This is a genomic window from Klebsiella sp. CN_Kp073, assembly GCF_040065495.2.
Taxonomy (GTDB): domain Bacteria; phylum Pseudomonadota; class Gammaproteobacteria; order Enterobacterales; family Enterobacteriaceae; genus Klebsiella; species Klebsiella aerogenes.
The window spans coordinates 2,353,795-2,581,232 of the sequence record NZ_CM198051.1 but is presented as its reverse complement, the minus strand read 5'-3'; the positions used below and the strand labels follow the sequence as shown (position 1 = coordinate 2,581,232).

The window sequence follows — 227,438 nt, the reverse complement described above, 5'->3', positions numbered from 1 at the left end:
TGCGGACTCGGCGACTGTTCAATTTCATTGTCGATCCACGGGCCGATGGTCTCTTCCGGTATGAGATCCTTTTCGCGAAAGGAGAAGAGCGCGCCCTTCTCTTTATCCATTCGCTGGGCCAGTACCTTGCGATAGTGATTAAGCGAACGGGCGGCACCCTCTTTTTCCAGCGCCGGGATCAGCTGCAGGACGTCGGCGGCATCGTCTTCATTGATACGAATGTGCCCCTGCCAGATAAGCATCATCTGTTCCCGATGGGGAAAGAACCATACCGTGGTGGCGCGTAAGGCAATTTCTTCGAATAGCGTTTCATCCGCGCGCTGGCGATGAATAAAACAGCGAGCCTGCCACGGCGGCAACTGGCCCTCCTGCATTGGTTTCTCTGGATGCATATTCCAGATCCGCCATTTCGCCCCTGGCGGCAAGGTATCCCGATCCTCCCACCATTGATCCGAACTGGCGGCGTTAAAGACTTTCCAGTCAATATCGCGGGCAAAACCGGGAAACTCCTGTTGTAGCCAACTGGCATCATATTTTTTGCCCATTCGGCTAAAGCGCCGCGGCCACTGAATATCCAACGGGCCAAAACTTGCCGGCTGCGGTTTCTGCTGCGGCGAGCTTACTCTTCCCTCCAGTGGTTCAATATTCGGCAGAGGATGATGCTCGCGCCCCTGCTGTTTTACCGGCGCGACACCAAGACCGTGCGGGTTGTCGGCATAATCACCGCCGCCAAAGGCGCGGCTCCAGTCGAGGCGCATTTCGCTGAACGGCTGCGGTCGGGTCATACGTTGCCCCGTCCACTCGCGATCGCCGAACACCACCAACGACTTACTCAGTTTGTCGATATCGATGCGCGCCACGCAGGCGCTTTTTTCCTGCTGATGATGGGTATAGGCAAAACCGGTGGCAAGAAATTCGGCGCGGACTTTAGGGATGGCCATATCCACCACGCCGCCGCTAGTTTGCAGTTCGTCGGCGGCAAGCTGCCACAGTTCCATCTCGGGGCGCAGCTGCGGGTTTGGCCCCATATCCGCCAACGCCAGCACCGAAACGCCAAGATAATTTTTGCCCTGCCAGCGGAATGGCCGGTTCAGTACGCTCAGGCGTAAGGGTTTAATGATTTTCATATAGCCCTAATGCGATAGGTTCTTAAGGGGAATTGATGCTTAGCATCAGACATTACGATAATCGAGGTAGTAGAAATGTTGTGGGTCGTCCTGGTGAACGCGAATATTGATTAATTGATTCACCTGAACCTCAGATTGGTCTTGCGCGGGGAATATAACGCCGCGGATGCCCTGCAGTTCTTGCTCATGCCAATGATAACGAAGGGTCAAAATGGCTGAGTAGTGATTATTAATTCGCTGGTCGCGATCGTATTTGATCTGCAGGATGGTGGCCTTAACATTGACACCATTCATTTTCGTTTTTTTATCTTGTCGCGCAGAGCGTATATTCTGCATCGCAACCCAGGCCACAAAGAGCAATACTACCAGCGGAATGGCCCATGCCATGGTTAGCATTATGGTAGAGACGATTTCCATGTTATCTCCTGATTAGCTGTCACAAAAAAAGCGGCCTGTCATATAGCGCAATTCTCTGCGGGTTCGCCGGATCGTATTTAATCGTTGTGCCATTACCCGGCTTAAAACGTTCAATGTCGCTGAAATTCAGGGTGTGATTCAGGCTAGCTTGAACTTCAACCTGCTCGCGGGTCTTAAACTTAAAGGTGATACGATAGATCGGTTTACTTCCGCTCCAGGCGCTGGTCTGGTGTGCGGCAATGATATCCGCGTTGACCGCAATCCCTGATTGCAGGACCTCACTGTGGGTAAAACTATCCTTTAAGTACGGGTAAACATCCTGATAAAGAAAACGGGCCATGGGATAGATACCAAACACCAGGACAATCAGCCCCATGACGATAAAAAAGAGTATATCCATAGTGAATTAACCCACATCACCGATTTGCATAATAGCAATCTTATTGCCGCGTCCTTTCTTAACGACAATGGACAGCCCTTTACGTAATAGATGTATTTGTGCTGGTGCAATCAGCGCCTTGGCGCAAAATAATTGAGGCATTTCATCGATGCGAAAATATATATCGAAAAATAGATTATTACCGAGCATTACATTAGTTTGTTGCCAGAATTCAATCCGCGACCTCAGTAAGTCTCCTCGCCAGCGCTCGCGTTTTAAAAAGATTTTCACTGACTTTAGTTGTAACGATGACTTTCTGAATGTGAAATAGGTGGCTATCATGAATAATATACTTACTGACAAACCAATAATCACGGGTATCATTTCCCCTGGAGACATATTGGTGATCCATTTTTCAAATGACATAATTATCCCTGGTGGGTTTCAGTTCAGGCTTCACAATTCATGATTTTAGGTAAAAAGACATCTTGGTTTTCTCACAATATAGAGAGACTCCATCACTCCATCTCCCAAGGTGTTGGTAATAACTCTTTGGGATTATCAGGCATGTAGTAGATGTAAATAGTATTGTTTCTCATGATTTTTACCATATTTTGCGGGGAAATATACTGTTTAGCCGTTGCCGTCACCAGACCTGAGTCAGTATTGAAAGATAATTCCATTTTAAGTTTAGTGCTCCCTCCGCCACTCGCGCCAATTTTTTCCATGCTTAATATTTTAGCCTCGGTACGAATGCCATTTGCCTTAAACTTATCATAATTGGAGCCTGAACGATAACAATATAAGAACAAACCAAACAAAATTAAAATGGCTAATATTAATGTTTCCCACATAGAGTCAAACATAATGATCCATTAATGATGAAGTTCATCACATATTAGAAATTCTGTGAGTGTTTTTAAGTGGCCACCTAAATGGCCACGAGCATAGAAGTCTAGTGGATACCCTGTTTATTCATAATCCACATCCATAACAGCCATTCGTTTTGGCGGAACGCCCTCATGCTTTATAGTTAATTGAAGTCCCGGTTTTAATTTGGGGATTTCTGAAGCACGTACCACGGCGGCAGCATTATACTGTTTTGTCGTACCCTCAATGTTCGCCTCAAAGGTAAATACAAAATAATAATCAAAATTATTGGTCGCGTTAGTTTGACGCCAACTTACCAGAGATGCGTTTTTGATCTCACCGGTCCAGCGCTCACGGCTTAGCCAGTTTTTTATTTCAGTAAGGTCCCCGCCCTGTCCTTTGAGACTTCGCAACGAACCGAACAACAGAAAAAAGCTAAATGCAACCGATGCAATAACAATTAACAAAGAGTGTTGATAAATAAAGTTCATTGTTAGCTCTTTTAGGTTTTAAATATAAATAATTGTCACATTATAAAAATAATGGTCTGTCATAAATTGCGATTCGTTTAGGATTTTTAGCGTCGTATTTTATTGTTGTCCCATTGCCGGGTTTAAATCTCTCAATTTCTTCAAAGCTTAGCCCCATATCAACACTCGCTTCGGTTTCAACACCTTCAAGAGTTTTAAATTTTAAGGTCAAATGGTATATTGGCTTATTTCCACCCCACATACTAGTTTGATGAGATGCAATAATATCGGCATTTACTGCGATTCCTGTTTTAAGAACAGCGCTTTCAATAAACCCAGCCTTGATCATAGGGATAACGGAACTACGAAAATTCCGCCCAATAATATAGAGTGCTATAAGGCATGCCACAAGCAGAATATAAAACCATTTTGTATTTAGAAAATCCATTTAATCAATTCCAGGTTGTGATTTTATAGGTAGAATGAAATATCAAATACTACAGCACCATTACACATTTAATAATTAACGGAAGTAACGGCTATCTTTACAAGCGTGTCATTACTGTACTTTACTGATAATAACATTCCTTTCTTTAATTTATGAATGTCACCGGGTCTTACAATGCCTTTCGCAATGTATTTTTTTACATAACCGTTTATATTTGCACTAAAATAGAAATCATAAATATAATCATTGCCGTACTTTGTTTCTGTCTGACGCCATGATTCTAGCGGAACCAGGATTGTTTGACCGGACCACTTATCTCTCGATAACCAGTTTTTAATTGCTGAGACTTCAGATTTATTCGGTTTGAATGCAGCGAATGATATACCTAATGCTATGATTGTCACCACAATGCCAAAGATAAAAGATGATTCCGTGATGACATTCATAGGGTTGCATCCGTGTTATTAACAAAAACCATCATCGATTGCTTACTCCATATCCCCAGGAACAAGGTAGACTTTTTCAGGGGTACCTGGGAGGTAATATAAACAAACTGTATTTTTCCTACCAATTTTAACCATTTCTTCCGGAGTTATAAAACGACGAGCATGTGTGACGACAAATCCATCGGGAGTCATAAATTCCAATTCAAAATCAAATTTCATATTCCCGGTGCCAGAGGTACTTATATGTTGCTTACTAATAATTTTAGCTTCAACTTTAAGGCCTTCCTTACGAAACTTCTCATCATTATTTCCTGACTTCATTATACTGTATAAGAACCACCCCAAAACTAAAATGGTTATAAAGATAGACCACATTGTTGAATTTGACATCGTAAAATCTTACATTAAGTGAACCATTGATGGCTGTCTTATTTTAAATGCAAAAAATTGAGAAATCGTTAGGTTCTGGATTGATTATTTATTACCAGCTAAAACCAATGGAAAGGAAACGCAGCATTTGGAGGCCGTTTCTATGCCATGTTCCCTATCAAAGGGTAAAGCAGCAATTATATGTCGTGCATCGACTAGTATTAGCCTACGCTCATGACTGCTGTTTTTTTTGGGGGTACTCCCTGGTATTTGAACATTACAGGCATATCCTTTTTTAATTTAATGACTTCAGAGGTCTTTAACACAGTTGCTGCTTTATATGTTTGAGCTTCACCACTCAAATTAGACTCGATAGTAAAAATATAGAAATGGTCAAAATTATTGGTAGTTGATGTTTGTTTCCATTCTTTTAATTTCCCTGTTGCTAATTCGCCGTTCCAGTTGTCTCTTGCAACCCAATTTCTTATTTCACTAAAATCTTCCTTCTGTCCCTTTAATCCTCTGAGACAGATGAAGATGAATATCAACATTACACCTAACGCAATAGGGCCTGAGTGTTCAGAAAGAAAATTCATACCTGCACCTGGCATGTTAAAACGCGTCGTTTCTAACGAGGCACATTAGAAATTGCCAAAGGTTTCCCATTGGAAGGGTCTGTAACAAAAACAATGGATTTAGTTTTACTATCTAGTTTAGCTCTATAAATAGAACCAACCTGGTAAGCATCAAGAGCTATTAATTGTATGGTTTCATCATGTTTTTCGAGTAGCCATGTTTTGTTATCAGCAGCATTTGCCACCCTCAAGTCCATTGTTACTACAGGATTGTTGTTTATGAAAACTCCGCTTTGCTTCATTGATAAAATTGTAACATAAACATCATCTCCCTGTTCCATTATACTGTGCTCTCTCTGTTGTGAATTTTTCACTATTCTATTTGCGAAATAAAAACACACAAAAATAATTAAAAACGTCAATACTGCATTTATAACCCAAGAGATAGACATATAATCCTCTGACTACATTAACATATGAAGTGCAAATAATGCGGTTCTTAGACTGCCGCTGTCAACCCGAGCCCCTTCGACTCGTTGAGCATTGATAACGGTACGACCAAATGTCATTCCTTGATGTGAAATATTTATTCCTGTTGCTGCATAGCTAACACCCTTAAAGGCGACACTTCCTGTTGAAATTGTAACATATTGGCCGATGAAATCCATTGCATTTTGGGCAAAGCTTTTCTTTTCTACATCGTTATGTTCAAAAACGGGAGAGTCAATAAAAACTTTTGTTTTGCTTTTTATTACTATTTCTTCTGGTGATTCAATCTTCACTTTTCCTGTAACGGTTTGCATCCAGGCGCCATCTATATCTACATTAACTTTCCCCTGAATATTTTGTTTTTGCCCTCCAGATTTTATAGTGAATACATCTCCGTTACCAATTGTCGTTTCTTTTTTCCCATTGATATGAATGGTTTCATTGGCGAGAACTTCCTCATTGTTATTCCCATCCAGAGTTAGCTCGCGATCACCTTTAATTTTTCGGATGTCACCTCCATTTTGTATATCTGTTTTTCGACCGTTTTTAATTATAGTTTCTTCACCATTATTATATTCTTGCAGCTCTAGATCTTCTACCTTAGTTGTTCTTTTCTTCTGATAATGAAAGGATGAATCACCAACGACAGTATCACTTTGCTCTTTTCCTATTGTGGTAGTACGGCAACCATCAATAGTTACATGTTTATCATTCTCTACCGAGATCTTCATATCTTTCTCTGAATGCATCTCGACGGATTCATTGCCCGGATTATCTTCGAAGAACAAGAAACTGCTGTTATCAATATTCCCATCCTTACTCCGCGTCATAAAGCCCATCCGGGTGGCGTCGCCGGGGAGATCCCATGGCGGCATGCTGGCTTCATTATACACACGTCCGGTGACGATCGGGCGGTCAGGATCGCCGTTGATAAAATCAATGACCACTTCATCGCCGACGCGGGGAATTTGCACGCCGCCAAAGCCCTGGCCTGCCCAGGCGCTCGACACGCGAACCCAGCAGGAGCTGGTGTCATCGCCTTTGGCGTGGCGGTCCCAGTGAAACTTCACTTTGATGCGGCCATACCTGTCGGTCCAGATGCTTTCCCCTTCAGGCCCGACAACTTTCGCCGTCTGCGGGCCATAGGTGCGCGGCCAGTCGGTTACCTGCGCCGGGCGATAGACTACCGAAGAGGGGATCACTCTAAAATGGATTTGGTGCGAGATGTCGCTATTGCCGCCGCTGGCGTAGCTGTTCTCTTCAAACAAGTAATCTGCGGCGGTCGTCAAATATTCGCCGTTATCGCTAAAGAATGGCGCATTGATTAGGGTAAACGTTGCGCCGGGAGCGATGCCTACCGCGGTGGCGGACGCCTGGATCTGCTGATGTTCTACCTGCCAGCGCTCCTGGCGGATACGGGCGTAGAATTCACCGTGTCCGTGATCGACAAACCGCCCCGGCCAGTCGTACACGTCGATACTGCCCGGCGAGGGCGATGCCGGGTTCTGCCGCGCCTGAAACAGCCAGGCGTTAGGTTTACGGAAATCATAGTCATCGAGACTGTAAATCCCCGGCGTCACGCTATCTTCCAGCGCCCACTGGCCGATCCCCTCTTCAGTGGTAATACCGCCCGATGCCGTCTGGTGGTAGGGAATGGTTTCATAGCCGCTTACCGGTTGATGCTGGGTAGCTGAATCGGTCAGAACCATCGTATGTTTACCTGCCTCGTGGCGGAAATGGTAGGCAATCCCCTCCAGCTCCATCAGGCGGCTGATAAAGGCGAAACTACTTTCCTGATACTGGACGCAGTAATCCCAGACGCGGTAACTGCCGTTCAGCTTATCCTCAACGTTGACCTGATATTCGCTCAGCAACGTATTGATGATCTGCGGTACCGTCTGCCCCTGAAATATACGCAGGTTGCGGTCGCGTTTCATCGGCCATAAGTCGGGTTCAACCATCAGTTGGTAAGCGGCGTAGCGGATACCGCTCAGTTCAACGGCGCTCACCGCCACGCGGGTAATTTTACCGTTGAAATAACGCGAACTCAGCGCGTTTTGCGTCGGAATGGTCACGGTGACCGGCTGGCCAAGCAGCTTGCTGCGATCCAGACGCGCATCGCTGCCAAGCAGCGTTAAGCTGAGCTCGAACATTTCCGACATGGCTTCATGTCCGCTGAGTTTCCAGAAAAGCAGCCCCTCAACGGGGAGCTGAACGGTGATCCTGTTAGACATAATATTATTCCATTCAGGGGGATACAGTTTGTGCAGCGCTAGCTGCGCGTTAACAATGGGTTCGGCAGATCGACCAGCACCTGTTGCGGGTCAAGGCGCAAGTAGCGTAACGGAATCGGCTTTCCCGGTTGAAAGTTTTGGATACGCGTAATATCAATAACGATATCCCGCTGACCGGTCAGCAATTCACCTTTTTCGTTAACGTAATTAAAATCGACGCTAATATTAATAAACCCGGAATTACCGCCAGAGCGGCTTTTCACATTTGTGATGGTGCCAGACACCGCAACGCCATCATTGTGGATAGCCGCTTTGATTTTTTTATTTTTCGCATCGCGAATCAGCAATGACGCAAAAATATAAATAAACAGTAGGACCACGGCCAGAACGATTACGTTAGTAAAAATACTCATCTTCCACTCGTCAGTTTTGGCTTATCAGCTCGATGGATTAATAAGCCAGGTTCCCGGTTTGGCGATCTCCAGCGTCTGCTCGCGGGTTTGTCCATTACCCTGCAGGGTAATTTCATAATGCCCCGGCGCCAGCTTCAGCGAGGCGAAGCCGTTCGTGGCCGGTTGCGTATTATGAGGTTCGCCATTGAGTTTGAGCTTTTCCCCTTCCCGCATGCGCACGTAAACCTGAGCAACAGGCGCCGCGGCGGCGGCAGGTTTACTCTCTTTAACGGCAACGGGCGGAGCGGGCTGCGCGTTAGCGGTCTGCGTTGTTACCGGCGGCGTAACCGCCGCTGGCGGCTGGGTGCTGGCGCTCTGTGATGGTTGCGCCTCGCTGCCGCCGCCGCTGAACAGCATACTGCCGGCAAAAATGCCGACCAGTACGCCTGCGGCGACCATCCCCGGAACCTTATAGCGCCGCCAGTCTGTCGCGGCCGGCGCCTGTTCTTCCTCTTCGACCAGCGCCAGCATGGTGCCGGTTTTTTTGACCGACAAGACGTCATCGATACTGGACACCGGCATTTCAATCAGCTCGGCAAACGCGTTAATTGACTGGGGACGATCCTCCACCCGCAGCGCCAGAGCTTTATCCACCGCCTGTAGCAGCGGCAGCGAGTAACCTGCCGGCTTCAGTTCCGCCAGCGGCTGATAGTTGTCCTGAATACTCCGCACCACGCTCACCGGCGGCGGTGAACCCACGATCAGCGTATGCAGCACCGCGCCGACGGCATAAATATCGGTCCAGGCGCCCTGTTCGCTGTCATTATCGTCGGTATACTGCTCGATAGGCGCATACCCCGGGCGCAGCATGGTTTCGGTTTCGTCGGACAGATTACCGATGGTCCGGCGCGCCGAACCGAAATCAAGTAGCACCGGCAGGCCGTTATCCTGGATCTGGATATTTTCCGGTGAGATATCACGATGCAAATAGCCGGCGTCGTGAATGGTTTTAATGGCGCCGAATAGCATCGGCAGCATCCGGCGGATCCATGCCTCATCGATGAGGTTTGGCTGCTGTTCGCGCAGGCGGCTCAAGGTGGTGCCGCTATAAAACAGCGTGCCCATATAGGCGGTGTCGTTCTGAACCCAAAAGCGCAGCACGTGCAGCAAGTTGGGATGATTAAAGCGCGCCAGCAGCCGCGCCTCCTGGATAAAGCTGTTTAATCCAGCGGAGAACGCTTTGCTAAAGCGCTCGCTACGCAGTACCAGGGTCATATCTTCGTTACGTACCGCCAGCGACGAAGGCATAAACTCTTTAATCGCGATGGTACGTTCCAACTGATGGTCCCAGGCGCGATACACAATGCCGAAACCGCCGCCGCCAATCACTTCCTTTATTTCAAATTCGTTAAAACGATACCCGACCGGCAGCGCGTTCAGGACAGTCCGATTGTTTTCGTGATCCGTCATCTTAAGACTCACTTTCTGATGGTGTTACGCGGCAAACTGACAATGAAACTCGCCTTGCGCATAGCTGATGCGCAGTTGCGTAAACTGCTCATCGTTACGGTTGGCGGTTAACAGAATTTGGCTCATCTGCGGCAGCAGCGTGTTGGTCAGAATCGCATCGACCATACGCCCGCCGGATTCCACTTCGGTACAACGCTGAACCACCTGCTCGACGACGCTGTCGTCAATCTCGCAGACAATGTTGTGATTGTCATGCAGACGGCGCTGAATACGCGCCAGCTGCAGGCGCACGATTTGCCCCAGCATCGCATCGCTCAGCGGATAGTACGGCACCACCAGCAGGCGGCCGAGCAGCGCTGGCGGGAAGACCTGTAACAGCGGCTGACGCAGCGCGCCGCTCAGCGCTTCCGGCTCGGGCATCAGATCCGGGTCGGCACACATGGCGCTAATCAGCTCGGTACCGACGTTGGACGTTAAGATAATGATTGTGTTGCGGAAATCGATATGGCGGCCTTCACCGTCTTCCATCCAGCCTTTATCAAACACCTGGAAGAAGATTTCGTGCACGTCCGGATGCGCCTTCTCGATTTCATCCAGCAGCACCACGCTATACGGGCGGCGTCGTACCGCTTCAGTCAGCATCCCGCCTTCGCCGTAACCCACATAACCCGGCGGCGCGCCCTTCAGGGTCGAGACGGTATGCGCCTCCTGGAACTCACTCATGTTGATGGTGATAACGTTCTGTTCGCCGCCGTACAGCGCTTCCGCCAGCGCCAGCGCGGTTTCGGTTTTACCTACGCCGGATGGACCGCATAGCATAAAAACGCCGACCGGCTTATTGGGGTCGTCGAGCCGCGCGCGTGACGTGCGCACACGTTTGGCGATCAGATCCAGCCCGTGGCGTTGGCCAATCACTCGCTGGTTGAGCGTGTCGGCCAGGCTCAGTACGGCGTCAATCTCATTTTTGACCATCCGCCCCAGCGGAATGCCGGTCCAGTCAGCGACCACCGCCGCCACCACGTTCTCATCTACCGCCGCGAACAGCAGCGGCATCTCACCCTGCAGGGTTTTTAGCGCCAGCTGTTTTTCATTAAGCGTCTGGCGCAGCGCTGGCTGGGCGTCGTCATCGGCCTCCTGCAATTGCGCGCGCAACGCGATGACTTCATCAACCAACGCGCGTTCCTGCTCCCAGCGACGACTCAAGGTATCGCGTTCAGTTTCCTGCTGCTGACGCGCCTGCTTGAGTTGCTCAATGCGCTGGCCATCGCCAATCGCCACCCGGTTCTCGCGTTGGGCAATCTCCAGTTCCACATCCAGGGCGGCAATGCGCTGCAGGCAATCTTCCAACTGCGGCGGCGGCGCGCTTTGGCTGACGGCGACGCGGGCGCAGGCGGTATCCAGCAGCGCTACCGCTTTATCCGGCAACTGCCGCGCGGGAATATAACGATGCGACAGCTTCACCGCCGCGTTGACCGCTTCATCAAGCAGCAGCACCCGATGGTGTTTCTCCAGCGGCGATACGGTACTGCGCAGCATCAGCAACGCTTTCTCTTCATCCGGCTCGTGGATTTGCACCGTCTGGAAACGGCGGGTCAGCGCCGGATCTTTTTCAATATATTTTTTGTACTCCGCCCAGGTGGTCGCGCCGATGGTGCGTAATTGTCCGCGCGCCAGCGCCGGTTTCAGCAGGTTCGCCGCATCGCCGGTGCCCTGCTGGCCGCCTGCGCCAATCAGGGTGTGGATCTCGTCGATAAACAGCACGATCGGCGTCGGGCTGGATTGCACTTCGTTAATTAACGCCTGAAGACGGGCTTCAAATTCGCCTTTCATGCCCGCACCGGCCTGCAGCATGCCGATGTCCAGCAGCCACAGCTCAATATTACGCAACGGCTGCGGAACATCGCCTGCGGCGATCCGCCGCGCCAGCCCCTCCACCACCGCGGTTTTACCGACGCCAGCTTCCCCGGTCAGCAGCGGGTTGTTCTGCCTGCGGCGCATCAGGATATCCACCATCTGGCGGATCTCTTCATCACGGCCGACCACCGGATCGATTTTGCCCTCCTGCACCCGCTGCGTCAGATTCTGTCCGTACTGGGCCAACGCACCCTGTGCCGTCGCCGTCGCGCCCGTGTTGGCCGCCTCCACCGCCGCCTGCTGGCTCTCTTTACTGGCGGCCAGCAGCGTCTCAAAGCTCTCGCTCAACGCATCGACATTGATTTTGCTAAACTGCGGCGAAATACCTTTCAGAACATTAGCCAGATTCCAGGTTTTCAGCAGCCCTATTAACAAATGGCCGCCGCGGATGCGGTTGACGCCATATTTCAGCGAGCCATAAACCCACGCGCGTTCGACGGCGCTATCGATATGCTCAGAAAGGTCGGAGACAGAGCTGGCGCCGCGCGGCAGCGCATCCAGGGCCGCGATGATATCGCGGGTCAGCGCCTGCTCATCAAGGGCGAAATGGCGGATAATGTGTTGCAGGTCGCCGTCCTGCTGCTGCATCAGCTGATGCAGCCAGTGCACCAGCTCAACGTAAGGGTTGCCGCGCAGTTTACAAAAGGCGGTTGCGCTTTCCAGCGAGGTAAACAACAGCGTATCCAGTTTGCCGAAGAGTACGGCACGGCTGATTTCTGACATGTTCGGTTCCATTGATAACATTAATAAAGGTGTCAGAGAGCAGACGACATCAGGCGTCGCTCTGCTCCACGCTAAACACTAAATCGCCACGCGGCGCGGGGACTGGCTGGCGGCCAAGCCAGGTGCTGTAGCCCAGTTTGCCGTCGCCGCTGAGGACCGTACCGGGTACTTCATCGCCGCGGATAAGTACCCTGACGTCCCATGCATATTCGATCCCGAGATACTGGCGGACCCAATCGCGTAATTCGTTCACCGCGTTTTCACCCGGCAGAAAACGGGCGTATTCGGCGGCGCTAAGCGGGCCGATTTCAAGGCGGAATTTATGCTGAACATCGCGTACCGCGACGCCGAGAAACGCCGAGACGCCCAGGCGAGGCAGACGCCTTCCCGCCCCCAGCTGCGCTTGTTCTCGCGGGGTCAGCGGCATCCATTGCGGCACGTTGCTGATAATGTTGACCGGGACTTTGAAGAAATTTCGCAGGATCTTCTCCAGCCCTTCCGGATCCCGACCGTGGCGGCTGAGATGGCCTGCGTGGGTGAAACGCGCATGCGGGCTCAGGTCGCCCTTTTCCAGTTGCCCCGGCTGGCCCATGCCGATGAGTGAGGCGAGGTAGCGCTCAAAGCGGCGGTTATCCGCACGGTCTAACGATACCGTTGGCTGCGCGTCGGCCCAGGCGCGGTAGAACAGCAGCGTCAGGCGGTGGTGAAAGAGATCGGCAAAAGCGCTCAGGCTGTCGTCCTGATGATGATGAATACGCTCGCGGGCATATTCGGTCATATGAACCGGCAGCGGGCCATTGGGGCCGAACAGACCGAAGCTGAGAATCGATATCTCATGCACCGCGCTATTTTCCCGTTTTTTCGCGCTGGCCAGCGTCGCGGGCGCAAACCCCATTGAGGGCGTTTGCCCGATGCGCAGCGATTCAAATTTCGGCAGCGGCGCGCGTCCAAGCGGGTAACGTTCGCCTCCTTGCGCGTCAATGCGGCGCAGCAGATGAAAAAGATCGTAGCGCCAGGGCGCGGCGGTAACCTCGCGCCAGAAAACGTCCGCCAGCGGCGTCAGGCGATGAATGGTAGCCATCGTCTCACTCATATCAACGCCCTTTTACCCATTCGCGGCGCCCAGTAGCCGATTTCGCCGCGCTGCTGGCTGCATAACGTGAATTCGGTAAAGCTGTTGAGCGACACCAGCCGGGCAAAGACCCTTTCCAGTACGCTGCCAAACAGCCACGGGCTGGCGCCGGAAAAAGCGCGCTCATCTACGGTTAAGGTAATGCCGATACCGCGGGCGAAGACGATGGGTCCCGGCTCCGGCACCCGGCGATGAACCGGCTCCAGCACGCAGTGGCGTACCCCTTCGATTTGGCGGGCCACGGCGGTCTCCGCCAGCCCGGCATACAGCCCAAGCAACTGGCGTAGCGCCGCGGCGCCTTCGCCATTTTCACCGTCCATCAGGCTGAGATAGTTCATTTGCAGCTGGCTTATCAGCCGCCAGGTGCTGAGCCCTTCCGCCAGCGCCGGGCGCGGCGGCGTCGGGCCGCTACGCATTTTCAATGTTTTTACCGGTAGCGAATCCGCCAGCACAAATTGCCCCAGCTCCTGTTGTAGCATCAACGGCAGGTCGCGGCTGGTGCACAGCACCTCGGCGGTGATGTAACGCAGATCTTCCTGCCACGGCGCATGCTGCTCATCGACCAGTGAGACAAAGGTCTCAGAACCGGTATAGCCGGTACGCGTGCCATAACGCAGCGCGTGTTCGGAAAGCACCCGCTGTTCGCGGCGCAGTGAAAAATAAGCGCCGTAATCTCCGGCATCCTTGCTCCATGAACTCCAGAATGGACGGAACTCGCGATCGTCGCGGTGGCCATCGGCGCTGCCGTGAATTTTACTCACCGAATAGATTTCGTAGTCCAGCGGGCGGATGTTATCGACCACCAGATGGTATTCATGCTGGCTGTCGCTTAGCGACTGGCGGGCGGCGATTTTCGGAAACAGGTTAATCACCGGCGTGCAGTGCAACGCGAAGTGGTTAGCTTCCACCACTTGTTCCAGGCGATCGTCGGTTTTATCCAGCAGAATAATGATATCGAAGGATTTTTCTTCCTTGCACTGCCCAATTAGCTTGCTCAGGCCGTTAATACTGATAAAGCGGAAGCGCGCCGGGAAGGCAAAGTATTCGTGCAGCAACCGGTAGCCGTCAAAATTGCGAAGATCTTCCGGTAGCAGCGCCTGATTGGCGGCGAATCCCTCTTGTTGGATAGCCTCTTCGCTCAGCGAAAAACGCAGCGGATCGCGCCCGGTGGTCTGGCACACCACGCCGACCTGGTGGGCAAGAATCAGTTCCAGCAGGCGCAGCGCCTCAATATCCGGGCCGCTTAAGAAAAACGCCAGCCGGTCAAAGGTCAGATGGCCAAGATGTTGAGCCCCTTCACAGCTGATACGCAGGCGCAAAGCGCTGACGGCGCCGCGCTGGCTGAGCCCAAGCGCGGCCAGCGGCACATCGGCGGGGATCCCGCCAAGTTCGGCTTTCTCAATACGCAGCGGCAACAGCGTGACATCGTGCGCGGTGGTGTAGCTACAGGTGACGCCGTTTTTCTTCAATACCTGGCTGTCCATCATCGTACCGCGCGGTACCACGAAACCTTTACTCAGATCGCCTTTATTGATGTCCGGCTGCAGTTCGGCTATCGCCATCGACGGCGTAGGCGCCAGATAATTGGGCGCGATCATCTCCAGCAGGCGCTGTGAAAAGCGCGGGAATTCGGCGTCCATTTTTAGCTGGACGCGGGAAGTCAGAAAGGCGAAACCCTCCATCATCCGCTCAACGTAAGGATCGGCGACCTCAATACCGCGCATGCCCAACCTGCCGGCAACCTTCGGATAGCGTTCGGCGAATTCAGCGCCCATCTCACGCAGATAGGCCAGCTCGCGGTTGTAATATTCAAGCAGTTTGCCTTCCATCGTTACCCCGCGTCTTTCAATTCAAAGTGGCCATTTTCGAGATCTACATCGGTACGGAACAAAAACTCTAATGGATACGGTACGCACCACAGACGCCCTTTAATTTCAATCGACAGGACGTTATGTAAATCCAGTGACTGGGTATCAGAAATACAGCGGACCTGAAGCCCCTGCGGCAGAATGCGCGGTTCGAAGCTGATAATCGCCTCGGTAAGTTTGCGCTGAATATCCTGCCATTCAATGTCCGACATCCGTTTCCCGGCCAGCGGCGCGACGCCAAAATTAACCACCGAACGGCGCACGTGCGCCAGCGCGGCCAACGCCTGCGGATCGTCATGATTGATGGTATTGAACAGCCACTGCAGATCGCGCAGCACGTGACGGCGCAGCGTACTGTGGGTGATCAGGTTGCTGTTAAGCGGCTCCGATTTTTTCTGCGGCTGATTATCGGTCAGGCGGTCGAGCAGCGACGGCTGCATCTTATCGCGGGCGCCAATGGTCTCTTGCTTGCTACGCGCCTGCCAGCCGCTGCGCAGCGCGTCACCGTCGCGTACCGTTTTGTTCATGCAAAACTCACCACGTCGAGAGAGAGAATCGGGAATTCATCGTTATCGTTAAGCCACACTTTCTGCCCGTGGCCCTGATACAGCGCGCCTTCGTCGTCCAGCGGCTGCCACTCGGTGGCGCGGCCCAGCTGGAAGCGCGCCTCCGTCTGCGGCGTGACAGGGTAACGCGCGGGGATCTGACACACCTGCTCGCTTCCATCGGTCAGGCGCACCAGCGCATGGCGCCACACCAGATCGGTGACGCTCGCCGGGGCCTGAAAACGAATTTCGGCGATAGCGGCGAACGGCAGCCAGCAATACCGGCCATTGACGATAAGTTCACAAACCGGCCCCAGACGCGCGTCGCCGTCCATCAACCAGTGAAAAGCGACCGCGGGGGTATCCGCCTGATTGAGATTGCCAGGATTAAGGGGCGCCTGTTCAAAGGCGGCCAGCCGCTGTCGCTGGGCGGTTTCTGAATCAGCACAAAGCGCGGAGGCCAGCGCAGACAACCACGGCCACTGGCTGTCCGGCATCTGCGGGCGTGCGCTACCGGCAAATACCGCATCGCGCTGCTGCTCGCCCTGAATGCTCTGTTCCAGCAGGGTGACCGTTGGCCGGGCCTGCGGCTTCAGCGCCAGCCAGCTTTTTAGCTGCGCCAGCGCGCGCGTCCAGTTACCGCTCAGGCATAGAAACTGGACGAACGCCGCACGTAAATCGGCATCGGCGGGACGGCTTTTGATGTCGCTTTCCAGGCGCTGCAGCGCCGCGTCGACGCTTTCGCCAGCCAGCTGTTGATATAGCGTGTTCATCGTCGCTCCTTAGTTTGCCGCGCGCCATGCGCTGGCCGCCGGATTACGCAGCAGCGGGTGCAGGCCGTCGATCAGCACAACGTTGAGTTTGATATCCGGCGCCAGCCACGGCGACCAGACGCTCCGCGCCGCCTCTATCCGCGCCTGTAGACGCGACGGATCGTTGGCCAGTTCGCGGGACATTTCGATAGCCAGCGTGCCGGTCATCTGCCAACCGTTTTGTCCGGCGACATAGGGCAGGATCATCCAGCTTTGTTGGGCGTTTTCATTGCTGACTACCATGCGTTGGTTATTGACCGCGGTGATCAGAAGTTTGTTGGGGTCAGCGGCGGCATTGAGACCCAGGACCGGGAAACCATGTACGAAGGTCACGGTGCTCTGCTTTTCTTCGCCGTTCACTGATTGAGTGATGACGGTGCGTCCGCTCAGCCAGCCGCCCTTTTCGCAACTACCGGATTCAACGGCGGGAATGAATAAGGCGGCGGCGCTTTCCTGCCAGAAGGTGCGCAGTCGGCAGCCGCCCTGCAGCGTAAACTCCTGCCACGGCGTGCGGTCGGCGGCGGGAGACAGTTTTTCCGCCTTCTCTTCCGGCGGCAGCCAGGCTGGCGCGACGGGCTTTTCCGCCGCCGCGACGGTCTCGGCGGGCGCGACTTTTACCGCCCATTTTTTGTTTTTCGCCGCGCTACCCTGGGCGATATGCCCATTATTCGCGTCAACCAGCGTCCAGTTCAGCTGCTGTAAACGCGAACACTGATGCTGCATTAAGGCACCGACGCGCGGCAGGAAGTTATCCAGTATTTTGACGTTCTTATTGCCGTTGGCGACGATGCGTAGCGCCACTTCATCAGCGCACCAGTTCTGCGCGGTGTTGCCCTTGATGTTATCGATCCAGACATCCAGTTTTTGCGAAGGCGATTGCACGATACGGTAGTTTTCCGCCTGCGCGACGCCGGTGGCGGCAAATATTGCCGCACCCAATATCCAATGTTTCATAAAAATCCTTCTTAGCCTGTCTCAATCCCGCAGTGGGAAAAATTGCGCGGCGTCGGCCAGCGAGTGCAGCAGCGTCGCCTCTTCCGGACTGCCCATCCATACCGCGACGGCGCTGTAGTTGTCCTGCGAGGCCTGGTCGCCGTCATTGTTTCTCTGAAGATACTGATTCATCAGGGTTAACCACTCCTGCGGGGTATTGACCATCTGCAGGGAGGATTTCATCTGCTCTTCGCCAACGCCGTGCCAGAAACCATCGGTACAGAGCAAAAAGGCATCGCCGTCTTCCACCGGCACCACATCGCTATAGCTGGCTTCCGCGCCGTCGCTGGCCATGCCTAACGCCCGGTACAGCAGATTACTGTTAATATCGTCGGTCTGATGTCCGGCATCTTTCATCTGTTGGACCAGACTGTGGTCAGTGGTGACGTGGTACAGCCAGCCGCGGCGAAACAGGTATAACCGGCTATCGCCGGCGTGGGCCCAGTAGGCCAGCTTATAATCGCGATCGATAAACAGGCTCACCAGCGTGGTGCCCATTCGCCGATAATCCGGCGTCGCCTGCTGTTGTTGGAGAATGGCGCCGTTGGCCTGCTGCACGTACTGACGAATGGTCTGGGCGTTCAGATGATTATCGCCGTCAAACCGATCCAGAATCGCGTTGCGCGCCAGTTCCGCCGCCACCTCGCCGCCGGGCAACCCGGCAATGCCGTCGCAGACCACAAAGCAGGCGGAGCGCTCACCGACGCATTCGCCGGTCTGATCCTGATTGCTGGCGCGCGTTCCCTGGCGGGAAAGAGAAGCCGTGGTAATGTCCATTATTCTTCCGATCCGCTCTGTGAGTCTTTGTACTGATTCACTTCCATGTCATAGGCATAGAGGAACGCTTCGCCAAACAGGGTGTGGAAATCGTCTTCAATTTCCCCGGCGGTTTCGCCGTAGGTACGGACAAAATAGTCCCATAACGCCGCTTTCCGGCTGGCCGGAAGCGCCAGGCGCGAAGTGTGGCCATCGCGTTTAGCCTCTTCTTCCAGTTGCTCGGGGTTAAAGGACTGCAGCATCGCGGCGATAATGGCGCGGATCCCCGAGATCATCCCTAACTGATGGGCCTGCAGGTCGATCAATGCGTCGCGTACCGATTTTTTCGGCGGCATAAAGCCCGGCATCCGCGCGCCGAACATCTGCATCAGCACGGTTTTCCCGGAAGGCAACAGCTTGAACGGGTTGTTGGCGTCGTCCAGTACCATGGTCATATCGGCTTTGACGCCGCGTTTGAGGATCGAACGCGAAGAGAGCAGCGCGACGGTGCCCTGCGAGAACATGCTCAGCATTTGACCAAGCTGACGCATATTCTCTTTGTCGAACTGCGGCACCGGCTGCATATCGCCGAGCCCCATGCCTTCCAGTAAGGCTTCCAGTAGCTCTCCCTGCAGCACTTCGCCGTTACCCGGCTGCGGCGTGCTGGTCGCCTGATGTTCATGACGTACGGGATCGATACGCAAGCGCCCTTTTGGCGTCTGGGCGGCTTGCCGCGCCACGGCCTGCGGCGTCGGTAAGGTTATTTCCGGCGCTTCTTCGCGCGCTGCCGCGGGCGGCTCCTGCGGCGGCTGGGTCATTAATAATGGCGAATCAAAAGCGGCATCAGGCTCGTCGGCAACCGTTTTAGCAGGCTCTTCGGTGCTGAAGGCATCTACCGATGTCAGCGGCGCGCCGCCCATTAGCCCCAGCGGATCGTCATGACGCGCGGTTTTGGCGCTAGCGTCGCCGCCGAAGAGCGCCAGCGGATCCAATTCTGCCTGCGGCTCATCGGCGACAGGCTGAGCCGGTTTTTCAACTGGCGGCACCAGCGTCGTTGGCGTAACGTCGGCAAAGATACTGTCGCGGTCAAATGGGGTGTCATCGGCAAACAGGTCGTCCGTCGCCACCGGCGGGCGCTCAAACAGCGGTTCGCTATCAGCGAACATCGCCAGCGGATCTTCCGGATTACGTTCGGCAGGCTTCGGCTCGGCAAAGGGATTCGGCGCGTTATCGGCCTGCGGCTTGGCCCGGCTGCTGGAGATGCTGTCGGCAATCGAGAATTCCTGCATCAGGCTATCCCAGATTTCTGACGGCACCGCGGTTGGCGCGGCTTCCGCCACGGCGGGCGTTGCGGCTGAGGTTGGCGTTGTCGATTTCGCAGTGACAGGCGGCTGACCGCTCGCCGCCATTCGGCTTATCGGTTGGCTATCCTGCAGCAGATCGCTGACTTCGATGCGATAGTCGTCAATGGCGAGGATATCGCCATCCTGGAGTTCAACCTGACGCCCCCGCTCCAGCGGGATCTCGTTGAGTACCACCCGCGTCACGTTGCCGCGATTGGTAATTTTGCACTCGCCGTCTGCCGCCACGTGGACGATGGCCTGCAGGCGAGAAATGGCGCGGTCGTCATCCGGCAGCACCAGGTTATTGTCCGTGCCGCGCCCAATGGTACCGCCCGGCGCGTAAAAGTCACAGCTCCCCTGCGGGGGCTGATGACCGGCTTTGGTCGAAATAATCGTGAATCGCATAGCCTATTCCTGCTGATATGATTGGCGCACAAACGCTGCCGCTCTCGAAATAAGAACGGCGGCGTTTGCGGGGGCACATTTTATTCAGTCTGTGTAAGCTTAAATTGCCCTGAAGCGCTTTCTACTAAGGAGAATCGAGCACCATAACGAACGGAATCGTTTTTACCAGACACCTTTAGTGCAACATCATATTCTCCAGCTTGCCATGTAATACCACTCCATTGGTGACACTGCTGGCTATTTAACATCGCGGTAGGGCTGAACGTCGCTGGCGGTGATATTGGTTTCCATTCATTGGCCGTTTTTTTCATAATGGTGGGCGAAGAACTAGTGATAGGCGCTTCCAGCCCTGAGTTAGCGGGGAGAGCAAAACAAGGTTCATTGTTTTTTAGTGTTACTGAAAACGTCTGATATTGTGCCGGGTGAGGTACACAGGCGTTTATCATGATTGTGAACGCCAATATAATAAAAAATTTACTCATAACCATGTCCGCCGATCTTTAGGGTTTTTAATAAACAAAGATAACGCCTGTAAATATTTATCTCTTAGATTTGGCCCAATAATACCCTCAAAACCTGTGATGTTTACAAAATCGCCCAAGCCGTAATTAATTAGATAATAATAATCTGAAATTATAGAGGCCTGCTGTTCCATACCAAAGTTCGACAATTTCTTGTTTGGAGGTAAAGAGTAATTATAACTCACTGCCCAACTGAATACCCCTCTGGTTCGAACATTCATTCCAATCTGATGCTGCAAAACATGAACCATCTCGTGTATGAACCAGTGCTTATATCGAGGAGGCTCTGTTGAAAAATCATCACGATAATGCGGCTCTCGGAAATACATTTCACCATTAGGTGTCATTGCAACATTATTTGATTGCATGTTAAATGGTAAGTAACTTTTATTATGTACTTTAACTTCAGAATATTTTATTGCGCCGCCAAAAACCAAACGTGCCAATGCTATCTCGCCGATAGTAAGAGAACGAAAACCCCCTTCCTGCAAATTTGCCATGTATCCTTCCTCCTTGATTGAGAATGGCCGGGGAAAATCCCCGGCACGTAGGCAATTATGCTTCTTTATTTTCTTTGATATTCCAGCCGGCGCTGCTTTCTGCCCCTTTACCGCCAGCGGAAGTCTGCTCCCAGTACTGCTGTTTCACTTTCGCCGCCTGGAAGGCATAGGTTACGCCAACGGTGTCGCCGTTATCGGCGCCGGTGTACTGCACGGAAGTCACCAGTACATCTTCGAGGGTGATTCGCGCATATTCAACCTGCTGACCACCGGCTTTGCAGACCGAAAGTTCAACTTTGGTCAGGTGCTTGCCGCTGGAGCAGTGCTTCAGAATCGCGGTGGTGGATTTGTCGATCAGCGCATTTACGTGCAGGTCGTTGAAATTCACTTTACCCGCACCGCCACCGCCGCCCACGCTCATATTACCCGGCTGGGATGCGCCCCAGGAAAAAGAGGTAATATCAGTCCAACCGGTGTGATTAGAATCTTTTGATTCACCGGTTACACCCTCGACCTTCAGAAACATATCAATAGCCATAATATCTACTCTTCGTTAATGAAAATTATTGCTTTCGAAAAAGCACTTATATGGCAAACAGGAAAGCATGGGGCTGAATAAAACCATCCATATTTTACTATTGCCTCAAGCCTGACGAGTTAAACCGTACAGACCACTTCAGAATAGCCGCATTATGACAGCAACTACTCTAAGTTCCCTTCTGTCGCTCAGTATTTCGGACAGGTGCTAGACAACTAATACCTGGTTAATCTAGAATAAATCCAACCAACTACAGCAAAAAAGGATTGATGAATGAAAAAAGCGCTATCGGTAGCATTGATAATTATACTTTCAATTATTGGCATGTTTTCTCTTGTCAATATTTTTCAATCATTATGGTATATTATTTCGCTTGAATCATTCAATACAATAAATATTGGACTGCTTGTCGGAAAAATAATTTTCACCGCCCTTGTTTTTATGGGGGTTCGTATTTTAATCAAATTGTGTCGCGCATCACAACTTTGATTTTACCCTCTCTGCGAAATAGTATATGGCGAGAGATGCGATAATAAGCAACATCAAAAGAAACACATTTTTCGCCAGCGCTACAATATCACCACCCCAGTCACATACAAAAATATAACAACCTAGAGTTGTAAAAAATAGAATGAATGAAAAAATCAAAAGAATATAAACACATAAGTATTTAATGATTTTATTTAACACGACCAACCCCTGATAGGAAATGGTTGAATATTTCTTTATCTATAGCGCCATGAGCTTGTTGGTAGTTGATTGCAATGATAAATGGCTTAATATTATCCTCAACCAGAAAATATAATAAATCTAAATCACCAATTCCTCGCAATTGATTATAAATCTCTTTGTTTAAATTGCGTAGCTCATATGATGTATAAATGGACCTCGAAATAGACGCCCCCACACTTAATACTCCAGTCACACCTACGGACACTAAAAAACGAGGAATTATTTTAGAAATAAACAACGAAACCAACTCGTTCACAAATGCCATTTTGAAAGCAATGCCACCAACTTGCGAACCCCCAACTTTTATCAGAAGTTCTCTCGATTGTTCTTCGGAAAGACCACATAAATAACGTTTTATCACCACATTCACTAATCTGCGTACTTCTTCTGAAGTTACACCTTTTTTAATGAGGCTGATAAGCCTGATTTTATCGGTTTCATTGCGCCAGCGATGATCAGAGTCTAGAAAATCTTTAGACAACATCCAAAGATCTTCTGGAATAGACATGAAGCCACTAATCGTGCTGTTAGCAAAAATCTCAATACTGCTTTTTTTGCCAGAGTCAAAAATTTTCAACATACCATCGGCGATTTGTTTCGGCGTACTCATTCCCAAATTCGAATCTCCCTGTCGTTAATTATATATCTCAACATAATTGTCCATTGAATAGCAGGAATGCAAAGTTGAAATTAATGCTAGTTATCCTGACTCCAGGTTTTATTAGGATCACCGATGATTATCTGCGAAGTTAATTTATCCAGTTCCGTACTATGATAAAGGCGCAAACAATTTAAGGTAACGCCCTGAGTTGCGGGTTGTCTCTCGGAATGAAAGCCATTGGTGGCACTTTTGTATTTAGTAATAATGGCGTTAATTTTGTCATTACCGTTTTCAATATCGAAAGGCACCCACTCCAGCAACGCATTGCTACTGCGCGCAGCATCCACAGAAAACTGACTTTTATCATCGGCTACCTGCGCCAGACAGCGGGATAAAACCACGTCTTTAACAACCTGCTTATAGGGTAGCTGTTTAACAAACAATACCGGGTCGTCCCAGGCATAAGCCGACGCACTGCTAGCAAGCAGCAGACTGATAATGATTCTGTTCATGGCAACTCCCAAAAATTGGCTTTGGTTGCTACCTCAATTCCCAAAATTCATCATGTTGTCGCCAGGGAAGCCTCATGACGTCGCTCCCTTTTTGCAAGGCAACTCCTTCGCCAACGCTTCGGTAATCAGCATCGCCGCAGGCTGTTTAATTCGCTCGTCGGGCAGCTTTTTGAAATAGCTGTAGACGCTTTCTCGAAGCGATCCCGGCAGTGCCTGCTGATAACCGCACCAGGCTTTACCTTCTGTTGCATCCATCACGCCAAGCAGATACATATTGGCCTTTAACTGCTGCTGGGTATTGTCTTGTGCCAGCCAGGCCTTGAGAAACTTTTCGCCGCTCAACCGCACATCATTACGTGATAGTTGATTGGGATCGCGCAGTAAATTGGCGGAATCTTCAGCCGCCTGGACGACAGCAAATGGCATCAGCACCGTGAGCAGTCCCAGCGTGCAGAGTGGTAATAATTTCATTTCTTTACCTTCTTCCATGGCGTGGTACCTGCCGGGAGTCGCCTCCCGGCGGCATCATATTACGCTTCCTTGGTTTTCAGCGACGGCAGCTTGGAAACCAGACGCAGCGACACGGTAAGCCCTTCCAGCTGGTAGTGCGGACGCAGGAAGAACTTCGCGGTGTAGTAACCCGGGTTGTCTTCGATCTCCGCTACCTGCACTTCAGCGGCCGCCAGCGGTTTGCGCGCTTTGGTCTCCTGCGACGAGTTAGCCGGATCGCCATCGACATAGTTCATCACCCAGTCGTTCAGCCAGCGTTCCATGTCATCGCGCTCGCGGAAGGAGCCGATTTTGTCGCGCACAATGCACTTCAGGTAGTGAGCAAAACGGCAGCAGGCGAACAAGTACGGCAGACGCGCAGCCAGACGGGCGTTGGCCGTGGCGTCGGCATCATGATATTCCGCCGGTTTCTGCAACGACTGCGCGCCGATAAAGGCGGCAAAGTCGGAGTTTTTGCGATGGATCAACGGCATAAAGCCGTTTTTCGCCAGCTCCGCCTCGCGGCGATCGCTGATGGCGATCTCGGTCGGGCATTTCATGTCCACGCCGCCATCGTCGCTCGGGAAGGTGTGGCAAGGCAGATTTTCCACCGCGCCGCCGGATTCCACGCCGCGAATGGAGGTGCACCAGCCAAACTCTTTGAACGAGCGGTTAATGTTCGCCGCCATCGCATACGCCGAGTTGGCCCACGCGTAATTGTTGTGATCCGCGCCGTCGGTCTGCTCTTCAAAATCAAAACTGTCCACCGGGTTGGTTCGAATCCCGTAAGGCAGGCGCGACAGGAAGCGCGGCATCACCAGCCCCAGATAACGCGCGTCTTCCGACTCGCGCAGCGAACGCCAGGCGGCGTATTCGGTATTCTGGAAGATTTTGGTGAGGTCGCGCGGGTTCGCCAGCTCCTGCCAGGACTCCATCTGCATCACTTCCGGTGCGGTACCGGTAATAAACGGACAGTGCGCAGCCGATCCGATACGCGCCATTTCGCCCAGTAATTCCACATCCTGCGGACTATGGTCGAAATAGTAATCGCCGACGATGCAGCCGAATGGCTCGCCGCCAAACTGGCCGTACTCCTGTTCATAAATTTTCTTAAAGATCGGGCTCTGGTCCCAGCCCACCCCTTTGTAACGCTTCAGAGTGCGCCCCAGCTCCTGCTTGGAGATGCTCATAAAGCGGATTTTCAGCATTTCGTCGGTTTCGCTGTTGTTGACCAGGTAGCTCAGGCCGCGCCATGCGCTTTCCAGTTTCTGGAACTCGTCATGATGCAGGATCTGGTTCACCTGCCGCGACAGCTGCTCATCGATACCGGCAATCAGGTTCTGGATGGTGCGATAGGTGTCGTTGGAAAACGTGACGGTGTTTTCCAGCGCCTGCTGCGCGAGGGTTTTTACCGCGTTTTCAACGGCGGAACGCGCCTGGTCGGTTTTCGGGCGAAACTCTTTGTTCAGCAGCGCGCTGAATTCATCCTGGCTAAAGGCCTGGCTGGACTGCTGCTCATGTTGTTGAGTCGGGTTGCTCATCGATTACTCCTCGCTACCTTTCGCACTGTCGTCTTGTTTCGGCATCTGGCTCAACGATTTGAGCAGCGTCGGATCCTGCAAAATTTTAGCAATTAGCTCTTCCGCGCCGTTTTTACCGTCCATATAGGTGAGCAGATTCGAAAGCTGGGTACGGGCTTCCAGCAGTTTGTTCAGCGGCTCCACTTTGCGGGCCACGGCATCCGGCAGGAAGTCGTCCATGCTGTCGAAGGTTAAATCGACGTTCAGTTTGCCTTCGTTGGTCAGCGTATTGTCGACCTGGAAAGCGACGCGCGGTTTCAGCGCTTTCATACGTTCGTCGAAGTTATCAATATCGATGTCGAGGAACTTACGTTCATCGACCGCCGGTTGATTGTCGACCGGTTTACCCACCAGATCCGCCATCACCCCCATTACAAACGGAAGCTGGATTTTGCGTTCCGCACCATAAATCTCTACGTCGTACTCGATCTGTACGCGGGGCGCACGGTTGCGTGCGATAAATTTCTGCCCACTTTTACTTATTGCCATGATGTTCTCCATCGAAGATGCGCGGTAAAGGTTGAGCGCCAGACCTTATGCCTGTCGCCATAATGTCCGGACGCGTCAGTCGCGACGTCCAAAAATGTTTTCCAGTTGATGAACGCCGTCCGGCGCTAAATCGCGGATGATGTCCATAAAATCCAGCTCAATCAGCCGCTGTACCCGTTCAATCATCAGCGGCGCGGGGTGACTCGGTTCGTGCTGGGCGAAGTACTGTTTTACTTTTTCCAGCATCTGCTGCGCCTCGGCGCGGCTGCTGATTTGCGCGCTGCGCCAGTCAACGGCAGACGGCGGCGGCGCGTTGGGAATCGCTTGATGTTCACTCACGGCACTCTCCTCGCGGGACGTGTGAAAGGACGAAATATCGGTTATCTGGCAGGCGCCGGCGACGATACCGACGGTCTTCTGCAGTTGTTCCATTTCCGGCACGCCGCTTTCACCCAGACAATCGCTTAATATTTCGCGGATGGTCTGCAAGCGCTGGTGAATGGCGAGGATGGCGTCAATCCCCGGCTGCCCGCCGCGGGCCAGTTCATCAATCAATCGCGAACGGCCGCCGGGATAATCCGCGCATTCGGTTTTACTGCCATCGAGCAGCGCCTGCGCATCGCGCAATAGCAGTTCATCGCCATTACTGCGTAACAACACGGCATTGCGTAACGCGCTGGTCAGCGCTGATTTGTCACTTAGCCCCGCGAGCGCATTGATACGGTAAAACGGATCAGTTTCGCCATACTCTTCCAGCAGCGGATAGATAGGCTGCCAGTAAAGCGACAGCGCCTGTTGCACCAGCAGCAGGCCATCCGCGTAACCACTCAGGCCGCGGCGTTTTGTCCACGCCTGAGTCAGCGCCAGCATGACGCGCAAATCTTTGGTGCGGCTAAGTAGCCCAGCCGCCAGCTTTTCTACCGTCGTCCAGTCAGCGGGTTCCGCCGGGATAATGGTGTCGCCGAACTGCTGCTCGGCTTTACCCTGCATCGCTTGTTCCATTGCCTGGAAATCGGCGTCATATTCGAGGTTTTCACCGCAGGGCTGCTCCGCGCTAACCGGAGCAAGGAATTCATCAATATTCATGGCCTACCTGCTTATTCAAACATCGGCGGATACAGACCGTGACGGCCCGGCCTCGCGCCCCCGGCGGGATCAAACAGCAGCGTGAACAGCTGGCCGGTCAAATTACCGCTATGGACGTGGGTATAGAGCGGATAACCATCGGCGCGGTTGGTCCACCAAAAACTGGTCTGACGCTGCGGATCAAAACAGTCCGCCGCCTGCTGCCAGCCCAGGGAGCTTTGCCCATCTTGCTGATAACCAATCACGTCGAGTATTTCCGAACGCTTTTCCGCCTCTACCAGCTTTGGCGCTGGAATAGCGAGTAGCGCCTGGTCAAGTTGTTCAGCGGAAAAACCATTACGTACCGCATGCAGCAGCGTTCTGCCCACCTGCTGATACCACTCTCCGGCCTGAGTGAGGATCGAAGGCGACCACTCCAGCGGGTTGAAGGCCATTTGCGCGCAGATAGGATACTGGCGACCTACCCGGTCGCGCCCTGGGATCAGACACCCCATCTGCACCATCTGCCCGCTCAACATCGGCGGAACGATAAAGTTCCATACCGGCGCGTTGCTGAACTGGCGTTCGCCGCTGCGCTGTTGCTCCTGTTGCCAGGCCATCAGCCCAACCTGAAACCATTGCGACCACTGGCGAACCAGCATGTCCGGAAATCGACGTTGCAAAAAATCGCCGGTACTGGGGAGTTTCCCGTACCAGCTCATCGCAGGGGCGTGAGTCATTCGGCTTTCCTTGCGGTTATGGACATGAGAAACGGGGAAGCTGGAACGGATTGCGGATACTGTTCGGCGCAAACTCCAGCGTGACCTGGTAACCATCGACATTAAACGTTGCCTGACGGCTCAAACTGCTGCTGCCGGGCGCGGTGCGCGCCTTATCAAAAAAGCGGTTCAGCGCCCATGAGCCGCTGGTCACCAGCGTCGAGGTGGTACCATCGGCCAGACCGAGTTGCATACGCACCTGGTTGGTGCCGCCCGGCCCCGGCCAGCTCATCATTTGCACCGCCTGCGGACCGTGGCTATAGCGCAACTGCTGGCCATCAACATCCAGCGTCAGGTTGAGGATCCGGTTGTCCATGCTGATGGTGCGCACCGTCACTTTAAATGACGGCGTGGTCGCGCCATTGGCAAAGAACGCGTCGCGGATCGATTGCGCCTGCTGGAAAGGCCTTAATAACCCTTCACTACCCGGCAATGTTTTGCCATCGATACCGGGCATAAAACGCCAGCTGGACTGCGTGGTATCGACTTTATTGGTCAGGTTGTCACGGAAGAAGGTATCCATCATGCCGGTGCCCGGCGCGAACATACGCGCCAGATCGTCCGGCGTGACTTCACTACTGGCGCTGCGAACCAGCGGATAGCGCCCGGCGATAGCCTGGCGGCAGAATCCGCCGACTTCAACGTTAATCCGTTTACGTACGTTATCGAGATCGCGGCGCTGGGTATCACTGCTGGCGCCGACCGCCATTTTGCTGAACATGGTTTGCAGTCCGCCAGGTAAGCGCCCGGCGCTGGCCTGTAGACGGCTAATCGCGTCGCCGCCCGGCGGTTGCATACCGCTGTTGGCGGCATCCTGTACCGCGGTCAAGTAGCGATAAAGTTCATCGATCTGTTTGAGGAAATCGTCGAACACAATCGTTTTGCCGCCCTTTTCCAACGGCTGCGCCAGTTCGATCAGCGGCGCGTAGTGTTCCGTTACCAGCTGTTCCGGCGTCTGGCTAAGCGCCGCGCCCTGGGTTGTGCCGCCCTCATCATGGCGGAAAAGCGCTTCCAGCGTTCGGGTAGCGCGGTTGCCCTGCTCGGCTGAGTTTTCGCTTTTAACCGTATCCGGCTCGGCGCGCGCCAGGTTCAGCACCTGACTCAGGTTGATAACCAGACGACGCAGCGGCGAGTTACTGGCGGAAAGCAGGCGCGCGGTGTTGATCCGCGATGACAGATCGGCGCTATTGTTGAGCTGAATATCGGCAAGGAAGCGATCCCAGTTGGCGATAAAATCACGCATATAGAGCTGGCGGACGGCGTTATCGGTTTGCTGTTTATCTTCCGACGCGCTGGCGGCGCCCAGCACCCAGATATCATCTTCATGCAGCGCGCTGGTCACGTTATCGATCTGTTTATTGAACACCTGCCAGTAGCCATCTGGCGTGTACAGGCCGGGAACGCCCTCAGCGATCGGCGTACCGCTTTTACGCGAGAACACCAGTTCGCTCTGCGGCCCGCCGAGCGTCGCCAGCGATACCGCTTTCAGATTGTCATCATGCTCAAGTAGACGTTTCAGACGACCGTACACTCTTGAGGAGAGCGGCTGCTGGTTAATCAACGCTCGCTCACGGGCGATCAGCGCATCATCCCTGGCATACGGCGAGGACTGGATTTGCGGTTCCAGTAGCTGGACAAGATGCCCTTCCAGCTGTCGTAGCTGCGTCTGCGTCACGTTTTGCGGCAGGTTACGCTGCAGGTTAAGCATCACCCAGGAGAGTAGAAACTTGCCGTCATACTGCTTGGGCTGATAGAGCATCTGATAGGCTTTCAACGCCTCATAGCTATATTCGGCGTCACTGCCATTGTCGTTGCGCAACCAGGTAGTGATACGCATGGCGACATCCGGTAACAGCATTTGCTGCAGCGCTTTTTGATACAGCGTCTGCGAGGCGTCGCTGACATCATTTCCGCGGTAGAGTCCCATCCGGCGGCTGACCGGCGGGTCGTTGACGTCAAAATCGGCACTCTTCGGCAATTCCAGCAGGCCGTTGAGTAGCGGCAGCATGGCGAACAGATCGCGCTGCTCGGGGTTTTGCAACGCTTTGCTCTGCTGCTCAACCTGCGGCACCTTCACCGAGACTTCTTCCAGGTAGGCCTTGTTTTTGCCGTAGCTGGTCAGCCACAGTACGCATGAAATGATTAACAGCGCCGCGAGCGCCGCATAGCCTGACCAGATCGCTGCGCGGTTACGCAGTTCCCACCAGCGGTTCTGCCCGGCGATGCCGGCTTCCTGGAAAATCACGTTTTGCAGCAGGTTTTTAATGAAATAACTCTGGCCCTTGGCGCCGGGGATCGGCGCTTCTTTACTCACCGAGTCCCAGTTGTCGTTTTCATTTCCCTGTGGCAAAGACAGCGCGCGATTGAGTTCGCCCATCACGCGGTCGAACGGTAGCCCTTCCTGGGTACCGCTGGCGAAATAAATGCCGCGCGGTGAAAACTCGGTTTCAAAGTTAGAACGGGCAAAGACGGTACTCAGGTAATCGGCTAACAGCGGCCGCAACGCCGCAAACTCTTGCGGGAACAGCCAGGCTTCGGCGCGGGTTTTGGCATCATGCTCTTGCAGCATTGTATCCGGCAGCCCGGCCTCAAGCCGCTGTTGCAGTAGCGCAAACTCCTGGGTAAAGCGGCCCATCAGGTCGAAGTCGGCAAGACTTGCCTGCTCCCACGGGAAAGTGAAGCCCCAGATTTGATCGCGCAGCGCCTTGTCGTAATCGGCAAACCAGGCGCGGAAGCCTTTAAGCAGGTCGGCCTTCGTCACCAGTACGTACACCGGGAAACGAATACCCAATTGTTCATGTAGTTCAGAGAGACGCTGGCGCAGATTAACCGCCTGCTGCCGCGAGGCCTCCGTCGATTGCGTTAACAGATCGGAGATACTTACCGTGACGATAACGCCGTTAATCGGCTGGCGGCGGCGGTATTTACGCAATAATCCCATGAACTTCAGCCACTCGCTGGCGTCCTGCGCCTGCTCGCTCTCCTGGGTGGTATAGCGCCCGGCGGTGTCCAGCAGCACGGCCTCGTTGGTAAACCACCAGTCACAGTTGCGCGTGCCGCCGATGCCGCGTAACGCCGTTTTTCCGAAGCGGTCGGCCAGCGGGAACTGCAGCCCGGAATTCGCTAAGGCGGTGGTTTTACCGGAACCGGATGCGCCAATAATCACATACCATGGCAGCTGATACAGATAGTGAGTGCTAAACCGCTGGGTCCACTGGCCATTGCCGGTTTTGCTGAAGTGCGCTTTTTTCAACATTTGCGCGGCTTCATCAAAGCGTTCGGCGAGGATCTGGTCTTCACTATTGAGGCGCTGCTGCGGATCGTTACCCTTCGGCGTGTCTTCCTTCAGGTTATCCATCAGCTTGCGGTTGAGCCAGGCGTTGTACAGACGCGGCAGAATGTGGCTTTGCGCCCAGATGAGGTACACCAGCGCAATAGATATAACGCGGTTTTGTTCCGATTCCAGCGGCCGGGTATCGACAATCGACAATAGCGGGCCAATCATCCAGATGACGGCCGCCACCGCCGTAGCGCCGAGAAAACCCCACAGCAGCCGGTTGGTCAGTATGGAAAGCAGAAGTGTCAGCATCCTTAATTTCCTTGGGGCAATCCGTTCAGCTCAGCCCGGGTATTATCGGGCGACACCAGCAGAGTAATTTCCACACGGCGGTTACGGGCACGGTTCTCAGGAGTAGTATTCGGCGCGATGGGGTTCATTTCCCCTCGCCCTTCGGCTTTTACGCGTTCAGGCTGCGTCAGATGATTTTGCAGTTGCTTTTGTACCGATCGCGCGCGTTCCAGCGACAGTTCGTAGTTCGAGGCAAAGCGCGCGCTGCGGATAGGCACATTATCGCTATAGCCGACCACCAGAATGCGGCCGCTGACGTTGTTCATCGCTTGCGCAATGCGATCAATCACCGGATCGTAACGGTCGCGCACCACCGTCGAGGCCGAAGCAAAGAGCCCGTCGCCTTTGAGGATCACCACGCTGCGGTCCGCTTCGTCACGTACCGCAACCAGCCCTTCGGCAATTTCCGGGCGCAGAAAACCTCGCAGGTTAAGTACCGCCGGCAATTTTTCCGCCGGCTGAGCAATCGACGCTTCCGGCAGCGGGGTCTGGTAAATTTTCGCCAACACCGGGTTGGTGGCATCGCCAAGCCGCCAGTTAAGAATGATATAGAACAGGCAGGCGGCGAACCCCGCCAGCGCGACGCAGGCCCATAGCGGCACCACCGGACGCCACAGTTTACGCAGCACCGGGCGATCCTCGCCGTGAACCGATAACGGCGGCGCGTAGCCGCCGCGTACGCCGCATATCATTTGCCACAGGCGCTGCTTGATGGTTTCCAATTGCGTACGGCCGTTATCCATTACCCGATAGCGTCCTTCAAAACCGAGCAATAAACAGTAGTTGATCAGTTCCAACAGATTGATGTGTTCGCGCGGATTCTGCGACAGGCGCGCAAGCAACTGGAAGAACTTCTCCCCGCCCCAGGTTTCATTGTGAAAGGTCACTAAAAGACCGCTGCCCGACCAGACGCCGCTACTCCCCCATGGCGTCAAGGCCGCCGCCTCGTCCAGCGCGGTACACAGACAGTAACGAGCGCCGACTATCACTTCGTAGGGTAACCCCGCCTGCTGAGCGCGCACTTCAAAACGGCGGATTTCATCAATCAAACGCTGGCGCAAACCGGCCTGGTCATCGTGAGATACCGAATGACGAATCTGTGGGATCGCATTTAGCAATGGGTTGGCGGCCGTCACCAGGGGATTATTGCCGCTTACGCCATGGCTGGCAGCGGCCTGTTGTTCCTGCATCATCAACGCTCGCTTTCTTATTCCGACGGGCTACGGATAGCCCAAAATTCCATATCCAGGCCGGGGAACTCGCCTGCCAGATGCAGTGCGAAGGCGCCGGATTTCTCCATGTCGTTCCACAGCTCGCCGCCCTTTTCGACTGCAAAGTAGTTGTAACCGGCATGCCACGGAATTTGCGGCGGCGCGGCGGGCATAGCGCGCAGGATCAAACCCGGTAGCTGTAGTTGCACTAGATCGCGAATTTTGCTCACCGGCGCGACTTTCATCTGCGCCGGGAAGTGCGTTTGCAGAACATCACCTGGTACGCTGGCTTTAACTGCCAATACGAATCCGAAATCACGCACCATGCTGCTCTCGGGTACGGTCGCGATGTTTAGCCCATGCGATCGTTCTATCAGCGGGAGTTGGATGGCGTTGTCTTCCATTACTTGTGATAACCCCTGACGCAGCAACAACATCAGTTTCCCGAAGCAGCTAGCGAGATCGTCATGGTCGTAAATTGGCAGCGCGGCATCCGGACCGCGCTGCGCCATCCAGGTCGTCAGCTCGGCGGCGAACGGCAGCCAGCTATTCCACAATGACTCGGGGTGAACTAATGGCAGCGTTTTGAGATGTGAGAGATGGCCGAGATGGCGATTAACCAGCGCAAGTAGAGTGAACTCAATTAATTCGGAAGTATTAAAACGCCCCGGTTGTCGCAGCCGGCTGCCGATCTGCTGGCTGCGTTGCGCCAGCAGACCATGCAAGTCGTTGATCATCGCGTATATCAAAGGATGATTGATGCCGTTGAGCATCGGCGGGATATAGCCATTATCGAGTTTTACGGCATTATCGTTGCGCTTTTCGGCAATGAACGCCACGCCGATGGCCGTCCACTCGGCAGACAAATCCTTTTCCAGCATCAGGGTGAGCCGCGGGCGGGCAAACTGCACGGTGGCATCGCCAACCGACAGCGCATTGTCATCCGCTACATCCTGCTCAAACGCGGTAAAGCGCGCCAGCGAGTCTTTTTCCTCGCTGAAGATAACTTCTTCCCGGCCGCCGCGGCGTACCGGCAAGGCCAGTACGACTTTTTCGCCGGCGACGTTATCCGGAAGCTGCAACGGCGTCGGGCCCTGACGAGCATCGCGAAACTGGAAGAACGTCCCATCCGGCAGCAGGCCGCTGGCATAGCTCAGAGCAATGCAGCCCTGACGCAGCATCGCCTCATCAAGTTCAATCTCAAGGAAACCCCACAGCCAGGAGCGTTGTAATCCGCCCCATTCGCGAATTTGCGTTTGCAGGTAGCTTTCTGCCCGCTGAAAGTGATGCGGACGCAAGAACATACCTTCGGTCCAGACCACCTTTTCTGCTTTATTCATACAAATTTCCTGTTAGGGCTCGCGCTATTGCTGCACGACGCGGATCCCGTTAACGTCAAGATATAAATTAGCTTGCAGTTGATCTGCCGACAGTTTCCAGAACTGCCAAAAAGGAGTTTCGCCAGACGTTGGCAGAGGAAGAGAAATGCGCCACTTTTTACCATCCAGAGATTGGTATTCCGCCATCACTCCGATATAACGCGCCTCCGGCGAGCTCTGCCCGCTGAGTTTTTTTGCCAGTTGACCCGGCATAAGGAAAAATTCATCGCTGTTCAGCAAGTTGCCGGCGAGAATTTTTTGCGCGTTATTTTGTAAGGAGTAGAAATCGGCGGACATGAATTCCGCATCGGATTTCAGCACTAACACTCTGACCTTTAATGGCGCAGAACTGTTAATTTGCGGGTGGGCCTGGAACTGAAGATTGTATCGGGCAGGGTCGCTGTGTGAAGACGAACCACATCCACTAACCAACGTAAAAAGAAGCAAATAAAACGCCAGCATGACCTGGCGTAAAAGAGAGTTATTATTCATACGGTGTCGCTCGTAAAGGCGGGATTAATCCAGAATCCAGGTACCGTTATTGCCGTTTTTGCAGGCTTTGGTATTTCCGTCGACGCTCACGCAGGTCGCTTTCTTACGCGCCTTCGGGCGCTTCGACTGTTCACGGACCGTTTTATCATACAGTTCACTTTTGACGACGGCATTGGCCGGAGCATAGCCAATTAAATTTTCCTGACCTTCATTGGCTAACGCTATCCAACCGTCCTGCGCCTGGCCCAGGGCGATATAATTAGCACCAGGAACCAATTGCACAATCACTTTGCCGCCATATCCGGCCTGGCTCATTACCGCGGCAGAATACAGCGCGCGATATTCTGCGTTAATTGGGGTAAATTCCGTTGGCGGAACAACAATATGGCGATGGGTCAAATTGACGCCGTTAACCTGCGTGGTTTCAATGGTGTCATCGGTAATTTGCGGCTTCGGCGGCGCTTCGCACCCTGCCAGTGAAACCGCAATCATAGCGGCTAAAAACACTCGCGTTTTCATATGCTTTTCCATTGCAATGCTATTATTTTCTTAAGGGTTATCTCTGCTTGAATAACAAGTCTGAATATCCTTAATCACTGTGCGTAAAAGGGTTCCCGATGTGATATGGGCATAGCTACCGCACGAATCTTCACCGCAGTGGATCCCTATATTACATTTCATTAACTATCACCACACAATTTTACAGATCGATCGAGTCAATTCAACACGCAATTTCGCCCCATTATCAGGAGCAGTTGGCGGAATTAATTTTTTCAGACTAATCTTATAATGATGATATCCCTGAAAAAACCTTCTGACGGCGGAAAAGTGTAATCGCAAAAACCATACAAAAGAAAGTGAAATTTAACTGATTGATTTAATGAATATAATATACGGTTTTATAAATCGGATTTTTCATTCACTGAAAAGATGGAATTATCCTAAATATTTTTACACGCATATTACCCCCACTAATGTTGGTAGGCCATTTGCAATATTATTAGTTCATTCTGAAAAGGGAGATTGATGGGGTAATTTGCTTCTGCGATGAAGACATTATCAGACAATATTGCAGACACAAGGCAGAAGGTAATAGCAGATTGGAGCCATAATGGCTCCAATCTTATTTAGTGATGATGGTGGTTGTGGTGCTTGTTGTACTCTTTTTCGCGCTTCTTATAATCCTTGCGACCATCACGATAACCTTTCTCATAGGCTTTACGCTGCTTTTTCTCCAGCTTTCGCCAGTGCTTATCACGATATTCATAGTGACGATGCCAGTAGTCTTTGTCACGCCAGCGCCCACCATCCCAGTAGTGACCATAGGAATCACGGTCGCCAATCTGCAGTTTTATGGCCGGTAAAAGCGTAATCTCCTCGGCCTGGGTGACGATCGGTGCGGATGATGCCAGCAAGACGGCGGCCAGCAATAATATTTTTCGCATCGGATTCTCCTTAGCTGTGCGTTTAGTAATATGTTGTAACACAACCGACCAGCTAATTATCCAGGTTAATTCTGCTTTTTTGTCAGGAAATCACTGGGAGGATACTGTTATGTATGGATGTTAGAGGCGATCCTAATTGGCAACATGGCAGTAATTTTTCTCCGTCCAATTACACACCTTGCCCTCACCTGCGAATCATAAGACAATGTGATTTTTCAAGCGTCTACATGCCTACGGGAGTAATGATTATCGCTTCTCGTCGCCTCCTCTCCGTCACCAGCATGACCCGGCTCGGCGCGGTTGCTGCCGCCGTATTACTGCTCGTGACTTGCACCAGTAAAGCGCCAAAATCGCTGGTGACCGCCAGCAAACCGCCCGTTGCGCAAAAATCGGCAAAAAATCAGCAGCCGGTGCGCGGCGTCTGGCTCACCACGGTTTCCCGTCTCGACTGGCCGCCGGTGGGTTCAATTATCGCCAGTAGCCCGGAAAGCCGTATCAGCCAGCAAAAGCTGGCCCTGATCGCCAAACTCGACAATCTACAACGCCTGGGCATCAATACCGTCTTCTTCCAGGTTAAACCGGATGGCACCGCGCTGTGGGAGTCCCACATCTTGCCGTGGTCAGACATGTTGACCGGCAAAATTGGCGAAAATCCCGGTTACGATCCGCTGCAGTTTATGCTCGATGAAGCGCATAAACGCGGGATGAAAGTTCACGCGTGGTTCAACCCGTATCGGGTTTCGGTCAATACTAAACCCGCCACCATCGCCGAACTTAACCACACCCTGACTCAGGTCCCCGCCAGCGTATTTGTCCTGCACCGCAACTGGATACGTACCGCCAGCGATCGCTTTGTTCTCGATCCGGGGATCCCGGAGGTCCGTGACTGGATCACCAGTATCGTGGCGGAAGTGGTGCAAAACTATCCTATCGATGGCGTGCAGTTTGATGACTATTTCTATACTGAAACGCCGGGATCGATGCTGAACGATAATCAAACCTATCAGCGATATGGTCAGGGTTATGCCTCGAAAGCCGACTGGCGGCGTCATAACACCCAACAGTTGATAGCGCAGGTCTCACAGACCATCAAGAAACTGAATCCGCAGGTTGAGTTTGGCGTCAGCCCGGCGGGGGTATGGCGCAACCGTTCCCACGATCCGGCCGGTTCTGACACCCGCGGCGCGGCGGCCTATGATGAGTCCTATGCCGATACCCGCAGTTGGGTTCAACAAGGGCTGTTAGATTATATCGCGCCGCAGCTGTACTGGCCGTTCGCCCGCGATGCCGCGCGCTATGATGTGCTGGCTAAGTGGTGGGCCGATGTCGTGAAACCCACTCACACCCGGCTCTATATCGGCGTGGCGCTGTATAAAGTCGGTGAACCGTCAAAAAATGAACCAGACTGGATGGTCGGCGGCGGCGTGCCGGAGCTGAAAAAGCAGATCGACCTCAATGAAACCACGCCAGGTATTCAGGGGACGATTCTGTTTCGCGAGAACAACCTTAACCAGCCGCAAACCCAGCAGGCGGTTCAGTATCTGCAGCAGCGCTGGGGTAGTTAATTTGTGCTAATCACCCTCCCCGTTGTGCGAACGGGGAGTTTCTGTTTTCCGCCTGAGAGCGCAGCGGTTGAGATTAAACCGTCAGTTCATCCACTACTTCCGCGACGCTCTTGACCTGCTGAATACTGCCGATGCCGGTTCCCAGTGAAATGTAACCTTCATCAGTGTTGCCCTCCAGCATGCCAATCCGTAGGCCGCGCAACCCGCCCATTTCCGCGGCTATGGTTTCATTACTGGCGCCGGATTTATCTAACGCCACCAGTCTGGCGGCTAATTGACCCGGCAGCGAACGATAGTAATCCGGCAATGTGCGAAATAGCTGCAAATCCAGGCCGTTAGCTTGCACGATCATCTCTTTCACCGATTGCGGCACGCGGCTCTCGGTGGTGCTGATAAACACGGAACCGGCAAATACCCCCTGCGCGCCCAGCGCGTGGGCGGCCCTGGCGGTGCGCCGGTCGGTAATCCCCCCAGCCGCCAGCACCGGCACGCGCTTCACCGCATCGACAATCAATGGCACGATAGAAAACGTTCCCAATGCCGTCCCCGGAAGCGTTCCACCTTCGTCGAAGCCGGTGGCGACAATAACATCAGCGCCCATCTCCTCGGCCTCGCGGCTGTTTTCCGGCGTCGGGTTAATATCACGATAGATAATGTTGATCCCGGCCTGCTTAAGAGAAGCAAACAGCGAGGGAATGATAGCCCCTTGACCATAGCCGGTATAAACCACCGCTTTAACCCCCTCTTCTTTTACTACTTCTACAATCGGCGGCGTCCAGATATCGTTTTCAACCGTCGGAATGAGATTGACGGCAAAAGGTTTCTCGGTGAGTAATTTCGTTTTACGGATCTCTTCACGCATCTTTTCTGCCGTTTCCTGCGGCGTCGAGACGGCGGTTTGCGCGGTTAAACCTGCGTTCGGCCCTAATACGCCAAGCCCTCCGGCATTACTGACTGCGGCGACCAATCGGGCGTCGGTCAGCCAGGATAGCGGCCCCTGAATGACAGGTTTTTCAATACCGAGAATATGGCTAACAGAACGGTTTTGCATGATGCGACTTCCTTAGTGTGTTTTCTGGCGCTTAGCGCTGGGATGAGGACACTGTAGGCCGCTTTATTGTTTGGAAAAATAGTAAAAGTTATCCTTCACTGTTATTAAATAAGTAATAATCAAAGTGAAATACCAAGCCGTCATCAGAGCACATTGATAAAAATGAACTTAAATCTATTTGAATCTATTAAGATTTTTATCGAAATCATCGAGTCTGGCAGCTTTACGCGCGCCGCCGAGAATCTGCAGATCCACCGCCCGGCGGTCACGAAAGCGCTACAGCAGCTGGAGCAGCACTGCGGCGTTCGGCTTCTGCAGCGTACCACCCGACAGATCCACCTCACCCCTGATGGCGAGGCGTTTTATCGTCGTAGTAAACCTCTGCTGGCGCAGGCCGACGAGCTTATGGAATCTTTCGCCCCGCAGCGTCCGCTGCAGGGTCAACTGCGCGTCGATATGCCTATCGCCCTGGCGAAGTTAGTGGTCGTACCGAATCTCCCCGCCTTTTATCATCAGCATCCGGAGCTTGAAATTGTGCTGAGCAGCTCCGACCGGCGGCGGGATATGCTTCGTGAGGGCCTCGATTGCGTTCTGCGCATCGGCGAACTTGAAGACGGTGATTATATCGCACGTCATCTCGGTACCGTCGGTATGAAAACCTGCGCCAGCCCGGCTTACCTGGCGAAACACGGCGTTCCCACAATCCTTGACGACCTGCAGCATCATCAGGCGATCAACTGGCTGAATAACAGTAATCATCAGACCATGCGCTGGGTGTTTCAGACTGACGCCGGACCGCAGACTCTTGCGCTGGCCGGCAAACTGGTGGTGGATAATTCAGAGACGTACATTGCCGCCGGTTTGGCTGGGCTCGGCATTATGCAGGGTCTGGATCTTTTCCTGCAACCCTGGTTGAAGAGCGGGGAGTTGGTTGAGGTCCTGCCGAATAATCCGGTTCCCTCCAGAAAATTATCGCTTATCTATCCCCATCGTCATGTTTCACGCAAGGTGCGCGTCTTCGCCGAGTGGCTGGCGACGCTGTTATAGAAATAAGGATACAATAAAGCCCGGCGCGATATGCCGCCGGGCATGAGTTAAGGCGAGGTAAGTTCATCGTAAAGCGTTCGCAATCGGCTGCGAAGAAAGAGTACCGCTTTGTGTTTACGCGACAGCCACGCCTGCTCGCTGGCGCCGCTCTCTGCCGCCAACTCCCTGTAGCTATAGCCCTGCAGTTCGGTTTTCTCGAAGGCTTCTCGCTGCAGCGGCGGCAACTCCGCCAGCGCTTCAGTTAATGCCTCCCACAGCAGTTCTTTAAGGTATGCTTCCTCCGGCGTCTGCGCGACGCCAAACAGCGTTTCCGCCAGCTCATCCTCGGCAGAGCCGCCATCGCCATCCTCATCGCTGTCGAATGTTAATGGCAACTCGCGCTTCTTGCGCGACCGATCGGTCATTTCATTACGCGCCGCCCGGAATAACCATGCCGCCACGTTCTCCACCGGTTGCTCGACTTTCATCAGTTGCAGGGTAACTTCCTGCAGGATGTCATCGGCATCGTCACGTACGGCGGTTCTACCGCGAATAAACGCCCTTAAACGCGCACGACAGGCGGCAAGCGCAGACAACAGCCGTGATTCCCCCGCCATCGTGTTGTTTACCTCGTTCACTCGGCATCCGGCGTCTTCGCCGAGGTGTTATCGTCAGTCGGTTGCCCGCCGCGACGTTCATGCCAGCCGCAGCGGCCGTGATGTCCGTGGCGACCAAAACGTTGAGCAAACTCCTCTCGCTGCTCCGGGGTCATGGTCATCCAGCGTTCATGCATGCGTCGACGCGCCTGCGCCATACCAAACATACCGCGATGAAAACCTAAACCGCCAAACAAGATACGGCACAGCGCCAGCAACCCCAAAGCCTGCCAGAAACCGATGCTTTTCACCCCGAAGATAGCCGGCAGCAAGGCGTTCCATAGCGACATCACGACCAGACTCAGTACCACAACAATCGCCACGCCGATGATCAGCGGTCGCGCCAGTCTATGGCGACCAAAACCCTGGTGATGATGCCCGTGTCGTTCAAAATCTCTCATCGTCAATTACCTCATTAAAATGTATGTATCGAGGTAGACGAATCAGCGAAGAAAATATTGCCAATAAAAATGAAAAAATAACGCAATCACGAAAACGGGCAATAGCACTCAGAAACTCATTGCTAAACCGAGACCATAACCTTCGGTGTTATTACCGAACATGTAGCGGGCCACCAGTCGGGTGCGGGTGATAAATACCGGATACTGGCTACTGTCAAGTTCCAGACCAATACCAAGCGAACTCAGGCTATCAAAGCCGAGTTCACCGCGCTGGTCGCCGAGATACATGGTATGGGCGCCTTCCAGCACATAGCGCACCGGGCTTTTCAGCAGCGTCCAGTCGGCAATCGGCGCGCGTCGGCGAAGGTAGATACCCAGATTTTCGGCACTGGCCTGCCCCTGTACCGCTTCAGATGTGCTACCGAAGGTTTGTAAATTCATCGCGGAATAGCGCGCCTCTATATCAATATCCTGCGTTTTGGAAAACAGTTCATAATCGAGCATTAGCGACCCGCCCAACCCATAGGCGTTCAGTCGTCCACCATCGAGGAAGCGAATATCGGCATCGGTTTTACGTTCGAGCGCCCAGCGACCAAGACGCGCATCACTGGCCATGGTGCCCAGCATCATATTGAAGATAGGCCGTAGTACCAGTTTTCCGCCCCAGCGGTCCTGATACAACGGAAAGTCCCAGCCGACGCCGCCGGTGGCGGTCAGACTGTTCCATTTGGTCGGGATGGTACGACTTTGGTCGCCATCGCTGATTACAAATTGTGGGTCGTAGCGGCTATAACCCATGGTGCCTTCCAGATAGAGAGGAAAACTGTTGCTCAGCGTTGCGCCGCCGCCGAATTGGGTGATGGTGAGTTCGTTTTTCTCATTGGCGCCGGAACCAATATTCAGGTCGCTGGCGGTTACATCAGGCACCACGGTATAACTCATTAAGGTGAGCACCGCGTCCGCACGCTGCTTTAGCCGACTGCCGTCGAGGGCATAGCCTGCCTGGCTGACGAATAGCACCGCCAGCAGTAGCCAGGACGCGCGCGGAACGACAAATACCATGGTCTGATGCTACCTCAACGGGGGGATTAGTTTGATTGAGTATAGCCAGCAGTGACCAATCGTTAGTTATTTTTCAATACGCTGCAGTTGAATGGCATCCGCCTGCTGCGCTTTATCAGCAAGCTGCTGGAACTGCTGCGGAGAATAAAAATTTTGCGGTGCTGGTAGCGACTGCATATCCTGCCCTGGATGGATTTGCAGTTGACCTAGTTCAGCGAGCGTAAACCCGGCAACTTCCTTTGGCATCGTCAGACGATACGGCGGCGTGCGTTCAAAAGGAACCGGCGTTGGCAGGCGATTTTCGCTGAGATCGTAATTCCGCTTCAGTACCAAAAATTTGTCCGGTACCCTGCGCTTACTGTTCCACCAGTCGCCGTCAATCTCGCGAAACATCCGTTCCGTCTCACTTTGCGGCGCGACCAGCAGTTTGACCAACGCCTGTTTTAACGCCGCTTCCATCGCCCGGTTGTAGGCATCGACCGAACCGGCTTGCCCTTGCAATATGACGTTGATCGCCAGACGTGCGCCCAGCAGATTGGAGTAGAGATCCTCCGGCGAAAAGGCGGAAATCTCTTCCGAAAAGCCCGGAACCGATTGGAAGCCATACCATTGGGCGATCTCATGCCATTGCGCAATTTCAAAGGCCAGATGGCCGGCAAGCCACGCGGCTATCGTATATCGCTGCGGCATTGAAGCCGGCGGCGTAAAGGCATTTAACTGGACGCGGCGGACGCCCAGCTCCTCGCTGTAAAAGATACGTCCTGGCTGGCCGAGCGTGGGATAAATTCGGCTGAATAAATAGAAGGTGTAATCAGCGGTATCGCGCACATGGGCAATATCAATAAAGCCGCCGCGGCGGGTATAGATAAGGCCATTGTGCTCATCGCTTAAGCCAATCAGATTTTTAACCGCGCCGAGCGCGCTATCGTTGTAATGATGCTCACCTAAGGTATCGAGCGTCAGCACATTGCCAATCTGATAAACCGGGATCGGCACGCCAATGGCGCGCACCCGCAGATCGAACCCGAAGGCGCAGCATGGGCGCAGCGATTCCGGCGGTGACAATTCACCCACTACCGGGCTGACATGATTAACGGGAATCGTCGGTAATACCGGGTCCTGGGCAAATACCGAAAAAGCGGCTGCCCATAACCACCACAAACTCTTACGCATCAAAAGCGTTCTCCACCACACAAAAACAGCGCGCATCATACTCGCCGATGACTACGCGCCGTTAAGTCAAAAACGGTATTCGCCAGCGACAAAGAAACTATTGCGCTCGTTAAAGCCAAATTCGGTTAACACATTGAAGTTACGCGTGATTTCGTACTGGGCGCCGATCAGCATATTCCACGGTGAAGTGAGTTTCTGTTTGACATCAAACTTGCCGTCGCCGTCTTTAGTGACCGCGGCAATCAATGGTTGCAGCTGTGGCGGCATATGCAAATCAGCAAGGTTGCCTTTGAACTCCTGTTGCACGTCCTGATACATACTGCCAACCCACACGCTGAGATGCGAAGGGCCAGAAATCCCCTGTAGATCAAATCGATAACCCACGCGAGGTGACACTGTCACGGCAGAGATGCTGCCGTCGAGAATATCAAAATCGGTGCGGGTGTAGTTAGTATCGACGAGGGCAAACCAGTTCTCATAGCCGCCAGCCAGCGTGAACCCGCCCCCCCAGGTAGTACCTTTGAAATCAAGGACAAAATCGATGTTTTGCAACTCGCCGCTTTGGTTGAGGTTATGCACCGCGCCGGCGATGATGCGATCCAGACCGCGGTATTGCGTCGGGTCAGCATCGACCGACACATTCGACACCGACGAACCGCGGGTGTGGCCCAAAACTCCGTAGACATTAAGGAATGGAAATACCCACATATCGAGACGCAGGTTCTCAGTTTTGCTCTTCTCCCGCGTGTGTCCGGCGTCAATGGCGAACATATCGCTGGGGATTGGATGGTTACCCAGCTTCAGTCCGGAAAAGGTGATGCTGTCGACCATAATATCCTGGCGCATATTCATATAGCTGAGATTGACGCCAAACGGCAGCGGAATGGAATAACCGCGGGCGCGTGCTTCGTCGCCCCATATGGGAAAGTAGCTATCACTGTCGTCACTTTCCGCCGCACAGGCATTCCACACGGCGCCAGAGGTTAATAGCAGCGTAATGACGGTTGTTTTCCATCTCATTTTTTATATGTACCTTTACAGTCCGGAACCCACATTAAAATAGACCGCCTGTTCGTGTTCGCTGAAGGCGACATCGACGCCGGTAAATAATCCATACTGACGGGCGACCAGATAACGAAAACCGGTGCCCCACGCCACTTCGCTTTGCTGCCACAACGCCCCGGCTTCGTCAGCGGCGCTACCGACGCCGACAAAACCCTGCAGGATCCAGCGCGGCGCAAATTGCCAGGCCAGTTGTGTCTGGGCGACAGCGACATAATCGCCCTGATAGCGAAAACGCGAGATGCCACGCAGTTCGATGTAAGGCCGGGCCATTGGCGTCAAGTGCTTGTCATGATGAGTTAGCGACTGATAATTCGCCGCCAGCGCCAGGGTTAAGGTCGGCGCCAGCGGGATAAAGTATTTACCATCCAGCGACAACTGATTGTAATGATAGTCGCCGCCAAGCAGAGCGCGGTAAAAACGGTACTCGCCCTGTAGCGATAACCCTTTCTTAGGGTAGAAAAAATTATCGGTGGTGTCATATTCCGCCACCACGCCCAACGCCGAAGAGGTGCTTTTCTCCCCCAGCACCCGCTGCCACACCTTGTTAATCACCTGATTGTCCGCGGTCACATCGGTATGTGCATAGAATTGCGAGGCGCCAAGAAAAACCGGCGAGTCCCCCACGCGGAATAACAGCTTTTGTAAACCGCCAAAACCTTTGGTATGGGTTTGCACCGCCACATTTTTGTTAAAACCGGCAATATCGCCCGAATAGATATCGAGATTGACATTGGCGTAGCCCGCGCCAACCAGGTAACGAATCCGGTCGTGATTCCACGTATGGCGATGCGCGGCCCCGATGAACCAGGTGCCATTTTGCGTCCCGCCGCCGCCGAACCCGGTTAGCGCTGGTGGAATAAAACGATCGCCCTCGCGGGAGCCTTTACCATGCAGAAATAAACCAAACAGACCGCCGCCGTAGCCGATAGCCGGCTCGGTGATCATTACCGGCACCGGCAAAAAACCGTACGGGTTATCCTGCAGATACTGGCTCATATCAAGCATGCCATCTTCAGGATCGAACAATTGGGCGGCTCGAGACACGTCAGGCGCGAGGGCAAGCATCAGTAAAAGAGTAAGGCCTGCCAGCTTCATGCGGTCTCCAGCACTGACGCATTCATAAGGGGATATTAAGGGAATGTGCTAAAAATATATCGTAAGCCCTTGTTCTTCGCCAACTTACCCTCGCCTTACTTTGCTTATTTTTGGATAAAAAAGCGTGGTTAATCACACAAATTGATAAATGTTATTTATCGATCTGGCACATAACTACTCAAATGTGACAGCGTCACTACTATCGACGCTTTTTACCTTGTCACCGTTGTAATCAAAAAGTGAATGACGTATAACATGTCGCAACCGAGGGGTGTCCCGTGAGGGCTGAGATGGCGTAAAAACCGAACCCTTTGAACCTGATCTGGGTCATGCCAGCGAAGGGACGGGTCGGCATGTTCGCCAGTTTTCAGTTTTTACCTGTTCACACTTCTGCACGCCCGGATCTCCCCTTATTTTCAGGAGGTCCCATGATGATTCCCGCTTTTACCCAAGGTCTTTACGGTCGACTGCGTGAGCAGGCCGGTGGCGAGTGGCAACGCTATGTATCGCACCCTTTCCTCCAGCAATTAGCCGCGGGTACGCTGCCGCAGGCAGCCTTTCGTCATTATCTAACCCAGGATTATCTGTTCCTGATCCACTTCGCTCGCAGCTACGCCCTGCTGGTCAGCAAACTTCGCACGTTGCCGGAGATGCGCGCCGCCGCTGCCTCGATGAATGCCATCCTTGCTGAGCTACCGCTACATGTGGGCTATTGCGAGCAATGGGGGCTGAATGAAGACGCTATGGCCCTGCAAAGCGAAGCGATGGAAACCGTCAACTACACGCGCTACGTACTGGATATCGGCCACGCCGGCGACGCGTTGGATCTGCTGGCGGCGCTGCTGCCCTGCGTTGCGGGTTACGCGGAAATCGGGCTCGGTCTGCTGCACAACCCACAAACCAACTTGCACGATAATCCCTATGCTTCATGGATCCGCAACTACGGCGACGAGAGCTATCTTCAGGGCGTCAACGCGGCGATCGGCCTGCTGGAAACCCTCTGGCAACAGCGCGGCGCGGAATCACGGTTCGCCGGACTGAGCGACATATTTACTACCGCTACCCGGCTGGAAGGCAATTTCTGGCAGATGGGTCTGAATGCCGCCGGGCAGGTCCAGGCGTGATGGCGCCAGGCATTCACGTTCGCGATTTATGCCTGCGCTTTGGCACACGGACTATCTTTCGCGATCTCGCCTTTGATATTGCCGCCGGGCAATGGGTGTCGCTCCTTGGCGCCAGCGGCGCGGGCAAAACCAGCCTGTTGCGTATTATCGCCGGGCTGGCGACGCCAACCCGCGGAACCGTTGTCGCCAGCGATGGCCTTCCCGTCACTACGCGACTGGCGTGGATGGGTCAAAAAGATCTGCTCTATCCGTGGCTTAACGTGCGGGAAAATGTCGCCCTCGGCGCCAGGCTGCGCGGTGAGAAGGTCGACAACACCCGCGTCAACGAGCTTCTTGAGCAGGTAGGACTGGCCTCCTGCGCTGATGATCGCCCTGCCGCGCTGTCCGGCGGGATGCGCCAGCGCGCGGCGTTGGCGCGCACCCTCTATGAAGATCGCCCCATTGTGCTGATGGATGAACCGTTTTCCGCCCTCGATACTCTCACCCGCACACGCATTCAGAGCCTGGCCGCGCGCTTACTGACCGGACGAACCGTAGTGCTCATTACCCACGACCCGATGGAAGCCTGCCGCCTCAGCCATCGGCTGCTGGTGCTCTCGCCTGATGGTGAAATTGATGATAGCCATCATTTAAGTGGCGTTCCGCCCCGCGATCCGGATGATGGCGCGCTGTTGGCAAGTCAGGCGCAGCTGCTGCAGCAATTGATGAGGGCGAACGGATGAGGGGCAAGTTACTGCGCGGGTGCAGCGTATTTTGTGGCCTACTGTTGCTCTGGCAGTTGGCGAGCTACAGCGGCATGCCCGCCTTTTTGTTGCCTTCTCCGGCGGCGGTCGCTGAAGCGCTGTGGAATAACCGTAGTTATCTGGCCAGCCACACCCTGGTCACCCTGAGCGAAATTCTCAGCGGAATGGCGCTCGGCGTCGCGCTCGGTATGGTGCTGGCGCTTTGTATGACCATGTCGCCGCGATTACAGCGGTGGGTAATGCCGCTGGTACTGACCAGCCAGGCCATTCCGGTCTTCGCCCTCGCGCCGCTACTGGTGCTGTGGTTTGGTTTTGGTATGAGCGCCAAGGTCATGATGGCGGTGCTGGTTATCTTCTTCCCCGTTACCTCGGCTTTCTTTGATGGTCTGCAACGGGTCAATCGCGACTATCTCGATCTGGCCCGCACCATGGGCGCCTCCTTTGGCGCTCAATTGCGCCATGTCCGACTCATGGCGGCGCTACCCGCGCTAGGTTCCGGCCTGCGGATGGCCGCCGCCGTCGCCCCCATCGGCGCGATTATCGGCGAATGGGTCGGCTCCGCCGAGGGGCTTGGCTACGTAATGCTGAATGCCAATGCCCGCCTGCAAACCGATATCTGCTTCGCCGCCTTGTTCATTTTAGTGCTGCTGACCATCGCGCTGTGGTTGGCGGTCGACGCCTTTTTGCACCGGCTGATCGACTGGTCGCCGGAATAACTTATCAACAGATAATAAGGAAGAGATATGCGTATACCTCTGTTGGCCGGCCTCACTCTGCTGGTTTGCGGTCAGGCATCGGCAAATGAAAAGCTGACCCTGGTACTGGACTGGTACATCAACCCGGATCATGCGCCCATTATGGTGGCGGAACAGATTGGCGCCTTTCGGGATGCCGGGCTGGATGTCAACATCATCCCCCCTTCCGACCCGGCGCTCCCTCCGCGCCTGGTTGCCGCTCGCCAGGCGGATTTAGCGATAACCTATCAACCGCAGGTTCACTTCTTCGCCGATGAAGGACTGCCGTTGGTTCGCGTCGGGACGCTGATCCACTCGCCGCTGAACACGGTGATTGCGCTGGATCCGCGCATCAAATCTCCGGCCGATCTACAAGGTAAAAAAGTGGGATATTCGGTGAGCGGTATTGAACAGGCGACCCTGGCCACCATGGCGCAGCATGCTCACATCGACCCTGACAGCATCAAATTGATCAACGTTAATTTCCAGCTCACCAGCGCTCTGCTGGCCGGCCAGGTTGATGCCGTTATCGGCGGTTATCGCAATATCGAAGCGCTGGAACTCAAACTGCAGGGCAAAAAACCGGTGGTCATGAACGTGGAAGACTATGGCGTGCCCGCTTACGACGAACTGGTGATCGTGGCAAACAAGGCCGAGGTCAACGCCCCTAAAATCAAAAAGTTTCTCGACGCATTACAGCAGGGCGTGAGCTATTTGCGCGCCCATCCGCAGCAAACCTGGCAGCGGTTTGCCAAAGAGCATCCGGAACTCAATACCGAACTGAACCAGCAGGCGTGGTTGCAGAGCGTGCCGCTGTTCGCCACCGATCCGGCAGCGTTAGATAAGCCCCGCTATGACGCGTATGAACAATTTTTATATAACAACAAGTTGGTGAAAAAAGTAACACCTTTAGCAAATTATGCGGTTGAACTGCGTTAAGTAACCATAAAACTGACGGAAGTATTTCCGTCAGTCATTCAGCGAAGCCGTAATAAAAATATATAGACTTTCTCACTAATAATTACACTTTCCATGGTTTTAAAAACAATCGAAATTTATCTTTTAAATCAGCTAATTATATTGACACCCCTGTATGTAATAATGACGTCAAAATAGCGCCATAAATTAAAGATTGAATGCGGATTTAAAAAGCCATATATTGTGCGCGCTTTATGAATGCCGATTCAATTTTCTAAACCTTTTTATTCAACCAGAGTTCAAACGTAACGCTGGTTGTGGGAGTGATATGATGACGGATAAAGTCCGTATTGATACTTTAAGTGCAGATTTATTGGACGCGAACAACGAAACCTTTTTGGCCCGTCAGGCTGAATTCGAATCGAATGTCAGGAGTTACCCTCGCAAGTTGCCGCTCGCCATCACCAAAGCCGAAGGCGTTTGGCTGACCGATGCGGATAACAAACAGTACCTGGACTGCCTCGCCGGCGCCGGGACCCTCGCTCTGGGCCATAACCATCCTGAAGTACTGCAGAGCATCCAAAGTGTCATTACCAGCGGCTTGCCGTTACATACCCTCGATCTGACAACACCGTTAAAAGATCGCTTCTCTGAATACCTGCTCTCCTGCCTGCCGGGCGAAGGGAAAGAGTATTGCCTGCAGTTCACCGGTCCTTCCGGCGCTGACGCCGTTGAAGCCGCGCTGAAGCTGGCGAAAAAATACACCGGCCGTACGGCGGTGATCAGCTTCTCCGGCGGTTATCACGGGATGACCCACGGCGCGCTGTCCGTGACCGGCAATCTGTCGCCAAAAGCGGCGGTCAACGGCATGATGCCGGAAGTCCAGTTTATGCCTTATCCGCACCAGTATCGTTGCCCTCTTGGTATCGGCGGCGAAGCGGGCGTGAAAGCGCTGACCTACTACTTCGAAAACCTGATCAACGACGTGGAAAGCGGCGTTCGCAAACCTGCTGCGGTCATCCTTGAAGCCGTACAGGGCGAAGGCGGCGTGAACCCGGCGCCGGTTGAGTGGCTGCAGCGCATCCGCAAAGTCACCAAAGAGCACGGCATTCTGCTGATCATCGATGAAGTTCAGGCAGGTTTCGCCCGTACCGGTAAATTCTTCGCCTTCGAACACGCCGGCATTGAGCCGGACATCATCGTGATGTCTAAAGCCGTCGGCGGTGGTCTGCCAATGGCGGTTCTGGGCATTAAGAAAGAGTTCGATGCCTGGGAACCTGGCCACCATACCGGCACCTTCCGCGGCAACCAGCTGGCGATGGCCACCGGCCTGACCACCCTGCGCCACCTGCGTGATAACAAGATTGCCGACAAAGTCGCCGCCCAGGGCGAGCGGCTGAAAGGCAAACTGGCGGAAATGCAGAAACGCTATCCGGTTATCGGTCACGTTCGCGGTCTCGGTCTGATGATCGGTATCGAAATCGTGAAGCCGAACGAGGCGCAGGATCATATGGGTTGCTACCCGGCTGACGGCGAACTCTCCGCGCTGCTGCAGAAGAAATGCTTCGAAGCGGGCCTGATCCTGGAACGCGGCGGCCGTCACGGTTGCGTACTGCGTCTGCTGCCATCTCTGCTGATTAGCGACGCGGAGCTGGAAGTATTCCTCGATAAGTTTGAACAGGCCCTGCTGGCCGCCGGCGTAAAACCGGTCTGAGTGGAGTAAGTGACCGCAATGTCCAAATTGAATCCGATTCTGGCTGGGTCCGCGGCAAGCATTGACGCTTACCAGCAGGTCATTTCCCAGACCAGCCAGGCGGTTGCGCAGTGGCTGCAACAACCTGAAATGTATCAGGGGAAAAGCGTTGATGAACTCCGTGAGCGCATCACCCTTGATTTTAACGAACAGGGTCTGGGCAACCAGGCGGCGATTGAACGTGCGATCGAGTACTTCCTGAAAGACAGCCTGTCGGTGCATCATCCGCAGTGCGTGGCGCACCTGCACTGCCCGAGCCTGGTTATCAGCCAGGCGGCGGAAGTGCTGATCAACGCCACCAACCAGAGCATGGACTCCTGGGATCAGAGTCCGTCGGCGACCATCATCGAGATGAAGCTGATCGAGTGGTTGCGCGCGCAGGTCGGTTATCCGGCTGGCGATGCCGGCGTCTTCACCAGCGGCGGCACCCAGAGCAATCTGATGGGCCTGATGCTGGCGCGCGACGCCTTCTTTGCCCGTCAGGGGCATTCCATCCAGCAGGATGGTATTCCGGGCGACATTCGGCAGTACAAAGTGCTGTGCTCGGAAAACGCCCACTTCTCGGTGCAGAAGAACATGGCGCTGATGGGGCTTGGCTATCGCTCGGTCACGCTGGTGAAAACCGATGAATTCGCCCGTATGGACGTCACCGACCTGAAGGCCAAGATTGCGCAAGCGCAGGCCAACGGCGAGCAGATCATGGCCATCGTCGCCACCGCCGGTACCACCGACGCGGGCGCGATTGACCCGCTGCGTGATATCGCCGCTATCGCGGCGGAGCACCAGATCTGGCTGCACGTTGATGCCGCGTGGGGCGGCGCGCTGCTGCTGTCCGAGCAGTATCGCGATTACCTCGACGGCCTGGAGTTAGTGGATTCAGTAACCCTGGACTTCCACAAGCAGTTCTTCCAGACCATCAGCTGCGGCGCCTTCCTGCTGAAAGAGGCGCGTCATTACGAGCTGATGCGCTATCAGGCGGCCTATCTGAACTCCGAGTTTGATGAAGAACATGGCGTTCCGAACCTGGTCTCCAAATCGCTGCAGACCACCCGCCGCTTCGACGCGCTGAAGCTGTGGATGGGGCTTGAGGCACTGGGCAAGAAACAGTACGCTTCAATCATCGATCATGGCGTGACGATGGCGAAAAACGTCGCGGAGTTCATTCAGACTCAACCAACGCTGGAGCTGGTCATGCAGCCGCAGCTGGCAAGCGTGCTGTTCCGCTCACGTCCGGCGCAAATGGCTGGTAGCGATACCGCAGCGATCGCCCTGCTTAACCAGCGCGTGGGCGACGCCCTGCTGGAGTCAGGCCGCGCCAACGTCGGCGTGACCGAGCATAACGGCGTAACCTGCCTGAAGCTGACGCTGCTCAACCCGGTGGTAACGCTGGAGGATGTGAAGGTCCTGCTGAGCCTCGTTGAACGCACCGCCCAGGAGCTGCTGGCGAAATAAGACGCTGCCGATTAGCGAGTGTCCTGCAAAGCCGATAACTGCTGTTATCGGCTTTTTTATTTCCACCTCACGTCCGCGCTTCGCGCAGCAGTTGTTGGATCACCTGCTCCTGACGGGCATAATCCCCTTCGCCAAAGGCGGTATAGCGCAGTTGTCCCCGCGCGTCGAAGAAATAATGCGCCGGCCAGTACTGATTACCAAACGCATTCCAGATGGCGTAGTTGTTATCCGCGACAACCGGATAGTTTAGCTGCCGCTGGCTGACCGCTTCACGAAGCTGCGGCAACGATCGTTCCCACGGATATTCCGGCGTATGTACGCCAATCACCACCAGCCCCGCATCGCGATACTTATTGGCCCACGCCCGTACATAAGGCAGCGTATGCTGACAGTTGATGCAATCGCGGGTCCAAAAATCAATCAGCACCACCTTACCCTTTAACGCCGCCTTGGTAAGCGGTGGGCTATTAATCCATGCGGTGCCGCCGTGCAAATCCGGCATAGCGCTGGTTGGCCGCGGCGCGACGATCGGCTCCAGCCGAACCCGCTGTGGATCCTGCGGCATAAACGCGCTGAGCCGCTGCTCCAGACGATGGGTTAAACCGCTGGCGCCCTGCAGATAACGATCGCTGCCGCTGGCGATTAACGCCACCACGGCCAGCATCGCCACGCCGGCCAGTTGGCGCAACCGCCCACTTATCACCTGACCACCGCGCAGACGGGAAATCAGCCGCGCGCCGAACCACCCCAATAGCAGCAACATCAGCGCGCATCCGCTGGCATAGGAAAGCAGCAAGATGCCGGTCGTCACTGAATTTCCTTGCAACAACGCCAGGCTAAATATCGCCCCCAGCACCGGTCCCGCGCACGGCGCCCAAAGTAGTCCAATCGCCAGTCCGGCGAGCACTGAAGCGAGCCCACTGCCATAACGATAGCTCTGTTGGTTAAGTTGATTGCCCAGCGCCACCGCTGGCGATCCGAGCCAACCTGCAACGCGTGATGACAGCAAACTGATGGCCACAACGACCAAAAAGCCCAGCGCCAGCCAACGCCCAACGATAGTCAGATTGACTAACCACCCTGCTGCCGCCGTGGCCAGCAGCGACACAGCGGTAAACATCAACCCCATACCGAACAACAACAAGATCAGTTGTCCCCTACGCCCGCTAACGCTGGCAAACACCAGCGGGATCACCGGTAAGGTACAGGGGCTGAGCAGCGTCAACATACCGGCCAAAAATGCAATCACAACAGCCATGATCATTCTCCTTCGCAACGTTGCCGAAGTGGCAACGTCAGCATTACAACAGGCGATTGTATGGCGGATATGTCCGTGAAACGGCGGTTTAGTATAGGGATTTATCTACAGTTGACGTGGATACAGAAGGATACAAAGCGGCGGTATTGAGACGTACCCGCGCCTCAAGACCGCCCTGTTGAAGATTATGCAGGGTCAAACTTCCCTGCATCTGTCCGGCGAGCTGGGCGGCGATTGCCAGCCCCAAACCGGTTCCGCCGGTATCGCGATTACGTGACTGCTCGAGGCGATAGAACGGCTGCAGTACGGCGGTGAGTTCTTCTTCCGGGATGCCGGGGCCATCATCAGCAACGTGAATGATAACATCGCCATTCGGCGAATAACTCAGGCTGATTTCTACCTTTTCGGCGTATTTCAGCCCATTATCGATTAAATTACTCATGATTCGCCGCAGCGCCTGCGGCTGAAGCGCCATGACGTCCGCCCCTTTAGCGGCATGAAAACTGACCGCTTTACCGATGTCGGCATAATCACAGGCGATGCTATCCAGTAATGCATTGAGACTCATCCGCTGCGGCGCTTCTGCCAGCGGTTCGGCCGATCGTGCCAGCGCGATGCCTTCACGAACCAGTCGGGTCATGCTATCGAGATCCTGTAACAGCTTATCGCGGAGTGCCGGTTGCTCGGCCATCTCAACCCTTAGCTTCATACGGGTAATCGGCGTCTGTAAATCGTGGGAGATCGCCGCCAGGATCCGCGCGCGCTCCTGCAAATGGTCCTGTATTCGCTTTTGCATCGCGTTGAAGGCGCGCGCCGCGCGCTGCACCTCCTGCGGCCCCTTCTCGGCCAGCGGCCCTGCCGCCGGAGTAGCCGGTTGCAGCGTATCAATGGCGCGGGTAAAACGGGCCATCGGCGCAACCACCTGGCGGACGGCGTACCAGGCGCAAAATAGCAGTAACAGAAACTGCGCGACCAGCACCAGCGGCAGCCAACGCGCGATGGCCGGCAGCTTTGGCCACAGGTCAATGCTCAGCGGCGCGCCGTCGCGCAGGGTCACGTGGGCCTGAATATGTTCGCGCGGTCCAGGGACGGCGACAATACTCACAGGATAGCGACCGCTCAGAGCTTCCTGTAACGAGCGTACCGCATCGCGGGTACGCCAGCTGGTGGGATAGTCGCCAGTTTGTCCAGCAGACAGCTGATAGCGGTAGTTACCGCGCGCCAGACGCGGCAACCAATGCGGGCGTTCTTGCGGCGGAAGACGATCAAGGATAGCCACGCTGGTGGCGACATCGTATTCAAGGTTGCCCAGCATGACGCTACGGGCGCTGCTCATGCGTTCGTAGAGCAGAAGCGATAGCGTCAGGGCATTCGCAAGCAGCAGAGCGAGAAAAATCATCAACATTAAGCGCGACTGCAGTGACGCCGGCCACACTTTCATTATCGCGCCTCGCGGATCGACACCGGCACTGACAGCACATAACCCTCGCTGCGCACGGTTTTGATATAGGCGGGTTCACGCGCGTCCTCCCGCAGGCGCTGACGCAGGCGACTCACTAACAGATCGATAGACCGTTCAAACAGTTCGGCATCACGCCCCTGTGTAAGATTCAACAACTGATCGCGGTTGAGCACCCGTTGAGGATGATCAAGAAACACCCGCAGCAGGCGATATTCCGCCCCGCTTAGCGCCACAATTATGCCACTCTTGTCCAGTAGATGCCGCGCTGAGGTATCGAGCTGCCAGTCGCCAAAGACGATAAGCCTGCCGGCTTCGCTGATTTGTAAATTGGGGGGAAGCGCGCGAGCACGGCGTAAAATGGCTTTAATCCGCGCCAGTAGCTCCCGCGCCACGAAGGGTTTCACCAGATAATCGTCGGCCCCCATCTCGAGACCAAGTATACGGTCGCTATCTTCGCTACGCGCGGTCAACATCAGCACCGGGATATCCTGTTGGCCATCATTGCGCAACTGGCGACAAAGGGTTAAACCATCATCGCCGGGCAGCATGATATCGAGGACAATCAAATCGATTTGATGGTTTTTAAGTACGGACCACATCGCTTTGCCATTAGCTGCGCCGCTGGCGCGATAGCCCGATTTCTCCAGATAACCCACGATCAGTTCGCGGATATCGCGATCGTCATCGACAACCAGGATGTGGTCAATACGTTCCAAAGGCGTCTCCTGCGGAAAAATAAGCTCATGAAAAGCATATGCGGCTTCTCCGCAAGCGCAACTCTGCGTTTGCGCCGCGGTGAGGCTTATAAACGATCGGCGTCAATAACCGCCTGAACAAATTCCGCTGGCGCCTCCTGCGGCGGGTTATGTCCCACTGCGCCTTTGAAATCCCGATGCTCATATTTACCGGTGAATTTCGCCCGATAGGTATCCGGCGCCGGATGCGGCGCGCCATTGTTTTCCCCCTCGATAGTAATCGTGGGTACGCTAATCGCCGGCAGTTTCGCGAGTCGCTGTTCGTAGGCCGCATATTTCGCTTCGCCCTGCTCCAACCCCAGGCGCCAGCGGTAGTTGCTGATGGTGACGGCAACGTGATCCGGGTTATCCAGCGCTTTCGCGCTATTGGCGTACGTGGCCTCCGTGAATGTCCACCGCGGCGAAGCCTGATGCCAGATAAATTTGGCAAAGTCATGGGTATTTTGCCGGTAGCCTGCTTCGCCGCGCGGGGTGGCAAAGTAGAATTGATACCACCACGACAGTTCCGCTTGCGGCGGTAACGGCTTCTCGCCAATTTGCTGGCTGCTAATCAGATACCCGCTCACCGATACCAGCGACTTAACCCGCTGCGGCCAGAGCGCCGCGACGATATCCGCTGTACGCGCACCCCAGTCAAAGCCGGCGAAATCCGCTTGCTTAATATTTAGCGCATCCATCAGATGCACAATATCAGCCGCCATCGCCGATGGCTGACCGTTACGCGGCGTTTTAGCCGACAGGAAACGGGTGGAGCCGTAGCCGCGCAGATACGGCACGATGACCCGGTACCCCTTCTGCGCCAACGCCGGGGCCACCTGCGCGTAGCTTTGAATATCATACGGCCAGCCGTGCAGCAAAATTACCGCCTGGCCATCGCGTGGCCCCATATCGACATAACCGATATTCAAATCGCCGGCGTTGATTTGTTGCACCTTGTCGAAAGCGCCTGCGTCTTCAGCAGCGCACACGCTGGCGGACCACAGCGCGGAGAGACACAGCGCCGCCGCGCTGACATGACGGATTGCGGATAATCTGTTCATCCTCATTTCACCTTTTATCTGGAAGCGTTAAGCGAGTACGTGAACAGTTAATCAGGCCTGTGTATCCCGCATGTGTGGGATTTATCGTGTTTTTGCATCGCCATGTATGAGGATTGTCGATTGATACAGTGTGATACAAACGCCAGATTTGGCGATTGTTGCTAAGTTGTGAATTTCCACTTGCCGCAGCGAACAAATCAGTTACCGTGTCAGGCATTTCCAGTAAAACCAGCAGAGGGAGCGCGCTATGGCGATTTTTGATGGTCACAATGACCTGCTGCTCAATTTATGGCTTCACCATCGCGAAGATCCTGCAACCGCTTTCTTTGCCGGGATTGAGAACGGCCATCTCGACTATCCGCGCATGCAGCAAGGCGGATTTGCCGGCGGGCTATTCGCGCTATTCGTGCCGCCGCAGGAGTATATTGCCCGTATGGCGCCGCAATACGCCAGCCAGCGATGGGAGCCGATCGCTATCCTCTGGCAGCAGCTGGCCATCCTGAAGCAACTTGTCGCGCAGTCCGCTGGACGCTTGAGATTGTGTCTGAGCGCGGCGGATATCGAACGCTGCCGCCAGGATAAGGTACTGGCAATGGTGGCGCATATTGAGGGCGCCGGGGGTTTTGATGGCGAGGGCCACGACCTGCAGGCCTTCTATGCCGCCGGGGTACGCAGCATTGGACCGTTCTGGAATATTGCTAACCGCTTCGGCAGCGGCGTTAATGGTTCGTTTCCCGGTAGCCCGGATACTGGGCCTGGACTGACAGCGGCAGGTATCCATCTTATTAAGCAGGCCAATGCCCTGAAGATGCAGATTGATGTGTCTCATATGAATGAAAAAGCATTCTGGGATACCGCCCATCACTCGACGTCGCCGCTGGTAGCCACCCACTCCAATGCCCATGCGCTATGCCCACAGCCGCGTAATCTCACCGATGAACAACTGCGGGCGATTCGCGACAGCGGCGGCGTGGTCGGCGTCAATTTCGGCAACGCTTTCCTGCGCGCCGACGGCAAACGCGATAGCGATACCCCATTGCGTACCATCGTTCACCATATCGACTATCTTATTAACATCATGGGCGACGATCATGTGGCGCTGGGGTCCGATTTTGACGGCATCACGCTACCGGACGAATTGGGCGATGTGAACGGTTTACCACGGCTAATCAACGCATTGCGCCATAGTGGTTATGAACAATTGGTGCTGGATAAACTGCTGTGGGGCAACTGGCAAAAGGTATTAAAAAATGTTTGGCAACAATAGGTTATATTGTAAACATAAGGTTAAATACTTGCGTGTTGCCGGTTGACCTTTATCCCCCTGAGGGGCAATATTTGATTGCCATCACAAAACCGACACAACCGACGTTGTTGATGTCGCATTTTTATAGAGGAAAAAACGATGTGGAAGAAACCTGCTTTTATTGATTTACGTCTGGGTCTGGAAGTGACGCTGTACATTTCCAACCGCTAATCGCTCCGCCCGCCGTCCGTGCGGGCATTTTGTTTTTTTATCTGGTCCGTCTTCATGTTTATAAAAGTCCTCGGTTCCGCCGCTGGCGGAGGCTTTCCGCAGTGGAATTGTAACTGCGCCAACTGTCAGGGTCTGCGCAATGGCACGATTCAGGCCACTGCTCGTACTCAGTCTTCCATTATCGTGAGCGATAACGGTAAAGAGTGGGTGCTGTGTAACGCCTCTCCCGATATCAGCCAGCAAATTGCCCATACGCCAGAGTTAAATAAACAAGGCGTTCTGCGCGGCACGCATATTGGCGGCATTATTCTTACCGATAGCCAGATTGACCATACGACCGGGCTGCTGAGCCTGCGCGAAGGCTGCCCCCATCAGGTATGGTGCACGCCGGAGGTACATGAGGATCTCAGCACGGGTTTTCCCATTTTTACCATGTTACGGCACTGGAACGGCGGCCTGATTCACCATCCTGTCACTCCGCTGAATAGTTTTACCGTTGACGCCTGTCCCGACCTGCAGTTTACCGCCGTCCCCATCGCCAGCAATGCGCCGCCCTACTCGCCGTTTCGCGATAGGCCGCTGCCGGGCCATAACGTGGCGCTGTTTATCGAAAACCGACGCAACGGCCAGACGCTATTCTATGCGCCGGGGCTTGGCGAACCGGACGAAGCGCTCTTGCCGTGGCTGAAAAAAGCGGACTGTCTGCTGATTGACGGCACCGTATGGCAGGATAATGAACTGCAGGCTGCCGGCGTCGGGCGCAATACCGGTCGTGATATGGGCCATCTGGCGCTTGGCGATGAACACGGCATGATGGCGCTGCTGGCCTCGCTCCCGGCGAAGCGCAAAATTCTGATTCATATCAACAATACTAATCCAATCCTTAACGAGCAGTCGCCGCAGCGTAACGCCCTGACGCAACAGGGAATTGAAGTGAGCTGGGACGGAATGCCTATCACGCTTCAGGACTAACTATGCAGATTCGCGAAACCCTATCGCCACAGGCGTTTGAACAAGCGCTACGGGAAAAAGGCGCCTACTACCATATCCATCATCCGTACCATATTGCGATGCATAATGGCGAAGCCAGCCGCGAGCAAATCCAGGGCTGGGTGGCGAACCGTTTTTACTACCAGACCAATATCCCGCTAAAAGACGCCGCCATTATGGCGAACTGCCCCGATCCCCACACCCGACGCAAGTGGGTACAGCGGATCCTCGACCACGATGGCAGTCACGGCCAGGAAGGCGGTATTGAAGCCTGGCTGCAGTTGGGTGAAGCCGTGGGGCTTAGCCGCGATGAGTTACTCAGCGAGCGCCACGTGCTGCCCGGCGTGCGTTTTGCCGTCGACGCCTACGTCAATTTTGCCCGCCGGGCCAACTGGCAGGAGGCGGCGTGCAGTTCGCTAACCGAACTGTTTGCCCCGCAAATCCATCAGTCGCGCCTCGACAGCTGGCCGCAGCACTATCCATGGATTAAAGAAGAAGGCTATTTCTACTTCCGCAGCCGCTTAAGCCAGGCCAATCGCGACGTCGAACATGGACTGGAACTGGCGAAGATCTACTGCGATAGCGCGGAAAAACAGAACCGGATGCTGGAGATCCTGCAGTTTAAGCTCGACATTCTGTGGTCGATGCTGGATGCCATGACCATGGCCTACGCACTGCAGCGCCCGCCCTATCATACGGTCACCGACAAGGCGGCCTGGCACACGACCCGACTGGTATAACTATGCAAAAAAGCGCAATCATCGCCTTTCGTCGCGGCTACCGCCTGCAGTGGGAAGCTGCTCAGGATAGCCACGTGATCCTCTATCCGGAAGGAATGGCGAAACTGAATGAAACCGCCGCCGCGATCCTCGAACTGGTCGATGGTCAACGCGACGCGGCAAAAATAATCGCCGAACTCAACGCCCGTTTCCCTGAAGCGGGCGGCGTCGATGACGACGTCATCGAATTCCTGCAGATAGCTTACCAACAGAAGTGGATTATCTTCCGTGAGCCAGAATAAAACCGCCGTTAATCCGCCGCTGTGGCTTCTGGCGGAACTGACCTATCGCTGTCCGCTGCAGTGCCCCTACTGCTCTAACCCGCTGGACTTTGCTCAGCAGGAGAAAGAACTCACCACCGAACAGTGGATTGAGGTCTTTCGCCAGGCGCGGGCCATGGGTAGCGTGCAAATGGGTTTCTCAGGCGGCGAACCGCTGACGCGCAAAGATCTGCCGGAGCTGATTCGCGCCGCGCGCGATCTCGGTTTTTATACCAACCTGATTACGTCGGGCATTGGGCTCACCGAGAGCAAACTCGACGCCTTCAGCGAGGCCGGGCTGGATCATATCCAGATTAGCTTCCAGGCCAGCGATGAAGTGCTGAACGCGGCGCTGGCGGGCAACAAAAAAGCGTTCCAGCAGAAGCTGGCGATGGCGAAAGCGGTAAAAGCGCGCGACTACCCGATGGTGCTGAACTTTGTCCTGCATCGCCACAACATCGACCAGATCGATAAAATCATCGAGCTGTGTATCGAGCTGGAAGCGGATGATGTTGAGCTCGCCACCTGCCAGTTTTACGGCTGGGCGTTCCTCAATCGTCAGGGATTACTGCCGACCCGCGAACAGATCGCCCGTGCTGAACAGGTCGTTGCTGATTACCGACACAAAATGGCGGCTAACGGTAATCTGACCAATCTGCTTTTTGTCACCCCGGACTACTACGAAGAGCGTCCCAAAGGCTGTATGGGCGGCTGGGGCTCGATATTCCTCAGCGTGACCCCGGAAGGCACCGCGCTGCCGTGTCACAGCGCGCGCCAGCTGCCGGTCGAGTTCCCGTCGGTGCTGGAGCAGAGCCTGGAATCGATCTGGTATGACTCATTTGGCTTCAACCGCTACCGCGGCTTTGACTGGATGCCGGAGCCCTGTCGTTCCTGTGATGAAAAAGAGAAAGATTTCGGCGGCTGCCGCTGCCAGGCCTTTATGCTGACCGGCAATGCCGATAACGCTGACCCGGTGTGCAGCAAATCGCCGCACCACCATAAAATCCTCGAAGCGCGGCGCGAAGCGGCCTGCAGCGATATAAAAATCAGCCAGCTGCAGTTCCGCAACCGCACCCGTTCACAGCTGATTTATAAAACCCGGGAATTGTGATGACCACCGCCACCCGCATCGTGGAACTGGCAGGCGGTATGCGCGCAACGCTGGTTCATCATCCGCAGGCGACGCGTGCGGCGGCGTTGGTTAAGGTGGGCGCCGGAAGCCATCACGAAACCGATGCCCTGCCGGGGCTGGCCCATTTGCTGGAACATTTACTGTTTCGCGGCAGCCAGCGTTATCACGATGATGAGCGATTGATGGCGTGGATCCAACGCCAGGGCGGCAGCGTCAACGCCACCACCCTTGCCCGCCACAGCGCCTATTTCTTCGAGGTCGCCGCCAACAGTCTGGCCGAGGGCATCACCCGTCTACGGGATACGCTCCGGGCGCCGCTGCTGTCGCCTGAAGATATCCGTCAGGAACTGGCGGTCATCGATGCGGAAAACCGGCTTATCCAGCAGCACGATCCCTCCCGCCGTGAAGCCGCGGCCCGTCACGCGATGGCGGCGCCCGCGGCTTTTCGCCGTTTTCAGGTCGGCAGCATGGATTCGCTGGGCGGAAACTTGCCTGCGTTGCAGAGTGCGCTCGGCGAGTTTCACCAGCGCTATTATGTCGCCAGCCATCTGCAGCTATGGCTTCAAGGGCCGCAGTCGCTTGATGAATTAGCCGAATTGGCCCATTTTTTTGCCGCGGGGTTCCCTGGCGGCCTGCCGCCGGAAAGCCCGCCTTCTGCGCATTTTAGCAACAATGTGGATCTTCAACTGGCCGTTGAAGACAAACCGGCGGTATGGCGTTGTCCGCTCATCGAAAAAGGTGACAACGTCACTACTTTCCGCGAATTCTTACTGGATGAAGCGCCTGGCAGCCTGCTGGGCGGGCTGCGTGAATGCGGGCTCGCGGACGATGTCGCGCTGAACTGGCTTTACCAGGATGAACGCGTCGGCTGGCTGGCGCTGGTATTCAGCAGCGACCATCCCGACGCCATCAAGCAGCATGTCGAGCGATGGCTGCAGGCATTGCGGCACACCTCGCCTGAACAGCAGATGCACTATTACAAGCTGGCGCAGCGGCGTTTTGACGCACTGACCCCGCTCGAACAGCTCCGCCAGCGGGCATTGGGTTTTGCGCCCGATTCCCCGCCCGTCGATTTTGCTGGCTTCTGCGCCAGCTTGCTGTCGGTGCCGGCCTCTTCGCTGGTTTGCCGCAAAATAGCGGCTGGCGATGGCGTGGCAACCCAGGGCTTTACCTTGCCGCTCAGCCGCTGGCAGCCACGGACGATAGTGACGGATCCGCTGGCATTTAGCTTTTATCCGCAGGCGGCGACCGCTGATGCACCTGAACTGACGCTAACGACCAGTCCAATGCTGCATGTCATTGCAGATAATCAAACGCCGACGCTGATCTTTCGCAAGCCTTTCTATAGCGTGCTCAGCCAGGCGCAGGGTATGGCGATAAGCCAGCAGATCCGTCCCTTGCTCGCGCAACTTCGCCATGCTGGCGGCAGCGGCGAGTGGCAAACAGTGGACGGCAACTGGCAGCTTACTCTACAGCTACCTGAATCCGGCGGCGTAGCGGAGCGCGTCGTCACCGCGCTCATGCGCCGATTATCTCAACCCGCGCCGGGGACGGTGGTCGCACCTGAAACCATCGCCATTCGCCAGCTACTGCAACAATTACCTGAACAATTGGCTATCGCTCCGCCGCAGGAGGGTTGGCTGGCGGCGATGGTAGGCGGCAGCAGCAATCTGGCGCAGCAGGTTGCCCGCCTGTTGAGCTTGCTCAACGCCCCGGTCAACGCCGAGCTTCGCTCTTCGGCAGGCGGTCGCCGCGGTATTAAGCGTCTTCCTCACGCCAGCTCTGATAGCGCGCTTCTGGTTTTTATTCCATTGCCTGAGGGGGCGTCGCTGGGCGCGCTGCAACTGCTGGCGCTACTTTGCGAGCCGCAATTCTTCCAGCGTCTGCGGGTCGAACAGCAGATTGGCTACGTGGTGAGCTGCCGTTATCAGCGGATCGCCGATCGCGATGGCCTGCTGCTGGCGCTGCAATCGCCCGACCGTTCCGCCGGTAATCTACTACGCTGCTGTAAAACCTTTCTTCGCCAGTTAACGCTGTGTGGGCAAGCTGAGTTCAGTCAGTTACAACACCAGCTGGCTGAGCAGAACGGTCAGGCGCGGGACGCCAGCGCAATCGCACTCGCCGCCCTGCGCCAGCGCTATCATCTACCGGTAGCCACGCCGCAGGACGTTAACGAGCTGCAGCTGGACGAGATCATCGCGCTATGGCGTGAGATAACTCGCCGTCGCCGCAGTTGGCAAATCTTATATAGCGCGCCGACGACGTCCACCACTTAAGGTCGTTACTGCGCATCGGCGCTTTCGACCTGCGGAACGTTGCTTTGCGCGCTATCCGCAGCTGGCGCATTCGCCGGGTCGAAGATATGGTCGAGAATCGCGCGCGCCGTCGGGCCGGCGACAACGCCATCGCCGCCGCCATTTTCGAGAATGAGCGCCATCGCCACCTTCGGATGCTGATACGGCGCAAACAGGGTATAAAAAATGTGGTCGCGCAGACGTACCGGGATCATTTTGGCATTGTAGGTCTGGTTCTCCTTCAGGCTGAACACCTGCGAGGTCCCGGACTTCGCCGCAATCTGATACGGCGCGGTATGGAACAACTTATATCCCGTCCCGTTCGGCAGGTTCGCCATGCCATACATACCGTTGCGGACAATCCCCCAGTATGGCGATTTCGGGTCGCCAACCTGCGGTAAATTGGCCGGCTGCTGGTAGCGTTCGACCTTATTCCCCTGCTTCATTGAGTACAAAAGATGCGGGTTTTGTACTTTGCCGTTGTTGATTAGGGTGGTCAGCGCTTTCACCATTTGAATAGGAGTGGCGATCCAGTAGCCCTGGCCGATACCGACGGAAATAGTATCACCCTGGTACCACGGTTTTTTATGGACCCGCTGTTTCCACTCTCGGCTCGGCAACACGCCAGAATACTCCTCATTCAGGTCAATCCCTGTCGGCTGTCCATAACCAAACTTGCTCAGCCACTGATGAATACGGTCAATGCCCATTTCAAAAGCGACCTGGTAGAAGAACGTATCCGCCGACTCTTCAATCGCTTTGGTCACATTCAACATACCGTGTCCGGTTTTTAACCAGTCGCGATAGCGGCGCTGAGTACCGGGTAGCGTCCAGGTTGGCGCGCCGAAGAAGGTGGTATTTGGCGTAATCACCCCGGCGGAAAGGGCTGAGAGCGCCATATACGGCTTGACCGTGGAAGCCGGGGGATACAAGCCCTGAGTGACGCGGTTAATCAGCGGGCGATCCTGGTTATCGAGCAGCGATTTGTAAGCCTGGTAGCCAATCCCCTTAACGAAGGGATTCGGGTCATAGCTGGGGCTCGACACCATCGCCAGTACGCCGCCGTCGCGCGGATCGACGGCCACGACCGCGGCGCGCTGGCCCTTCAGGACCGACTCAATATACTGCTGCAAATGCAGGTCGAGCGTCAGATAGATATTTTTGCCGGCGACCGGCGGGACTTCTTTCAGTAAGCGAACGACGCGACCGTGGTTATCTACTTCAACTTCCTGATAGCCGGTGGTGCCGTGTAATTCTTTCTCGTAATAGCCTTCAATTCCCTGTTTACCGATATTGCGATCGGCCGCGTAGTTTTCTGCTTCACCGTTTTTCGCCAGCCGTTGTAAATCGTTATCGTTAATTTTAGAAACGTACCCGACAACGTGCGCCAGTTCCGCGCCATAGGGATAACTTCTCTGCTGGTAGCTCTCGACGGTGACGCCGGGAAAACGGAATTCGTTGACCGCGAAGCGCGCCACTTCCACATCGGTAAGATCGGATTTCAGCGTCACTTCTTTATAGCGGCTATTGTGGTGCATATCGTCGCGGAAACTGGCGATATCATCCGCCGTCAGGTCGACAATCGGGCTTAACGCCTGGAGCAGCGCCGACATATCGGCAATTTTGCTGGGGATCACCTGCAGGCGATACAGGGTGATATTTTGCACCAGCGGAATACCGTTGCGGTCGAAAATCAGCCCCCGGCTTGGCGCGATCGGCAGCATTTTAATGTCGTTCTGGTTGGAACGGGTCTGATAAAAATCGTGCTGCTCTACCTGGAGATGGTAGAGATTGAAAATCAACACGCCAAAGCAGACCACCACCAACAGGAAAGCAATGACGGCGCGGCGGATAAATAGCATCTCTTCTGCCGAGTGGTCGCGGATCTCATCTCTCAATAGGGGCATTGGCGGCAATTTACCTGAGTCACTTGAAAGCACAAAAAATAAAGGCGGGGAAGAATAGCTTTATTGACGCATTAGCCCTACAGAAAGGTTGCTAATGAACTGGCAGAAATGTATCAGTATGTTAGAACGTGAGATGCCTTTCTCAACCGGAGAAAGGCATCAGCATGCGGGGTTCGCCAGTAACGGTTATTTTCTGGCCTCAAAGGCAATTTTTACGGCCATTCCGGCAAGTACCGTCGCCATCAGCCAACGTTGAAATTGTTGCCAGCCCGGCCGCCGCCCAAGAAACAGCGCCACCTGCCCGGCCAGCATAATAATAAGTCCGTTTACCGCCACGCTTATTAGCGCCTGGGTGCAGCCTAATATTAGCGACTGACTCAGCACGCTGCCGAGCCCGGGGGTGATGAACTGCGGCAGCAAAGACAAATACATGATAGCCACTTTAGGATTCGCCAGGCTGGTAAGAAGGCCCATCAGAAACAGCTTACGCCCGCTATCCGCCGGTAAGTCGCGAACTGCGAAAATCGGCCGCCCACCGGGTTTAATCGCCTGCCACGCTAAATAGAGTAAATAAGCCACTCCGCAAATTCGCAACGCGTCGTAGGCATAGGGTACGGCGAAAACCAGCGCGGTTATGCCAAAAGCCGCGCACAGCATATAACAGAAAAATCCCAGCGCAACGCCAGCAAGAGAAATAAAGCCGGCGCGTTTTCCCTGGCAAATCGACCGTGAAGTGAGGTACATCATGTTGGGGCCAGGAGTTAATACCAAACCCAACGCCACCGCGGCAAAAGCCGATAATGAAGCTAATTCAGGCATAACTTATCTCCAGATAGGGGTAATGCCCAGGCGCGCGGCGTACTTGACCATGCTCCCCAACAGTATTCTGTCTTTAGCGCCAGTCACATGGTGTCTAAGTATTAGCTTATTCCCGTTCGGTCGACAACCATTTCGCCTTTCCCGACCGTTTTGTCGGCTCAACTGCCCCTGATACGCCAGACGCGTATATAAAGTACAGCGCTAGCGCCAAACACAGAACCGCCGCCAGGCGTTGTGGCGAAAAGGCAATAGCGCTATTCCCCAACCACCCAAAATTGTCAATCAGCAAGCTCATCGCGAGTTGACCAAATATTACCGCCACCGTCGCCGTTGCCGTGCCGATTCGCTGTACTGCCAGCACCATGATGACAATATAGGGTACCCCGCAGAACGCCCCAAGCAGTTGCCACTTTGGCACATCCAGCAGCGTCATCGACTGCTGCGGAGCAAAGAAAACGATCAATAAACCGGTCACCAACGCACCAATGGAAAAGGTCAAAAAGGCGCTACGCAATATTCCGACATGTGCGCCAAGACGGCCATTCACCGCAGCCTGTACGCTTAGCAATGCGCCGCCAATCAGCGACAAAATAATCATCAACATATTCATATCAGCACCTCAATCAACGGCAATCAGCATTAATGCCGCCACAATGAACAACAGTGCAATAACCCGGCGGCGATCTATTTTTCGCCGCGGACTACCAAACCAGCCAAAATGATCGATTAACAGGCTTTTACATACCTGACCGGCGAGAACGCCGGTAATTGTCATTGCGATGCCGATCGCCGGAGTCACAATCGTTAATATCACCACATAACCGGGCCCCAACAGACCACCGGTTAATTGCCAGCCGGGGAGCGAAAAAAAAGAGGGACTCTGTCGCGGGCTAAAAAAAAGCATCAGTAAAAATGTTAATGCCGCGCCAATAGAGAAAATACTCATTGTTGCCCATAAATCACCGACCTGACCCGCCAGCGGCCCCAACAGACCTGCCTCTACGGACAGTCCCATTCCGCCGGCAATCACTAAAAAAATCAGCACACGCTGCATGTTGAATACTCTTCAGTTGTTAAGAGCGGAAGAGAATAGAACGGCGCGCTAATGCAAAAAATAGTATAGTGTTGCAAACACCTTTGCAGGATCTGCATCAATGGCCGACGTAGGTAACATCAATCTCCGCGCCCTCCAGCTATTTATCGCCGTGTATGACAGCCATAGTTTTTCCGTTGTCGCGCGCCGTGAAGGCGTATCCCCTTCTCTTATCTCACGGGTCATCCAGCAACTCGAGGATGCGCTAGGCCAGCAGCTGTTCTATCGCAATACGCGTGCGGTCGTTCCAACGGAGGCCGGAAACCTGTTTGCTGACTATGCCCGCGGGATGACCGAGCAATTCGCTCACGCGCAACGCGAATTACAGGATCGCACCCAACAACCTGGCGGACTTGTGCGCATCAACGCCCCGGTCTACTTCGGCCAACGGCATATCGCGCCATGGTTAGCCGGACTGGCCGATCGTTATCCCGCGTTGGAGTTCGAATTAATTCTGACCGATGACTTTGTCGATCCTCATCGCCAGGCGACTGATATCATTTTTCGCATCAGCGCCCTGCCTGACGCCAGCTATCACGCAAAGGTTTTTGGCGCCCAGCGCTATTACCTCGCCGCAGCGCCTGGTTACCTTTCCCGTTTCGGCGCGCCGCAATCGCCTTCTGAGCTCAATCAACATCACACGCTGGTGTATCGCGGTTCACAGGGAGCTAACCGTTGGCTTTTTCGCCAGGGGGAAGAAGAGTGGACCCATTACCCGCAAACACCGCGGCTAATCTCAAACAACGCCGATGCCCTTCTCACTTCAGCGATTGGCGGAATGGGTATTGTTCTGTTTCCAGACTGGATGGTGGGCGATGCGCTGGCGCAGGGAACATTAGTTTCGCTGATGAATGACTACAGCGTTGGCATCAACCATTTGCCCTCTTACATTGCCGCGATTTATCCACATGCTCGTCATCCGTCGCTCAATGTACGCACCGTTATTGATTATTTTACCGACGTTTTCGGCACGCCGCTTTACTGGCAACGCTAATCCATTCATCGCAGTAAAATTGTCATATCTCAAACAATTAGCGATCCGTAGCGGTTAACGCATCATAACGTTTCCTTTACCGCTGCGTTACGACTATGTTTAAAGGTGTGGTTTTGAATTTCGCCGAGTAATCACACTAAAACACTGGTTTTAATTATGTTTGTTGAACGGTAAAAGCTATTAAATCCGTAGACTCATTCAAATATCGCTTATTGGTAGCAGTGTATATCGTAATGGCATTCACAAAAGCAAACGGAGCCTGATATGAGCACGTCAAATGATCCCACTAATAACCCATCCGCAGGGAAATGCCCTTTCCACGCCGAGACGCCGAAGCAAAGCGCCGGCAGCGGTACCGCCAACCGTGACTGGTGGCCCAACCAACTTCGTGTTGACCTGCTGAATCAGCACTCCAACCGTTCTAACCCGCTGGGCGAAAACTTCAACTATCGGGAAGAGTTCAAAAAGCTCGACTACTCCGCATTGAAAGCCGACCTTCGCGCGGTGCTGACCGACTCCCAGGAGTGGTGGCCCGCCGATTGGGGCAGCTATATTGGCCTGTTTATTCGCATGGCGTGGCACGGCGCGGGGACCTACCGTACCGTTGATGGCCGCGGCGGCGCGGGTCGCGGTCAGCAGCGTTTCGCCCCGCTTAACTCCTGGCCTGATAACGTCAGCCTTGATAAAGCCCGTCGCCTGCTGTGGCCGGTGAAACAAAAGTATGGTCAGAAAATCTCCTGGGCCGACCTGTATATGCTGGCGGGTAACGTGGCATTAGAAAACGCCGGCTTCCGGACCTTCGGTTTCGGCGCAGGGCGTGAAGACGTGTGGGAACCGGACCTCGACGTGGACTGGGGCGATGAGAAAGAGTGGCTGAAACACCGCCACCCGGAAAGCCTGGAAAAACAAGCGCTGGGCGCCACCGAAATGGGTCTGATCTATGTCAACCCGGAAGGCCCTAACGCCAGCGGCGATCCGCTTTCCGCCGCGGCAGCCATTCGCGCGACCTTCGGCAATATGGCGATGGACGATGAAGAAATCGTGGCGCTGATTGCCGGCGGCCATACGCTGGGTAAAACGCACGGCGCCGCGCCGGCAAGCCATGTGGGTCCGGAACCAGAAGCCGCTCCGCTGGAATCTCAGGGTCTTGGCTGGAGCAGTACTTACGGCAGCGGTGTAGGCGCGGACGCCATCACCTCGGGTCTGGAAGTGGTATGGACGCAAACCCCGACCCAATGGAGCAACTACTTCTTCGAGAACCTGTTCAAATACGAATGGGTACAAACGCGCAGCCCGGCGGGCGCTATTCAGTTTGAAGCGAAAGATGCGCCAGAGATTATCCCCGATCCGTTTGATCCAAATAAAAAACGCAAGCCGACGATGCTGGTAACGGACCTGACGCTGCGCTTCGACCCGGAATTCGGCAAAATCTCGCGCCGTTTCCTGAACGATCCGCAGGCCTTCAACGAAGCCTTCGCACGCGCCTGGTTTAAGCTGATTCACCGCGATATGGGGCCAAAATCCCGTTATCTCGGCCCGGAAGTGCCAAAAGAAGATCTGATTTGGCAAGATCCGTTACCGGCACCGACGCATAACCCAACCGCCTCCGACATCGCCACGCTGAAAACGGCCATTGCGGATTCAGGCCTGTCGGTTAGCGAACTGGTCTCCGTTGCCTGGGCTTCCGCCTCAACCTTCCGCGGCGGAGATAAACGCGGCGGCGCTAACGGCGCGCGTCTGGCCCTGCTGCCGCAAAGAGAGTGGCCGGTAAACGCCATCGCCAGCAAAGTACTGCCAACGCTACAGGCCATTCAGAAAGCGTCGGGTAAAGCTTCTCTGGCGGATATCATCGTTCTGGCTGGGGTCGTGGGCGTTGAGCAGGCTGCCGCCGCTGCCGGCGTTCGCGTAAACGTGCCGTTTGCGCCGGGTCGCGTTGATGCGCGCCAGGATCAGACCGACGTTGAAGCAATGGATCTGCTGCAGCCGCTGGCCGACGGTTTCCGTAATTACCGTCGCATCGAAGGCGGCGTGTCGACGGAGACTCTGCTTATCGATAAAGCGCAGCAGCTAACCCTGACGGCGCCGGAAATGACGGCGCTGGTCGGCGGCCTGCGCGTGCTGGGCGCTAACTTCGACGGCAGCCAACATGGCGTCTTCACCGATCGCGTCGGCGTCCTCAGCACTGACTTCTTCGTCAACCTGCTGGATATGGGCACCGTATGGAAAGCCGCCGATGAACAGGCTGAGCTGTTTACCGGTCGCGACCGTAAGAGCGGCGAAGAGAAATATACCGCCACTCGCGTTGATCTGGTGTTCGGTTCTAACTCAGTCCTGCGCGCGCTGGCCGAAGTCTATGCCTGCGCCGATGCGCAACAGAAATTCGTTACTGATTTCGTTGCCGCATGGACGAAAGTGATGAATCTGGACCGCTTCGATCTGTAATTCCCCTGCCCGCCGGTGAATAATCGGCGGCAGGTTACTCTGTTAAAGCGCCGCTCATTATCGAGAGGCGCTTTTTTTATGCTTCCCGCGCGAGCTGCTGTAACCGGCTGTAGGTGCGCTGAATATCATCCAGCTCCACATCCGCCACCAGTGTTTCCAGCCCGCAATCGGTAATTAATATTAAGCGGCACTGTTTTTCATACAAAATATCCACCACGTTGATAAAGCGCTGCTGTGCCGCCGGGCTAACTCGCGCCAACGGCGGAACATTCTCGACGAGCCAGTTCTGGTGCTGCTCACATAGCGTCAGGTAATCCATGACCGAAGTGGGCGCAAGGCAGAGCTGCTCGAAAGTGAAATGCAGATAGGTCCCTTGCGGCGATGCCGTGTGCAGGGTTCGATAACCTACCTGCAGAGCCTGCGCCTGCGGGGCAATAGCCGGCAAACCGAGCGCCGCGCGGCTGCTGAGAGTGGGCTGCACCAACAATTTTCCCTGGCAGAAATCATTCTCTAGCGAGGTATGTCGCTTGCGATAATCCTGTTCGCCGTTGAGCGCCGTTACCGTCATATGCCGTTTAATGAGGTTAATGGAAGGCAAAAAACGTTCGTGATAAAGCGGATTCGCCAGCAAACGGTCGGGCGGATAATTGGAGGTCGCTAATAAGACGATATTTCGCGCGAATAAATGTTCCAGTAGCACCTTCATCAACATCGCGTCAGCCGGGTCATGAAGGTGAAACTCATCAAAACAGAGCAGACGACAGTTGTCGGTCATTTGCGCGACGACCTGCGGCAATCGCGGCGCCGAAGGGGCGTTCAGCCGCTGATGGAGCTCGCGGAAAAAGTGATGAAAATGTACCCGCCGCTTTTCACGCAGCGGCAAACTGGCAAAGAAACTATCGAGAATAAAGCTTTTCCCGCGCCCGGTTCGCCCCCAGACGTACAAGCCTTGTGTTGCCGTTTGCTGCCGGAATAACTGCTGACTCAGCGTTTGCAAATCGGCGACTAACGCGAGCTGGTCGGCATCAAGGGTGAGATTTTCTTTTGCCGCCCGTTGGGCCATCACGGCGCTAAAACAGAAATCAGCGTACTGTTGCATGGGATTCACTAACGCTATTTTTATCGAGAATGGTCGCCATGACATGGTCAAAGTGCGGCAGATCCTTAGCCACGCTAAATGCGGGATTCATCGCTTTACGGCCAATCAAGCCATCGATTAACGCAAAGATGGTAAGCGTTGCTTCTTCGACATTAACGTGTGGGCTGAGCTCACCTGCGGCAATTCCCCGAGTAATAATCTGTGCCATTCCGTCGCGCATGATCCTGTCGCTATTGACGAAAATCTGCCGCAGCGCCGGCTTTCTTGCCGACTCAGCAATAATTTCCACCCACAGCTGGTGAGATGAGGGATACCCCACCTCTTCAATACAGGAAACGGCTAAGGCGCAAATCTGCGCAAAATGGGAACCTTCAAAGCGCTCCTGATGCTTAGCTAATGCCGATTTTTGCTCTTCAAGGATAATCGCTTCAATGAGTTCATCCTTGCCCTTGAAGTAGGTGTACATCGCGCCGAGGCTAATACCTGCGCGCAGTGCAATTTCGCGCACGCTGGTTCCATTAAATCCTTTTTCGGCAAAGCACGCCGCCGCGGCGACAATCAGCTTATGGTACGTTTCTGAATTATTTAACATTTCAACTACCTCCGGCGATGGGCAATTCTACCTGCTTCTGCCGTTTTTTGCTTGCCATCGTGCATCGCGCGTTTCATTATAAAATGAATGAACGTTCGTTCATTTAATTGCAAATACCTGAGGCGAGGATGATATGGCTCAAAATACTTACCACACACTGCGTTTACTTTTCCCGCAGTGGCAAGGCGGTAACAATCCGCCCTACTTTTTCGGTTCGCAGCTGCTGGCGTGGCTGGCGCCGCCGGCCCAGGGCGCCGTTGAGGAGGTCCGCGTACCCGCCCCGACCAAGGCGCCGCTGGTTAATGAAGATGGTATTGTCGGCCGCCGTGCGGTAGTTGAACAGCTGCTTGATGCGCAAGACAAAATCACCAGAACTCAGCCAGAGTCCATCGTCACCTTAGGGGGCGATTGCCTGGTCTCTCTGGCCCCCTTTGCCTGGCTTGCGGAAAAATATGGCGATAAATTGGGGGTGTTATGGATTGATTCTCACCCGGACATTATGACGCCAGAGCAGTTCCCACATGCCCATGCCCACGTTCTTGGGGCGTTGATGGGCAATGGCGACGTGGAACTAACCCAGGTGGTCAGAAAGCCATTATCGCCTGGCAAAGCGCTTATTGCTGGGATCCATAGCCCCCTCGATGTCGAAAAACAGTTTATTACTGAACGCGGTATCGCCACCTTAAGCCCTTCAGAGCTGCGTCAGAATCCGCAGGCGATCGACGAGTGGATAGCGCGCGAAAGTGTTGAGTACCTGGCCATCCACCTCGATCTTGATGTCCTCGACCCGGCCCTGTTTCGAGCGGTGCTGTTTGCTCGTCCGGGGCGCGGCGTACACGACTTCGGCGATGTCGCCGAAGGGAAACTGACGATTGCCGAAGTGGTTAATTTTATCAATCAAGCTGCCGCTCAGGCCAAACCGGTGGGACTCACCGTCGCCGAACACTTGCCGTGGGATGCCCTAAACCTGAAGAATATGCTCGAAGCTCTGCCATTATTGAGCTAATCGACGCGTTCCCCGTGGTGGAAAGCGCCAATTGCCATGTTGCAGGAATACCGCAGGACTTTACCTCAGGCCCGGAGCAATAATGCCCCGGGCCTTAAACTACCTAATCCAGACGGTGAGTAAGACTATCACCACCATCATCAACACAGCCTGGATAAAGATTGGGTCTAATGATGTTTTGCGCATAGTCCCCCCGCTATTCAAAGATTTGTCGTATCGCCAGCGCCAGTACCAGCAAACCGGCCAGTAAAAACATCCAGGCGATGAGATCTTCCGGTGAACGATTCATCGTCATCCCTCCTTTTTGTCATCAGAACCACTGGCCAAAGCGCTTGATATAGAAACGTTTCATACCCTGCGCCACCAGGCAGTAGCTCAGCAGCGTGGCAACCAACCACGGGAAATAACTCAGCGGCAGCGGCTCAAGCCCCACCATGGCGCCAAGCGGCGAGAATGGGATATAAATGCCGATGGCCATAATGGCGGCGGTGGTGAGCAGTACCGGCAGCGTCGCGCGGCTCTGGATGAACGGTATTTTCTGCGTTCTCAACATATGCACCACCAGCGTCTGCGACAGCAGCCCTTCGATAAACCAGCCGGACTGGAACAACGCCTGCGCCTCCACATGATTGGCGGCGAAGACGTACCACATCAGAGCAAAGGTGGTGATATCGAATATCGACGACGTGGGGCCAATCCACAGCATAAAGCGGCCAATGTTCTTCGCATCCCACTTGCGCGGTTTACGCAAAAACTCCTTATCCATTTTGTCCCACGGCAGCGACAGCTGTGAGATGTCGTACATCAGATTCTGGATCAACAGATGAATAGCCAGCATCGGCAGGAACGGGATAAAGGCGCTGGCGACCAGCACCGAAAACACGTTGCCGAAGTTGGAGCTGGCGGTCATGTTCAGGTATTTGATAATGTTGCCAAAGGTCTCGCGTCCTTTAATAACGCCCTCTTCCAGCACCATCAGGTCTTTTTCCAGCAGAATAATATCCGAGGACTCCTTCGCGATATCCGCCGCGCTATCGACAGAAATACCGACATCGGCATCGCGCAGCGCCGGCGCGTCGTTAATGCCATCGCCCAGAAAACCAACGGTATGACCATTTTTCTGTAGCATCTGCAGAATGCGCGACTTCTGCAGCGGCGTCAGTTTGGCAAACACCGCGCGTTTCTCGACCTCCTGCTGAAGCTGGCGGTCAGTCATTGACTCAACCTGTTGGCCGGTGAGAATGTCGTGCGAATCAATCCCCACTTCAAGACAAATCCGCGCCGTTACCACCGGGTTATCACCGGTAAGCACCTTAACCGCGACACCGTTATCACGCAGCGCGGTAATGGCTTTGCCCGCGCTTTCCTTCGGCGGATCGAGAAAGGTCAACATGCCCTCAACGGTGAGCCCCTGTTCATCGGCGGCGGTGAGCGGCACGTTTAGCGCGGTGTCGTCCAGCTTGCGGGTAGCGACCAGCAATACCCGGAAGCCCTGAGCGTTATAATCTTCGGTTTTCGTCAGCAGCAGTTCCCGGCGCAGCGCATCCAGTTCAACGATCTTGTCGCCCTCACGGATATGGGTCGCGGCTTCGAGCATCTCTTCAACCGCCCCTTTGCAAATCAGGCTTTTATCGCCATAGCGGCTGTCTTCCACCGAGACCGATACGCGGCGACGTACAAAATCGAATGGCAATTCATCAAGCTTAACGAAGCGCTCTTTTTCCGTCGGCGCCAGCCGGCCTTCCCCATAACGGAGCACGGCCCTGTCCATCAGATTACGCGCTCCGCTTTGGCTGCTGCTATTCAGCCACGCCAGCATTAATACCCGATTACTTTCCGCGCCGCCGACGTCGAGATGATGCTCAAGAATGATATTGTCCTGGGTCAGGGTGCCGGTTTTATCCGTACACAGCACATCCATTGCGCCAAAGTTTTGGATGGCATTAAGACGTTTAACGATCACCTTGCGTCGCGACATGGCAATCGCGCCCTTCGCCAGGTTCGAACTGACGATCATGGGTAACATCTCAGGCGTTAAACCGACCGCCACCGCCAGGGCGAATAGCGAGGCTTCAACCCAATCGCCCTTGCTGAAACCGTTAATCAACAACACGATCGGTACCATAATCAACATGAAGCGGATTAACAGCCAGCTGACGCTATTCACCCCACGATCGAAGGCGGTCTGCGTGCGGGTGCCGACAATCGATTTTGCCAGTGAGCCAAACCAGGTCCGGTCGCCGGTCGCCACCACTACCGCCTGCGCCCTGCCGCTGGTGACGTTCGTCCCCATCAGACAGATATTGCCCATCTCTAACAGGCTTTTATTTTTATCCGGCGTCGGTAAACGATCGCTGCATTTACCTGAAACGCTGGCCATGAGGTCATATTTTTCCACCGGCAGCGATTCACCGCTTAGAATGGACTGACTGACGAAGAGGTCCCGTGATTCCAGCAGACGAACATCTGCCGGCACCAGATCGCCCGCGGCAAGAAAAATAATATCGCCCGGCACCAGCTCTTCAATGGGTATTTCCTCCTGACTGGGGCCAATATTTCCCGGCCCGCGGCGCAGTACCGTTGCGGTGGTACGGACCATGGATTTTAGCGCCTGCGCGGCTTTATTGGTCCTGAACTCCTGCCAGAAGCGTAATAGACCACTCAGGCTCACCATCGTCAGGATAATAATAACGCCGGTGAGGTCGGTCTCTTCACCATTACGCAGCGGTAGCCAGTAATCGGTAATAAAACTGACTGCCGCCAGCGCCATCAGCACGTAAATAAACGGGTTATTAAATGCCTGCAGTAATTGAATAAAAAACGGCGGCGCGGTTTCTCGTGCCACTTCGTTGCGGCCATAATCTTCCAGCCGCTCCAGCGCATCGGCGGTCGTTAGCCCCTGCCGACTGCTATTTAAACGCGACAGCGTGTGATCCGGGCTATTAAAGGCCTCCGTTTCAATCGCAAAGCTCTTTTTATGCTGCTTATCATTTTCTGACGCAGACCGGTTGGTATTCCGGTTTTCTAATTTCATGTCAGTCATGATTCATCCCCAAATTTAGATGTGGTAGTCCCTGCATAAATAAATTATGCATAGTTAGATGTTATTTTTTCACACTCATAATTGCGCGTATTAAATATCCCTGCGAGGTTTGCCAAACCGCAGTGAGAGAGCCTTAATGGCTAATATGAGCGTGTATTACCGCGGCAAAGGCGGAGGGAACAGTGCGTAAAAAAACAATAGCATGATGAATTACCTCGCAAAAAAGCGAATTCCAGTTCTCAGGAGGCAATCGGGTTTGGGAAAGGATTGCTGCCTGCCGGTTGGCAAACAGCGCAGAATAGATAGCGTCAGTTTGCCTTGATGTTTAAATAAGGGTGACTGTCCAACATATCTCTCCTGTGTGAAGTTGTGCTTAGTATAGACGTGACTTGCCGGGAGTAAAGCTCCGTAAGCCCGTCAGTGAGGTTTGGTTTAGATTTGCTCTCGTTTAACCTCTCTCGTCAGAGGAGTCACAGCGCACAATCGTGTCGGCTGCCAATGCTTCAGACCGCCATCATACAGCTCTTATCGTGAACATTGTGCCACCCCCATCACCAAATCAGACAACATACCTATACGATAAACGTTATTTATATTAACATCTTAAATATTCGCATTATTTATTTATCTGTACAAAATACCATCATAATTTAAGCAAATTTACACAACCACGTAAAGGAAACGGTATGAGCAAAAGAGTTTATTTGGTTTCATGTTCCGGAAGACCAAATTATGGCGATGAATTAATCACCGCCACCTGGCTATCTTTCCTTTATAAAAATTATCCACAGTATGAAGTCTGGTTAGATACCCCTGAACCAGGTAACGTGCAATCGTTGTTTATGAAGTATCATCCCAACTTCAAAGCCATTAATACCTTGTGGAAAATCTGCTGGCGTTCCGTAGATATTCTAAATGATATAAATAATAAAACTGCCAGTCTTATTAAGGATTATGGTTCTCCTGATATTGACCTGAATATCGATATTTTACGCTCTGCTGATATTGTACATATTCTAGGCGGCGGCTATATCAATGCCAACTGGAAAGAAAACTATGCCATCCTGTTCGCTTGCCAGGCGCTAAAACAGGTCTCGCAAGCTAAAACGATTGCCACCGGCATCAGCATTTACCCGCACGAAGAGTTCCTTGCCGCTGAAATTTTTAACGATGCGATAACCTCATTTGATTATTTTTCCGTTCGCGATCCCGCAACGGCCAGTCGATTTGCGGTTGAAAATACTCAGGACGATGTGTTCCTGGGTTATGACCTGGATGTGGTATCCAAAAACAATAGCCCCGATCTGCCGGATATTTTATGCTGTATTCAGAATGAACTTTCTGAAGACGATATATTTCAAAAGCTTGTTTCCCTGGTTGCCGATTACCTTCAGCAACAGCATCAATGCGGCAAGAAAATAGGTTATATAGAAGCTATTCCAGGCGCCGACAACACGGCATTTGTCGAACTGCAGAAGGCCATCCCTGATATTCAGTTTTATCCTTTCTCGCATGTCTGGCATGGAGGTATCCCGGTTCAGGCTGATGGGGAGATTATTAGTACCCGTTTTCATCACCATCTGGTAGGCGCTTGCCTTGGAATTAAAGGCACCGCACTTAATATTGATAGTGAATATTATAAGAACAAGCACGAATCGTTGAGCCTGCTGGGTACCGGCTGGAATGTGCAATCGGCAGACACCCTTGCCGGTAATTTACACTCAACAATCAATGACGATTTTCATGCGCAACTCAGTAATATCGCCTCCGCCAAGTTAAACAAGGCTTTGGCGCTGTATCAGGAATAACGACACTCCAGTCCCCCGGCAACGCCGGGGGCTTCAGTTTAATCAAATACGCTATTAATAATCGCGGTGACCACAGCGGTACTGAGCGCAATCAGAACCAGATCGTCACCGACGACCCGCCACTCATAGCCGGGATAATAAGGTAATTGGTTGAGCATCGAGGCAGGCACCGCTTTTTTGGCAATACCCGGAGGTAATGGTTTTCCACGCGCGAGATTTTTCGCAATCCCCGGAGGCAGCGCCTGATAGCCGGTTAAGCCATAGTTCACCGCTAGCGCGCGAGCGGTGGTATAGCTGATATCACTGTTGACGTGATCCGGTTTGCCGTAGTTCTTACGCTGTCCCTTGCCAGCGCCGTTATCGCTTTGGCTGACGCTATGGCCATTGTTGCCTTTGTCTCCATGGTTGCCGTTATTACCACTATTGCCATGGTTGCCGCTATTACCATGACCACCGTTGCCATTACCGTTACCATTACCGTTTCCGGGATTAGCAAGCGCCGGTGCCGCGGCCATTGTTAGGGACAGCACTATAGCCAACGCTGCTTTTACTACCTGACGCTTTAACATGATCTTTTCCTTTAAATGCACAGAGTACACGCTGCAAATGTAGGTGATATTCGCCAACGATACCATTTCACTTATTCTGATTTCCATCACCGGTCGTTTACTTCAATTCCGCCGCCACGCCAGGCAAAAAACCAGCATATTTGCCATCTATAAACGCATTAAGCATGATTTCTGACTGTTAAATCGTGATGCCGCTAACAATTAAAAATTTAAAACCATTAACAACCAATTAACATTAGCAGGCAAACATTTCTCCTGAGGAAAATAATAATATGTCTACCACCCAGGTTCTCGGCGACGCCTCCTTTAGCCCGCCAGGACAACATCCCGACAGCTTAACCGCGCGTATCGACGCTCTGCCCTCCTCGCCCGGTCTGTGGTCATTTATCACACTGCTGGCATTAGGCGGCTTTTTCGAACTCTACGACCTGTTCCAGACCGGTTATATCAGTACCGGTCTGCTCGCCGAGAATATTTTCCATACCGGGAAAGACGGGGTATTCGGTATCGCGGATCAGGCGGCCTTCGCCTCTTCGACCTTTATGGGCTTGTTTATCGGTGCCAGCCTGCTCGCGCCGCTGGCGGACAGGCTCGGACGCCGTCTGACCTTTATGTTCGCGCTGGCGTGGTATGGCATCTTTTCGCTGATTATGGCGCTGCAAAATAGCGCTGAAGGGGTCATTTTCTTTCGTTTCCTGGTCGGGATCGGCCTGGGAATTGAACTGGTGACTATTGATACTTATCTCAGCGAGTGGATGCCGACGCATTTACGCAATAAAGCCTTCGCGTATGCTTTCTTCATTCAGTTTCTCTCGGTACCGACAGTGGCGCTGATGTCCTGGCTACTGGTGCCAATGACCATCCTCGGCCTGAGCGGCTGGCGCTGGGTGATTATTCTTGGCGCACTGTGCTCATTGGTCATTTGGGTCATCCGCAAAAAGCTGCCGGAATCCGCCCGCTGGCTGGAAAGCAAAGGCCGCCACGATGACGCGCACCGGGTCATGGGTGAAATGGAGCAGCGCTGCGGTTTATCGCCTTCCCGGCGCCATGCCAGCCCGCCGGTATCGGCGCCGCAACGCGGTAATTTTAAAGAAATTTGGGCACCGCAGTACCGGCAACGCACCCTCATGTTAATGGTGATGAACTTCTTCCAGGCCATCGGCTTCTTTGGTTTCGGTAACTGGCTGCCCGCGCTGCTTTCCGGCCAGGGCGCCAGTATTACCCATAGCCTGCTGTACGCCTTCTTTATCACCCTGGCCTACCCGCTTGGCTGCCTGTTCTGCACTCGTTTCGTCCATCGTTTTGAAAACAAATGGCAAATTGTCCTGTCAGCGCTAATGACGGTCATCTTCGGCACACTGTTCGCTTTACAAAATAACCCGATACTGCTGGTTATCTGCGGCTTTATGATCACCTGGTCTAATGCCTGGCTCACCATCAGCTATCACGCCTACCAGGCCGAAGTTTTCCCGACCCACATTCGCGCCCGGGCGGTAGGTTTTTGTTACTCCTTTAGCCGTCTGTCTACCGCGGTCACCAGTATTATGATTGGTGTGATCCTGCAATATGCCGGAACGCCAGGGGTGATTAGTTTTATCGTCGCCAGTATGCTGATGGTCATGCTGTCGGTCGGCATATTTGGGCCAAGAACCCGGGGAATTCGCCTGGAAAATATTTAAAGCTCACCAACGCCGCCGGTTACCCGTTCGGCGGCGTTGCGTACGAGTATTTTTTCTTGATAGCGCAGTAAAAATGGCAGCAGCAAGGCGCTAGCTCCGCTAAATGCAATCAACCCCGTAGACGCCTGCTGACTCATCTCGCCGTCGGCCAGCCACACTGAACAGAGCATAAAAGCAATCGCCGTACTGAAGGACATGAAACCTCCTTGCAGAGTGGTAAATCCCGCTCGCCAGGTATCGTCCGGGAACCGAATCGCCACCGCCGAGGAGGCAACCAGCCGGCTATAAGATGCTCCCAGGAAGGCAATCATGAACAGCCAACTCGCGCCGTCCAGCCAAAGCACCATCAGCAAACTGATGATAAAAACTACGGTTGCCGCCAGGCTCAGCCGATAGCCGCCAAAGCGTTGACACAGACTGCCGCTCAACTTTGTCGCCGCGAATCCCGCTATACCGCCGAGAAAGAACAACCACGGTAGCGCTTCGCTGCTTGCCCGCATATTGCCCATCAGCAAAGGCACCAGGATCGGCAGTAATAGCATCGGGCTAAACTGGGTTAACGCATTGCCGCTGGCGAATAACAGCATCGTTGGCGTGATGCGTATCTTTGTACCAGAGCCAGCGCCGCCGCAAGTCTTCGGCAGGCCAACATAGATCATGATAAGCGCCAGCAGGCAGAGAACGCCAATCAATGCCGGCGCCGTCTGCCAGCCGAAACGTGCGCAGAGAAACAACATGGCGGGCATGCCGATAATACTGACCAGCGAAAAGGCCGAAATGACCGTTGCCAACAAGCGCGCGCGTTGTTGCTGGTCCGCCGCGTTAATCAATAAACTGCTGGCCACCCCCATCGTCATTCCGCCAAGGATGCCGGCAAAAAAGCGCAGCACCAACAGTAATATGAAATGCTGGGTGGCCAGCACCATTAGCGTCAACGCTCCCAGTAACGCCATATTAACCAGCAGAAACGTTCGCGGATTAAGCCTCCCCACCCAGCGCCACGCGCCAATGCCGGAAATGACCGATGCGAGCGTGTATATGCCGCTGACATAACCTGCCCAGCTCACCGGTACCTGGAAAGTTGGCGCCATGTAGACAAATAGCGGATTGAAAATCATATATTCCAGCGCGTTGGTAAATTGGATAAAAGCGATAATCGCACCCATTCGTCGTAGATTTATGGTCATTACACGTCCTCTCATCAGGGGGGAGCATCAGTTTATCGGCTAGTAAAAAAGCGCATAAGTCGGTAAAAATGGGCGGGTTAATTATCAAAAATGGGATAATCGGCGGTGAGTAAACTGGATTTGAATGCACTACGCGTGTTTGTGAATGTCGTGGAAAACGGCAGCTTTAGCGGGGCGGCGCGGGCGTTACGTATGCCTTCGTCAAATGTCAGTCGCCAGATTTCGCAACTGGAAGAAAAACTGCAATTGCGGCTTATCCAGCGCAGCACCAGACACATGCATCTCACCGATCCCGGACAGGCTTTTTTTAACAGCATGCGTCCCCTGCTCGATGAGCTCGCGGCAACCGAAGCGGCCTTGACTCAACAGCAGGCCGATCCTGAGGGGCTGTTGCGCTTATGTCTGCCTAACGAAATTGGACCGACGCTTTTTGGCCCCCTGCTGGCGCAGTTCGCCACGCGTTATCCTAAAATCGAAGTAAGCTGCGTGGTCAGCCTTGCCGGTGCCGATGCGCTCAAAGATGATATTGATATTGCCGTCGCCATCGTCCGTGGAAAAATGGAGGATGCCAGCTATATCGCCAGGCCGTTGGCGACGTTTCCCTGTTGTGTTGTCGCAGCGCCTTCGCTGCTGGAAAAATGCGGACAGCCAGTACGTTGCGAGCAGCTTGCCTCGCTTCCCTGCATCACCACCGTCAGCGCGCTGAAGGGGCAAGCCTGGCAATTCATCACCGCACAGAACGCGTTTAAAAAAGTGAACGTACAGGCCCATTTTCGGGTGAATAGCGGAGAGATCGCTCTTCATGCCGCCGTCGCCGGCGTGGGTTTCGCCATCCTTGCTGAACAGACTTGCCGCCCGTTTATCGCCTCAGGTCAGTTAAAGGTGATTGAACTGGAACTACCGGCGGCACCGCTACATCTCATGGCGCTGTATCGCGAACGCCACTTTTTACCCGCTCGTTCTCGCGTCTGGCTCGATTTCATGCAACAGCATTTTGCCGCCGATTAAGTTTCTGACGTTTCACCGAAAATCGCCTGCGCATCGGCGAAGCACTTCTCCGCCAGCGACGACACCGGCTCCTGGTTACGCATGATGAGCGCAAGCGTGGAGTCAACCTCGGTTTCCGCGATGGGAATAATCGCCAGGTTGTCGCTCAACGCCTCCAGGCCGTTATTGAGCGGCATGATGGCACAACAGATCCCGGCCTGGACCGCCTGGATTATCTGAAATGTCGAATCGCTTTCAAAGACATATTTCGGCGTTAACCCTTTGGCTTTGAAGCTCATTTCAATCGATTCACGATAATACATTCCCTTGGTAAGGAAACCCAGCGGCAGTCCCGCTAATGTCTCCCACTCGGGGATTCCGGCGTCAAACTGGAAATGGCGACTGTCGTGCAGCAGGCCCATTTGCGTTTTCGGCAGCCAGGTGACGTTAAATAATTCGCTATCGACGTGGTGCAAATAGCAGATGCCAAGATCGAGCTGATTACGGCTGACGCCGTCGATAATTTGCTCAGAGGTCATCGACAGCAGACTGAACTGCAGTTCAGGGTATTTTTCCGCCAGCGGTTTGATAAGCTGCATAGGGTTCAGGCTGGCTAACGGCACCATGCCTACGCGTAACTGGCCCACCATCTGGCCGCGACAAATCGCCGCTTCTGCCGCCAGGCCGTCGTGCGCCGCCAGCAGCGCTCGCGCCCAGGCCAGAATGCGCTCCCCCTCCGGGGTAAAACCTTCGAAGCGTTGGCCGCGCTGAATCAGCGTGAGATTAAGTTCGTCTTCCAGGTTGCGAATACGCATCGAAAGCGTCGGTTGGGTGATATGGCAGGCCGCCGCGGCCTGACCGAAATGGCGCGTCTGATCGAGCGCGATCAGATATTTCAGCTGTTTAATGTCCATCTTAACTTCCAGAATAGTGACGTCCGCTGGTCAGTGGTGGACGCGATGCAGAACACAGCTGCGATAACATATGTTATTTAAATGTTACTTGCGGTGGGAGCTGATTTCAAGATGCCATTTGCCAGCGGCCCGATCGCAGGCCACTGGCAATATTTAGCAAATTAACGCAGACCGGGAACGGCGCGCACCTCTTTCGAACGCAGCGTCAGGCGGATAGGAACTGATTTGTACGACGGCGTTCCGCTCTCTTCATCGATGTAATCCAGCGGCACCAGCACGTTGGCTTCCGGGTAATAGGCGCCAACGGTGCCCGGCGCGATGCTGTATGCAACCACGGTGATATCCTCGAGGCGCAGATCGCTGTTCGGCAGCGCGGTGAAAATATCGACGCGGTCGCCATGCTCCAGCCCCTGCTCGGCCATATCCTGCTCGTTCATAAACAGCACATCGCGGCGGCCAAACACTCCGCGATAGCGATCGTCCATCGCGTAAATCGTGGTGTTGTACTGATCGTGGCTGCGCAGCGTAACCAGCCGCATCACGTCGTCGCCGTCAACCCGGCTGTTCTCATGGACGCCTTTGAACACCGAGAACATCGCTTTGCCGGTCGGCGTCGGCCAGATCCGCTCGGTTGGCGGCAGCGGCATTCGGAAACCGCCCGGATGACGAATACGTTCGTTATAATCCTCGAATCCGGGGATAGTGTGCTCGATGAGATCGCGGATGCGGTCGTAATCCGCCACCAACGATAACCAGTCGATCTTACTGTTCGGCAGCGTCGCCGTCGCCATCCCGGCGACGATAGCCGGTTCCGAGCGCAGTCGGTCAGAGGCCGGTTTCAGTTTGCCGGATGAAGCGTGGACCATCGACATCGAGTCTTCCACGGTAATCGACTGACGTCCGCTCTCCTGCATATCAAGTTCGGTGCGGCCCAGACAAGGCAGAATAAAGGTCTCTTTCGCCACCAGCAGATGCGAACGGTTCATTTTGGTGCCAATGTGCACGCTAAGATCGAGCCCGCGCATGGCCGGGAACGCTCGCTCATGATCCGGCATCGCCACCGCGAAATTACCGCCAAGACAGATAAGCGCTTTCGCTTCGCCGGCAACCATTGCCTGCAGCGCTTTCACCGCATCGTGACCATGTCCACGTGGAGCGGCAAAGCCAAACACGCTTTCAAGATTATTCAGAAACTCCGCACTCGGTTTTTCGGTAATGCCGACGGTACGGTTGCCCTGCACGTTAGAGTGACCGCGCAGCGGGCAGATCCCGGCCCCCGGTTTGCCGATATTGCCTCGCATCAGCAGAAGGTCGGCAATCAACCGGACGTTAGAGGTGCCTTTGTTATGCTGGGTGATCCCCATGCCATAGGTCACGATAGTGGCGTTGGATTTGGCGTAGGCAACGGCAACGCGCTGCAGATCGTCGCGGGTTAATCCGGACTCACGCTCAATTTCCGGCCAACTGGTCTGACGTAAATCTTCGGCAAAAGCATCGAAGCCGAGGGTGTGCTCGTTAATAAACGCCTGGTCCAGCACCTGGCCCTGGTCCGCTTCGATCTCCAGTAATGCCTTAGCGATCCCTTTCAGCGCCGCGGCATCCCCGCCCGCTCTCACCTGAAAATAGGTTGAGGCGATATTAGTTGAGCTGTAGGTCGCCATTTCAATAACGTTCTGCGGGTCGGCAAAACGCTCCAGCGCCCTTTCACGCAGCGGGTTAAAGACGATAATCGGCACACCGCGGCGGGACAATTCATGCAACGTCCCCATCATGCGCGGATGGTTGGTTCCGGGGTTGTGACCGATGGAAATAACCAGTTCGGTTTTATCAAAGTCATCCAAAGACACCGTGCCTTTGCCGATGCCGATCGATTGCGGCAAACCGACGCTGGTCGCCTCGTGGCACATATTAGAGCAGTCCGGGAAGTTATTGGTGCCGAACTCGCGGGCGTAAAGCTGGAACAGATATGCCGCTTCGTTAGAGGCGCGCCCGGAGGTATAGAACTCAACTTCATCGGGCTGCATGCCCTGTAATACTTCGCCAATGCGGGCAAACGCGCTTTCCCAGGAGACCGGGCGCAGCGTGTCGCTTTCGCGATCGTAAGACAAGGGATGGGTAATACGTCCGTACCCTTCCAGTTCAAAGTCGCTTTTCGCCAGCAGCGAGGTCACGGTATTGGCAGCGAGGAACTCTGGCGTCACGCGTTTGCTGGTGGCTTCCCAGGTGACCGCCTTCGCGCCGTTCTCACAAAACTGGAAGGTTGATTTATGTTCTTTATCCGGCCAGGCGCAGCCGGGGCAGTCAAAACCGTCAGGCTGGTTGGTACGCAGCAGCGTGACCGGGGCGTCAAGCGCGTCCATTTGCGTACGCACGGCGATGGCGGTCGCTTTTAACGCCCCCCATCCACCCGCTGGGCCATCATAGGGATGAACACCGGGGACAGCGCGTTTTTTCTTATTCATATGAACTCCTGAATACTCTCTTCAGCTAGCGGATGTTATTAACAACATTGGTCACGTTTTTTTGCGGCGATGTTAAATAACCACATTAATTAAGCGGAAAATACCGCATTTCATTTTGCAATGAATAGCAAATGACAGGGTTAACTCGTTGTTTTTAATGTTTAACTAAATGTCTGGTTAAAATGAAATGAGCAACTTTAATCGTTAACTAAATAATAACATCTCATTTCGTGTTGTATAATAGATGTTATCTATCGGGTGTTAAATTTAACCTATTTGATAATTAAAGAATTATTTTTAAACTTTATTATCAAGGGCATTAACATATTTCAATGCCCGTCAACGCCGTAATTTAATTGTCATCAACAGGAGGCTTTGCCCAGGTAAAGCCGTATCCGCTATGCAGAAAATATTCCATAAATACAATGAAGTAATGTCGTACAGGGGTGAGCCATGTTCGGATTAGATGCCTTTTATTTAGCCAGGATACAGTTTGCATTTACTGTATCTTTCCACATCATTTTCCCCGCTATTACCATTGGTCTCGCCAGCTACCTTGCGGTACTGGAAGGGCTGTGGTTAAAAACAAAAGAGGATACCTACCGCCAGCTCTACCATTTCTGGTCAAAAATATTTGCCGTTAATTTTGGTATGGGCGTCGTTTCCGGACTGGTGATGGCCTATCAGTTCGGCACTAACTGGAGCGGGTTCTCGCAGTTCGCCGGTAGTATTACCGGGCCGCTATTGACCTATGAAGTCCTGACCGCCTTCTTCCTCGAAGCCGGCTTTCTTGGCGTCATGCTGTTCGGCTGGCATCGCGTCGGCCGCGGACTGCACTTCTTCGCGACCTGTATGGTGGCGCTGGGCACGCTGTTTTCCACTTTCTGGATCCTCGCGTCCAATAGCTGGATGCATACACCCCAGGGCTACATTATCGAGAATGGCATCGTGGTGCCGGTAGACTGGCTGAAGGTCGTTTTTAACCCTTCATTCCCGTATCGCCTGCTGCACATGTCCACCGCCGCCTTCCTTGCCAGCGCCTTTTTCGTCGGCGCTTCGGCGGCATGGCATCTGCTGAAAGGCAATGACACGCCGGCAATCCGCAAGATGTTCTCGATGGCGTTGTGGATGGCGCTGATCGTCGCCCCCATTCAGGCGATGATTGGCGATGCGCACGGCCTGAATACGCTCGAACATCAACCGGCAAAAATCGCCGCGATTGAAGGACACTGGGAGAATAAACCGGGTGAAGCCACGCCATTAGTGCTGTTTGGTCTGCCGGATATGGATGAGGAGCGCACCAAATATAAAATTGAGGTTCCCTATCTTGGCAGCATCATCCTGACTCATAGCCTCGATAAACAGGTTCCGGCCTTAAAAAGTTTCCCGAAAGAAGATCGCCCAAATTCCACCATTATCTTCTGGTCGTTCAGGGTGATGGCCGGGCTGGGTATGTTAATGGTACTGCTCGGCGTGGTCAGCGCCTGGCTGCGTTGGCGTGGCCGGCTTTACACGTCAAAACCGTTCCTGCGTTTTGCCCTGTTGATGGGCCCTTCCGGGCTGGTCGCGCTACTGGCAGGCTGGTTTACCACTGAAATTGGCCGCCAGCCGTGGGTAGTCTATGGCGTTCAGCGCACCCGGGATGCGGTCTCCGCCCATGGCGATCTGCATATGTCCCTCAGCCTGCTGGCCTTTATCGTGGTTTACGCCTCGGTGTTTGGCGTCGGCTACGTGTATCTGATTCGCCTGATAAAAAAGGGGCCGGAAAGTGCGCACACGCCGGAGGACCCGACTCAGAACCAAACCCCTGCCCGCCCGCTGTCAGCGGTACGCGAACCTATGAATACTTCGGGGAGAAAATAATATGGGTATCGACCTGTCAATTATCTGGTTCACGATCATCGTTTTTGCCACTCTGATGTATATCGTGATGGACGGTTTCGATCTCGGGATCGGCATTCTGTTCCCGTTTAATAAAAATGAAACCGACCGCGATATGATGATGAACAGCGTGGCGCCGGTGTGGGACGGCAACGAAACCTGGATGGTGCTGGGCGGCGCGGCGCTGTATGGCGCGTTTCCGCTGGCCTACGCGGTGATTATCGATGCGCTCAGCATCCCGTTAACCGCCATGTTACTGGGGCTGATTTTCCGCGGCGTAGCGTTTGAGTTTCGCTTTAAGGCGACGCCGGAACATCGCCCGTTGTGGGATAAGGCGTTTATCGGCGGTTCGCTACTGGCGACGTTTAGTCAGGGGATCGCCGTAGGCACCCTGCTCAACGGCCTCAGCGTCACGGGTCGCGAATTTAGCGGCTCAACCCTCGACTGGCTGGCGCCCTTCCCGCTATTTTGCGGCGTCGGGCTGGTGATTGCCTACGCCTTACTGGGCTGCACCTGGCTGATAATGAAAACTGAAGGCGCTCTGCATCGCAAAATGTCCGAGCTGGCGATCCCGCTGACGCTGGCGTTGTTAGCAGTGGTCGCTATTATCAGCATCTGGACGCCGCTGACTCACCCAGAAATCGCTCACCGCTGGTTTACCTTCCCCAATATCATCTGGTTTATGCCGGTGCCGTTGCTGGTGCTGGTTTGCTGCTGGGGGATTGTCCGGAGCGCCTATAATCGTGAGGCCAGCTATGGGCCGTTTTTACTCACCCTGGCGCTGGTGTTCCTCGGGTTCAGCGGCCTTGGGATCAGCATCTGGCCAAATATTATTCCACCGGCTATCTCTATCTGGCAGGCCGCTTCGCCGCCGCAGAGCCAGGGCTTTATGCTGGTCGGCGGGCTGCTGATCATTCCGGTTATTTTGATGTACACCTGCTGGAGCTACTACGTGTTCCGCGGCAAAATCAAACCCGATGAGGGGTATCATTGATGGCGACTCAATCTGATAAAACGTTAACGACGCATCATCGTCCGTTCTGGCATAAACTGATGTGGCTGGTGATTATCTGGGGGGCCAGCGTGCTGGCGCTCGGCGTGGTCGCCACCTTCTTTAAGCTATTGATGACGGCGGCAGGAATGCGCACTCACTAATACTAAACGCCGGACGGGCTGACCCGCCCGGCGTTTTTTTATGTAAGGTTGTAATAACGGTCAGGTTGCATTTTTTCCGGTAACGGATGTTGCCCGGTCATATCCATCAAATTACGTTCAATGGTATTGCACATTGCATTCAGCGGCAGGTCGTTGGCCGAGGTGCCAAACGGATCTTCCAGCTCTTCCGCCAGGGAATCCCATGACAGGAAGGTGTAGGAGATAAACACCGAAACAAACGGCGTCATGTAATGCAAATCGCCCACCAGCGCGAACGGCAGCAACGTACAAAAAAGATACACCGTGCGCTGTAAAATCAAGGTGTAGGCAAACGGCACCGGCGTACTCGCCAGACGTTCGCAGCCCCCCAGGACATGGGCTAACTCATCGAGTTTATTATCCATCAAGCCGTAGGTAATATCGCTGAGCTTACCCTGCTCTCGCAGCTTACCTAACTCATTACCAATCAATAATAATATTCGGTTAGTCGGCATTGAGCTGGCGAGAATTTCCGCCACTTTTTCTTTCGGCAACAGGCGATAGAGGTCGACCGCCGGGTCGGTTTTACGCAACTGGTGCTTAAGGCTCCAGCTGAACGCCACCAGATAACTGACTAATGTTTTATGCGTTTCATCCTCGGCTGGAAGGATATTTTTCAGCTGCCGCACCAGCGTTCGTTCGGCAATCAGCACGGTTCCCCATAAATTACGCGCCTCAACGAAGCGGCTGTAGCTCGCGCTATTACGAAAGCCGAGAAAAATCGCAATCGCGATCCCCAACAGGCTAAATGGCGCAACGGTTAAATGAATGCCAAGTTGTTCATACCATTGATAGCTGATGATGGCGATGACCGACATCAGGACGTTCAATAGCAGGCGGAAAACAATTTTTGACAGCACGGAACCGTGCCAGTCAAACAGACGAAAAAACCAGTGTTGTTCTGGCCGGATGATCATTGTATTACTTCCTGAAGACCCAATGATGCTCAGTACATACCCTAATGAAAAATGATGGGTATATACCCGTCATACTTCAAGTTGCATGTGCGTTGGCAATAACTCGGCCCATCCCTGGGCCTCGCCCTTACGGGCGCAGTGAACTGCGTTCAAATTCGTTCCTGACGAATTTGTCCTCTCTCACCCCAGTCACTTACTGGAGTAAGCTCCTGGGGATTCCCTGCGTCGCCGCCTTCCTGCAACTCGAATTATTTAGGGTATAGATATTATCTATTAAGCCATTGGTTAATTTTATTGTACACAAACACGACATCGCGTTGATAACCGCCATTAATTAGCGATGAATTAATGGTGTTTTAATTATGGGCTCTTTTTATTTTCCACGCAATATACGGCCTGCAAAGCAGGCCGGAGAAATAAACCATCTGTAGCGGCGTAATGGCCGATATTATGCAGGGTTATTCAGCCTGACGGCTGGATAATTCTTCAAGTAACGTCGCGGAAGGTACAAAGAACAGACTGCCGGTAACCGGGCGGCTGTAATCGAGCAGTCGATCGTAATTACCGGCCGGGCGACCGACGAACATGTTTTCCAGCATCTGTTCGATGGGCGCCGGGCTGCGCGCATAACCGATAAAATAGGTACCAAACTCGCCCATCCCGGGTTTGCCGAACGGCATGTTGTCGCGCAGGATTTTAATCTCCTCGCCGTTCTCTTCAAGCGTGGTCAGCGAACTGTGCGAACAGCTTGGTTTGACGTCGGCATCCAGTTCGATGTTGGTCATTTTTTTACGCCCGATAATACGCTCCTGCTGTTCGACGGTTAGCGCATTCCAGCCCGCCATATCGTGCAGATATTTCTGCACGATCACGTAGCTACCCCCGGCGAAATCCGAGTCTTCTTCGCCGATAATGGTGAAATCCGCCGCCGCGCGCCCCTGCGGGTTTTCACTGCCGTCAACGAAGCCAATCATCGCCCGACGGTCGAAATAGCGGAAGCCGTGAACTTCATCGACAACCGTCACCGCGTCACCCAGTTTATCCATCAACTGCGTCGCCAGCTCGAAGCTAAGCCCCATATCATCGGAACGGATATGCAGCAGCAGATCGCCAGGCGTAGAGACCGCCACGCGCTCTCCGCTGCCCACGCGGCGGAAAGGATGCAGTTGCTGCGGGGTGGGTTGACCAAACAACTGCGGCCAGATCTCAGCGCCAAATCCGCAGATGCAGGAAATCCCTGCCTCCGGCATGCGGGTACCAACGGAACGCACCACCGCGGCAAAATCATCGCACCAGTCGCGCACGCGGCTCAGGCTCTCAGCGCTGCGCGCTACGGTCGCGACGATGAATATCGCCGTTCGCGGCAGCGGTAAAGTAATCGCCTGAGGTTCGTTAATTTTCATATCATCCTCTGTTATTGCCAATTAACGGCAAGGTAGCGTTGGCTCCTGCAGGCAGGAGTCGAAAGTTGTTTACGCGTGAGCCAGTTCGCCGCCGGGCGCTTCGTATGGATCAATGTGAATCATCACCTGTAGCACCTCATGGCGCGCGAGCACATTTTCCCGCACCGCCAGCGCGATAGCATGGCCTGCACGAACCGACAGCTCGCCCGGAACTTCAATATGGACATCGACGAGGATCAGGTCGCCCGCCTTACGAGTTTTTAGATCGTGCAAACCCACTACGCCGCCGGTTGCGGCGATGGTGTCGCGTATCGCATTCTGGGTTTGCGCGTCGACCGAACGATCCATTAAATCATGCAAAGCATCGCCGGCAAAAGTGTAACTCATTCGTGTAATCAATACCCCTACTAACAATGCCGCCACGGGATCCAACCAGGCAATACCGGCGAGGTTACCCACGATCCCCACCGCCACCACTACCGACGATGCCGCATCCGAGCGCGCATGCCAGGCGTTCGCAATTAATAATGACGATTGAATGCGCTTTGCTACCGCCAGCATGTAACGGAACAGCGTCTCTTTTGCGATCAGCGCCGTCAGGGCCACCCAAAGTGCCGTAATATGCACGGATTGAATGGTTTCCGGATGGAGTAGTTTATCCACCGCCGACCATAACATACCGACGCCGACAACCATTAAAATCGCGCCCAATATCAGCGACGCGCCATTTTCGTAGCGCCAGTGGCCATAATGATGATCGCTGTCTGAAGGTTTACGGCTTTTCTTATTGGCAATCAGAACCACAAAATCAGCAATTAAATCGGAAAGAGAGTGGATGCCATCGGCAATAAGCCCTTGCGATCCTGAAAACAGGCCAGCGATAATTTGCCCGGTCGATAAAAACAGATTAACCACGACGCTGACCAGGGTGCTTTTTCGCGCGGCCTGTGAACGCTGATGATATTTATTATCATTCTGTTGATTTTTATTTTCCATCATCCCTCCCGAATAAAGTATGGATGATAGCCTGATATGAATCAGCGATATTCAATATTAATGGCTTGTTGATAATAAATTTAAAATAAATAGCCTGAGTTATAATATATAAATGCGAATGATTGCGCTTTAAAAATAGCCGACATTGAGCGGCTATTTTTTTATTTTATGACGTTGCCATTCGACGCATAGCGCAATGATACGCCCCATTTCGCACCGAGGCGCGGAGCACCCGCGCTACGCCATTGACCGCCACTCTCGCGGTTCGCCGCTGCAGCGGATTGATGGGGATCGCCAGCATCTGCTGCGCCCAATCGGGGAGCAGATCGATTCCGGCGACCATCATCCAGCGCCCTACCGGCTGGCTTAGACGGCCCGGCAGACGGGTGTTGAGCAGCACCTGCGCCACTTCTTGCGTTCGCTCATCACAACGTAACTGTGGGCGCATATCCTGCAAATACTCCGCCACCTGACGTGGCGTTTCGGGGATGTCTTCGGCGCCAAGCCGCCGGGCGACCTCCGCCGCTTCGCGGTAGTATTGCTCCTGACGCGCGGCAGTAACGATGGTGCGCTTATAACGCAGATGAGAGGCCATAAAGCTGCTGCACTCGGCCACATGAACCCAGGTTAAGAGCGCCGGATCGCTGGCGCGATAGGGTGTGCCGTCCGGCGCAACGCCGCTGATGCGCTGATGGATCCCCTGCACTTTGGCGATTAATCTTTCGGCATCTGCGGTAGCGCCAAACGTGGTAGCTGAGATAAATTGACTGGTGCGGCGCAGACGGCCAAAGATATCCTCGCGAAAACGCGAATGATCCCACACACCGGCCAGCGCCAGCGGATGTAGCATCTGCAATAATAGCGCGCTAATGCCGCCGCAGAGCATTGAGGTAAAGTCGCCGTGTACCTGCCAGATAGCCGACTGCGGGCCAAATAAGCCTGGCTCGCCCTTCGGGTTTTCAAAATCAATCTCTTTTAACGCCATCCCGGTTAAACCCAGGACCTGTGATTCAATCATGCCGCGTATGCTGGTCATTGCGTTGCCCGTCGCTATCCGTAACGCCACCAACATAACACCATTCGCGGCGGCAGGCATTTGCCGACGGTGACTTTAAACGCCAACGCGCCCGCGTCCCCGCGGGCACGCCACGGATCAAGCGTTGAGCTGATAATCGAGGGAAATGTCGGCTTTCAGTACCTGCGAAACCGGGCAGCCGGCTTTGGCTTTCTGGATAATCGGATCAAAGGCCGCTTTGTCGATACCCGGCAGGACAATATTGCTCTGCAGCGCAATCTTGGTGATGGCGAAGCCGCCGCCGCTCTTATCCAGCGTGACCACCGCAACGGTATCGATAGAGGTCGCCGTATAGCCCTCCTCGCTGAGCATTAATGACAGCGCCATTGAGAAGCAGGCGGCATGGGCCGCGCCGATAAGCTCTTCCGGGTTAGTCCCTTTAACACCTTCAAAGCGGGTATTAAAACCATAAGGTTGTTGGTTCAACGCGCCGCTTTCCGTCGAGACGGTGCCTTTACCGCTTTTCAGATCCCCTTCCCAATGCGCCTGACCTTTCTTATGAATTGCCATCGTTTCACTCCTTTTTGACGTTAAAGGAGTAAGTATAGACAGCTCTAGCTGACCTGAGCCAACTGTTGCTGAATGGCCTCCAAAAACAACGGCAGCGCGCTGGGCTGATAATCCCGTGACAGATAGATGCCATAGACGGCCAGGGATTTTGGCGTATATCCAGGCAGCACCTGCTTTAGCGCGCCGCTGTTTAGCGCGCGCCGGGCTTCCAGTTCCGGCAGCATAGCGATGCCGCATCCGGCAACCGCCGCTTCCATCAGCAGAGAGGAGATCCCGGCGCTCAGATTGCCGGAGACGGCCACCGACACGGGTTCGCCCTGCGGATCGGTAAACTGCCATGTCGGGGTGGCGAAATGGCTATAGTGCAGACAGTTATGTTGACTAAGCTCCTCCGGAGAATTTATCTGGCCATGCTGCTGTAGCCACCTCGGCGAGGCGCAGAGTACCGAGCGGCAGATGCCAAGCCGCCGCGCTATCGCCCCCGGCTCCGGATTATCGGTGATCCGGATGGCGACATCGATACGCTCGCCAATCAGGCTTACCGGATGGTTATTGATATCCAGTTCGAGACGCAGTTGCGGGTAGCGGGCCAAAAACTCCGGTAGCAGCGGTGAAAGCAACTGCATGGCGGTAAAGTGCGCGCAGGCGACCCGCAGCGTGCCGCTCGGCACCGCGCGTTCCGTCTGCCCCGCGATCTCATCCGCCAATTGCGTGAGGCTACGCGTTTTCTGTAATACCTTTTCGCCAGCGCTGGTTAAAGTCAGTTTGCGTGTCGAACGATGAATGAGCCGGGTTCCGGCCCAGTGTTCCATCTGCTCCAGATAGCGACTCACCATCGGCCGCGACATACCAAGCGCCCTGGCCGCCGCGCTCAAACTGCCCAGCTCGCATATCCGCATATATACCTGGGCGGCGATCACTCGATCCATATCCGTATCCATCTGCACGTTTTATGAAACTCAGCATCTCTTTTTTCAGGAATTTTCGCAAATCAAGAATGACGTAAAATAAACCTATTCACCTGAAAGAGAGAAAACCAACATGAAAGTATCTGCCCTGGCCATCGCCACCGCCCTGTTCAGCACCACCGCTTTTGCCGCGCCGTTGACCCTGCAAACCTACAACCCGCAGGAGAACGCGATCTTCGCGGTGAACTCCACGCTGGCCTCCGGCCCGCACGAGGCGGTGCTTTTTGACGCCCAGTTCAGCGTTAAAGATGGCGAAAAGCTGGTTGAGATGATCAACAAAAGCGGTAAGAAGCTCACGCACATTGTGATCACCTCCGGCGATCCGGATTTCTATTTTGGCCTCGAGCCGCTGGTAAAAGCCTTCCCGCAGGCCAAAGTGGTGGCGACCCCTCAAGTGGTTAAGCATATTGAAGAGACCAAAGCGGCGAAGCTGGCTTACTGGGGCCCGCAGATGAAAGACGGCGCGCCGAAGCAGGTCTATGTTCCACAGGTATTAGCCGCAGATAGCTTCACCATCGACGGCGAGAAAGTGGAAATTCGTCAGCCGCAGAACTACGGCGCGTTCGTCTGGATCCCGGCGAATAAAGCGATTCTTGGCGGCACCGGCGTCGCCTGGGGCATGCACGTCTGGACCGCCGATACCCAAAGCGCGGCGAGCCGTCAACAGTGGCGCCAGACCCTTAACGATATGGCCGCGCTGCATCCGCAACAGGTGATCCCGGGCCACTACCTCGGCACGCCGCCGGCGGGCGACAAGGCTATCGTCTTTACCCGCGACTATCTGGAGAAATTCGAGCAGGCGCTGAAAGCTCATAAAGATTCCGCCAGCGTCATCAAAGCCATGCAGGCGCAATATCCGGGTCTCGCTGAAGAAAGTTCGCTGGAGCTGAGCGCGAAAGTGAACACCGGCGAAATGAAGTGGTAATCGCCCGCGCCTGAATCGAGAACGCTCTTAATCTGCCGACGCAAGGTTGCTATTCGCAAAAAAATGGACCACGATAATCCCGTCGCGTTAAAAAGCGCGGCGTACTTAGGGTTACGTTTCGTCCGGCTTGCGTCGGGCTTGTCCTTGAAACCAGAACAGGATTAAGGAGTAAGAATGAAATCGAACCATCAGGCACGTCATCTTCTCGGTCTGAACTACAAGCTTTCACGCCAGAAAAAAGTGGTGCTGGAAGGCGACGAAGAAACTACCGTTAACCATATCCATGCTACGGGCCGCAAACGCCGCGGTGGTTAATTTTCCAGCTGAGTGATGATAAAAACACCATCCGCTAAACAGGATGGTGTTTTTTTAAGACAATCCCACGCTTCGCATCCTTCTTTTGTTACCATCTGCTCTATACTCTGCCCGCTGCATTTCCTGCCAGCCCGATCGCTTATCGCCGCGCCCGGGTCTGAAGTGAACATCAAGGAGTTAGTGCGATGCAATTCATCTATAAAAAAAACCGTTCTCTTTATATCCCCTACGCTGGCCCGGTTCTGCTTGAGTTTCCGTTACTCAACAAAGGAAGCGCCTTCAGCATGGAAGAGCGTAGCAGCTTCAACCTGCTGGGCCTGCTGCCGGAAGTGGTCGAAACCATCGAAGAACAAGCTGAACGCGCGTGGATCCAGTATCAGGGATTTAAAACCGAGATCGATAAGCACATTTATCTGCGCAACATCCAGGACACCAACGAAACCCTGTTTTATCGCCTGATTGGCAATCATCTCGATGAGATGATGCCGGTTATCTATACCCCCACCGTCGGCGCCGCCTGTGAGCGTTTCTCGGAAATCTACCGTCGCGCGCGCGGCGTGTTCATCTCTTACCAGAATCGCCACAACCTCGACGATATCCTGCAAAACGTACCGAACCATAACGTCAAAGTGATCGTGGTGACCGACGGCGAGCGTATTCTCGGTCTCGGCGACCAGGGTATCGGCGGGATGGGCATACCTATCGGTAAGCTGTCGCTCTATACCACCTGCGGCGGTATCAGCCCGGCCTACACCCTGCCTATCGTGCTGGATGTCGGCACCAACAACCAACAACTGCTCGACGACCCGCTGTATATGGGCTGGCGTCACCCGCGCGTGACCGACGATGAGTATTATCAATTCGTTGATGACGTTATCCAGGCCATCAAAAATCGTTGGCCGGACGTGCTGCTGCAGTTTGAAGATTTCGCGCAGAAAAACGCCATGCCGCTGCTTAACCGCTATCGTAACGAGATTTGCTCGTTTAACGATGATATTCAGGGCACCGCGGCGGTCACCGTCGGCACATTGATCGCCGCCAGCCGTGGCGCGGGCAGCCAGCTCAGCGAGCAAAAAATTGTCTTCCTCGGCGCGGGCTCCGCCGGTTGCGGTATTGCTGAACAGATCATCGCGCAAATCATGCGCGAAGGGTTAAGCGAAGAGGAAGCCCGCCAGCGCGTATTTATGGTGGACCGCTTTGGCCTGTTGACCGACGGCATGCCGAATCTGCTGTCGTTCCAGAGCAAGCTGGTGCAGAAGCGCGAAAACCTGCAAGGTTGGGATACGACCAACGAAGCGCTCTCGCTACTTGACGTGGTGCGTAACGTGAAGCCGAATATTCTGATCGGCGTCTCCGGCCAGCCGGGGCTGTTTACGGAAGAAATTATTCGTGAAATGCACAAGCATTGTCCGCGCCCTATCGTCATGCCGCTGTCGAACCCGACCTCCCGCGTTGAAGCCACACCGCAGAACATCCTGACCTGGACCGACGGCGAAGCGCTGGTGGCCACCGGCAGTCCGTTCACCCCGGTGACGGTTAAAGGCAAGCAGTACGCCATCGCGCAGTGTAATAACTCCTATATCTTCCCGGGTATCGGCCTTGGCGTTATCGCCGCGGGGGCATCGCGCGTCACCGACGAGATGCTGATGGCGGCAAGCGAAACCTTAGCCAACCACTCGCCGCTGGTGAATAACGGCGAAGGCCCGGTACTGCCGGAACTGAAAGATATTCAGGCTGTGTCGCGCGCTATTGCGTTCGCTGTCGGTAAAGTGGCTCAGGAACAGGGCGTGGCGGTGAAAACATCGGCCGAGGCGCTGCTGCAGGCCATTAGCGATAATTTCTGGCAGCCGGAATATCGCAACTATCGCCGAACCTCAATTTAATACGTAATCTCTAACCGGGCCAAATATCGGCCCGGTTTTTTTGTCTAATTCGCCTGCCGCTTATTTATATTTTTCGTTCTGATATTTCTTACACCAATATATAAATAAAAATACTTGCTATTTTTCCTTACCCATGCAACATTTTCCACCCCCACATCAAACAAAGGAATGCAAAGTGGAAAATGTGACTTTCAAAGAAAACAAAAACACACAGACAATGATCCGCGTCGTATTAATCCTGATAGGTCTTACTGCTATCTTCGCGGGTCTCTCTCTCTTTAGTGGCGATATGTGGCGCATCATACCCGATGCCGACCCGGAAAAAACCGCAACCGGTACTCTCGTTGGTCTTATTATATATTCACCCAGTAAATTCTTTTTTGCGTTGCTATATATTTTTATTGCCCCTCTAATATGGATTTTGCTTGTTCGAAAAATCAATTTTCACCTCCTGCACCATCCTATCATCCCTGCAATTTTGTTTCTCTGCGCAGGCATCTTTGTTTTTCTGCATCCAGAAGTGACACCGGGCGAAGACTTGAGCATTCAGTACAGTCGCCACAATAGTTATCATACTTCTATATTCTGGCGAGAAAGAATAACCCGTATTTATCTTAATAACACAATTAAATACGAAACATTTGTCGAGACTAAAGACTCCAGTTGGGATTTTAGCAAATATAATATTAAAAGCGCCTGGCGCTGCAAAGTCGAACAATATTCAAGTTTTTCAACTCTGGGCTTCAATGAAAGCTGGTACCCGGACGATAATCCGCAGGTAATGGCCGTGAACTGTAGACAAATTACGGATATTGAAGGACTCTCTAAAGAAACACTCTACAGTGCCCAGCGCATTGCAACTCAAAATGATCAGGCGGGCGTACAGAAAAATGAACAATAAAAAAATAATACTCAAACCTGCATTAAGAGTTTGGCTCGCGCTGTTTGGGGTTATAGTTTTGGCAAGCGTTTTGAGTGCTATTAATGGGAAACACTTGTATTTGGGTAACAGAGTCGATTTTTTGTTGGCAAAAACAGGAGAGGTTATTATTAATGAACTATATATCCCTGCTAAGGTTTTTTTTGCTCTTATCGCTTCCTTTATCCCGCCGATTCTGTGGCTACTGTTCGTGAACAATAAGCCGCAACGCCCATTTTTTTCCATAATCCTCCCGCTGTTACTATTTTTATCAGGGCTATTATTTTTCTTTCTTAAACCTCAAATCATTCCCGGCGAAGAAACAACCACCTACCGCTACGGCCTCTCCGACCTAAATTATCAGACTATCCGTTGGCAGAAAATGGTTCCCGGAAAATTTATTGATACACATTCAAAATTTCAAGTTTTTCTCGAGTATCTGAACCTTATGGAAGGGGAAACCTCCGACAATATAAAAAATGCTTATATCTGTGAAACTGAACGGGAGACTCAGTTTTATACTTTAACTATCAACCAACGATGGTTGCCGGATAAATACCCTCACATTCTGGATGCCCATTGCAGCCAAATAAAAGAAATCAATTCACTGACGGAATCTACCCTTTCACAGGCGCATTGGTTCCTGACAAGAGATTAATACGTTAACCAGACTGGCAGGATAGCTTCCAGACTACTCCTGCCATTTTTGCGGCGATAGTAACCAACCGCCGTCCCACAATACTCTCCGGATTACCATCGCCGAAAAAAAACAGCACTGCCGCGCTTCATTTTCATACCCTCTGTTTACTAAACACCCGTCCATCCTTACGAGTGGCTTCACATATGCTTTATTAACTCGCTCATCCGCGAGTAAAGGTCTTGCCCGCTTACCCGGTCGCCGATAAATTAGCAATCAGATAACGCGGTGCTGAAATAAGCGCGCAGCAAAAACAGAAGGTTTAGGTATGGCGAATATTCGTGATGTCGCCCGTCGGGCCGGGGTGTCAATTAGTAGCGTGTCCAACGTACTTAATAATCGCACACAGCAGATGCGCGAAGAGACCCGACAGCGGATAGTCAAAACGATGGCTGAGTTAAATTACCGCCCGCCGCGTTGCGCCCCGCCGGTCGCCGATTCAGCAACCAAAATGCTCGGCCTGATGGTACCGTCTATCGTCAATCCGAGCTTTTCAGCGCTGGCACATGAACTGGATACTGCCGCGCGCGCTTTTCGCCATCGCCTTTTATTAGGCATTTGCTGCCGCGATGCCGCCGAGGAGTCGGCATTTATCGCGGATATGTTTTTGCATGGCGTACGCGGATTGATCGTCGCCGCCAGCGACGTACGCAAAACCCACTTTGTACGTGCAGCCGAACAAGGCATGACCATTATTAGCTATGACAATCGGCTGGCCGAAAGCGTCCCGCCTCGGGCGCGCTACTTCGATAGTGTCTCAATGGACAACGTTGAAGCGGGACGTCTGGCGGCGCAACATCTGCTGGACAACGGTTGCCGCAATATCGTCTTTGCCACCGAAAGCGGGTTAACGCTAGGGCGCAGCCATAAAATCCTCGGCTTTCAGTCCGCGCTTGCCCAAAGCGGAACAGCGGCAAGAGGCGTGGTGATAGAAGGCAGAGGCAATCGGGAATTCGGCGACGCCGAGATGTTCGAACTGGGCGTAAGTCTGGCGCAAAAAATTAGTGCCCGCACGCCGCGAGTGGATGGCGTGGTGGCGATTAACGATGCGTTAGCCATCGGCATGATGGTTGGGCTCCGCGCGCAGGGCCTGAGAATTGCAGAAGATATTTCGGTCATTGGCATCGATAACATCGCCCTCTCAGCGCTCTCATCGCCCGGCCTTACCTCGGTAATGGCCCCGCTTTCGACAATGGCGTCGATGATGGTAGAGCGGCTCGTCCAGAGAATTGCTGAGCCGGGATTACAAACCGACGAATTTATCTTCGCTCCGGAAGTGATTCAGCGCCAGTCGGTAAGAATAAAGCAACCATAGTTGTTTTATAAATAAATAACACGATGCAGATAATATTTATTATCAGCAGGGAGGCTTACACCCTTTTAGACTCAATACGCATATTAATGTCGGGATTCCCATCCCATTCTTTTGTACTTTAACGAGTATAACCGGAAATAATGATGAACCTACAATCTGCGCAAAATATAGAAAAGAGCGCCATTAAGAAATTGACATGGCACATTGTTCCATTAATGATATTGCTTTATTTTCTGGCTTTTCTTGATCGTAATAATATGGCCTACGCCGCAATGGCGTTAGAGGATAGCCTTGGTCTGACGGCCACCGCCTTTGGCTTTGCTTCGGGAATATTTTTCATCGGTTATTTTATGTTTGAAATCCCCAGCAACGCCGGCACGATTAAGTTCGGTCCGCGGCTGTGGTTCGCGCGTATTCTGATAACCTGGGGAATATTTGCCACCTTGATGGGCTTCGTCAGAACGCCGACCGAACTCTATATCTGTCGTTTTATGCTCGGCGTGTGCGAAGCCGGTTTCTTTCCTTCGGTGGTGTACTACTTCACGATATTTTTTCCGCCCGCCTGGCGGACCAAAATTCTCGGCATGTTCATTATTGTTCAGCCGCTATCCAACGCCGTCGGTTCACCGATTTCAGGTTTAATTCTGCATATCGATAACGGCTGGTTTGGCCTTGAATCCTGGCAGTGGTTATTTATCCTCGAAGGTATTCCGCCGATCGTTATTGGCCTGTTCATCCCTTTTATTATCAAGAATTCACCACAGGAAGTCGGCTATCTCAACGCTGAAGAAAAAGCGTGGTTAATGAGTAGTACGAACCGTTCAAAATCAGGTAGTAAAGTCTCGCTTGCTGAGTTCGCCAGCGGTATTAAAAATCCCAAATATCTGCTTTATGCACTGCTGAATTTCGGAATGGTTTGCGGGATTTACGGCTTCGGAATGTGGCTACCGTCGATTATTACCGCCATTTCCGGCGATGATATTCTGCGCGTTAGTATGATTGCCCTCATCCCCTACGGCCTGGCGGCGCTACTGGTTTACCCATGGAGTATGCTGGCGAGTAAAACGCGAAAAATCGCCGTTTTTGCCGGTATCAGTATGGTCGTCGCCGCATTAGGACTCGCCGGCGCGGTAGTGTTCTTCAAGTACAACGTCGCGGTTTCACTCTCATTCCTGACCATTGCCGCCATTGGCATCTATACCGCGGTGCCGTGTTTCTTATCGATGCCTGCCAACGTCTCGGCGGGCGCGGCGACGGCCGCGGGGCTCGCCGTAGTGAGCTGCATCGGCAACCTGGGCGGCTTCGTCGCCCCCTACGTGGTCGGCCTCCTTAACGACTTCAGCCACAGCAGCACGCCGGGTCTGATATTCCTCGCCATGTGCCTGCTGATCACCGGCCTGATTTGCATTTTCTACTGCGCCAGACAGCGTGAAGGCGTCATTCAATCCTGAAAATTTAAGGAAACATCATGGGAACTCTTATTGGAAAAAAAGCATTTATCACCGGCTCTGAACAAGGTATCGGCTGGGCCACCGCGGAAAAACTGATTCTGGCGGGATGCGATGTCTTTTTGCACTATCACAGCGGTGAAGAAGGCCCGCAAGCGCTGGCGGCTATCGCCAGCGCGCGAGGGCAAAAAGCGGCCTGGCGCTATGCGGACTTGATTGACACTGAGGACGCGACCGCCTGCGTGCAGGCCGCCGCGGAATTCCTCGGCGGCATTGACATCCTGGTGAATAACGTCGGCGGCATCGTCGGGCGTAAGTGGCTTGGCGAAATTGACCGTCAGTTCTGGCAAACGGTGTTAGACGTCAATATGACCACCATGCTTAACGTCACCCAGGCGGCGCTTCCCTGGCTCAAATCGGCAACGGATGGCGCCAGCATCATTAACCTCGCCTCACTGGCTGGGCGCTCCGGCGGGCATGCCGGATCTCTTGCCTATTCAACCACAAAAGGGGCCATCCTGACCTGGACACGCTCTCTGGCGGCTGAACTGGGCGAGCACGGCGTACGCGTCAATGCGGTTGCGCCGGGGCTTATTCTCGGTACCCGTTTTCATAACCGCCACACCACACAGGCATCGGCTGATGAAACCATCCGGCAAATTCCGCTAAAGCGCGCGGGAACGCCGGATGACGTCGCCCGCGCCATTGCTTTCCTTGCCGGCGAGTATGACGGATTTATCTCAGGCGCCACTATCGATATTAACGGCGGAATTTATCGCATGTAATGCAAACCGGGCGGCCAGAGATAGCCGCCCGCCAGGGAGTTCCTGATGATCAAATTCGAAATTATCCATCCACAACTGCTGGCTGCTCTGGCGAGCTGCGGCCATAAATCACAAATTCTCATCGCGGATAGCAATTATGCCTGTCGCGTTAATGCCAATGCCGATGCCACGTTGATTCATCTCAACCTCGCGCCAGGCATGGTACCGGCAACTTATATCGTCGAAAAACTGCTTACCTGCGTTAATGTCGAACACGCGACGCTGATGGCATCACCTCCGGAATTCACTAACACCATCGCCAGTGAATATCGGGAGCTTCTACCGACAAACTGCCCGCTTGAATTTGTCGAACGCCAGGCGTTCTACGCTAAGTCCCGGCTGCCGTTGACCCAACTGGTCATTGCTTCCGGCGAACAGCGTCGTTTTGCCAACCTACTTCTCACCGTGGCCCCGGCCTAGTCGTCATACCCGCCGCCGATAAGACCGGCGGCGCGATCCTCAATGCTGGTATCTGGTCAAATGACAATTTAGGCACTACACTCCCTGCATCCATCAACCTACTGAAAAAATAAGGAGGACCCCTATGCTGTACTGTGAACTGTTTAATGTTTCACATACATTTGGCGATCGCGCCAGCTCAAGCGTTATCGGTATCGTGCTGCGATAACTTTAGCTTGAGCGAAGAAGCCAACGACTAAATCCCTTCCTCGGGCTTACCGGGTTATCGTCAGCGATGTTTGACGAGGCATTCTCATGCCTGTAACTCTTGAGTAAGTTCACAATGAGCACACTTTTAAGCGCACAATCTCTCCACGTTGATACGGCCTTTGGCCCACTTTTCAACGACCTCTCCTTTACCCTGAAAAAAGGCGATCGCATTGGCCTGATTGGCTATAACGGTTGCGGCAAAAGCACGCTATTGCAGGTGCTCGACGGCACTCTCACGCCGAAATCTGGCAGCGTATCGCGGGCTAATCACTGCCTGCTGGCGCGAGTAGAACAACATCTTCCTGATGCCCTACTCAGCCAACCGTTATTACAGGTGGTACTGGAAAAACTGGCGCCTGGTGAACGGGATTCGCTGCGCTGGCAAGCGGAGCGGCTGCTCGCTGAAATGGGTTTTACCGTTCAACAGACCCAACAGCAAGCCGCCACCCTGAGCGGCGGACAGCATACCCGTCTGTTGCTTGCCCGCGCCTTGATCCAACAACCCGATTTGCTGTTGCTGGATGAGCCAGGCAACCATCTCGATCTGCCGACCCTGCTGTGGCTGGAAAGCTTTTTACAAACCTGGCAGGGGAGCTTCGTGGTGGTGTCGCACGATAACCTCTTACTGGATGCTGTAACTAATACCAGTTGGATTTTACGCGATAAAACGCTGCACGCTTTCTCACTCCCCTGCAGCGCCGCCCGTCGGGCGCTGGAAGAGCAAGATGCAAGCGATGCTCTGCGCCACAAAGCGGAACAAAAAGAGATCGACCGCGTCGCTGCCAGCGCCAAACGGCTGGCCATCTGGGGCCGGGTTTACGATAACGAAGATCTGGCGCGTAAAGCCAAGCAGATGGAAAGGCAGGTTTCACGCCTGAAGGATAGCCAGACGGAACTCACCGCCGGCACGCCGTGGCGTCTTGAGGTGCATGGCGACGCCGTTCGCGCCGATCGCCTGCTGGAGATGGAAAATCTCCCCGTGCCGCCGGCGCCGGGTCTTCCCGCCCTGTTCACCACCGGTGTGGCGCGGCTGCAAAGCGGCGACCGGGTAGCGATAATGGGTCGCAACGGCGGCGGGAAATCGTCGCTGCTGCGCCTGTTATGGCGGCAAATGCAGCAACCGGCTAGCGAAGCCGGCCTGCGTTTACATCCGCGGCTCCATGCGGGTTATTACGATCAAACCCTGCATCAACTGGCGGATGAGGCCAGCCTGCTGGAGGCGCTGGAGCCCTTTGAGCCTTCACCGGAAACGCGCAAGCGGGCGCTGATTTCCGCCGGCTTCGGCTGGGCGCGACACGGGCAGAAGGTCAGCACCCTCAGCGGCGGCGAACGTTCGCGACTGCTGTTTGTCGGCCTGTCGCTGGCAAGCTATAGCCTTCTGCTGCTCGATGAACCCACCAACCATCTGGATATGGAGGGTAAAGAGGCGCTGGCGGCGACGTTGCGGGAATATCCCGGCGGCCTGCTGCTGGTTAGCCACGATCGACAGCTCATCAGCCAGAGCTGTAACCGCTTCTGGTTAATTGATGAAGACGGGTTAAGCGAGTGGCACGACGTCGACGAGGTGTACACCCGTCTGCGCGGCAACGAGCGCCTTCAGAGCCCGGCGACCCAAACGCCGCCGCAGGCGACGACCGTCGACGACCTGCAAGAGGATCTGCTGGAACGTCTGGTGATGCTGGAGCAGTTATTGGCGGACGATCTGCAGCGTAAGCCGAAGCATCAGAAACCGCAGCTACAGGCGCAGTGGCGTCAGGAGATTGAGGAAATTAATATACAGTTGAGTTAACACGCTTATGCCACCGGAGCTTTAGCGCCCCGGTGGCATGACGGCTTTAGCGGCGGGTAAACTGTTGCTCAAGCATGGTCTTCCCCCATTGATCGCCCCGCCACTCTTTACTCAGCGTAAACCCAAAGGATTCATATAATTTACGCGCCGCCTGCAAGCCGCTAAATGTCCATAGCTGAACCGCATCGAAGCGCTGATTATCACAAAAGTTGATGGCTTCAGTCAGCAAGCGCCGCCCCACGCCGCTGCCACGACAGCCATCGCCGAGAATAAACCAGCGCAGATGCGCTTCATTATTACCGAGGTCTTCGCCATCAATGGCGACAGAGCCGACGACGACGCCATTTTTGACCGCCAGCCAAATCTGGTTACGTTGATTGTTCAGCCTGCCAGAAAATTCAGCCAGACCGCTGGCGACTTTACCTTCAAAAAAATGGCCAAAGCCGTAATGCCGGGCGTAATACTCACCGTGCATTTGCGCAATGCGGCCAATCATTCCCGGCTGATAGCCGGTGACTATCGTGATGTCGTTTGGTCTGCTCGTGACCGGCTGCTGACGACAGCGCTCAAGCGCCCACGAATAGGCCGTCAACCCCTCGGCAACGATCTGCTGCTGTGCGCTATCCAAATGCGCCAGCGCCTCAATCACCCGCATGGCGCCGTACTCATGAATGCGGGCGACCGTCGCCTGCCCTTTGGTTGTCAATGAGAGTTGTTTAAAACGCCCGTCATCAACACAACCATTTTCCTCTATCTCGTTAGCGGTCTGCAGGCGCGATAGCATGCGGCTGACGCTCGATTTATCCAGCCCCAATACCTGCACCAGTTGCGCGGCGGTCATCGCGCCATGATTAGAAATCTCCAGCAGCGCATGCACCGCTGAAGGTGAATAGTCGGTGGCCGCCAGCGTGCTGTTCATAAAGCCGAGCTCGCGCACCATCAATCGTGATGCGCAACGAATTTGATCGATAAGTAAAGTGTCAGACATGGTGACATCCATGAATCAAGATAGTTGCATCATACAACCACCATTCGCTCACCCTGTCAATCACCCTGACGCACGTAGCGCAATGCCGATTAAGCCCCCTAAAATTAGTATAAACGGATGAATATTGTGCCAAATATGCGGCAAATCCCCCCATTCCCAACCATACCGCTTGTAATTAGCGACATAAGATCTAATCCTTAATGAGTATTATTTTCGCTGTTAGCACCTTCGTATCATTAACAAGGAGAAACGCATGAAAGCTGCTGTAGTCACCCACGACCACCAGATTGATGTAACCGACAAAAAGTTACGCCCGCTGGAGCATGGCGAAGCGCTGCTGAAAATGGAATGCTGCGGGGTCTGCCACACTGACCTGCACGTGAAAAACGGCGATTTCGGCGATAAAACCGGCGTCATTCTTGGCCATGAGGGCATCGGCATCGTGGAAAAAGTCGGCCCTGGCGTGACGTCGCTGAAGCCGGGCGATCGCGCGAGCGTGGCCTGGTTCTTCGAAGGCTGCGGCCACTGCGAATACTGTAATAGCGGCAACGAAACCCTGTGCCGCTCGGTGAAAAATGCCGGCTATACCGTCGATGGCGGGATGGCCGAAGAGTGCATCGTCACCGCTGATTACGCGGTCAAAGTGCCGGATGGACTGGATTCGGCCGCCGCCAGCAGCATCACCTGCGCCGGCGTCACCACCTATAAAGCGGTGAAGGTCTCACACATCAAACCCGGCCAGTGGATTGCCATTTATGGCCTCGGCGGCCTGGGTAACCTGGCGCTGCAATATGCCAAAAACGTCTTTAATGCCAAAGTGATCGCCGTTGACGTCAACGACGGACAGCTGGAGCTTGCCGCCTCGATGGGCGCCGACCTGACGGTTAATTCCCGCAACGAAGACGCCGCCAAAATCATTCAGGAGAAAACCGGCGGCGCCCACGCGGCCGTGGTTACCGCCGTTGCTAAAGCGGCATTTAACTCCGCCGTAGATGCGGTTCGCGCCGGCGGCCGCGTCGTCGCCGTTGGCCTACCGCCGGAAGCGATGAGCCTGGATATCCCTCGCCTGGTGCTGGACGGTATTGAAGTAGTGGGTTCGCTGGTCGGTACCCGTCAGGATCTGATTGAAGCCTTCCAGTTTGCCGCCGAAGGCAAAGTGGTGCCGAAAGTCACTCTGCGCCCGCTTGGCGATATCAACGCCATCTTTAAGGAGATGGAACAGGGCCAAATCCGCGGCCGCATGGTTATCGATTTCCGCCGTTAATTCTGTCTGACTCTGCCAGACGAAAAAGTCTAACCTGCTGACTATTCCCGCATGTTGGGAATAGTCAGAATTCGCAAATGCTTAGCGCAAATCGTTGGTTCCTTTGTATTCCGTCGCGCCCGATGATGGCAAGACAATAGATAACAAAGGAATTCACCATGCAAAATCGCTTTCGCCTGGCTACGCTTGCCGCCCTTTTTATCGCAGGCGCATTTTCAGTTTCGGCCGCGCAAACGCCGATCAAAGGCGGCACCTTAATTTATCTGGAACAACAGCCGCACACCAATCTCTATCCGCCGGCCGGCGGTTTTTACCCTAACGGCGGGATCCTCAATCAGATAACCGACAAGCTGACCTGGCAGAACCCGGAAACGCTAGCTATCGAGCCGTGGATCGCCGAAAGCTGGACTAGCAACGACGATAAGACCGAATATACCTTTAAGCTGCGACCTGGCGTCACTTTCTCTGACGGCACCCCACTCGATGCCAACGCGGTCGCAAAGAATTTTGATACCTACGGTTTGGGCAATAAAGCCCTACGTCTGCCGGTTTCCGAAGTGATCAACAATTACGATCGTAGCGAAGTCATCGATCCATTGACCGTCAAATTCTACTTCAAAAAACCCTCACCGGGATTCCTGCAAGGTACCGCGACGATTGGCTCCGGGCTGGTTTCCCTCAGCACCCTGGCGCGAAGTTTTGAGGCGCTGGGCGATGCCCGCCATATCATTGGTTCCGGCCCCTTTACGGTAAAAGATGAAAAACCCGGACGCGAACTAACCCTGGTGGCGCGGAAAGATTATCAGTGGGGGCCGAAAAATCTTGCTCAGCAAGGCCCGGCGAACCTCGACGGTATTACCTATATCGTCACGCCGGAAGATAGCGTACGTATTGGCGCGCTGCTGGCGGGACAGGCCGGGTTTATTCGCCAGGTGCAGGCCTATGATGAAAAACAGGCGACCGACCAGGGCTTTAATATTTATGCCGCGCCGACGCGCGGCGTTAACGATAGCCTGAGCTTCCGCCCTGATAATTCGCTGGTTGCCGACCTGCGGGTACGCCAGGCGCTACTGCATGCTACCAACGCCAAACAGGTTGTCGAGACCCTTTTCTCACCTAACTATCCGCAGGCAAGTTCCGTCATCGCCCGCACCGCCGCGGGATACGTCGACTTAAGCGACAAACTGGCCTTCGATCAGCAGAAAGCCAAACAGCTGCTGGATGAGGCGGGCTGGATCCCGGGCGCGGATGGTATCCGGCAAAAAGCGGGACAGCGGCTGGCGCTCACCGTCTATGAATCCCTGCCGCAGCCGCAGAACAAAGAGGTGCTACAGCTGGTCGCGCAGCAGTGGCGTCAGGTTGGCGTGGCCTTAAGCGTGAAAGCCGGCGACGCCGGCAGCCGGGTACTGGATAATCTCGACCCGCTGAAAACGCCATTAACCGTTTCTGAAGTTGGTCGCGCCGACCCGGACGTGGTGAAAAGTATGTTCTTCCCGGCTAATCGCGATGCCTTGCTGCAACAGGGCGGTTCGAGCGACAAAGTAAAATCCTTCCGTGACGATAAGCTCAACGCCCTGTTAACCGCAATCTCTGCCGAAGTGGATGGGCAAAAGCGTCTGCAGCTAACTGGCGATGCACAGCGTTACCTGCTGGATAACGCCTACGTCATTCCTATCTTTGAAGAACCGCAGGTCTTTGCCGGCGCGTCATGGGTAAAAGGCGTACGTTTTGAAGCCGTAGGCCGTCCGTCGTTTTACGGCGTATGGCTGGATAAACACTAAGGGGGCGCCATGAGCCACTATCTTTGGCGACGGTTGGCACAAGGCGTGCTGGTGCTGTGGGCGGCCTTCACCCTGACCTTTTTTCTGCTGCAGGTACTTCCCGGCGACGCGATTTTGATTAAGTTTCAGAACCCCGATCTGGGGCTGAGCCCGCAACAGATCGCCGAAATGCGTGTGGCCTATGGTGCAGACAGCCCGCTGTGGCGGCAATATTTGCATACCTTGCTGGCCATGCTGCAGGGGGATTTCGGCTATTCACTCCAGGCGGGACTGCCTATCAGTTCCCTGATTGCCAGCAATTTACCCGACACGCTGGCGCTGGCGTTGCCGGCCTTCGCGCTGGCGGTTCTGCTGGCCTTTGCGATCGCTATCGCTTCGCGTTTGCCGGGGCTACGCGGTATCAGCAATCTGCTACAGTCGTTGCCGGTGCTGTTTATTTCACTGCCGACCTTTTGGCTCGGCATCGCCTTAATCCAGATCTTTTCATTCCAATTGCACTGGGTCCCGGTTATCAATCCCGGACCTCTGCAAGGCCTGGTGCTACCCGTTATCGCGGTGGCGATACCGATTTCCGCGCCGCTGGCGCAAATTCTGTTACGCACCATGGATCACATCGCCGCACAACCCTTCGTTGCCGTTGCTCGCGCCAAGGGAATGAGCGAAACGCGGGTGTTATGGCGGCATGTCACCGGCAATGCTCTGTTGCCGACATTAAACATTGCCGGCCTGCTGCTGGGAGAACTGATCGCCGGGGCCTTAATTACCGAAACCGTTTTTGGCCGCAGCGGGCTCGGCCAACTGACGCAGCAGGCGGTGAATAATCAGGACATTGCCATTCTTCAGGCCGTGGTGATGATTTCAGCGCTGGGCTTTGTCGCGATCAATCTGCTGGTCGATCTGCTGATGCCGATGCTCGACCCGCGCTTAAAACCCCTGCGCGGAGGTGCGCTATGAGTCTGGTCGATTATGCCTCGGCGGCACGACGCCGTCCGGTGAACTGGCGCCGTTTTTCCTTCCAGCCTGGACTGTGGCTGGCATGGTCGGTGATGACGGTTGCGGTACTAATGGCTTTCGCGCCGCAATGGTTTACCGCGTTTAATCCGCTCGACGGCATCGCTGGCGCCCAGCGTCTGGCGCCGCAGGCGGGACACTGGCTGGGTACCGACCAGCTCGGTCGCGATGTGTGGAGCCGAATCGTCTACGGCGCAGGGCATTCGCTGTCCGCGGCCCTGGCCGCCGTCGCTATGGGACTGGTTGTCGGCACGGCGTTGGGCACCGTTGCCGGCGCGCTGGGCGGGCGGGTCGAAGCGGTCGTCATGCGGATTGTCGATATTCTGCTGGCTATTCCCTCGCTCCTGCTATCACTAACGGTAATCATACTGCTCGGTTTTGGCACCCTGAACGCCGCCATGGCGGTTGGCGTTGCCGCTATCGCCAGTTTCGCCCGACTGTCGCGCGCCGAAGTCGTGCGCATTCGTCACAGCGACTATGTCGAAGCAGCCTACGGAAGCGGAGGCACTTTTTTGTCCGTATTCTGGCGGCATATTCTGCCTAACTCGCTTTCGCCGGTGCTGGCTTTCGCCACCCTCCAATTCGGCCAGGCTATTCTTGCCCTCTCAACCCTGAGTTTTCTCGGCTATGGCACTCCGCCGCCGGTGCCGGAATGGGGATTACTTATCGCCGAGGGGCGTAACTATCTTTCCACCGCCTGGTGGCTCACCACCTTCCCCGGAATCGCGGTCATTGCCGTGGTACTGGCAGCCAATCGTATCAGCCAACAACTCAACAGGGAGCGCCGATGAACGTGCTTAGCGTAGAAAACCTCACCATCAGCTACCGCTCTGGCGGGTTGTGGCGCGAAGTGGTTCACCGGGTTAGTTTTACGGTTAAACGCGGCGAGATGCTGGCGTTCGTCGGCGAATCCGGTTCGGGCAAAACCACAACCGCCCAGGCGATTATCGGCCTGCTGGCGGAAAACGCCCGCCTCGATGCCGGGACGGTTCGTCTCAACGGTGAAGAGATTAGCCGCTGGTCAGGCAAGCGGCTGGATAGCCTGCGCGGGGCCAGAATCAGCCTGGTGCCGCAGGATCCCGGCAACTCGCTGAATCCGGTGCAAACCATCGGCGCGCAGGTCGGCGAAATACTCCGCCTGCATCAAAAAAACAGTAAAACCGAGCGTCGAGAGCAGGTTATCGCCCTGCTGGAAAAAGTCGGCTTAAGCCATCCGGAGCAGCGCGTAGACCAGTATCCGCACCAGCTCTCCGGCGGTATGAAGCAGCGGGTGCTGATCGCGATTGCCATCGCCCTGAAGCCGGATTTGATTATTGCCGATGAGCCGACCAGCGCGCTCGACGTGACGGTACAAAAAAGAATCCTCGATCTGCTCGATCATTTGCGTCGTGAATCCGGCACCGCGGTGCTATTTGTCACCCATGACCTCGCGCTGGCGGCGCAGCGTGCCAACCGGCTGGTAGTTTTTCGTCACGGTGAAATTCAGGAACAGGGCAACACGGGAGATGTTATCCGCACCCCACAGCACGGCTATACCCGCCAGTTGCTGTGCGATCTACAGGGGCAAAACCTGCACTTAACCACCGCCATTCGCCCGTTTGTTACGCCGGCAATACGGGTTGAAGGCGTGAGCAAACGCTTTGCGTTAGGGGGCAGCCATCTGCAGGCGCTGAATAACGTAAGCTTTATTTTACCGCGTGGCAGTACCCATGCGCTGGTCGGCGAATCGGGCTCAGGAAAAACCACCCTCGCCCGTATCTTACTGGGTTTTGAGCAGGCCGATAGCGGACAGGTGTCCATTGACGGTATTGCCAGCGGACAATTGAGCCGCGAGGCCCAGCGCCAGCTGCGGCGCAAAATTCAGTTTGTTTATCAAAACCCTTTCGCCTCACTCGATCCTCGCCAGACCTTGTTCGACATTATCGAAGAGCCGCTGAAGAATTTTCAGCGCCTGACCAAAGATGCGCGGCGCCAGCGGGTCGAGTCCGCCGCCGCCCGCGTCGCGCTGGCGCCGGAGCTACTCAACCGAACCGCTCGCGAGCTATCCGGCGGCCAGCGTCAGCGGGTCGCTATCGCCAGGGCTCTGATCCTCGAGCCCACGATTCTGGTGCTCGATGAGGCCACCTCAGCGCTGGATGTCACTGTGCAGGCGCAAATTCTCGCCCTGTTGCTGCAATTACAGCAACAGCTTGGGTTGAGTTATCTGTTTATCACCCACGATCTGGCGACTGTGCGTCGCATCGCCCATAGCGTGACGGTGCTGCGCGCCGGGCAAGTCATCGAACAGGGCGAGGTAAAGCAGTTGTTCGCCGCGCCGCAGCACGACTATACCCGCGAGCTGCTCGCCGCCATTCCTCATTATCACGCACCCAGCATGGAGATTGCATGATGCCTAAACGTCTCGGATTTTTCACCCGCCTACTTGATCGCGCCGCGCCGCAAGAGCGCTATCGCCTGGCGACGGAGCAGATCCGCCACGCGGAACGGCTGGGCTTTGATAGCGCCTGGGTGGCGCAACACCATTTTCATGAAAATGAAGGCGGATTACCGTCGCCACTGGTGTTTCTTGCCCATGCGGCGGCGCATACGCAACGGATCCGTCTCGGTACCGCCATCATTACGCTGCCGATGGAAAACCCGCTGCGCGTCGCGGAAGATGCGGCAGTGCTGGATTTACTCGCTGAGGGTCGCCTGGAAGTGGGTTTTGGCTCCGGCGGGACGCCAACCTCTTTTCTCCCCTTTGGCCTGACCTGCGAACAACGCGGCGCGATCTTCGCCGATCATCTGCATTTGATTGAAAGCGCCTGGCGCGGCGATACGTTGGCTCATCCGGACAACCATCTTTATCCGCCTGCGCCGCAGCTGGCAAAACGGATTTGGATCGCCACCTTTTCGATTGAAGGCGCTATTCGGGCCGCTAAATCCGGCCATGGGTTGATGCTATCGCGCACGCAGCCGCGCCCGCCAGGTCAAAGCGAGCTGCCGCTGGATGCGATTCAGAACCCGATTATCGACGCCTACCTCGCCGCGCTGCCTGCCGGCGTGTCGCCGCGAATTCTGGCCTCCCGTACCGCGTTTATTGCCGACAGCCAGGCGTACGCGCTACAGGCCGCAGAGCCGGGATTAAGTAAACAGGCGGCAGCCCATCGCGCCGCCGGCCATGAAATTATTGGTGACACTGTCACGGATTACGCTCGCCAGTTGGATGCCCACATTGGCGATGCGCCACATGTGCTTGCATCGCTGGCTAAAGACAGTGTGCTAACCCGGGTGACTGACATTTCGTTTCAGGTCCATTCGGTGGAGCCATCGCATCAGGACACGTTGCGTTCTATCGAACTCATCGCTAAACACATTGCCCCGCAATTCAGATAAGGAGTCGCTATGAGCTTAAGTCAGGATATTTTGGCTGAACTGGCGGAGATCGCCGCCGATTCACCGCTGGGCAAGGCCCGCGCTTTGCGCGACGCTGCGACCCGCCACGCCCAGGGAAGTTACGAGGTGCTATTTAGCCAACAGGATGAGGATTTTCCGCTCGAGGAACGTTTCGCCATCGCCGCAAAAGTGGCCAGACTTCATCAGGCAGATGCGCTGGCGGCGCATTACGCCGGTTTCGGCCTTGCCGACCCGACAACCCCACGGCTTGCCGCCGCGCTGGGATTTGCCCGCCTGCTGACCTTTACTCCGGTGGAAGCGACGCCAGCGGCGATACAAACGCTTAGCGACGCGGGCTGGAGCCTGCGCGGCATTGTGACGCTGGCGCAGCTTATTGCGTTTGTCAGTTTTCAAAGCCGATTACTGAGCGGCTTGCGTTTGTTAAATGGTAAATCAATTTCCGAAGCCGAGACCCCGGTGGTTGCCGGCTACTGGCACACTCATCCCAGGACTGCCCGCGGTAAACCTGCGCCGGTGGCCTTTACGCGCGATGAATTACACTGGGAACCGTGGATTGCCGATAAGCCGCTCGCTGAATTTAATCCCGTCGAGCAGGCGCTACTGGCGCAGTTCGGCCACAGTGACTCCCCCTACTTCCGCCTGCTGGCGCGCAACCAACCGGTGCTTGAACAGCGCACGCTGACCGATAAAGGGATCTTCTATACGCCGGGTGGCCTGCCGCGCGCCGAACGTGAACTGGCGGCAACGGTGGCCAGTAAAATCAACGGCTGCATCTACTGCGCGTCGGTACACGCGCGCAAGGCAAAAGATGAGCGAGCGGTGGAGACCCTGCTGGCGGTGACGCCTGGGGAGAATCTCAGCGATGGTCAAGGGCCGCGCTGGCAGGCGGAGATTGACGCCGCCGCCGCGCTTTCCGTTACCCCACCTGCGATAACCTCAGCGCATCTCAGCGCGCTGGAGCTGCAGGGTCTGGATATCGTCGAACAGTTGGATCTGCTGCAATCGGCGGCATTCTTCGCCTGGGCTAACCGCCTGATGCTAACCCTTGGCGAACCGTGGCGGGATTAATCAGACCTGCTCTGCCTGGGTAACGCGATGACGCGTTACCCGCCGCTGATATCGCGCATACAGCAGTAACGAGCTCATCGCCAGGAACGACAGCGCTGCCGCCGGCAGCGCCACCGAACGCCAACCTGCGCCAAAGGTAATCATCATTCCGCCGCAGTAGGCGCCTATCGCGCTGCCGAGGTTAAACGCTATTTGCCCGCCCGCCGCCCCGAGCATTTCTCCGCCTCTGGCATTTTGTAGCAGTAGTATTTGCAGCGGCGCGGCGAGTGCGAAGAGCCCGGCGCAGCAGATAAACGCCAGCGCCAGCGAAGCCAGCGGCTGCATGCCAAAGGCAAAGATGAGCAGTAACGCCGCGACAATGACGCCGTTGGTCATCGCCGCAATACGCAGCGGACTGTAGCGTCCTGAGATCCTGCCGCTAAAGAGATTACCTAAAACCATCCCCAATCCGACCAGCATCATAATTAACATCATCGCCGACTCGCTAAAGCCGGAGACATTCATCATGAAGGGCTTGATATAGCTAAACCAGGCAAAAACGCCGGCATTGCCGAACATCGTGGCGGCGAAAATAAACCACGGAGCCGGGGTTTTAAGGAAATGGAATTGTTCACTGAGCCGGGAGGCGGATTTGTCATATAGCGTCGGCACCCAGCGCAGTATCGCCAAAAGCACCAGCACATCAAATAGCGCGATGGCCGTGAAGGTATAACGCCAGCTGAACTGATGGCCAAGCCAGGTGCCAGCCGGTACGCCAAGCAGGTTCGCCACCGTCATACCCGCGATCATCCCGGCGACCGCCGCGGTAACCCTGCCCGGCGAGGCGATTTTCGACAAGATAATCGCCCCGACGCCAAAATAAGCACCGTGAGGAAAACCTGAAATAAAGCGACCGAGCGCCAGCATGGGATAACTTGAGGAGAAGGTAAATAACGCGTTGCCTGCCACACATAGCGCCACCAGGAACAGCATCACCGATTTCAACGAAAAACGGCTGGAAAACAACGCCATGACAGGCGCGCCAAACACCACGCCAAAGGCGTACCAGGAGATCATGTTGCCGGCCGCGGGGATGGTAATACCGACATCATGGGCGATTTCCGGCAATACCCCCATGATGCCAAACTCCGCCATTCCGAGGCCAAAGGTTCCCAGCGCTAAGGAAAAAATCGTTTTCTTCATCTAGTCGGTCACTTTAATGTGCATTCACGACGCTAGTGTAACCGATTTCACACCCAGTTTTCTCCCCTTACGACCGACGAAAACTCAACCCATCCCCAGATAAGCATTTCTGACTTCCGGGTTATCCAGCAACTCTGCGCCGCTACCGCTCAGACGTATTTCGCCGTTGACCAGCACATACGCGCGGTTAGCCAGTTTTAGCGCGTGGTACGCATTTTGCTCCACCAGCAGCAGCGTCATACCCTGGGCGGTCAACTCGCGCAAGATGCTGAAAATCTGCTTCACCACCAGCGGCGCCAGACCCAGGCTCGGTTCATCTAATAGCAATAGCTTTGGCCGACTCATCAGCGCGCGGGCGATCGCCAGCATTTGCTGCTCGCCGCCGGAGAGCGTCATCGCCCGCTGCGCGCGACGCTCTTCCAGCCGTGGAAAAAGCTGATACATCCGCGCTTTATCTTCATTCTGATAACGATTACCAATGGGAATAGTGCCCATCAGCAGATTCTCTTCCACCGTCATGTCGGCAAAAATACGTCGTCCTTCCGGCGCCTGGGCAATACCGTTGGTGGCGATATAGTGCGTCGACTGGCGGCTAATATCATGTCCGCGATAGATAATACTGCCAGCGGAAATACGCGGCTGGCCGAAAATGGACATCAGCAGCGTGGATTTTCCGGCGCCGTTAGCGCCGATTAACGCCACCGTTTCGCCTTCATTGACCGTTAGCGATACCGACTTCAGCGCCTGGATTTGCCCGTAAAAAACATTAACCTCGCGAAATTCCAGCAACGGTTGGCTCATCAGGCAATCTCCTGTTCATCGGTACCAAGGTATGCGGCGATCACGCTCAGGTTGGCCTGGATCTCAGCCGGGGTGCCATGAGCAATTACATCGCCGTGGTCGAGCACAATCACGCGATCGGAGATTTCCATCACCAGGCTCATATCATGTTCGATCAGCAGTATGGTGACGCCATGATGTTCTCGCAGAAAACGAATAATCCGGCTCAGGGCACGCGTTTCCGCCGGATTGAGTCCGGCTGCGGGTTCGTCAAGACACAGTATTTCCGGCCCGGTACACATCGCGCGGGCGATCTCCAGTCGCCGCTGCTGGCCATAAGAGAGCGTTCCCGCCAGCCGATTGGCGCAGTCAACCATTTCCACCACTTCCAGCCAGTAAAAGGCCCGCTCTAATGCGCGGTTCTCCGCCTGCCGATAGCCGCGGGTGTTCAGGATCCCGGCGAGCAAGTGGCGGTTGACCTGCATATGCTGGGCCACCATCAGATTTTCAATCACCGTCATTTCGCGAAACAGGCGGATGTTCTGGAAGGTACGCGCCAGCCCGGCGCGGTTGACCAGATGCGCGCCGCCGAACATTTTGTAGTACATCCGCCGTCCCAGGCGCGCAGGATGGAAAAAATCATCGGCATGCAGTTTCTGCCCGAGAACCTGAATCACATCGGTCATTCGTTGCCGGGCATTAAGACGAATGGCGCCGCCGCTGGCGCGGTAGAATCCGGTCAGGCAATTAAACACCGTGGTCTTCCCCGCGCCGTTCGGGCCAATCAGGGCGGTAATCGATCCGCGTTCAACCTCAAGGTTGACATCATTCAGCGCTTTAATCCCGCCAAAATGCATCATCAGATGCTCGACCTGCAATATTGCATCGCTCATGGCGCGACTCCTTTGCGGATTTCCACCCCGGTACGCCCGGTGCGCACCAGCCCGCGCGGGCGCCAGATCATCATCAGGACCATCAGCACGCCAAAGAGCAGAACCCGGTATTCGTCAAAGCCGCGCAGCAGCTCCGGCGTGACCGTCAGGACGAAAGCCGCCAGCACCACTCCCAATGTCGAGCCCATGCCGCCTAATACCACGATGGCGAGGATCAGCGCCGATTCGAAAAAGGTGAACGACGTCGGGTTGACGAACCCCTGATAAGTCGCGAAAAAGACGCCGGCGATGCCGGCCGTCGACGCGCCAAGCATAAACGCGGACAGCTTAACCAGCACGTGATTCAGCCCCATCGCCCGGCATGCGATTTCATCTTCCCGCAGCGCCTCCCAGGCCCGGCCAATCGGCATCCGGGTCAGGCGGTGTTTTATCAGCAACACCATTAACACCACGATAAACAACACGGCATAAATAAAGATAAATTTAAGGTTGGGGTTGTAGGCAATATGCAGAAATTCATGAATCGGAGTGCCGCCCTCTTTGGCTCGCCGGGCAAACTCGAGGCCGAAGAGCGTTGGCGATGGCACCGAAACGCCGTTGGGGCCGCCGGTAAAGCTCACCCAGTTGTTGAGCACCAGGCGGATGATTTCGCCGAATCCCAGCGTCACAATAGCCAGGTAGTCGCCATGCATTCGTAATACCGGAAAACCCAATAATGCTCCTGCCAGCGCTGCCATCACCGCCCCCAGCGGCAGCATTGCCCAGAAACCTAAGCCAAGGTATTGATAGCCAAGCGCCAGGCCATAGGCGCCAATGGCGTAGAAGGCGACGTACCCCAAATCAAGTAACCCCGCGAGACCCACCACGATGTTTAATCCCAGCCCCAGCAGGACGTAGATAAGCCCGAGGATCGCCACGGTAAGCAGATACTTGCTGACCATTAACGGGAAAGCGATAGCCACGATCGCCAGCAGCGGCAGGACAAAACGCAGCCGACTACGATAGCCGGGGGGACGGACAAATACCCCCTGGTCGTTGCCTTCAAAACGTCCGACAAACCGCTTCCCCCCGCGGGTTTGCAAAAGCAGGCTGAGCAACAGCCGCCCCGCCATCACCACCGCCACCAGCACGATGACGCGCTGTGGGGAAAGCGTAAAACTGTACCCCTTCAGCACGATGCCGACGATCGGGCCAAAGACTATCAGCGCGCATAAACCGGCCAGCACGCTATCAATAACGCTGCGTTTGACGTCGATGCCGTCTAAACGGGAAATATCGGTCATATGTCCCCCTTAGACCTTGGCCACCACAGGACGGCCCAGAAGCCCCTGCGGACGAAAAATCAGAATCGCCACCAGCAATGCGAACGAGAAGACATCCTTATAATCCGAGTTCACTAACCCGGCGAACTGCGCCTCGGCAACGCCCAGCAGCAGGCCGCCAAGCATCGCCCCCGGTAGCGAACCGATCCCGCCCAGCACCGCCGCGGTGAAGGCCTTAATGCCGATAATGAAGCCGATATAAAAATCAAACGTGCCGTAATTCATGGTCACCAGCACCCCGGCGAGGCCCGCCATGGCGGCGCCAATCATAAACACCAGCGAGATCACCCGATCGGTGTTAATGCCGAGAATGGCCGCCATCCGCCGATCCTGCTGGGTCGCGCGGCAAACCCGACCTAACTGCGTGTGGTTGATTATCCAGCTCAGTACCACCATGCCGACGAAGGCGGCGAGCAGGATGAAGATTTTGGTCCAGGTGATTTGCACCACGCCATCACCTACCGTAATCCGCAATACGCCGTGCATCAACGTCGGGATCCCCTGTTGATTGGGGCCCTGACTCAGTTGCACGTAGTTTTGTAAAATCAGCGACATGCCAATAGCCGAAATCAGCGGCGCCAGACGCGTTGAGTTACGTAGCGGCCGATAAGCAATGCGTTCGATGGCCCAGCCGTAGACGCCGGTGATGATAATCGTAAACACCAGCGTGCCGAAAATCAGCAGCGGGAAGGAGTGAATACCGAAGTAGGCCAGCAGCGCCAGCCCGATAGCACACAGATAGGCTGAGACCATATATACCTCGCCGTGGGCGAAGTTAATCATACCGATGATGCCATAAACCATGGTGTAGCCAATGGCGATAAGCCCATATACCGCGCCAAGCGTTAAGCCATTGATCAGTTGTTGCAGAAAGAATGCCGCCATATGAACCATCCTGCCAGTCAAGGTGCAGCAGACGCAGAGGCCTTAACGTCTGCTGCTTATGGTGGTACGACGCCCCTCTGATGAGGACGTTATGCGCACTACAATCCCGGGTTACAGCTGATGATATTTGCCTTTATCATCCCATTGATAAACCACGTAATCCGATACTTTCAGGTCACCTTTGCCATCCCAGGCTTTTTTACCCATCACGGTATCGACGCTATGGTTTTTTAACCATTCGCTGGCTTTGGCATTATCGGTACCGGCGGCGTTATAGGCGGCGGCGATAGCCTGAATCGAAGCGTAGGCGTAAAGGGTATAACCCTCCGGTTCAAAACCGCTGGCGCGGAATTTGTCGATCACCGCTTTACCTTCAGGAATGGTGCGCGGATCCTTACCGAAGGTCATTAATACGCCGTTGGTGAACTGCGGCCCGCCCGCGGCGGTAACTAACTCTTCGGTCACCACGCAGTCGCCGGAGAAGAACTTAGCCTGGACGCCCTGCTCGCGCATCTGGCGCACCAGCGGGCCGGCTTCCGGGTGGCAGCCGCCGAAATAAACCACATCCGGTTTCAGGGCGCCGATTTTGGTGACCAGGGCATTAAAGTCTTTTTCCCCGCGGGATAAGCCTTCATACAGCACTTCTTTCGTCCCGCGTTTAGCCAGCGCCGCGCGCGTCGCATCGGCTAATCCCTGACCGTAGGTGTCTTTATCGTGAATGACGGCGATCTTCTTCGCCTTCAGCACATCCAGCATGTAGTTGGCGGCAATCACCCCTTGCTGGTCATCGCGCCCGCACATGCGGAACATATCTTTCATTCCGCGTTCGGTGATTTGCGGATTGGTGGAACCCGGCGTGATGGTCAGGATGCCGGCTTCGTCATAGACCTCGGAGGCGGGCATCGTCGAGGAAGAGCAGAAGTGACCCACCACCGCCGAGACGCCGGAGTCGTCGACCAGGCGGTTAGCCACTGCCACCGCTTGCTTGGGTTCACAGGCATCATCGCCCTGCACCAGCACAATTTTTTCGCCTTTAATCCCCCCGGCGGCATTAATATCAGCCGCCGCCTGCGATGCCCCTTTCCAGTATTGGGCGCCATAGGTCGCATTCGGCCCGGTAAATGGGCCGGCCACGCCAATCTTCACATCCGCCTGTGCATAAAATGCCGCGCTCAAACAACCTGCTATTGCAAAATGCAGAGTCAACTTTTTAAGTTTTAAAGACATTCGGATAGTCCTCAGCGATATCGAACAGACGCCATAAACTGGCGCAGTAAAAACCACTTACAGCGTAACGTGCCAATGCTGGAATAAGCCGTAGCGGCTTCGCTAGATAAAGCAAAAAACCCGCCAGGAAGAGAGGTATCGCCAGATCGATTACTAATAGTCGCGTAGCGTGACCGCAATCGGTACCACCCCGGCAATGCGCCAGTCTTTACAGGTCAGGAGGTCTGTTGCCGTCACGTGGCCTGCCGGGAACGCTGGTGTCCATACCGACAGTGAGCTAAACATAGAACGACTTTAGCAACCTTGCGCACCGGGCTGGTGCAAAAGTGCGGTGATGATCAAAACTAGTGAAAATTTTGCTGCATTAATGTGAAATTAATAACGAGAGCATGGGGAATGCTCGGCAATACAGGTCGCTACCATAAAGAATTGCCGATGAATAGCAACTTTATGCTGCCAGACGGCGTTTACGCTTTGAAACATTAACTTCTTTTACGTATTATCCTAAGCCTTGCTCTTTTACCTGCCGCCGTGGCGGGTTTCGCCTCATGGATGAAAATCATGACTTTAAAAAAATTAATTATTATCGCCATCAGCGCGCTTTCTATTAACGCCTGCGCCTTCGCGGCGGGTAATCTCGCCGACCAGTTACATTATACGCCGCCGGAACCGGCAGACCTTGCCGTTAATCCACCAGCAGAATCGCCTGAATCGATAACGGAACAACCAAAATTAACGATGACGCCCGACGTTAATGCCTACACCTATTACAACGAAAAGGTGAATCCCGTTACCAATGATATTGACCGTATTGAACAAGGCGGCGTCGTCGAATTCTGATTTTTACCGGCGCATCGTGCGCGCCGGTAAACATTGACCACGGAGTATTCGCCATGATGAAGGATTATCTGATCATCGCCTGGATTACTATCGTCGCCTGCTGGCCCATTACGTTACCGGTGTTAGCCGTGGTCGCGGGAATACTAGTTTATTCCCGCCATCGCGTGGCGGGTATTGTTGTATCCGGGCTGTTTATCCTCGAAGCCGTGGCGGCATGGCAGTTTGAGCGCTATATGTAACCACGGTTTGTTTTAATTGAGCGGCCCGTGGTTAACCTGGCTGAGCGCTAAATTGACATCGAAAATCTTGTAGAACATCTCCTGCACGCCAAATTGCCGTAGGCGGGCGACGTGTTTTTTTGCATAAGCCTGCGCGCTCTGTTCATCTTCGAACAGATATATGCCGCCGGCTTCCTGCGTAGCGCTATTCTCCGTCCAAATCTTCCAGATAAAACCGGGCTCATGGTTAATAGATTGCGCGAGCTCGGCTAATTGCGCCGACATTTCATCGCCAAACGGTCCGCTAAAAGCAAAGTGCACTTGCAAAAGTTTATTCGACATACTCTCTCCCTGAATGATTTTAGTAAATTGACGAGACTATCCTACCCGATTCCTCATTAAGCAACAGTGAGTTGATGCGCTTAATGGCTATCTTTCTCTCTCCGCCGGATGAGAAGTTTTCCGCCGCTTTGCCTGGCTCTGATTACACTTTAAACAGCGACCTGCCTTTCAGGCCACCACGCAGGAGGACAGCCATGGGAAACAAGAAGAAAGCCGTTGCGCCCGTCATACCCGCCAAAACGGAGCCGTTAAGCGAGAAAGAATATCAGCAGGCGTTGCGTAAACTGCACGTCGAGTTGGTCAAGCTACAGCGGTGGGTAGTGCATAAAGGGCTTAAGGTATGCATCGTCTTCGAGGGTCGCGATGGCGCAGGCAAAGGCGGCACCATCAAAGCGATAACCGAACGCGTCAGCCCCCGGGTTTTCCGCGTCGTCGCCCTGCCCGCGCCAACCGAGCGCGAACGCAGCCAGCTCTATTTTCAGCGTTATATCAAACATCTTCCCGCCGCCGGCGAGATAGTGATTTTCGATCGCAGCTGGTACAACCGGGCCGGCGTTGAGCGGGTGATGGGATTTTGTACCGAGGAGGAGGTGCAAAAATTCCTCGACGGCGCGCCGATGGTAGAACGAGGGATGGTCGATTCCGGCATTATTTTACTGAAATACTGGCTGGAGGTAACGCCGCAGGAGCAAGAACGGCGCCTGCGCGACCGTATTGATGACGGACGCAAAATCTGGAAGCTATCGCCGATGGATATTAAATCCTTCAACCGCTGGGATGACTACACCGTAGCGCGTGATGCGATGTTTGCCGCCACCGATACCGCCTGGGCGCCGTGGTTTGTCGCCCGCTCGGAAGATAAAAAACGCGTACGCCTGAATATTATTACCCATCTGCTTTCACAGATCCCCTACGAGGCTCTACCAACGGAACACATTACCTTACCGAAACGTAAAATTGGCAAAGTGAAACCGACCCATTTTCCTTTCCGGTTTATTCCTGAGAAGTTTTGAAGGAATAGCTTTATCACCTTTGCGCAGTATTCCCCCTGCGCAGAGGATTATTACAATAAACGTTAATATTTCATCTGTTGCGTTGCTCTGGAACCCGGCTCGCAAAATATAAAAAAGCGTTGTTAACGACATTTATTTTCCGGTTTAATGCAGAGATAATCAGACTGTTAATCACAGGGAGCAGAAAATGAATAGCAATGCGATGAATAAAAAACAGCGAAACGAGTCTGATGCGGCGATTAAACAGACCTTCGATCGGCAAACCATTAGTGATGCGGAAAGACTACAGCAACACCAGGAATTCATAAATGCCATGAATGAATTTACCGCGCGCGCCGGTTTACTGTCGGAAGACCCATTCTTCGAAGGGATTTAGTTATCATGCAATCTGATGTTTATCGTAATCCATCACCGAGGACAAATGAACTCCAACCTTATCTTATGGTGATTCAACATGATTATTATGATGATTTATCATCAAGGTTAGTTTTGCCACTGAGTTATCATATACATATGGCGAGTCATTATCACCCTGCAGCTCCACTAGTAAATATTGACTTTCAAAAGCTATTCCTCAACACCCCGGGAATAACCAGCGTAGCAAAGCAGCGCCTGAATAATAAATATTTCGTCTGTAATTTACATAAAGAAAGAACGGCTGTTATTTCCGCCATCGATGCGCTTATAACAAATACGTAAACCCGCCCCGATATCACCGGGGCGGGTTTACCCCATAAAGGCTTACTTCATTCCCTCACGGCTCTCTTTTTGCGCTTCCAGGCGTTCGACATCGCGATACCAACGCGGGTGATGTTTCTTCGCCCAACGGCGGCTCACCTTGCCTTCGATCATGCCCTTAATCGACCCTTTGACCCAGAATGCCATATACATATGGATGAGGATCGCGTGGATCAGGATAATCGCCGAAGTAGCGTGTATCAGCAGGCTGTAACGGATAACCGGAATCGGGAAATAGTCCGCAAAATACGGGCGCCAGATAATCACCCCGGTCACCAGCAGCACAAAAATCATGCTCATAATGGTCCAGAACATCATCTTCTGCCCGGCGTTATATTTACCGACGCGCGCGACCTTATGTTCGTTGCCTTTCAGAACCTCCACGATGCCTTTCAGCCAGGGGATATCCTGTTTATCAGGGATATTGTGGTGGACAAAACGCACAAACATAAACATCAGCGCGACAAAAATCAGCACCCCGAAAAACGGGTGCAGGATACGCCCCATCTGCGGTGTGCCGAAGGTTTCCGTCAACCACTGTAGCGTCGGGAAGAAAAACGAAATCCCCGACAGCGCCACCAGGAAGAAACAGATAACCACCGTCCAGTGACAGGCGCGGTCGATAAATTTGGTGCGCACTATCATTTTCGATTTATTCATCATGTTCCTCCTCATCGTCATCAACTTCCTTGTTCGGCCCGATACCGATGTAGTGGTAAATCAGCCCGGCAAAGGTGGCAATAAAGCCCGCCGCCGACAGCGGTTTCAGCGCCCCCTTCCACAGATTGATACTGGTATCGATCTGCGGCGCTTTCGGCAGCTTGTGATACAACTCCGGCTGGTCGGCATGATGCAGCACGTACATCACGTGGGTGCCGCCTACGCCCTGCGGGTTGTAGATCCCAGCGTTGGCATAACCGCGTTTTTTAAGCTTATCCACCCGCTCCTGCGCCACTTCCAGCATCTCTTTTTTCGTGCCGAAGTGAATAGCGCCGGTAGGACAGGTTTTCACGCAGGCCGGTTCCTGACCGACGCTGACCCGATCCACACACAGCGTGCATTTATAGACCCGGTTATCCTCTTTATTGAGACGCGGAATATTAAACGGACACCCGGCAATGCAGTAGCCGCAGCCGATGCAGTTTTCCTGCTGGAAATCGACGATGCCGTTGGCGTACTGAATGATCGCCCCGGCGGACGGGCAGGCTTTCAGGCAACCCGGCTCTTCGCAGTGCATACAGCCATCTTTGCGGATAAGCCACTCCAGCTTGCCGTTCTGTTCGGTCTCGCTAAAACGCATTACCGTCCAGGATTTAGCGCTGAGATCCGCCGGGTTGTCGTACACGCCGACGCAGTGCCCTACTTCATCGCGAATGTCATTCCACTCGGAACAGGCCACCTGGCAGGCTTTACAGCCTACGCAGGAGGAGACATCGATAAGCTTGGCGACTTCGGCCTTATAGTCCCGCGCGCGTGGCGCGGGAGTCATCTGGTTGGTCGCGGAGCGTTTAATAATGTCTTGTGTTTCCATCGCCATTTAATCGCTCCTTACGCTTTCTCGATGTTGACCAAAAACGCCTTATACTCCGGCGTTTGCGAGTTGGAATCGCCGACGTTAGGCGTCAGGGTGTTGGCGATGTAACCTTTACGGGCCACGCCTTCAAAACCCCAGTGCAGCGGGATACCGACGGTTTCTACCTGCTGGCCGTTGACGTTCAGCGTGCGCAGTCGGCGGGTCACCACGGCAACCGCGCGAATAAAGCCGCGCTTGCTGCTGACTTTCACCCAGTCGCCGTTGACGATACCTTTGCTTTTCGCCAGCCCTTCGCTGATTTCGACAAACTGTTCCGGCTGCGCAATCGCATTAAGCAGCGCATGCTTGGTCCAGGTATGGAAGTGTTCGGTCAGGCGATAGGTAGTACCGACATACGGGAACTTATCCTTCTTACCTAAGCGAATAGCGTCATCTTCGTATAAACGCACTACCGGGCTGGAGACCACATTCGGGTGCAGCGGGTTGGTGCCAAGCGGCGTTTCCATCGGCTCGTAGTGTTCAGGGAACGGCCCTTCCGCCAGTTTATCGAGTGCAAACAGGCGCCCAAGCCCCTCTTGCTGCATAATAAACGGCCCGGTGTTGCTCCCCGGCGGCGCGGTATTGAAGTCCGGAATATCATTACCGACCCACTTACTGCCGTTCCACTGGATCAGCATTCGCTTCGCATCCCAAGGTTTGCCGTTAATATCGGCCGATGCGCGGTTATACAGCACGCGGCGGTTGAGCGGCCAGGCCCAGGCCCAGCCCAGCGTATTGCCAAGCCCAGAAGGATCGGCGTTATCGCGATTCGCCATCTGGTTACCCTGCTCGGTCCAGCAGCCGGTGTAGATCCAGCAAGATGACGCGGTGCTGCCGTCATCGCGCAACAGTGCGAAGCTATTCAGCAACTGTCCTTTTTTCGCCAGCAGCGCCCCATTGCCATCGTAGAGATCCGCCAGCGCGTAGCCGTTGTTCTCTTTTGCAACCTCCTCCGATTCCGGATGATCTGGCTGCTTATAGCTCCAGCTCATTTTCAGCAGCGGTTCCGCGCCCTTACCGCCTTCGCGACGGTACAGCTCACGCAAACGGTGATAGATCCCGGCAAGAATTTCGCCATCGTTGCGTGCTTCGCCCGGCGCGTCCTGGCCTTTCCAGTGCCACTGCAGCCAGCGACCGGAGTTGGCGATCGAACCGTCTTCTTCGGCAAAGCAGGTCGATGGCAGACGGAAGACTTCGGTCTGAATCGTAGCCGGGTCGACATCATTAGACTCGCCGTGGTTCTGCCAGAAAGTCGAGGTCTCGGTCACCAACGGATCGATAACCACCATATATTTCAGCTTACTGAGGCTACGCACCACTTTGTTTTTGTCCGGGAAGGACGCAACCGGGTTGAAGCCCTGGCAGATATAGCCGGTGACGTTGCCGTTATCCATCATATTGAAGTACTTGATGACGTCGTAGGCCTGATCCCATTTCGGCAACCAGTTGAAGCCCCAGTCATTCTCTTTCTGCGCCGCATCGCCGTAGAACGATTTCATCAGGCTGACGAAGAATTTCGGGTAGTTGCTCCAGTAGTTCACCTGGTCGGCCAGCGTCGCTTTCGGCGTGTTGGCGCTAAGATAACTTTGCAGATCGCTCTGTTTATCGGACGGCAGCGTCAAATAACCCGGCAGACTGGTCGACAACAGACCCAAATCGGTGAGCCCCTGAATATTGGAGTGTCCGCGCAGCGCGTTGACGCCGCCGCCAGCCATGCCCATGTTGCCGAGCAGCAGTTGGATCATCGCCATGGTGCGGATGTTCTGCGCGCCGACGGTGTGCTGCGTCCAGCCCAGCGCATACAGGAAGGTGGTGGTGCGATCCGCGACGCTGGTTGAAGCCAGCACCTCGCAGACTTTGAGGAAGTCTTCTTTCGGCGTACCGCAGATGTTTTCAACCACTTCCGGCGTGTAGCGGGAAACGTGCTGCTTGAGCAGATTCCAGACGCAGCGCGGATGGCTGAGCGTTTCATCGCGTTTCGCGTAGCCATTTTCATCGAACTGGTAGTTCCAGGACGATTTATCATACTGGCGCTTTTCCGCATCGTAGCCGCTGAACAGGCCATCTTCGAAGGTAAAATCATCCCGTACCAGCAGGCTGGCATTGGTGTAATGCTTTACGTACTCGGCATTAATCTTATTATTTTCGATAAGGTACAACAGCACGCCCGACAGGAACGTAATGTCGGTACCGGAACGAATCGGCGCATAGATATCGGCCACCGACGCGGTACGCGTAAAACGTGGGTCGACGACGATAAGCGTAGCATCGTTATTGTTCTTCGCTTCCATCGCCCAGCGGAATCCCACCGGATGCGCTTCCGCGGCGTTGCCGCCCATCACCATTACGACGTTTGCGTTTTTGATATCAACCCAGTGGTTGGTCATCGCACCGCGACCAAATGTTGGAGCAAGACTTGCTACCGTTGGTCCGTGTCAGACGCGCGCCTGGTTGTCTACCGCCAGCATGCCGAGCGAGCGCACAAATTTTTGCGTCAGCATGCCGGTCTCATTACTCGCCGCCGAGGCGCACAGCATCCCGGTGGAAAGCCAGCGGTTAACCGTCACGCCCTGCTCGTTCTTTTCAATAAAGTTGGCATCGCGGTCGGCTTTCATCAATTTGGCGATGCGGTTAAAAGCTTCATCCCAGGAGATGCGCTGCCATTTATCCGAACCCGGAGCGCGATATTGCGGATACCGTAGGCGATTTTCACTGTGGACGTAGTCCAGCAGACCGGCGCCTTTCGGGCACAGCGCGCCGCGGCTTACCGGATGATCCGGATCCCCTTCGATATGATAAATCGCTTCTTTGGCGTTTTTCGCGCCGTCGCCCAGGCTATACATTAATAGCCCGCAGCCCACGGAGCAGTAAGTGCAGGTGTTGCGGATCTCTTTTGCGCGCAGCAATTTGAAATTGCGTGCCTGAGCCAGCGCCATTTTCGGGGCGAAGCCCAGTGCGGCAGCTGTTGTTCCGGCCATACCGCCTGCGCAGATTTTAAAAAACTTTCTGCGGCTGACGTCCATTGATTCCTCCATGCAGGATGTTTGTTCATCGCGCGGAGGAAACTAACAGCAATGTCCCTTTTTTTATTGCGTCAAATCAAGGTCGCCCACGCTAGCCCTCTAAAGAGTCATCGGCGACGAGTTTGACTAACCCCAAAGAGTTATGTGCTACGGAAAAGATCGACCGCCGGGCGCAAAAAGATGTTATAAATTCTGGCTGCGTTTGAGTCACTATCAGGTTAAACATGGAAAAAAAGAGAGCGACGTCAATAGGCTTCGCCGCCATTATATTATGGAGCACGATGGTCGGCTTGATTCGCGGCGTTAGCGAAGGGCTAGGTCCTGTCGGCGGCGCGGCGATGATTTATAGTCTCAGCGGCCTGCTGCTCATTTTTACCGTCGGCTTTCCCAACCTGCGCCAGATCCCGCGCCGCTATCTGTTGGCCGGCAGCGTGCTGTTTGTTAGCTATGAGATCTGCCTCGCCCTGTCGCTGGGCTTCGCCGCCACCCGCCAGCAGGCCATTGAAGTGGGAATGGTCAATTACCTGTGGCCCAGCCTGACCATTTTATTCGCCATTCTTTTTAACGGTCAGAAAAGCAGCTGGCTGGTGATCCCCGGCTTATTGCTGGCGCTGTTCGGCGTGAGCTGGGTGCTTGGCGGCGAACACGGACTTAACCTCGATGAAATTATCAATAACGTCATTTCGAGCCCGCTGAGCTATTTTCTGGCATTTATCGGCGCGTTTATCTGGGCGGCGTACTGCACGGTTACCGCGAAATATGCCAAAGGCAAAAATGGCATTACCCTCTTCGTCTTATTAACGGCGCTGACCCTGTGGCTGAAGTTTTTGGCCAGCGCGCAGCCGCCGATGCTGTTTAGCTGGCCGGTAGTCATTAAGCTGATTACGGTCTCCGTGGCGCTGGGGCTGGCCTACGCGGCGTGGAACGTTGGCATCCTGCACGGCAACGTCAGCCTGCTGGCGGCGGCGTCGTACTTTACGCCGGTGCTCTCTTCCGCGCTGGCGGCGGTGCTGCTCAGCGCCGCGCTCTCATGGTCATTCTGGCAGGGGGCCGGGATGGTATGTCTCGGCTCCCTGCTCTGCTGGTATGCCACCCGCCGTTAGCCGAGGTCGCCGCCCGCCACCGGTAGCGTCACGCCGGTGATATAGCTGGCCTCATCGCTGGCGAGAAACAGGATCGCATTCGCCTGTTCCGCCAGCGTGCCGTAACGGCGCATCAGGCTGCTCGCCACCGTCTGATCGACAACCTGCTGATACCACGCCTTTTCCTGCTCGCTCGGCTGCTCTTCATTGCGCGGCGTCAGGCGCGGCGGCGCCTCCGTACCGCCCGGCGCGACGGCGTTAATCCGAATGCCGCTGCCGCTGTACTCCATAGCGATAGACCGGGTCAGCGCGTTAACGCCGCCTTTCGCCGCCGAGTAAGGCACCCGGTTCACCCCTGCCGTCGCCACCGACGAGATATTGACGATGCTGCCTTTCCCCTGCTTCAGCATCCAGGGGAGCGCCGCGCGGCAGCCCCACAAGGTGGGGAACAGCGAGCGGCGGATCTCTTTCTCAATTTGTTCTGGCTGATACTCGGCGAAAGGTCGCGCCCAGATGGTGCCGCCGACATTGTTGATGAGCACGTCGAGGCGGCCAAAATGCGCGACCCCGGCGGCAAACGCCTGTTCAGTACTCTGCCACTGCTCAAGATCAGCCTCCAGCGCCAGTACCTGACTTCCGGCCTGGGCTAAAACGGCAGCCAGTTCATGTACGTAAGGCGAGCGGTCAATCAGCAACAGGGCGGCGCCTTCAGTTGCCGCCTGTTCTGCGGTCTGGCGACCAATGCCCTGCGCCGCGCCGGTGATAGCGACGATTTTATCGGTAAAACGCATCATGTCTCCTTACGCCGCCGCGCTCTGGCTGGCGATAAATTTCTCATACCAGAATCCTGCCGGGGAAATTCCTCGTTCGCGCAGCGCCGTGGCGATCGCATTCACCATCGGCGGCGGTCCGCAAAGATAGATGTCAACATCGCCGTTATTCAGCATCGCGTCATCGAGATGTTCGGTCACGAAGCCGCGCCGCGGGCAGGAACTGCTTTCATCCGCCACCACCGGCAGCCAGCGATATCCCGTCAGTTGCTGTTTAAACGCATCCAGCGCGTCGGTTTTCACCAGATCGTCGTCACGGGTCACCCCGTACAGTAACGTCACCGAACGCGGGCTACCCTGTGTCTGCAGGGTGTGTAACATGGACAGCAGCGGCGCCAGCCCGGTGCCGCCCGCCAGCATGAGCAGCGGGCGTTCTCCGCTGCGCAAATAGAAGCTGCCCATCGGCCCGCTGAGGGTCAGGCGGTCGCCGGGCCGCGCCTGCTGGGTTAACCACTGGCTCATCATGCCGCCAGGCACGTTACGGATCAGAAAGCGCCCTTCGAGAGAACCCGGCAACGAGCTAAATGAGTAGGCGCGCACATGAGGCGTGCCCGGTACCTGAATGTTGATATATTGCCCCGGCAGAAAAGCCAGCGGTTCATCCAGCGCGACCACCAGTTCGATGGCGGTATCGGACAGTAAATTCACCTGTCGTACCTGCGCCCCGGTGTTCGTCAGCGCGGTTTTACACTGCGCGGCGGCCACCGGCACGTCGATCACACAGTCGCTGGTCGGGACCATCTGGCAGGTCAGCACCTGGCGAGCCTGCGCTTCGTCGTCGCTTAACGCCTCGTCGAGATAATCCTCCCCCAGGTCGTATTCACCGCTGGCGCAGTGACATTTGCAGGTGCCGCAAACGCCGTCAGAACAGTCCATCGGCAGGTTTACCTTCTGGCGATAGGCCGCATCCAGCACCTTCTCTCCGGCATTGCATTGAATAAATCGCGTAATGCCGTCCTCAAAATTAAGAGCAATATTAAAAGTCATAAGCGCCTCTTAAATGTGGTAAACGTCGATAACCTGACGGATATAGTCGTTATTCAGGCGTACCGTTTTACGAACGATCTGCGGCCTGCCGTCCTGCTCAATTAGCGTACAGCAGGTAGAGCCGAAATAGGCATCCGTGTGTTGATAGCGATGGCTCCAGGTGACCCAGTTGTAGCGCACCGCAAGCCCCTCATCGCTCTCGCCCATCAGCTCGACATTGCTGATAATGTGCGTGGTACGCGGCTCCGGCGTGCTGGCGCCGGAACGTTCGGTTTTAATGCGATAGACACGATCCTCCAGTCCTTCACGGTTGGGGTAGTAGATAAGTGAAATCTCTTTTTGCGGGTCGCGCGTCAGTTGGTCATCGTCGCCCCATGCCGGCATCCAGTAGACCACCTGCGGGCTGTAACAACTCAGCCACTCATCCCACTGACGGTCATCCAACAGGCGGGCTTCGTAATAGAGAAACTGACGAACTTGTTCGAGATTCAGCATCAGGCCACCTCCACACGCTGGGTAATGGACTGGTCGTAGCGCTGCTGTTCCTGTTCCAGCGCCGCCAGCATGACCGTTTGCCAGTGGTGATGATGGGCGATATACAGCGCCTCATCTTCCGATTTCACCCCGCTTAGCCGCGGCGTAAAACCCGCGTGCCTGGCGTGTTCATCCGGGCCGTCGACCCAACGTAGCGCGCCGCGGCTGAGGTCGCTCCATGCCAGATTTTCGCCAAGATAGCCGCGCTGGCAGGCGCTGAACTCTTCCAGATCGTCCGGCGTCCCCATTCCGCTGACGTTAAAGAAATCTTCGTACTGGCGGATGCGTAACGCCCGGGCCTGGTCTGATTCCCCTTTCGGCGCAAAACACCAGATGGTGACTTCGGTTTTATCGACCGCAATCGGGCGAATTACACGGATCTGTGTAGAAAACTGATCCATCAGGTAGACGTTGGGATACAGGCACAGGTTGCGGGTTTCATTGACCATCTGGTCGGCGCGCAGTTCACCGAACTCCGCCTGCAGACGGTCGCGGTGGGCATAGACCGGGCGCACTTCCGGGTTCAACGCGCGGGTCCACAGCAACATGTGGCCGTTGTCAAATCCGTAGCCGCCGCCGACGCTCTTTGACCAGCCGTTGGCGTCAACCGCATGCGTCCCTTCCGCTTCATAGTTGCGGCGTGACATGGTTGAGGCGTAATTCCAGTGCACCACGCTGACGTGATAACCATCGGCGCCGTTCTCCGCGCCCAGCTTCCAGTTGCCTTCGTAAACATAGCTCGACGAGCCCTTCAGCACTTCCAGTCCTTCCGGCGCCTGATCGACGATCAGATCGATGATTTTGCGGGTTTCGCCGAGATACTCCTCCAGCGGCTGCACGTCCGCATTGAGGCTACCGAATAAGAAACCGCGGTAAGACTGAAAACGCGGCAATTTTTGCAGATCGTGAGACCCTTCATGTTTGAAGGTGTCAGGATAAGCGCCGGTGCTCTCATCTTTGGCTTTTAATAATTTGCCGTTATTGCTGAAGGTCCAGCCGTGGAACGGACAGGTAAACGAATTTTTATTCCCGGTTTTGCGTCGACATAACATGGCGCCGCGGTGGGCACAGCTATTAATTAATGCATGCAATTCATTCTTTTTATCGCGAGTAATAATAACCGGCTGCCGTCCCAGCGTCAGGGTATAATAATCTCCCGGCTCGGCAATCTGGCTTTCATGGGCGAGAAACACCCAATTACCTTCGAAGATATGTTTCATTTCAAAATCAAATAACTGCTGATCGGTAAATATAGAGCGGTGGCAACGGTAAATATGATTTTCACGGTCGACAATTAACGCGTTGTTAATTTTGTCTTTAAGCGCTGATAGCGTTTTTTGCATGAGTTAACTCCTCCTGCAGAATTCAGGATTAAAGATATTTGGCAAATGTGGTGATTATCGGGTGTAGAGCGCGGCCCGGGCCATCAGCGTGGCCGGGGCCGCTAAAGCAGATTACTCTTTGGCGCGCAGACGGGTGCCGCGGTGCTCTTCGTCGGGGCTCAGCGCTTTACAGAGGGTGAAATCAAAGCGCACTTCGGTGTGCTCACCGTCCAGTTCACGCTGTGCAATCGTCTCGCGGTCGCTCACTTTCACCGGGTCGGCAATCAGTCCATCGCGGGTGGCAAAGGCAAAATCATCCCACAGGTATTTGTCGCCGCTGAGGTTGATCTGACTGGTCAGATGTTTATGCCCCGGCGCGGAGACGAAGAAGTGAATGTGTGCCGGACGGTTGCCGTGGCGGCCTAACTGATCCAGCAACTTCTGGGTTGGACCATCCGGCGGGCAGCCGTAGCCGGATGGCATGATGCTGCGCACGCTATAGCGGCCATCGGCGCCGGTGCGAATACGACGACGCAGGTTGTAGTCGCTCTGGCTCTGATCGAAGAACGAGTAATTACCCAGGGTATTGGCGTGCCAGATATCAACGATGGCGTTAGCGATCGGCTGGCCCTGGCTATCTTTAACCTGGCCGTGCAGCCACATCACTTCGCCGGCGTCGGTGCCATCATCCATGCGGGCATGGCGGTCGGCCAGCGGCGCATTGGCCACATACAGCGGCCCTTCAATGGTGCGTGGGGTGCCGGTTTCACGATGCGCCGCCGCGTCGATAGCGTCCTGACGCAGGTCGAGGAAGTGTTCAAGACCCAGCCCCGCCGCCAGCAGCGCCGCTTCCTGGCGCCCACCCAGCTCGTGCAAATAGTTCACCGCATGCCAGAACTCTTCTTCTGTGACGTTATAGTCATCGATCAGCGTGCAGATATTCTCCAGCAAACGGTGGACAATGGCTTTAAAACGTTCGTTACCGCCTGGAACATTTAAACCCGCGCCTTCACGTAATAATTTCTGCACGGCTTCTTGTTGTACGAAAGCATTACTCATAATTATTCTCTCTTATCGTTGTAGGATATTTGCCGGGTGCTCCCGGCATGAGGTCATGTTTTATTATTATTAGCTATCGTCTTCACGAATAGACGAGGGATGACGGCACAGCGCCTCTACGCGAATATCCATAAATGGATATAACGGCAATCCCATTAAAATTTGATGCAACTCTTCGGCATCTTTTACATCGAAAATGCTGACATTGGCGTAAAGACCGGCGACGCGCCAAATATGTCGCCACTTGCCTTCACGTTGTAATTGTTGCGAATAGGCTTTTTCGCGTTGTTTAATTTCATCCGCTTCGGCGGCAGGAAACCCGATCGGAATATTAACGGTCATATCAACTTTAAATAGCATTATTTTCTCCTGCTATGCTTTACGGGAATAGAAGCGCAGCTTGTCTTCATCCAGCTCCACCCCGAGTCCTGGCGTTTGCGGCAACGCCACCTGACCGTCGGCAAAGGTCAGCGGTACGCTGACGATATCGTCTTTGAGTAGCAGCGGGCCGAACATCTCGGTTCCCCACTGCAGCGGCAATGTCGACCAGGCATGCAGAGAAGCAACGGTCCCCACGGTCCCTTCCAGCATCGTGCCGCCATACAGGCCAATCCCCGCCGCCTGCGCGACGCGGGCCAGCGCCAGCACGCTATTCGGCCCGCCCGCCTTGGCGATTTTCAGCGCGTAAGCGCCGGTAAAGCCCTGGTGCGCCAGTTGGTAACCATCGTAAGCGGTCGCGACCGCTTCATCCGCCAGGATCGCGGTTTCGATTTGCTGGCTCAGGCGCACCAGCGCTGCATTGTCCTGCGCGCTCACCGGCTGTTCGATGAGATCGACCCCCATCGCCGCCAGCTCGCGACAACCCTTCGCGCCGGTCGCGGCGTCCCAGGCCTGATTAACGTCAACGCGAATGCTGGCGCGATCGCCTAAGGCTTCCACAATGGCGCGGGTATGGCGGAGATCGGTGGCTAATTCCCGTGCGCCAATTTTCAGCTTGAATGCCTGATGACGGCGCTCGGCTAACAGCTTTTCCCCTTCGGCAATATCTTTCGCGGTATTGCCGCTGGCTAACGTCCACAGCACCGGCAACGACGTTTGCAGCGCTCCGCCGAGCAGCGCCGATACCGGTAGCCCTAAAGCTTTGCCCTGGGCATCAAGGAGTGCGGTTTCAATGGCAGATTTTGCGAAAGTATTGCCTCTAATGGCGCTATTCATACGCGCCGTCAGCGCATTCAGGTTATCCGCCGGCTGCCCTTTCAGCAGCGGCGTCAGATAGTGGGTCAAGGCCGATGAGATAGCCTCCGGGCTCTCGACGCCGTAGCTCAGCCCGCCGATAGTCGTCGCTTCACCGATACCGCATACGCCATCGGAACGGGTAATGCGCACGATGACCAGCGTCTGGCAGCCCATGGTGGTCATCGATAATTTATGTGGCCGGATAGTCGGTACATCCACTAACCAGCTCTCAATGCGTTCTACGGTCGCAGTCATTTTTTGTTCCTGAAAGATGCATAACTTTTTGTACCCACATCCATAACGGGGATGTCTGTGCTTTGACAATAGGGTCCAGCCTGGCGGATGGTCAACGGCGATAATCGAAATGTTGTGCGATTATCGGCACGCTTGTTAAATTGCGGTTAATAATGTGATCGAGGTGGTAAAACAGGCACAATTCACCGCGCCCTGGTTTGCGCGCGGTATAGTGATTCCCCGTGAGCTTTACGTTGCAACGGAGAAAGATGCAATGAGCGACAATACCCACACTACGCTGAGCGCCAGGCAGGCCGAGCACGACCCCAATTTTATGCTGTCACTCGCCCGCGGGCTGGAGGTGCTCAATGCTTTTACTCCCCAGCGCCAGCGGCTGACCATTTCGCAGTTAAGTCAAAAAACGCAAATTTCCCGCGCGGCGGTGCGCCGCTGCCTGTATACCCTGGCGGCGCTGGGGATGGTGCATAGCCCGGACGGCCGCAGCTATGAACTGCTGCCGCGCGTGCTGGCAGTGGGCCACGCCTATCTGGCGGGAACCCCGCTGGCGAAGGTGGCGCAAACGGCGCTGGACAATCTTGGTAAGACGTTAGGTGAAAGCTGCTCCGCCGCCACGCTTGATGGCGACAACGTACTGTATATCGCCCGCGCGGCGGTCAATAACTTGCTCAGCGTCGATCTGGGCCGCGGCAGCCGCCTCCCGGCATGGACAACCTCAATGGGACGGGTATTGCTGAGCGCGTTGCCCGAAGATCAACTAGAAGTGACACTGTCACGCGCACATCTGATGCGCTACACCCCGTATACCCTGTGCGATCCTACAGCACTACGTGCGGAAATCGCCAAAGTTCGCATGCAGGGCTATGCGCTGGCGGACAGGCAAATTGAAGTTGGATTATGCTCGCTTGCGGTACCGCTGCTGTCGCGTAGCGGCCAGGTGGTGGCAGCGCTCAACGTTGGCGTCCCCGCCTCTTCGATGAGCGCCGCGGCGCTGAAGGAGAAAGCCCTGGCGCCGCTGCGTCGCGCGGCGATGGAGCTGTCTCTTCAGCTGTGACATTACCGTGGCGCCGGCGTATTGGCCAGCCCGCGCCAGATCCCCAGCGCCAGCAACAACAGCAGAACGCCAGCCGTCGCCAGGGAAATGCTATGGGCGCTGATGAACGCGGTTTTCGCCGCCGCGATTAGTGAATCTGACGGTATCGCGGGGAGCGATTGCGCCACCTTCATCGCCTCGCCGATGGACGATGAGGCCTGTACCGCTGCCTCACCGCCAATCCCGGCAGGCAGTTCAATCGCCGAACTGTAGCTACGGGTCAGAATCAGGCCGAACAGCGCAATACCGAGCCCCGCGCCCAATTCATAGGCCATGGTTTCAATGGCGCCTGCCGCCGACGCCTTCTCTTTCGGCGCTGCCGCCATGATCGCCGACGTTGACGCCAGCAGCGCGCTGGCGGCGCTAAAGCCCAGCAGCGTCATTAACCCCCACGCCTGCCACTGTTGCGTGCTGAAGTCGGTCATCGACAGTCCCAAAAAGCTTAAAGCGCTCAGCAACATACCGCCGGTCGCCACCTGCCGCAGCCCTAGTTTCGATACCAGCATTCCGGCAATCGGCCCGCTAAAGCCGCTGGCGACCATCACCGGCAGCATGAACAACCCGGCTTCAAACGGCGTTTTCTGATGCACGAACTGTAGCTCCTGCGCCATCAGCAATTCAAAACCAACCAGCGTAATGAGCGCGGTCATCGCCATCATCACCCCGCTTAAAATAATGCGGTGGGTGAAGAGACGCATATCCACCATCGGCGTCGGCATCGACAGCTGTTTGCGGACAAACCAGGTCAACATGGCCGCCCCGCCGATAGCCACCAGCGCGATTAGCCACAGCGCCAGCTGCCCCTTTAGCGCCGACTTAGCGCTAAACACCAGCATCAGAATGGCCGCAATCAGGATCAGCGCCTGCGGCAGATTCAGCGGTTGCTCGCGGCGGGCGGGCTGACGGGGCACAACCTTAGCGTTGATGGCAATGACCAGCAGCACGATTGGCACGTTGATCAGGAACACCGATCCCCAGTAGAAGTGTTCCAGCAGCATGCCGCCCACCAGCGGGCCAAATGCCGCGCCGCCGGATCCCACCGCGGCCCATAATCCCAGCGCCATGTTACGCTGGCTGGCTTCGGCGAAAGTGCCGCGGATCCCGGCAAGCGTCGCCGGCACAATCATTGCCGCGCCAACCGCCAGCAGCGCGCGGGAAATAATCAGCGTTATCGCCGACGGCGACAGCGCGGCGCACAGCGAAGCAATACCAAAAATTGCGCTACCGAGCAGCAATAAGCGCTTAAAGCCGATTTTATCGCCCAATGCGCCCATCGGCAGCACCATACCGGCCATCACCAACGAATAGATATCAATGATCCACAGTAGCTCGTTGCCGCTGGTGCCAAGCGCGACGCTGAGCGTCGGGGCGGCTACATGCAGCACCGTTGCGTCAATTGCTACCGGGATATAAACCAGCAAAATCGCCATCAGCGTTAACCATTGCCGAGACATACTACTTTTCCTCAATTTTCGAAATTGGACACGCGTCCAGGATTGCGATCCTGCCGGATTGTTGAACGTCTGTCCAACTTTTTGTTACCATCATCCCATCACCTCTTTGTTACGGGTCGCTATGCACTATTTAAATCGGGAAGCGCGTCGGGAAGTTATCATGCAGGCCGCCATGCGAGTGGCGCTAAATGGCGGCTTCAGCGCCATGACCGTACGCCAGATAGCCAGCGAAGCCGGCGTCGCCGCAGGTCAGTTACATCATCATTTTGCCTCGACCGGCGAGCTAAAAGCGCAGGCCTTTATCCGCTTGATCCGCGAAATGCTCGATATTCAGCTGCTGACCGATGACGCCTCATGGAGCGAACGCCTGTTTTCATTACTCGGCAGCGAAGATGGCCGTCTCGAGCCCTATATACGCCTGTGGCGGGAAGCGCAGATTTTGTCCGATAGCGATGAGGAAATTAAGGCCGCGTATCTGCTGACCATGACCATGTGGCATGATGAAACGGTCACGGCGATTAACCGCGGCGCCGAAGCCGGTGAATTTCAGCCGCAGGATACGGCAGAAAATATCGCCTGGCGTCTGATTGCCCTGGTTTGCGGGCTGGATGGCATTTACGCGTTGGGGATGCAAGCCATTGACGATGCGGCATTTACCCGTTACTTAAAACATTATATCGCGCTGGAACTCCCTCAGGCTTAGGTTACATTTAGTAACAATTAACCACCCTTCATTGCCGGCGTGAATTCTTTCACGTCTCGATTCTTATCTATTCTCAAACAATACAATTATTAAAAACAGCTGAGCCTTAATTCCAGCCTGCACAACTTCAGCTGTTTTTTTATTTATCCTTTTGATCTCGTACGCTTTAGTGAGGGTGTTATGTCGATAGAAGGTGATAAAAAGAATCATTATCTTTTAAAGGATTGGCGACCAGAAAATGAAGCCTTCTGGGAAAATAAAGGAAAAGCCATCGCACGCAGGAACTTATGGATTTCCGTATTTTGTCTGTTACTCGCCTTCTGCGTCTGGATGTTATTTAGCGCGGTCGCGGTCAATCTCAATAAAGTGGGTTTTAATTTCACAACCGACCAGCTTTTTTTATTAACGGCGCTACCTTCACTTTCCGGCGCAATATTACGCGTCCCCTACTCCTTTATGGTACCTATAATGGGTGGGCGTTACTGGACGGTTATTAGCACGGTTATTCTGGTGATTCCCTGTTTATGGCTGGGTTTGGCAGTGCAAAATCCAACTACTCCGTACTGGGTATTTATCGCTATTTCGTTACTGTGTGGTTTTGCCGGCGCCAACTTTGCCTCAAGCATGGGCAATATCAGCTTCTTCTTCCCCAAGGCTAAACAGGGCAGCGCATTAGGCATCAACGGTGGTCTCGGCAACCTCGGGGTCAGCGTGATGCAACTGGTCTCGCCCATTTTTATCTTTCTGCCGATTTTTACCTTCCTGGGCGTCCGCGGCGTTGAGCAACCAGGCGGCGCCATGCTGTGGCTTGGCAACTCACCGCTGCTGTGGGTGCCGTTACTGGTCATCGCCACCGTTTTCGCGTGGTTCGGTATGAACGATATTGCCAGTTCCAAAGCCTCGATTCGCGATCAGTTACCGGTATTGAAGCGTCCGCATATGTGGCTGTTAAGCCTGCTGTATCTGGCGACCTTCGGCTCGTTTATCGGCTTCTCCGCCGGCTTCGCGATGCTGGCGAAAACCCAGTTTCCGGATGTCGATATTCTGAAACTGGCCTTCTTCGGCCCGTTTATCGGCGCGCTGGCGCGCTCCTTCGGCGGTATCATTTCCGACCGCCTGGGCGGCGTACGGGTGACGCTGGTCAACTTCATTCTGATGGCGGTCTTTACCGGCCTGCTTTTCCTCACCCTGCCGGGCTCCGGTTCCGGAAGCTTCTTCGCCTTCTACGTGGTGTTTATGGGCCTGTTCTTAACCGCCGGGCTTGGCAGCGGCTCCACCTTCCAGATGATCGCCGTGATCTTCCGCCAGCTTACCATTGATAGCGTGAAAAAGCGCGGCGGCAGCGACGAACAGGCCCAGCACGAAGCGGTGACCGATACCGCCGCCGCGCTCGGTTTTATCGCCGCAATCGGCGCCATTGGCGGTTTCTTTATTCCAAAAGCCTTCGGGACCTCTCTGGCCATGACCGGCTCGCCGGTGGGCGCGATGAAAGTCTTTTTTGTCTTCTATGTGGTTTGCGTGCTGGTGACCTGGCTGGTCTATGGCCGCCGTAAACCCGCCTAACCATAACGATTTATCTGCCGGATGGCGGCTTACGCCTTATCCGGCCTACGAGTTCGTTCGCTCATCCGGCCGGGTGGCACGATGCCGGACATCATCGGAGCAGGAGAAATGTCATGAGTAAATTACTGGATCGCTTTCGCTACTTTAAGCAGAAACGCGAGACCTTTGCCAACGGCCACGGTCAGGTCTACGACAACAACCGTGACTGGGAAGATAGCTACCGGCAACGCTGGCAATTCGACAAAATTGTCCGCTCCACGCACGGTGTGAACTGTACCGGCTCCTGTAGCTGGAAAATTTATGTCAAAAACGGCCTGGTCACCTGGGAAACCCAGCAAACCGATTATCCGCGCACCCGACCGGACCTGCCAAACCACGAACCGCGCGGCTGCCCGCGCGGCGCCAGCTACTCCTGGTATCTCTACAGCGCCAACCGCCTGAAGTACCCGCTGGCGCGTAAACGGCTGATTGAGCTGTGGCGCGAAGCCCTGACACAGCATCCCGACCCGGTACAGGCCTGGGATAGCATCATGCAGGACCCGCTGAAAACCCGCAGCTACAAAGAAATTCGCGGTAAAGGCGGCTTTGTACGCTCCAGTTGGAAAGAGTTAAATCAACTGATCGCCGCGGCCAACGTCTGGACCATTAAAAACTACGGTCCGGATCGCGTCGCGGGCTTTTCGCCGATCCCGGCGATGTCGATGGTCTCCTACGCCGCGGGCACCCGTTATTTATCGCTGCTCGGCGGCACCTGTCTGAGCTTCTATGACTGGTATTGCGATCTGCCGCCCGCCTCGCCGATGACCTGGGGCGAACAGACCGACGTACCGGAATCCGCTGACTGGTACAACTCCAGCTACATTATTGCCTGGGGTTCAAACGTCCCGCAGACGCGAACCCCGGACGCCCACTTCTTCACCGAAGTGCGCTACAAGGGCACCAAAACCATCGCCATTACTCCGGATTATTCGGAAGTCGCCAAGCTCTGCGACCAGTGGCTGGCGCCGAAGCAAGGTACCGACAGCGCGCTGGCGATGGCGATGGGCCACGTGATCCTCAAAACTTTCCACCTCGATAATCCGAGCGATTACTTTCTCAACTACTGCCGTACCTATACCGATATGCCAATGTTGGTGATGCTCGACCGTCGTGACGACGGCAGCTATGCGCCGGGCCGTATGCTACGTGCCGCTGACCTGCTTAACGGACTGGGAGAAAGTAATAACCCGGAATGGAAAACCGTCGCCTTTAACGCCGAGGGCGAACTGGTCGCGCCGAACGGATCCATCGGCTTCCGTTGGGGCGAAAAAGGCAAATGGAATCTCGAACAGCGGGCTAACGGCCGTGACGTCGACTTAAAACTGTCGCTGCTGGATATGCACGATAGCGTGGTGTCGGTCGGCTTTCCCTACTTCGGCGGCAATGAAAACCCGCATTTTCGCAGCGTAAAGCAGGAGCCGATAACGCTTCATCAACTGCCAGCGAAACAGCTGCCGTTAGCCAGTGGTGAAAACGCTCTGGTAGTGAGCGTGTATGACCTGGTGCTGGCGAACTACGGTCTGGAACGCGGCCTTGACGATGCCAATGCCGCGCGCGACTTCGCGGATGTGAAAGCCTATACCCCGGCGTGGGCCGAACAGATCACCGGCGTGCCGCGTCACCATATCGAGCAAATCGCCCGCGAGTTCGCCGATACGGCGCATAAAACCCATGGCCGTTCGATGATTATCCTTGGCGCCGGTGTGAACCACTGGTACCACATGGATATGAACTACCGCGGGATGATCAACATGCTGGTATTCTGCGGCTGCGTCGGTCAGAGCGGCGGCGGCTGGTCGCACTATGTCGGCCAGGAGAAACTACGCCCGCAGACCGGATGGCTGCCGCTGGCGTTCGCGCTGGACTGGACTCGTCCACCGCGGCAGATGAACAGTACCTCTTATTTCTACAACCACGCCAGCCAGTGGCGCTACGAAAAACTAACCGCTCAGGAGCTGCTCTCACCGCTGGCCGACGCCAGCAAATTCAGCGGCCATATGATCGACTTCAACGTTCGCGCCGAGCGCATGGGCTGGCTGCCCTCCGCGCCGCAGCTTAACGTTAACCCGCTGAGCATCAAGCAGCAGGCCGACGCCGCCGGGCTGTCCCCCGCAGAGTTCACCGTCCAGTCGTTAAAAGCAGGCGATATTCGCTTTGCCGCCGAGCAGCCGGATAGCGGCCACAACCACCCGCGCAACCTGTTTATCTGGCGTTCTAACCTGCTGGGATCGTCCGGTAAGGGCCATGAGTACATGCTCAAGTACCTGCTCGGTACCGATAACGGTATTCAGGGCGAGGAGTTTGGCGCCACCGCTGACGTGAAGCCTGAGGAAGTCGAGTGGCAGACCGCGGCGATTGAGGGCAAACTCGATCTACTGGTGACCCTCGATTTCCGCATGTCCAGTACCTGCCTGTTCTCAGATATTGTCCTGCCGACCGCCACCTGGTACGAAAAAGACGATATGAACACCTCCGACATGCACCCGTTTATCCACCCGCTTTCCGCCGCCGTCGACCCGGCCTGGGAGGCGAAAAGCGACTGGGAAATCTACAAGGACATTGCGAAAAGTTTTTCTGAAGTCTGCGTCGGTCACCTTGATAAAGAGACCGATGTGGTACTGGTGCCGCTGCAGCATGACTCTCCGGCGGAGCTATCACAGCCGTTTGATGTCCTCGACTGGCGCAAGGGCGAATGCGATCTCATTCCAGGCAAAACCGCGCCGTCAATTGCGCTGGTTGAACGTGACTACCCGGCCACCTGGGAGCGCTTCACCTCGCTGGGGCCGTTACTCGATAAGCTCGGCAACGGCGGTAAAGGCATTTCGTGGAATACGCAAAACGAAGTCAACTTCCTCGGTAAACTCAACTACGTCAAGCCCGACGGTCCGGCCAAAGGCCGCCCGCGCATCGACAGCGCGATCGACGCCAGTGAAGTCATCTTGAGCCTGGCGCCGGAAACCAATGGCCAGGTGGCGGTGAAAGCCTGGCAAGCGCTGGGAGAATTTACCGGCCGCGACCACACCCATCTGGCGCTGAATAAAGAGGATGAGAAAATCCGCTTCCGCGATATTCAGGCGCAGCCTCGCAAGATCATCTCCAGCCCAACGTGGTCTGGTCTGGAAAGCGAACATGTCTCTTATAATGCCGGTTATACCAACGTTCACGAACTGATCCCGTGGCGCACCCTCTCCGGGCGGCAACAGCTCTATCAGGATCATCCCTGGATGCGCGCCTTCGGCGAAAGTCTGGTGGCCTATCGCCCACCTATCGATACGCGCAGCGTCAGCCAGATGAAGGACGTGCCGCCAAACGGCTTCCCGGAAAAAGCGCTCAACTTCCTGACCCCGCATCAGAAATGGGGTATCCACTCGACCTATAGCGAAAACCTGCTGATGCTGACGTTGTCGCGCGGCGGACCCATCGTCTGGCTAAGCGAAACCGACGCAAAAGAATTGGGGATTGAAGATAACGACTGGATTGAAGCCTTCAACGCCAACGGCGCCCTCACCGCGCGTGCGGTGGTGAGCCAGCGCGTGCCGCCGGGCATGACCATGATGTATCACGCCCAGGAACGCATTATGAATATCCCAGGTTCGGAGGTGACCGGTCGTCGGGGCGGCATCCACAACTCCGTCACCCGCGTCTGTCCAAAACCCACGCATATGATTGGCGGCTACGCCCAACTGGCTTACGGCTTTAACTACTACGGCACCGTCGGCTCCAACCGCGACGAGTTCATTATGATCCGCAAAATGAAAAACATTGACTGGCTGGATGGCGAAGGTCGCGACCAGGTACAGGAGGCGAAAAAATGAAAATACGTTCACAAGTCGGAATGGTGCTGAATCTGGATAAATGCATCGGCTGCCATACCTGCTCCGTCACCTGTAAAAATGTCTGGAGCAGCCGCGAAGGGATGGAATATGCGTGGTTCAACAACGTGGAAACCAAGCCCGGTATCGGTTACCCTAAAAACTGGGAAGATCAGGACGAGTGGCAAGGCGGCTGGATCCGCGGTATCAGCGGCAAGCTCACTCCCCGTCTGGGCAACCGCGTCAGCGTGTTGTCGAAGATTTTCGCTAACCCGGTGCTGCCGCAGATTGACGATTATTACGAACCCTTTACCTACGATTATCAGCACCTGCACAACGCGCCGGAAGGCAAATACTTGCCTACCGCCCGTCCGCGTTCGCTGATTAGCGGCGAACGGATGGATAAAATCAGCTGGGGGCCAAACTGGGAGGAACTGCTCGGCGGCGAGTTTGAAAAACGCGCCAAAGACCGCAACTTCGAAGCGATGCAAAAAGAGATGTACGGCCAGTTTGAAAACACCTTCATGATGTATCTGCCGCGTCTTTGCGAACATTGCCTTAATCCGAGCTGCGTGGCGACCTGCCCAAGCGGCGCTATCTACAAGCGCGAAGAAGACGGCATCGTGCTGATCGACCAGGATAAATGCCGCGGCTGGCGGATGTGCATCAGCGGTTGTCCGTACAAAAAAATCTACTTTAACTGGAAGAGCGGCAAATCGGAAAAATGCATCTTCTGCTATCCGCGTATTGAGTCCGGGCAACCGACGGTGTGCTCCGAAACCTGCGTCGGCCGCATCCGCTATCTTGGCGTACTGCTGTACGACGCGGACCGCATCGAAGAGGCGGCCAGTACCGAACATGAAACCGACCTCTACGAGCGCCAGTGCGAGGTGTTCCTCAACCCTAACGACCCGGCGGTCATCGAAGAGGCGTTGAAGCAGGGTATTCCGCATAACGTGATCGAAGCCGCGCAACAATCACCGGTGTATAAACTGGCAATGGACTGGAAGCTGGCGCTGCCGCTGCATCCGGAATACCGTACCTTACCGATGGTCTGGTACGTCCCACCGCTGTCGCCGATTCAGTCCGTCGCCGACGCCGGCGGCCTGCCGAGTAACGGCAATATCCTGCCAGCGGTCGAAAGCCTGCGTATACCGGTACAGTATCTGGCGAACCTGCTGAGCGCCGGCGATACCGGCCCGGTCCTGCGCGCGTTAAAACGCATGATGGCGATGCGCCATTACAAACGTTCGCAAACCGTTGAAGGCGTGACCGATACCCGCGCCATTGAAGAAGTGGGCCTCAGCGTCGAGCAGGTGGAAGAGATGTATCGCTACCTGGCGATCGCCAATTACGAAGACCGCTTCGTGATCCCCACCAGCCACCGCGAACTGGCGGAAGACGCCTTCCCTGAACGCAACGGCTGCGGTTTTACCTTCGGCGATGGTTGCCATGGTTCTGATACTAAATTCAACCTGTTCAACAGTCGGCGCATCGACGCGATTGATGTGGGAGACGTTCGTCGACATGGGGAGGGAGAGTAATGCGGCTTCTCAAAGTCATCGCTTTACTGCTGGAGTATCCCGACGACGCGCTGTGGGATAACCGCGAGGAGGCGCTGGCGCTGGTCAGCGCCGATGCGCCCGCCCTGACGCCGTTTGTTACGCGATTACTGGCGGCGCCGCTGCTCGACCGTCAGGCCGAATGGTGTGAGGTGTTTGAGCGCGGTCGCGCCACCTCGCTGCTGCTGTTTGAACACGTTCACGCCGAATCGCGCGACCGCGGCCAGGCGATGGTCGATCTGATGAATCAGTATGAACAGGCGGGTCTGCAGATCGATTGTCGCGAACTCCCGGACCACCTGCCTTTATATCTTGAGTATCTCAGCACTCTCCCGTTGGCCGATGCCCGTGAAGGACTGCAGAACGTCGCGCCCATTCTGGCATTGCTCGGTGGACGCTTAAAGCAGCGCGAATGCGATTACTATCAACTCTTTGACGCCCTCCTCACGCTGGCGGATAGCCCACTCAATAGTGACAGTGTCACCAGGCAGGTAGCGAGTGAGAAGCGTGACGACACGCGCCAGGCGCTGGATGCGGTGTGGGAAGAAGAACAGGTGAAGTTTATTGAAGATAATGCAACCGCTTGCGATAGCTCGCCAATGCAAGCTTATCAACGACGCTTTAGCCAGGATGTGGCGCCGCAGTACGTCGACATCCGCGCCGGAGGCCCGAAATGATACAGTACTTAAACGTCTTCTTTTACGATATCTACCCTTATCTCTGCGGCACCGTATTCCTGGTGGGCAGTTGGCTGCGCTATGACTACGGTCAGTATACCTGGCGCGCGTCATCCAGCCAGATGCTCGATAAACGGGGCATGGTGCTGTGGTCGAACTTATTTCATATCGGCATCCTCGGCATCTTCTTCGGCCACTTCTTCGGGATGCTGACGCCGCACTGGGTCTATTCATGGTTCCTGCCGATGTCGCAGAAACAGGTGATGGCGATGGTGCTGGGCGGCGTCTGCGGCGTGCTGACCCTGGTCGGCGGCATAGGCCTGCTGGTGCGTCGTCTGACCAACCCGCGCATTCGCGCCACCTCCACCACTGCGGATATCCTGATCCTGTGCATTCTGCTGATTCAGTGCGCGCTGGGGCTGACGACTATTCCGTTCTCCGCCCAGCATCCGGACGGCAGCGAAATGTTGAAACTGGTAGATTGGGCGCAGGCGGTAGTCACCTTCCACGGCGGCGCATCGGCGCATCTGGACGGCGTCGCGTGGGTGTACCGCGTCCATCTGGTGCTGGGGATGACTATCTTCCTTATTTTCCCGTTCACCCGGCTGGTTCACGTCTGGAGCGCGCCGATAGAGTATTTCACCCGCCGCTACCAGGTGGTACGCTCCCGGCGCTGAAAGCCAGCGGCTTTTATCATTCATCCCTACCGGTAGCCCGGACGAGGCGCCTACGCCGACTCCGGGTATTTATCAGCCCTGGCTCCAGCCTTTATGCCGGATGGCGGCTACGCCTTATCCGGCCTACAACGACTGCCCCGGCCTGCCGGGAACGTCTCAGCGATTTTGAGGCCACCAACATCGGCAGTTTCAGTCAGCATTGATGCGGTTGTAGCGGTGTAGCCCGGACGAGGCGCTTGCGCCGACTCCGGGGTCATATTCATCGGCCACGGCTCCAGCCTTTACGCCGGATGGCGGCTACGCCTTATCTGGCCTACGGCGACCATGCGCTTTCCTCGTCCCGTTATAAACGTTACTTCCCGGCTTCCGGATGGGTATCGAACGCCGCCATTACCGCTGCCAGCGCGGCTTCGCTGAACCCGTGTTTTGGGTCGTCCACACCTAATCCGAATCGGGTTTGCAGCGCTTCATACAGCGCCGACACGTCCGCAAGATCCACCTTCTCCACCACGTGGTTGTTCTCCCAGTGGGTAAAATGGAAATTGGTGAGCGTCATTTTACCGCCGTCAGGCAGATGACGGCACATCAGCAGATGGTGACGAAAGTGGGACTGCGGCCAGTGCGCCGACCAGAAGTTACCCATCACATAATCAGAAGCATACTGTCGACCCAGATCGAAATGGTACATCGACTGCCAGTGCTCATGATGATTAAACTGCAACGTCCACTCATCGCCTTCATGCACCAGGCGATAAATACCATGCGGCGTATGCTGCGGAATATCCGCCAGCAGCTTAATCGGCGCGGTCAGCGTCTGGCCGCCGAAACCGACGTCGGCGATCCAGCGTTCGCCCTCCACTTCCACCAGCAATAAGCGATGGGTACGCGGCGGCATCTGCGGCGGATTAGCCAACACCACGCGCCCCAGCAGGCTGCGAACCGAGAAACCAATCTCACTTAGCGCCCGTTGCAAAAGCCCGTTCTGCTCAAAGCAGTAACCGCCGCGGCGGGCGGTGATTAACTTCTCCTCGAGCGCCCGATCGTCAAGGTGGATTTCACGCGGCAGTAAAACGTCCAGATTCTCAAACGGGATCGCGCTATTGTGATGGCTATGCAACTCCCGCAGGGTGTCAATGGAAACATCGGGGGTTCCCGTCCAGGCCAGACGAGTAAAATACGCGCTTAAAAATGGGGTCATCAACGCCTCCAGCTTTTGGTGTCCGACATTTATAGCGTATTTTTTCCCCGCGACGGCGTATTTTGTGCGATCGCGCCAGATGATTTCTGATTTAGGTCGCGGTTGACGTATTGATTACCTTTGTATTGTGAATAAACTACTTACAGGCATTCGCCACTCACCAAGGAACGCTTATGAGCCGTTTTCGCCACGTCGAACTTCAGTACGCCAGTCGCCTGCTCAACCACGGCCCGACCATTATGATCACCAGTTATGACGCGCAGTCAGGGCGGCGCAACGTGATGTCCGCCGCCTGGTCGATGCCAGTTGAATTTGCCCCGCCTCGCGTGGCTATTGTGGTGGATAAAAGCACCTGGACGCGTGATCTCATTGAGCGTAACGGCGCCTTTGGTATCGTGGTGCCAGGCGTGGCCGCCGCCAGTTGGGTCTATGCGGTAGGCAGCGTAAGCGGGCGCGATGAAGATAAGTTCAATGCTTACGGTATCCCGACGGTGCAGGGGCCCGAACTGGGGTTACCGTTAATTGAAGAGAAATGCCTGGCGTGGATGGAATGCCGTCTGCTACCCGCCACCGCGGCACAAGAACAATACGATACGCTGTTTGGCGAAGTGGTTGCCGCCGCGGCCGATGAACGCGTTTTCGTCAGCGGCCGCTGGCAGTTTGACGATGATAAACTCAATACCATTCACCATCTCGGTACCGGTAATTTTGTCGCCAGCGGACGTCACGTGCAGGCCAATACGCCAGAAAACAAATAAGGTTTCCTACGACGCCTGGTGTTGGCGGCGGCGGTCATCGCTGGGAGTCAGGCCAAAGACCTTTTTATACAGCGTCGTGAAGTGATTGCTATTGGCGAAACCGCATAAAAAGGCGATTTCTGTGATCGTCATTTCCGTTTCCCGCAGTTTTACTCGTGCGGATACCAGGCGCAGGCGTTTGACATAATTATCGGGCGTTAATCCAGTCGCCTCTTTAATATGACGAAAAGCAGTGCGCGACGTCAGGTGAAATTGTTCAGCAAGTTGCGGCCAGTTATGTTCCTCAAAGCAATGTTCCTGTAACCAGGTGAGCAGCTTATGGAGTTTGTATTTAGTGGTGCTATATTCGACTTCACTTTCCGCTCGTTGAATAAGCGTAATTAGCTGAAAAAAGGTGGCCTCACGCAGGGCGTTATTCTTAGTTTGTTGGTATTCGGCACTACATATTTTTTCAATCAATAGCTTACACTGTTGCCGGGTCTCCTGCGATAACCAACCGTAGCGCGAGGAGTCGGTGGCCGCAAAGTTTTGCAATAACGGTGCAAGTTCGCGTAAATAGATAAAATCAACCTGCGGATTAATTAATAGATTAATTAACTTCAGCGTCCCAAGCTCATCATAATAATGCGTATCGCCAGGAGAAACATAAAAAACATCCCCTTGTTGAATATACAAAGGCCGGCCATTAATAACGTGGAGGCCATGCCCTTGTTCAACTATCACTAACTCCGCGAATTCATGACCATGTTCGCGGTTATTATCCTCTGGATCGCTGGCGTAAATAGCCAGTTTAGCGAGTGGATTGCTGAAATAAGAATCAATAGTCAACGTCATCATCACTTAATATCCAATACGGCAAGGCAGCTGATAGCACGATAATGCATTTCCCAAACCACTATCGGTAAGATTTATCAAATTGTGATCGTCACCCGCCCCATCCCACTGCCATTGCCAACATGGCCATCGCGTTGGCATTGCCAGAGTGGTTGCCACTCACATCGTCATTTTATGCTGCGAGTCCCCTAACTTTGAGGACGCAGTATGTCACAAGCCATGCAATACAACGCCCAAGTTGCGATGATCCGCCATCCGCAGTTTTTACGCACCGCGGAGTCGCTTAAACCCGCACTGCACAGCGAATACCGCGAACCGCAGGCCATTATTGACGCTCATGCCGATGCCAGCGCACCCTTCGGCTGGCAGGCAGTGGAGCTTTGCACCCCACAGCAATTTTACCAGCGTGAATTCACCAGTGGCGACAGCGTCATCGTGGACTTCGGTAATCACTTTGTTGGCTATGTTGAGCTGGCATGTCTAAGCGTCGGCAGTCCTCCCGATGCCCCGGCGCACCTTCATTTTACCTTCGGCGAGACGCTGAGCGAGGTTTGTGAATCATTTGATGATTACCGGGGCTGGCTCAGCAGCAGCTGGTTGCAACAGCAGGATTTGTGGATTGATGAACTTCCTGGAGAAATCAGACTCCCGCGACGCTATTGCTTTCGTTATCTCAAAGTGGAGGTCAAGGCGGTTTCCAGAAAATTTAATCTGTGTTTCACCCGACTGCGCATCCATGCCGTCAGTTCGGCCCACAGTATCTGCCCCCCATCAACTACCCAAGACCCACGTTTACAGCTTATCGACCAGACAGCCGTACTGACGCTGAAGAATTGTATGCAAGACGTATTCGAAGATGGGCCCAAGCGCGACCGTCGTCTGTGGCTTGGCGATCTCCGCCTGCAGGCGCTGGTTAACGATGTCACGTTCGCGAATCACTCGCTGGTTCGCCGTTGTTTGTATCTTTTTGCTGGCCATACCCGGCAAGACGGTATGGTTTCCGCCAATATTTTCGTTCAGCCGCAAGTCATAGCCGACGACACCTTTTTGTTTGATTATTCGCTGTTTTTTGTTGATACGCTGTTCAACTATCTACGCAGTTCCGGCGACGTAGCCACCGCGCAAGAGCTCTGGCCCACCGCCAGACGGCAAATCGAGTTGGCGCTTGAACGTTGCGATAAACAGCATTTGGTTCGCGATAGCGACGACTGGTGGGTATTTATCGACTGGCAAGAGACGCTAAACAAGCAAACTTCGGCCCAGGGCGTCTTAATTTACTGCCTGCAGCGCGCCGTATTGCTCGCCGGACAATTTCAGCCCGAGTTAGTAGCGGGTTATAAGATGCATCTGCAGCAGCTAAAGTCGGCTGCGCTGTCCTGCTTGTGGGACGAAGCGCAAGGATTTTTCATTAGCGGCGCGCAACGTCAAGTCTCCTGGGCATCACAAATCTGGATGGTGCTAGCCGAAGTCGGCAATAGTGCGCAACGAGAAACGCTCATGCGTCATCTGCTTTCCTCCCCGCCGTCGGTGGCCATCAACACGCCCTATCTGCGTCACCATTTTGTTGCTGCTCTGCTGCAATGTGGGCTACGCGCGGAAGCTATTAACGAAATCAAAGCCTACTGGGGCGCGATGATAGATTACGGCGCGGATACGTTCTGGGAGGTTTTTGATCCTGACAACCCTGAGTTTTCACCTTACGGCAGCAAGCTGATTAACAGCTATTGTCACGCGTGGAGCTGTACCCCGGCCTGGTTTATCCGCCAATATAATCTTTAATAACAACTAAATACGAGCATATCATTATGGCAAACAATATATTCACTCTTTGGCGGCAACGCCTGGGCTACGGCATCGCAGATCTCTCCTGCAATTTGGTGTGGCAGCTTATCTCTCTGTACCTGATGTTCTTCTACACCGATGTAATGAACTTACCCGCCTGGTACGTCGGCGTGATGTTTCTGGTGACACGTCTGGTGGATGGCGTGGCCGATGTACTGATGGGACTGGTAATAGACAATACCGCAACCCGTTGGGGCCGCTGTCGTCCCTATTTGCTGATTGGCGCCGTACCGTTCGGCCTGCTATGTATCCTCGCGTTTTACGTCCCCGAATTCTCCACTACCGGAAAATTGATTTACGCCTTTATTACCTATCTGTGTCTGTCGTTTCTTTACACACTGGTCAATATTCCGTTTTGCGCGATGCTGCCGTTTCTGACAAACGATTCCCAGGAGCGCACTACGCTCTCGGCAGTACGAATCTTACTTGGCTCGTTGGGGGCGACCATTGTCGCCGTCACCACGCTGCCGCTTGTCAGCACTCTCGGTCAGGGCGATCAGGCTCGTGGGTTTTTCTATACCGCGGTGATGTTCGGCGTGATTGCCACTTTTTTTCTACTGGTCAGTTTCCGCAACGTCAAAGAAACAATCACCATCACTCAAGAAAAAATGACTCTGAAACGCGCCTGGTTCAGCCTACGCGCCAACCGTCCGTGGTGGGTTTTCGCGATTAACATTTTCCTGATGTGGGGCGCCTTTTTCTTCCAGACAGGCGCGTTGGTTTACTTCTTCCACTACTACGTCGGCAATAGCAGTCTGACGGCAATCGTCGCCGGTATTTCGACATTTGTGCCTCTGCTGGGGACATTGACCGTCCCACTGCTGGCCAGTCGGCTAAAAAAACGCCATGTCTACCTGATTGCCAGTGCTATCAATCTCATTGGAATGATCGTAATGATGGCGGCAGGGGTAAATAGTTGGGGTTTGGTTACTGGTGCGGTGATCCTTTCGCTCGGTGCCGGACAACGCACGGCTATTTACTTCTCGATGCAGGCGGATCCGGTGGATTATGGCGTCTGGAAAACCGGAGTGAATACCGCTGGGATCCTGACCTCAATCAATGGTTTTCTTGGCAAAGTGGCCATGGCTGGCGCTGGCGCGATTACGGGCGCCCTGCTCACTTCAGGCGGCTATATCGCCAACCAGGCGCAAAGTGAAACGGCGATGCTGGCGATAAAGTCCTGCTATCTCTACATTCCGGCGCTACTGATCTTTGCCTCGATGTTGTGGATGGGTCGTTTTTATCGGCTTGACGATCATTACGAGCAAATCCGCGCAGACCTCGATGCCGGGCGCTATGCCACGTCCGACATTCATTCAACAGACGGAGAACGTCAGGCGATTTAAGTTCGCCCCCTCTTTTATTACCTCTGAAACTGACAAGGATAAGTATGCGTCTCTCTTTGATTTGCGCAGCAGTTTGCTGCGCCCTTTTTTCGGCCTCCGACGCGTTGGCCGCGCCGCTCACTATCGAGCAGCGGCTGGCCCAACTTGAGGCCAGACTGAAACATGCGGAACACCAGGCAGCCGAAGCAAACCGCCGTGCGCAGCAGGCCGAACAGCGAACCTCCGTCGCGGAACAACGCGCCAGCAATGCCGAAAAACAGATACAAACCCTAAGTAAGCGCACCGATGCCGGCGAACAAAAACAGCAGAAGCTCAGTCGTCAATTGGCCAAATCCACCGACGATAACGGTTTTGAATTTAATGCCTACGCCCGTTCCGGAATGCTGGTGAACAGCCACGGTAAAGGCGCGCGCGGCGGACCCGGTATTTCACCGGCCAGTTCGCTTAACGGCGACGCCCACGTGGGTCGTCTTGGCAATGAGAAAGATAACTATGTTGAACTGAGCTTTGGCAAAAAAATGACCTTTAGCGACGGTTCATGGGCACATTTCAAAACAATGCTTGCCGATGGCGCCACCAACCCGGATCCGTGGGTGCAGGATAATACTAGCCACCACCTTAACGTACGCCAACTGTATGTCGAGATGGGTAGCTTCGCTGATTTTAGCGGTCCATTTAACCAGGCGTCGATTTGGGCCGGAAAACGCTTTGATCGGGATAACTTCGATATTCACTTTACCGATAGCGATATTATGTTCCTCGGCGGTACCGGCGGCGGAATCAATGATGTGCGTTGGAGTCAACAGCTTCGGGGCGATTATTCAGTCTACGCCCGCAACTTTGGCGATTTAGGTAGCGATAACTATGAAGATAACGATATTCAGAATCTGATGTTTACCGCCAATCATTTCTGGCGAAACTGGCAGTTAATGACCACGGTAATGACCGCGCAGGGTAATGACACGCTAAAAGACAACACCTCAACGACCGGCAGTTATGCGCTACGTAGCGACAACACTGCCAAAAATGGCTATTACGCGATGTTGGCTTATCACGACAAACAGCAGTTCTACGGCCTTGCGCCTGGCATCTCAGAAAGCGCCCTGCAGTACGGTGGCGGTTTAGGCGCAGAAGCTCGCCAGCCGGGCAGCGACGGCGATCTGACCGGGAATGCTAAATCCCTGCGTTTTGCTTCTTACGGCATTTTGCCGCTAGGGAAAAACTGGCAATTGGCGCCATCGGTCATCGCGCAACACAGCGAAAACCGTTATCGTGACGGCGACCGCTACGACTGGGCTACTTTTAACCTGCGTCTTTCCCAAGGGATCACCCGCAACTTTGCCCTGCTATATGAAGCCTCCTGGCAATATATGGATTTGAATCCTAATGGCCGAACCTATCGCCATAACGACAATGTTTATCAGTATCAGGCCGTCAGCGGCGATTTTTACAAGCTTACCTTCGCACCAACGTTCAAAGTCGGCGACATTTTCGATATTAAAGCTCGCCCGGAGATCCGCTTCTTCGCAACATGGATGAACTGGGACAAAGCTCTGGATCATTACGCCATTAACGATGATTTTGGCAGTTCCGGTTTTACCGCCGGCGGCAACTGGAATTTTGGCGTACAGACAGAAATCTGGTTTTAAATAGGGTACAAAATGACGGCAACCCTGCCGTCATTCCCGGATGACCATCTTTTACAATAAGTGATAAGACAGCGGGCTTATCATAAAGCGATGAAGATGACTGCCGCCTTTAAGGTTGAAGTTAGCTTTAATCTTGTCTAAATGCGCATAAATGGTTTTTACCCGCAGACCCAGCACTCTGGCAACGGCGTTCACCGACATGCCGGCTACGACATGATCGATAATCATCATCTCTCTTTCACTGAGCGGGGCTCCCCCCTTTGCCTTTATTAGACTAAAGTCCGGTTGACCGCCATGGTCATATAACTGCCGATGCTTAATGTCCAACAACAACTTTTGAATATTGGCTGTCGATTCGCGACTACTCACCCACAATATATTCCCCCGATAAATCAACCGTCCAGGGCGACTACTTCTGGACGTGCTTACTCCCAAAATAATGCCCTTAAACAATTGAGATAACGCATAGAGATGCTTGTAATCTTGATAGCCATGTAGCGGCAAAATAATAAGATCCGCTTGCTGTATAGAATGGTTAGTGTAAGCCAATTCAACGTAAGCGGGCTCATGACACTCAGAAGATATCTGTTGTAGACAATATTCTACACCCAGTCGAAACCAGATATCCTTGCTATTAATTATAACCTTCAATTTTATAACCCTGGCATAAGAACGACAGGCGCACCTTGAATATAGAAAATCCTACTCGACTGTTACCTTACGTCGGATATTCCACGTAACTGTATGATAGCGCCATCATTCTGGCAGAACGGTTTATCACTTTTCACAGAATAAACAGTTGTAACGTAGTGACTGTTGATATAATAACCCTGAGTCTTGACGCGTAATATAATTTCTTGCTCAATGCCGACATCCTTGAGGAGTCGACGTAAATTTTGCATCACTTGCCATAAACGTTGCGATGAAGGCCTTAAATCATTTTTCTCCCAGACATGCACCATCAACTCTTCATCACTAACAATTCTTTCAAGGCCATGTTCAAATAAATATTCAATTAGACAGGCCATCGTTTTTCGTAGACGGATGTTTTTTCTATTACCACTTACAGTAGCTATTTCCCGGTACTTCAAGAAGTAAAAAAAATCATCCTCTAATTGGTAACCAAGTAACGCACTACCTATTATCATTCATCTCTCCATGATAAAAATCATCATTTCAAAGGCAGGTTACATGGCAAATGAGCAATCGCCTAAACAATTTTGATATGCATAATAATCAAAACATAAAACTACATTTAAATACATACAAAGCGTAAATGACCTTATAACTTAATATTATCAGTTATTTATGTTGATTAGGATTATTCTTAAATGGCCATTTCCTTTACAAAAGGTAAATTAATGAAAGGTATGGAAATCAAAAAAAAGCCACTTTTATTGATCTAAATCAATAAAGCGGCATATCTTTCGCTCAAGTAAAATTGACCTTGGTCGATAGTAGTCTAATTGGCGCGATGAAAAGCGGCCCGTCCTTTACATTCGGTAGCCCGGTTTCTTAATCAAAGAATCCATCTGCGGCGCGATCTCATCATCCCACACCCGCTGCCAGTCGCTCTGCTGTACCTGATTAAGGGCAACGCTAACTGAACTGTCTTTGGTGCTGAGATGACGGATCAGAACCTCAGTGATTTCCGCAGCCAGCGCGCTTTTTTGCTCTTCGCTCAGTTCACGGGGAAAACATTTGATATCGACATGTGGCATAGCAGGCTCCTTATTATTGGGATTTTAAAACTATCACAGATTCCCTAACTCAAATCACGATTTGTGCCTTAGAGAAGATTATTGTCACGCAGTACCTGCTGCAGCTCCGCACGGCGATAAACCGCCTGGGCCACAGCGGCAAACTTTGGCGTATGCGCGGCAAACCACTCGCGCCGCGGCCCCCAGCTGTACATCGCGGCAATATAGCAATCCAACAGCGTGATATTCCCGCCTAATGCGTAAGGCTCGGCTGCCAGCTGCTGTTCCAGCCAGAGATAGAGTGATTTGCGGTATTGCTGACAGCTCTCACGCAGTTCGTCAGGCGCTGAGGCTGTCCAGCGTTCGGGATAGTCGGCATAGGTGAAGGTCGGATAAACGTTAGCCACCAGCCAGATCAGCAAACGTTGAAACTGCTGGCGCTGTGGCGTACCGGCTGGCGGCGCCAGATCCGCGCGCTCATCGAGGATCATCAGCGCGATCGCCGCTGTTTCCGTCATCACGCTGCCATCCGCCAGTTGCAGGGTAGGCACCTGACACAGCGGGTTGATCGCCAGTAGTTTCTCTCGCTGCGCGCCTGGCTGGTCAAAGCCATCGACATTGATAAATTGATATGGGATGTTGGCCAAGGTCAACATCATCTCGCTTATTGCCGAGCCCCACCCCGGCACACCATACAATTTCATGATCGTCAGTTCCCAGGCAGAAAACTTTTAGCGTAGCACTAATTCCGCGCGGCGCTGAATTCGCGCCAGGCGACGATGGCTACCAGTACCACCGGAATAAGCACCGAGTAGAAACCCGTCAGAATGTAGCCCAGCGCCCCAAGCCCTGCTCCCAGCAGAAAACCGAGCACCGAAGCCCCCGATTTTTTGATTTTTTCTCTATTCTCGCGGTTGGGCGCCTGGCACCAGTTAACCACATCGATGGTTAACTGCGTGACGTTACCGGTCATCATCGTACTCGGGCTGGTGGTGGGTAATAATAATCGGGTGGTGGCGTTCCGCACCCCCATCGCCATCACGCCGGCCATGCCGGTGATTAACGCGGTCGCGCTATCCGCGCCGACAAAGGGCTGCCACAGCAGCCCCAACAGGCCGAAAAGGAGTAACAGCAGAATCTCAACGACGAACAAGCTGCCAAGAAAGCCTGGCGTAATGGTTTTTCGACTTTTGATAACCAGCGTGACGATCGCCACCGCCAGCATAAAAACAGGAATGGCGAGCAGTTTCGATAAAATACCTTCGCTGTTGGTGGCCAGGGCTGCCCCGGCCACTACCAGGTTTCCCGTGACGTGGGCGGTAAACAGGCCAAACAAGGTGATGAAGCTGATAGTGTCGATAGCGCCGCCGGAAGCGGCGAGCAACGCGGGCTCACGATGGTGCTGCCAGCGTTGCTCCAGTAAGAGTTGGTTTTCGGCCACAGAGATTAATCCATTAATAAGACACACGATGTAGCCATGAGTATAGCAATCCCTGGCTATTAATAATCACAGCATCAATATGTTATCCCCGGCGGATTGACCTCCGATTGCCTGACTACCTCCCCCTGTTCCCCCCAGCGCGCGAGAACCTGCTGATACTCGCCACGCGCGATCGCGCCATTCAGCGCCGCCTGCAGCGCGTATACCAGCCCATTGCCTTTTTTAGTGGTGGTGGCCACCCATGCTTTTTTGGGACCGAGCCCGACAACTTTGGTTTTTCCGTTTAATGCAGCCTTATAAGAGGCCACCGACTGCGGACCAAAAAAGACGTCCGCCCTTCCCGACTGAATATACAAATTGCCGGAGGCATCGTCGGTAAGATAAACCGGTAACGCCGGTTGCCGTCCCGCAGCTTCGTTTTCCGCATTCCATCCCAGCAGTATCCGCTCCTGGTTGGTGCCAGAACCGACAATGACTTTACGTCCTGAGAGATCCTGCGCATTTGAGATCCGCGTAATGTCACTGGTTGATTTCACCGAAAAGGCCAGCGAGTCTACGCGGTAGGTGGCGAAATCGAACTTCTCTTTGCGCTTCTCGGTCACCGCGATGTTAATCAACGCCACATCGTAACGCCCTGACGCGATCCCCAAAGGCCAGTCCTCCCAGGCCGTTGGCACCAGTTTCAGTTTCAGACCAAGGCTACCCGCCAGTAAACGGGCGATGTCCGGGTCGCTGCCGATACGCGTGCGGTTGTCGCTGGCCAGCAGCGCCAGCGGCGGTGAATTTAATGCCGAAATCGCCACCGTCAGCACACCGGGCTCCACAAAACGATAGTTCGGAGGAATTTTGCTAATCGCGTTATCATCTCGCGTCACCGGCAATGGCTGTTCATTGGCGCGCAAATCGAGTTCGGCGCGCGCCTCGCCGATGCTCAGGAACAGCATGAGGGCTGCAGCTAATTTCCTCATGCCAGCACCCGTGATACAAATTGCCGGGTACGCTGGTGTTGCGGATGATTTAACACTTCATCGCTGCTGCCCTGTTCAACGATTTTGCCATCGACCATAAACACCACCTGGTCGGCAACCTCGCGGGCAAAGCCGATTTCGTGTGTTACCACCACAAGCGTCGTCCCGGAGCGGGCAAGTTTCTTGATAACATCAAGCACTTCGCCAACCAGTTCCGGATCCAGCGCGGAAGTGGGTTCATCAAACAAGATCACGCGCGGATTGAGCGCCAGAGCGCGGGCGATGGCAATGCGCTGCTGCTGGCCGCCGGAAAGATGCCGCGACCAGGCATCGGCTTTGTTGCGCAAACCGACAATGTCCAACAATTCGTAAGCACGAGCGATGGCCTCCTTTCGACTGGCCCGTTTGTGGGCAATCGGCGCTTCAATTAAATTCTCCAGCACCGTCAGATGCGGAAACAAATTGAAGTTCTGAAATACGTATCCCACGTTGACCCGCTGGCGAAGGATCTCTTTTTCTTTCAGCTCGTACAGCTTGTCGCCTTTACGGCGATAGCCGATATAGTCGCCATCAATCTGGATAAATCCTTCATCGACCCGTTCAAGATGGTTAATTGTGCGCAGCAATGTCGATTTTCCCGAACCGGACGGCCCGAGGATCACCGTCACCGTTCCCGGCGCTATCTCCAGCGAAACATCATCCAGCGCTTTATGACGGCCAAAGTATTTACTGACCCCGGTTATCGAAATATGACCATTACGAGAGTTGAGCATGGACGGCCTCCTGCGGCTGACGAACCGGTTGGATCAGGCGATTATTACGCACGCTGTTCACCGCCGAGCGGCGTTCGCTGCGCGCCAGCGCGCGTTCGACCAGGTACTGAATTGCGGAGAGCACGCTGGTAATCACCAGGTACCACGCGGCGCCCACCATCAGCAGCGGGATCACTTCCTGGGTGCGGTTATAAATCATCTGAATGGTGTAGAACAATTCCGGCATCGCCAGTACGTAAACCATCGCCGTCCCTTTTGCCAGGCTGATGATTTCATTGAACCCTGCCGGCAGAATGGTGCGCAGCGCTTGCGGCAAGATGATCCGCAGCGTGCGTCGCCAGGCGGGGAGTCCCAGCGCGGCGGCGGCCTCATACTGCCCGTGATCCACGCCCAAAAAGCCTCCGCGGATAATTTCGGCGGTATAGGCGCTCTGCACCAGCGTCAGGCCAACTACTGCCGTGGAGAACTGCCCCAGTACATTGATAGTCTGATAGCTCGCCCAGGTTACGCCGGTGAAAGGGATCCCCAGCGATAAGCTGTCGTACAGATAAGAGAAGTTATACAGAATGATCAACACCACGATTAGCGGCAGCGAACGGAACAGCCAGATATACCCCCATGCCAGGCTGCTGAGCAGCCATGACGACGACAAGCGGGCCAGCGCCAACAGGCCGCCGAAGATAACGCTTAAAAGGGTGCCAAGTAGCGTGAGCAGCAGCGTTTGCCCCAACCCCTCGAGGATCACCGGGTCGAAGAACCAGTGGGCGAATACCCCCCACTCCCAGCGCGGATTGAACGCGACCGACTGCACGACGACCGCCAGCACCAGCAGCGCCAATACCGCCCCGGCGACGCGCAGCGGGTAGCGCGCCGGAACCACTTTGATCGTTTCAGATGATTGCATAATGCCTCCTTAAGCGCTGTGGCTGAGGGCGCTAACCGCCAGCGCTTTACTGAACCGCAACCGGCCATCATAGGGCGGCCGGCTGTACTCTTCCGGGTCGCGAGCGAGGTCAAACTGCGCCTCATACCCCTGGCTTAAATAGAGCTTTACCGCTTCCGGCTGACGAAAACCGGTGGTGAGAAAAATATGGCTATAACCTGCCAGCACCGCCCGACGCTCCAGTTCTTGTACAACCCTGGCGGCCAGCCCCTGTTGACGCAGCCGACGATGCGTCCAGATCCGCTTAATTTCCGCGGTGTGCGTGTCTTTCGGCTTGTAGGCGCCGGTGGCGATGATTTCGCCGTCACGCTCCAGCACAATAAACAGCCCCTGCGGCGGCAGATACCATTCGGTTAACTCTACTTCCGCATCACGAGAAAAATAGTCGCCGTAACGAGCGGCGTACTCGGCAAACAGGCCGCTAATAATCGGCTGTAATTCCGGCGCGTCCGGAGAAATATCACGAAATGCTTCGCTCATAGCGCCCCCTGTTAATCGCCCAGCCCGGCGGGGTTGATTTCCGATTGTGGAATACTCTCCACTCCCTCGCCCCAGCGGTTGAGCACTTTGGCATAGTCACCGCTGGCGATAGCGCCGTTGAGCGCCGCCTGTACGGCATTAACCAGCCCGCTGCCTTTCTTCAGCGTCACCGCGATATGCGCCGCCTTCGGCCACCCGCCGTCCACGCTGCCCACCAGCTTGGTTTTGCCAGTAAGGGCCGCTTTCCAGGCGCCTATGACGTTAGGGCCGAAGAATGCGTCGGCGCGGCCCGTTTGCAAAGCCAGCGTCTGCGCGGCGTCGTCTTTGGTATAGACCGGTATAAACGGTTTAAGCCCGCGCTTAACGTTTTCCGCATTCCATGCGAGTAAGATTGCCTCCTGATTGGTGCCGGAGCCGACGATAATCTTCAGCCCGGCAATATCTTCCGCTTTGTCGATCTTGTTCAGTGGGCTGGTGCTTTTAACGTAAAAACCCAGCGAATCTTTACGATAAGTGGCGAAATCGAACTTCTCTTTGCGCTCTTTGGTGACGGTAATATTGCTGATCGCGGCATCATATTTGCCGGAGGCGACGCCGAGCGGCCAGTCTTCCCACGAGGTCGGAACAACGTTGACTTCGAGGCCGAGGCTGTCAGCCACCAGACGCGCAATATCCGCCTCGCTGCCGAGCAACGTTTTGTTATCATCAGAAAACACCGTCAGCGGCGGCGAGTTCAGCGCCGCAACCGCGACGGTAAATTTCCCCGGTACCGCCAGGTGCAGATCTTTCGGCAACAGCGCAATTGCCTGCGGATTTTTTGCCGTATGAATCGGGGTTTTATTGGCTTCCAGGCTAACCCCGGTGCCATTGATATTGACGTCCTGCGCCCACGACGGGGCGCTAATTGCCAACGCGAAGGCCAGCAATAGCGTTGATTTCTGCATAGCGCGGTTCTCTTTTATTATTTTTCGAATTGGTTAATGGGCAAATCCAGCCCCAGGCTTTCCCGCAGCGTGGTGCCTGGATAGTCGCGGCGGAACAATCCGCGCGCCTGCAGCAATGGCACCACTTCATCAACAAAACGCGGGAAGGTTTCCGGCGTGCCGCCCTGAATAATGAAGCCATCGGCGGCGCGTTGTTCAAACCACAGCTGCAGGCCGTCGGCGACATCGCTGGCCGTGCCGGAAAAGCGCGGGCGCGGGCTGGCGGCCTCCAGCGCCACCTGGCGCAGGGTTAATCCCCGTTCACGGGCATTGCGTTTAATCTCATCGGTGGTGCTGCGAAAGCTGTTTTGCCCAAGATCGCCAATATCCGGGAAGGGTTCATCCAGCGGATATTGCGCAAAGTCGTGATGCTCGAAATAGCGCCCCAGGTAATTCAACGCGTCGTCGATCGAGACCAGCGCCGCCGTGGTCTGGTATTGACGCTCCGCATCCTCCGCGTCGTCACCGACGATTACGCTGACGCCCTGGAAAATATGCAGTTGATCCGCACTGCGCTGATAGGCAGCCAGTTGGCTTTTGACATCCTGATAAAACGCCTGCGCCTCGGCTAATGATTCCTGGTGGGTAAAAATGGCATCAGCGTGGCGAGCGGCTAATTTTTTGCCGTCATCGGAGGCGCCTGCCTGGAATATAATGGGCCGTCCCTGTGGCGTGCGGGCAATATTCAAAGGACCAGCGACTTTAAAGAAATCGCCATGATGATTAAGCGTATGCAGTTTATTTTTATCAAAAAACTGGCCGCTCTCTTTATTACGCACAAAAGCGCCGTCTTCCCAGGAATCCCACAATCCTTTAACCACCTGAAGATATTCGTCGGCGATACGATAGCGCAGCGCATGATCGGGATGCTGGGCGCGGGAGAAGTTTTTCGCCGAGCCTTCCAGCGGCGACGTCACCACGTTCCAGCCGGCGCGCCCGTGGCTTAAATGGTCAAGACTGGCGAACTGTCGCGCGGTCGTGAACGGTTCGCTATAGGAGGTGGAGAGCGTACCGACCAGCCCCAGACGATCGGTCACCGCCGCCAGCGTTGATAATACCGTTAACGGCTCAAAACGATTTAAAAAGTGCGGGATGGATTTTTCGTTAATATATAACCCGTCGGCGACAAAAATAAAATCGAGTTTCCCCTGCTCGGCTTTTTGCGCCGTTTCTTTCACAAATTCAAAATTAATACTGGCATCCGCCAACGCCGCCGGATGACGCCAGGCGGACATATTTCCCGAGGCGCCATGTAAAATCGTCCCCAGACGTAATTGCCGTTTTTCAGACATAGTGACCCCTTACCCTGTCAAAAATTAAATATGGTGTAATGCCTGTTCCGCCAGATCCGCGAAATAGCGCGCGGCTGGGGCAATGACGTTTTCATCCGGATTAAAAGCCGGGTGATGCAGGCCAAATTCGCTGGCGCTACCTATGCTGACGAAAGCGCCCGGAATATGCTGCAGATAGACGGCAAAGTCTTCGCCGCCCAGATGTAAATCGGCGTGATGCGTGCGATAACCGAAGCGGTCGGCCGCCGCGCTGGCGAACGCCGCCCAGCGCTCATCGTTAACCAGCGCCGTTGGCCCGGCATACCAGAAGACATCGATTTGCGCGCCAAAGGCGCTGGCGAAACCGGCGGCGATTTCGCTGACTCTCGCCTTAACCCGCTGCTGCACCTCGCTACTGTGGGTGCGCAGCGTCCCTTCGAGCTCCACGCTTTCCGGCAAGACGTTCCAGGTATTCCCCCCCTGGATCCGCGTCACGCTGAGCACCACCGAATCCAGGGTGTTCACTTCGCGACTGGCGACGCTCTGCAGCAGCGTCACCAGTTGGCTCGCCAGCAGGATGGCGTCTTTACCTTCATGCGGCCGGGCGGCATGCGCCCCTTTGCCGGTCACTTTGAATACGAAGCGATCGACGTTGGCATAAAACGGGCCGCCGCGGGTGGCGAATTCGCCCACGGGTAAATTGGGCTCATTGTGCATGCCGAAGATGGCCGATACGCCGTCAAGCGCGCCAACGCGGATCAGCGTTTTGGCGCCGCCGAAACTCTCTTCCGCAGGCTGGAACAGGATCCGTACCCGCCCCGGCAGTTGCGCTTCTCGTTCCTTTAACAACAACGCCGCGCCAAGCATCACGCTGGTATGTATATCGTGACCGCAGGCATGCATGACGCCTGGATTTTGCGAGCGGAACGGCAGCCCGGTGGCCTCTTCTATCGGTAGCGCGTCGATATCCGCGCGGAGGGCGATGATTTTATCGCCGCTGCCCACCTCCGTGACCGCCCCGGTGGTTAACTCGTAAGGCAGTAACGGTAGGCCGCCGCTTTGCAACCAGTCGCGAATGCGCGCGGTGGTTGCTACTTCCTGTAAGGATAGTTCCGGATTTTGATGCAGTTCGCGCCGCCAGCTTATCAACTGTTGTTCGAAATTCATGGCGTCACCTCCACGCCAGAATGCGCCTGCGCCAACAGCCCCAGCGACTCCAGCCGCGCCCGGCCCTCAGCAATAGGGGTATCGATAATAAACTCATCAATGCCCCATTGCGCCTGAAGGGCATCGAGTTGTGCTTTAACCTCTTCTGCGGTACCGAACAACAGCGAGGACTCGCGGCGCTCAATCCGCGTGGGCGGGCTACCGGCCTGACGGGCGAAGGCTGCCGCCTGAGCTTCACTACCCACCGTTACCCGCTGGCCGTTTGTCAGTTCAACGCCCCAGACCTCTACCTGCTTCGCCAGTTCAGCGGCGCTGGCGGCGTCTTGCGCAACGATAACCTGTACGGCCACGATCACCTCCCGGCGGCTCAATTCGCGCCAGTTGGTTAACACTTCCCGCAACAAGTTTTTATCGCCATTGAGATGCGCGGCAAAAACAAAGTTCCAGTCCAGACTGGCCGCCAGGCGGGCGCTCTCGACGCTGGCGCCGAGCAGGAAACCGTCCGCACGGCGCGGCGGGATAGGCGTTGCGCGCAGGCTCTCCTCGCCCTGGCTTTCGGTCAACGTTAGCCAGTTATCAAGCTGGGCAAGCTGTTCGGCAAAACTGCCCTTCTCATGCTGATGGACGCCCTGTTGCAGCGCGCGAGTGGCAAGCGGCAGACCGCCTGGCGCCTTGCCAACGCCGAGATCGACGCGTCCTGGCGCAATACTGGCGAGCAAATTAAAGTTTTCGGCGACTTTGTAAGGGCTATAGTGCTGCAGCATCACGCCGCCGGATCCGACGCGGATCTGCCGGGTTTGCCCGAGGATCCAGGCAATCAGCAGCTCCGGCGACGGACTCGCCAGCTGTTCCGCGTTGTGATGCTCGGCAATCCAGAAACGATGATACCCCCAGCGTTCTGCCTGTTGCGCAAGCGTTAACGTACGCGCCAGCGCCTGAGCGGCAGTTTCGCCGGGAGCAAGAGGACTTTTATCCAGGATACTGATTCGATAAGACATTTCGCAGGCTCGTTTTAATTAACATGCCTGCATTATTAGAATCTGCAGCGCGTACTGAGAAACAATTTATTCACATGTACTCTGCCGGAAATTAGATATGCGCAATAAGAGACGGGTCCAATATGGTCTCTTCGTGGCGGATCTGCCGGACAAGGTTTAGACTCAATTCCCAGCCATGAATCAAATTCATCAATGCGGAATAATGATGCTAAAAGATAACTTCAACGATCTCCTGTCGTTTATGGTAGTCGCCCGCGAACGCAGTTTCACCCGCGCCGCCGCCCAACTTGGGGTGTCGCAATCTGCGCTGAGCCATGCGATGCGCAACCTCGAGGCCCGGCTTGATGTTCGCCTGCTGACCCGTACTACCCGCAGCGTCGCCCCCACCGACGCGGGTGAAAAATTGTTCCAGAATTTACGTCCACATCTCACGGAAATTGAACGCGAGCTCAGCGCCTTGAGGGATAACCGCGACCTTCCGGCGGGTAATATTCGCCTTAACGCCGGCGAACACGCCGTCAGCGCGGTTTTGTGGCCGGCATTGAAGCCATTTATGTTGCGTTATCCCGATATCAATATCGAAATTACCGTCGATAACGGCCTGGCCGATATCGTCGATGGCCGCTTTGACGCCGGTATACGTCTCGGCGATCAGGTGGCAAAGGACATGATTGCGGTGCGCATCGCCCCGGACATGCGCATGGTCGTCGTGGGCTCGCCTGATTATCTTCAACGCCACGGCACACCGCAGACGCCTTATCAACTGGATCAGCATCGCTGTATTAATATACGGCTACCGACCCGCGGCGGGCTCTACGCTTGGGAATTCAGCGACAATAATAAAACCTTCCAGGTTTATGTGGACGGACAACTGACGCTGAATAGCTTGCCGCAACGCATTGATGCCGCGGAATCCGGTCTCGGCCTGGCCTATGTCCCTGATGATTGCGTCGAGGAGGCGCTGGCGGCCGGTCGATTAGTGCAGGTTCTCGAAGACTGGACGCCTACCTTCCCTGGTTATCATCTGTATTACCCCAGTCGCCGGCAGCACACCGCTGCGTTTGCGCTACTCGTCGACGCGTTGCGTCATTGAACTCATTGATATTTAAGTAAGTGCTGTAGCGAAATGTTTTACGTGCGTCACTATCACGTTACGTGTAGGATGCAGCGCCGTGTATGGTTTATCTCTACGACAGAATAGTGAGAAAGCCAGCACGATGTATCGCCGCTGCGCGATACGACAACCACTCATGGACATTGACAGGAAAATGGGTACATCAATGAATAACAAACACACTGACGCGGCGGAACATCATGCCGCGAAACGCCACTGGCTCAACTCGCACGAATCGGGTTACCACAAAGCAATGGGCAACCGTCAGGTACAGATGATCGCCATTGGCGGCGCCATCGGTACCGGTCTGTTCCTCGGCGCCGGGGCGCGTTTACAAATGGCGGGTCCGGCGCTGGCGCTGGTTTATCTGGTTTGCGGTATCTTCTCCTTCTTCATCCTTCGCGCCCTCGGCGAACTGGTTCTCCATCGCCCCTCCAGCGGTAGTTTCGTCTCTTACGCTCGTGAATTCCTCGGTGAAAAAGCCGCCTACGTCGCCGGCTGGATGTATTTCGTTAACTGGGCAATGACCGGTATCGTCGATATCACCGCCGTCGCCTTGTATATGCATTATTGGGGCGCTTTCGGCGATGTTCCGCAGTGGGTCTTCGCTCTTGGCGCGCTGGCGATCGTCGGCACCATGAATATGATCGGTGTGAAATGGTTCGCTGAGATGGAGTTCTGGTTCGCGTTGGTAAAAGTACTGGCTATTGTCGCATTCCTGGTAGTCGGCACGATTTTCCTCGGTACCGGAAAACCGCTCGATGGCAATGCCACCGGCTTCCATCTGATTACCGACAACGGCGGTTTCTTCCCCCACGGTCTGTTGCCGGCACTGGTGCTAGTTCAGGGCGTAGTCTTCGCCTTCGCTTCCATCGAGCTGGTGGGTACCGCGGCGGGCGAATGTAAAGACCCGGAAACCATGGTACCGAAAGCGATTAACAGCGTGATCTGGCGTATCGGCCTGTTCTACGTCGGTTCCGTCGTGCTATTGGTGCTGCTGCTGCCGTGGAACGCCTATCAGGCAGGGCAAAGCCCGTTCGTCACCTTCTTCTCGAAGCTCGGCGTACCATACATCGGTAGCGTGATGAACATCGTGGTATTAACGGCCGCCCTCTCCAGCCTGAACTCAGGCCTGTACTGCACCGGGCGAATTCTGCGTTCGATGTCGATGGGAGGTTCAGCGCCGAAGTTTATGTCGAAGATGAGCCGCCATCACGTCCCTTACGCCGGGATCCTCGCGACGCTGGCAGTCTACGTGGTGGGGGTTTTCCTCAACTATCTGGTGCCGTCGCAGGTATTTGAGATCGTGCTTAACGTCGCATCCCTGGGGATTATCGCTTCATGGGGCTTTATCGTGATCTGCCAGATGCGTCTGCGTAAGGCTATCAAGGAAGGCAAAGCGGCGGATGTGAGCTTCAAAATGCCGGGCGCGCCATTTACTTCATGGCTAACGCTGCTGTTCTTGCTGAGCGTACTGGTGTTGATGGCATTTGACTACCCGAACGGCACCTATACCATCGGGTCCATTCCGCTGCTGGCGGTGCTGCTGGTCGCAGGCTGGTTCGGCGTACGTAAACGCGTGGCTGATGTTCACAGCACGGCGCCGGGCGTTGAAAAACGCTAAGCGCTTTTCCATAACGGTTTGCCCCTCAGCGGGCAAACCGTCACCGAAAAATTAATTATCTTCCACCAGTTGAGCAACGTCGCTGCTGTTGATTTCGCGTTTGTTGCCAGACTCATCAATATAGCTGGTCATGCCGGTCTCTTTATCCAACTGCGGTTTGCCGTGGGTCACAATAGTTTGCCCACTTTTTGTCGTCATGACGTAATTAGAGCTGCAGCCTGCCAGAAGCGCCAGCATTGCCGCCGCGCAGATCACCATATATGGCTTTTTCATAATTTCTCCAGAATGATTACCACTCTCCCGCCGCGCGCGGGAAAAAGTAAGTGTATAACCTTTATAGTAATCAGGCTAATAGCGGTTTGTAACAGAGGATGAGACCCGGAGTAAGGAGGGGTCGCCCCCTCCCTGGGGATTACAGGGCAATGCGGATTACGTCGTCCGGCGCGGTGGCCTCTTTCTGACGAGTTGACTCCTGCTTCACGCTAACAAACAGCGTTTTTCCATCGGCGGACAGCGCCAGGCTATTCGGGAAGGTCGGCGTTTTGAAGGTTTTGACAACCTTATAGGTCTTAGCATCAATGACGCTGACTTCACCCGCTTTGCGATGGGTGACGTAGACTTCGTTGCGGGCCGGGTTAAACAGCACCGCTAAAGATTCCGGCGCGGCGATTTTTTGCAGCACTTTCCCGTCACGAATATCCACCACCAGCATTTCCGGCTGCTTGCTGTCGGTAATGAAAGCGCGGTGACCGGCTGTATCCAGACTCAGGTTCAGGTAGAAATGCTCCTTACCGTCATCCTGCAGCTTCTTACGCGAGAGGATCTTATTGCTATCGGTATCGATAGTCAGCAGTTCGCCATCGGCATTGGTGGTGTAAAGACGTTTAGCGTCAGCATCGAGCGCCAGCCCGGTGGCCATCGCGCCGGTATTGGCAATGGTATCTTTCAGCGTCAGCTTGTCGCCATCCACCACCCAAATCACGCTCTCTTTACCCAGCCCGGAGATATACACGGTATTGGTTTTCTCATTCACCACCAGCTCACGCGGCTGCAGCGGGCGCACGGTATCACTACGTTTACGGTGATCGAGCACCAGTCGCCCTTTCACCGCGCTGGTTTTGGCATCTATTGCGGTCACGCTGCTATCAACGGTGTTGCCAAACCACAACGTCTGGGTGGTGTTATTGATGGTGGCGCCGAACGGTTTCAGGTCGTTATGAATAACCTGGGTGATGTCGAGCGTGGTCGGATCCAGACGATAGACGATACCGCCCTTATCCAGCGAACGGCTTTGCGAGGTGGCAACCCACAGCGCATTTTCCTGCTGGCTATACGCCATTTCGTACGCGCCTTTACCGACCGCTTTGCGCAGGAGCTCCTCGGCGGCGTGGGCGCTGAAGCTGCCTGCCAACAGTAACGACGTTAATAACAGAGAACGACGCAGACGCGGCGCGGATAACTGACGTAATGACATAACGATTCCCTTTATAGAACAATTAATTACTGGTTAGAGATGGCTTCCACAGCGTGAAGGTTAACTTCACTCTTTTTGTAAATGAGAATAGTAATCATTATTTATCGTAATGTGGAGCGTTAATTGCCTTTTTTGGTTAAAAGAATCACCTTTACTTGCCATTACTTAACGACCGGTTAGTTAATTCTTTTCAAAGAATTTACAAACGGTGTAACATATATACATATATTCCATTTGGTACGTTTCTCTTTGCGAGTCGCTCTGATGAAGATTATTGCCATGCGCACGGTCGCGCTCCCCGCTTTATTACTCCCTCTCGTCGCCAACGTGCACGCCAGCACCAACGACGAACAAACCATGGTCGTCACGGCGACGCCTACCTCGGTTTCCGAACTGGATACCCCTGCCGCCGTCAGCGTAGTGAATGGCGATGATATGCGTCAGGCCGCCCCGCGAATTAACCTCTCGGAATCGCTCGGCGCGGTACCCGGTTTGCAGGTACAAAACCGGCAAAACTATGCTCAGGATTTGCAGTTGTCGATTCGTGGTTTCGGTTCCCGCTCCACCTACGGCGTCCGTGGCCTGCGGCTATATGTAGACGGTATCCCTGCCACCATGCCCGATGGCCAGGGGCAGACATCGAATATCGATATCGGCAGTATCGATAGCCTGGAAGTGTTACGCGGACCTTTTTCCGCGCTCTATGGCAACTCTTCCGGCGGCGTAATTAACGTCAATACCCAAACCGGCAGCCAGCCGCCGACCATCGAGGCCAGCAGCTACTACGGCAGCTTCGGTACCTGGCATTACGGACTGAAAGCTACCGGCGCCGTCGGCGACGGTAGCCAGGCAGGTGATGTCGACTACACGGTATCGACCAACCGTTTCACCACTCATGGTTCTCGCGATCACAGCGGCGCGCGTAAAAATCTCGCCAACGCCAAATTAGGCGTGCGGATTAACGACGTCAGTAAATTAACATTGCTATTCAATAGCGTGGATATCAAAGCTAATGACCCGGGCGGATTGAGCTACGAGGAGTGGCAGAATAATCCGCGCCAATCGCCGCGCGGCGATCAATACAACACGCGTAAAACGGTGAAACAGACCCAGGCCGGGTTACGCTACGAACGCCAGCTTAGCCAGCAGGACGATCTGAGCGTGATGATGTACGCCGGCGAGCGCGAAACCACTCAGTACCAATCAATCCCGATGGCGCCGCAGCTGAAGCCCTCGCATTCCGGGGGCGTCATCGATTTAACTCGCCATTATCAGGGGATCGACACCCGCTGGACCCACCGCGGTGAATTACTGGTGCCAGTGACCTTTACCACCGGTCTTGATTACGAAAACATGAGCGAACGACGTAAGGGCTATGAAAACTACGTTCTGGTGAACGGCGCGCCGCAATACGGCGAACAGGGCGACCTGCGCCGTAATGAACGCAATCTGATGTGGAACCTGGATCCGTACCTGCAAACCCAGTGGCAGTTGACGCAGAAACTGACCCTAGACGCTGGCGTCCGCTACAGTTCGGTGTGGTTTGACTCTAACGACTATTACGTCACTCCGGGTAACGGCGACGATAGCGGCGATGCCAGCTACCACAAATGGCTGCCAGCCGGTTCATTGAAATATGCCGTCACGGATGCCTGGAATATCTATCTTTCCGCCGGGCGCGGTTTTGAAACGCCGACAATCAATGAACTCTCGTATCGTTCCGGCAATCAGAGCGGATTAAACTTCGATCTTAAACCCTCCACAAATGAAACCGTGGAAATTGGCAGCAAAACGCGGATAGGCAACGGACTGTTCACCGCCGCGCTGTTCCAGACCGATACCGACAATGAGATTGTGGTCGACTCCAGCAGCGGCGGCCGCACCAGCTATAAAAACGCCGGTAAAACCCGTCGTCAGGGAATGGAACTTGGCCTCGACCAGCAGTTTGGCGATAGCTGGAAATTAAAAGCGGCATGGACCTGGCTCGATGCCACCTATCGCACGAACGTTTGCGGTTCGTCAGACTGCAACGGCAACCGCATTCCGGGCATCGCCCGCAATATGGGCTATGCCTCTTTCGGCTACCAGCCGGAACAGGGTTGGTACGCAGGGAGCGATATCCGTTATATGGGCGACATTATGGCCAACGACGCCAACACCGCCAAAGCGCCATCGTGGACCGTGGTTGGCCTGACCACCGGCTATAAGTGGAGCTACGGGAAAATGGATATGGATCTGTTCGGTCGCGTCGATAACCTGTTTGACCGTAATTACGCGGGCTCAGTGATTGTCAACGAATCCAATGGTCGTTATTACGAACCAGCGCCGGGCCGTAACTTCGGCATCGGTATGAATCTCGCCTGGCGTTTCGAGTAACTACGCCCGCCGATGGGTGATGATAAAAAAGGGATCCCAATAGGGATCCCTTTTTGATTCCACCGCAGTCTGTTAGAACGCGCTTCTCAAGGACAATTCGAAAATAATTTTTTCCGCCTGGCAGGAGAAATTCACCGCCGCGTCCAGTTTCGCCTCATTACCCACCTGCTCAATCGTGTAATCTACGGACGGCGTTTCGCTGGCGGCGGCAACGGCGCGTTCGCGAATGGCCGCTACCGCGGACTCCGCCTCTTCACGGGTAGGGAAAAATTTCTCGACCCGGTAAACGCAGTCTTCGTTATCGATAATGGTGCCAACATCAATGGCGCAGCCTTTGGTACTGCATTTATCAACTACATCTTTCATCGCATTAACCTCTTAAGTTTCCTTAAGGATAAAAAGCCGCTCGCGGAAAAGCAAACCATTAATAAAAGTATGGATTAGTCATTTTGTTGGTTAAAGGCGGCGAAAGCGCCCCCGCACGCGTCTTCGGGGGCGTTAGAGAAGGCGGTGACGTTACTCGTCCGCTGCGACGTTAATCACCACTTTGCCGAAGTTTTCTCCCTTCAGCAGGCCAATCAGCGCCTGCGGCGCCTGCGCCAGGCCATCAATCTGCTGCTCGCGATATTTGATTTTACCTTCCTGTACCCAGCGCCCCATTTGCTGCTGGAACTCGGCAATGCGATGGCCGTAATCCTGGCCGATGATAAAGCCCTGCATACGAATACGTTTTTTAAGGATCGTCGCCATCAGCAGCGGCAGCCGATCCGGTCCATCCGGCAGCGAGGTGGCGTTATAGCCGCTAACCAATCCGCACACGGGGACCCGCGCCGCGGTATTCAGCAACGGCAGAACCGCATCAAAGACTTTACCGCCGACGTTCTCATAATAGACATCGATTCCCTGCGGACACGCCTGCGCCAGCTGCTGGCTGAAATCCGCAGCGCGGTGATCAAGACAAACATCGAAGCCTAACGTCTCTACCGCATAACGACATTTCTCGGCGCCGCCGGCAATGCCGACGGTGCGGCAACCCTTAAGTTTGCCAATCTGCCCGACGGTGGCCCCCACCGGCCCGGTTGCCGCCGCTACCACCAGCGTTTCGCCCGCTTTCGGCTGGCCGATGTCCAGCAGCCCCATATAAGCGGTAAATCCCGGCATACCTAACACCCCCAGCGCCCAGGAAGGGTGTTCAGGATTGTCACCGAGCTTAACTAAATCGCTACCATCGGAAAGCGCATAATCCTGCCAGCCACTATAGCCAAGCACCCACTCACCGGGTTTAAAATCAGGGTGATTAGAGCTCACCACACGGCTTACCGTCCCCCCGACCATCACCGCGCCAATGTCCACCGGTGGCGAATAAGAAGGCGCATCGCTCATCCGTCCGCGCATATAAGGGTCGAGTGACAAATAAATAGTCCGCAGCAGGATCTGGTTCGCCCCCGGCGTCGGCAGATCGCCCTCTTCCAGTCTGAAATTTTCGGCGGTAGGTTCACCGTGCGGGCGTGAAGCCAATATCCAGCGGTGGTGGCGTTGTGGATTAGCGGTCATAGCAAACTCCTCTTGTTAACGGCCTGTACTGAGGCTAGCCGTTTTATGCTTAACGCGCTTTAACATTATGAGCCGGATTGATTCAGGCGTACCACCAGATAGACGCAAGTCTCGCTGGACTCATTGATAAACCGGCAATCGTTGGGCGGCCCCAGTTCCAGACAATCCCCCGCCTGCATCTGATGGCGAGTATTCCCTTCAACAAAAACTAACTCACCCTGCTGTAGCCAGATGAGCTGTCGCGCCAGCGCGTACGAAGAAGCGGGCATCGGTACATCGCTGCCAGCCGGCAACTCTATTTGCACCAGGTCGATCGGCAGATCGCTACGCGGCGAGACGTGCCGGCGCAAATAGTGGCTTTGCGGATCGCGCCACACCGGCTGGTTGGCAAAGCGCAAAAGCTTGCCCTCCTGCATCTCTGCACGCGCAATTAACGTCGACATACTGATGCCAAACGCGCCAGAGAGACGGCCCAGCATCGCCGCGGTGGGGCTACTCTCGCCACGTTCAATTTTATGCACCATTGCCCGCGAGGCCCCGGCGCGTTCAGCCAAATCGCTCAACGACCAGCCGCGGGACTCGCGTTCGATACGAATGCGTGCGCTAATGCGCTGGTTGAGGTTGTCTTCTATAGTATTCATGGCGTAACAATATAGTGCGCACCACCGTATTACACAACTGTCCGCTATCCCCGACACTGCGCGTTCTGTGTAAAATTTATTGCTAAAACTGATGACAGCCTGCCGTTCATTATTGTAATAATACCGTACTACTATAGTGTACAGACTTTGAGGCTTTCTATGTCCATCCGCCATGCCAGTAAAGACGATTGCGCGGCGATCGCCGAAATCTATAATCACGCCGTACTGCATACCGCTGCCATCTGGAATGACAAAACCGTCGATACCGATAACCGTATTGCCTGGTTTGAAGCCCGGCAGATTGCCGGTTATCCGGTGCTGGTGAGTGAAGAAAACGGCGTGATTACCGGGTACTCCTCGTTCGGCGACTGGCGCGCATTTGACGGTTTCCGCCATACCGTTGAACATTCGGTGTACGTCCATCCCGATCATCAAGGTAAGGGAATCGGCCGCAAGTTGTTAGTCGCGCTTATCGCTGAAGCGCGGCGTCTGCACAAACATGTGATGGTGGCCGGAATTGAATCCCGCAATCACGCTTCGTTGCATCTTCATGAAACCCTGGGATTTATCACCAGCGGGCAGATGCCGCAGGTGGGGACTAAATTCGGCCGCTGGCTGGATCTGACCTTTATGCAGCTGCAGCTCGACGATCGCCTGGTTCCGGACGGCGAGGCATGAATCAGTCGCTCACCCTTGCCTGCCTGATAGCGGCGGGTGTCGGTCTGGTGTTGCAAAACACCCTGATGGTCCGCATTACCCAATCCGCCTCGACGATTCTTATCGCCATGTTGCTCAATTCGCTGGTGGGAATTGTTATTTTTGTGACTATTTTGCTATTGCGCCACGGCGCGGCAGGTTTTCAGGAACTGGCGCTGAATATCAAATGGTGGACCCTCATCCCCGGCCTGCTGGGTTCGTTTTTCGTCTTCGCCAGCATCAGCGGTTATCAAAACGTAGGGGCGGCGACGACCATTGCGGTACTGGTGGCCAGTCAGCTGGTAGGCGGATTGATTATTGATTTGATTCGCGCCCACGGCGTGCCGATTAGGGCGTTAATCGGGCCAGTATGCGGGGCGGCGATGCTGGTGGTCGGCGCCTGGCTGGTCGCCAGACGCCAGTTTTGACGTCACCCTTAAAGGATCTCGCCGCCTTTGGTTAACTGTTCGCGGCGCGCTTCCTGATCTTCATGATGTTGACGCCCGTGATGGGCTATCGCCGTGCGCAGGCGCTGCTGCTGGGTATAGCGTTCTTCACGGCCCAGTTCAGCATCATCGCTTAACGCAATCAGTAGCTCGTTCATATGGCTAATCACGCCCCCGGCAATGGTCTCATCGACCCTGGCAATGACATCGTCCAGATGGGCCATCCTGCTCTCCTTTTTGATCAATTCAGCTTCGCTTTGGAAAAATCGCTTCCCATCAGACTCACGCTGTAGCCGCTGACGTTGCTGCGGGTGGCGTAGAAAGTTTTACCCGTCGCCAGCGTGATCCATGGCGCCTGCTGATAGAAAATTTCCTGAGCCTGTTGGTAAAGTTTGGCGCGCGCCTGCGGATCGCTTAGCAGAAGCGCTTTTTTCACCAGCGCATCATAGGACTTATCGCACCAGCGCGCCACGTTAGAGCCAGTTTTGATATTATCACAGCTCAGCAGCGTGCCGGCGAAGTTGTCCGGGTCGCCGTTATCGGACATCCAGCCAAACAGCGCGCTATCATGCTCGCCCTTGCGCATCCCGGAAAGGTATTCGCCCCACTCATAGCTAACGATTTTCGCTTTAATGCCGACTTTGCTCCAGTCGTTCTGAATCATTTCAGCGACACGCTTCGAGTTCGGGTTATACGGACGCTGTACCGGCATCGACCATAGGGTCACTTCTGCGCCCTGCTCCAATCCCGCCTGCTTAAGCAGCTCTTTCGCCTTCTGCGGATTGTAGTCGTAATCCGGTAAATCCTTCTTGTAACCGAGCATATTGGCCGGGATCGGCGATTTCGCCACGTTGCCGGAATCAAGGAAGACCGCTTTCACAATCGCCTGTTTGTCGGTGGCGTAGTTCAGCGCCTGACGTACCAGCACGTTATCAAACGGTTTCTTTTCAGTATTAAATGCCAGATACCCCACGTTCAACGCTTCCACCGCGTGTAGCGCCAGATCTTTATTCCCTTTAATCACCGGGAACTGTACCGGCGATGGTGCGGGAATAATCTGGCATTCATTGGTCTGCAGCTTAGCCAGACGAGTCTCAACGTTCGGCGTAATCGAGAAGATCAGATGCTTAGTCGGCACCTCGCCTTCCCAATAGTGCGGGTTGGCAATATAGCGGATTTGTGAATCCACTTTGTACTGCTGGAGCGCATAAGGGCCGGTACCGATAGGCCAGCTATCGACGTATTCCGGCGTTCCTTTTTTCAGCATCGCATCGGCATATTCCGCAGAAAGAATCGAAGCGAAGTCCATTCCCCAGTCGGCAAGAAACGCCGCGTTGGGCTCGCTCAGCACAAACTGAACGTGATAATCATCGATCTTCTTCACTTCTTTAATCAGCTTATCAAGACCGACGTCGTGGAAATATTCATAATTGCCCTGCGACACGTTGTGATAAGGATGCTGCGGATCCTGCTGGCGCAGCACCGAGAACAGCACATCATCCGCAGTGAAATCGCGGGTCGGCTTAAAGTATTTATTGCTGTTGAACTGCACGCCTTTACGCAGCGTAAAGGTCCAGGTTTTACCATCCGGAGACACTTTCCATTCGGTCGCCAGCGACGGAATCGGCGTGTTTTTAAGCGGGTCGAAGGTAATCAGGCGGTTATAGAGCACCTGTGAGCTGGCAACGAAAGAAGGGCCAGAGCTGGCGATTTGCGGGTTAAAGGATTCCGGCGAGGCTTCCGAGCAGTAGACCAGCGTGTCGTTGGATGCCGCCCACGCGGCGCCGGCCGGTAACAGCGCGCTTAGGGCAAGCGCAAGTAGTGATTTCCCTGTAGACATGGTTATAAACCTTATAAATTTGTTATATGCCTACTAATAACAGCATAGCGGAATACAACCAGCAAATAATGAATCGCTATTAGATTCACACTTTAACTCATAAGGTTAGCGCTGTTTGCTTTGCTTAACGTCACTATCATCAGCGACTCCCGCACCGGTACGACAAAATGATTATTTACGACTAAGATCCAATCGCGTGCCGCATTGTCCCATTTCAGTCAAAGGAGCGTTACATGACGAATTCGATTTATCAGCCTATCACCCTCAACGATCCGCGGTTGTTGCAATTTGCCGAAGAGTTGAATCCTGGCGCCAGTCCAATCTATCTCCCGGTTATTGATAAACCGGGGCCCGAGGGAAACGCCTACTGGAACGTCAGCGCGGCGATCGAACAGGTCGGTGGAAAAATGCTGCTGGGCTGGGAGATAAACTACTGGCCGGGCTGTTTTCTGGTCGCAACGCATCACGCCGCCTTACAGGCCGACGATGGAGGGATTTATGATGTAACCCGACGTTCGCCAGCGGCGGCAGTACCCACCGTTAATCTATTCGTTCCCGACGACTCAATTGCTATTGATCTTGATAAAACGCCGGCCGTGAAATCACGATTTTATATATTGCATACCGCCGCGCAAATTACGGACTATCTCAGGGCTTATGACAATCTCAACGCTTTTGAGAAAAAGCTAAGCGATAGGCTTTATGAGATCGGCTATCGCTGTGAAACAAATAAAGCGTTGGCGAGCGGCGTCGTCGGCACAACGCCTGCCTTCGTGGAAGGCAGTTCGGTCGATATTGACGAAATAAAAATGAATATTTCCGAGTTAAGCTGGATTTTAAAAGATAAAATTAAAAGACTAAAACAATATTCTGACGCGCTACAGGAACAGCCATTACATTAACTATCCTCTGTGGGCTGTGGCGAATAGATTGTGTTTGCTGCGGCCCATGTTCGCCGTTCTCATTATTGTACTAAGTTGTGACCCGCTGAGAAATCTGCAAAAAAATTGTGCGATAACCGCCCTTTCGCCGCTACGCAATGAGGTAAGGCGGTAGACTCGACGCTCCGCAGACCAATGAGGTTACGCTAATGACAATAACCTGCAGCTTATATAGCGGCGGCCGCTGGCACGATGCCGAAGGTCACGCCACTTTCACTCGCCGTTATCCGCAACATAGCGAGATAGCCTCTACCGCCGCAGCGGCGAGCATCAATGACGCTCGTCGCTGCGCAGAAGCAGCCGCCGCCGCATTCCCCTCATGGCGCGACACCATCCCCTCCGAACGTCGCCGGCTGTTGTTGGAAGCCGCCGAGCAAATGCAGCGTAGAGAGGCGAAATTTATCGCTACTATGGCGGCGGAGACCGGCGCGACAGCGCACTGGGCCGGATTCAATGTACACCTGGCGGCAGATATTTTGCGTGAAGCCGCGGCCTTAACCACGCAAATCGAAGGTCAAATTATTCCCTCCAACGTGGCCGGCAATCTGGCGATGGGCGTACGTCAGGGGGCCGGCGTGGTGCTGGCTATGGCGCCGTGGAATGCGCCGCTCATTCTGGCGACCCGTGCCATCGCCACGCCGCTGGCCTGTGGCAATACGGTTATCCTTAAGGGCTCGGAACTCTCACCGGCGACGCAAAGCTTAATCGTCGATGCCCTCGCGGCGGCAGGATTTCCCGATGGAGTAGTGAATTATCTTACCTGCTCGCCAGCCGATGCGCCTGCGCTGGTGGAGACGCTGATAGCTCACCCCGCCATAAGACGCGTCAATTTTACCGGGTCGACCCCGGTTGGGCGCATTATTGCCCGCACCTGTGGAGAACACCTTAAGCCTGCGATACTGGAGCTGGGCGGCAAAGCGCCTCTACTGGTACTGGATGATGCCGATCTGCAGCAGGCAGCGGCGGGCGCGATTTTCGGCGCTTTTGCCAACGCCGGACAGATTTGTATGTCCACCGAACGCATTATTGTCGATGAGAGCATCGCGGATGAGTTCGTCGCATTAATCAGCCAACGCGCTTCCGCACTACCTTCTACGCTTCTCGGCCCGGTGGTCGATTTGAAAACGGTACAACGCTGCAACGCGTTGATTGATGATGCGCTAAGTAAAGGCGCACATTTACTCTGCGGTGGAAAAGCGGAGTCGACGCAGATGCGCGCCACCCTGCTGGATGGCGTGACGCGTGAAATGCGAATATGGCATGAGGAATCTTTTGGCCCGGTCAAATCGGTGATCCGGGTTAACGGCGAGGAAGAGGCTCTGGCCGTCGCGAACGATAGCGAGTACGGGCTGGCGGCAGCGGTTTATAGCCGCGATAGCGCCCGCGCCTGGAATGTAGCGCAAAACCTGCAAACCGGTATTTGCCATATTAACGGCCCTACCGTACATGATGAAGCGCAGATGCCGTTCGGAGGCTGTAAATCGTCCGGCTATGGCCGCTTTGGCGGGCGCGCCGGGATCGCTGAATTCACCGAGCTTCGCTGGATAACCATGCAAACTCGGCCACGCGAATTACCATTCTGATTTCCCGCGATGCTTTCAGACCAGCCCGGCAATCGCGCGCGCCAGCGCGGCCGGGTTTTCCCATGCCATCGAATGCCCCGCCTGTGGTATGACAGCCAATGCGATACCCGCAGTTTCGACGTCTTCCGCTTCCTGTGAGGGTAGCGATAAACTACCGTAGATAAGCGTTTTACGGCATTGCAGGTGAATAAAACGCTCAAACCACGAGGGAGAAGCGCCTACTACCAGGCTGGTAGCTCCCCGCCATAACGCCCACGGTGCGCTATTTTGTAGGCAACCTTTCCATGGGGACGTTTCTGCCGCCAGCATCGACTGATAGCCGTTGGCGATAAAATCATCTTCCGTCTGCCCGGCGATTTTACAGCTATAGAATCCCCCACCAGCATAGAGATTGGGCTCGGCGACAATTAAGGCCTCAACGCGTTTGCCCAGCCGCTGCGCTGCCTCAATAACCACACTGCCCCCCATACTATGGCCGTAGAGAATGCAGCGGCTGACCTGCAATTTGTTCAGCCACTCCACAACGACCGCAGCCTGGTCAGCAATTCGGTAGCCAAATTGAAGCGGTTTATCGCTGTAACCATAGCCTGGAAGATCAATTAGTAAGGCCCGGCGCCCATTCAATATAGGGTTAGAAACCACTGGCGGGTAATCGTATGAAGAGGCGCAACCTAACCCATGAATGAACACAATAGGGTCCCCCTGGCCTTGGAAATCAAACCAACGGACCGTTGCGCCGGCTAAATGCGAATAGAAGCTGTTCATCAGATGGCATCCTTATTATTTTTAACTGTATTTATATACAGCCATCAAGATAATTAGGCCAGCCATTTCTGTTGTTCAGAAAAGTGAAACCAGCAGTGCCATAGGAAAGCTGAACGGCCATGTCGCACCAATCAACAGCGCTGCCAGCAGCCGAATGCAGCGGCTTTCCTTAGTTAAAAACCAGCTTATCAACGCACAAATACAGCCCATTACGGCATAAAAAACCAGCATCTTCTGGTATAAAGTCATTTTTTCCTTCCCTGTCAGACATCGCGCAACACGCGTTATCCTGTCCCGCACCACTTAGTACGTCAGAGATCAATACTTCACAAAACAAGCAACTGCAAAGACCATGGAAAAACGGTTGATTCAGTGTTGTCCGATAGCGCAACTCTACGCCACCGACTATAAATGTAGGGGCTTACTCATAAAGGTGGCGTTATGGATGTTTCCAGCAAAACCGTAATTCTGATTAATGTCGGCGCAGCGCTTGCGCTTATTAGCCTGTTATCCGTTCGTTTTGGTTGGTTTTAGTAATTTTTCAGCAACTAAACCTAAAAAAGCAGCCTCAACGGCTGCTTTTTTTATGATTTAATTGTCGCGCGTTTCCCGTCGGCTTTCTGTTGAAGCACTACAATAGTCTTAAGACTTTCCGGGTTATATGACGGCAAGAAATTCAGCTTTTCGGTATCCCACTCGACCGCTGTACAAACCCCCTCAGTTGCCCCCAGGCTTTCACAACCGCGAATTCGCTGGGCAGGGAGATTGTCGTAAAGCATTGCGCTTACGCCGATGAGTAACAGGATAAATGCTAGCTTTTTCAAAACCGATTCAACGTCAGAATAACAAATTATGTAAAATTTTCTCATGAGCGAGGCGAAAAAGTCAAATCGCCTACACGATAACAACTGTCCCGTGGCGATTTCATTCAGAATTTAACATTATGGCTACAATTATTCCCTTCCTGGAGAGCATTTCTGAGGAGTGCGATCCTTTATGTCCCCCTTCTGCTAGCGAGAGGATATTTATTTCATTGGAAATAACAAAATGATCTGGCAATCCGCATACCGGATTATGGATAGCTAACTATACTTGGCTTTTATGAGGTGAGAATTTTCTTAAATTAGCGACTGCCGATAATCAGCAATCGACTGCTCAACCTTATGGTTAATGCGGAGTGTAGATTTCCAGGTGTTATTTTGTGCTCTATATTCCGGTAAGTGAAAGAAATTATTATTTGCAAACTCACGAACTTCCGCATAGGTTCATTACTATTAGTTATAACGTTTTTGCTTTTCCTGTTACTTATTTTTGAGGTCGCTTATGTCAGGAATACTTGCCCTGCTAATGGCTTTAGTCTTATTGGTGATCGCAATCTACAGTCTTATCTCTTATATTCGTGAGCGCCGCCACTCGGGCCTGCCATCAAAAAAAGACAAACATTGATTATTAAATCGGCATAAAAAGTCGATACGCAAAAAAAATCCCCGCATCATCCTGCAGGGATCAACAATTAATAGCATGCTTAGTTGTTTACACCCCATCCGGCGCTTATCTCCGGCACTCACAATGGCTTAGCTCTTGAAGGGGTATAAGAATACTCTCATATTACCCCTTATCTTTTTTAACATTTATTGCTATTGCAACTATTAGCGTGGTAATGCTGCCGGCACGTTAATATTCAATGTTTCACCATTACATGACGAACCACCGTGTAGTCCTCCAGGCCATACATCGACATGTCCTTGCCGTAACCAGATAGCTTCTGTCCGCCGTGCGGCATTTCGCTAACCAGCATGAAATGGGTATTCACCCAGGTGCAACCGTACTGCAAACGCGCGCTCAGGCGATGGGCGCGGCCCACGTCCTGCGTCCACACCGAGGAGGCAAGCCCATATTGCGAATCATTAGCCCAGGTTAATACTTGTTCCTCATCGCTAAACGGCGTCACGCTAACTACCGGGCCAAAAACTTCGCGTTGTACGATAGCGTCATCCTGCTGTGCGCCAGCCAACAACGTGGGCTGGAAATAGTAACCACTCCCCGCCGCGCGGCTGCCGCCGGTTACCACTTTAATATGCGGTAAGGCGCGCGCAGCGTTGACAGCCGCTGTCACCCGTTCAAGATGCGCAAGCGAACTGACCGGCCCCAGTTCCGTGGATGGATCGTCCGGTTGCCCCATTTTCAGGCTGGCCACGGCCGCGCCTAGTTTTTCAACCAGCCGATCGTAGACGCCTTGTTGCGCGTAAATACGGCAAGCGGCAGTACAGTCCTGACCGGCGTTATAAAAACCGAAAGTACGAATGCCCTCGACGACGGCATCGATATCGGCATCATCGAAAACAATGACCGGCGCTTTACCGCCCAGCTCCATATGGGTGCGTTTAATCGAATTCGCCGTGTGACCAATAATATGGGCGCCGGTGGCAATCGAACCAGTCAACGAAACCATACGCACTTTACTATGGCCGGTGAGCGGGTCGCCAACAGTTGGGCCCCGGCCGAAAAGCACGTTGATAACGCCGGCCGGGAAAATGTCTTTTGCAAGTTCCGCCAGCTTCAAGGCCGTCAGTGGGGTGATTTCCGAAGGTTTAATCACCACGCAGTTACCGGCCGCCAGCGCGGGCGCCAGCTTCCACGCCGCCATCATTAGCGGATAGTTCCACGGCGCAATCGAGGCCACTACGCCGACCGGGTCGCGGCGGATCATTGAGGTGTGCCCCTCAAGGTACTCCCCAGCAGCCATTCCCGGCAGGCAACGCGCGGCGCCGGCGAAGAAGCGAAATACATCGGCAATCGCCGGCATTTCATCATTGATAACGCAATGTAGCGGTTTACCGCAGTTTAAAGACTCCAGTTTGGCGAGCGTTTCTGCATGTTCAGTAATCACATCCGCCATTTTCAGCAAACATTCGGCGCGGGTTTTCGGCGTTGTCTGGCTCCAGCTGACAAACGCACGATCTGCAGCATTGACGGCGGCATCAACCTGCGCCTCGGTCGCCTCCGCAATCTCAATAATCGTTTCGCCATTGGCAGGATTGAATACCGGCAGCACCTCGCCTTCCCCCGCCACTAATTGACCGTTTATCAAAAGGTTATGTTGCATAGCATGATCCTGTAAAGTGTATTATTTTCCGCTTTCGGCGTTATTCTCACCGTCACGGGTTAGCCACCAGGCCCCCAGGATGGGTACAGTCGTCACTAACATCACCAACAGCGCGACCACGTTGGTGACCGGTACATCGCGCGGGCGCCCCAGTTGATTTAACAACCACAACGGTAACGTCCGCTCATGTCCGGCGGTAAAGGTAGTGACGATAATTTCATCAAAGGACAGAGCGAATGCCAGCATCCCGCCCGCCAGCAGTGCCGAACCCAAATTGGGCAGCACCACGTAACGGAAGGTTTGCCAGCCTGTAGCGCCAAGATCCATCGATGCTTCCACCAGACTCCATGATGTCCGGCGAAATCGGGCAATGACGTTGTTAAACACCACCACCACGCAGAAGGTCGCGTGACCCACCACGATGGTTAGCAAGCCAGGCTCAAGATTGACGGCTTTAAATGCCGTCAGCAGCGCCAGGCCGGTAATGATGCCGGGAAGTGCAATAGGTAATAGCAACAGCAGCGACACGGCATTCTTACCAAAAAACGAACTCCGCCACAGCGCGCCGGCAGCGAGAGTGCCCAACACCAGCGCAATCCCCGTGGATAAAGCGGCGATTTTAAGTGACAACGTCACTGATTCAATGATATCTGCGCGAGCGGCAGCCTCGCTGAACCAGCGGAGCGTCAGCCCTTTCGGCGGGAAGCTGAAAGCGGCATCCTCTGTATTAAAGGCGTACAAGGCGATAATCAGCAGTGGAAAATGGAGAAATACCACTCCGCCCCAGGTGGCGATTTTGAGAAACAACGGTGCGCGTTCAGAGTGCATCAAACGCTCCCAGGCGCTTAACAAACGCCAGATACAGTGCAATAAGAACAATCGGCACCAACGTGAACGCCGCCGCCATCGGCATATTGCCAATCGCGCCTTGCTGCGAATAAACCATGTTGCCGATAAAGAAACCGGGCGGTCCCACCAGTTGCGGCACAATAAAATCGCCAAGAGTGAGGGAAAAGGTAAAGATAGAACCTGCCGCGATACCCGGTATGGCTAAAGGCAGTACCACGTAGCGGAAGGTTTGTTGCGGTCGAGCGCCTAAATCGGCGGAGGCCTGCAGCAGCGACGGCGGCAGGCGTTCCAGCGCCGCCTGTACCGGCAGGATCATGAACGGCAGCCAGATATAGACGAACACCATGAATCGCCCGAGCCCGGAGGTCGATAAGGTATTGCCGCCGACCGCCGGGATGGTCAACACCATATTTAACACGCTCTCCAGACCAAGGTGGCCGAGAAACCATTGTGCCACGCCATCTTTCGCCAGCAATAGCGTCCAGGCGTACGCCTTAACGATATAGCTGGCCCACATCGGCAACATCACCGCGATATAAAAGAAGGCTTTCATCTTGCCGCGGGTATAACGCGCCATATACCACGCCATCGGCAACGCCAGGATTGCGCTGGCAATAGTCACGCAGATGGCCATCACCAGGGTACGGACAATGATGTCGTAGTTGGCGGGATTAAACAGCGCCTTCAGGTTAGCGAGCGTCAAATCCGTGGTGACCGACATCGTAAAGTCATCAAAGGTATAGAAGCTTTGCCACAACAGCGTCAGGAGCGATCCCAGATAGACAATCCCAAACCACATCAACGGGCCCAGCAGCAGTAAAAACAGGCCCAATGACGGTTTTCGCCAGAACAGCCCTGACATCCTCCCGGTCGTTGGTTGTACAAGCGCCATCGTCATCTCAGCCTCCGCTTTCCAGGGAGACCATCGCCGAACGCGACCAGCCGGCCAATACCTGTTGCCCCAACCGCGGCGCGCTCAACGCCGCCCCGCCATCAACGTTGGCCTGGCTGACTAGCAGCTTTTCGCCCGCTGCAAGTTTCAGTTCAATACGCGTTGATGCCCCCTGAAACTGCACCGCCTGCACGGTCCCCTGAACCTGAATATCACCGCCGCCATTCAGTCGAATATGTTCAGGACGGAGTGACCACGCGCCAGCCACCCCGCATAGGCGCTGCGAAACTTCTGGGGCAAAAACGTTCGCGGTGCCGACAAATCCGGCGACAAAGGCGGTTTTAGGCTGTAAATAGAGCGAGTGCGGCGAATCGACCTGCTCAATACGGCCATTGTTAAACACCGCCACGCGATCGGACATCGACAGCGCCTCACCCTGATCGTGAGTAACAAAAATGAAAGTAATACCCAGCGACTGCTGAAGTTTTTTTAGCTCTACCTGCATCTGTTCGCGCAGTTTTAAATCCAGCGCGCCAAGCGGTTCATCTAATAACAGCACACGAGGTTGGTTGACCAGCGCGCGGGCAATGGCGACCCGTTGCCGTTGACCGCCGGATAGCTGCGAAGGCTTGCGAGCGTGCACAAACCCAAGCGCCACTTTTTCTAAGGCTTCCTGGGCGCGAAGCTGACGTTCTTTTTTGCCCACGCCTTTCACCATCAGCCCATAGGCGACGTTGTCGATGATCGACATATGCGGAAATAGCGCGTAATCCTGAAAAACCGTATTGACGTCACGCTGCCAGGGCGGTAATTCGCTGGCCTGCTGACCAAAAATACGAATCGAACCGCCGGATAGCTGTTCGAAGCCCGCGATTAAGCGCAGGCAGGTGGTTTTGCCGGAGCCTGACGGCCCCAGCATGGAAAAAAACTCGCCATCGCGAATGGCGATACTCACGCCATCCACCGCGCGTACGTCACCATACAAACGCGAAACGTCATCAAACTCTACCGCGTACGTCATGTTCAGTCTCCAGGCGCTTAGCGGCCACCCATAATCGCGATATAGTCCTGGGTCCAACGGCTATAAGGAACATACTTTCCGCCTTCGGCAATCGGCGTTTTCCAGAACGCAATCTTGTCGAATTGGTTGTAACCGTTGGTTTCACAGCCTTTGTCTCCCAATAGCGTACTGGCTTTACAGCCCTGCGGCACCACGGGCAGCGATCCAAACCAGGCGGCGACATCGCCCTGTACTTTCGGCGTCAGCGACCAGTTCATCCACTTATAAGCGCATACCGGATGCTTTGCCTCACTATGCAACATCGTCGTATCGGACCAGCCGGTCACGCCTTCTTTTGGGAAGACGGTAGCGATGGGCTGACCTTCACCTTTCAGACCATTGGCCTGATACGGCCAGGAGCCCGAGGCAACCACGCCTTCGTTTTTAAAGTCGCTCATCTGAACGGTTGCATCGTGCCAGTAACGGTGAACCAGCGGATGCTGATCCTGCAGCACCTTCAACACCGCCTGATACTGCGCTTCGGTGAGTTCATAGGGATCGTTAATTCCTAACTGCGGCTGCGTTGCTTTGACAAATAGCGCAGCATCAGCGATATAAATCGGACCATCATAGGCCTGAACTCGCCCCTGGTTGCTTTTTCCGTCCGGTAGATCTTGTTTGACGAAAACCACTTTCCAGCTATCAGGCGGCGTCGGGAAGGTTTTAGTGTTGTACATCAGCAGGTTCGGCCCCCATTGATAGGGCGTGCCGTACACTTTATCGCCGACGTTAAACCACGCGCCTTTGGCAACTCGCGGGTCAAGCGTTTTCCAGTTTGGGATCAGCGCGGTATTAATCGCCTGTACACGCTTGCCCATGATAAGGCGCAACGAGGCGTCGCCGGAGGCGGTCACCAGGTCGTAACCGCCCTTCGCCATCAGGCTGACCATTTCGTCTGAAGTGGCGGCAGTCTTCACATTAACCTGGCAGCCGCTCTCTTTTTCGAATTGGCTTACCCAGTCATAATTCTTATCCGTCTGACCGCGTTCGATATAACCCGGCCAGGCAATAATATCGAGCCGCCCTTCTCCTTTATCCAGCGAAGACGGCGGTTCAGCGGCTTGCGCTGTCAGCACAACCATACTCAGCGCGCACAGGCTGCCACGGGCAAATTTTTTGCTCATTTGAACTTACTCCTGTCAGAATAAAAGTAGCGGCAGCCGTGCCGTAAAAATATCTCCCTTAATAAGGGTAGACGGCGGCCTGCGGGGCTCTGGGGAAATTTCCTCAGGTTGTGACCAGGTGCGCATTCCGCAAAAATCGCCACCACGATTCGATAATATGGATTATAGACAAGGAGTTATGGCAGGGGGATGAGTATGCATATTCCCTATGACGACCCGGTGCTGGTGGATATTTTAAACTGATTAATGAATACAAGAATGAAGTGGATAAATTGCCGGAAAAATAAAAACCGGCAATTAAAAAAAGCGATGAATAAGCTAAGACAAAAGTTGACGTATAAGTTCGCCGAGCCGTTTGACTCCCTGCTCTTCTTTTTCTCCCCAGCCCCAGGCGGTATTAAAACGGAAAAATGAGGTCCAGTTAGCGGTGGTAGAAAACATTTTACCCGGCGCAATACTGATGTTATCCCGTAACGCCAGAGCGCTGAGTTCGCCAGCATCGACGCCAGCGGGCAGCTCCAGCCACAGGAAATAACCGCTGTCGCTATGATGAATTTTGACCTCGGCGGGTAAAAAACGCAGTAGCGCTTGCCAGGCCAGCTGTTTCCGCTCGGCAAGCTGTCGCCGCAACCGGCGTAAATGCGCGTCGTAACGTTTGGTCGAGAGATAATCGACCAGCGCCAACTGCATCGGCGAACTGGTAGATAGCGTACTCATCAGCTGTAACTGCTGAATACGGCGGGCATGCCTGCCAGCGGCAACCCAGCCGATACGAAACCCCGGGACAAGGCATTTTGAAAATGAGCTACAGTGCAGCGTCATCTCATCACGATCCCAGTACTTTGCGGGTAGCGGTTTTTCCCGACCAAAGTACAACTCACTGTAAACGTCATCTTCAATCAACATGACGTTGTAGCGTGTCAATAGCGCCACCAGTTGCGCTTTTTTGTCTGCCGTCAGCGTAAATCCGAGCGGGTTCTGGCTATTGGTCATCAGCCAGCAGGCTTTGACCGGGTAGCTCTGCAATGCCTGTTCCAGCGCCGCTAAATCGATCCCCTCTTTCACATCGCTGGCCACCGATAGCGCCTTAAGTCGCAACCGTTCGAGCGCCTGCAGCGCGCCGTAAAAACATGGATTTTCGACGACGACCCAATCGCCGGGCTCAGTCACCGCCTGCAGGCTGAGGTTCAACGCCTCCAGCGCACCGGCGGTAATGACTATCTCATCCGGCGATACGTTCATTCCCTGCAACGCATAACGCCGGGCAATAGCATGACGAAGCTCATCGTTGCCCGGCGGCAAGTTCTCGATCACGCTCATGGCGGTGGCGGTTTTACTCACTTGAGCCAGCGAACGATTTAGCTGCTGCAAGGGAAACAGACGCGGGTCGGGAAAAGCGGAAGCAAAAGGCAGCATCGACGCCTGGCGGCTCGCCTGCAGGACGTCGAAAATATAGGTGTTGATATCAACCGACTCATTGCGCGTCACTTGCGCGGGAGGCTCAGGCTGGCGCTGCTTCACCGGCTGCGGCGCCACATAATAACCGGATTGTGGACGAGCGATAATCCGTCCCTGGCTTTCCAGTAACTGGTAGGCATGGCTGACGGTCATAAAACTCATTCCGCTGCTGACAACCTGTTCGCGTAAGGAGGGCAGCCGATCGCCGGGTTGCCAAACGCCAAGCGCGATCTGTTCAGTTAACTGTCGCGCAAGCTGCTGATACTTTTTCATTACCGCATCCACTTCATCAACGGGATGCCGTATCTTATAACAGATGGTCAAAAATGGCAGGTTTTAAAAACTGATATACCTGACTGATGCCACTGAGCGAGTATCTCATAGCACGGCAAGTGGTGATCTTGCCGCTGAAAGAACATGAAATTGTATTATCAATGATGAATTATTCGCATTTGAGGATAGCAATAAAGTATCAGGCAAGTCCGCAAGTTAGAAAAAATATGAATGATGCGCACGACGTATCGATGCCAACTCTAATCGTTTGAACATAGATACGCTTTATTTCTCATGTTGTGAATCAGCGATTAAATCAGCCCGACCGATAAATTCATCACGCATCTAAAAATGAAGTAATTTCATGCCGGGATACTAGTAGCTCAAATAAGCAGATAGACTCCGCCGCCCACGGCAAGCCAAAAAATGCTCATTATCAACAATGAGATAAGTAAACTTCGCAGGCCTTTCTTTGACAAACCCTCTCCCTTTCTTTATCAATTAATATATTAAAAAATAATGGATATCAAATTCACATAATGAATACGGATATTTAAGAGGTAAACTTGACGGCAAAACATAACGCCATCACAGGCTAGCAGAATAATTAACAAAAAACAGCGCAAGTAATAAGGAAAATCGTAAATAAAAGTGTGAAGTATAACTGATATAAATTCACAATACGAAATTGATTATTTATGATGACATGAAAATTAACTTCACAAATATGAAACATCAAGAGAAAGAATAACAATCCGCAACTGTTATCATAAAAAAGCGCTTTTCTGCGTCTGCTATCACGCCTCTCCCCCCTCTAAAATTGCGCAGAATCAATTTTGTTGTGGAGCCTTGCATGTTCGGTCTTGATGCATTTCATCTGGCGCGGATCCAATTCGCCTTTACCGTCTCATTTCATATCATCTTTCCAGCAATCACCATCGGTCTTGCCAGTTACCTGGCGGTACTTGAGGGATTGTGGTTAAAAACAAAAAATCCTGTCTGGCGCTCGCTGTATCATTTCTGGTCGAAAATCTTTGCCGTCAACTTTGGTATGGGAGTGGTCTCAGGGCTGGTTATGGCCTACCAGTTCGGCACAAACTGGAGCGGTTTTTCTCAGTTCGCCGGCAGCATTACCGGCCCATTGCTAACGTATGAAGTCCTTACCGCGTTCTTCCTGGAGGCCGGTTTCCTTGGCGTGATGTTATTTGGCTGGAACCGTGTCGGCCCCGGCCTGCATTTTTTCGCCACCTGTATGGTGGCGCTGGGCACCATTATTTCCACGTTCTGGATCCTGGCCTCAAATAGCTGGATGCAAACACCGCAAGGTTTTGAAATTGTTAACGGCCAGGTCGTACCCGTAGACTGGTTCGCCGTTATCTTTAACCCTTCTTTCCCTTACCGCTTATTCCATATGTCCGTTGCTGCGTTTCTTAGCAGCGCGTTATTCGTGGGCGCATCCGCCGCATGGCATTTGCTGCGCGGCAACCAAACCCATGCCATCCGCGCCATGTTCTCAATGGCGCTATGGATGACGCTGATTGTCGCCCCCATCCAGGCATTAATCGGCGATATGCATGGGCTTAATACCCTGAAACACCAACCGGCGAAGATTGCCGCCATCGAAGGCCACTGGGAAAATCCGCCCGGCGAACCGACGCCGCTGCTGCTGTTCGGCTGGCCGGACATGCAACAAGAGCGCACCCGCTACGGGTTGGAGATCCCCGCCCTCGGCAGTCTGATTCTTACCCATAGCCTCGATAAGCAGGTACCGGCGCTGAAGGAATTCGCCCCGCAAGATCGCCCTAACTCAACCATTGTCTTCTGGTCATTTCGTCTGATGGCCGGTCTGGGAATGCTGATGATATTGCTTGGCGCCATTGCGCTGTGGCTGCGCTATCGCCAGCGTCTGTATACCTCAAAACCTTTCCTGCGCTTCGCGTTATGGATGGGGCCTTCCGGACTGATTGCTATCCTGGCCGGCTGGGTGACAACCGAAGTTGGGCGCCAGCCATGGGTCGTCTACGGCGTACAGCGCACCTCCGAGGCCGTATCAGCTCACGGCGATCTGCATATGACCATTAGCCTGCTGGCCTTTATTGCCGTCTACAGTTCGGTGTTCGGCGTCGGTTATAGTTACATGCTGCGCCTGATCCGCAAAGGACCGCAGGAGCAGACACCGGCGCCAACAGGTACGCCCGCGCGTCCGCTTTCTGCCGTTATGGATGGTTTTCAGCATAAGGAGTCCCGCTAATGGGTATTGATTTATCGGTTATTTGGTTTGTTATCATCGTGTTCGCCACGCTGATGTACATCGTCATGGACGGTTTCGACTTAGGGATTGGGATTCTGTTTGTTACCGTACGCGGCGATGAAGAGCGCGACGTGATGGTCAACAGCGTCGCCCCGGTATGGGATGGCAATGAAACCTGGCTGGTGCTTGGCGGCGCAGGTCTTTTCGGCGCCTTCCCGCTGGCCTATGCGGTGATTATCGACGCGCTGTCGGTACCCTTAACCCTGATGCTGATCGGCCTTATTTTTCGCGGCGTGGCCTTCGAGTTTCGCTTCAAAGCTACCCCCACGCACCGTCCTTTCTGGGATAAGGCGTTTTTAGGCGGATCGCTACTGGCGACCTTCACCCAGGGCATGGTCGTTGGCGCGGTCATTCATGGTTTTCCGGTCAGCGGTCGCAGCTTTAGCGGCGGAATGTGGGATTGGTTCACGCCATTTACCCTTTTCTGCGGCCTCGGCCTCACCGTTGCTTACGCGTTGTTGGGCGCCAGTTGGTTGGTGATGAAAAGCGAGAATCCATTGCAGAATAGCATGCGCAGAATTTCACGCTTTCTTCTGCTGGCCTTACTGGTGGCGATAGCCGCGATTAGTCTGTGGACGCCGCTCTCTCTGCCGGCTATCGCCGAGCGCTGGTTTAGCCTGCCGAATCTGTTTTACCTGCTGCCGGTGCCGCTACTGGTTATCGCCGTCAGCGCCTGGTTATGGCGCACGCTTGGGAAACGCGACGCTCACGTCCTGCCGTTTATATTGACGCTGGGATTAGTCTTTCTTGGCTTTAGCGGGCTTGGGATCAGCATTTGGCCGAATATTATCCCGCCGGGGATTACGTTGTGGCAGGCCGCGGCGCCGCCGCAAAGCCAGGGCTTTATGCTGGTTGGCGCGCTACTGATTATTCCCGTCATTCTTGGTTATACCTTCTGGAGCTACTACGTATTCCGCGGCAAAGTTCAACCTGGCGAGGGATATCACTGATGGAGAGATCATGGATAAAACGTTTGCTATGGCTGGTGGCCATATGGGGGGCTAGCGTGCTGGCGCTGGGCGCCGTCAGCATGATTTTCCGCCTGCTGATGAACGCCGCCGGGCTTCGCGCCTGAGAAAAGAAACTGTTTCTTAGCCTGGCGCTTGACGCGTCAGGCTTTTTTTTCATCATTCTTCAGCCGCGCCTGACAAAGCCTTGCGCTTCTTTGATAACCAGGCAAAAAAGCCGATATTAAATCAACCATATTACTCATGCGTTATCTATTGATATGGAAAATGATATGTGGCGAAAATTTTTGACAGCGGTTGTGTTGATGTGCGGGTTATTGTCCGGCCATGTGTTAGCCCAGCGTCAGGGGCATGAATATTTCCCGGTGCAAAGCCTCGAACAGCAGTTACTGCACGAGGCTGATTGCGATGAGCTACGCAGTCAGGCTGAGGAGACCGCCAGTTCGCTGCGCGAGCATCATCACCGGCAGTATGCGCGCAAAGCAAAGGCGCATAACGGCCCGCTGTGAGAACGGCCCTTACGCGCCTTTACGCTTGGGCAACGTTTTCATCAGCTCGTCCGGGCTAACGGAGGCGACGATGCTGCCCGGATGCGGCATCTTGAGGATATGATTTTTGATTTTACCCACCACGTGCATTTCGCACGGGCGACAATCAAATTTCAGCGTCAGGACTTCATCACCGTGGATCAGCTGCATCGGCGTCGCCTTCCAGCTTTTAATCGAGCCTTTAGCCTGCTTCGGACATAGGTTGAAGGCAAAACGCAGGCAGTGCTTGGTGATCATCACCGGTACGTCGCCCTTCTCTTCATGAGCTTCATACGCCGCATCAATCAGCTGTACGCCGTAACGCTGATAAAAAGCGCGCGCTTTGTGGTTATAAACGTTCGCCAGAAATGACAAATGCGTTTCCGGATACACCGGCGGAGGTACGGAGACCGGTTTACGCGTACCGCGCTGCCAGGCATCGAGGCGCGCCTGATCGAGCATCTCTACCGTTTCGCGGCGAAGTTGGTTGAGCATACTGTTCGGTACAAACAGCGCCGGCAGATTAATCTGCACATCACGCGGGTAGTAAATAGTCTGCCCGAGCTTCGCCACGCCATCACGCAGATTAGCCAGCGCTTTTTCCGCCTGGGTCGCTTCGGCAAATTCGCCATCCAGCGTATGCGTGACGCTGACGCCGTCTTCACAGGTCATGGTCAGCACCAATTGTTCCTGCCAGCCGCTCAGCGCGATATCAACCGCAATGCGACGCTCGCTGGAAGTTTTCAGTAGCGCCTGCTGCCAGTTATGGTCGAGGTTACGATTAAGCGCCTCATGCGGACGTACTTTATGCAGGTCTGCCGGCATTTCGTTTGGCCAGACGCGATAACGGTTTTCCCCCGTTTTCTCCACCGTATTGGCGCGGAAGCCGACAACTTCACGTTTGATCATGACATTCAGACCGTCGCCGTTAGTCAACGCGTCGGTCACTTCGACATCGAGATAATCTTTTCCGACTTTTAATACTTCGCCTACCGGCAGACCGATAAACTTCGGCGAATCAAACGCGCCGATATCGCCCTTACGCGCGTTAACAAAATAGTCGGTGCTGCCGCGATGGAACGTTTTATCGGTAGACGGCACGAAGAAGTGCTCGGTGCGCCCGGCGGAAGAACGCGCGAGATCGCCGCGGTCTTCAATAATACGATCCAGCATCTGACGATAGTGAGCGGTGATATTTTTCACATAACTCATATCTTTATAGCGCCCTTCAATCTTAAAGGAGCGCACGCCGGCGTCGATCAATGCCGCCAGGTTGGCAGTTTGATCGTTATCTTTCATCGACAATAAATGTTTTTCATAAGCCACGACGCGCCCCTGATCGTCTTTCAGGGTGTAAGGCAGGCGGCAAGCCTGAGAGCAGTCGCCGCGGTTGGCGCTACGTCCGGTTTGCGCGTGAGAAATATAGCACTGGCCGGAATAGGCAACGCACAGGGCGCCGTGAATAAAGAACTCGATAGTCGCGTCGGTATTGTCGTAGATCGCTTTAATTTGATCGAGGTTGAGTTCGCGAGCCAGAACAATCTGGCTGAAGCCTGCATCAGAGAGAAACTTCGCCTTCTCGACGCTGCGAATATCGCACTGGGTGCTCGCATGCAGCTCGATTGGCGGCAGATCCAGCTCCATTATCCCCATATCCTGCACGATCAGCGCATCGACGCCGGTCTCGTACAGATCGGTAATCAGACGTTGCGCGGGTTCCAGTTCATCATCATGAAGAATGGTATTCAGCGTCACAAACATCTTAGCGCCAAAGCGATGCGCAAACGGCACCAGGTTGGCGATATCGCTCAGGCTATTACTGGCATTATGCCGCGCGCCGAAGCCCGGCCCGCCGATATAGACCGCATCGGCGCCGTGTAAAATCGCTTCACGGGCGATCCCGGCATCGCGGGCGGGACTAAGAAGTTCAAGATGATGGTTTTGCAGGCGCATACGCTCGTCGTTATCCGTTATAGGGGGTCGAAATGGCGGCTATTGTAGTCAGAACTGAGCGCAGACGAAAACATTTTCCGCCGCGCCCGCACAGCGAATTTGCAGAAATCGGCAAAGCATTGAAGAAAAAGCTATTTCTCATGAAAACCCGGCAAGGTTACAGTGGCTGCGTATTCCGGATTTTCCTCGTCACGTTGTGAATTTTAGTCTCAGTCATCTTGATTGGCCGCGGATTAGTCCGCGGCTTTTTCTTTTGGATAATGAATCAGCGAATGAAAGTGCGCCGTCTGCGCGCCGCTATTGCGGTAAGCGTGCGTCAGGTCGCCGGCAAAGCGCCGCCCTTCTCCCGCCTGCAATGAATGCCACTGCCCCTGCAGACATAAATCCAGCGTACCGCTAATGACCACCACATGTTCAATGACGCCGGTCTCATGCGGCGTCGATTCGCTCAGCGCGCCGGGGGCGAGGGTAATCGAAAAATGGTCAAAACGCAGTTCGGGATCCCATGGGAAGATGGGCGTCACCACCATCGCCTGCTGCTGCGGGTCGAAGGCGGCGGGCGCTGCGGACTCATCAGCGACAATAAAAGTCGAAAACGCCACATTGAGGCCGGTGGCTATCTTCCACAATGTCGCAACCGTTGGGCTCGATTCATTACGTTCGATTTGCCCGAGCATCGCCTTTGATACTCCGGTTTCTTCCGCCAGCCGCGACAAACTCCAGCCGCGCTGCTGACGCAGGCTTTTCAGCGTCAATGCCAGATGTTGGGCAATATTCATTGGTGCTCCTCGTCATTTTCTTGATATTACCAGTTGTACGCTATAACGCACAATGCTACCTTCGTCGTATGTTATAACGCACAAGAGGTGTTCATGCGCTCCTTTACCCTTCCCATCCCCACGCTGCTCGCGGGATTTGTCGCCGTGCTGGTAGGCTACGCCAGCTCCGCCGCCATCATTTGGCAAGCGGCCGCCGCCGCTGGCGCCGACGCCGGGCAAATAGCCGGTTGGATGACCGCCCTTGGCCTGGCGATGGGCGTCAGCACGCTGGTATTAACGTTATGGCGGAAAGTCCCCATCCTCACCGCATGGTCAACCCCAGGCGCGGCTTTACTGGTCAGTGGATTACAGGGAGCGACGCTGGCACAGGCGGTGGGAATATTTGTTTTCGCCAACGCGCTGATCCTGCTATGTGGCGTGACGGGACTGTTTGCCCGCCTCATGAAAATCATTCCGCATTCGCTGGCGGCGGCAATGCTGGCGGGGATCCTGCTACGCTTTGGTCTGCAGGCATTTGGCAGTTTGCAGGATAATCTCCTGCTATGCGGCGGGATGTTCGCCGCCTGGCTGTTATGCAAAGCGCTTTATCCACGTTTTGCGGTGGTCGCGGCATTAGCGGCAGGTGGGGTCATCGCCCTGCTAACCGGCGCGCTGTCACCAGTGGCAAACGATATGGTTTTTGTTGCTCCGCAGTGGATTACCCCGCAGTTCACTCCTTCGCTGTTACTCAGCGTCGGTGTACCGTTTTTTCTTGTCACCATGGCTTCGCAGAATGCGCCGGGGCTGGCGACTATTCAGGCATCAGGCTATCGGGTTCCGGTCTCGCCGCTTATCGTATTTACCGGCGCGCTGGCGCTGCTATTTTCACCATTTGGCGTCTATTCCGTATGCATCGCCGCCATTACCGCCGCGATCTGTCAAAGTCCGGATGCGCATCCGGATGCGGATAAGCGCTGGCTCGCCGCAGCGGCGGCCGGTTTTTTTTATCTGTTAGCGGGTCTATTTGGCGGTTCGATAACCGCGCTAATGGCGGCGCTGCCGCCGGTGTGGATCCAGATGCTGGCGGGGCTGGCATTGTTGGGAACCATTAGCGGCAGTCTCTATCAGGCGCTGGGGCATGAGAGCGAACGCGATGCCGCAGTCGTAACATTTTTGGTCACCGCCAGCGGCGTTACCCTTGCAGGAGTCGGCTCGGCCTTTTGGGGGCTGGTCCTCGGCGGTATCAGCTATGCGCTATTAACCGCGCTGCGCCGCGCGTAGCTGGCTTGGCGTAAGACCCGTGGCGCTTTTTACCCGATGACTAAAATGGCTGGCGGAGCTAAAGCCACAGGCTAACGCTATCTCGGTCAACGGCTGCTGAGTATGGCAAATCAGATGTTGCGCCTTGAGCATCCGCCGCTGCATCACATACTGGTGCGGCGCCATATTCATTGACTGGCGGAACATCCGTGCAAAATGGTATTCGCTAAGCGACGCCTGGGCGGCCAGATCGGCGAGCGTTAGCGGCTGCTCGAGGTGCTCCTCAATCCACGCCAACAGATTACGCAACAGATGCGGCGCCAGGCCGCCGGTAACGGTCGGCAACCGCCACTGGACGTTCGAATAGTTTTGGATCAGATGCGTCAACAGCAGCGTACTGGCCGAGCTTAACAGCAGTTGATTAGCCTGCTGGCGCCAGTCGTTGTCGAGCAGAAACTGACGATAGACCGCCGTAATTTTGTCATCGCTGGCAAAGGTCTTTTCCTGCAAGGTGAAAGAAGCAGGACTGCGATCCCAAATTTGCTCGCCGACGCGGCGCAGGTGTTCATCGGTGCAATAGAGATGAACGAACGAAAGATCGCCGCGAATATCCCAGGTGCTTTCATCGCCCTTCGGCATCAGACAAAAACGATCCGGCCCGCCGCCGTTCTTCCAGCCGTAGGGCGTTTTTTGGTAGCTTTCGTAACCATCGGCGACATACAGGCTCAACGTGTGGTGGTCGCTGCGCACCGTGATTCGATCGAGGTCGTTGTACCACGCGGCAAGCTGGATCCCGGAATTGAGTTCTACGGTTCCCCGCAGCACCGCATTTTGTTGTTGTAATGTTTCGAACGTCCCGTATGCCATAGCCTTCACATCGTTTTTAATCCGCAGACCTCTAGTCTATAAATTGTCCTCTCCGCTTACCAGCATTGACCATGAGCTTGTGAAAAATAAGCGCAAGATTTTGCAAGTCGGCAACAAAAAGGTGACAGCGCTTTGCCCGGAAAAACCGCACACTCACGCCAGGCATATTAACAGGAGAGACATTTTGAACGCATTACTCTACGGGCTGGTGGTGGTTATCTGGGGTACCACATGGATTGCTATCTTTTTACAACAGGGGCCCGTTGCCGCGCCGGTGTCAATTTTCTGGCGTTTTGCCGTCGCCAGCGTCACCATGCTGACAATTTTGCTGATTACCCGCCGTCTGCGCCCGCTGGCAATGCGCGATCATCTGTTTTGCATGCTGCAAGGCTGCTGCGTCTTTTGCTTTAACTTCTGGTGTTTTTATACCGCCGCGGCGCATATCAATACCGGCCTTGAGTCGGTGATCTTTTCGATGGCGGTATTATTTAACGCGATCAACAGTTTTATTTTCTTCCGCCAGCAGCCGCCGGGGCGCTTTTGGCTGGCGGCGGCGCTGGGGCTCGCCGGAATCGTCACCCTCTTCTGGGACGATCTCCTCGCCAATGGTCTGAACGCGTCGCTACTGTGGGGAATCGGCCTGAGCGCCCTGGGAACGTACGGTTTTTCATTGGGCAATATGCTGAGTATTCGCCACCAGCGCCGCGGGCTTGAGACATTGACCACCAATAGCTGGGCCATGTTTTACGGCACGCTGGTGATGGGCGCGATCGCGCTGCTGCGCGGCGATAACTTTATGCCACAGTGGACCTGGAGTTATATGGGCGCCCTGCTGTATCTGGCGTTGTTCGGTTCGGTGATCGCGTTCGGCGCTTATTTCACCCTGGTAGGACGTATCGGCGCCAGTAAAGCGGCCTATAGCACGCTGCTTTTCCCGCTGGTGGCATTAACTATCTCCACCTTCTATGAAGGTTACATCTGGCATAGCAACGCGGTGATAGGTCTTGCGTTAATACTGGTAGGAAATCTGGTGATGTTCGCCCGCCCCGAGCAGCTATTTATGCGCCGCCGGCTGGCCTGATAATAAGCCCGTCAGGCATCGCGCCAGACGGGCTTAACGCATCAATTACTTCTGTGACGGGTCGAATTTCACCGCGTCGATCGCCATGTCATCAATCACCTGCTTCAACGTATCAGCGGTTAGCGGCGTGCTCTCATTAGACAGCGTTTTACCTTCGCCCTTACGCACAACCTTAATAACCGGCTTATTAGTCTTCGCGTCGATCAGTTCGCCTTCGAAGTAGAGATTCGTGTCCATCGTGCGATGGCCGGTTGCCGCCTGGGTACCCGCGACAATCATCGCTACCGGGATCACTTCATAGAACTGCAGCCCTTCTTTACTGGTATCAACACCGGTGATGGCGCCGCGGAAAATCAGGCTGCGAGGGCCAGCCGTGGTCGCCAACGGTTTACGTTCGCTGATGGCCTGTTTCATCTGCTTGTTGGTGTAATTGAGGATGTCCTGCAGCGCTTTCTCCCCTACCTGAGTCGTTGGTTTCGGCACCGGGTAGTAGGTGATTGGACGATAAACAACATTGTCATAGTTGTTCGGATTGTAGTCCGGGGAGATCCAGCGCAGCTCTGGTTTGCCGGAGGCCGAGGTAGTCTCTTTTAACTTAGAGTAATCTTTTAAGAACCCGGAATACTGATCCGGTTGCGCCAGTTTAGATGCACAACCGGTTAATGCCAGTAGCCCGGCCAGAGCGGCTACTTTAAATAACATTTTTGTACGCATGGATGATCCCTGTAAATGCAGTTTGTCGGCAAGATTTATAACAAATTCCCACGCTAAGTTTTGTGACAAAAAAGGTGGTCCGTCAACTCCTTGCAAAAAATAAATCCGCCAACGCGGCGGATTTATTTACGATGTTTATTTTACGTCCACTTGATAAAAAATATGTTTACCAAAAGGGTCGATTTCATACCCGATCACCGATTTATTAACCGGCTCAAAAATAGTTGAGTGCGCAATCATCACGGCCGGCATTTGATCGTGCATCATCTGCTGCGCCTGTTTATACAAGGCTTCTCGTTGCGGCCTGTCGGTGATGGTTTTGGCTTCGGCGATAATTTTATCAAACGGCGCGTAGCACCATTTCGCCGAATTAGAACCACCGTTGGCCGACTGACAGGTAAATAATGGGCCAAAGAAGTTATCCGGGTCGCCGGTCGCGGTAGTCCAGCCCATCAACGCCGCCTGATGCTCGCCGTCTTTCACCCGTTTAAGGTATTCGCCCCATTCATAGGTGGTGATTTTGGTCTGCACGCCGATTTTAGCCCAGTCGGCCTGGATCATTTCCGCCATTCGTTTCGCATTTGGGTTATAAGGACGCTGAACCGGCATCGCCCACAGGTCGATGGTAATGGGGCTCTTCACGCCGGATTCACGCAGCAGCGCTTTGGCTTTTTCCAGGTCCCAGCTGTAGTCCTGCAGGTCGGCATCGGCACTCCAGACGCCAGGCGGCAGCAGGTTTTTCGCTACTGTCCCGGTACCGTGGAACACCGCGTCGATAATTGCCGGTTTATTGATCGCCATGGCCAACGCCTGGCGCACCTTAACGTTATCCAGCGGCGCTTTCTGGGTGTTGAAGGCGAGGAAACCGGTATTAAGCCCGGCTTTGCTCATCAGATTGATCTGCGGATTATCTTTCATCCGCGGTAAATCGGCGGGATTAGGGAACGGCATGACCTGACACTCATTTTTCTCGAGCTTAGCGTAGCGCACCGAGGCATCAGGCGTGATACTGAATACTAAACGATCGATTTTCGCTTTTCCCTGCCAGTAATCAGGGAATGCGGTAAACAAAATCCGCGAATCTTTTTGATATTGCGCAAGCTTAAACGGCCCGGTGCCGATGGGATCCATATCAACACGCTGCGGGGTACCGGCTTTCAGCATCGCATCAGCATATTCCGCAGAGAGGATTGAAGCAAAATACCAACCGAGGTCAGCAACAAAAGGCGCCTCGGGGTGCGCGAGGGTAAAACGCACCGTATATTCATCCGGTTTATCAATTGCGGTAATTAACGAACCAAACTCCAGGCTTTCGAAATTGGAGTAGTTGCCATTAGAGACATTATGATAAGGGTTATTCGGATCCTTTTGCCGCATAAAGGAAAAAATAACGTCATCGGCATTAAAATCACGGGTCGGTTTAAAATACTTATTACTTTGGAATTTAACGCCCTTGCGTAAGTGGAAAGTATAAACTTTGCCATCGTCGCTCACCTCCCAGCTTTCCGCCAGGCTGGGCTGCAATTCCGTGGTGCCAACTTTAAAGTCCACCAGCCGGTTATATATCGGTACCGCGCTGGCATCGACGCTGGTCCCGGAAGTATAAAGCTGCGGATTAAAGTTTTCCGGCGAGCCTTCAGAGCAATAAACCAGTGTTTTTGCATTCACAGCGGAACTCACCGCTAATGCCGCTATCGTCAGAGCTATTGAAGTAGATGTGCGTTGCATGCGTTTCCCTTTTCATTTTTTGACTAATGAATAGCTTGTTGTTTTATTGCCCATAGATAACACTAAAGCCAGATTGCAAACACCTTAAAAATAACTATATCCTAAATAATTCGAGTTGCAGGAAGGCGGCGACGCAGCGAATCCCCAGGAGCTTACTCCAGTAAGTGACTGGGGTGAGTGAGGACAAATTCGTCAGGAACGAATTTGAACGCAGTTCACTGCGCCCGTAAGGGCGAGGCCCAGGGATGGGCCGAGTTATTGCCAACGCACATGCAACTTGAAGTATGACGGGTATATAGAAGGAAACACTATGGCCTCGCCCTTAACCAGACAATTAACCCAGCGCTTCTTTCGCTATCTGGCTATCACCAGCCAAAGCGATCCACGAGCAACCACGTTACCCACGACGCCCGGACAACATCAGATGGCGCAGGCGTTAGCCGACGAGCTACGTCAGTTTGGCCTTGACGATATCGTTGTCGACGAGCATGCGACCGTGACGGCGGTAAAAAAAGGCACCGTCCCCGGGGCGCCGCGGATCGGCTTTATCACGCACATTGATACCGTTGATGTCGGACTGTCGCCGGATATTCATCCGCAAATTCTGCGATTTACTGGTGAAGATCTCTGTCTTAATTCGGAACAGCAAATCTGGCTGCGGGTTGACGAACATCCGGAAATTCTGGCCTACCGTGATGAAGAGATTATTTTCAGCGACGGCACCAGCGTACTGGGCGCCGATAACAAAGCGGCGGTGACCGTTGTCATGACGCTGCTGGAAAACCTGACCGCCGAACATAAGCATGGCGATATCGTCGTGGCGTTCGTCCCGGACGAAGAAGTGGGCCTTCGCGGGGCAAAAGCGCTGGATCTCTCGCGTTTCGCCGTCGATTTTGCCTGGACCATCGACTGCTGCGAACTGGGCGAACTCGTTTATGAAAACTTCAACGCCGCCTCTGCGGAGATACGGTTTACCGGCGTCACGGCACATCCGATGTCCGCCAAAGGCGTATTGGTCAACCCGCTGTTAATGGCTACCGACTTTATGAGCCATTTCGACCGCCAGCAGACGCCGGAACATACCGCCGGGCGCGAAGGCTACGTGTGGTTTAACGGTATTCATGGCGATCAGAACAGCACGCGCTTGCAGGCCAACATTCGCGATTTCGATCTGGACAGCTTTAACCGCCGCAAACAACAGATTGGCGAAGTGGCAGAGAAAATCGCCGCCCAGTACCCCACTGCCAGAGTTGAATTCACGATAAGCGATACTTACAGCAATATCAGCAACGCCATTGGCGAAGACCGCCGGGCTATTGACCTGATGTTCACCGCGATGGAAAGCCTCGGTATAACGCCAAAACCCACGCCGATGCGCGGCGGTACCGACGGCGCAGCGCTATCGGCAAAGGGTCTGCTGACGCCGAACTTCTTCACCGGCGCGCATAATTTCCATTCGAAATTCGAATTTTTGCCGCTGCGCGCCTTTGAGGCCTCCTATCTAACCGCCCTGCAGCTGTGCCTGCTGGCGGCGGATTAAGCCGGTTTACGCGCCAGCATCGTGGCGAAGCGTAGCTTGATGCGGTTGCCGCTGGCGTCGGTGCGGTGCAGTTCGCCAACGTCTTCGTTGTACTTGAGGAACTGCCAGCCAGCATAATAGTCACGCAGTTCTTCAGGTTTGAAGGCGAACGGGAAGCCCACGGTACAGGGGTAATCTTCGGTATCCATGGCGGCAACAATCAGGTTATAGCCGCCAGGCTTAGTGCAGCGCTGCATGTTGGCGATAAGACCAGGGATGGTTTTGGCTTCCAGGAACATCATCACCACGGTAGACAGAATAAAATCATACTCGCCATCAAAGCTCAGCGTATTCAGGTTCTTAATCGCCGTCTGCAGGTTCTCCAGCCCTTCAGCCTGACGAATGTTCTCCAGATTATCGATACTCATGGGATTTTTATCCCACGCCGTGACGTTGTAACCTTTCGCTGCCAGATACAGGCTGTTTCGTCCATTGCCGCAACCAAGATCGAGCGTCTGTCCCGGCTGCATCAGCGAGGCGGCATACACTACTTCTGAGTGGGTGCGCGTCAGGCCATATTTTTCAGTAAAGTAGTTTTCGTCACGAGTCGTCATGATTAATCCTTGTTTGGCAATAAAGTGGCACGGTCTACGCGAATGAACAGTTTACCTCGCACCAGCAGCAGAAAGGTACGCAGCAGCAGCAGGCCGATAATCAGGTTGCTAAAAATAAATAAGGGGATCGCCAGCGTATGGAAAAAACCGTGCTGCTCACCGTGCCCCAAATGCAGGCCGGTGGTCGCCAGTGCGGAAATCCCGAACGAGAAGCTCCAGAATGAAGCATTAAACGGCTGCTGCAGATACCACGGCATCAGGCGCAGCATAAACAGCAATTGCAGCAGACCGTAACCAAACAGCATTTTGGCAAACGTATCGGCTTCACCGCCGTTGACGCTGAGCCACGCGCTACAGGCCACCAGCGCCGGCGCCAGTTGGATGCCCAACGATGTCCGCAACGCCGCCGGTAGCTCGCCGTTGCTGCGCAGCCGCTGCAGGATAACCGGCTCCAGGCTGAGCCAGGAAAAGACGCCAGCGCCGAGAAACGCCAGTCCGGCATCATTAAACCCCAGCGCACCGCAGGCCATGGCGCTGATAAAATTGTTGGCGACGGTCGGCAGATATAAACCGGGCGTCGTTGCCTCTTGCGGATGTTTACCCCGCCACAGCCCCGCGCTCTGCCAGGCCGCATAGCAAAGCTGCAGCGTAACGCCCGCAGCAAATAACGCCAGCGATAACGGTCGGTACCAGGGGACAAAGCCGATTGCCACCAACAGCGTTGTCGCCGGGAGCAAACTGACAAAACTGCTGGCCACCGGATGACGCATCTCCTGCAGCACGCTCCACGGGAAACGAATCGCCCGTGCAATAAACGCTAACATCAATAGCGCCCAGATCCCCGTCGCCAGCACCACCAGCGCATCGCCAATAAGCATGCTCACCGGCCAGAGAGTGCTCGCATAGCGCCAGGCGAACCCCATACCGATAATTCCCAGCACCATACCAAAATAGCCAGCCGGTAGATTCAGCACCTGGCCGCTCGCTGCGTTTTTATTCATTTTAATTAAACTTTCAATTTAATTTGAAGTTGCATTTTAAAGGAACCTTATAAAACGCGCTACGGAGATTTTTGCTATGTTTGTGTTAACCAACGGTAAAGAGAAATACTGATGAAGAAATTTCGTCTGAGCGACCACGTCCGCCTGTATCAGTTTGAAGAAGACGGGATTAAACATAGCGTAACTCTGCGGCAAATCGTGGCGCTGATTGATTTCTCAGACGTTAAGGCGGGTAGCGAAGGCGGCTGGCTCGATGATGAAGCCGCGTTAAGCCAGGGCGGCGACTGCTGGATATATGATGCCAACAGCGTCGTCTTCGCTGGCGCGCGCGTTGACGACAACGCCCGCCTGACCGGCACCTGTGTAATAAGCCACGGGGCGACAATTAGCGATAACGCCTGGCTTGATAACGTTCAGGCAAGTCACGGCGCCAGAATAAGTGACAACGTCACAATAAAGCATTCACAAATTCGCGGCGTCTGTCGAATCGCCGACCAGGCGCGTATTCTCCCCCACTGTCTGGTGATTGCCGCTCAGGGACTCACCTCTGATACCGATAAAATGCTGCAAATTTATCAGCGCGCTACGGTTAGCGCCTCACGGATTGTTCACCAGGCGCAAATTTACGGCGATGCCGTGGTTGAGCACGCTTTTGTTGAACACCGTGCCGAAGTGTTCGATAACGCGCGTATTGAAGGTAATGAAGATAACGACGTATGGATATGTGACAACGCCCGGGTCTACGATTGCGCGCGGCTGGTCGCCGGGCGCGGCGAGGATCAGATCCCAACCCTGCGCTACAGTTCCCAGGTGGGCGAAAACGCCGTGGTCGAAGGCAACTGCTTGTTAAAACATCGTGTGATGGTCGGCGGACACGCCCATCTTCTCGGCGGCCCCATTCTGCTGGATGACGAGGTCCTTATCGAAGGGCACGCGACGATTCGAGGCGATGTGATTATCGAACATCAGGTAGAAATCTGCGGTAACGCCTGTATCGAAGCGCTGGAGGGTGACAGAATTCATCTTCGCGGGCGCAAAATCGTCAGCGGCGACGAGCATATCACCCGCACACCGCTGCTGGGTTCGCTATAGCCGATTATTGCGGGTCGATAATCCGCGCGTAGATATTCTGATCGTCATACGCGCCATTTAAAAACTCGGCCTGCTTCAGACAACCTTCCAGTTCGAAACCATTACGCAGCGCCACCTGATTACTGCGCTGGTTGGCGACCCGGCATTTAATCACGAAACGGCGCACGACGCCCGTTTGCGCATAATGATGGATAAACGCCTGTAACGCCTGCGACAACAGTCCCTGCCCCTGATGGCTTTGATCGATCCAGTAACCGATATAGGCCGTCTTATTCAATGGTTCAATCTGGTTAAATGACAGAACGCCGATCATCTGCCCCTGTAAAAACAGCAGGAACATTTTTGCATAACCGCGCTGGTGAAGCATCACGTTTCCCTGCACGTGGCGCCGGGTTTCATCTTCACTCAGCACCTCCGCAGGCCAGCTTAACGTATGCTGCAGCCAATTACGGTTTTTGAGCACCAGTTGATGTAGCTCACTGACGTAACGTTCGTCAACCGCACGCAGCTCCAGCTGTTCGTTGACCGGGATAGTTTCGATGGTGGGGCTGTTTTCGCCAGTCATGACAATATCTCACTGATAAACAACAACGCCCGCAGTAGCGCACCGCGGGCGGGTAGCGACGGCCTGGGTTATTTCATAATCCGGTCATCAACGTAGTTACGCCGATCCGCCGCTGGCGGGAAGTACTGATACAGCCAGGTTTCGCTGATAGCGTCGCCGCGACAGCGCAGGAACATGCGCATCTCCACCGGATCGGTGGAATCTGAAGTCGGATACCAGTCAAAGAGAATACGATAGCCGTCAAACGGCTCGACGTAGAGGATCTCTACCTGCTTAGCCTCGCCGCTGGAGAGCGTAATCACCGGCTCAATACCTTTCGGCGCCGCAGCTTTCAGGTCGCCGCCGACAAAGTCGATGGCGAAACGACGCGCCCATTTGTCCGGATAGTGTTCACCCGGCGCCCATCCTTCCGGGAAGCCGCCCATTCCGGTGCGTGTCGCCAGCACTCGCGCCAGCGGCGAGCGCACCGGCGGCTGCGCGCTCCAGTACAAGCGGTAGCTAAAGTCCAGTTCATCACCCGCTTTTACCGGTTTTTCCGGCTGCCAGAAGCAGACGATATTGTCCAACGTTTCGCCGGTGGTCGGGATTTCCATCAGGCTAACGGCGCCTTTACCCCACTGATTACGTGGCTCCACCCACAGGCTCGGGCGCTTGTTATACCAGCCCATCACGTCCTGATAATGACTGAAATCGCGATCCAGCTGCAGCAGGCCAAAACCTTTCGGGTTTTTATCCTGGAACGCGTTGAACTGCAGCTTTTGCGGATTATTCAGCGGACGGCAAATCCACTCGCCGTTGCCGCGCCACATCGACAGGCGGTCAGAATCGTGGATTTGCGGGTGGATGGTATCGCACATCCGGCGCTCGTTATTACCGCAGCTGAACATGCTGGTCATTGGCGCAATACCCAACTGCTTAATGTCCTTGCGCGCATAGAGATGATTTTCGACATCCATGATCACCTGCGTTTCCTGGCAATTCACGGTGAACTTATAGGCACCGGTGACGCTCGGACTATCGAGCAGCGCGTAGACGGTGAACACCGTCGCGCCAGGTTTGACGGTTTCAAACCAGAATGACGTGAAATCCGGGAACTCTTCCGGCGTATCGGTAAAGGTGTCGACGGCAAGACCGCGCGCCGACAGGCCGTACTGATAAGTGCTGTCGACCGCGCGGAAGTAGCTGGCGCCCAGGAAAGCGACGATATCGCGGCGCGCCAGTTCGGGCGCCTTAAACACGCGAAAACCGGCGAAACCGAGATCGGTCTGCCCTTCCAGCTGTTTGGTATCAACGCCGGCGTCGTTGTACTGGAACAGCTCCGGACGGAAGTGTATCTCCCGCGCCTGCTGAGACTGGGAGTCCAGCGAGAACATACGCACCCGGCGGCGGAAACCCATACCAACATGGAAAAACTGGATATCCAGCTTGCGCTCTTCAACGTTATTCCACAGCGAATGCGCCGCATCATACTGGATGCTGTTATAGGCCTGAGGGGTCAGATTCGCCAGCGTCGGCGGCAGGTCGCGCGGCGCTCCGCCCCACGGCTGGCGGGCTAAGTCATGAGCCATCGCCTGCAGCACGGAAAAGTCAAAGCGGCGCGTCTGACCATCGGCGATAGCGGAATCCGCGGCGAAAGCCGCTTTAGTGAATAACGAGGCGACTCCTGACGTTCCGCATACGGCGGCAACAGCCATGGATGATTTAAGAAAACGTCTGCGGTTCATGCCTGGAAAAGCGTCCTTTTTAAGAGTTCGACGGATACGCAACGTTGCAAACATCTGCGTCGTGAATTCCGCTCACTCTAGACAAAAATGATTGATAATCCAATTGTTGGCAGGCGAAAAGCATGAAAAAAAAGATGTCCACCGGAACAGACTGAATAACCGCCATACGATCGCTATCGCTGACCTGTTTTGGCGAACACACACTGATCCGATACCTACCCATTTTTACCCGCGTTTTGTTTATTTTCAGCACGAACAGGATAAATTTTCATCACACCAGGTGTAATCTCTATTCTCCAGGGAAAAATGTCAGGAGTATCTAATGAAAGTAAAAGCCGCCGTGACGTTGGGTTATCAACAGCCATTCAGCATTAAAAATATTCAGGTTAGCGCCCCTAAAAAAGACGAAGTGATGGTAAAAATTGTCGCTACCGGCGTCTGTCATACCGACGCGGTGATCCGCGATAACGCCGGGATCCTGCCGATGCCGGCCATTCTGGGCCACGAAGGCGCAGGTATCGTGGTTAACGTCGGTGATGCCGTTCGTGGGGTCGAAATTGGCGATCATGTAGTACTGAGCTACGCCGCCTGCCATCGCTGCGAAAACTGCCTCACCAACCATCCTTCCGCGTGCGAAAGTTTCAATGACTTAAACTTTGGTGGACGCTTAGACGATGGCTCCACCCCATATCGTCTTGATGATCAAGAATTATCCGTTTTCTTTGGCCAATCTTCGTTTAGTCAGTATGTGGTCACCAAAGCGACGAATGCTATTGTTGTCGACCGTGAAGTCGAACTTTCGCTTCTTGGTCCGCTGGGTTGCGGAATTCAAACCGGCAGCGGGACGGTGTTGAATCGACTTAAACCGGTTGCCGGGGAGTCGCTGGTGGTATTCGGCTGCGGCGCGGTTGGTTTAAGCGCCATTATGGCCGCAAAGCTTACCGGCTGTAGCCAAATCATCGCCGTCGATATTCATGCCAATCGCCTTGAGCTGGCACGTGAACTCGGCGCAACCCACGTGATCGATGGCAAACAGGAAGATAGCGTTGCGGTCATTCGCCAACTGACCGGCAAAGGGGCGCACTACGCCATCGAAACGACCGGCGTCGCCGCCATCGTCCTGCAGGCGATCCACGCGATTAAGCCGTTAGGCACGGTGGCGGTCGTCGGCTTTACCGGCGATATCACCTTTAATGTGCAAAACGATCTGATGGCGGAAGGTAAATCATTGATTGGAGTCATTGAAGGCGACGCCGTACCGCAGCTGTTTATTCCGCAGCTGGTACAGTTTTATAAACAAGGCAAATTTCCCATTGATAAGCTTATCGAGTTCTATCCGCTCGAAGAGATTAATCAGGCTTTCGCAGATTCAGCTTCCGGTAAAGTCATCAAACCGGTGGTACTGATGTAATGCGGGCGGCTCTTTGCGCAGCAAAGAGCCGCAAATAAAGATTATTTCACACTAACGTCGATACCGGGGAAGTACTTTGCCGCCAGACGGGTGATAGTGCCGTCGGCGCGCACTTTATCAATTGCGGCGTCGAGCTGTTTTTTAGTTGCCTCATCGCCCTTGCGCAAGCCGTAGCCAATACCGCTACCCAGAATCGTATCATCAGCCACCGGCTTACCGATAAAGCCGAATCCCTTACCCTGCGGCTTACTGAGGAATCCGGCCTGGCCGGCGGCAGACATCACCAGCGAGGCGTCGATACGGCCGTTAAGCAGATCGGCCCACGCCATGTTCTGGTCTTTGTAGGAAACCACCGTGACGCCGTGTTTTTCCCAGTGCTCCTTGGCAAAGGTCTCCTGAATCGAGCCCTGTAGCACGCCGATGGTTTTGCCCTTCAGCCCTTCCGGCGTCGCCTGCATACCGCTGTCGGCCTTGCCCACCAGCTGTGAAGGAATACGGTAGATCGGCTGGGTGAAATCAATACTCTTGCGCCGCTGTTCGGTAATGTTCATCGCCGAATTAATCGCGTCGAATTTCTTCGCTACCAGCCCCGGAATGAGGGCATCAAAGGAAGTTTCGACCCAACTGCACTTCAACTGCGCGGCCTGACAAATCGCGTTGCCGAGGTCAATATCAAAACCCTGCAACTCCCCTGCCGGATTGCGGCTTTCGAACGGCGGATATTCCGCCTCCACGCCGTAGCGTAACTCGCTGGCGGCAAAGCTTGAAACGGTACACAGCATTCCCAAAGCAAGAGTTAGGGCTTTTATTTTCATCATCTGGCTCCTTAACGCGGCTTAACGCGGCACAGCGCCTGGGCGCCGGCCCGCAATGTGGCTTCATCTTTGGCAAAAGAGAGCCGAATCAGTTTGTTATCAGTGCCATCGGTATAAAATGCCGATAGCGGAATCGTGGCGACGCCGTATTCGGTAATCAGCCGCTTAACCATCTCACTGTCATGCTCATCGCTGAAATGGCGATAGTCCGCCAGCATGAAGAAAGAGCCGGCGCTCGGCAATAAACGGAACGGCGAGTCTTGCAGCAGTTGCTGGAGCAAATCACGCTTTTGCTGATAAAAAGCGGCCAGCGACAGCCATGAAGCCGGATTCTGCATATGCTCTGCGAAAGCGTACTGCATCGGCGTATCGGCAGAAAACATAAGGAACTGATGTACCTTGCAGATCTCATCCATCAGCGCCGCCGGCGCCACGCAGTAGCCAACGCGCCAGCCGGTCACGTGGTAAGTCTTACCGAAGGAAGAGATAATCACGCTGCGTTCCGCCAGCTGCGGATGGGTTGCCATGCCGTGATGCTTTTCGCCGTCGAAGACTACGTGCTCGTAGACTTCGTCGGACAAAACCACGATATCGGTATTGCGGATCAGCATCGCCAGTTGATTAAGGTCGTTGGCGGATAATACCTGGCCGCTTGGATTATGCGGCGTATTAATGATGATCATCCGCGTCCGCGGGGTAATCGCGGCGCGCACCTCGTCCCAATTAATCGCAAAATCCGGCACGGTGAGCTTAATCGCCACCGGCATCGCGCCTTGCAGACGCACTATCGGGGCATAGCTATCAAACGAAGGCTCAAAGTAAATCACCTCGTCGCCAGCATGCACCAGCCCGGCAATGGCGGAATAGATCCCCTGGCTGGCGCTGGCGGTAACCAACACTTCGTTATCGACATCATATTGCGTGCCATATAACGTAGCGATTTTGTCAGCGATACGCTCTTTTAAAGCCCGCAGACCGGTCATTGGCGCGTATTGGTTATGTCCGGCGTTCATCGCCTGCGTCACGCCGGCCACCAGCTGTGGGTCGCAGGCAAAATTAGGCGCGCCCTGAGAGAGATTAATCGCATTATGCTGCGCTGAAAGCTGGCCGATAACGGTAAAAATCGTGGTGCCGACATCCGGCAATTTCGAGCGAGTGGTGACCGAAGCACTAAGAGCCATGATTAATCCTTTCTCGTTTTATTTGCATATCCATTCAAACCAAAGCGCCTTCAGGCGACAAGCGAATTGTTATCATAAGAGCTATGCATTCCGATCATGGCTCTCAGGACGCCTTTAAAACATGACAGGGCTAACACTCAGGCTATAAACCACAATTTTAGTATGCCTTATGCTATTCAATTCTTTATAATCCACAGCGGTTCTAAGGCTACTGACCGCCTTAGAGAAATTTAGAATATATCTCTTTCCGGCATTTCAGGTGCTGAATGGGGCAAGAGGCAAATCATATGTTTATTACGTCAGCGTATATCGCGTTATTTTTAATCGCATCATGGGGACTTTTTAAACTCGACCAAAAAAGCAACTCGTTATCAAAAAGCGTTTTTATCGCAATCTTTCTCGGCGCCCTTCTCGGATTATCACTCCATTTCATTGCCAACGAACAACGTAAAACGGTCATTGACTGGTACAGTATCGTCGGCAACGGCTATGTTAATTTGCTGAAACTTGTCGCCGTACCGCTGATTTTTATTTCAATTTTGTCAGCGATTAACAAACTCGAAAATAGCGCCGGTATTGGCCGAATGTCCCTAACCATTGTTGCCTGCATGCTGTGCCTGGTAATGATTGCGGGTTGGGTCGGCCTGTTTACCGCTAACCTGATCGGTCTCGACGCCAGCGCATTCAGCCATATGCAATCGACGCTGACCGCCGAAGACGTCAGCAAAACCGCAGCCGTTTCGCTACCCCAACTGGTCACTTCGCTGATCCCGACAAATATTTTTCTCGACCTGACCGGCGCGCGCAGCGTATCGGTTATCGGCATCGTCATCTTTACCTTGCTGGCCGGCGTGGCGTTATTAAAGGTGAAAAAAGAGGCGCCGGAGGAAGGTCAAAAATTAAGTAGCGGGATTAACGCGATTCAAATTTGGGTGATGAAGATGGTGCGTATCGTCATAGCGCTGACGCCATACGGTGTCCTCGCACTGATGGCAAAAGTCTTTTCAACCTATCAGCTAGCGCAATTCACCAGCCTGCTAGGCTTTATCGCCGCCTGTTATCTGGCAGTCGCCATGATGTTTATCGTGCATGCGATTCTGCTGACTATTAGCGGTCAAAATCCTCTGCGCTACTTTAAAACGGTGTGGCCGGTGCTTACCTTCGCCTTTGTTTCCCGCAGCAGCGCGGCTTCGATTCCATTAGCGATTACCGCACAGGAAAAATTCGGCGTGCCGAATACCATCGCCAACATTGCCGCCTCCTTTGGTTCCAGTATGGGGCAAAACGGCTGCGCCGGGATCTATCCGGCCATCATGGTGGCCATGATCGCGCCAACGCTGGGTATCGACCCACTGTCGTTCTCGTTTTTAGCAAGCTTACTTCCGGCTATCGCTCTGGGCTCAATTGGCGTCGCAGGCGTCGGTGGCGGCGGGACATTTGCGGCGTTGATTGTCCTGTCTACGCTCAACTTCCCGGTGGCGCTGGTCGGCATTTTTATCGCCATTGAGCCAATTGTCGATATGGCGCGTACCGCGCTGAATGTGAATGGGTCGATGATGTCGGGCGTACTGGCGACGCGGCTATTGAAAAATCAACGTGAAAAGTCGCGCCCTGTCGCCTCGATGAGTGAATAATCCCGTCTGATTGAAGCGGCGGCCAGGCCTGAAAACTGGCCGCCAGCTGCTTATTTCTTGCTCAGCAGGTTAAAGCTGGTCATCAGGTTACGGTAATCCGGAATGTGGTTGGAGAACAGGGTTCCCAATCCTTCGATATCATTGCGCCAGTCGCGGTGCAGCTCACAGGCCACGCCAAACCACGACATTAACTGCACGCCCGCCTGCGACATACGATCCCACGCGGCATCACGGGTGATCGGGTTAAAAGTACCGGACGCATCGGTCACCACAAAGACGTCGAATCCCTCTTCAATCGCCGACAGCGCCGGGAAGGCCACGCAGACTTCAGTGACGACACCGGCAATAATCAGCTGTTTCTTACCGGTGGCTTTTACCGCGTTAACGAAATCTTCGTTATCCCAGGCGTTGATATTGCCGGGACGAGCGATATAAGGGGCGTCAGGGAACTGTTCTTTCAGTTCCGGCACCAGCGGACCATTAGGGCCATTCTCAAAACTGGTGGTCAGAATAGTCGGTAGTTTAAAGTATTTAGCCAGATCGCTGAGGGCCAGGACATTGTTCTTGAATTTATCCGGCTCGATATCACGAACCAGTGACAGCAGCCCGGTCTGGTGGTCAACCAGTAATACTGCCGCATCATTTTTATCCAGACGAACGTAAGGTTTAGACATGATGGCTCCTTTTATACACATCAACTAATCGGTGAGAGACGTTGTATCAACGAGACTAATAATAGTGTAAGCACAGGATGACGATTAGATGGCAAAAACGGAACGCATCGTCCCAATTTCGCAACGATGCGTGGCATACTGCCTATGATCAAAATGCATAGCTGGAGCCAACATGTCGCGTAGCGCCCTGCCTTTTCATACCGTAGAAACGTTTCTGATAACCGCGAGGCATCTCAACTTAACCCATGCCGCGCAGGAGCTGTGCCTGACGCAGGGGGCGGTCAGCCGGCAGATTGCCGCGCTGGAGAGCTGGTTTGGCTTCCCGCTATTTGAACGCCACGCCCGCGGGCTGCGGCTATCTCCGCAGGGCAGCGCGCTTTATCCGGAGCTGCAGTCGGCATTTGGCCGCCTGTTAACGGTAGCCGAGCAGGCGCGCCAGCAGCAAACTGTCGTGCGCCTGAAAGCGCCTACCTGCGCGATCCGCTGGCTGGTGCCGAAACTGCTGGAGATAGAACGACGTTATCCGGAACTGCAGGTGGCGTTGACCACCACCACCGAGCATAACGTTAACTTTAAGACTGAACCCTACGATGCGGCGATTATCTTTGGCACCCATCAGAGCGCCGGCGATCTGCTGTTTGAAGAAGCCCTCACGCCGGTGGCCAGTCCCGATACGCCGTGCGATACGCAGCTCTCCGCCATCACATTTTTACATCCGACGCGGGATAAAACCGACTGGCTGCTGTGGCTGGCGCACTATCCGCATGAACCAACGTTAAAAATGCATAAAAACCAATATTTCGACACCATGGACCTCGCCATCACCGCCGCGATGCAGGGGCTCGGCGTCGCCATGGCGGACGAGACGCTAATCGCCGAGGATCTTCGTACCGGGCGACTATGTCGCCCCTTCTCGCTCAGCGTCAAAACCGGCGCCAGCTACCGGCTGGTCGTTCGCCGCTCGCAAAGCAAAGCCGACGGCCTGGCGCGCTTTCGCGCCGCGCTGGTTAATCCAGCGTCACATGATGCTTCATCACCCGGCGAAACAGCGCCAGCCGCGCGCGCATAAAGCGGTTCTCGACTTTAAAGCCCGCGCGCTTGTTGAGGCCGATACGCAATAAACGGTCCCGTCCGCGCAGGCAGGCGGGCCAGCGCACCGGGCCGGTTAACTCACTACACTGATTGCCTGCCAGCCTGGCAAAATTGGCCCAGTAGTCGGCGACCTGCGCGGCGAAGGCTCGGTCCGCCTCACTGGCGTACTGACACACCGGTTCGGCGCGGGTCAGATTGTCGAAAACGTAAACCACTTCGTTGCCATGCCATGCGCCGTGGAGATAGGTTTCATGTTCCGCTTGCGCAACATAATCAAACCAGTAGCGCCAGCACGGTTGCCCAACACGCTGCTGCGCCTGCATTACCACGTAACCCAGGGTGGTGAACGCCATATCGCGGCACACTTCTCTGCCTAACGCTTCATCCCCTTTGACGCCAGGATACAGCAGTTTGATAAGTCCAAGGCCAAAACGGCGTTCGCGACGCAGTTTTTGAATTTGGCCGGCAATATCGACGCCAAATACCGCCATCACGGTGGCCTCATCGCTATTGGAGCCAATCATCACCGGCATCGCATGCTGACGGCCCTTAAAGAACGTGTCGAGCATAGGCTCCGGCAGCACCGCATCGCCGACAATCGGCGCCGGGCCGATATTCAGAGGCGCCGTCAGCGCCCAAAAGGCATCGGCGGGGATTGCCCGCAGCTGTTCCGCGCTGGCATCGGCAAGAGAAAAATGTTCCGCCAGCAGCTTTCCCTTCGCCAGCGCCTTTTCCCGTGGTAAATCCGGTAAGGTATAACCGCTTTGCACGATGGCTTTATGGAACAATCCTTTCGCTTTCGGCGACGCCATTAACGACAGGACGCTGCGCGCCCCCGCGGATTCGCCGAACAAGGTGATATTGGCGGCGTCGCCGCCGAAGGCGTGGATATTATCCTGCACCCAGCGCAACGCGGCTATCTGATCGAGCAGCGCAAAATTATACAACCGCTCGCCCTCTTCGCCTTCCAGGGCCGGATGAGCGAAAAAGCCGAGATGCCCAAGACGATAATTGACGGTGACCACCACCACCTCGCGGCTGGCCAACGCGCTACCGTCGTAGGGAGGCAGGCTGCCGGCGCCGATGGTGTAGCCGCCGCCGTGCAGCCAGACCATCACCGGGAGCGGCTGCGAGCGGGCGGCGGGCGCCCACACGTTGAGATACAGACAATCTTCCGAGAAACGGCCAGGATCGCCGCCGCCCAGTTCACGACAATATTCGATATCCTGCCAGCTGGCGGCGGCAAAGGTATCGGCCTGACGCACGCCCTGCCAGCGCTCTGGAGGCTGCGGCGAACGCCAACGCAGCTCGCCTACCGGCGGCTGCGCGTAGGGAATACCGCGCCAGATATGGATCCCCTGTTCATTAGTGCCGGATAGCGTGCCCTGCCGCGTTTTTACTAGCGGCATAGATGAATTCTGCATAACAACGTCCTTTTGCAAGTTATGCCATGCAGAGTACCGATTTTAGAGCAGACCGCAACGGCGTTTACTCCGTTCCTCCGCCTGTTGATATAGTTCGAACTCATCGAGGACCTCACAGCCTAACGCCGCTTCAAAAGCGTCACGGCTGGCGTTACCGTGGCTGCGGGCCTGCGTTTCGTTGCCAAGATTTGATTGGAAAATCCCCGCGGCGCTCACCGGTAAAAAATCTTCATAAACAATCGGCTGCGCGACTACCCAACCGCGCTCGATCAGCGGTTGCGGATCGTCGCCGGGGCCAAAAGCATGGCGATGCGCTTCCCCCGCAGGCGTCAGGCGATAGCGGAACCACGCCAGCCCCTGCTGACGCAGCAAAAATTCGCTGTCAGGAAACTGGCTAAAGACCTCCTGCAAATGGCGCTGGTGGTTAAGATTGTCTTTACCGACCCCGGCCTCATTCAGTAAGCGGTCATACAGCGCTCGTCCTTTCGGCGTCAACGCGACGCCGCGTTGTTCAATTTCGCCAAAGCGCGCGCTGTGCGTACCTTTATGTTCGCCGGCGAACATCACCGGCTCTTCCAGCGCTTTAAAACTGGTTTGCCGCAGTAAAATCGGCACCTCGCGGCGCGGCGGTCCCTCAATGAGCGCTTTCGGTTCGATACCGCACTGCGGCATCAACGCCTGAACCCGATCGATATCGAGAGTGCGCGGCGTCAGATGGTTAATGTGGCAACCGGGGAAACAGACCACATCGGCAATCAACCGGTGCTCATTATGCAGCGCGTGATAGGTTTGCTCGTCGACGGTGGCATGACGGTGCCAACGGAAAGTTTCCAACGCTTCGTTGACGAATTCGCGCGCTTCTGCAGCCGTGAATTCCCCCCTATCTTCGTGTAACGCAATCAGCTCACGGCAGCGCGGCGTAAAGATATCGCGACGGGCGAGAATATCCGCCGCTCGCTGGCGCAGCGCCTCGTTGCCGATCAGTTCAAGGCGCAGCAACGAGGTGAAAATACGAAACGGGTTACGCGCCAGCGCCGCGTCATCGACCGGGCGAAAGGCGGTAGAATGCACGGGTACCCCAGCCTGCGACAGATCGTAATAGCTAACGGGATACATCCCCATAATGGCAAACATGCGACGCAGGGTCGCCAGTTCTTCCGCCGTTCCCACGCGGATCGCGCCGTGGCGCTCAACGTTCAGCCGTGCCAGTTCGTCGGCATTAGCCAATTGTTCATGTAATTTCGGGTTGTGTTCCAGGACCGCCAGATTCACATCCGCCACCAACTCCAGGAGGGTTCCATACTGCGGAACTTCCTGCTGGTACATTGCCGACATAGCCTGTGAAAAGTTTTCCCGAATCTCATCAGCCGTGATGGTGTTCGCCATGATGTCTTACCTCCAGTGAATACTTCCTGGAGTGTAGGAAAGCGCGTTAAGAGTGGCGGGAAGAATTTACAAACTGTGATGCGGATAACCTGCTACCGCGTTTCGCCTGTACAAATCATAACCGTGGGTTATGAAAAATTAGATTTAATTTCACTTTAAATTAACAAAACATTTACAGAGACTGTTTCTGGCGAAATTACAACAACATGCCTCTCTTCCGTTTGATGGAGTACCCTATGAATAATAAATGGTCACCGCGCGAGGTCGTACATCGCGATTACAATAGCCATCCGCCGGCGCTGGCGCCGGGATACAAAACCAGCGTGCTACGCTCGCCGCGCAATGCGCTCATCTCCCTGCAAAATTCACTTTCTGAGATTACCGGCCCGGTGTTCAGCAGCGACGACCTTGGCCCGCTGGATAACGATCTCATTCTCAACTACGCCAAAGACGGCCTGCCGATTGGCGAACGAATTATCGTCCACGGTTACGTGCGCGACGGCTTTGGCCGGCCAATGAAAAATACGCTGGTCGAAGTGTGGCAGGCCAATGCCGGCGGCCGTTACCGTCATAAGAAAGACCAGTATCTGGCGCCGATTGACCCCAACTTCGGCGGCTGCGGACGGGTTCTGACCGATGAAAATGGTTATTACTGCTTTCGCACGATCAAACCCGGCCCCTACCCGTGGCGTAATCAGGTTAGCGACTGGCGACCGGCGCATATTCACTTTTCGCTCTCAGGCGATGCCTGGGCGCAACGGCTGATTACGCAAATGTACTTTGAAGGCGATCCGCTTATCAAACAGTGTCCGATTGTCAGAACCATCAATAACGATGATGCCGTGCGTACCCTGATTGCCGAGTTGGATACCCACGCCGCCGTGCCGCTCGACAGTCTGGCCTATCGTTTTGACCTTGTGCTGCGCGGCCACCGCGCCACGCTGTTCGAAAATCGTACCCAGGGGGCCGCCCAATGAAAGACTATCTAGCTGAAACCGCCTCGCAGACTGCCGGGCCCTATGTGCATATTGGTCTGGCACCGGACGCTGCAGGATTTCATATTTTTGAGAAAAACTTTGGTCCCAACTTAGTGAGCGCGGAAACCAAAGGCCAACGCATTACGATTGAAGGGCGGGTTTTCGATGGTTCCGGAACCCCGGTACGCGACGTGCTGCTGGAACTCTGGCAGGCTAACGCCGACGGGCGTTATAACCATCCCGACGACCGCCAGCAGAACAAGGCTCTGGACCCGAACTTCCGCGGCTGGGGCCGTACTTGTTCTGACTTCGCATCCGGCGTCTGGCGTTTACAAACCATCAAACCCGGCGCGGTCGTCGGCCGTGACGGACGCATTATGGCGCCGCATCTCAATCTGTGGGTAGTGGCGCGGGGTATCAACATCGGCCTGAATACGCGGATGTATTTCGCTGATGAACAGGCGGCAAATGAACAGGATCCGGTACTGAATCTGATTGAATGGGAAGTTCGCCGCCAGACGCTTATCGCGCAACGTGAAGTGCGTGGAGATGAAGTCGTGTACCGCTTTGATATTTATTTACAGGGCGATAAAGAGACCGTGTTCTTCGATATTTAATTTGCCCCCAAATTACTCCCTTTTCCCTGCCCCGCCGAGTGCGGGGCTTTTTATCACCTCTGGTAGAAATGACTTGTAAGACAATAAGATCAAATGTTAATAATATTTTGCTAACTAGTTATCAAAATTAAACAACTTCGCTTGCTACCGAGACAGCTCTGTTTTTAACATCGATTATGGAAAAAAATGGTCTCTTCAGTCAGCGCATTCGCTTGCGCCATTTACATACTTTCGTCGCCGTCGCACAACAGGGAACCCTGGGGCGGGCGGCAGAAACCCTGAATCTTAGCCAACCTGCGCTATCAAAAACCCTCAACGAGCTTGAGCAGTTGACCGGTACCCGGCTGTTTGAGCGCGGGCGGCTTGGCGCGCAGTTGACGCTGGTTGGCGAACAGTTTCTAACCCATGCGGTCAAGGTGCTGGATGCTCTCAATACCGCAGGCCAGGCTCTCAATCGTAAAGAAGGCATGAATAGCGATGTGGTTAGGATTGGCGCCCTGCCAACCGCAGCGCTCGGTATTTTGCCTACGGTGATTGGTCAATTTCACAAACAACAAAAAGACATCACCTTACAGGTCGCCACCATGAATAACACCATGCTGCTGGCGGGGCTGAAATCCGGCGATGTCGATATTGGTATTGGGCGCATGTCCGATCCGGAACTGATGAGCGGCCTCAACTATGAACTGCTGTTTCTTGAATCGCTAAAACTGGTCGTCCGCCCCGGCCACCCGCTGCTGCAGGAGACGGTAACGCTCAGCCGGGTGATGGAATGGCCGGTGGTGGTCTCACCAAAAGGGACCATTCCGCGGCAGAATGCGGAAACGCTGCTGCAAAGCCAGGGCTGTAAAATTCCCCCCGGCTGTATTGAAACGCTGTCGGCCTCGCTTTCACGCCAGCTCACCGTCGATTATGACTATGTCTGGTTCGTCCCTTCCGGCGCGGTGAAAGACGACCTGCGTCGCGGTTTGTTAACCTCATTACCTATCGCCACCGAAGGCGCCGGCGAGCCGATCGGTATTCTTACCCGAGTGGACGCCAGCTTGTCGCAGGGGGCGCAAACTCTACTCAGCGCGATACGCAAATCCATGCCTGCCTGATTATTCATGGTCGTTACCCCGAGCGAATACAACGGGGTAACGGTACCGTTACGTTCATTCTTCTGCCCCCTTAATATATACATCGTGCTAATCAATTAGTGCGAAATCATTCATTAACATTTGCGCTCATTTCATTAACAGATTTATCATAGCCATGATTTCACCATTTGGTTCATGTGAAATGAATTCATCTTTTGAAATCACCTTTATGAAGCTTTGATAAGCTTCACTCAAAAGCAATTTCCATTTGCACTTGATTCATTTGGTACACACCTGGCAAGGGGTGATAAAAGGAGACAACATGGCTACGGGCAACGTGCCGCGCGGATTCCCCCGGATCCTGCAGTGGCTACTCGCCGGACTGATGTTAATCATCGGTCTGGCAATCGGTATTTTAGGCGCCAAACTGGCAAGCGTCGGCGGCACCTGGTATTTCGCCATTATGGGGCTGGTGATGGTTATCGCCTCCCTGCTTATTTTCCGCAATCGTCGCGGCGGCATCATTCTTTATGCCGTCGCCTTCGCGGCTTCCATTGTTTGGGCTATCAGCGACGCCGGCTGGACCTACTGGCCGCTGTTCTCACGCCTGTTCGCGCTTGGCGTTCTGGCTTTTCTGTGCGCCATTGTTTGGCCTTTCCTTTCCAGCGCACCAGCCAAAAAAGGCGCGGCCTTCACCCTCGCGGGCGTGCTGGCCGTGGTACTGCTGGTCAGCTTTGGCTGGATGTTCAAATCCCAGCCGCTGGTCAGCGCCAGCGAACCCGTGCCGGTAAAACCGGTACAACCGGGTGAAGAACAAAAAAACTGGGAGCACTGGGGTAATACCACTCACGGCGACCGCTTCGCCGCGTTGGATCAGATCAATAAAAACAATATCAACCAGCTACAGGTTGCCTGGATTGCCCATACCGGCGATATTCCGCAGAGTAACGGTTCCGGCGCGGAAGACCAGAATACGCCGCTGCAGATTGGCGATACTCTCTATGTTTGTACGCCATATAGCAAAGTCCTGGCGCTGGATGTCGATAGCGGCAAAGAGAAATGGCGCTACGACTCAAAAGCGACGGCGCCGAACTGGCAACGTTGCCGCGGTTTAGGCTACTACGAAGATAGCCAGGCACAGGCTAATGCCGTTGCCGGGACCCAGCCTGCCGCCTGCGCCCGCCGCCTGTTCCTGCCAACTACCGATGCGCGTCTGATCGCAATCGATGCCGATACCGGTAAAGCCTGTGAAGCATTTGGTGAACACGGTACCGTCGATCTCAGCGTCGGCATGGGGGAAATCAAACCCGGTTATTATCAGCAGACCTCTACCCCGCTGGTTGCCGGTAACCTTGTTGTCGTTGGTGGTCGTATAGCGGATAACTACTCCACCGGTGAACCGCCGGGCGTGGTTCGCGCTTTTGACGTGCATACCGGTAAACTGGCCTGGGCCTGGGATCCGGGCAATCCACAACTGACCGGCGTGCCGCCGGAAGGACAGACCTACACGCGCGGGACGCCGAATGTCTGGTCCGCGATGTCCTATGATGCCAAACTGAATCTTATTTATCTGCCAACCGGAAACGCCACGCCAGACTTCTTCGGCGGCGAACGTACGGCGCTGGATGATAAATACAGTTCCTCTATCGTTGCGGTCGATGCGACCACCGGTAAAGTACGCTGGCATTTCCAGACTACCCATCACGATCTGTGGGATTTCGATCTGCCTTCGCAACCGCTGCTGTACGATCTGCCGGACGGTAAAGGCGGTACGACGCCGGTACTGGTGCAAACCAGCAAGCAGGGCATGATCTTTATGCTTAACCGCGCGACGGGCGAACCGGTCGCTAAAGTGGAAGAGCGTCCGGTCCCGGCTGGTAACGTTAAAGGTGAACGCTACTCGCCGACGCAACCGTACTCCGTCGGCATGCCGATGATCGGCAACGAAACGTTGAAAGAATCGGATATGTGGGGCGCCACCCCGGTTGACCTGCTGCTGTGCCGTATTCAGTTCAAAGAGATGCGCCATCAGGGGGTCTTTACTCCGCCGGGTGAGGACCGCTCCTTGCAATATCCGGGCTCGCTTGGCGGGATGAACTGGGGCAGCGTGTCGGTTGATCCGAATAACGGCCTGATGTTCGTCAACGACATGCGTCTTGGACTGGCTAACTACATGGTGCCGCGAGCGAAAGTGGCCAAAGATGCCAGCGGTATCGAAATGGGTATCGTACCGATGGAAGGTACGCCGTATGGCGCAATGCGTGAGCGTTTCCTGTCGCCGTTAGGTATCCCCTGCCAGAAGCCGCCGTTCGGCACCATGTCGGCGGTCGATCTGAAAAGCGGTAAGCTGGTCTGGCAGGTTCCGGTAGGTACGGTAGAAGATACCGGTCCGTTGGGTATCCGCATGCATATGCCGATCCCTATCGGCATGCCAACGCTGGGAGCTTCGCTTTCTACCCAGTCTGGCCTGCTGTTCTTCGCCGGCACCCAGGATTTCTATCTGCGCGCCTTTGATACCGCCAACGGCAAAGAGATTTGGAAATCTCGCCTGCCGGTGGGCAGCCAATCCGGCCCAATGACCTACGTTTCACCGAAAACCGGTAAGCAATACATCATTATCAACGCCGGCGGCGCGCGTCAGTCTCCCGATCGCGGCGATTACATCATCGCTTACGCTTTACCCGATCAAAAATAAAACCAGGGCCCCGTTCAGGGGCCTTTCTTTATCTCTCCGGTTTCAGATTCCATTTAGGCGCCGATCTTCAGGCTTTTGTTACTATGGAACCTCATTTCTCAGGCAGAATAAACAGGGAGGAAGCCATTATGGCTTTGATGAAAGGCTCAAGCGCGCTGCTTTTGGCTGCGTTACTAACGGGATGCGCCAACAAGGAACCACCACAACTTTATCGCCACGACTTTGTGTTGAAGAATCCGCGTACGGGTATGCCGCTGCCCTATCTCCCTTACCAAATCACCACACCAGACGGTAGAGTATTTAAGGGCAGAACCGATAAAAACGGTTTAACCGTAGAAGCGATATCAACCATGCCGGGAGAATTTAATATCAATATAATCCCTGAGTCAGCACTATAAGTTTCTTCGACAGGCTGCGATTTTAGAATGTTTTATTGCGTTATGTTATTATTGCGAACAGTTATCAATAACAACATAACAAGGATAAAAGATGAAAGGAGCCTTCCATCACCTGCCGATCGGCGCACTCTTATTAGCCGCAACCACCTCAGCCCAGGCGCTGAAAGCGCCAGAAGTGGATTTACGCGACCCGACGCTGTGGGAAGAAAAAAAGGTCAATCCGCTAAACGAAATCTCTGCCCCCTGCGAAGTGGCAAGCGGCCCGGATTGTCCAGTCTGGGAGGATCAAAAGTCAGATATTCAACGCGAAAGAGAACGGCGAGAGCAACGACGTTGGCAATCGGGCTATGAGCACTGGCGCAAGTATTAACACAGCCAGAAGTCAACCCGGGCGATAAATGGCCCGGGTTTCGCTATCGGTAATACTTAGTTATCACCGAAGTGAATAACCGTACGAATCGATTTACCTTCATGCATCAGATCGAAGGCTTCGTTGATCTGGTCGAGCGGTAACCGGTGGGTGATAAACGGATCGAGGCGAATCTTACCCGCCATCGCGTCTTCAACCATCCCCGGCAGCTGGCTACGCCCTTTCACGCCGCCGAAGGCGGAACCACGCCATACCCGGCCGGTGACCAACTGGAACGGACGAGTTTTAATTTCCTGACCCGCTCCGGCAACGCCGATGATAACGCTCTCACCCCAACCTTTATGACAGCACTCCAGCGCCGCGCGCATAACGTTGACGTTACCGATACATTCAAAACTGAAATCAACGCCGCCATCGGTTAGCTCGACAATCACGTCCTGAATCGGTTTATCGTAGTCGTTCGGGTTGATAAAGTCGGTGGCGCCCATCTCTTTGGCGAGGGTAAATTTATCCGGATTAGTGTCGACCGCCAGAATGCGTCCGGCCTTCGCCTGCACCGCTCCCTGAATCACCGCCAGGCCAATACCGCCCAGCCCGAACACCGCGACGCTGTCGCCCTCTTTCACCTTCGCCGTGTTATGTACCGCGCCGATACCGGTGGTGACGCCGCAGCCCAACAGACATACTTTTTCCAGCGGCGCCTGCGGGTTTACTTTTGCCAGAGAAATCTCGGCGCAGACGGTGTATTCGCTGAAGGTGCTGGTGCCCATATAGTGATAAATCGGCTCGCCGTTATAGGAGAATCGCGTGGTGCCATCCGGCATCAGACCTTTCCCCTGGGTGGCGCGGACCGCCTGGCAGAGGTTAGTTTTGCCAGACTTGCAGAATTTACATTCGCCGCACTCGGCGGTATACAGCGGAATAACGTGATCGCCTGGCTTCAGGCTGGTCACGCCCTCGCCGACTTCAACGACGATACCGCCGCCTTCATGGCCCAACACCGCCGGGAACACGCCTTCCGGATCGTCGCCAGAGAGAGTAAAAGCATCGGTGTGGCAAACGCCGGTGTGGGTGATTTTGACCAGGACTTCGCCTTTCTTTGGCGGCGCGACGTCAATCTCCACGATTTTTAACGGCTGGCCGGGGCCAAAGGCAACTGCTGCACGTGATTTCATACTGTCCATTCCTCGTCGTGATTTTATTTTAAATAGGATCGTAGCAGGTGACCTACTTCCGCCATGCGGGCGGCGCGTTGGTCCGGGGTGGTATCGCCGCTAACCAGTTCATCCTGCAGATGCATCTCTACCAGCTCCCCCATCAAACCGTTGGCGGCGCCGCGAATGGAGGCAATCTGTTGCAGGATAGTCATGCAGGGTTCGCCGGACTCCAGCGCGCGTTCCAGCGCTTCAACCTGTCCGCGAATACGGCGTACGCGGCTAAGCGCACGCTTCTTGTCTTCTGGTGAATGTGGCACGAGATGCCCTCCATATCATATAGGGGGGTATACTATATTTATTTGACTAAAGTGGCAAATTGAAACGCCGCTAACAACCATAGCATAGCGGCGCAGGATTACCGTTAATCGAGCGTGAGGGTCATAGCTATACAGCGTAACTCGGCGTTGGCCATTTTTGAATAATGATATTTTTCACCTTGAGAAACAAAGCCATGGCGTAGATAAAAGCCCGCCGCATTGGGGGTCGCCTCAAGCGTAATGGTTTCGAGCCCCCGTAGGCGGGCTTCGGCAATAACCGCCCCCATGATCAAATCCGCGCATCCCTGCCCGCCCCACTCAGGAAGCGTAAAGATCGCTTCCACGCTTAAGGACTCAATATCGAGATAGCCTGTAGCGACGGGTTGGCCCTGCGTATTTTCCACGATATAAAACGGATTATCGGCAACGGCGTGACGATACCCTTCGGGCATCTGTTCCGGCGTCCAGGCGTGAATCACTTCAGCGCCATAGCTTTGACGACAGCCATGGCGAATCGCCTGATTACGGATATTCCACAACGCAGGGGCTTCATCGGGTACCGCGCGTCTCACTCTCATCGCTACTCCTGTTTTTTTATGGCGTCGCTCGTGGACGGCTGGCCTTCATCGGGATGCGCGATACCACCAGCGCCCCCAAAACCAGGAACCCGGCAACGAGGTAAAATCCGGCGTTGAAGCTACCGGTTAAATCCTTCAGCCAACCGAATAATAACGGACTCATGGCCGATCCCATATTACCTGTCGCGTTAATCACCGCAATGCCGATCGCTCGCGAGCGCAGGCTGATGGATTGATCCGGCGTGGTCCAGAAAATCACCATCGCCGCATAGGCACCCGCCGAGGCCATAATCACCCCCAACAGTTGCATGATGCTATTTGACCCGTGCGCCGCCAGCATCCAGCCCGCGGCGGCAAACAGGTAGGGCAATAACGTGTGCAGCTTACGTTCCTGTAAGCGGTCAGAACGTTTGCTCCACCAGATCATCGCCATAATGGTACAAATATGCGGTACGGCGCTGAGCAGGCCAATGGCGATATTGCTGCTGCCCTGGTTAAAGCTTTTGAGAATGAGAGGCGTCCAGACGCTAAGCGCGCTTAAAGTATTACAGAGAAAGAAATAGGCCAGCGTATACATCAACACCACCGGGGTGAAGACGTCGCGCCAGAGGCTGCCTTTCCCCTGC

At 54.5% G+C, this 227,438-nt stretch carries 221 protein-coding genes, 1 pseudogene and 2 riboswitches (2 of these 224 only partly in view); of the genes and pseudogenes, 86 read left to right on the top strand and 136 right to left on the bottom strand.

Translation table 11 applies throughout. From position 1 onward, the window contains the following. The 25 genes from ABLV66_RS12400 to ABLV66_RS12280 form a co-directional block, all read right to left on the bottom strand. Window positions 1-1,127: the 5' end (the start) of a DUF2169 family type VI secretion system accessory protein gene (locus ABLV66_RS12400; protein WP_348876640.1), read on the bottom strand. Its footprint begins 1,414 nt before the window's first position; 1,127 of the gene's 2,541 nt are visible here — the first part of the coding sequence; it begins with the start codon at window positions 1,125-1,127; its stop codon lies off the left edge, out of view. A 45-nt stretch (window positions 1,128-1,172) separates the two neighbouring features. Further along, window positions 1,173-1,544 (bottom strand): hypothetical protein, encoded by a 372-nt coding sequence (locus tag ABLV66_RS12395; protein ID WP_045394322.1) that lies wholly within the window; start codon window positions 1,542-1,544, stop codon window positions 1,173-1,175. Window positions 1,545-1,563: 19 nt separating this feature from the next. Further along, a complete protein-coding gene (locus tag ABLV66_RS12390) occupies window positions 1,564-1,944 on the bottom strand; it encodes a DUF3592 domain-containing protein (protein WP_047048427.1) in 381 nt (126 codons plus the stop codon). A gap of 6 nt (window positions 1,945-1,950) precedes the next feature. Beyond that, the gene (locus tag ABLV66_RS12385; protein ID WP_047079165.1) at window positions 1,951-2,349 is read right to left on the bottom strand and encodes a hypothetical protein; all 399 of its coding nucleotides are present in this window, start codon (window positions 2,347-2,349) and stop codon (window positions 1,951-1,953) included. 92 nt (window positions 2,350-2,441) lie between these two features. Continuing rightward, on the bottom strand, window positions 2,442-2,789 hold the full coding sequence (locus tag ABLV66_RS12380; protein WP_047048433.1) for a DUF3592 domain-containing protein: 348 nt from the start codon (window positions 2,787-2,789) through the stop codon (window positions 2,442-2,444). 105 nt (window positions 2,790-2,894) lie between these two features. Continuing rightward, window positions 2,895-3,284, bottom strand: a complete 390-nt coding sequence (locus ABLV66_RS12375; RefSeq protein WP_213797215.1) for a hypothetical protein — start codon at window positions 3,282-3,284, stop codon at window positions 2,895-2,897. Window positions 3,285-3,324: 40 nt separating this feature from the next. After that, window positions 3,325-3,711: a DUF3592 domain-containing protein gene (locus tag ABLV66_RS12370; RefSeq protein ID WP_042897410.1), complete on the bottom strand. Its 387-nt coding sequence runs from the start codon at window positions 3,709-3,711 to the stop codon at window positions 3,325-3,327. Window positions 3,712-3,779: 68 nt separating this feature from the next. Further along, window positions 3,780-4,157 (bottom strand): hypothetical protein, encoded by a 378-nt coding sequence (locus ABLV66_RS12365; RefSeq protein ID WP_348876641.1) that lies wholly within the window; start codon window positions 4,155-4,157, stop codon window positions 3,780-3,782. Window positions 4,158-4,199: 42 nt separating this feature from the next. Continuing rightward, the gene (locus tag ABLV66_RS12360) at window positions 4,200-4,547 is read right to left on the bottom strand and encodes a DUF3592 domain-containing protein (protein ID WP_228339400.1); all 348 of its coding nucleotides are present in this window, start codon (window positions 4,545-4,547) and stop codon (window positions 4,200-4,202) included. Between the two features lie 200 nt (window positions 4,548-4,747). Next, on the bottom strand, window positions 4,748-5,122 hold the full coding sequence (locus ABLV66_RS12355) for a hypothetical protein (protein WP_021469585.1): 375 nt from the start codon (window positions 5,120-5,122) through the stop codon (window positions 4,748-4,750). A 32-nt stretch (window positions 5,123-5,154) separates the two neighbouring features. After that, entirely contained in the window at window positions 5,155-5,553 is a 399-nt protein-coding gene (locus tag ABLV66_RS12350) for a hypothetical protein (RefSeq protein ID WP_045360889.1), read from the bottom strand. Window positions 5,554-5,565: 12 nt separating this feature from the next. Beyond that, window positions 5,566-7,824, bottom strand: coding sequence for a type VI secretion system Vgr family protein (locus ABLV66_RS12345; protein ID WP_348876642.1), 2,259 nt, complete (start codon window positions 7,822-7,824; stop codon window positions 5,566-5,568). Window positions 7,825-7,862: 38 nt separating this feature from the next. Further along, window positions 7,863-8,237, bottom strand: coding sequence for a DUF3592 domain-containing protein (locus ABLV66_RS12340; protein WP_348876643.1), 375 nt, complete (start codon window positions 8,235-8,237; stop codon window positions 7,863-7,865). Between the two features lie 24 nt (window positions 8,238-8,261). Then, on the bottom strand, window positions 8,262-9,686 hold the full coding sequence (locus ABLV66_RS12335) for a serine/threonine protein kinase (RefSeq protein ID WP_348876644.1): 1,425 nt from the start codon (window positions 9,684-9,686) through the stop codon (window positions 8,262-8,264). Between the two features lie 24 nt (window positions 9,687-9,710). Continuing rightward, window positions 9,711-12,323: a type VI secretion system ATPase TssH gene (tssH, locus tag ABLV66_RS12330; protein ID WP_348876645.1), complete on the bottom strand. Its 2,613-nt coding sequence runs from the start codon at window positions 12,321-12,323 to the stop codon at window positions 9,711-9,713. A 49-nt stretch (window positions 12,324-12,372) separates the two neighbouring features. After that, window positions 12,373-13,416: a type VI secretion system baseplate subunit TssG gene (gene tssG, locus ABLV66_RS12325; protein WP_348876646.1), complete on the bottom strand. Its 1,044-nt coding sequence runs from the start codon at window positions 13,414-13,416 to the stop codon at window positions 12,373-12,375. After that, entirely contained in the window at window positions 13,413-15,284 is a 1,872-nt protein-coding gene (tssF, locus tag ABLV66_RS12320; RefSeq protein WP_015705451.1) for a type VI secretion system baseplate subunit TssF, read from the bottom strand. Before tssF ends, tssG begins: the two co-directional genes overlap by 4 nt. 2 nt (window positions 15,285-15,286) lie before the next feature. Beyond that, window positions 15,287-15,850 (bottom strand): type VI secretion system baseplate subunit TssE, encoded by a 564-nt coding sequence (gene tssE / locus ABLV66_RS12315; protein ID WP_213292541.1) that lies wholly within the window; start codon window positions 15,848-15,850, stop codon window positions 15,287-15,289. Continuing rightward, complete coding sequence (locus tag ABLV66_RS12310; RefSeq protein ID WP_047048454.1) at window positions 15,847-16,641, bottom strand: type VI secretion system accessory protein TagJ; 795 nt, start codon at window positions 16,639-16,641, stop codon at window positions 15,847-15,849. Before ABLV66_RS12310 ends, tssE begins: the two co-directional genes overlap by 4 nt. 9 nt (window positions 16,642-16,650) lie before the next feature. Beyond that, on the bottom strand, window positions 16,651-17,634 hold the full coding sequence (locus tag ABLV66_RS12305) for a hypothetical protein (RefSeq protein WP_047079159.1): 984 nt from the start codon (window positions 17,632-17,634) through the stop codon (window positions 16,651-16,653). 21 nt (window positions 17,635-17,655) lie between these two features. Beyond that, window positions 17,656-18,450: a PP2C family protein-serine/threonine phosphatase gene (locus tag ABLV66_RS12300; protein WP_015705455.1), complete on the bottom strand. Its 795-nt coding sequence runs from the start codon at window positions 18,448-18,450 to the stop codon at window positions 17,656-17,658. Next, complete coding sequence (gene tagH, locus ABLV66_RS12295; protein ID WP_348876647.1) at window positions 18,450-20,177, bottom strand: type VI secretion system-associated FHA domain protein TagH; 1,728 nt, start codon at window positions 20,175-20,177, stop codon at window positions 18,450-18,452. The genes ABLV66_RS12300 and tagH overlap by 1 nt, the downstream gene beginning before the upstream one ends. 80 nt (window positions 20,178-20,257) lie before the next feature. After that, window positions 20,258-20,665 carry a putative T6SS immunity periplasmic lipoprotein gene (locus ABLV66_RS12290; protein ID WP_072058240.1) on the bottom strand — a complete coding sequence of 136 codons (408 nt, stop codon included), beginning with the start codon at window positions 20,663-20,665 and terminating at the stop codon, window positions 20,258-20,260. Next, entirely contained in the window at window positions 20,656-21,198 is a 543-nt protein-coding gene (locus ABLV66_RS12285; protein WP_348876648.1) for a hypothetical protein, read from the bottom strand. Before ABLV66_RS12285 ends, ABLV66_RS12290 begins: the two co-directional genes overlap by 10 nt. A gap of 55 nt (window positions 21,199-21,253) precedes the next feature. Next, the gene (locus ABLV66_RS12280) at window positions 21,254-21,736 is read right to left on the bottom strand and encodes an Hcp family type VI secretion system effector (protein WP_015366565.1); all 483 of its coding nucleotides are present in this window, start codon (window positions 21,734-21,736) and stop codon (window positions 21,254-21,256) included. Between the two features lie 273 nt (window positions 21,737-22,009). On the opposite strand from ABLV66_RS12280, the gene ABLV66_RS12275 reads away from it, so the two are divergent. Then, window positions 22,010-22,225 (top strand): hypothetical protein, encoded by a 216-nt coding sequence (locus tag ABLV66_RS12275; RefSeq protein WP_348876649.1) that lies wholly within the window; start codon window positions 22,010-22,012, stop codon window positions 22,223-22,225. A gap of 190 nt (window positions 22,226-22,415) precedes the next feature. Here ABLV66_RS12275 and ABLV66_RS12270 read toward each other — a convergent pair whose 3' ends face one another. The 13 genes from ABLV66_RS12270 to ABLV66_RS12210 form a co-directional block, all read right to left on the bottom strand. Next, window positions 22,416-23,078: an Ssp6 family T6SS pore-forming effector gene (locus ABLV66_RS12270; protein ID WP_047048468.1), complete on the bottom strand. Its 663-nt coding sequence runs from the start codon at window positions 23,076-23,078 to the stop codon at window positions 22,416-22,418. 86 nt (window positions 23,079-23,164) lie between these two features. After that, window positions 23,165-23,581: a T6SS amidase immunity protein Tai4 family protein gene (locus tag ABLV66_RS12265; protein WP_047079154.1), complete on the bottom strand. Its 417-nt coding sequence runs from the start codon at window positions 23,579-23,581 to the stop codon at window positions 23,165-23,167. Window positions 23,582-23,653: 72 nt separating this feature from the next. Further along, window positions 23,654-24,070 carry a Rap1a/Tai family immunity protein gene (locus tag ABLV66_RS12260; protein WP_348874582.1) on the bottom strand — a complete coding sequence of 139 codons (417 nt, stop codon included), beginning with the start codon at window positions 24,068-24,070 and terminating at the stop codon, window positions 23,654-23,656. Between the two features lie 41 nt (window positions 24,071-24,111). Next, entirely contained in the window at window positions 24,112-25,611 is a 1,500-nt protein-coding gene (gene tssC / locus ABLV66_RS12255; RefSeq protein ID WP_045382220.1) for a type VI secretion system contractile sheath large subunit, read from the bottom strand. A 3-nt stretch (window positions 25,612-25,614) separates the two neighbouring features. Then, window positions 25,615-26,139, bottom strand: a complete 525-nt coding sequence (gene tssB, locus ABLV66_RS12250) for a type VI secretion system contractile sheath small subunit (protein ID WP_015366559.1) — start codon at window positions 26,137-26,139, stop codon at window positions 25,615-25,617. Window positions 26,140-26,214: 75 nt separating this feature from the next. Beyond that, on the bottom strand, window positions 26,215-27,225 hold the full coding sequence (gene tssA, locus ABLV66_RS12245) for a type VI secretion system protein TssA (RefSeq protein ID WP_348876650.1): 1,011 nt from the start codon (window positions 27,223-27,225) through the stop codon (window positions 26,215-26,217). An 11-nt stretch (window positions 27,226-27,236) separates the two neighbouring features. Beyond that, a complete protein-coding gene (gene tagF / locus ABLV66_RS12240) occupies window positions 27,237-27,944 on the bottom strand; it encodes a type VI secretion system-associated protein TagF (protein WP_047048474.1) in 708 nt (235 codons plus the stop codon). Window positions 27,945-27,960: 16 nt separating this feature from the next. Beyond that, on the bottom strand, window positions 27,961-31,572 hold the full coding sequence (gene tssM / locus ABLV66_RS12235; RefSeq protein ID WP_348876651.1) for a type VI secretion system membrane subunit TssM: 3,612 nt from the start codon (window positions 31,570-31,572) through the stop codon (window positions 27,961-27,963). A 2-nt stretch (window positions 31,573-31,574) separates the two neighbouring features. After that, window positions 31,575-32,804: a DotU family type VI secretion system protein gene (locus ABLV66_RS12230; protein WP_047048479.1), complete on the bottom strand. Its 1,230-nt coding sequence runs from the start codon at window positions 32,802-32,804 to the stop codon at window positions 31,575-31,577. Window positions 32,805-32,818: 14 nt separating this feature from the next. Beyond that, the gene (gene tssK / locus ABLV66_RS12225; RefSeq protein ID WP_047067581.1) at window positions 32,819-34,162 is read right to left on the bottom strand and encodes a type VI secretion system baseplate subunit TssK; all 1,344 of its coding nucleotides are present in this window, start codon (window positions 34,160-34,162) and stop codon (window positions 32,819-32,821) included. Between the two features lie 24 nt (window positions 34,163-34,186). Continuing rightward, entirely contained in the window at window positions 34,187-34,693 is a 507-nt protein-coding gene (gene tssJ / locus ABLV66_RS12220) for a type VI secretion system lipoprotein TssJ (RefSeq protein ID WP_047067583.1), read from the bottom strand. Between the two features lie 24 nt (window positions 34,694-34,717). Next, entirely contained in the window at window positions 34,718-35,212 is a 495-nt protein-coding gene (locus ABLV66_RS12215; RefSeq protein ID WP_015366552.1) for a hypothetical protein, read from the bottom strand. 608 nt (window positions 35,213-35,820) lie between these two features. Beyond that, the gene (locus tag ABLV66_RS12210) at window positions 35,821-36,138 is read right to left on the bottom strand and encodes a DUF2502 domain-containing protein (protein WP_045394282.1); all 318 of its coding nucleotides are present in this window, start codon (window positions 36,136-36,138) and stop codon (window positions 35,821-35,823) included. A 281-nt stretch (window positions 36,139-36,419) separates the two neighbouring features. On the opposite strand from ABLV66_RS12210, the gene ABLV66_RS12205 reads away from it, so the two are divergent. Continuing rightward, window positions 36,420-37,703: a glycoside hydrolase family 10-like protein gene (locus ABLV66_RS12205; protein WP_045394647.1), complete on the top strand. Its 1,284-nt coding sequence runs from the start codon at window positions 36,420-36,422 to the stop codon at window positions 37,701-37,703. A 73-nt stretch (window positions 37,704-37,776) separates the two neighbouring features. On the opposite strand, the gene ABLV66_RS12200 is transcribed toward ABLV66_RS12205, so the two are convergent. After that, window positions 37,777-38,754 carry an NAD(P)H-dependent flavin oxidoreductase gene (locus ABLV66_RS12200; protein WP_045394279.1) on the bottom strand — a complete coding sequence of 326 codons (978 nt, stop codon included), beginning with the start codon at window positions 38,752-38,754 and terminating at the stop codon, window positions 37,777-37,779. A gap of 162 nt (window positions 38,755-38,916) precedes the next feature. Between ABLV66_RS12200 and ABLV66_RS12195 the strand changes: the two genes are divergently transcribed. Continuing rightward, window positions 38,917-39,801, top strand: a complete 885-nt coding sequence (locus ABLV66_RS12195) for a LysR family transcriptional regulator (RefSeq protein ID WP_045394277.1) — start codon at window positions 38,917-38,919, stop codon at window positions 39,799-39,801. A 47-nt stretch (window positions 39,802-39,848) separates the two neighbouring features. On the opposite strand, the gene ABLV66_RS12190 is transcribed toward ABLV66_RS12195, so the two are convergent. From ABLV66_RS12190 to ABLV66_RS12165, 6 genes are all read right to left on the bottom strand, one after another. Then, entirely contained in the window at window positions 39,849-40,397 is a 549-nt protein-coding gene (locus ABLV66_RS12190; RefSeq protein ID WP_045414211.1) for an RNA polymerase sigma factor, read from the bottom strand. Between the two features lie 17 nt (window positions 40,398-40,414). Next, the gene (locus ABLV66_RS12185; RefSeq protein ID WP_032714542.1) at window positions 40,415-40,837 is read right to left on the bottom strand and encodes a hypothetical protein; all 423 of its coding nucleotides are present in this window, start codon (window positions 40,835-40,837) and stop codon (window positions 40,415-40,417) included. A 108-nt stretch (window positions 40,838-40,945) separates the two neighbouring features. Beyond that, window positions 40,946-41,899, bottom strand: coding sequence for a hypothetical protein (locus tag ABLV66_RS12180; protein ID WP_047079148.1), 954 nt, complete (start codon window positions 41,897-41,899; stop codon window positions 40,946-40,948). Between the two features lie 66 nt (window positions 41,900-41,965). Further along, the gene (locus tag ABLV66_RS12175; protein ID WP_047079147.1) at window positions 41,966-43,072 is read right to left on the bottom strand and encodes a DUF4056 domain-containing protein; all 1,107 of its coding nucleotides are present in this window, start codon (window positions 43,070-43,072) and stop codon (window positions 41,966-41,968) included. A gap of 66 nt (window positions 43,073-43,138) precedes the next feature. After that, window positions 43,139-44,092 carry a hypothetical protein gene (locus tag ABLV66_RS12170; protein ID WP_348876652.1) on the bottom strand — a complete coding sequence of 318 codons (954 nt, stop codon included), beginning with the start codon at window positions 44,090-44,092 and terminating at the stop codon, window positions 43,139-43,141. Between the two features lie 15 nt (window positions 44,093-44,107). Beyond that, complete coding sequence (locus tag ABLV66_RS12165; protein ID WP_348876653.1) at window positions 44,108-45,232, bottom strand: BamA/TamA family outer membrane protein; 1,125 nt, start codon at window positions 45,230-45,232, stop codon at window positions 44,108-44,110. Between the two features lie 257 nt (window positions 45,233-45,489). Next, a riboswitch (TPP riboswitch) is annotated at window positions 45,490-45,593 on the top strand. Between the two features lie 67 nt (window positions 45,594-45,660). On the opposite strand from ABLV66_RS12165, the gene tenA reads away from it, so the two are divergent. From tenA to ABLV66_RS12135, 6 genes are all read left to right on the top strand, one after another. Beyond that, window positions 45,661-46,356 (top strand): thiaminase II, encoded by a 696-nt coding sequence (gene tenA / locus ABLV66_RS12160; RefSeq protein WP_045394260.1) that lies wholly within the window; start codon window positions 45,661-45,663, stop codon window positions 46,354-46,356. Then, a complete protein-coding gene (locus tag ABLV66_RS12155; protein ID WP_348876654.1) occupies window positions 46,353-47,078 on the top strand; it encodes an ABC transporter ATP-binding protein in 726 nt (241 codons plus the stop codon). The genes tenA and ABLV66_RS12155 overlap by 4 nt, the downstream gene beginning before the upstream one ends. Further along, entirely contained in the window at window positions 47,075-47,815 is a 741-nt protein-coding gene (locus tag ABLV66_RS12150) for an ABC transporter permease (RefSeq protein WP_047048505.1), read from the top strand. Before ABLV66_RS12155 ends, ABLV66_RS12150 begins: the two co-directional genes overlap by 4 nt. Window positions 47,816-47,842: 27 nt before the next feature. Beyond that, entirely contained in the window at window positions 47,843-48,772 is a 930-nt protein-coding gene (locus ABLV66_RS12145; RefSeq protein WP_320482414.1) for an ABC transporter substrate-binding protein, read from the top strand. Between the two features lie 307 nt (window positions 48,773-49,079). Then, window positions 49,080-50,465, top strand: a complete 1,386-nt coding sequence (locus ABLV66_RS12140) for a diaminobutyrate--2-oxoglutarate transaminase (protein WP_348876655.1) — start codon at window positions 49,080-49,082, stop codon at window positions 50,463-50,465. A 9-nt stretch (window positions 50,466-50,474) separates the two neighbouring features. Next, window positions 50,475-51,956, top strand: coding sequence for a pyridoxal phosphate-dependent decarboxylase family protein (locus ABLV66_RS12135; RefSeq protein WP_163310966.1), 1,482 nt, complete (start codon window positions 50,475-50,477; stop codon window positions 51,954-51,956). A 67-nt stretch (window positions 51,957-52,023) separates the two neighbouring features. Here ABLV66_RS12135 and ABLV66_RS12130 read toward each other — a convergent pair whose 3' ends face one another. The 4 genes from ABLV66_RS12130 to ABLV66_RS12115 all read right to left on the bottom strand — a co-directional run bounded on the left by ABLV66_RS12130 (window position 52,024) and on the right by ABLV66_RS12115 (window position 56,471). Then, the gene (locus tag ABLV66_RS12130) at window positions 52,024-53,214 is read right to left on the bottom strand and encodes a cytochrome c biogenesis protein/redoxin (RefSeq protein WP_047079142.1); all 1,191 of its coding nucleotides are present in this window, start codon (window positions 53,212-53,214) and stop codon (window positions 52,024-52,026) included. Window positions 53,215-53,302: 88 nt separating this feature from the next. Then, window positions 53,303-54,655 (bottom strand): ATP-binding protein, encoded by a 1,353-nt coding sequence (locus tag ABLV66_RS12125; protein WP_047079141.1) that lies wholly within the window; start codon window positions 54,653-54,655, stop codon window positions 53,303-53,305. Beyond that, window positions 54,655-55,392 (bottom strand): response regulator, encoded by a 738-nt coding sequence (locus ABLV66_RS12120; RefSeq protein ID WP_316422319.1) that lies wholly within the window; start codon window positions 55,390-55,392, stop codon window positions 54,655-54,657. The genes ABLV66_RS12125 and ABLV66_RS12120 overlap by 1 nt, the downstream gene beginning before the upstream one ends. Window positions 55,393-55,478: 86 nt before the next feature. Then, window positions 55,479-56,471, bottom strand: coding sequence for an alpha/beta fold hydrolase (locus ABLV66_RS12115; RefSeq protein WP_348876656.1), 993 nt, complete (start codon window positions 56,469-56,471; stop codon window positions 55,479-55,481). Window positions 56,472-56,718: 247 nt separating this feature from the next. Between ABLV66_RS12115 and ABLV66_RS12110 the strand changes: the two genes are divergently transcribed. The 7 genes from ABLV66_RS12110 to pqqF all read left to right on the top strand — a co-directional run bounded on the left by ABLV66_RS12110 (window position 56,719) and on the right by pqqF (window position 63,385). Beyond that, on the top strand, window positions 56,719-57,738 hold the full coding sequence (locus ABLV66_RS12110) for a dipeptidase (protein ID WP_348876657.1): 1,020 nt from the start codon (window positions 56,719-56,721) through the stop codon (window positions 57,736-57,738). A 138-nt stretch (window positions 57,739-57,876) separates the two neighbouring features. After that, window positions 57,877-57,948 (top strand): pyrroloquinoline quinone precursor peptide PqqA, encoded by a 72-nt coding sequence (gene pqqA, locus ABLV66_RS12105; protein ID WP_002905689.1) that lies wholly within the window; start codon window positions 57,877-57,879, stop codon window positions 57,946-57,948. Between the two features lie 54 nt (window positions 57,949-58,002). After that, window positions 58,003-58,920, top strand: coding sequence for a pyrroloquinoline quinone biosynthesis protein PqqB (pqqB, locus tag ABLV66_RS12100; protein ID WP_020078734.1), 918 nt, complete (start codon window positions 58,003-58,005; stop codon window positions 58,918-58,920). A 2-nt stretch (window positions 58,921-58,922) separates the two neighbouring features. Then, on the top strand, window positions 58,923-59,678 hold the full coding sequence (gene pqqC / locus ABLV66_RS12095; RefSeq protein ID WP_045394234.1) for a pyrroloquinoline-quinone synthase PqqC: 756 nt from the start codon (window positions 58,923-58,925) through the stop codon (window positions 59,676-59,678). A 2-nt stretch (window positions 59,679-59,680) separates the two neighbouring features. Next, on the top strand, window positions 59,681-59,959 hold the full coding sequence (gene pqqD, locus ABLV66_RS12090) for a pyrroloquinoline quinone biosynthesis peptide chaperone PqqD (RefSeq protein WP_015366526.1): 279 nt from the start codon (window positions 59,681-59,683) through the stop codon (window positions 59,957-59,959). After that, window positions 59,946-61,088, top strand: coding sequence for a pyrroloquinoline quinone biosynthesis protein PqqE (gene pqqE, locus ABLV66_RS12085; protein WP_047048527.1), 1,143 nt, complete (start codon window positions 59,946-59,948; stop codon window positions 61,086-61,088). The genes pqqD and pqqE overlap by 14 nt, the downstream gene beginning before the upstream one ends. Then, a complete protein-coding gene (gene pqqF / locus ABLV66_RS12080; protein ID WP_348876659.1) occupies window positions 61,088-63,385 on the top strand; it encodes a pyrroloquinoline quinone biosynthesis protein PqqF in 2,298 nt (765 codons plus the stop codon). Before pqqE ends, pqqF begins: the two co-directional genes overlap by 1 nt. Before the next feature lie 5 nt (window positions 63,386-63,390). Here the strand turns inward: pqqF and mrdA2 are convergent, their stop codons facing one another. The 4 genes from mrdA2 to ABLV66_RS12060 form a co-directional block, all read right to left on the bottom strand. Next, window positions 63,391-65,310 carry a peptidoglycan DD-transpeptidase MrdA2 gene (mrdA2, locus tag ABLV66_RS12075; protein ID WP_045394227.1) on the bottom strand — a complete coding sequence of 640 codons (1,920 nt, stop codon included), beginning with the start codon at window positions 65,308-65,310 and terminating at the stop codon, window positions 63,391-63,393. Window positions 65,311-65,496: 186 nt separating this feature from the next. Continuing rightward, complete coding sequence (locus tag ABLV66_RS12070; RefSeq protein WP_045394225.1) at window positions 65,497-66,129, bottom strand: LysE family translocator; 633 nt, start codon at window positions 66,127-66,129, stop codon at window positions 65,497-65,499. Between the two features lie 17 nt (window positions 66,130-66,146). Further along, window positions 66,147-66,226: riboswitch (ZMP/ZTP riboswitch) on the bottom strand. A gap of 9 nt (window positions 66,227-66,235) precedes the next feature. Next, window positions 66,236-66,739 carry a DMT family transporter gene (locus ABLV66_RS12065; RefSeq protein ID WP_063415564.1) on the bottom strand — a complete coding sequence of 168 codons (504 nt, stop codon included), beginning with the start codon at window positions 66,737-66,739 and terminating at the stop codon, window positions 66,236-66,238. Window positions 66,740-66,748: 9 nt separating this feature from the next. After that, window positions 66,749-67,183, bottom strand: coding sequence for a DMT family transporter (locus ABLV66_RS12060; RefSeq protein WP_047048535.1), 435 nt, complete (start codon window positions 67,181-67,183; stop codon window positions 66,749-66,751). Window positions 67,184-67,283: 100 nt separating this feature from the next. On the opposite strand from ABLV66_RS12060, the gene ABLV66_RS12055 reads away from it, so the two are divergent. Further along, on the top strand, window positions 67,284-68,216 hold the full coding sequence (locus ABLV66_RS12055; protein WP_047048537.1) for a LysR family transcriptional regulator: 933 nt from the start codon (window positions 67,284-67,286) through the stop codon (window positions 68,214-68,216). A 264-nt stretch (window positions 68,217-68,480) separates the two neighbouring features. After that, window positions 68,481-70,658, top strand: coding sequence for a catalase/peroxidase HPI (gene katG, locus ABLV66_RS12050; protein ID WP_047048540.1), 2,178 nt, complete (start codon window positions 68,481-68,483; stop codon window positions 70,656-70,658). Between the two features lie 76 nt (window positions 70,659-70,734). Here the strand turns inward: katG and zapE are convergent, their stop codons facing one another. Both zapE and ABLV66_RS12040 read right to left on the bottom strand, forming a co-directional pair. Further along, the gene (gene zapE, locus ABLV66_RS12045) at window positions 70,735-71,757 is read right to left on the bottom strand and encodes a cell division protein ZapE (RefSeq protein WP_348876661.1); all 1,023 of its coding nucleotides are present in this window, start codon (window positions 71,755-71,757) and stop codon (window positions 70,735-70,737) included. Beyond that, entirely contained in the window at window positions 71,741-72,349 is a 609-nt protein-coding gene (locus ABLV66_RS12040) for a TetR/AcrR family transcriptional regulator (RefSeq protein WP_045394217.1), read from the bottom strand. The genes zapE and ABLV66_RS12040 overlap by 17 nt, the downstream gene beginning before the upstream one ends. 133 nt (window positions 72,350-72,482) lie before the next feature. On the opposite strand from ABLV66_RS12040, the gene ABLV66_RS12035 reads away from it, so the two are divergent. After that, a complete protein-coding gene (locus tag ABLV66_RS12035; protein ID WP_289577652.1) occupies window positions 72,483-73,355 on the top strand; it encodes an arginase family protein in 873 nt (290 codons plus the stop codon). A 99-nt stretch (window positions 73,356-73,454) separates the two neighbouring features. Here ABLV66_RS12035 and mgtU read toward each other — a convergent pair whose 3' ends face one another. The 3 genes from mgtU to mgtA are packed head-to-tail and all read right to left on the bottom strand — an operon-like array spanning window position 73,455 to window position 76,398. Beyond that, window positions 73,455-73,541, bottom strand: a complete 87-nt coding sequence (mgtU, locus tag ABLV66_RS12030) for a magnesium transporter protection protein MgtU (RefSeq protein ID WP_257880777.1) — start codon at window positions 73,539-73,541, stop codon at window positions 73,455-73,457. 10 nt (window positions 73,542-73,551) lie between these two features. After that, a complete protein-coding gene (mgtR, locus tag ABLV66_RS12025; RefSeq protein WP_020078726.1) occupies window positions 73,552-73,644 on the bottom strand; it encodes a protein MgtR in 93 nt (30 codons plus the stop codon). Window positions 73,645-73,665: 21 nt separating this feature from the next. Further along, window positions 73,666-76,398: a magnesium-translocating P-type ATPase gene (gene mgtA / locus ABLV66_RS12020; RefSeq protein WP_047048549.1), complete on the bottom strand. Its 2,733-nt coding sequence runs from the start codon at window positions 76,396-76,398 to the stop codon at window positions 73,666-73,668. A gap of 686 nt (window positions 76,399-77,084) precedes the next feature. Here mgtA and ABLV66_RS12015 point away from each other — a divergent pair. Next, window positions 77,085-78,206, top strand: a complete 1,122-nt coding sequence (locus ABLV66_RS12015) for a polysaccharide pyruvyl transferase family protein (protein ID WP_063447134.1) — start codon at window positions 77,085-77,087, stop codon at window positions 78,204-78,206. A gap of 38 nt (window positions 78,207-78,244) precedes the next feature. On the opposite strand, the gene ABLV66_RS12010 is transcribed toward ABLV66_RS12015, so the two are convergent. Next, window positions 78,245-78,775, bottom strand: a complete 531-nt coding sequence (locus ABLV66_RS12010; RefSeq protein WP_047048555.1) for an anti-virulence regulator CigR family protein — start codon at window positions 78,773-78,775, stop codon at window positions 78,245-78,247. 272 nt (window positions 78,776-79,047) lie between these two features. On the opposite strand from ABLV66_RS12010, the gene ABLV66_RS12005 reads away from it, so the two are divergent. After that, window positions 79,048-80,454: an MFS transporter gene (locus tag ABLV66_RS12005; protein ID WP_047048558.1), complete on the top strand. Its 1,407-nt coding sequence runs from the start codon at window positions 79,048-79,050 to the stop codon at window positions 80,452-80,454. Here the strand turns inward: ABLV66_RS12005 and ABLV66_RS12000 are convergent. Continuing rightward, the gene (locus ABLV66_RS12000) at window positions 80,451-81,641 is read right to left on the bottom strand and encodes an MFS transporter (RefSeq protein ID WP_323133870.1); all 1,191 of its coding nucleotides are present in this window, start codon (window positions 81,639-81,641) and stop codon (window positions 80,451-80,453) included. The genes ABLV66_RS12005 and ABLV66_RS12000 overlap by 4 nt on opposite strands. A 105-nt stretch (window positions 81,642-81,746) precedes the next feature. Here ABLV66_RS12000 and ABLV66_RS11995 point away from each other — a divergent pair, with 105 nt between their 5' ends. Further along, window positions 81,747-82,649: a LysR family transcriptional regulator gene (locus tag ABLV66_RS11995; RefSeq protein WP_348876662.1), complete on the top strand. Its 903-nt coding sequence runs from the start codon at window positions 81,747-81,749 to the stop codon at window positions 82,647-82,649. On the opposite strand, the gene ABLV66_RS11990 is transcribed toward ABLV66_RS11995, so the two are convergent. Continuing rightward, window positions 82,646-83,542 (bottom strand): LysR family transcriptional regulator, encoded by an 897-nt coding sequence (locus tag ABLV66_RS11990; RefSeq protein ID WP_063447136.1) that lies wholly within the window; start codon window positions 83,540-83,542, stop codon window positions 82,646-82,648. The genes ABLV66_RS11995 and ABLV66_RS11990 overlap by 4 nt on opposite strands. A 161-nt stretch (window positions 83,543-83,703) precedes the next feature. Continuing rightward, window positions 83,704-86,004, bottom strand: a complete 2,301-nt coding sequence (locus ABLV66_RS11985; RefSeq protein ID WP_348876663.1) for an FdhF/YdeP family oxidoreductase — start codon at window positions 86,002-86,004, stop codon at window positions 83,704-83,706. A 453-nt stretch (window positions 86,005-86,457) separates the two neighbouring features. On the opposite strand from ABLV66_RS11985, the gene ABLV66_RS11980 reads away from it, so the two are divergent. From ABLV66_RS11980 to ABLV66_RS11970, 3 genes are read left to right on the top strand one after another with little or no spacing between them, the layout of a single operon-like run. Next, window positions 86,458-87,867: a cytochrome ubiquinol oxidase subunit I gene (locus tag ABLV66_RS11980; protein ID WP_015366505.1), complete on the top strand. Its 1,410-nt coding sequence runs from the start codon at window positions 86,458-86,460 to the stop codon at window positions 87,865-87,867. Window position 87,868: 1 nt separating this feature from the next. After that, a complete protein-coding gene (cydB, locus tag ABLV66_RS11975; RefSeq protein WP_049059746.1) occupies window positions 87,869-88,879 on the top strand; it encodes a cytochrome d ubiquinol oxidase subunit II in 1,011 nt (336 codons plus the stop codon). Then, window positions 88,879-89,040, top strand: coding sequence for a DUF2474 domain-containing protein (locus ABLV66_RS11970; RefSeq protein ID WP_064568862.1), 162 nt, complete (start codon window positions 88,879-88,881; stop codon window positions 89,038-89,040). Before cydB (ABLV66_RS11975) ends, ABLV66_RS11970 begins: the two co-directional genes overlap by 1 nt. 38 nt (window positions 89,041-89,078) lie before the next feature. Here ABLV66_RS11970 and ABLV66_RS11965 read toward each other — a convergent pair whose 3' ends face one another. The 6 genes from ABLV66_RS11965 to ABLV66_RS11940 all read right to left on the bottom strand — a co-directional run bounded on the left by ABLV66_RS11965 (window position 89,079) and on the right by ABLV66_RS11940 (window position 94,909). Then, entirely contained in the window at window positions 89,079-89,996 is a 918-nt protein-coding gene (locus ABLV66_RS11965) for a bestrophin family protein (RefSeq protein WP_045394194.1), read from the bottom strand. 458 nt (window positions 89,997-90,454) lie between these two features. Continuing rightward, a complete protein-coding gene (locus ABLV66_RS11960; protein ID WP_348876664.1) occupies window positions 90,455-91,399 on the bottom strand; it encodes a Dyp-type peroxidase in 945 nt (314 codons plus the stop codon). A gap of 69 nt (window positions 91,400-91,468) precedes the next feature. Continuing rightward, window positions 91,469-92,395, bottom strand: a complete 927-nt coding sequence (locus ABLV66_RS11955; protein ID WP_348876730.1) for a cation diffusion facilitator family transporter — start codon at window positions 92,393-92,395, stop codon at window positions 91,469-91,471. A gap of 166 nt (window positions 92,396-92,561) precedes the next feature. Next, window positions 92,562-93,431: an oxygenase MpaB family protein gene (locus tag ABLV66_RS11950; protein WP_063415540.1), complete on the bottom strand. Its 870-nt coding sequence runs from the start codon at window positions 93,429-93,431 to the stop codon at window positions 92,562-92,564. 117 nt (window positions 93,432-93,548) lie between these two features. Further along, window positions 93,549-93,980, bottom strand: coding sequence for an OsmC family protein (locus tag ABLV66_RS11945; protein ID WP_015366497.1), 432 nt, complete (start codon window positions 93,978-93,980; stop codon window positions 93,549-93,551). A 44-nt stretch (window positions 93,981-94,024) separates the two neighbouring features. Further along, window positions 94,025-94,909 (bottom strand): LysR family transcriptional regulator, encoded by an 885-nt coding sequence (locus ABLV66_RS11940; protein WP_047048576.1) that lies wholly within the window; start codon window positions 94,907-94,909, stop codon window positions 94,025-94,027. Between the two features lie 112 nt (window positions 94,910-95,021). On the opposite strand from ABLV66_RS11940, the gene ABLV66_RS11935 reads away from it, so the two are divergent. From ABLV66_RS11935 to ABLV66_RS11890, 10 genes are all read left to right on the top strand, one after another. Then, a complete protein-coding gene (locus ABLV66_RS11935) occupies window positions 95,022-95,873 on the top strand; it encodes a Vmh family MBL fold metallo-hydrolase (protein ID WP_047079128.1) in 852 nt (283 codons plus the stop codon). Between the two features lie 174 nt (window positions 95,874-96,047). After that, window positions 96,048-96,188 (top strand): stationary-phase-induced ribosome-associated protein, encoded by a 141-nt coding sequence (gene sra, locus ABLV66_RS11930; protein ID WP_015366494.1) that lies wholly within the window; start codon window positions 96,048-96,050, stop codon window positions 96,186-96,188. A gap of 185 nt (window positions 96,189-96,373) precedes the next feature. Further along, window positions 96,374-98,071 (top strand): NAD-dependent malic enzyme, encoded by a 1,698-nt coding sequence (locus ABLV66_RS11925; protein WP_015366493.1) that lies wholly within the window; start codon window positions 96,374-96,376, stop codon window positions 98,069-98,071. A gap of 217 nt (window positions 98,072-98,288) precedes the next feature. Then, complete coding sequence (locus tag ABLV66_RS11920) at window positions 98,289-98,972, top strand: glycosyl transferase (protein ID WP_348876731.1); 684 nt, start codon at window positions 98,289-98,291, stop codon at window positions 98,970-98,972. Beyond that, window positions 98,962-99,648, top strand: a complete 687-nt coding sequence (locus ABLV66_RS11915) for a hypothetical protein (RefSeq protein WP_047048581.1) — start codon at window positions 98,962-98,964, stop codon at window positions 99,646-99,648. The genes ABLV66_RS11920 and ABLV66_RS11915 overlap by 11 nt, the downstream gene beginning before the upstream one ends. 307 nt (window positions 99,649-99,955) lie before the next feature. Beyond that, window positions 99,956-101,002, top strand: a complete 1,047-nt coding sequence (locus tag ABLV66_RS11910) for a LacI family DNA-binding transcriptional regulator (RefSeq protein ID WP_045394180.1) — start codon at window positions 99,956-99,958, stop codon at window positions 101,000-101,002. A gap of 143 nt (window positions 101,003-101,145) precedes the next feature. Continuing rightward, a complete protein-coding gene (locus tag ABLV66_RS11905) occupies window positions 101,146-102,453 on the top strand; it encodes an MFS transporter (RefSeq protein WP_045394178.1) in 1,308 nt (435 codons plus the stop codon). 17 nt (window positions 102,454-102,470) lie between these two features. After that, on the top strand, window positions 102,471-103,235 hold the full coding sequence (locus ABLV66_RS11900) for an SDR family NAD(P)-dependent oxidoreductase (RefSeq protein WP_047048589.1): 765 nt from the start codon (window positions 102,471-102,473) through the stop codon (window positions 103,233-103,235). A gap of 45 nt (window positions 103,236-103,280) precedes the next feature. Then, complete coding sequence (locus tag ABLV66_RS11895) at window positions 103,281-103,694, top strand: RbsD/FucU domain-containing protein (protein ID WP_047048592.1); 414 nt, start codon at window positions 103,281-103,283, stop codon at window positions 103,692-103,694. Window positions 103,695-104,016: 322 nt separating this feature from the next. Then, window positions 104,017-105,732, top strand: a complete 1,716-nt coding sequence (locus ABLV66_RS11890; RefSeq protein WP_348876665.1) for an ABC-F family ATP-binding cassette domain-containing protein — start codon at window positions 104,017-104,019, stop codon at window positions 105,730-105,732. Window positions 105,733-105,778: 46 nt separating this feature from the next. Here the strand turns inward: ABLV66_RS11890 and ABLV66_RS11885 are convergent, their stop codons facing one another. Continuing rightward, complete coding sequence (locus ABLV66_RS11885) at window positions 105,779-106,720, bottom strand: bifunctional helix-turn-helix transcriptional regulator/GNAT family N-acetyltransferase (protein ID WP_047048599.1); 942 nt, start codon at window positions 106,718-106,720, stop codon at window positions 105,779-105,781. A gap of 253 nt (window positions 106,721-106,973) precedes the next feature. Here ABLV66_RS11885 and adhP point away from each other — a divergent pair, with 253 nt between their 5' ends. From adhP to ABLV66_RS11850, 7 genes are all read left to right on the top strand, one after another. Next, window positions 106,974-107,984: an alcohol dehydrogenase AdhP gene (adhP, locus tag ABLV66_RS11880; RefSeq protein WP_015366486.1), complete on the top strand. Its 1,011-nt coding sequence runs from the start codon at window positions 106,974-106,976 to the stop codon at window positions 107,982-107,984. 158 nt (window positions 107,985-108,142) lie between these two features. Beyond that, window positions 108,143-109,765 (top strand): TIGR04028 family ABC transporter substrate-binding protein, encoded by a 1,623-nt coding sequence (locus tag ABLV66_RS11875; protein ID WP_316422335.1) that lies wholly within the window; start codon window positions 108,143-108,145, stop codon window positions 109,763-109,765. Between the two features lie 9 nt (window positions 109,766-109,774). Continuing rightward, a complete protein-coding gene (locus ABLV66_RS11870) occupies window positions 109,775-110,719 on the top strand; it encodes an ABC transporter permease (RefSeq protein ID WP_348876666.1) in 945 nt (314 codons plus the stop codon). After that, a complete protein-coding gene (locus tag ABLV66_RS11865; protein WP_316422338.1) occupies window positions 110,716-111,567 on the top strand; it encodes an ABC transporter permease in 852 nt (283 codons plus the stop codon). The genes ABLV66_RS11870 and ABLV66_RS11865 overlap by 4 nt, the downstream gene beginning before the upstream one ends. Beyond that, window positions 111,564-113,165 carry a dipeptide ABC transporter ATP-binding protein gene (locus ABLV66_RS11860; RefSeq protein WP_047048613.1) on the top strand — a complete coding sequence of 534 codons (1,602 nt, stop codon included), beginning with the start codon at window positions 111,564-111,566 and terminating at the stop codon, window positions 113,163-113,165. The genes ABLV66_RS11865 and ABLV66_RS11860 overlap by 4 nt, the downstream gene beginning before the upstream one ends. Beyond that, window positions 113,165-114,151, top strand: a complete 987-nt coding sequence (locus ABLV66_RS11855; protein ID WP_348876732.1) for a putative FMN-dependent luciferase-like monooxygenase — start codon at window positions 113,165-113,167, stop codon at window positions 114,149-114,151. The genes ABLV66_RS11860 and ABLV66_RS11855 overlap by 1 nt, the downstream gene beginning before the upstream one ends. Before the next feature lie 9 nt (window positions 114,152-114,160). Next, a complete protein-coding gene (locus ABLV66_RS11850; protein WP_348876668.1) occupies window positions 114,161-115,240 on the top strand; it encodes an alkylhydroperoxidase domain protein in 1,080 nt (359 codons plus the stop codon). Here the strand turns inward: ABLV66_RS11850 and araJ are convergent, their stop codons facing one another. The 7 genes from araJ to ABLV66_RS11815 form a co-directional block, all read right to left on the bottom strand. Further along, window positions 115,241-116,422 carry an MFS transporter AraJ gene (gene araJ / locus ABLV66_RS11845; RefSeq protein ID WP_316422340.1) on the bottom strand — a complete coding sequence of 394 codons (1,182 nt, stop codon included), beginning with the start codon at window positions 116,420-116,422 and terminating at the stop codon, window positions 115,241-115,243. 84 nt (window positions 116,423-116,506) lie between these two features. Beyond that, on the bottom strand, window positions 116,507-117,223 hold the full coding sequence (locus tag ABLV66_RS11840) for an ABC transporter ATP-binding protein (RefSeq protein WP_047048625.1): 717 nt from the start codon (window positions 117,221-117,223) through the stop codon (window positions 116,507-116,509). Beyond that, entirely contained in the window at window positions 117,223-118,095 is an 873-nt protein-coding gene (locus ABLV66_RS11835) for an ABC transporter ATP-binding protein (protein WP_348876670.1), read from the bottom strand. The genes ABLV66_RS11840 and ABLV66_RS11835 overlap by 1 nt, the downstream gene beginning before the upstream one ends. Then, entirely contained in the window at window positions 118,092-119,378 is a 1,287-nt protein-coding gene (livM, locus tag ABLV66_RS11830) for a high-affinity branched-chain amino acid ABC transporter permease LivM (RefSeq protein WP_316422341.1), read from the bottom strand. Before livM ends, ABLV66_RS11835 begins: the two co-directional genes overlap by 4 nt. A 9-nt stretch (window positions 119,379-119,387) precedes the next feature. Continuing rightward, on the bottom strand, window positions 119,388-120,302 hold the full coding sequence (locus ABLV66_RS11825) for an ABC transporter permease subunit (RefSeq protein WP_047067670.1): 915 nt from the start codon (window positions 120,300-120,302) through the stop codon (window positions 119,388-119,390). Between the two features lie 111 nt (window positions 120,303-120,413). Continuing rightward, a complete protein-coding gene (locus ABLV66_RS11820; protein WP_015366474.1) occupies window positions 120,414-121,529 on the bottom strand; it encodes a branched-chain amino acid ABC transporter substrate-binding protein in 1,116 nt (371 codons plus the stop codon). 153 nt (window positions 121,530-121,682) lie between these two features. Next, window positions 121,683-121,814 (bottom strand): hypothetical protein, encoded by a 132-nt coding sequence (locus tag ABLV66_RS11815; RefSeq protein ID WP_015366472.1) that lies wholly within the window; start codon window positions 121,812-121,814, stop codon window positions 121,683-121,685. 276 nt (window positions 121,815-122,090) lie between these two features. Here ABLV66_RS11815 and ABLV66_RS11810 point away from each other — a divergent pair, with 276 nt between their 5' ends. Next, window positions 122,091-122,369: a hypothetical protein gene (locus ABLV66_RS11810; protein WP_348876673.1), complete on the top strand. Its 279-nt coding sequence runs from the start codon at window positions 122,091-122,093 to the stop codon at window positions 122,367-122,369. 53 nt (window positions 122,370-122,422) lie between these two features. Continuing rightward, window positions 122,423-122,608 (top strand): hypothetical protein, encoded by a 186-nt coding sequence (locus tag ABLV66_RS11805; RefSeq protein ID WP_063415516.1) that lies wholly within the window; start codon window positions 122,423-122,425, stop codon window positions 122,606-122,608. A 12-nt stretch (window positions 122,609-122,620) separates the two neighbouring features. On the opposite strand, the gene ABLV66_RS11800 is transcribed toward ABLV66_RS11805, so the two are convergent. Next, a complete protein-coding gene (locus ABLV66_RS11800) occupies window positions 122,621-122,929 on the bottom strand; it encodes a monooxygenase (protein ID WP_316422342.1) in 309 nt (102 codons plus the stop codon). Window positions 122,930-123,123: 194 nt separating this feature from the next. Between ABLV66_RS11800 and ppk2 the strand changes: the two genes are divergently transcribed. The 3 genes from ppk2 (at window position 123,124) to ABLV66_RS11785 (ending at window position 124,641) form a co-directional block, all read left to right on the top strand. Next, a complete protein-coding gene (ppk2, locus tag ABLV66_RS11795; protein WP_047079112.1) occupies window positions 123,124-123,942 on the top strand; it encodes a polyphosphate kinase 2 in 819 nt (272 codons plus the stop codon). 187 nt (window positions 123,943-124,129) lie between these two features. Beyond that, the gene (locus tag ABLV66_RS11790) at window positions 124,130-124,318 is read left to right on the top strand and encodes a hypothetical protein (RefSeq protein WP_047048646.1); all 189 of its coding nucleotides are present in this window, start codon (window positions 124,130-124,132) and stop codon (window positions 124,316-124,318) included. A 5-nt stretch (window positions 124,319-124,323) separates the two neighbouring features. Further along, complete coding sequence (locus ABLV66_RS11785; protein ID WP_080957285.1) at window positions 124,324-124,641, top strand: CcdB family protein; 318 nt, start codon at window positions 124,324-124,326, stop codon at window positions 124,639-124,641. A gap of 42 nt (window positions 124,642-124,683) precedes the next feature. Here the strand turns inward: ABLV66_RS11785 and fdnI are convergent, their stop codons facing one another. The 3 genes from fdnI to fdnG are packed head-to-tail and all read right to left on the bottom strand — an operon-like array spanning window position 124,684 to window position 129,276. Beyond that, window positions 124,684-125,340 carry a formate dehydrogenase-N subunit gamma gene (gene fdnI / locus ABLV66_RS11780; protein ID WP_045366159.1) on the bottom strand — a complete coding sequence of 219 codons (657 nt, stop codon included), beginning with the start codon at window positions 125,338-125,340 and terminating at the stop codon, window positions 124,684-124,686. Next, window positions 125,333-126,217, bottom strand: a complete 885-nt coding sequence (gene fdxH / locus ABLV66_RS11775) for a formate dehydrogenase subunit beta (protein ID WP_047048652.1) — start codon at window positions 126,215-126,217, stop codon at window positions 125,333-125,335. The genes fdnI and fdxH overlap by 8 nt, the downstream gene beginning before the upstream one ends. An 11-nt stretch (window positions 126,218-126,228) precedes the next feature. Then, window positions 126,229-129,276, bottom strand: a complete 3,048-nt coding sequence (gene fdnG / locus ABLV66_RS11770) for a formate dehydrogenase-N subunit alpha (RefSeq protein WP_088389858.1) — start codon at window positions 129,274-129,276, stop codon at window positions 126,229-126,231. A gap of 224 nt (window positions 129,277-129,500) precedes the next feature. On the opposite strand from fdnG, the gene yddG reads away from it, so the two are divergent. Beyond that, a complete protein-coding gene (yddG, locus tag ABLV66_RS11765) occupies window positions 129,501-130,379 on the top strand; it encodes an aromatic amino acid DMT transporter YddG (protein ID WP_047064740.1) in 879 nt (292 codons plus the stop codon). On the opposite strand, the gene ABLV66_RS11760 is transcribed toward yddG, so the two are convergent. From ABLV66_RS11760 to ABLV66_RS11730, 7 genes and pseudogenes are all read right to left on the bottom strand, one after another. Further along, window positions 130,376-131,149 carry a 1,6-dihydroxycyclohexa-2,4-diene-1-carboxylate dehydrogenase gene (locus tag ABLV66_RS11760; protein ID WP_213797168.1) on the bottom strand — a complete coding sequence of 258 codons (774 nt, stop codon included), beginning with the start codon at window positions 131,147-131,149 and terminating at the stop codon, window positions 130,376-130,378. The genes yddG and ABLV66_RS11760 overlap by 4 nt on opposite strands. A 9-nt stretch (window positions 131,150-131,158) precedes the next feature. Next, window positions 131,159-132,175, bottom strand: a complete 1,017-nt coding sequence (gene benC / locus ABLV66_RS11755; protein ID WP_063415985.1) for a benzoate 1,2-dioxygenase electron transfer component BenC — start codon at window positions 132,173-132,175, stop codon at window positions 131,159-131,161. A 9-nt stretch (window positions 132,176-132,184) separates the two neighbouring features. Continuing rightward, on the bottom strand, window positions 132,185-132,670 hold the full coding sequence (gene benB / locus ABLV66_RS11750) for a benzoate 1,2-dioxygenase small subunit (protein ID WP_015366457.1): 486 nt from the start codon (window positions 132,668-132,670) through the stop codon (window positions 132,185-132,187). Further along, a complete protein-coding gene (locus tag ABLV66_RS11745; protein ID WP_063415987.1) occupies window positions 132,670-134,052 on the bottom strand; it encodes a Rieske 2Fe-2S domain-containing protein in 1,383 nt (460 codons plus the stop codon). The genes benB and ABLV66_RS11745 overlap by 1 nt, the downstream gene beginning before the upstream one ends. Window positions 134,053-134,163: 111 nt before the next feature. Then, window positions 134,164-135,090, bottom strand: a complete 927-nt coding sequence (catA, locus tag ABLV66_RS11740) for a catechol 1,2-dioxygenase (RefSeq protein ID WP_015705528.1) — start codon at window positions 135,088-135,090, stop codon at window positions 134,164-134,166. Between the two features lie 69 nt (window positions 135,091-135,159). Then, complete coding sequence (gene catC, locus ABLV66_RS11735; protein WP_015366454.1) at window positions 135,160-135,450, bottom strand: muconolactone Delta-isomerase; 291 nt, start codon at window positions 135,448-135,450, stop codon at window positions 135,160-135,162. 12 nt (window positions 135,451-135,462) lie between these two features. Continuing rightward, a pseudogene (locus ABLV66_RS11730) lies at window positions 135,463-136,625 on the bottom strand (muconate cycloisomerase family protein). Window positions 136,626-136,834: 209 nt separating this feature from the next. Between ABLV66_RS11730 and ABLV66_RS11725 the strand changes: the two are divergent. Further along, window positions 136,835-137,632 carry an IclR family transcriptional regulator domain-containing protein gene (locus ABLV66_RS11725; RefSeq protein WP_045394113.1) on the top strand — a complete coding sequence of 266 codons (798 nt, stop codon included), beginning with the start codon at window positions 136,835-136,837 and terminating at the stop codon, window positions 137,630-137,632. A 2-nt stretch (window positions 137,633-137,634) separates the two neighbouring features. On the opposite strand, the gene ABLV66_RS11720 is transcribed toward ABLV66_RS11725, so the two are convergent. After that, entirely contained in the window at window positions 137,635-139,125 is a 1,491-nt protein-coding gene (locus ABLV66_RS11720) for an MFS transporter (RefSeq protein WP_063415991.1), read from the bottom strand. Window positions 139,126-139,246: 121 nt separating this feature from the next. On the opposite strand from ABLV66_RS11720, the gene ABLV66_RS11715 reads away from it, so the two are divergent. The 6 genes from ABLV66_RS11715 to narI all read left to right on the top strand — a co-directional run bounded on the left by ABLV66_RS11715 (window position 139,247) and on the right by narI (window position 148,158). Beyond that, window positions 139,247-139,828 carry a TetR family transcriptional regulator gene (locus ABLV66_RS11715; protein ID WP_047079107.1) on the top strand — a complete coding sequence of 194 codons (582 nt, stop codon included), beginning with the start codon at window positions 139,247-139,249 and terminating at the stop codon, window positions 139,826-139,828. A 180-nt stretch (window positions 139,829-140,008) separates the two neighbouring features. Further along, entirely contained in the window at window positions 140,009-141,391 is a 1,383-nt protein-coding gene (locus tag ABLV66_RS11710; RefSeq protein ID WP_049060100.1) for a NarK family nitrate/nitrite MFS transporter, read from the top strand. 113 nt (window positions 141,392-141,504) lie between these two features. After that, window positions 141,505-145,245 (top strand): nitrate reductase subunit alpha, encoded by a 3,741-nt coding sequence (locus ABLV66_RS11705; RefSeq protein ID WP_348876676.1) that lies wholly within the window; start codon window positions 141,505-141,507, stop codon window positions 145,243-145,245. Next, on the top strand, window positions 145,242-146,786 hold the full coding sequence (narH, locus tag ABLV66_RS11700) for a nitrate reductase subunit beta (RefSeq protein WP_047048682.1): 1,545 nt from the start codon (window positions 145,242-145,244) through the stop codon (window positions 146,784-146,786). The genes ABLV66_RS11705 and narH overlap by 4 nt, the downstream gene beginning before the upstream one ends. After that, entirely contained in the window at window positions 146,786-147,481 is a 696-nt protein-coding gene (gene narW, locus ABLV66_RS11695; protein ID WP_045394098.1) for a nitrate reductase molybdenum cofactor assembly chaperone, read from the top strand. Before narH ends, narW begins: the two co-directional genes overlap by 1 nt. Beyond that, window positions 147,478-148,158 (top strand): respiratory nitrate reductase subunit gamma, encoded by a 681-nt coding sequence (gene narI / locus ABLV66_RS11690; protein ID WP_045394095.1) that lies wholly within the window; start codon window positions 147,478-147,480, stop codon window positions 148,156-148,158. The genes narW and narI overlap by 4 nt, the downstream gene beginning before the upstream one ends. Window positions 148,159-148,510: 352 nt before the next feature. On the opposite strand, the gene nhoA is transcribed toward narI, so the two are convergent. Continuing rightward, entirely contained in the window at window positions 148,511-149,356 is an 846-nt protein-coding gene (gene nhoA, locus ABLV66_RS11685; RefSeq protein WP_045394092.1) for an N-hydroxyarylamine O-acetyltransferase, read from the bottom strand. Between the two features lie 173 nt (window positions 149,357-149,529). Between nhoA and ABLV66_RS11680 the strand changes: the two genes are divergently transcribed. Next, a complete protein-coding gene (locus ABLV66_RS11680) occupies window positions 149,530-150,114 on the top strand; it encodes a flavin reductase family protein (protein ID WP_045394090.1) in 585 nt (194 codons plus the stop codon). Between the two features lie 6 nt (window positions 150,115-150,120). Here ABLV66_RS11680 and ABLV66_RS11675 read toward each other — a convergent pair whose 3' ends face one another. Then, a complete protein-coding gene (locus tag ABLV66_RS11675; protein ID WP_045394088.1) occupies window positions 150,121-150,951 on the bottom strand; it encodes a helix-turn-helix domain-containing protein in 831 nt (276 codons plus the stop codon). A 204-nt stretch (window positions 150,952-151,155) separates the two neighbouring features. Between ABLV66_RS11675 and ABLV66_RS11670 the strand changes: the two genes are divergently transcribed. Genes ABLV66_RS11670 through ABLV66_RS11660 form a run of 3 tightly spaced genes read left to right on the top strand, consistent with a single transcriptional unit; the run spans window position 151,156 to window position 155,785 of the window. Continuing rightward, window positions 151,156-152,727: an alpha-L-rhamnosidase-related protein gene (locus tag ABLV66_RS11670; RefSeq protein WP_348876678.1), complete on the top strand. Its 1,572-nt coding sequence runs from the start codon at window positions 151,156-151,158 to the stop codon at window positions 152,725-152,727. Window positions 152,728-152,753: 26 nt separating this feature from the next. Then, window positions 152,754-154,136 (top strand): MFS transporter, encoded by a 1,383-nt coding sequence (locus ABLV66_RS11665; RefSeq protein WP_045394085.1) that lies wholly within the window; start codon window positions 152,754-152,756, stop codon window positions 154,134-154,136. Window positions 154,137-154,180: 44 nt separating this feature from the next. Continuing rightward, the gene (locus tag ABLV66_RS11660) at window positions 154,181-155,785 is read left to right on the top strand and encodes a carbohydrate porin (RefSeq protein ID WP_348876679.1); all 1,605 of its coding nucleotides are present in this window, start codon (window positions 154,181-154,183) and stop codon (window positions 155,783-155,785) included. Between the two features lie 51 nt (window positions 155,786-155,836). On the opposite strand, the gene ABLV66_RS11655 is transcribed toward ABLV66_RS11660, so the two are convergent. From ABLV66_RS11655 to ABLV66_RS11595, 13 genes are all read right to left on the bottom strand, one after another. Then, window positions 155,837-156,436 carry a helix-turn-helix transcriptional regulator gene (locus ABLV66_RS11655; protein ID WP_348876681.1) on the bottom strand — a complete coding sequence of 200 codons (600 nt, stop codon included), beginning with the start codon at window positions 156,434-156,436 and terminating at the stop codon, window positions 155,837-155,839. 62 nt (window positions 156,437-156,498) lie between these two features. Further along, window positions 156,499-156,933, bottom strand: coding sequence for a winged helix-turn-helix domain-containing protein (locus ABLV66_RS11650; protein ID WP_047048697.1), 435 nt, complete (start codon window positions 156,931-156,933; stop codon window positions 156,499-156,501). 345 nt (window positions 156,934-157,278) lie between these two features. After that, window positions 157,279-157,506 carry a tautomerase PptA gene (pptA, locus tag ABLV66_RS11645; protein WP_047048700.1) on the bottom strand — a complete coding sequence of 76 codons (228 nt, stop codon included), beginning with the start codon at window positions 157,504-157,506 and terminating at the stop codon, window positions 157,279-157,281. 68 nt (window positions 157,507-157,574) lie between these two features. After that, window positions 157,575-158,192, bottom strand: a complete 618-nt coding sequence (locus tag ABLV66_RS11640; RefSeq protein WP_213797306.1) for a glutathione S-transferase family protein — start codon at window positions 158,190-158,192, stop codon at window positions 157,575-157,577. Between the two features lie 35 nt (window positions 158,193-158,227). After that, window positions 158,228-158,926, bottom strand: a complete 699-nt coding sequence (locus ABLV66_RS11635; RefSeq protein WP_348876682.1) for a YoaK family protein — start codon at window positions 158,924-158,926, stop codon at window positions 158,228-158,230. Window positions 158,927-159,000: 74 nt separating this feature from the next. Further along, on the bottom strand, window positions 159,001-159,870 hold the full coding sequence (locus ABLV66_RS11630; RefSeq protein WP_348876734.1) for a transporter substrate-binding domain-containing protein: 870 nt from the start codon (window positions 159,868-159,870) through the stop codon (window positions 159,001-159,003). A 20-nt stretch (window positions 159,871-159,890) separates the two neighbouring features. Then, window positions 159,891-160,667, bottom strand: coding sequence for an amino acid ABC transporter ATP-binding protein (locus ABLV66_RS11625; RefSeq protein ID WP_348876683.1), 777 nt, complete (start codon window positions 160,665-160,667; stop codon window positions 159,891-159,893). Continuing rightward, on the bottom strand, window positions 160,651-161,571 hold the full coding sequence (locus ABLV66_RS11620; RefSeq protein WP_348876685.1) for an amino acid ABC transporter permease: 921 nt from the start codon (window positions 161,569-161,571) through the stop codon (window positions 160,651-160,653). Before ABLV66_RS11620 ends, ABLV66_RS11625 begins: the two co-directional genes overlap by 17 nt. A 9-nt stretch (window positions 161,572-161,580) precedes the next feature. After that, window positions 161,581-162,090, bottom strand: a complete 510-nt coding sequence (locus ABLV66_RS11615) for a GNAT family N-acetyltransferase (protein ID WP_045394059.1) — start codon at window positions 162,088-162,090, stop codon at window positions 161,581-161,583. An 11-nt stretch (window positions 162,091-162,101) separates the two neighbouring features. Further along, window positions 162,102-163,034 carry an ABC transporter substrate-binding protein gene (locus tag ABLV66_RS11610; protein WP_032711723.1) on the bottom strand — a complete coding sequence of 311 codons (933 nt, stop codon included), beginning with the start codon at window positions 163,032-163,034 and terminating at the stop codon, window positions 162,102-162,104. 17 nt (window positions 163,035-163,051) lie between these two features. Beyond that, entirely contained in the window at window positions 163,052-164,365 is a 1,314-nt protein-coding gene (locus ABLV66_RS11605) for an LLM class flavin-dependent oxidoreductase (RefSeq protein ID WP_020078686.1), read from the bottom strand. Window positions 164,366-164,389: 24 nt separating this feature from the next. Further along, complete coding sequence (locus tag ABLV66_RS11600) at window positions 164,390-165,511, bottom strand: amidohydrolase (protein ID WP_047067722.1); 1,122 nt, start codon at window positions 165,509-165,511, stop codon at window positions 164,390-164,392. Beyond that, window positions 165,508-166,509, bottom strand: a complete 1,002-nt coding sequence (locus ABLV66_RS11595) for an MsnO8 family LLM class oxidoreductase (protein ID WP_348876686.1) — start codon at window positions 166,507-166,509, stop codon at window positions 165,508-165,510. Before ABLV66_RS11595 ends, ABLV66_RS11600 begins: the two co-directional genes overlap by 4 nt. A 205-nt stretch (window positions 166,510-166,714) precedes the next feature. Here ABLV66_RS11595 and ABLV66_RS11590 point away from each other — a divergent pair, with 205 nt between their 5' ends. Further along, complete coding sequence (locus ABLV66_RS11590; RefSeq protein ID WP_047048727.1) at window positions 166,715-167,602, top strand: LysR family transcriptional regulator; 888 nt, start codon at window positions 166,715-166,717, stop codon at window positions 167,600-167,602. 187 nt (window positions 167,603-167,789) lie between these two features. Then, on the top strand, window positions 167,790-169,247 hold the full coding sequence (gene ansP, locus ABLV66_RS11585; RefSeq protein WP_045382500.1) for an L-asparagine permease: 1,458 nt from the start codon (window positions 167,790-167,792) through the stop codon (window positions 169,245-169,247). A 51-nt stretch (window positions 169,248-169,298) separates the two neighbouring features. On the opposite strand, the gene ABLV66_RS11580 is transcribed toward ansP, so the two are convergent. Both ABLV66_RS11580 and yncE read right to left on the bottom strand, forming a co-directional pair. After that, window positions 169,299-169,520, bottom strand: coding sequence for a YgdI/YgdR family lipoprotein (locus ABLV66_RS11580; RefSeq protein ID WP_015366425.1), 222 nt, complete (start codon window positions 169,518-169,520; stop codon window positions 169,299-169,301). Window positions 169,521-169,659: 139 nt separating this feature from the next. Further along, on the bottom strand, window positions 169,660-170,721 hold the full coding sequence (yncE, locus tag ABLV66_RS11575; RefSeq protein WP_316422355.1) for a 7-bladed beta-propeller protein YncE: 1,062 nt from the start codon (window positions 170,719-170,721) through the stop codon (window positions 169,660-169,662). Between the two features lie 264 nt (window positions 170,722-170,985). Between yncE and pqqU the strand changes: the two genes are divergently transcribed. Then, entirely contained in the window at window positions 170,986-173,097 is a 2,112-nt protein-coding gene (gene pqqU, locus ABLV66_RS11570; protein WP_348876688.1) for a TonB-dependent receptor PqqU, read from the top strand. Window positions 173,098-173,169: 72 nt separating this feature from the next. Here pqqU and ABLV66_RS11565 read toward each other — a convergent pair whose 3' ends face one another. The 3 genes from ABLV66_RS11565 to ABLV66_RS11555 form a co-directional block, all read right to left on the bottom strand. Then, window positions 173,170-173,463, bottom strand: a complete 294-nt coding sequence (locus tag ABLV66_RS11565) for a DUF406 domain-containing protein (protein ID WP_316422358.1) — start codon at window positions 173,461-173,463, stop codon at window positions 173,170-173,172. A gap of 150 nt (window positions 173,464-173,613) precedes the next feature. Next, the gene (gene curA / locus ABLV66_RS11560; RefSeq protein ID WP_316422359.1) at window positions 173,614-174,651 is read right to left on the bottom strand and encodes an NADPH-dependent curcumin/dihydrocurcumin reductase; all 1,038 of its coding nucleotides are present in this window, start codon (window positions 174,649-174,651) and stop codon (window positions 173,614-173,616) included. A gap of 65 nt (window positions 174,652-174,716) precedes the next feature. Continuing rightward, entirely contained in the window at window positions 174,717-175,292 is a 576-nt protein-coding gene (locus ABLV66_RS11555; protein ID WP_015366420.1) for a helix-turn-helix domain-containing protein, read from the bottom strand. A gap of 159 nt (window positions 175,293-175,451) precedes the next feature. Between ABLV66_RS11555 and ABLV66_RS11550 the strand changes: the two genes are divergently transcribed. Together ABLV66_RS11550 and ABLV66_RS11545 are read left to right on the top strand one after the other, a co-directional pair. Further along, window positions 175,452-175,970, top strand: a complete 519-nt coding sequence (locus ABLV66_RS11550; RefSeq protein ID WP_063416018.1) for a GNAT family N-acetyltransferase — start codon at window positions 175,452-175,454, stop codon at window positions 175,968-175,970. Next, window positions 175,967-176,416 (top strand): DMT family transporter, encoded by a 450-nt coding sequence (locus tag ABLV66_RS11545; protein ID WP_063416020.1) that lies wholly within the window; start codon window positions 175,967-175,969, stop codon window positions 176,414-176,416. Before ABLV66_RS11550 ends, ABLV66_RS11545 begins: the two co-directional genes overlap by 4 nt. A gap of 8 nt (window positions 176,417-176,424) precedes the next feature. Here ABLV66_RS11545 and ABLV66_RS11540 read toward each other — a convergent pair whose 3' ends face one another. Both ABLV66_RS11540 and ABLV66_RS11535 read right to left on the bottom strand, forming a co-directional pair. Next, complete coding sequence (locus ABLV66_RS11540; RefSeq protein ID WP_047048747.1) at window positions 176,425-176,658, bottom strand: YdcY family protein; 234 nt, start codon at window positions 176,656-176,658, stop codon at window positions 176,425-176,427. Between the two features lie 17 nt (window positions 176,659-176,675). After that, window positions 176,676-178,274: an ABC transporter substrate-binding protein gene (locus ABLV66_RS11535; protein ID WP_348876690.1), complete on the bottom strand. Its 1,599-nt coding sequence runs from the start codon at window positions 178,272-178,274 to the stop codon at window positions 176,676-176,678. Window positions 178,275-178,507: 233 nt separating this feature from the next. On the opposite strand from ABLV66_RS11535, the gene ABLV66_RS11530 reads away from it, so the two are divergent. Together ABLV66_RS11530 and ABLV66_RS11525 are read left to right on the top strand one after the other, a co-directional pair. Then, the gene (locus tag ABLV66_RS11530) at window positions 178,508-179,176 is read left to right on the top strand and encodes a hypothetical protein (RefSeq protein WP_348876692.1); all 669 of its coding nucleotides are present in this window, start codon (window positions 178,508-178,510) and stop codon (window positions 179,174-179,176) included. A gap of 188 nt (window positions 179,177-179,364) precedes the next feature. Further along, window positions 179,365-180,798: an aldehyde dehydrogenase gene (locus ABLV66_RS11525; RefSeq protein ID WP_047079088.1), complete on the top strand. Its 1,434-nt coding sequence runs from the start codon at window positions 179,365-179,367 to the stop codon at window positions 180,796-180,798. Window positions 180,799-180,813: 15 nt separating this feature from the next. On the opposite strand, the gene ABLV66_RS11520 is transcribed toward ABLV66_RS11525, so the two are convergent. Both ABLV66_RS11520 and ABLV66_RS11515 read right to left on the bottom strand, forming a co-directional pair. Further along, window positions 180,814-181,563, bottom strand: a complete 750-nt coding sequence (locus ABLV66_RS11520) for an alpha/beta fold hydrolase (protein ID WP_348876694.1) — start codon at window positions 181,561-181,563, stop codon at window positions 180,814-180,816. A gap of 75 nt (window positions 181,564-181,638) precedes the next feature. Further along, complete coding sequence (locus ABLV66_RS11515) at window positions 181,639-181,812, bottom strand: GhoT/OrtT family toxin (RefSeq protein ID WP_015366412.1); 174 nt, start codon at window positions 181,810-181,812, stop codon at window positions 181,639-181,641. A 192-nt stretch (window positions 181,813-182,004) separates the two neighbouring features. On the opposite strand from ABLV66_RS11515, the gene yncL reads away from it, so the two are divergent. Together yncL and ABLV66_RS11505 are read left to right on the top strand one after the other, a co-directional pair. Continuing rightward, complete coding sequence (gene yncL / locus ABLV66_RS11510) at window positions 182,005-182,097, top strand: stress response membrane protein YncL (protein WP_064571558.1); 93 nt, start codon at window positions 182,005-182,007, stop codon at window positions 182,095-182,097. Window positions 182,098-182,886: 789 nt separating this feature from the next. Beyond that, entirely contained in the window at window positions 182,887-183,009 is a 123-nt protein-coding gene (locus tag ABLV66_RS11505; RefSeq protein WP_072251384.1) for a small membrane protein, read from the top strand. Window positions 183,010-183,244: 235 nt separating this feature from the next. On the opposite strand, the gene patD is transcribed toward ABLV66_RS11505, so the two are convergent. From patD to ABLV66_RS11475, 6 genes are all read right to left on the bottom strand, one after another. Continuing rightward, window positions 183,245-184,669 (bottom strand): aminobutyraldehyde dehydrogenase, encoded by a 1,425-nt coding sequence (gene patD / locus ABLV66_RS11500; protein WP_045394023.1) that lies wholly within the window; start codon window positions 184,667-184,669, stop codon window positions 183,245-183,247. Window positions 184,670-184,690: 21 nt separating this feature from the next. Next, window positions 184,691-185,497, bottom strand: coding sequence for an ABC transporter permease (locus ABLV66_RS11495; protein WP_045394020.1), 807 nt, complete (start codon window positions 185,495-185,497; stop codon window positions 184,691-184,693). Continuing rightward, window positions 185,487-186,416, bottom strand: coding sequence for an ABC transporter permease (locus ABLV66_RS11490; protein ID WP_045394017.1), 930 nt, complete (start codon window positions 186,414-186,416; stop codon window positions 185,487-185,489). Before ABLV66_RS11490 ends, ABLV66_RS11495 begins: the two co-directional genes overlap by 11 nt. Before the next feature lies 1 nt (window position 186,417). Continuing rightward, window positions 186,418-187,431 (bottom strand): ABC transporter ATP-binding protein, encoded by a 1,014-nt coding sequence (locus ABLV66_RS11485; protein WP_348876696.1) that lies wholly within the window; start codon window positions 187,429-187,431, stop codon window positions 186,418-186,420. A 17-nt stretch (window positions 187,432-187,448) separates the two neighbouring features. After that, complete coding sequence (gene ydcS, locus ABLV66_RS11480; protein ID WP_045394012.1) at window positions 187,449-188,594, bottom strand: putative ABC transporter substrate-binding protein YdcS; 1,146 nt, start codon at window positions 188,592-188,594, stop codon at window positions 187,449-187,451. A 318-nt stretch (window positions 188,595-188,912) separates the two neighbouring features. Beyond that, the gene (locus tag ABLV66_RS11475; RefSeq protein WP_045394010.1) at window positions 188,913-190,325 is read right to left on the bottom strand and encodes an aminotransferase-like domain-containing protein; all 1,413 of its coding nucleotides are present in this window, start codon (window positions 190,323-190,325) and stop codon (window positions 188,913-188,915) included. A gap of 853 nt (window positions 190,326-191,178) precedes the next feature. Between ABLV66_RS11475 and ABLV66_RS11470 the strand changes: the two genes are divergently transcribed. The 4 genes from ABLV66_RS11470 (at window position 191,179) to ABLV66_RS11455 (ending at window position 194,113) form a co-directional block, all read left to right on the top strand. Then, window positions 191,179-192,576 carry a cytochrome ubiquinol oxidase subunit I gene (locus ABLV66_RS11470; protein ID WP_045394007.1) on the top strand — a complete coding sequence of 466 codons (1,398 nt, stop codon included), beginning with the start codon at window positions 191,179-191,181 and terminating at the stop codon, window positions 192,574-192,576. After that, window positions 192,576-193,586, top strand: a complete 1,011-nt coding sequence (gene cydB, locus ABLV66_RS11465; protein ID WP_348876697.1) for a cytochrome d ubiquinol oxidase subunit II — start codon at window positions 192,576-192,578, stop codon at window positions 193,584-193,586. The genes ABLV66_RS11470 and cydB (ABLV66_RS11465) overlap by 1 nt, the downstream gene beginning before the upstream one ends. Further along, window positions 193,586-193,711, top strand: a complete 126-nt coding sequence (locus ABLV66_RS11460) for a DUF2474 domain-containing protein (RefSeq protein WP_064571560.1) — start codon at window positions 193,586-193,588, stop codon at window positions 193,709-193,711. The genes cydB (ABLV66_RS11465) and ABLV66_RS11460 overlap by 1 nt, the downstream gene beginning before the upstream one ends. A 165-nt stretch (window positions 193,712-193,876) precedes the next feature. Next, entirely contained in the window at window positions 193,877-194,113 is a 237-nt protein-coding gene (locus ABLV66_RS11455) for a DUF2554 family protein (RefSeq protein WP_045394002.1), read from the top strand. Window positions 194,114-194,122: 9 nt separating this feature from the next. Here ABLV66_RS11455 and ABLV66_RS11450 read toward each other — a convergent pair whose 3' ends face one another. Beyond that, window positions 194,123-196,084: a peptidase U32 family protein gene (locus tag ABLV66_RS11450; RefSeq protein WP_348876698.1), complete on the bottom strand. Its 1,962-nt coding sequence runs from the start codon at window positions 196,082-196,084 to the stop codon at window positions 194,123-194,125. A gap of 32 nt (window positions 196,085-196,116) precedes the next feature. Between ABLV66_RS11450 and ABLV66_RS11445 the strand changes: the two genes are divergently transcribed. Beyond that, window positions 196,117-196,284, top strand: coding sequence for a hypothetical protein (locus tag ABLV66_RS11445; protein ID WP_162838214.1), 168 nt, complete (start codon window positions 196,117-196,119; stop codon window positions 196,282-196,284). 33 nt (window positions 196,285-196,317) lie between these two features. Here the strand turns inward: ABLV66_RS11445 and ABLV66_RS11440 are convergent, their stop codons facing one another. Continuing rightward, on the bottom strand, window positions 196,318-196,863 hold the full coding sequence (locus ABLV66_RS11440; protein WP_047048772.1) for a helix-turn-helix domain-containing protein: 546 nt from the start codon (window positions 196,861-196,863) through the stop codon (window positions 196,318-196,320). Window positions 196,864-196,956: 93 nt separating this feature from the next. Here ABLV66_RS11440 and ABLV66_RS11435 point away from each other — a divergent pair, with 93 nt between their 5' ends. Further along, complete coding sequence (locus ABLV66_RS11435) at window positions 196,957-198,123, top strand: benzoate/H(+) symporter BenE family transporter (RefSeq protein WP_045393997.1); 1,167 nt, start codon at window positions 196,957-196,959, stop codon at window positions 198,121-198,123. Here the strand turns inward: ABLV66_RS11435 and ABLV66_RS11430 are convergent. Then, complete coding sequence (locus ABLV66_RS11430; protein WP_047038408.1) at window positions 198,100-198,969, bottom strand: helix-turn-helix domain-containing protein; 870 nt, start codon at window positions 198,967-198,969, stop codon at window positions 198,100-198,102. The genes ABLV66_RS11435 and ABLV66_RS11430 overlap by 24 nt on opposite strands. A gap of 184 nt (window positions 198,970-199,153) precedes the next feature. Here ABLV66_RS11430 and ABLV66_RS11425 point away from each other — a divergent pair, with 184 nt between their 5' ends. Further along, a complete protein-coding gene (locus ABLV66_RS11425) occupies window positions 199,154-200,050 on the top strand; it encodes a DMT family transporter (protein WP_047048775.1) in 897 nt (298 codons plus the stop codon). Between the two features lie 45 nt (window positions 200,051-200,095). Here ABLV66_RS11425 and ABLV66_RS11420 read toward each other — a convergent pair whose 3' ends face one another. Both ABLV66_RS11420 and ABLV66_RS11415 read right to left on the bottom strand, forming a co-directional pair. After that, a complete protein-coding gene (locus tag ABLV66_RS11420) occupies window positions 200,096-200,764 on the bottom strand; it encodes a DUF3313 domain-containing protein (protein ID WP_045393989.1) in 669 nt (222 codons plus the stop codon). Window positions 200,765-200,899: 135 nt separating this feature from the next. Further along, on the bottom strand, window positions 200,900-202,492 hold the full coding sequence (locus tag ABLV66_RS11415) for an ABC transporter substrate-binding protein (protein WP_213797151.1): 1,593 nt from the start codon (window positions 202,490-202,492) through the stop codon (window positions 200,900-200,902). Window positions 202,493-202,802: 310 nt separating this feature from the next. Here ABLV66_RS11415 and pepT point away from each other — a divergent pair, with 310 nt between their 5' ends. After that, on the top strand, window positions 202,803-204,032 hold the full coding sequence (gene pepT / locus ABLV66_RS11410; protein ID WP_348876700.1) for a peptidase T: 1,230 nt from the start codon (window positions 202,803-202,805) through the stop codon (window positions 204,030-204,032). On the opposite strand, the gene tehB is transcribed toward pepT, so the two are convergent. Together tehB and tehA are read right to left on the bottom strand one after the other, a co-directional pair. Next, the gene (gene tehB / locus ABLV66_RS11405; protein WP_348876701.1) at window positions 204,029-204,625 is read right to left on the bottom strand and encodes a tellurite resistance methyltransferase TehB; all 597 of its coding nucleotides are present in this window, start codon (window positions 204,623-204,625) and stop codon (window positions 204,029-204,031) included. The genes pepT and tehB overlap by 4 nt on opposite strands. Window positions 204,626-204,627: 2 nt before the next feature. Then, entirely contained in the window at window positions 204,628-205,626 is a 999-nt protein-coding gene (gene tehA / locus ABLV66_RS11400; protein WP_047048789.1) for a dicarboxylate transporter/tellurite-resistance protein TehA, read from the bottom strand. Window positions 205,627-205,737: 111 nt separating this feature from the next. Here tehA and ydcK point away from each other — a divergent pair, with 111 nt between their 5' ends. Further along, entirely contained in the window at window positions 205,738-206,718 is a 981-nt protein-coding gene (gene ydcK, locus ABLV66_RS11395; RefSeq protein WP_047048792.1) for a YdcK family protein, read from the top strand. A gap of 4 nt (window positions 206,719-206,722) precedes the next feature. Here ydcK and rimL read toward each other — a convergent pair whose 3' ends face one another. Together rimL and ABLV66_RS11385 are read right to left on the bottom strand one after the other, a co-directional pair. Beyond that, window positions 206,723-207,283, bottom strand: coding sequence for a 50S ribosomal protein L7/L12-serine acetyltransferase (rimL, locus tag ABLV66_RS11390; protein ID WP_045393973.1), 561 nt, complete (start codon window positions 207,281-207,283; stop codon window positions 206,723-206,725). Between the two features lie 68 nt (window positions 207,284-207,351). After that, window positions 207,352-209,007 carry a glucan biosynthesis protein D gene (locus tag ABLV66_RS11385; RefSeq protein ID WP_045393970.1) on the bottom strand — a complete coding sequence of 552 codons (1,656 nt, stop codon included), beginning with the start codon at window positions 209,005-209,007 and terminating at the stop codon, window positions 207,352-207,354. A gap of 322 nt (window positions 209,008-209,329) precedes the next feature. On the opposite strand from ABLV66_RS11385, the gene ABLV66_RS11380 reads away from it, so the two are divergent. Next, entirely contained in the window at window positions 209,330-210,418 is a 1,089-nt protein-coding gene (locus ABLV66_RS11380) for an NAD(P)-dependent alcohol dehydrogenase (RefSeq protein ID WP_045393968.1), read from the top strand. Window positions 210,419-210,459: 41 nt separating this feature from the next. Here ABLV66_RS11380 and ABLV66_RS11375 read toward each other — a convergent pair whose 3' ends face one another. Together ABLV66_RS11375 and ABLV66_RS11370 are read right to left on the bottom strand one after the other, a co-directional pair. After that, a complete protein-coding gene (locus ABLV66_RS11375) occupies window positions 210,460-211,233 on the bottom strand; it encodes an ABC transporter substrate-binding protein (protein ID WP_015366384.1) in 774 nt (257 codons plus the stop codon). Between the two features lie 11 nt (window positions 211,234-211,244). After that, entirely contained in the window at window positions 211,245-212,414 is a 1,170-nt protein-coding gene (locus tag ABLV66_RS11370) for a pyridoxal phosphate-dependent aminotransferase (RefSeq protein WP_315710661.1), read from the bottom strand. 287 nt (window positions 212,415-212,701) lie between these two features. Between ABLV66_RS11370 and ABLV66_RS11365 the strand changes: the two genes are divergently transcribed. Continuing rightward, entirely contained in the window at window positions 212,702-214,048 is a 1,347-nt protein-coding gene (locus ABLV66_RS11365; RefSeq protein WP_047048802.1) for an L-cystine transporter, read from the top strand. Window positions 214,049-214,098: 50 nt separating this feature from the next. Here ABLV66_RS11365 and ycaC read toward each other — a convergent pair whose 3' ends face one another. Beyond that, window positions 214,099-214,722, bottom strand: a complete 624-nt coding sequence (gene ycaC, locus ABLV66_RS11360) for an isochorismate family cysteine hydrolase YcaC (protein ID WP_015366381.1) — start codon at window positions 214,720-214,722, stop codon at window positions 214,099-214,101. A 172-nt stretch (window positions 214,723-214,894) separates the two neighbouring features. Between ycaC and ABLV66_RS11355 the strand changes: the two genes are divergently transcribed. After that, window positions 214,895-215,791 (top strand): LysR family transcriptional regulator, encoded by an 897-nt coding sequence (locus ABLV66_RS11355; RefSeq protein ID WP_047048805.1) that lies wholly within the window; start codon window positions 214,895-214,897, stop codon window positions 215,789-215,791. Here ABLV66_RS11355 and ABLV66_RS11350 read toward each other — a convergent pair. Then, entirely contained in the window at window positions 215,730-217,238 is a 1,509-nt protein-coding gene (locus tag ABLV66_RS11350) for a carboxylesterase/lipase family protein (protein ID WP_348876702.1), read from the bottom strand. The genes ABLV66_RS11355 and ABLV66_RS11350 overlap by 62 nt on opposite strands. A 42-nt stretch (window positions 217,239-217,280) precedes the next feature. Next, window positions 217,281-218,624 (bottom strand): 2-oxoadipate dioxygenase/decarboxylase HglS, encoded by a 1,344-nt coding sequence (gene hglS, locus ABLV66_RS11345; protein WP_045393952.1) that lies wholly within the window; start codon window positions 218,622-218,624, stop codon window positions 217,281-217,283. Window positions 218,625-218,860: 236 nt separating this feature from the next. Between hglS and pcaH the strand changes: the two genes are divergently transcribed. The 6 genes from pcaH (at window position 218,861) to ABLV66_RS11315 (ending at window position 224,760) form a co-directional block, all read left to right on the top strand. Beyond that, window positions 218,861-219,601: a protocatechuate 3,4-dioxygenase subunit beta gene (pcaH, locus tag ABLV66_RS11340; protein ID WP_020078656.1), complete on the top strand. Its 741-nt coding sequence runs from the start codon at window positions 218,861-218,863 to the stop codon at window positions 219,599-219,601. Next, window positions 219,598-220,218, top strand: coding sequence for a protocatechuate 3,4-dioxygenase subunit alpha (pcaG, locus tag ABLV66_RS11335; protein WP_348876704.1), 621 nt, complete (start codon window positions 219,598-219,600; stop codon window positions 220,216-220,218). Before pcaH ends, pcaG begins: the two co-directional genes overlap by 4 nt. Before the next feature lie 176 nt (window positions 220,219-220,394). Then, the gene (locus ABLV66_RS11330; protein ID WP_045382604.1) at window positions 220,395-221,318 is read left to right on the top strand and encodes a LysR substrate-binding domain-containing protein; all 924 of its coding nucleotides are present in this window, start codon (window positions 220,395-220,397) and stop codon (window positions 221,316-221,318) included. Window positions 221,319-221,619: 301 nt separating this feature from the next. Beyond that, window positions 221,620-223,992, top strand: coding sequence for a glucose/quinate/shikimate family membrane-bound PQQ-dependent dehydrogenase (locus ABLV66_RS11325; RefSeq protein ID WP_047048811.1), 2,373 nt, complete (start codon window positions 221,620-221,622; stop codon window positions 223,990-223,992). Between the two features lie 128 nt (window positions 223,993-224,120). Beyond that, window positions 224,121-224,390: a hypothetical protein gene (locus ABLV66_RS11320; RefSeq protein WP_348876705.1), complete on the top strand. Its 270-nt coding sequence runs from the start codon at window positions 224,121-224,123 to the stop codon at window positions 224,388-224,390. Window positions 224,391-224,481: 91 nt separating this feature from the next. Next, on the top strand, window positions 224,482-224,760 hold the full coding sequence (locus ABLV66_RS11315) for a hypothetical protein (protein ID WP_045393939.1): 279 nt from the start codon (window positions 224,482-224,484) through the stop codon (window positions 224,758-224,760). A 56-nt stretch (window positions 224,761-224,816) separates the two neighbouring features. Here the strand turns inward: ABLV66_RS11315 and ABLV66_RS11310 are convergent, their stop codons facing one another. From ABLV66_RS11310 to hpaX, 4 genes are all read right to left on the bottom strand, one after another. After that, the gene (locus ABLV66_RS11310) at window positions 224,817-225,935 is read right to left on the bottom strand and encodes an S-(hydroxymethyl)glutathione dehydrogenase/class III alcohol dehydrogenase (RefSeq protein WP_045393936.1); all 1,119 of its coding nucleotides are present in this window, start codon (window positions 225,933-225,935) and stop codon (window positions 224,817-224,819) included. A gap of 23 nt (window positions 225,936-225,958) precedes the next feature. Then, window positions 225,959-226,234: a metal/formaldehyde-sensitive transcriptional repressor gene (locus tag ABLV66_RS11305; RefSeq protein WP_015705585.1), complete on the bottom strand. Its 276-nt coding sequence runs from the start codon at window positions 226,232-226,234 to the stop codon at window positions 225,959-225,961. A 104-nt stretch (window positions 226,235-226,338) separates the two neighbouring features. Beyond that, window positions 226,339-226,812, bottom strand: a complete 474-nt coding sequence (locus ABLV66_RS11300) for a GNAT family N-acetyltransferase (RefSeq protein ID WP_348876706.1) — start codon at window positions 226,810-226,812, stop codon at window positions 226,339-226,341. 16 nt (window positions 226,813-226,828) lie between these two features. Continuing rightward, a protein-coding gene (gene hpaX / locus ABLV66_RS11295) for a 4-hydroxyphenylacetate permease (RefSeq protein ID WP_348876707.1) crosses the window boundary here: on the bottom strand, window positions 226,829-227,438 show its 3' portion. Its footprint extends 773 nt past the window's final position; only the last 610 of its 1,383 coding nucleotides appear in the window; the start codon falls outside the window, past its right edge; the stop codon is at window positions 226,829-226,831.

Excerpts from the sequence above, each read along its gene's own strand:
- ycaC (WP_015366381.1), bottom strand. The coding sequence starts at position 214,722 with ATGTCTAAACCTTACGTTCGTCTGGATAAAAATGATGCGGCAGTATTA.
- ansP (WP_045382500.1), top strand. The coding sequence starts at position 167,790 with ATGAATAACAAACACACTGACGCGGCGGAACATCATGCCGCGAAACGC.
- ABLV66_RS11550 (WP_063416018.1), top strand. The coding sequence starts at position 175,452 with ATGTCCATCCGCCATGCCAGTAAAGACGATTGCGCGGCGATCGCCGAA.
- mgtA (WP_047048549.1), bottom strand. The coding sequence starts at position 76,398 with ATGACTGACATGAAATTAGAAAACCGGAATACCAACCGGTCTGCGTCA.
- tssJ (WP_047067583.1), bottom strand. The coding sequence starts at position 34,693 with ATGAATAATAACTCTCTTTTACGCCAGGTCATGCTGGCGTTTTATTTG.
- tagF (WP_047048474.1), bottom strand. The coding sequence starts at position 27,944 with ATGACTCACGCCCCTGCGATGAGCTGGTACGGGAAACTCCCCAGTACC.
- benB (WP_015366457.1), bottom strand. The coding sequence starts at position 132,670 with ATGCTGAATCTCGAACAAGTTCGTCAGTTTCTCTATTACGAAGCCCGC.
- mgtR (WP_020078726.1), bottom strand. The coding sequence starts at position 73,644 with ATGAATCGTTCACCGGAAGATCTCATCGCCTGGATGTTTTTACTGGCC.
- ABLV66_RS11910 (WP_045394180.1), top strand. The coding sequence starts at position 99,956 with ATGGCGAATATTCGTGATGTCGCCCGTCGGGCCGGGGTGTCAATTAGT.
- tssB (WP_015366559.1), bottom strand. The coding sequence starts at position 26,139 with ATGGCAATAAGTAAAAGTGGGCAGAAATTTATCGCACGCAACCGTGCG.
- ABLV66_RS12280 (WP_015366565.1), bottom strand. The coding sequence starts at position 21,736 with ATGGCTATTGATATGTTTCTGAAGGTCGAGGGTGTAACCGGTGAATCA.
- ABLV66_RS12260 (WP_348874582.1), bottom strand. The coding sequence starts at position 24,070 with ATGGAAGAAGGTAAAGAAATGAAATTATTACCACTCTGCACGCTGGGA.
- ABLV66_RS11760 (WP_213797168.1), bottom strand. The coding sequence starts at position 131,149 with ATGCGTTTTACCGATAAAATCGTCGCTATCACCGGCGCGGCGCAGGGC.
- ABLV66_RS12130 (WP_047079142.1), bottom strand. The coding sequence starts at position 53,214 with ATGGCTGTTGTGATTGCATTTTTGGCCGGTATGTTGACGCTGCTCAGC.
- ABLV66_RS12210 (WP_045394282.1), bottom strand. The coding sequence starts at position 36,138 with ATGCGAAAAATATTATTGCTGGCCGCCGTCTTGCTGGCATCATCCGCA.
- fdxH (WP_047048652.1), bottom strand. The coding sequence starts at position 126,217 with ATGGCGATGGAAACACAAGACATTATTAAACGCTCCGCGACCAACCAG.
- ABLV66_RS11660 (WP_348876679.1), top strand. The coding sequence starts at position 154,181 with ATGCGTCTCTCTTTGATTTGCGCAGCAGTTTGCTGCGCCCTTTTTTCG.
- ABLV66_RS11940 (WP_047048576.1), bottom strand. The coding sequence starts at position 94,909 with ATGGATCGAGTGATCGCCGCCCAGGTATATATGCGGATATGCGAGCTG.
- ABLV66_RS11980 (WP_015366505.1), top strand. The coding sequence starts at position 86,458 with ATGTTCGGATTAGATGCCTTTTATTTAGCCAGGATACAGTTTGCATTT.
- katG (WP_047048540.1), top strand. The coding sequence starts at position 68,481 with ATGAGCACGTCAAATGATCCCACTAATAACCCATCCGCAGGGAAATGC.
- ABLV66_RS11535 (WP_348876690.1), bottom strand. The coding sequence starts at position 178,274 with ATGTCTACAGGGAAATCACTACTTGCGCTTGCCCTAAGCGCGCTGTTA.
- ABLV66_RS12165 (WP_348876653.1), bottom strand. The coding sequence starts at position 45,232 with ATGAAGCTGGCAGGCCTTACTCTTTTACTGATGCTTGCCCTCGCGCCT.
- ABLV66_RS11555 (WP_015366420.1), bottom strand. The coding sequence starts at position 175,292 with ATGAATACTATAGAAGACAACCTCAACCAGCGCATTAGCGCACGCATT.
- ABLV66_RS11325 (WP_047048811.1), top strand. The coding sequence starts at position 221,620 with ATGGCTACGGGCAACGTGCCGCGCGGATTCCCCCGGATCCTGCAGTGG.
- ABLV66_RS11865 (WP_316422338.1), top strand. The coding sequence starts at position 110,716 with ATGAGTCTGGTCGATTATGCCTCGGCGGCACGACGCCGTCCGGTGAAC.
- ABLV66_RS12140 (WP_348876655.1), top strand. The coding sequence starts at position 49,080 with ATGATGACGGATAAAGTCCGTATTGATACTTTAAGTGCAGATTTATTG.
- ABLV66_RS12060 (WP_047048535.1), bottom strand. The coding sequence starts at position 67,183 with ATGCAGCGTGTGCTGATTTTTTTAGTGATTGCCGGCGGAATGGGACTG.
- ABLV66_RS11860 (WP_047048613.1), top strand. The coding sequence starts at position 111,564 with ATGAACGTGCTTAGCGTAGAAAACCTCACCATCAGCTACCGCTCTGGC.
- ABLV66_RS11375 (WP_015366384.1), bottom strand. The coding sequence starts at position 211,233 with ATGAAAATAAAAGCCCTAACTCTTGCTTTGGGAATGCTGTGTACCGTT.
- tssA (WP_348876650.1), bottom strand. The coding sequence starts at position 27,225 with ATGAATATTGATGAATTCCTTGCTCCGGTTAGCGCGGAGCAGCCCTGC.
- ABLV66_RS11745 (WP_063415987.1), bottom strand. The coding sequence starts at position 134,052 with ATGCAAAAAACGCTATCAGCGCTTAAAGACAAAATTAACAACGCGTTA.
- cydB (WP_049059746.1), top strand. The coding sequence starts at position 87,869 with ATGGGTATCGACCTGTCAATTATCTGGTTCACGATCATCGTTTTTGCC.
- ABLV66_RS12285 (WP_348876648.1), bottom strand. The coding sequence starts at position 21,198 with ATGGCAAATTTGCAGGAAGGGGGTTTTCGTTCTCTTACTATCGGCGAG.
- fdnI (WP_045366159.1), bottom strand. The coding sequence starts at position 125,340 with ATGAATAAATCGAAAATGATAGTGCGCACCAAATTTATCGACCGCGCC.
- ABLV66_RS11300 (WP_348876706.1), bottom strand. The coding sequence starts at position 226,812 with ATGAGAGTGAGACGCGCGGTACCCGATGAAGCCCCTGCGTTGTGGAAT.
- tssM (WP_348876651.1), bottom strand. The coding sequence starts at position 31,572 with ATGCTGACACTTCTGCTTTCCATACTGACCAACCGGCTGCTGTGGGGT.
- ABLV66_RS12290 (WP_072058240.1), bottom strand. The coding sequence starts at position 20,665 with ATGGTTATGAGTAAATTTTTTATTATATTGGCGTTCACAATCATGATA.
- ABLV66_RS11610 (WP_032711723.1), bottom strand. The coding sequence starts at position 163,034 with ATGCAGAAATCAACGCTATTGCTGGCCTTCGCGTTGGCAATTAGCGCC.
- ABLV66_RS11370 (WP_315710661.1), bottom strand. The coding sequence starts at position 212,414 with ATGGCTCTTAGTGCTTCGGTCACCACTCGCTCGAAATTGCCGGATGTC.
- ABLV66_RS11600 (WP_047067722.1), bottom strand. The coding sequence starts at position 165,511 with ATGAATTTCGAACAACAGTTGATAAGCTGGCGGCGCGAACTGCATCAA.
- tssH (WP_348876645.1), bottom strand. The coding sequence starts at position 12,323 with ATGTCAGAAATCAGCCGTGCCGTACTCTTCGGCAAACTGGATACGCTG.
- ABLV66_RS11710 (WP_049060100.1), top strand. The coding sequence starts at position 140,009 with ATGTCGATAGAAGGTGATAAAAAGAATCATTATCTTTTAAAGGATTGG.
- ABLV66_RS11670 (WP_348876678.1), top strand. The coding sequence starts at position 151,156 with ATGTCACAAGCCATGCAATACAACGCCCAAGTTGCGATGATCCGCCAT.
- curA (WP_316422359.1), bottom strand. The coding sequence starts at position 174,651 with ATGACCGCTAATCCACAACGCCACCACCGCTGGATATTGGCTTCACGC.
- livM (WP_316422341.1), bottom strand. The coding sequence starts at position 119,378 with ATGACCGATATTTCCCGTTTAGACGGCATCGACGTCAAACGCAGCGTT.
- tssE (WP_213292541.1), bottom strand. The coding sequence starts at position 15,850 with ATGAACAAAACGGTACGCGACGGTGACGCGCTGCGCAGCGGCTGGCAG.
- pqqU (WP_348876688.1), top strand. The coding sequence starts at position 170,986 with ATGAAGATTATTGCCATGCGCACGGTCGCGCTCCCCGCTTTATTACTC.
- ABLV66_RS12180 (WP_047079148.1), bottom strand. The coding sequence starts at position 41,899 with ATGGTATTTGTCGTTCCGCGCGCGTCCTGGCTACTGCTGGCGGTGCTA.
- ABLV66_RS11900 (WP_047048589.1), top strand. The coding sequence starts at position 102,471 with ATGGGAACTCTTATTGGAAAAAAAGCATTTATCACCGGCTCTGAACAA.
- nhoA (WP_045394092.1), bottom strand. The coding sequence starts at position 149,356 with ATGACCCCATTTTTAAGCGCGTATTTTACTCGTCTGGCCTGGACGGGA.
- ABLV66_RS12015 (WP_063447134.1), top strand. The coding sequence starts at position 77,085 with ATGAGCAAAAGAGTTTATTTGGTTTCATGTTCCGGAAGACCAAATTAT.
- tssG (WP_348876646.1), bottom strand. The coding sequence starts at position 13,416 with ATGAGTGAGACGATGGCTACCATTCATCGCCTGACGCCGCTGGCGGAC.
- ABLV66_RS11720 (WP_063415991.1), bottom strand. The coding sequence starts at position 139,125 with ATGTCTCGGCAATGGTTAACGCTGATGGCGATTTTGCTGGTTTATATC.
- ABLV66_RS12040 (WP_045394217.1), bottom strand. The coding sequence starts at position 72,349 with ATGTTAAATAATTCAGAAACGTACCATAAGCTGATTGTCGCCGCGGCG.
- ABLV66_RS11850 (WP_348876668.1), top strand. The coding sequence starts at position 114,161 with ATGAGCTTAAGTCAGGATATTTTGGCTGAACTGGCGGAGATCGCCGCC.
- ABLV66_RS11790 (WP_047048646.1), top strand. The coding sequence starts at position 124,130 with ATGAATAGCAATGCGATGAATAAAAAACAGCGAAACGAGTCTGATGCG.
- ABLV66_RS12150 (WP_047048505.1), top strand. The coding sequence starts at position 47,075 with ATGAGGGGCAAGTTACTGCGCGGGTGCAGCGTATTTTGTGGCCTACTG.
- tssK (WP_047067581.1), bottom strand. The coding sequence starts at position 34,162 with ATGAATAAAGCAGAAAAGGTGGTCTGGACCGAAGGTATGTTCTTGCGT.
- narI (WP_045394095.1), top strand. The coding sequence starts at position 147,478 with ATGATACAGTACTTAAACGTCTTCTTTTACGATATCTACCCTTATCTC.
- pqqB (WP_020078734.1), top strand. The coding sequence starts at position 58,003 with ATGTTTATAAAAGTCCTCGGTTCCGCCGCTGGCGGAGGCTTTCCGCAG.
- benC (WP_063415985.1), bottom strand. The coding sequence starts at position 132,175 with ATGACTTTTAATATTGCTCTTAATTTTGAGGACGGCATTACGCGATTT.
- ABLV66_RS11605 (WP_020078686.1), bottom strand. The coding sequence starts at position 164,365 with ATGTCTGAAAAACGGCAATTACGTCTGGGGACGATTTTACATGGCGCC.
- ABLV66_RS11705 (WP_348876676.1), top strand. The coding sequence starts at position 141,505 with ATGAGTAAATTACTGGATCGCTTTCGCTACTTTAAGCAGAAACGCGAG.
- cydB (WP_348876697.1), top strand. The coding sequence starts at position 192,576 with ATGGGTATTGATTTATCGGTTATTTGGTTTGTTATCATCGTGTTCGCC.
- narH (WP_047048682.1), top strand. The coding sequence starts at position 145,242 with ATGAAAATACGTTCACAAGTCGGAATGGTGCTGAATCTGGATAAATGC.
- ABLV66_RS11955 (WP_348876730.1), bottom strand. The coding sequence starts at position 92,395 with ATGGAAAATAAAAATCAACAGAATGATAATAAATATCATCAGCGTTCA.
- hglS (WP_045393952.1), bottom strand. The coding sequence starts at position 218,624 with ATGGCGAACACCATCACGGCTGATGAGATTCGGGAAAACTTTTCACAG.
- ABLV66_RS12005 (WP_047048558.1), top strand. The coding sequence starts at position 79,048 with ATGTCTACCACCCAGGTTCTCGGCGACGCCTCCTTTAGCCCGCCAGGA.
- ABLV66_RS11680 (WP_045394090.1), top strand. The coding sequence starts at position 149,530 with ATGAGCCGTTTTCGCCACGTCGAACTTCAGTACGCCAGTCGCCTGCTC.
- ABLV66_RS11485 (WP_348876696.1), bottom strand. The coding sequence starts at position 187,431 with ATGACGTACGCGGTAGAGTTTGATGACGTTTCGCGTTTGTATGGTGAC.
- ABLV66_RS11330 (WP_045382604.1), top strand. The coding sequence starts at position 220,395 with ATGGAAAAAAATGGTCTCTTCAGTCAGCGCATTCGCTTGCGCCATTTA.
- catC (WP_015366454.1), bottom strand. The coding sequence starts at position 135,450 with ATGCTATTTAAAGTTGATATGACCGTTAATATTCCGATCGGGTTTCCT.
- ABLV66_RS12265 (WP_047079154.1), bottom strand. The coding sequence starts at position 23,581 with ATGAACAGAATCATTATCAGTCTGCTGCTTGCTAGCAGTGCGTCGGCT.
- tssF (WP_015705451.1), bottom strand. The coding sequence starts at position 15,284 with ATGGAAGGCAAACTGCTTGAATATTACAACCGCGAGCTGGCCTATCTG.
- ABLV66_RS11310 (WP_045393936.1), bottom strand. The coding sequence starts at position 225,935 with ATGAAATCACGTGCAGCAGTTGCCTTTGGCCCCGGCCAGCCGTTAAAA.
- ABLV66_RS11350 (WP_348876702.1), bottom strand. The coding sequence starts at position 217,238 with ATGCAGAATTCATCTATGCCGCTAGTAAAAACGCGGCAGGGCACGCTA.
- ABLV66_RS11615 (WP_045394059.1), bottom strand. The coding sequence starts at position 162,090 with ATGAGCGAAGCATTTCGTGATATTTCTCCGGACGCGCCGGAATTACAG.
- ABLV66_RS11950 (WP_063415540.1), bottom strand. The coding sequence starts at position 93,431 with ATGACCAGCATACGCGGCATGATTGAATCACAGGTCCTGGGTTTAACC.
- ABLV66_RS11440 (WP_047048772.1), bottom strand. The coding sequence starts at position 196,863 with ATGAATATTGCCCAACATCTGGCATTGACGCTGAAAAGCCTGCGTCAG.
- ABLV66_RS11825 (WP_047067670.1), bottom strand. The coding sequence starts at position 120,302 with ATGGCGGCATTCTTTCTGCAACAACTGATCAATGGCTTAACGCTTGGC.
- ABLV66_RS12275 (WP_348876649.1), top strand. The coding sequence starts at position 22,010 with ATGAAAAAAGCGCTATCGGTAGCATTGATAATTATACTTTCAATTATT.
- tehB (WP_348876701.1), bottom strand. The coding sequence starts at position 204,625 with ATGACGACTCGTGACGAAAACTACTTTACTGAAAAATATGGCCTGACG.
- ABLV66_RS12345 (WP_348876642.1), bottom strand. The coding sequence starts at position 7,824 with ATGTCTAACAGGATCACCGTTCAGCTCCCCGTTGAGGGGCTGCTTTTC.
- ABLV66_RS12375 (WP_213797215.1), bottom strand. The coding sequence starts at position 3,284 with ATGAACTTTATTTATCAACACTCTTTGTTAATTGTTATTGCATCGGTT.
- ABLV66_RS11495 (WP_045394020.1), bottom strand. The coding sequence starts at position 185,497 with ATGCACTCTGAACGCGCACCGTTGTTTCTCAAAATCGCCACCTGGGGC.
- ABLV66_RS12065 (WP_063415564.1), bottom strand. The coding sequence starts at position 66,739 with ATGAATATGTTGATGATTATTTTGTCGCTGATTGGCGGCGCATTGCTA.
- ABLV66_RS11625 (WP_348876683.1), bottom strand. The coding sequence starts at position 160,667 with ATGCTCAACTCTCGTAATGGTCATATTTCGATAACCGGGGTCAGTAAA.
- ABLV66_RS11490 (WP_045394017.1), bottom strand. The coding sequence starts at position 186,416 with ATGACGATGGCGCTTGTACAACCAACGACCGGGAGGATGTCAGGGCTG.
- ABLV66_RS11805 (WP_063415516.1), top strand. The coding sequence starts at position 122,423 with ATGATGAAGGATTATCTGATCATCGCCTGGATTACTATCGTCGCCTGC.
- ABLV66_RS11675 (WP_045394088.1), bottom strand. The coding sequence starts at position 150,951 with ATGATGACGTTGACTATTGATTCTTATTTCAGCAATCCACTCGCTAAA.
- ABLV66_RS11630 (WP_348876734.1), bottom strand. The coding sequence starts at position 159,870 with ATGCTGTTCCTGAGCATCGGCGAGGCGCGCGCCGAACTCGATTTGCGC.
- ABLV66_RS11540 (WP_047048747.1), bottom strand. The coding sequence starts at position 176,658 with ATGGCCCATCTGGACGATGTCATTGCCAGGGTCGATGAGACCATTGCC.
- ABLV66_RS11905 (WP_045394178.1), top strand. The coding sequence starts at position 101,146 with ATGAACCTACAATCTGCGCAAAATATAGAAAAGAGCGCCATTAAGAAA.
- ABLV66_RS11815 (WP_015366472.1), bottom strand. The coding sequence starts at position 121,814 with ATGTTTAGCTCACTGTCGGTATGGACACCAGCGTTCCCGGCAGGCCAC.
- ABLV66_RS12195 (WP_045394277.1), top strand. The coding sequence starts at position 38,917 with ATGAACTTAAATCTATTTGAATCTATTAAGATTTTTATCGAAATCATC.
- ABLV66_RS11530 (WP_348876692.1), top strand. The coding sequence starts at position 178,508 with ATGACGAATTCGATTTATCAGCCTATCACCCTCAACGATCCGCGGTTG.
- ABLV66_RS12340 (WP_348876643.1), bottom strand. The coding sequence starts at position 8,237 with ATGAGTATTTTTACTAACGTAATCGTTCTGGCCGTGGTCCTACTGTTT.
- catA (WP_015705528.1), bottom strand. The coding sequence starts at position 135,090 with ATGAGTAATGCTTTCGTACAACAAGAAGCCGTGCAGAAATTATTACGT.
- ABLV66_RS12305 (WP_047079159.1), bottom strand. The coding sequence starts at position 17,634 with ATGAAACATTGGATATTGGGTGCGGCAATATTTGCCGCCACCGGCGTC.
- pqqF (WP_348876659.1), top strand. The coding sequence starts at position 61,088 with ATGACCACCGCCACCCGCATCGTGGAACTGGCAGGCGGTATGCGCGCA.
- ABLV66_RS11415 (WP_213797151.1), bottom strand. The coding sequence starts at position 202,492 with ATGCAACGCACATCTACTTCAATAGCTCTGACGATAGCGGCATTAGCG.
- ABLV66_RS12190 (WP_045414211.1), bottom strand. The coding sequence starts at position 40,397 with ATGGCGGGGGAATCACGGCTGTTGTCTGCGCTTGCCGCCTGTCGTGCG.
- ABLV66_RS11965 (WP_045394194.1), bottom strand. The coding sequence starts at position 89,996 with ATGATCATCCGGCCAGAACAACACTGGTTTTTTCGTCTGTTTGACTGG.
- ydcK (WP_047048792.1), top strand. The coding sequence starts at position 205,738 with ATGAAGAAATTTCGTCTGAGCGACCACGTCCGCCTGTATCAGTTTGAA.
- tenA (WP_045394260.1), top strand. The coding sequence starts at position 45,661 with ATGATGATTCCCGCTTTTACCCAAGGTCTTTACGGTCGACTGCGTGAG.
- ABLV66_RS11420 (WP_045393989.1), bottom strand. The coding sequence starts at position 200,764 with ATGCGTACAAAAATGTTATTTAAAGTAGCCGCTCTGGCCGGGCTACTG.
- yncE (WP_316422355.1), bottom strand. The coding sequence starts at position 170,721 with ATGTCATTACGTCAGTTATCCGCGCCGCGTCTGCGTCGTTCTCTGTTA.
- ABLV66_RS12215 (WP_015366552.1), bottom strand. The coding sequence starts at position 35,212 with ATGAAAACGCGAGTGTTTTTAGCCGCTATGATTGCGGTTTCACTGGCA.
- ABLV66_RS11650 (WP_047048697.1), bottom strand. The coding sequence starts at position 156,933 with ATGATAATAGGTAGTGCGTTACTTGGTTACCAATTAGAGGATGATTTT.
- rimL (WP_045393973.1), bottom strand. The coding sequence starts at position 207,283 with ATGACTGGCGAAAACAGCCCCACCATCGAAACTATCCCGGTCAACGAA.
- ABLV66_RS12355 (WP_021469585.1), bottom strand. The coding sequence starts at position 5,122 with ATGAATTTTCTTTCTGAACACTCAGGCCCTATTGCGTTAGGTGTAATG.
- narW (WP_045394098.1), top strand. The coding sequence starts at position 146,786 with ATGCGGCTTCTCAAAGTCATCGCTTTACTGCTGGAGTATCCCGACGAC.
- yncL (WP_064571558.1), top strand. The coding sequence starts at position 182,005 with ATGGATGTTTCCAGCAAAACCGTAATTCTGATTAATGTCGGCGCAGCG.
- ABLV66_RS12070 (WP_045394225.1), bottom strand. The coding sequence starts at position 66,129 with ATGCCTGAATTAGCTTCATTATCGGCTTTTGCCGCGGTGGCGTTGGGT.
- ABLV66_RS11890 (WP_348876665.1), top strand. The coding sequence starts at position 104,017 with ATGAGCACACTTTTAAGCGCACAATCTCTCCACGTTGATACGGCCTTT.
- ABLV66_RS11810 (WP_348876673.1), top strand. The coding sequence starts at position 122,091 with ATGACTTTAAAAAAATTAATTATTATCGCCATCAGCGCGCTTTCTATT.
- ABLV66_RS12395 (WP_045394322.1), bottom strand. The coding sequence starts at position 1,544 with ATGGAAATCGTCTCTACCATAATGCTAACCATGGCATGGGCCATTCCG.
- ABLV66_RS11455 (WP_045394002.1), top strand. The coding sequence starts at position 193,877 with ATGTGGCGAAAATTTTTGACAGCGGTTGTGTTGATGTGCGGGTTATTG.
- ABLV66_RS12335 (WP_348876644.1), bottom strand. The coding sequence starts at position 9,686 with ATGACGGATCACGAAAACAATCGGACTGTCCTGAACGCGCTGCCGGTC.
- adhP (WP_015366486.1), top strand. The coding sequence starts at position 106,974 with ATGAAAGCTGCTGTAGTCACCCACGACCACCAGATTGATGTAACCGAC.
- ABLV66_RS12055 (WP_047048537.1), top strand. The coding sequence starts at position 67,284 with ATGGCCGACGTAGGTAACATCAATCTCCGCGCCCTCCAGCTATTTATC.
- ABLV66_RS11580 (WP_015366425.1), bottom strand. The coding sequence starts at position 169,520 with ATGAAAAAGCCATATATGGTGATCTGCGCGGCGGCAATGCTGGCGCTT.
- zapE (WP_348876661.1), bottom strand. The coding sequence starts at position 71,757 with ATGCAACAGTACGCTGATTTCTGTTTTAGCGCCGTGATGGCCCAACGG.
- ABLV66_RS12185 (WP_032714542.1), bottom strand. The coding sequence starts at position 40,837 with ATGAGAGATTTTGAACGACACGGGCATCATCACCAGGGTTTTGGTCGC.
- ABLV66_RS11915 (WP_047048581.1), top strand. The coding sequence starts at position 98,962 with ATGAACAATAAAAAAATAATACTCAAACCTGCATTAAGAGTTTGGCTC.
- ABLV66_RS11460 (WP_064571560.1), top strand. The coding sequence starts at position 193,586 with ATGGAGAGATCATGGATAAAACGTTTGCTATGGCTGGTGGCCATATGG.
- mgtU (WP_257880777.1), bottom strand. The coding sequence starts at position 73,541 with ATGCGCAAAACATCATTAGACCCAATCTTTATCCAGGCTGTGTTGATG.
- ABLV66_RS12385 (WP_047079165.1), bottom strand. The coding sequence starts at position 2,349 with ATGTCATTTGAAAAATGGATCACCAATATGTCTCCAGGGGAAATGATA.
- ABLV66_RS11920 (WP_348876731.1), top strand. The coding sequence starts at position 98,289 with ATGATCCGCGTCGTATTAATCCTGATAGGTCTTACTGCTATCTTCGCG.
- tehA (WP_047048789.1), bottom strand. The coding sequence starts at position 205,626 with ATGAATAAAAACGCAGCGAGCGGCCAGGTGCTGAATCTACCGGCTGGC.
- ABLV66_RS11820 (WP_015366474.1), bottom strand. The coding sequence starts at position 121,529 with ATGTCTTTAAAACTTAAAAAGTTGACTCTGCATTTTGCAATAGCAGGT.
- ABLV66_RS11355 (WP_047048805.1), top strand. The coding sequence starts at position 214,895 with ATGTCGCGTAGCGCCCTGCCTTTTCATACCGTAGAAACGTTTCTGATA.
- ABLV66_RS11960 (WP_348876664.1), bottom strand. The coding sequence starts at position 91,399 with ATGAAAATTAACGAACCTCAGGCGATTACTTTACCGCTGCCGCGAACG.
- ABLV66_RS11725 (WP_045394113.1), top strand. The coding sequence starts at position 136,835 with ATGAGCGACAATACCCACACTACGCTGAGCGCCAGGCAGGCCGAGCAC.
- ABLV66_RS11505 (WP_072251384.1), top strand. The coding sequence starts at position 182,887 with ATGTCAGGAATACTTGCCCTGCTAATGGCTTTAGTCTTATTGGTGATC.
- ABLV66_RS11835 (WP_348876670.1), bottom strand. The coding sequence starts at position 118,095 with ATGAGCGATGCAATATTGCAGGTCGAGCATCTGATGATGCATTTTGGC.
- sra (WP_015366494.1), top strand. The coding sequence starts at position 96,048 with ATGAAATCGAACCATCAGGCACGTCATCTTCTCGGTCTGAACTACAAG.
- ABLV66_RS11515 (WP_015366412.1), bottom strand. The coding sequence starts at position 181,812 with ATGACTTTATACCAGAAGATGCTGGTTTTTTATGCCGTAATGGGCTGT.
- ydcS (WP_045394012.1), bottom strand. The coding sequence starts at position 188,594 with ATGAGCAAAAAATTTGCCCGTGGCAGCCTGTGCGCGCTGAGTATGGTT.
- ABLV66_RS11945 (WP_015366497.1), bottom strand. The coding sequence starts at position 93,980 with ATGGCAATTCATAAGAAAGGTCAGGCGCATTGGGAAGGGGATCTGAAA.
- ABLV66_RS11935 (WP_047079128.1), top strand. The coding sequence starts at position 95,022 with ATGAAAGTATCTGCCCTGGCCATCGCCACCGCCCTGTTCAGCACCACC.
- patD (WP_045394023.1), bottom strand. The coding sequence starts at position 184,669 with ATGCAACATAACCTTTTGATAAACGGTCAATTAGTGGCGGGGGAAGGC.
- ABLV66_RS12360 (WP_228339400.1), bottom strand. The coding sequence starts at position 4,547 with ATGTCAAATTCAACAATGTGGTCTATCTTTATAACCATTTTAGTTTTG.
- ABLV66_RS12310 (WP_047048454.1), bottom strand. The coding sequence starts at position 16,641 with ATGAACACGCTATATCAACAGCTGGCTGGCGAAAGCGTCGACGCGGCG.
- ABLV66_RS11885 (WP_047048599.1), bottom strand. The coding sequence starts at position 106,720 with ATGTCTGACACTTTACTTATCGATCAAATTCGTTGCGCATCACGATTG.
- ABLV66_RS11800 (WP_316422342.1), bottom strand. The coding sequence starts at position 122,929 with ATGTCGAATAAACTTTTGCAAGTGCACTTTGCTTTTAGCGGACCGTTT.
- ABLV66_RS12300 (WP_015705455.1), bottom strand. The coding sequence starts at position 18,450 with ATGGACATTACCACGGCTTCTCTTTCCCGCCAGGGAACGCGCGCCAGC.
- pcaH (WP_020078656.1), top strand. The coding sequence starts at position 218,861 with ATGAATAATAAATGGTCACCGCGCGAGGTCGTACATCGCGATTACAAT.
- pqqC (WP_045394234.1), top strand. The coding sequence starts at position 58,923 with ATGCAGATTCGCGAAACCCTATCGCCACAGGCGTTTGAACAAGCGCTA.
- ABLV66_RS11545 (WP_063416020.1), top strand. The coding sequence starts at position 175,967 with ATGAATCAGTCGCTCACCCTTGCCTGCCTGATAGCGGCGGGTGTCGGT.
- araJ (WP_316422340.1), bottom strand. The coding sequence starts at position 116,422 with ATGAAGAAAACGATTTTTTCCTTAGCGCTGGGAACCTTTGGCCTCGGA.
- ABLV66_RS11450 (WP_348876698.1), bottom strand. The coding sequence starts at position 196,084 with ATGCGCCTGCAAAACCATCATCTTGAACTTCTTAGTCCCGCCCGCGAT.
- ABLV66_RS11525 (WP_047079088.1), top strand. The coding sequence starts at position 179,365 with ATGACAATAACCTGCAGCTTATATAGCGGCGGCCGCTGGCACGATGCC.
- ABLV66_RS11445 (WP_162838214.1), top strand. The coding sequence starts at position 196,117 with ATGGCGGCTATTGTAGTCAGAACTGAGCGCAGACGAAAACATTTTCCG.
- ABLV66_RS12200 (WP_045394279.1), bottom strand. The coding sequence starts at position 38,754 with ATGCAAAACCGTTCTGTTAGCCATATTCTCGGTATTGAAAAACCTGTC.
- ABLV66_RS11520 (WP_348876694.1), bottom strand. The coding sequence starts at position 181,563 with ATGAACAGCTTCTATTCGCATTTAGCCGGCGCAACGGTCCGTTGGTTT.
- ABLV66_RS12365 (WP_348876641.1), bottom strand. The coding sequence starts at position 4,157 with ATGAATGTCATCACGGAATCATCTTTTATCTTTGGCATTGTGGTGACA.
- ABLV66_RS11840 (WP_047048625.1), bottom strand. The coding sequence starts at position 117,223 with ATGAGCCAACCGTTGCTGGAATTTCGCGAGGTTAATGTTTTTTACGGG.
- ABLV66_RS12380 (WP_047048433.1), bottom strand. The coding sequence starts at position 2,789 with ATGTTTGACTCTATGTGGGAAACATTAATATTAGCCATTTTAATTTTG.
- ABLV66_RS11665 (WP_045394085.1), top strand. The coding sequence starts at position 152,754 with ATGGCAAACAATATATTCACTCTTTGGCGGCAACGCCTGGGCTACGGC.
- mrdA2 (WP_045394227.1), bottom strand. The coding sequence starts at position 65,310 with ATGCCCCTATTGAGAGATGAGATCCGCGACCACTCGGCAGAAGAGATG.
- ABLV66_RS11565 (WP_316422358.1), bottom strand. The coding sequence starts at position 173,463 with ATGAAAGATGTAGTTGATAAATGCAGTACCAAAGGCTGCGCCATTGAT.
- ABLV66_RS12370 (WP_042897410.1), bottom strand. The coding sequence starts at position 3,711 with ATGGATTTTCTAAATACAAAATGGTTTTATATTCTGCTTGTGGCATGC.
- ABLV66_RS12115 (WP_348876656.1), bottom strand. The coding sequence starts at position 56,471 with ATGAACAGATTATCCGCAATCCGTCATGTCAGCGCGGCGGCGCTGTGT.
- ABLV66_RS12125 (WP_047079141.1), bottom strand. The coding sequence starts at position 54,655 with ATGAAAGTGTGGCCGGCGTCACTGCAGTCGCGCTTAATGTTGATGATT.
- ABLV66_RS11380 (WP_045393968.1), top strand. The coding sequence starts at position 209,330 with ATGAAAGTAAAAGCCGCCGTGACGTTGGGTTATCAACAGCCATTCAGC.
- ABLV66_RS11595 (WP_348876686.1), bottom strand. The coding sequence starts at position 166,509 with ATGTCTTATCGAATCAGTATCCTGGATAAAAGTCCTCTTGCTCCCGGC.
- tssC (WP_045382220.1), bottom strand. The coding sequence starts at position 25,611 with ATGAGCAACCCGACTCAACAACATGAGCAGCAGTCCAGCCAGGCCTTT.
- ABLV66_RS12390 (WP_047048427.1), bottom strand. The coding sequence starts at position 1,944 with ATGGATATACTCTTTTTTATCGTCATGGGGCTGATTGTCCTGGTGTTT.
- ABLV66_RS12205 (WP_045394647.1), top strand. The coding sequence starts at position 36,420 with ATGACCCGGCTCGGCGCGGTTGCTGCCGCCGTATTACTGCTCGTGACT.
- ABLV66_RS11970 (WP_064568862.1), top strand. The coding sequence starts at position 88,879 with ATGGCGACTCAATCTGATAAAACGTTAACGACGCATCATCGTCCGTTC.
- ABLV66_RS11990 (WP_063447136.1), bottom strand. The coding sequence starts at position 83,542 with ATGGACATTAAACAGCTGAAATATCTGATCGCGCTCGATCAGACGCGC.
- ppk2 (WP_047079112.1), top strand. The coding sequence starts at position 123,124 with ATGGGAAACAAGAAGAAAGCCGTTGCGCCCGTCATACCCGCCAAAACG.
- ABLV66_RS12010 (WP_047048555.1), bottom strand. The coding sequence starts at position 78,775 with ATGTTAAAGCGTCAGGTAGTAAAAGCAGCGTTGGCTATAGTGCTGTCC.
- ABLV66_RS12270 (WP_047048468.1), bottom strand. The coding sequence starts at position 23,078 with ATGAGTACGCCGAAACAAATCGCCGATGGTATGTTGAAAATTTTTGAC.
- ABLV66_RS11715 (WP_047079107.1), top strand. The coding sequence starts at position 139,247 with ATGCACTATTTAAATCGGGAAGCGCGTCGGGAAGTTATCATGCAGGCC.
- ABLV66_RS11385 (WP_045393970.1), bottom strand. The coding sequence starts at position 209,007 with ATGAACCGCAGACGTTTTCTTAAATCATCCATGGCTGTTGCCGCCGTA.
- tagH (WP_348876647.1), bottom strand. The coding sequence starts at position 20,177 with ATGCGATTCACGATTATTTCGACCAAAGCCGGTCATCAGCCCCCGCAG.
- pepT (WP_348876700.1), top strand. The coding sequence starts at position 202,803 with ATGGCCTCGCCCTTAACCAGACAATTAACCCAGCGCTTCTTTCGCTAT.
- ABLV66_RS11925 (WP_015366493.1), top strand. The coding sequence starts at position 96,374 with ATGCAATTCATCTATAAAAAAAACCGTTCTCTTTATATCCCCTACGCT.
- ABLV66_RS12145 (WP_320482414.1), top strand. The coding sequence starts at position 47,843 with ATGCGTATACCTCTGTTGGCCGGCCTCACTCTGCTGGTTTGCGGTCAG.
- ABLV66_RS11620 (WP_348876685.1), bottom strand. The coding sequence starts at position 161,571 with ATGCAATCATCTGAAACGATCAAAGTGGTTCCGGCGCGCTACCCGCTG.
- ABLV66_RS12170 (WP_348876652.1), bottom strand. The coding sequence starts at position 44,092 with ATGAGATGGAAAACAACCGTCATTACGCTGCTATTAACCTCTGGCGCC.
- ABLV66_RS11365 (WP_047048802.1), top strand. The coding sequence starts at position 212,702 with ATGTTTATTACGTCAGCGTATATCGCGTTATTTTTAATCGCATCATGG.
- ABLV66_RS11895 (WP_047048592.1), top strand. The coding sequence starts at position 103,281 with ATGATCAAATTCGAAATTATCCATCCACAACTGCTGGCTGCTCTGGCG.
- ABLV66_RS12110 (WP_348876657.1), top strand. The coding sequence starts at position 56,719 with ATGGCGATTTTTGATGGTCACAATGACCTGCTGCTCAATTTATGGCTT.
- ABLV66_RS11315 (WP_045393939.1), top strand. The coding sequence starts at position 224,482 with ATGAAAGGAGCCTTCCATCACCTGCCGATCGGCGCACTCTTATTAGCC.
- pcaG (WP_348876704.1), top strand. The coding sequence starts at position 219,598 with ATGAAAGACTATCTAGCTGAAACCGCCTCGCAGACTGCCGGGCCCTAT.
- pqqD (WP_015366526.1), top strand. The coding sequence starts at position 59,681 with ATGCAAAAAAGCGCAATCATCGCCTTTCGTCGCGGCTACCGCCTGCAG.
- ABLV66_RS11435 (WP_045393997.1), top strand. The coding sequence starts at position 196,957 with ATGCGCTCCTTTACCCTTCCCATCCCCACGCTGCTCGCGGGATTTGTC.
- ABLV66_RS12035 (WP_289577652.1), top strand. The coding sequence starts at position 72,483 with ATGGCTCAAAATACTTACCACACACTGCGTTTACTTTTCCCGCAGTGG.
- ABLV66_RS11985 (WP_348876663.1), bottom strand. The coding sequence starts at position 86,004 with ATGAATAAGAAAAAACGCGCTGTCCCCGGTGTTCATCCCTATGATGGC.
- ABLV66_RS12350 (WP_045360889.1), bottom strand. The coding sequence starts at position 5,553 with ATGTCTATCTCTTGGGTTATAAATGCAGTATTGACGTTTTTAATTATT.
- ABLV66_RS12000 (WP_323133870.1), bottom strand. The coding sequence starts at position 81,641 with ATGACCATAAATCTACGACGAATGGGTGCGATTATCGCTTTTATCCAA.
- ABLV66_RS11855 (WP_348876732.1), top strand. The coding sequence starts at position 113,165 with ATGCCTAAACGTCTCGGATTTTTCACCCGCCTACTTGATCGCGCCGCG.
- ABLV66_RS11785 (WP_080957285.1), top strand. The coding sequence starts at position 124,324 with ATGCAATCTGATGTTTATCGTAATCCATCACCGAGGACAAATGAACTC.
- ABLV66_RS11875 (WP_316422335.1), top strand. The coding sequence starts at position 108,143 with ATGCAAAATCGCTTTCGCCTGGCTACGCTTGCCGCCCTTTTTATCGCA.
- ABLV66_RS11470 (WP_045394007.1), top strand. The coding sequence starts at position 191,179 with ATGTTCGGTCTTGATGCATTTCATCTGGCGCGGATCCAATTCGCCTTT.
- ABLV66_RS11590 (WP_047048727.1), top strand. The coding sequence starts at position 166,715 with ATGCTAAAAGATAACTTCAACGATCTCCTGTCGTTTATGGTAGTCGCC.
- ABLV66_RS12175 (WP_047079147.1), bottom strand. The coding sequence starts at position 43,072 with ATGCGTAAGAGTTTGTGGTGGTTATGGGCAGCCGCTTTTTCGGTATTT.
- yddG (WP_047064740.1), top strand. The coding sequence starts at position 129,501 with ATGGAAAAAAAGAGAGCGACGTCAATAGGCTTCGCCGCCATTATATTA.
- ABLV66_RS11430 (WP_047038408.1), bottom strand. The coding sequence starts at position 198,969 with ATGGCATACGGGACGTTCGAAACATTACAACAACAAAATGCGGTGCTG.
- ABLV66_RS11320 (WP_348876705.1), top strand. The coding sequence starts at position 224,121 with ATGGCTTTGATGAAAGGCTCAAGCGCGCTGCTTTTGGCTGCGTTACTA.
- ABLV66_RS11475 (WP_045394010.1), bottom strand. The coding sequence starts at position 190,325 with ATGAAAAAGTATCAGCAGCTTGCGCGACAGTTAACTGAACAGATCGCG.
- pptA (WP_047048700.1), bottom strand. The coding sequence starts at position 157,506 with ATGCCACATGTCGATATCAAATGTTTTCCCCGTGAACTGAGCGAAGAG.
- ABLV66_RS12230 (WP_047048479.1), bottom strand. The coding sequence starts at position 32,804 with ATGATGCAGGAACAACAGGCCGCTGCCAGCCATGGCGTAAGCGGCAAT.
- ABLV66_RS11870 (WP_348876666.1), top strand. The coding sequence starts at position 109,775 with ATGAGCCACTATCTTTGGCGACGGTTGGCACAAGGCGTGCTGGTGCTG.